The sequence below is a fragment of the Streptomyces sp. NPDC021225 genome (assembly GCF_044332865.1).
Taxonomy (GTDB): domain Bacteria; phylum Actinomycetota; class Actinomycetes; order Streptomycetales; family Streptomycetaceae; genus Streptomyces.
Map to the genome: position 1 here is coordinate 1 of NZ_JBIRPV010000015.1, position 230,686 is coordinate 230,686.

Here is a 230,686-nt window from a genome sequence, read left to right on the forward strand (position 1 = left end):
TTACATTCCGAACCCGGAAGCTAAGCCTTTCAGCGCCGATGGTACTGCAGGGGGGACCCTGTGGGAGAGTAGGACGCCGCCGAACAATCTTTGAAGGACCCTTGGTCCCAGCGTTCATGCTGGGACCAAGGGTCCTTTTGTTTTCCCTGAAACGCGTCGGCAAGTTCGATGCGCGAGAATGGCTGTAGTACCTCAAGACAGGAGTCACGTCGATGTCCACCAACTCCCCCGACGATCGGTCGGACCGCGAGCCGCGGCGCCGGGACGGCGGTGATCGGCGCGACTTCCGTGAGTCCGGACCGCGGCGTGACGGCGATCGTGGCGGGTTCCAGCGCGGGCGGGACGACCGTCCGTACCGTCCCCGGCGGGACGACGACCGTGGCGGTTTCCGTCGCGATGACAACCGCGGCGGGTTCCGCCGTGACGACCGGCGCGACGACCGGCGCGACGACCGGCGGGAGGCCTCGCGCGGCGATCGCCGTGATGACCGGCCGCGTGGGCCGCGCCGCGACGACGACCGCGGTGGACGGCCCGGGCCCGGAGGGTACGCGCGTCGTGACGACCGCGGCGGGCGGCCCGGCGGTGGGTATGACCGCCGGGATGAGCGCCGTGACGATCGCAGGGACGACCGTCCCCGCGGGCCGCGGCGTGACGACCGGGACAGCGGGTTCCGCCAGGGAGGCTTCCGGCGCGACGAGCGTCGTGACGACCGCCGCGATGAGCGGCCGGGCTTCCGGCGGGACGACGACCGTGGCGGTTTCCGCCGTGATGACAACCGCGGCGGCTTCCGGCGTGACGACCGGCCGGGCTTCCGGCGGGACGATGATCGCGGCGGCTTCCGCCGTGATGACAACCGCGGCGGCTTCCGGCGTGACGACGACCGTGGCGGCTTCCGCCGTGACGACCGGCGCGACGAGCGTCGTGACGACCGCCGCGATGACCGGCGGCGGGACGAACGGCGGGACGACCGGCCTTCGTACCGACGTGACGACGACCGCGGTGGCTTCCGTCGCGATGACCGCCGCGATGACCGCCGGGACGACCGGCCGCGTGGGCCCCGTCGTGACGACCGGGACCGTGGCGCCCGTACCGGCGGCTACGACCGGCGTGATGAGCGTCGTGACGACCGGCCCTCGTACCGTCGTGACGATCGTCGTGACGACCGCCGCGACGATCGCCCGCGCGCCCCGCGCAGGGACGATCGCGAGGGCGGTTTCCGCGGCCGCGACGGCCGTGACGACCGTGGGCCGCGCCGCTCGTACGCGGGGCAGGGCCGTGGGCGCGACGAGCGCCCCGGTGGCGGCTACGGGCGTCGGGACGACCGGTCCGGCGGCTACGGGCGCCGGGACGAGCGCGCCCGCGACCGTGACCGCGAGCCGGTCAAGCGGCTGCCGATCCCCGAGGACGTGACCGGGGACGAGATCGACAAGAGCGTGCGGCAGGAGCTCATGAGCCTGCCGAAGACCCTCGCCGACGACGTGGCGAAGAACCTCGTCATGGTCGCCAAGCTGCTGGACGACGAGCCCGAGCGGGCGTACGAGTACTCGCGCGTGGCGCTGCGGCTCGCCTCCCGTGTCGCGGCCGTGCGCGAGGCCGCGGGCTTCGCCTCGTACGCCGTCGCGAAGTACTCGGAGGCGCTGGCGGAGTTCCGCGCGGCCCGGCGGATGACCGGCACCGTCGATCTGTGGCCGGTGATGGCCGACTGCGAGCGCGGCATGGGCCGTCCGGAGCGGGCGCTGGCGATGGCCGGTGAGCCCGAGGTGCAGAAGCTGGACCGGGCTGGGCAGGTCGAGATGCGGCTGGTCGCGGCGGGCGCCCGGCGCGACATGGGGCAGGCCGACGCCGCCGTGGTGACGTTGCAGAGCCCCGAGCTGGCCTCGCAGTCCGTACAGCCGTGGACCGCGCGGCTGCGCTACGCGTACGCCGACGCGCTGCTGGCCGTCGGCCGTGAGAGCGAGGCGCGGGAGTGGTTCGCCAAGGCCCTGGAGGCGGACCAGGGCGGGACCACGGACGCCTCCGACCGGCTCGCGGAGCTGGACGGCGTGGAGTTCGTGGACGCGCTCGCCCCCGAGGAGTTTGAGGAGTCCGAGGAGTTCGAGGAGGCCGAGGAGGCAGAGGAGTCCGAGCAGGTCGGCGACGAGATCGACGACGAGTCCGCGGACGAGGACGAGCCGAAGGACGAGCCGAAGGACCAGCCGAAGGGCGAGGCGAACGGCAGCTGACGCGGCCGGACAGCGAGGGCGGAACCCCGGGCCCGGGGTTCCGCCCTCTGTCGTCTGTGTCAGCCCAGCGCGAGGCTGCGCAGGACCAGGCCCGACGCGGGCTTCGGCCCGAAGGAGGTCGACTTGTGCGGCATGGCGATCCCCTGACGGGCCAGGTCGTGGACGATCCCCTCCCGCACCGGGTGCATCAGCACCGCCGTACCGCCGTGCCGTTCCGCCTGCTCCACGGCCGCCGCCGCGTCGTGGATGTAGCCGATGTGGGCGGGGGTGTCCGGGACCTTCCAGAGGTGCTCGAGCAGCAGGGAGTGCAGGACCGTCGCGTCGAGGGTGCGCCATGCCTCGGGCCGGCCGGTGGGGACCGTACGGGCCAGGAGTGCCGGATCGGGGCGGTCCAGGAGGTGGAAGCCGCCGTGCCCGGCGAGCAGGAAGGCGTTTCCGGCCCTCGGCTCGTCGGCGGCCTTCGCGAGCGTGGCCAGCGCCTGCGGGAGCGGCCCGTCGACCGGCCGTACGCGGAAGGCGGCGCCTTCAGAGCCGGTCCCGCCGGCGCTCCCCGGGCCGGACAGGGCGGCCAGCGCCTCCCTCGGCGACAGCTGGTGCAGCAGCCGGTGGATGGCCCTGACGCGCAGCGGATAGCGGGCGGTGTCGACGAGCAGGACCAGGCCGAAGTCCCAGGGGCCGGGCTCCGCCCGCTCCTCGCGCAGCCGCAGATAGGTGGCCCAGCGGTGGTGCCCGTCGGCGATGAGGGCCTGCCGGTGGCGGAGGTCGGCGGCGATCTCCGTGAGGTCGGCGGGGTCGGTCACCCGCCACAGGTGGTGGCTGAAGCCGTCCTCGGTGGTCGTGGACAGCAATGGGCGGCCTCGGACGGTGCGTTCGACGACGCTGGCCGCGCCGGTGACCGAGCCGTCGCTGCGGTAGGCGAGGAGCAGCGGCTCCAGGTTGGCGGCGGTGGCGCGCATCAGGGCGGCGCGGTCCTCGACCACATGCGGCATGACCTCCTCGTGCGGGAGGACCACGCCCTCCTCGCGCGGGCTCAGCCGCAGGGCGCCGATGATGCCCCGCTGGAGCAGATGGCCGTCACGCTGCTCGTAGACGTAGAGCGCGGGCTCGGGGTCGGGGGCGAGTATGCCGTCGGCCTGCCAGCGGCGCAGCGTCTCGGCGGCCTGCCGGTGGCGGTCGGCGGGGGTGTCGGCCTGCGGGAGGATGAGGCGGACGATGTTGTACGGGTCCGCGGTCTCGAGCGCGCGCAGCCCGTCGGGGCGCACCACGACGTCGTACGGCGGGGAGGTCACGGCAGCCAGGCTGCCGACGCGCTCCGCGACGTAGCGCAATCCCCGGAACGGGGCGAGCTGAAGACCTTGCCCGACAGGCCCTGGAATGCTCATCAGTGAATGCTATGCCGTCCGGCGCGATCAGAGATGATCGATGGACAGACGCACATTTATGCGAGGAGCGTGTCCCTCTATGAATCCCCCCGTGACCCAGAACGTCCGCACCCGTCCGGCGGCCGGAGAGCGGCCGCTGAGCGAGGCGTACGACACCGCCCTGCTGGACCTCGACGGGGTGGTGTACGCGGGGGGCGAGGCCGTCGAGCACGCCGTGGAGTCGCTGGTCACCGCGCGGGACGGCGGGATGCGGCTGGCGTATGTGACGAACAACGCGCTGCGGACGCCCGAGGCGGTGGCGGAGCATCTGACGCGGCTCGGGGTGCCCGCGACGGCCGAGGATGTGATCACTTCGGCGCAGGCGGTGGCCCGGCTGATCGCCGAGCAGGTCCCGGCCGGGGCCCGGGTGCTGGTGATCGGCGGCGAGGGGCTGCGGGTGGCCCTGCGCGAGCGCGGCCTGGTGCCGGTGGAGTCGGTGGACGACGACCCGGCGGCGGTGGTTCAGGGGTACGGCGGGCCCGAGCTGCCCTGGGGGCGGCTGGCGGAGGCGGGGTACGCGGTGGCGCGGGGCGTGCCGTGGTTCGCCTCCAACACGGATCTGACGATTCCGAGCGGTCGGGGCATCGCGCCGGGCAACGGCGCGGCGGTGGAGGTCGTCCGCATCGCCACGGGCCAGTATCCGCAGGTCGCCGGGAAGCCGCTGCCGCCGATGCACCGGGAGACGATCCTGCGGACCGGCGCGCGGCGGCCGCTGGTGGTCGGGGACCGGCTGGACACCGACATCGAGGGCGCGTACGCGGGCGGCGTCGACTCGCTGCTGGTCCTGACCGGGGTGACCACCCCCGCGCAGCTGCTGGCCGCCGAGCCCAAGTACCGGCCGACGTATGTGGACCGCGACCTGAGGGGCCTGCTGGCGCCCCAGCCCGCGGTGGAGCCCGCGGGGCCGGGTGACGAGGACGGCTTCCGGTGCGGGGGCCGGCTGGCCCGGGTGCGGCAGGGCGCGCTGGTGTTGGAGGGGGACGGTGACGACCCGCTGGACGGGCTGCGGGCGCTGTGCGCGGCGGCGTGGACCGAGGCGGGGGACGGGGCGTGTGACGCGGACGCGGGGAAGGCGCTGGCGATGCTGGGGCTGTGACGGCCCCTCGTGCGGCCCCCGGGCGGACCCCCGGGCGGCCCCTCGGGCTGTCTCGGGCTGTGACGGCCCTGCCGGGCTGACGGCACCCTCCCGAGACGCGGCAAGGTAGGTTAGGTTAACCTAACCTCAGTTGTGATTGGCCTTGCTGCGAGGTGGAGTTCCGCGTGACCCTGCTCAGTCCGGCGAGAGCCGGGACCGAACCAGCGACCGCGCCACCCGGGCGGCGCTCCGCGCGCCGCGCCGCCGGGCTCGCCGCCTCCCTGGTGGTCCTGTTGGTGATCGTGGCGGCCAGCGTCGCGATCGGCGCCAAGCCGATCCCGCTGGGCGAGGTGTGGCACGGCCTGTTCCACTACAGCGGTACCGACACCGACGTGGTGGTCCGGGACGTGCGGGTGCCGCGCACCGTGCTCGGGCTGCTGGTGGGCGCGGCCCTCGGGCTCGCGGGCGCGGTGATCCAGGCGCTCACCCGCAATCCGCTCGCCGACCCGGGGCTGCTGGGGCTGAACGCGGGCGCGTCCGCCGCCGTCGTCTCGGCCATCAGCTTCTTCGGCGTCACCTCCCTGACCGGCTATGTGTGGTTCGCCTTCCTCGGCACCGCCGTCGCGTCCGTGCTCGTGTACGCGCTCGGCGGCAGCCGGGGCGCCACGCCGGTGCGGCTGGCGCTCGCCGGGACGGCGGTGTACGCGGCGCTCTACGGCTATGTCAACGCCGTTGAGCTGCTGGACACGGCGGCTCTGGACAAGATGCGTTTCTGGACGGTCGGTTCGCTCGCCTCCGCGAACATGACGGTCGTCAAGCAGGTCGCGCCGTTCCTCGTCGTCGGCGCGGTCCTCGCCCTGGCGCTCGGCCGGGCGCTGAACGCCGTGGCGCTCGGCGACGACACGGCGCGCGCCCTCGGCGCCAACCTCAACCGCACGCGCCTGCTCGCCATGGTCGCCGTCACCCTGCTGTGCGGGGCCGCGACCGCCGCCTGCGGGCCGATCGCCTTCGTCGGCCTGATGGTGCCGCATCTCGTACGCGCGCTCACCGGGCCCGATCTGCGCTGGATCCTGCCGTACGCCGCGGTGCTCTCGCCGGTCCTGCTGCTGGGCGCCGATGTGCTCGGCCGGGTGGTGACCCGGCCCTCGGAGCTTCAGGCCGGCGTCGTGACCACGCTCATCGGCGGGCCCGTCTTCATCTACCTCGTCCGGCGCCGAAGGATGGCCCAGCTGTGAACGCGAACGCGAGCGCGAGCAAGATCAGGAACGGCGGCGGCAACGCGCCCGGGGCGCGCGGAGCCGTGCTGCGGACCCGCGGCGGGCTCTCGCTCCGGCTGGATGTCCGCGCGGCGCTGGCGGGGCTGCTGCTGGCCGCCGTGGCGCTGGCCATGGGCGTGGTGCTGATCGGCACCGGCGACTTCTCGATCGCGCCCGGCGACGTCGTACGCACCCTGTTCGGCGGCGGCACCCCGGCCCAGGACTTCATCGTCAACGACCTGAGGCTGCCGCGTGTGCTGGTCGGGCTGCTCGTCGGCGCGGCCCTCGGCCTGGCCGGCGCGCTCTTCCAGAGTGTCTCCCGGAACCCGCTGGGCAGCCCGGACGTGGTCGGCTTCGGGCAGGGGGCGGCGGCCGGGGCGCTCACCGTCATCGTGCTGTTCCAGGGCGAGCCGTACCAGGTCGCGATCGGAGCCGTGGCCGGCGGCCTGGTGACGGGGCTCGGCGTCTACGCGCTGGCCTGGCGGCAGGGCGTACACGGCTACCGGCTGGTGCTGGTGGGCATCGGCGCGTCCGCCATGCTCAGCGCCGTCAACGGCTATCTGCTGACCAAGGCCGACCTGGTGGACGCGTCGCGCGCCACGGTGTGGCTGACCGGCTCGCTCAACGGCCGGGACTGGGAGCAGGTCTGGCCCCTGGCGTGTGCGTGCGCGGTGCTGCTGCCGGTGGTGCTCGGGAACGCCCGGGGCCTGCGGATGCTGGAGATGGGCGACGACAGCGCGTACGCCCTCGGGGTGCGGGTCGAGCGGACGCGGCTGGTGATGGTCCTCGCGGCCGTCATGCTGACCGCGGTCGCCACCTCCGCCGCCGGGCCCGTGGCCTTCGTCGCGCTGGTCGCGCCGCAGCTGGCCCGCAAGCTCACCCGCGCGGCCGGCCCCAACCTGTTGCCCGCCGCCCTGATGGGCGCGGCCCTGCTGGTCACCGCCGACTGGTCCGCGCAGCGGCTCTTCGGGGCCGACCAGCTGCCGGTGGGAGTGGTCACCGGGGTGCTGGGCGGCTGCTATCTGCTGGGGCTGCTGATCACCGAGCGCCGGGCGGGGCGGATATGACGGCGGGCGCGACGAGGGACGCGACGAGGGACGCGACGAGGGACGGCGGCGCGGGCCGGATGAGCACGGACGAGACGCGAGACACAGCGGGCGGCATGGACGGTATGGCGATCATGGGAGGTACGGGCGGGATGCGCGGTACGGACAAGGGGACTCGGACACAGCGGCTCACCGCCGAAGGGCTCACCCTCGCTTACGACCGGCGCACGGTCGCCGAGGGCCTGTCCGTGGCCATCCCCGACAACTCCTTCACCGTGATCGTCGGGCCCAACGCCTGCGGCAAGTCCACCCTGCTGCGCGCGCTGTCCCGGATGCTCAAGCCCACCGTCGGGTCCGTACTGCTCGACGGGCAGGCGATCGGCTCGCTGCCCGCCAAGAAGGTCGCCCGCACCCTCGGGCTGCTGCCGCAGTCCTCGATCGCGCCCGACGGGATCACCGTCGCCGACCTGGTCGCGCGCGGCCGCTATCCGCACCAGGGGCTGCTGCGGCAGTGGTCGGAGACGGACGAGCGGATCGTCGGCGAGTCGATGGCGGCGACCGGCGTGGCCGAGCTCGCGGATCGCTATGTCGACGAATTGTCCGGCGGCCAGCGGCAGCGGGTGTGGATCGCCATGGCCATCGCCCAGCAGACCCCGCTGCTGCTCCTCGACGAGCCGACGACCTACCTGGACATCCAGCACCAGATCGACGTGCTCGACCTGTGCGCCCAGCTCCACGAGGAGCAGGGCCGCACCCTCGTCGCCGTGCTCCACGACCTCAACCACGCCGCCCGCTACGCCACCCATCTGATCGCGATGCGCGGCGGGGAGGTCGTCGCCGAGGGCGCGCCCGGGGAGGTGGTGACGGCCGAGCTGGTGGAGCGGGTCTTCGGGCTGCGCTGCCAGGTGATCGACGACCCCGAGACCGGCACCCCGCTGGTGGTGCCCGCCGCGCGCCGGCCCCGTACGCCCGCGGCCGCGGCGTACGTGACAACGGAGGACGCGCCGGAGGAGGACGCGACGGTAGAGGACGCGCCGGAGGCGGGTACGGCGGAGATGGCGGCCGCGACGGCGGTGGGCTCGGCTACAGCAGCTTCCGCAGCCGCAGCAGATCGCGGAAGCCTGCCTCCAGCTTGACCCGGCCGCTGCCCCAGGCGCGCGCGAAGTGCAGCTCGCCGTCGACCAGGGCCACCAGGTCGTCGCCTGACATGGTCAGCCGGATCTCGGCGCGCTCGTCGGGCAGGCCAGGCACGACCGTCACGTCCTCTATGCGGCCATCGGTGAGACGTCCGAGGAAGGTGATGTCGAGGTCGGTGATCCGGCAGCTCACCGAGCGGTCGAGCGCGGCGGCGCTGCGGAGGTCCCCGTTCGCGCCCGCCAGGTTCTCCGCCAGTTTGTCGAGTGCGCTGCGGCACTCCTCCATGGTCGCCATCGCGACAGACGGTACCCCAGGTCCCGTACGTCGGAGAATGCGCGGTTCGCGGTAGCGTCGGGACCATGAGTGAGCCGATGGAGGGCGCGCGGCCCGAGCCTGAGCCGGGTCCTGGGGCGCCGGCCGCCGTGGCGGAGGCGCCGGGGACCGTGCCGGAGCCGCCGTCGGAACGGTCGTCGGAACCGGCGCGCCCGGCGGATCCGGTGCCGCTCGGCGTCACCCGGACGCCCACCGGCGTCGCCGAGGTCGACGCCCAGCTGGAGCGGCTGGCCGACGCCGACCACCTCGCCGCGAGCGGCCACCTGGAGGTGTACGAGGATGTGCACCGGGGCCTGCGCGACGCGCTGACCGCCCTGGACCGGCGGCCGGGCCCACCGGCCCCGCCGACCCCCGGCGCGTAGCCCCCGCCCGCCCACCCGGTAACCCGCACCTCGTAGGACGACAGGAGCTGAACCACCCGTGGCTGTGACCCGCCCACGACGCGTACGACTCGACGCCGAGCTGGTGCGCCGCAAGCTGGCCCGCTCGCGCGAGCACGCGAGCCAGCTGATCGCCGCGGGCCGGGTGACCGTCGGCGGACAGATCGCGACCAAGCCCGCCACCCAGGTGGAGACCAGCGCGGCGCTCGTGGTCGGCAAGGACGACAGCGACCCGGACTATGTCTCGCGCGGCGGGCACAAGCTCGCGGGCGCGCTGCTCGCCTTCAGCGAGGAGTACCGCGGGCGGACGGGCGGCGCGGACGCGCCCCCCGCCCCCGCCCCCGCCGGTGGCGGCGGTCTGCGGGTCGCAGGGCGGCGCGCCCTGGACGCGGGCGCCTCCACCGGGGGCTTCACCGACGTCCTGCTGCGCGCCGGGGCCGCCCATGTCGTCGCCGTGGACGTCGGATACGGACAACTCGCGTGGTCTTTGCAGAGCGATGAACGCGTCACCGTCATGGACCGTACGAACGTACGTGAATTGACGCTCGAGCAGATCGGCGGTGACCCCGTGGACCTGGTCGTCGGTGACCTGTCCTTCATCCCGCTGGGGCTGGTGCTGCCTGCCCTGGTGCGCTGCGCCGCGCCCGAAGCCGACCTGGTGCTGATGGTCAAGCCCCAGTTCGAGGTCGGCAAGGAGCGGCTGGGCAGCGGCGGGGTGGTCCGCAGCGCGCTGCTGCGCGCCGAGGCCGTCCGTACGGTCGCCGAGCGGGCGGCGGAGCTGGGACTGGGAGTCCTGGGGGTCACCGCGAGCCCGTTGCCCGGCCCGTCGGGCAACGTCGAGTACTTTCTGTGGATGCGCGCCGGGGCGCCGGCACTCGACCCGGCCGATGTCGACCGTGCAGTGGCGGAGGGGCCCAGTTGACCACTTCAGAAGCTTCAGCGGCAGCTACGGCAGCAGCTACGGCAGCGGCTTCGGCAGCGGCGGAGCGCACCGTATTCCTGCTGGCGCACACCGGCCGCCCCGCGGCCATCCGCAGCGCCGAGCTCGTCGTGCAAGGCCTGCTGCGCTGCGGCATCGGGGTGCGGGTGCTCGCCGCCGAAGCCGCGGACCTGCCGCTGCCTGCCGCGGTCGAGCTGGTCGACGCGGGCCCGGACGTCCTGGACGGCTGCGAGCTGCTGATCGTCCTCGGCGGTGACGGCACGCTCCTGCGCGGGGCCGAGTTCTCGCGCATCTCCGGGGTGCCGATGCTCGGCGTCAACCTGGGCCGGGTCGGCTTCCTCGCCGAGGCCGAGCGGGACGACCTGGACAAGGTCGTGGACCGGGTGGTGACCCGCAGCTACGAGGTCGAGGAGCGGATGACCATCGATGTGCTGGTCCGCACGGACGGGCAGATCGTGCACACCGACTGGGCGCTGAACGAGGCCTCGGTCGAGAAGGCCGCGCGGGAACGCCTCCTCGAGGTCGTCACCGAGGTCGACGGCCGCCCCGTCTCCCGCTTCGGCGGCGACGGCGTCGTCTGCGCGACCCCGACCGGCTCGACGGCCTACGCCTTCTCGGCCGGCGGGCCGGTGGTGTGGCCCGAGGTCGAGGCGCTGCTGATGGTCCCCATCAGCGCGCACGCCCTCTTCGCCAAGCCCCTGGTCACCTCGCCGCGCTCGGTGCTCGCCGTGGAGGTGCAGCCGCAGACCCCGCACGGGGTGCTGTGGTGCGACGGGCGGCGCACCGTCGAACTGCCCGCGGGTGCGCGGGTGGAGGTCCGGCGGGGCGCGGTCCCGGTCCGTCTGGCACGTCTGCACCACGCCTCGTTCACCGACCGGCTGGTGGCGAAGTTCGCCCTCCCGGTCGCGGGCTGGCGCGGCGCGCCGCACTAAGGGCTGTCCGGCGGGGGCTTTGCTCCTGGGCCCCCGAGGTCCGGGAGCAGAGCCTTTGCGGCCCCTGACCGGGGTGCGGGATGGCGCCCGGATATAGGGATGGGCGGGTGGGTGACGTACCCCAGAGGGGGAGCCCCATCGCATCTCGCCCGCGAAACCTCGTATGGTCGTGGTCGTGCTGGAGGAGATGCGGATACGTGCGCTGGGCGTCATCGACGACGCCGCCGTCGAACTGTCGCCGGGTTTCACCGCGGTGACCGGTGAGACCGGCGCGGGCAAGACCATGGTCGTCACCAGTCTCGGCCTGCTGCTGGGCGGGCGGGCTGATGCCGCGCTCGTGCGGATCGGTGCCAAGGCGGCGGTCGTCGAGGGCCGGATCACCGTCGACGCCCGGTCGGCGGTGGCCGTCCGGGCCGAGGAAGCGGGGGCCGAACTCGACGACGGAGCGCTGCTGATCAGCCGCACCGTCTCCGCCGAAGGCCGTTCGCGCGCCCATGTGGGCGGCCGCTCGGTGCCGGTGGGGCTGTTGGGCGAGCTGGCGGACGACCTGGTGGCCGTCCATGGCCAGACCGATCAGCAGGGGCTGCTGCGCCCGGCGCGGCAGCGCCAGGCCCTGGACAGATACGCGGGGGCCGCGGTCGCCGGGCCGCTGGAGAAGTACGCGGCGGCCTACCGGCGGCTGCGCGCGGTCGCGGCCGAGCTGGACGAGTTGACCACGCGCGCGCGGGAGCGGGCGCAGGAGGCCGACCTGCTGCGCTTCGGCCTCGAGGAGATCGCCGCGGCCGAGCCGCAGCCGGGGGAGGACGCCGAACTGGCCGCCGAGGCGGAGCGCCTCGGGCATGCCGAGGCCCTCGCCTCGGCCGCCACCGCCGCGCACACCGCCCTGGCCGGGCACCCGGAGGACCCCGAGGGCGTGGACGCGGCCACTCTGGTCGCGGGCGCGCACCGGGCCCTGGAGGGCGTCCGCTCCCATGACCCGGCGCTCGCCGCGCTGGCCGACCGGATCGCCGAGGTCGGCATCCTGCTGTCCGATGTGGCCGGGGAGCTCGCCGGTTACGCGGACGACCTGGACGCCGATCCGCGGCGGCTGGCGACCGTCGAGGAGCGCCGGGCCGCGCTGGCCCATCTGACCCGTAAGTACGGCCAGGACATCGCGGACGTGCTGGCCTGGGCGGAGCAGGGCGCGACCCGGCTGGCCGAACTGGACGGCGACGACGACCGCATCGGCGAGCTGACCGCCGAGCGCGACGCGCTCCGCGCCGAACTGGGCGAGCTCGCGCAGGCGCTCACCGACGCCCGTACGGAGGCGGCGGCGCGCTTCGCCGGCGCGGTCACCGCGGAGCTGGCCTCGCTCGCGATGCCGCACGCCCGGGTGACCTTCGCGATCGGCCAGACCGAGGCCGCGGAGGAGACGGCGGGCATCGAGGTGGGCGGCCGTGCGGTGCTGTTCGGGCCGCACGGGGCCGACGAGGTCGAGCTGTTGCTCGCCCCCCACCCGGGCGCCCCGCCCCGTCCGATCGCCAAGGGGGCGTCCGGCGGTGAGCTGTCCCGGGTGATGCTGGCGGTGGAGGTGGTCTTCGCGGGCTCCGACCCCGTGCCGACCTATCTCTTCGACGAGGTGGACCAGGGCGTCGGCGGCAAGGCGGCGGTCGAGGTCGGCCGGCGCCTGGCCAAGCTCGCCCGGACCGCGCAGGTCGTGGTCGTCACCCACCTGCCCCAGGTCGCGGCCTTCGCCGACCGGCACTTGGTGGTGGAGAAGACCAACGACGGGGCGGTCACGCGCAGCGGTGTGAAGGCGATGGAGGGCGAGGACCGGGTGCGGGAGCTGTCGCGCATGCTGGCGGGCCAGGAGGACTCGGAACTCGCCCGTGCCCACGCGGAGGAGCTCCTGGAGGCCGCCCGGGCCACCCGCTGACCGCCTCCGGCGCCACGCGGAGCCGCGTATCGGCAGAGCCCCCACCCCGCCCCTTCCCGAACCGGAGCCACGCCCCGGACCCCGACCTCGGCCCCCGGACCCCGTCCGGCGTGGCGGGGACCCGCCGGAGCGCTCCCGGCCCGGCTCCGCGACCGGGGTCGGTCGTGTCCCTGTCCCCGCGCCCGCTTGTGCAAGGCCCTTGGACGGGCTCGGCCTCCGGTCGCTGCCGCGCGGCCGCCTCGGCCGCCTCGGCCGGCAGGGTCTGCCGGGGCTCGGCCGGGCCGGGGCGCTCCCGGTCCGCCGGGCCCGTACCGGTCGCGCGGCGGGGCCGGGCGCGGGTCTGCACGCGCGGGCCCGTCCCCGAACCGGGGTCGGCCCACGCGCGGTTTGCACGGCACCCGACGTGTACTCCGTATGGGTGAACCCGCGGACGTACGGGCGAGTCGACGGCGGGCGCGGGGTGGGGGCATGGCGGCGGGGGTGGTCCGGGTGCTGGCATCCTGGGCGGAGCGCACCCGTACCGCCGCGCGCCCACTTCCCACGCCCGAACGCCGTCCCCTCAGGAGCCCCTCCCGCGTGAGCAGCACCGTGAGCAGCACCCCGGTCCCGCCGCAAGGGAACCCGCACGGGAGCCCGCAAGGGAACCCGCACGGGCAGCCGCCTCTGCACACCCTCCAAGTGCTCGGCGGCGGGAGCTCCGGCAGCGGGGTGCATGTGCGGTCGCTGACGGCCGGGTTGGTGGCGCGCGGGCTGCGGGTGACCGTGTGCGGGCCGTGGGGGGCGGAGCGGGGGTACGGGTTCACGGACGCGGGCGCGTGGTTCGTCGGGCTGGACGCCAGGACGGACGCGGGGACCGTGGCGGCGCTGCGCGCGGCCGGTGCGGGGGCGGGGCTGGTGCATGCGCACGGGCTGCGGTCCGGGCTGCTGGCCGTGCTGGCGCTGCGCGGCCGGGGCGTACCGCTGATCGTCACCTGGCACGGCAAGCCGCACGCCGAGGGCGCGCGGGCTCATGCCGTGCGCCTGTTGGAGCGCAGGGTGGCGCGCAACGCCACGGTCGTGCTGGGCGCGTCGTCGGACTTGGTGGATCGGGCTCGTGCACGGGGGGCTCGCGATGCGCGGCTCGCGCCGGTCGCGGTGCCCGCGCCGCGCGGCACACCCCCCAGGGAGGACGGCTGGCGGCAGAAGGCGCGGGCCGAACTCGGCGCCGTGGAGCGGCCGTTGCTGCTGGCGGTGGGCCGGCTGATGACGGACCGGGGCTTCGGGCCGCTGCTGGACGCGGCCCGGGTGTGGCGCGCGCTGGACCCCCAGCCGCTGCTGGCGGTCGCGGGGGAGGGGCCGGACCGGGCGGTGTTGCAGGGCAGGATCGACGCGGAGGGGCTGCCGGTGCGGCTGCTCGGCCGCCGGGACGATGTGCCCTCGCTGCTGGCGGCCGCCGATGTCGCGGTGCTGTCCAGCCGGTGGGAGGCGCGGTCGCTGCTGGCGCAGGAGGCGCTGCACGCGGGGGTGCCGCTGGTGGCCACGGCGGTCGGCGGGGTGCCGGAACTGGTGGGGGAGGCGGCCGAACTCGTGCCGTACGGGGCGCCGGAGGCCCTCGCGGGCGCGGTGATCCGGCTGCTCGGGGATCCGGTGCGCCGGGTGGAGCTGGCCGCGGCGGGGCGGGCGCGGACCGCGGGCTGGCCGACGGAGGACGACACGGTGGCCCATGTCCTCAGCGTCTACGACGAATTGGTTCAGACCTAATTCGGCTCCGGGGCGACGAAGTCCTTGACGCGTGGGGCGGCTGATGGGCAGTGTGCTGGGCGAAGGGCGGGAGAGAGCGCTCTCACCGCGATGGCTCCCGTTACCCCCCACCACCCCCCATATCCCGGCAAACCCCCCACTACGCCGAGGAGTACATGTCATGAGCAGGATAAAAAGCGGGACAAAGAGCGGAACGCTCAGCCGCAGGAGGCTGCTCGGCGGTTTCGCCGCCGCCGCTGCCGCCGGTTCGGGCCTCACCCTCGCCGGCGGCCGGGCCGACGGCGCGGAGCGCGCCGCCACGATGCCGCTCACGGTCGTCAACCACACGGGTCAGTTCGGCAACTCGTCGATATGGCTCTACATCGTCGGCAACGAGGGCGGCCGGCAGGTCCGGGTCACCCCGGACGGCGGGATCGCGCCCATCGCGCTCTCCGACAACGGCCCCGACGGCTGGACCGACTACGCCATCCCGCTCGCCGCGAGCGGCGACACCAGGCTGACCCTGCCCAATATGTCCGGCCGGATCTATGTCGCGCTCGGCTCCAAGCTCAGGTTCAAGGCGGTCACCGACGGCGCGGGCAACGCGGCCCTCCAGTACCCGGCGGGCTGGGTGTCCAGCGACCCCAACTACAACACCCTGCACGACTGCGCGGAGTTCACCTTCAACTCCGCCGGGATGTTCTGCAACACCACCATGGTCGACATGTTCAGCGTCCCGATGTCGATCCGCCTCACCGGGGCCAAGGACCAGACCACCGGCACGCTCAAGAGCGGCGCCCGCGCCAAGGTCTTCGCCGACCTCGCCGCGGTCGACGCCTTCGCGCCCCTCGTCCTCGGCGACCGCCTGCGGGTCATCGCCCCCGGACACGGCCTGGACGCGGGGCTGTTCGCCAAGGACTACCTCGCGGGCTACATCGACGAGGTCTGGTCCGCCTACGCCGCGAAGGACCTCAAAGTCACCACCAACGCGGGCACCTTCACCGGCCGGGTGAGCGGCGGCAGGCTGTCCTTCACCGGCCCCGGCTCCGTGTCCTTCGGCAAACCCTCCACCAGGGACGTGCTCTTCTGCGACGGCGCGCTCGCCGCGCCCAACGACGGCACGACGGGCCCGGTCGCGGCCGTCCTCGGCGCGGGCTTCAACCGCACCACCCTGCACAGCACCGCCGCCCAGCCGACCACCGACCCGGCCGCCTTCTACACCCCCCAGGTCACCAACCACTACGCCAAGGCCATGCACGCGGCGACCGCCGACGGCAAGGCGTACGGCTTCGCCTTCGACGACGTCGCCGACTTCGCGTCGTACATCCAGGACACCGCTCCGACGGGCGTCACGCTCACCCTCACGCCTTTCCAGTAGCTCGGTTCAGGACCTCAGATGTCCTGAGACCGCACATGGCGGCGGGCCTGGAGGGCCAGACTCAGCGCGAGCACCGTCCGAGGGTCCTCCAGGTCGCTGCCCAGCAGCCGGCCGATCCGCGCCAGCCGGTCGTACAGGGTCTGGCGGTTGAGGTGCAGCGCCCGCGCCGTCTCCGCCTTGCGGCCCGCGTGGCGCAGATACGCCTCCAGCGTCGGGACCAGCGGCGGCCGGGCCGTGCGGTCGTGGGCGAGCAGCGGGCCGATCACCCTGTCGACAAAAGCCGCCAGATCCCCGTGTTCCCGCAGTCGCCACAGCAACAGGTCGACATCCAGACTCCGTACGTCGTGCCATGCGCGCTCCGCCGGCCCCCGCGCCGCGCTCGCCGCCTGCGCGGCATGGCGCAGTTCGCCGCCGACCGCGTCCCAGCCGCCCGGCAGCCCCACGACCACCACGGGCGGGTGCGCCCCGGCCCGGTCCGGCCAGGCCCGTTCTACCCCGGCGCGCAGCGCCGCCGCGACGCGCTCGGCCACCGCGCCGCGCTCCGCCGCCTCCCGCAGCCCCACCAGCAGCGGAACCCGCCGCTCCGGGAGCCGTACGCCCAGCAGCACCGGCGCCCCCACCCCCGCCAGCTCCTCCTGGAGCGCATGGGCCAGCGCCGCCCAGCTCTCGGCGGGCCCCGTGCCCAGGCCCCGCCCCGGCTCCAGCGCGGCGAGGCCCGACGGGGCAGACAGTTCTGCCAGCCGCATCACCACCGGCAGCAGCGGACCCTCGCCCGGTCTGAAGCCCAGCACCCTGGCCTGGGCCGGGGCGTCCGCCGCCGCGATCCGGCCCTCGGCGAGTTCGGTGAGGAAGTCCCCGCGCCCGCGCGCGGTCAGCTCCTCCTCCTGGCGGGCCCTCAGCAACACGACCGCCAGCAGATCCGCGGTCCGCTCCGCGGCGAGCCGGTGTACGGGCGCGAGCAGCCCCGCCACCGGCAGTACGGTCAGCCGCGCCCGTACGGAGCCGGGGCCGGGCCCGCCGCCGGGGACGTCCGCCACCACGCTGCCCGCGGGCGGCTCGGGCCGCCGGGCAGCGCGCCGCGACCGCAGCCCCTCCCACACCTGAAGCGGTTCGGCGCCGGCCGGCTGCCCCGCCGCGCCCGGCCCCGCCGCGTACAGCAGCCGGCCGTCGGGGGACTCCAGAAACGCCGGATTGCCCGCGAACCGGGCCAGCAGCCGCAGGATCTCGGGCACCCCGCCGCCGCGCAGCAGCACCTCGGTGCACTCGCGGTGCACCACCTCCGCCCGGCGCAGCACCGCGTAGTGCTCATTGACGATCTCGGTGTGGATCTCCTCCGTGACCGCCACGAACGGCACCTCGCGGTGCAGCTGCACCAGCGGCAGCCCATGCGAGCGCGCCGAGTCGACCACCGCGGCCGGCAGCGCGGTGAACCGGGACCCCAGCTCCACCACCAGCGCCGCGACCCCGCGCTCGGCGAGGCGGCGGACGAAGGCGCGCTGCTCGGCCGGGCGCGGGCCCACGGCGAGGCCTTGGGTCAGCAGCAGCTCGCCGCCCTTGAGCAGCGAGGCGATATTGGGCGCCTCGCACGCGTGGACCCAGCGCACCGGCCGGTCGAGACCGTCCCCGGCGGCCACCACCTCGGGGAGCCCGCGGCGCAGGGCGGGGAGTTCCAGGGCCCGCGCCACGGTGATCGTCCCCTGAGGGTGAGGGGTGGGGGCCTGTGGGCCCTGAGGCCCGGGGTTCTGCGACCCGGGCCCGTCCGGGGGCATGCTCGGGGACGTGGCCGGGCCTACCCTCCGTACGCCCCGGACGCGGTCAGCCGCAGCGCCGTGTCGATCAGCGGCACATGGCTGAAGGCCTGCGGGAAGTTGCCCACCTGCCGCTGGAGCCGCGGGTCCCACTCCTCCGCCAGAAGCCCCAGGTCGTTGCGGAGCGCCAGCAGCTTCTCGAAGAGCTTGCGCGCCTCGTCGACCCGGCCGATCATCGCCAGGTCGTCGGCGAGCCAGAACGAGCAGGCCAGGAAGGCCCCTTCGTCGCCTTCGAGGCCGTCCACGCCCGCGTCCTCGCCCGCCGTCGGGTAGCGCAGCACAAAGCCGTCCGAGGTCGACAGCTCCCGCTGGATGGCCTCGATGGTCCCGATGACCCGCTTGTCGTCGGGCGGCAGAAAGCCCATCTGCGGGATCAGCAGCAGTGAGGCATCCAGCTCCCGGGAGCCGTAGGACTGGGTGAAGGTGTTGCGCTCGGGGTCGTAGCCCTTCTCGCACACATCCCGGTGGATCTCGTCGCGCAGCTCGCGCCAGCGCTCCAAGGGCCCGTCCACGTCGCCCGATTCGATGAGCTTGACGGTGCGGTCCACCGCGACCCAGGCCATCACCTTGGAGTGCACGAAGTGCCGGCGCGGCCCGCGCACCTCCCAGATGCCCTCGTCCGGCTCGTCCCAGTGCTCCTCGAGGTAGCGGATCAGCTTCAGCTGGAGCACGCTCGCGTAGTCGTTCCGGGCCAGACCGGTCATATGCCCCAGGTGCAGCGCCTCGGTGACCTCTCCGTACACATCCAGCTGGAGCTGGCCCGCCGCGCCGTTGCCGACCCGGACCGGCTGCGAGCCCTCGTAGCCGGGGAGCCAGGGCAGCTCGGCCTCGCCCAGCTCGCGCTCGCCCGCGATGCCGTACATGATCTGGAGGTTCTCCGGGTCGCCCGCGACCGCGCGCAGCAGCCACTCGCGCCAGGCGCGCGCCTCCTCGCGGTAGCCGGTGCGCAGCAGCGAGGACAGGGTGATCGCCGCGTCCCGCAGCCAGGTGTAGCGGTAGTCCCAGTTCCGGACGCCGCCGATCTCCTCGGGCAGCGAGGTGGTGGGCGCGGCGACGATGCCGCCGGTGGGGGCGTAGGTGAGCGCCTTCAGGGTGATCAGCGAGCGGACCACCGCGTCCCGGTAGGGGCCGTGGTACGTGCAGTGCTCGACCCACTCGCGCCAGAAGACCTCGGTCGCCTCCAGGGCGCCCTCCGGGTCCGGCAGCGCGGGCGGCTCCTTGTGGGAGGGCTGCCAGCTGATGGTGAAGGCGATCCGGTCGCCGGGGGCGACCGTGAAGTCCGAGTAGGTGGTCAGGTCCTTGCCGTACGTGTCGACCTCGGTGTCCAGCCACACCGAGTCGGGTCCGGCGACGGCGACCGTCCGCCCATCGATCTTGTGCACCCACGGCACGACCCAGCCGTAGGAGAACCGCATCCGCAGGGCCGAGCGCATCGGCACCCGGCCGCTGACGCCCTCGACGATCCGCACGAGCTGCGGGGCCCCGTCACGGGGCGGCATGAAGTCGATCACGCGGACCGTGCCGCGCGGGGTGTCCCACTCCGACTCCAGGACGAGCGAATCGCCCCGGTAGCGGCGGCGGTCGGCGGCCGGCGGAGTGCTGCCCGCGGTCTGCGCGGGGCCCAGGCGCCAGTAGCCATGCTCCTCTGTGCCCAGCAGCCCGGCGAAGACGGCATGCGAATCGAAGCGCGGCAGACAGAGCCAGTCGACCGTGCCGTCTCTGCAGACCAGGGCGGCGGTCTGCATATCACCAATCAGTGCGTAGTCCTCAATACGCCCGGCCACGTACTATCCCCATTCGAACGGCCGTGGTGCCCTCGAAAGGCATTTTTCCACGGTCTCTGAAGTTCTCGACGAGCGCTTGTTCCGGGGGCGTGCTGGTGGTCCCTTGCCGGCCGGCTCGCAGCATTGCGTCCGAGCAGGATACGACGGAGAACAGTGATCCGCTTGAGTCGTCCCACATCGTGGCTCGGATCCCAGCGGCCGATCGGGTGGCCAGGTCACGCATGGTATCCGGACGGCTGCGCAGATGTGACTGCGGCGGCCGCGGGGGCTTCCGGGGCCACGGTACGGAGCCGCCCCCTGCCCAACGGTAGTCGGGGCGGGGCACTGATACCCTGGTAGCCCGTGGACCGGTGGGCGCAAAACCCCCGAACCTCATCGACGGCGCCCCCGGAAAACCGGGGCAGCTGCCGGACCTCGCCCTTCACCTCGCGACCACGGGAGCCCCCTCTTGGCCATTGCCGCTAAGCCCACGACGACCAAGCACATCTTCGTCACCGGGGGTGTCGCTTCCTCACTCGGCAAGGGCCTGACCGCCTCCAGCCTCGGTGCCCTGCTCAAGGCGCGCGGCCTCCGCGTGACCATGCAGAAGCTGGACCCGTACCTCAACGTCGACCCCGGCACCATGAACCCGTTCCAGCACGGTGAGGTGTTCGTCACCAACGACGGCGCCGAGACCGACCTGGACATCGGCCACTACGAGCGGTTCCTCGACGTCGACCTCGACGGCTCGGCCAACGTCACCACCGGCCAGGTCTACTCCACCGTGATCGCCAAGGAGCGGCGCGGCGAGTACCTCGGCGACACCGTGCAGGTCATCCCGCACATCACCAACGAGATCAAGCACCGCATCCGGCGCATGGCGACCGACGACGTGGACGTCGTGATCACCGAGGTCGGCGGCACCGTCGGCGACATCGAGTCGCTGCCCTTCCTGGAGGCGGTCCGCCAGGTCCGCCACGAGGTCGGCCGGGACAACGTCTTCGTGGTGCACATCTCGCTGCTGCCGTACATCGGCCCCTCCGGCGAGCTCAAGACCAAGCCCACCCAGCACTCGGTCGCCGCGCTGCGCAACATCGGTATCCAGCCCGACGCGATCGTGCTGCGCGCCGACCGTGAGGTCCCGACCTCCATCAAGCGCAAGATCTCGCTGATGTGCGACGTCGACGAGGCGGCCGTGGTCGCCGCGATCGACGCCAAGTCGATCTACGACATCCCCAAGGTGCTCCACTCCGAGGGCCTGGACGCGTATGTCGTGCGCCGCCTCGACCTGCCCTTCCGCGACGTCGAGTGGACCCAGTGGGACGACCTGCTCAAGCGGGTCCACCAGCCCGACCACGAGGTCACCATCGCCCTGGTCGGCAAGTACATCGACCTGCCCGACGCCTATTTGTCGGTGACCGAGGCGCTGCGCGCGGGCGGCTTCGCCAACAAGGCCCGCGTCAAGATCAAGTGGGTGACCTCCGACGACTGCCGTACGGCCGCCGGTGCCCGGCAGCAGCTCGGCGACGTCGACGCGATCTGCGTCCCCGGCGGCTTCGGCGACCGCGGGGTGAACGGCAAGGTCGGCGCGATCACCTACGCCCGCGAGAACAAGATCCCGCTGCTGGGCCTGTGTCTCGGTCTCCAGTGCATCGTCATCGAGGCCGCGCGGAACCTGGCGGGCATCGAGGGCGCCAACTCCACCGAGTTCGAGCCCGCCACCAGCGACCCGGTGATCTCCACCATGGCCGAGCAGCTCGACATCGTCGCGGGCGAGGGCGACATGGGCGGCACCATGCGGCTGGGCATGTACCCGGCGAAGCTCGCCGAGGGCTCGATCGTCCGCGAGGTGTACGGCGACCAGCCGTACGTCGAGGAGCGCCACCGCCACCGGTACGAGGTGAACAACTCCTACCGCGGGGAGCTGGAGAAGAAGGCCGGGCTGGTCTTCTCCGGCACCTCGCCCGACAACAAGCTGGTCGAGTACGTCGAGTACGCGCGCGAGGTGCACCCGTACCTGGTCGGCACCCAGGCCCACCCGGAGCTGCGCTCCCGGCCCACCCGTCCGCACCCGCTCTTCGCGGGGCTGGTGAAGGCGGCTGTGGCGCGGCAGGCGGATGCGGCGGCCGCGGTGGCCGCGCGGGGCGCGGCGGCTGGGCGGCGCGCGGAGGGCTGAGGGATACCGAGGGATACGGTTGACCTGGGCGGGAGCGGCTCGTGCCGCCCCGCCCGGGCCCCTCGTTCCCGGGCCGTTCGTCGACGAGAGGACGCTGAGTCGAGCATGCGCATCCAGGACACCCCCGAGGAGTGGCGGGTCACCGCCACCGCGACGCCGTTCACGGGCAACAAGACCAGCGTGCGCACCGACGAGGTCGTCATGCCCGACGGCTCCAGGACGTCCCGCGACTACCAGGTCCACCCCGGTTCGGTGGCCATCGTCGCCCTCGACGAGGAGGGTCGCGTCATCGTGGTGCGGCAGTACCGCCATCCGGTGCGGCAGCGGCTGTGGGAGATCCCGGCCGGTCTCCTGGACATCCCCGGGGAGAACCCGCTGCACGCCGCGCAGCGTGAGCTGTATGAGGAGGCGCACGTCAAGGCCGAGGACTGGCGGGTGCTCACCGACGTCTACACGTCGCCGGGCGGCTCCGACGAGGCCGTGCGGATCTTTCTGGCCCGGGGGATCTCGGAGGCGGAGGGCGAGCGGTACGAGGGGGACCACGAGGAGGCCGACATGGAGCGCGCCCGGGTCCCTCTCGACGAGCTGATCGCGGGCATCCTGGCGGGGGAGCTGCACAACACGTGCCTGGCGGCCGGCGTTCTGGCGGCCCACGCCGCGCGGTCCGGCGCGGGCTTCGAGTCCCTGCGCCCGGCGGACGCCCCCTGGCCGGCGCGGCCTTTCGAGGCCTGACGGCCTGCTGCTGTTCGTGGGTGGTGCGCCTGGTGTGCGTGGTGGGTGCCGGGGGCGGGGCCTCCGGGGCTGTCACCCTGGACCGCATATTTACGGCGCCGGTGCCCGGAAGCGAGACCTTGCCCGGAACTTGGCGCCACACATATGCGTAAGCGTCCAGGGCACCACCCCTGCACCCCCACCCCCTCCCGTCTCGTCGGCGGCCCTCCGCCCGGTGCCCCGCCGCCGGAGTCGGCTCCGGTCCGCCCGGGGCCCTAACCACCAGCCCGTCAGCGGCGCCGCAGGCCGGGGGCCAGGCGGCGGAGCCCCATGGAATCGGGAAGGGGCGGGGTGGGGGAGAGCCCCCTTCGGCCGCGCGGGCGGTCTCCGCGGTGGTGCCGCAGGCCGGGCCCGCCCGCTGGGGCACCCGAGGGCGCCGGGGGTCAGGGGGCGGAGCCCCATGGAATCGGGAAGGGGCGGGGAGGGGAAGACCACCGCAATCCGAACATCCGCGCATCCGATCAGGTGATTTTCGACCCACCCCATCGGCCGGGAGTGCCGAAGCCATGACGCCGGGTCAACTACGCTCGGAGGGATCCCGACCGCACCCGCGGCGGGCTCGTACGCGCAGGTGGACGGGGATGGGGCCAAGTGGCGGAGCAGGTGGTCGACACCGATGGGGGGCCGGTCCCCGGGAAGCGGCTGCCGCCGCCTGTCGACGGCCGACCTGGTCCGCCGCCGCAGGCCGAGGCCGGGCCCGCGGCGCCTTCCGCCGGGCGGGGGGACGAGGCGGGCGGGTTGTGGAGCGGCGCGACGCGCGCGGTGCTGTTCGCGGCGGCGGCGTCCGTGGGGAGCGGCTTCGCGGGGCGGCGGCGCGAACTGCTGTCGCTGCGGGCCGACATCGACCGGGCCGGCCTGGACACCCTCGCCGGCCGCAAGCCTCCCCGCAGCCGGGTGCTGCTGATCGCGGGCCGCCCAGGTTCGGGCCGTACCGCGCTGGCCGAGGAGCTGGTGCGGCGGCTGGCCGACGACTATCCGGACGGGGTGCTGCGCGCGCGGCTGGCCATGTCCGGTGGCGATCCGGTGCCCGTCGAGCGGACCGCCCGCGATCTGCTGGCCGTGGTCGGGGTGTCCGTCCCGGCCGGGGCGGACGAGGACGAGCTCAGCGAGGCGCTGCGCGACGCGCTGGCGGGGAAGCGCGTGTTGCTGCTGCTGGATGACGCCGTGGGTGCCGAGCAGGTGGACGCGCTGTTGCCGGACGCGCCGGACGGCCTGGTCGTCGCCGTGTCGCGGGGCCCGCTGACGGGGGTGCCGGATGTGCGCCCGTGCACGCTCGGCGGGCTCGATGTGAGCGCGGCGATCGGGCTGCTCGCGCAGTACGCCGGGACCACCCGCATCACCTGCGACCCGACGGCCGCGCAGTCCCTGGTCGAGGAGTGCGGCGGCCAGCCCGCCGCACTGGTGCTGGCCGGGGGCTGGCTCGCGGCTCGTCCGCAGGCGTCCGTGGCCGACGTGGTGAACCGGCTGCGGGAGCTGCCGCCGGGCACCGGTGACCAGGACCGGGGCGCGCGCCCGCTGGCCCGTGCCTTCCGGCTGGCGTACGAGGCGCTGCCGCCGGCCGCCGCCCGGCTGCTGCGGCTGCTGGTGCTCGCGCCGGGCGGGTGGGCCGACGCGCAGACAGCGTCCGCGCTGGCCGGCTGCTCGGTGTCGGACGCCGAGGCCGCGCTGGAGGGCTTTGTCGCGCACGGGCTGCTGCGCCCGCTGCCGGACCGCCGGTATCTGGTGCCCGGCTGCCTGGACCCGATGCTGCGGGCGGCGCTGCGCGCCCAGGAGCGCCGGGCCGAGGTGGAGCTGGCCGGGGCCCGGATGCTGGAGCGGACCGTGCGGCAGCTGCACGCGTGCCGGCTGGCGGCCCAGCCGGCGGGTTCGCCTGCCCGGAAGAAGCTGGCGGGGATGCCGCGGTCGCTGCGGTTCACGTCGTCGGGGGCCGCGGCGAGCTGGCTGGAGTCGCGGCTGCCGGCGCTGCTCGAGGCCGCCCGGCTGGCCGTCGAGGACGGCGGGCTCGACACGCTGGCGCGCCGGCTGGTGGCCGGGCTGACGCTTGCGCTGGGTGCCCATCGGAGCGCCGAGAAGGCCGCCCCGGAGCTGTACGGGCTGCACCGGCTGTTGCTCGATGTGGCCCGCCGCCGCGATCTGCCGGCGGAGGAGGCCGCGGCGCTGCTGAACCTGGGCGACCTGGACGCGCGGGCGGGCCGGGTGGAGGAGTCGCTGGTGCGCTACAAGCACGCGCTGGACGCGGCCAGGGACGCGGGCGACCCGTACACCACCGGGCGCTCGCTGGAGTCCATCGGCGGCACCTACGAGGACCTGGGGGACTGGCACCGGGCGGCCGACTGGTACGGGCGGGCGCTCCAGCTGCGGCTGTCCCAGGGCGATCGCATCGGGGAGGCGCGGCTGTACGAGCGGCTGGGCACGGTCCACTCCCGCACCGGCCAGTGGGGCGAGGCGCTGCGCGCCTGGCGGGCGGCCGGGGCCGCCTTCCGGCGGGCGGGCAATCCGCAGGGCGCGCTGCGGGCGGCGGAGGCCCTGGACCGGCTGGGCGATCCGGGCGCGGCGGAGGCACATCGCCGCGCCGCGCGGCGGCTGGCGGCGCAACAACGGGGCGGCAGCGGGGCGGGGGAGAAGGGGCGCGGCAGCGGGGCGGGGGAGAAGGGGCGCGGCAGCGGGGCGGGGGAGAAGGGGCGCGGCAGCGGGGCGATGACGGAGACAGAAGAGGCATAGGGGCCTAAGAAACCGGCAGCGGATCGGCGAAAGGTTGATGCAATGCAAGGCTAGACAGCGCGGGATCCTTCATTAGACTGGGTGTACCGCGATTGGTGCGGTCGTCTCCGGCATGCGGACGCATTCCGGTTTGTCTGCTTAGAGCCCGGATATCCCCACGATTCAAGGACCGTGATCGACGTGAAGGTCGGTATTCCCCGCGAGGTCAAGAACAACGAGTTCCGTGTGGCCATCACGCCTGCCGGTGTGCATGAGCTGGTCCGCGGCGGCCATGAGGTCTTCGTGGAGCGGGGGGCCGGCCTCGGCTCCTCCATCGCGGACGAGGAGTACACGGCCGCCGGCGCCGGCATCCTCGGCTCGGCGGACGATGTGTGGGCCACCGCCGACCTGCTGCTCAAGGTCAAGGAGCCCGTCGCGGAGGAGTACCACCGGCTGCGCAAGGACCAGACCCTCTTCACCTACCTCCACCTGGCCGCCTCCAGGGAGTGCACGGACGCGCTGCTGGAGTCCGGCACCACCGCCATCGCCTACGAGACGGTCGAGACCGCGAGCCGCGCGCTGCCGCTGCTCGCGCCGATGTCCGAGGTGGCGGGCCGGATCGCGCCGCAGGTCGGCGCGTATCACCTGATGCGGTCGGCCGGCGGGCGCGGGGTGCTGCCCGGCGGGGTGCCGGGCGTGGCCGCGGCGCGCGCCGTGGTCATCGGCGGCGGGGTCTCCGGGTGGAACGCGGTGCAGATCGCCCTCGGCATGGGCTTCCACGTCACCCTGCTCGACAGGGACATCAACAAGCTGCGCGAGGCCGACAAGATCTTCGGCAACCGGGTGCAGACCATCTCCTCCAACGCCTACGAGCTGGAGAAGGCCGTGCTCGCCGCCGACCTGGTCGTCGGCGCGGTGCTCATCCCCGGCGCCAAGGCGCCCAAGCTGGTCACCAACGAGATGGTGTCCCGGATGAAGCCCGGAAGTGTACTTGTCGACATCGCGATCGATCAGGGCGGCTGCTTCGAGGACTCCCGGCCGACCACGCACGCGGAGCCGACCTTCACGGTGCACGACTCGGTCTTCTACTGCGTGGCCAACATGCCGGGCGCGGTGCCCAACACCTCCACCCACGCGCTCACCAACGCCACGCTCCCGTACATCGTGGAGCTGGCCAATCGGGGCTGGCGGGACGCGCTGCGCCGGGACGCGGCGCTGGCCAAGGGGCTCAATGTCCATGAGGGCGAGGTCGTTTACGGCCCGGTCGCCGAGGCGCACGGCCTGTCGGCCGTCGAACTGAGCTCGCTGATCGCCTGAAACCGGCCCGGCGGTCAACTCCGACCGTCAACAACAGGTCAATAACGGGCATCCGGCCGGGTCTTGCCGTAAGGCGGGGTCCGGCCGTTGATGTGTCCGATACGACCCGTAACGCGGATGACAGGCTGCTCGGTCAACTCGCCCTAAAAGTAACTATTAAGACGCTTTGCCCGTCGAGGAATCCTCGCTTCACACCCCATACGCCCTTGACAGCGGGGTGTTCGATTGCCGACACATCGTGCCGTGTCCGGTGGATTGTGTTGCTGCGAACCGCCGACACGCCATAGAGTCGCCAACCGTCGGCATGGTGTCACGCTGACCTATCTAGAAATTTCCTGGTCACCAAGGAGGTAGGACGACTTGTGAATGAGTCGACATTTTCTCCCGGGGGTGGTCTACCAGGATCGGCTGCGCGGGGCCAGGGTCCCTCGGGGCTCGAGGCTGTCGGCTCTGTCGCTGTCCGCACCTTCGCCACGCACCAGAACATGACGACAGCCCACCAGAGTCAGAGCATGGACGGCCATCACGTGAACGCCATGGCCGGCGACCAGGGGGGCATGGATCCCGCCCGCTTCGCCGACTACGACGACCTCCCCGACGGGCACTTCTACGACCCGGACGCCGAGTACGAGCCGGATCCCGAGTACGCGGCCACGCTCGCGCCCGACGCGGCCCGCCAGCGACGCGAGCGCATCGGCCCCACCGGGCGGCCGCTGCCGTACTTCCCGATCCCCGGACCGCTGACCGACCACGGCCCCGCGAAGATCATCGCGATGTGCAACCAAAAGGGCGGCGTCGGCAAGACCACCTCCACCATCAACCTCGGCGCGGCGCTCGCCGAATACGGCCGCCGGGTCCTGCTCGTCGACTTCGACCCGCAGGGCGCCCTGTCGGTCGGCCTCGGCGTCAACCCGATGGAGCTCGACCTCACGGTCTACAACCTGCTCATGGAGCGGGGCATGTCGGCCGACGAGGTGCTGCTCAAGACGGCCGTGCCCAACATGGACCTGCTGCCCAGCAATATCGACTTGTCGGCTGCCGAGGTGCAGCTGGTCAGCGAGGTTGCCCGGGAGTCCACCCTCCAGCGCGCCCTCAAGCCGCTGATGGCGGACTACGACTACATCGTCATCGACTGCCAGCCCTCGCTCGGCCTGCTCACCGTGAACGCGCTCACCGCGGCGCACAAGGTGATCGTGCCGCTCGAGTGCGAGTTCTTCGCGCTGCGCGGTGTGGCGTTGCTCACGGAGACGATCGAGAAGGTCCAGGAGCGGCTCAACCCCGAGCTCGAACTGGACGGCATCCTCGCCACGATGTACGACTCGCGCACCGTGCACAGCCGTGAGGTTCTGGCCCGCGTGGTCGAGGCGTTCGACGACCACGTCTACCACACGGTCATCGGCCGTACGGTCCGCTTCCCCGAGACCACGGTCGCGGGTGAGCCGATCACCACGTACGCGTCCAACTCCGTGGGTGCCGCCGCATACCGTCAGCTCGCCAGGGAGGTGCTCGCCCGGTGTCACGCCGAGTGAGTCTGCCGGGAGCCGACGAACTGTTCCGCACCACCGGAGGAACGGCGCTCCAGTCGTCCTCCCCCGCGTCCTCCCGCCGTCAGAACGGCGGCGAGGCGCGGGTGCCCGCCCCGGCCGGCGACCCCGACACGGCCGCTGACGGGGCCGAGGGCGGCCCGGGAGAGCGACGGGGGGCGGAGGACGCGGAGCAGTCCGGCGCGGCCGAGCACAGCGGCCGGGAGGCCGGTGCCCGTGCGGACGCCATCGCCGACCGCCGCCCGGCGGGCGGCGGTGAGCGGCCCAAGAGCCGTCAGCCGCAGGACGGACCGCCCGCGTCGGCCCAGGCGGGCCCCGCCCGCCGCCGCGGCCGCGCGGCCAACCGCCGCCCCAGCGGCCGCGAGCGCCACGACGAGAAGATCACGGTCTATGTCTCCGCCGAGGAGTTGATGGACCTCGAGCACGCCCGGCTGGTGCTGCGCGGCGAGCACGGCCTCGCCGTCGACCGCGGCCGGATCGTCCGCGAGGCGGTCGCGGTCGTCCTCGCCGACCTCGAGTCGCGGGGCGACGCGAGCATCCTGGTGCGCCGCCTGCGCGGTCGCTGACGGGGTCGGGCGATAGCCTGCCCGCTCGTAGGGCCGCGCCGCCCGACCCCCGCTCCCTGGACCGCGATGCCGAAGAACCCCGCCCCCGCCCCGCCCCCTCGCCCACCCCGCCGCACCCTCGGCCGGGGCCCCGGCACGGGCCCGCGCGCGGCAGGCACCGAGCCGGGGGAGCAGATCCCCGGCCCTGCGATCCCGCCCGACGAGGCGGTGGCCCCCGCCGAGCCAGAGCCAGAGCCCGAGCCAGAGCCCGAGCCCGAGCCCGAGGCCGGGTCCGTCCCGGGCCCTGAGCCTGAGGCCCCGGTCGACACGGCTGACACGGCTGACACAGTCGATGCGCGGCCGGCTGAGCCCTCTGAGCCCACTGAGCCCTCCGAAGTCGGGAGTGGCGCCGAGGCCCCCGCCGACGCGCAGGGCAAGTTCACCGTGCGGCTGGCCAACTTCGAGGGGCCCTTCGATCTGCTGCTCCAGCTGATCTCCAAGCACAAGCTCGATGTCACCGAGGTCGCCCTCTCCAAGGTCACCGACGAGTTCATGGCGCACATCCGGGCCATGGGACCGGACTGGGACCTCGACCAGACCACCGAGTTCCTGGTCGTCGCCGCGACCCTCCTCGATCTCAAGGCCGCCCGGCTGCTGCCCGCCGCCGAGGTCGAGGACGAGGCCGACCTGGCCCTGCTGGAGGCCCGCGATCTGCTTTTCGCGCGCCTTCTCCAGTACCGCGCGTTCAAACAGATCGCGGACATCCTGAACGACCGGCTGATCGCCGAGGCCCGCCGCTACCCGCGCACCGTCGGCCTGGAGCCGCACCACGCCGACCTCCTCCCCGAGGTCGTCATCAGCATCGGCGCGGAGGGGTTCGCGAAGCTGGCCGTGAAGGCGATGCAGCCCAAGCCCAAGCCGCAGGTGTACGTCGACCACATCCACGCCCCGCTGGTCAGCGTGCGGGAGCAGGCGGAGGTCGTGGTGGCGCGGCTGCGGGAGCTGGGGGAGGCGAGCTTCCGGACGCTGACCGAGGACGCGCCCGATGTGCTGACCGTCGTCGCGCGGTTCCTGGCGCTGCTGGAGCTTTACCGGGAGCGCGCGGTGCACCTGGACCAGGAGGAGGCGCTCGGCATGCTCATGGTGCGCTGGACGGGCGCGGAGGGGCGGGAGCCGCTGGTCACCGACGAGTTCGACCAGGAAGAGCAGCAGGGGGAGAAACAGCCCGAGAAGGAGGCGGAGACGTGAGCGAGCAGCAGCCATCCCGCACCGCCGAGGCCCCGTCCGGGTCCTCGGACCTCTCCGAGCTCGACCTCAAGCCGGCCCTGGAGGCCGTCCTCATGGTCGTCGACGAGCCCGCCACCGAGGAGCACCTGGCCAAGATCCTGGACCGGCCGCGCCGGGCGGTCCGGGGCGCGCTGCGCGAGCTGGCCGACGAGTACACGGGCCAGGGCCGCGGCTTCGAGCTGCGGCTGGTCGCGGGCGGCTGGCGCTTCTACACCAGCCCCGCCTACTCCGCGGCCGTCGAGCGCTTCGTCCTGGACGGCCAGCAGGCCCGGCTCACCCAGGCCGCTTTGGAAACCCTCGCCGTGGTCGCGTACCGTCAGCCGGTCAGCCGTTCCCGCGTCTCGGCCGTGCGCGGGGTGAACTGCGACGGCGTGATGCGGACCCTCCTTCAGCGCGGCCTCGTGGAGGAGACGGGAACGGAACCGGAAACAGGTGCGATCCTGTACAGGACGACGAACTACTTCCTGGAGCGGATGGGCCTGCGCGGCCTGGACGAGCTTCCCGAGCTCGCCCCGTTCCTCCCGGAGGCGGACGCGGTCGAGGGCGAGTCGCAGGAAGGGCTGCCATCCTTCGACCCGGACGCCCCGGACCCGGACGACGACCACGACAACGGCCGCGACAACGGCCACTCTCAGACGGAATCTTGATGCGAAGCAGCGGCAGGAACAGCAGGGGCACCGGCGGGCAGAACTACCGGGGCGCGGGCAACGGGCGCGACGACAAGCAGAAGCGCGCGGGCCGGCCCCGTCCCGAGGAGCGCCGCTACGACGTGGGCGGCGGCCAGCCCGGCGGCTCGAAGAGCGGTGGCCGGGGGAGCGGTGGCCCGTCCGGCGCCGGGGCCGGCGGCGCCAAGGCGGGCGGCCCGAAGAGCGGCGGCCGCGGCCGCAAGCCCGCGGCCCCGGCCCGGCCGCGCGAGTACGAGGCCCAGATCGAGGAGCGCAACCGCGCCCGGCACGACAAGCCGCGGGTCAATCTGCCCAAGACGTTCCCCGGAGCCGAGCAGGAGGGCGAGCGGCTCCAGAAGGTCCTCGCCCGCGCCGGCATGGGCTCGCGCCGCGCCTGCGAGGAGCTCATCGACCAGGCCAGGGTCGAGGTCAACGGCAAGATCGTCACGGAGCAGGGGCTCCGCGTCGACCCGGAGAAGGACGAGATCAAGGTCGACGGGCTGACCGTCGCCACCCAGTCGTATCTCTTCTTCGCGCTGAACAAGCCCGCGGGCGTGGTCTCCACCATGGAGGACCCGGACGGCCGCCAGTGCCTGGGCGACTACGTCACCAACCGCGAGACCCGGCTCTTCCACGTCGGCCGCCTCGACACCGAGACCGAGGGCATCATCCTGCTCACCAACCACGGCGAGCTGGCCCACCGCCTCACCCACCCCCGCTACGGCGTCACCAAGACCTATCTCGCCGCGATCCAGGGCCCCCTCCCGCGCGACCTCGGCAGGCGGCTCAAGGACGGCATCCAGCTGGAGGACGGCTACGCCCGCGCCGACCACTTCAAGGTCGTGCAGAACACCGGCAAGAACTACCTGGTCGAGGTGAGCCTGCACGAGGGCCGCAAGCACATCGTGCGGCGCATGCTCGCCGAGGCCGGCTTCCCGGTCGACAAGCTGGTGCGCACGGGCTTCGGCCCGATCGCGCTGGGCGACCAGAAGTCCGGCTGGCTGCGGCGGCTGACCAACACCGAGGTCGGCATGCTGATGCGCGAGGTCGAGCTCTAGCCGGCCCGGCTCCCCGGCCCCCGGCGACCGCGGATGTCCGCAAGGTGGTCGCGGCCGCGGCGCGCCCGGTCGGCCTCGCTAGGCTGACCGGGGGACGCCGGGGGCGGTACGGAAAGGGAGCACAGACGTGGCGGTACGAGCGGTCCGCGGGGCAGTCCAGCTGGAGCGGGATGAGCCACAGCACATGCACGAGCAGGTCTCCGCGCTGCTCACCGCCATCCTGGAACGCAACGCCCTGACGCCGGACGACCTGATCAGCGTGTGGTTCACGGCCACCCCCGATCTGCACAGCGAATTCCCCGCCGTCGCCGCCCGCAAGCTCGGGATCACCGACGTGCCGCTGATCTGCGCCCAGGAGCTGGACATCGCCGGGGCCATGCCGCGGGTGGTCCGCGTCCTCGCGCATGTCGAGTCCGGCCTGGCCAAGGCCGACATCGCCCATGTCTACCTCGGCGCAGCCGCCGCCCTCCGTAAGGACATCGCCCAGTGAGAACCGCGCTCGTCATCGGCACCGGCCTGATCGGCACCTCCGTGGCGCTCGCCCTGGCGGGCCGCGGCGTCCGGGTGCACCTCAGCGACCAGGATCCGGACCGGGCCCGTACCGCGGCGGCCCTGGGCGCCGGTACGGCGGAGGAGCCGGAGGGGCCCGTCGACCTGGCGGTCGTCGCCGTACCGCCCGCGCATGTGGCCCGGACCGTCGCCGAGGCGATGCGCCGGGGCGTCGCGCGCGGCTTCCTGGACGTCGCCAGCGTCAAGGGCGGCCCGCGCCGCGAGCTGGAGGCGCTCGGCTGCGATCTGACCCGGTACCTCGGCACGCACCCCATGGCGGGCGCCGAGCGGTCCGGGCCGCTGGCCGGGACGGCCGACCTCTTCGAGGGCCGCCCGTGGGTGCTCACCCCCACCAGCGCCACCGACACCGAGGTGCTCAACCTCGCGCTCGAGCTGGTCGCGCTGTGCCGGGCCGTGCCCGTGGTGATGGACGCGGACGCCCACGACCGGGCCGTGGCCCTGGTCTCGCACACCCCGCAGCTGCTCTCCAGCATGGTCGCGGCGCGGCTGGAGGACGCGGACGAGACGGCGGTGCGGCTGTGCGGGCAGGGCATCCGCGATGTGACCCGGATCGCCGCCTCCGACCCCGGGATGTGGATCGACATCCTCTCCGCCAACCCGGGCCCGGTGGCCGACATCCTCGCCGCGGTCGCCGCCGACCTCGACGAGACGGTACGGGCGCTGCGCGCGCTCCAGTCGGCCGACGAGGCCAAGCGGGGCGACGGCGCGGCGGGCATCGAGGACGTGCTGCGGCGCGGCAACGTGGGTCGCGAGCGGGTGCCGGGCAAGCACGGCGCGGCCCCCGCCGCGTATGAGACCGTCGCGGTGTTCATCGGCGACCAGCCCGGCGAGCTGGCCCGTATCTTCGCCGACGCGGGCCGTGCCGGGGTCAACATCGAAGACGTTCGCATCGAGCACGCGACCGGCCAGCAGTCCGGCCTGATCCAGCTCTTCGTCGAACCCCATGCCGCGCCCGGCCTCACGGCGGCCCTGAGGGAACGCGGCTGGTCCATCCGGCAGTGACCGACCAGTCGGCGGACGGATTCCGGCGCGGCCGTCCCGGAGCCTGGGAGGCGCTCTGGCGCCGAGCGGTGCGAGGGTGGCGGTGTGAGGGAGGTCCGGGGCTGGTCGATCCGGCAGTAACCTTGTGCGGGGCTCCATGGAGCGCCCGCGCAACCGCCCGTGCACGAGAAAGGTGTCTGCCACCGTGGAAACCGCCGACCGGACCGCCCCGGCAGCAGTGATTGTCGCGATCGACGGCCCAGCAGGCACGGGCAAGTCCAGCACCTCCAAGGCCGTCGCGGCCAAGCTCGGCCTCGGCTACCTCGACACCGGCGCCCAGTACCGGGCGATCACCTGGTGGATGGTGAACAACGGGATCGACGCCGACGACGCCACCGCCGTGGCCGACGCCAGCGCCAAGCCCGTCATCGTCTCCGGCACCGACCCGTCCGGCCCCACCATCACCGTGGACGGGGTGGATGTCTCCGGCCCGATCCGTACCCAGGAGGTCACCTCCAAGGTCAGCGCGGTCAGCGCGGTCCCCGAGGTGCGGGCGCGGATCACCGAGCTTCAGCGGAGCATCGCCGCCGAGGCGCCGCGCGGCATCGTGGTGGAGGGCCGGGACATCGGCACCACCGTGCTGCCCGACGCCGACGTCAAGGTCTTCCTGACCGCCTCCGCCGAGGCGCGGGCCGCCCGCCGCAGCGGGGAGCTGAAGGGCAAGGACGCCGCCGGCCTGGCCGCCACCCAGGCCGCGCTGGCCAAGCGGGACGCCGCCGACTCGGGCCGCAAGACCTCGCCGCTCGCCAAGGCGGACGACGCGATCGAGGTGGACACCACCGACCTCACCCTCGAGCAGGTCATCGAGTGCGTGGTCACCCTGGTCGAGGAGAAGCGGTCCGCGTGACCCAGAGCCCCGACAAGGCCGCCAAGGCTTCCGCCACGCTGCCCAGCGAGAGCGGCGCCGCGGTCGGCCGCCGGATCGGCATCGGTCTGATGTACGGGCTGTGGAAGCCGCGGGTGCTGGGTGCCTGGCGGATCCCGGCCAACGGGCCGGTGATCCTCGCGGGCAACCACTCCCACAACCTCGACGGCCCGATGCTGATCGGCACCTCGCCGAGGCCGGTGCACTTCCTGGTCAAGAAGGAGGCGTTCGTCGGTCCGCTGGACCCGTTCCTGCGCGGGATCGGGCAGCTGAAGGTGGACCGTGCGAGCGCCGACCGGGCAGCGATCACGGACGCGCTGGGCGTGCTGGAGCGCGGCGGAGTGCTGGGGATCTTCCCGGAGGGCACGCGAGGCGAGGGGGACTTCGCCTCGCTGCGCGCCGGGCTCGCCTACTTCGCCGTACGGTCGGGCGCCCCGATCGTCCCGGTGGCGGTGCTGGGCACCGCGCTGCGGCGCGGCCGGGTGGTGCCGGGGCTGCCGCCGCTGCGCAGCCGGATCGACGTGGTCTTCGGCGACCCCTTCGAGGCGGGCGACGGCAGCGGCCGGCGGACCCGCGCGGCCCTGGACGAGGCGACCGTGCGCATCCAGAAGCGGCTGGGGGAGCATCTGGCCGACGCCAGGCGGTTCACCGGCCGCGTCGGCCACCCATAACGACGTGACAGCCGCGGGCCGTACGGGCCCGCGGCAGCTGCGAGCAGCAGCGAAGGACGACGAGGAATGACTTCATGAACGACCAGATCCACACCGGCGGCGACGAGCACGGTGAGCTTGGCGACGCCGAGTACGCGGAGTTCATGGAGCTCGCCGCGCAAGAAGGGTTCGACCTGGAGCAGGTCGAGGGCGACCTGGCCGCGGCGGGGCATGGCCCGCTGCCGGTCCTCGCCGTCGTCGGCCGCCCGAATGTCGGCAAGTCGACTCTGGTGAACCGCGTCATCGGCCGCCGGGAGGCGGTCGTGGAGGACCGCCCGGGCGTCACCCGCGACCGGGTGACCTATGAGGCGGAGTGGTCCGGCCGCCGCTTCAAGGTGGTCGACACCGGCGGCTGGGAGCAGGACGTGCTCGGCATCGACGCGTCCGTGGCCGCGCAGGCCGAGTTCGCCATCGAGGCCGCCGACGCGGTGGTCTTCGTGGTGGACGCCACGGTCGGCGCCACCGACACCGACGAGGCCGTCGTCAAGCTGTTGCGCCGGGCCGGGAAGCCCGTGGTGCTGTGCGCCAACAAGGTCGACGGCCCCAGCGCAGAGGCGGACGCCGCGATGTTGTGGTCGCTGGGCCTCGGCGAGCCGTACCCGGTCTCCGCGCTGCACGGCCGCGGCACCGGCGACATGCTGGACGCCGTGCTGGAGGCGCTGCCCGAGGCCCCGGCCCAGACCTTCGGCGCCGCCGTCGGCGGTCCGCGCCGCATCGCCCTCATCGGCCGCCCGAATGTCGGCAAGTCGTCCCTGCTGAACAAGGTGGCGGGCGAGGAGCGCGTGGTCGTCAACGAGATGGCGGGCACCACCCGCGACCCGGTGGACGAGCTGATCGAACTTGGCGGGGTGACCTGGAAGTTCGTGGACACCGCCGGTATCCGCCGCCGGGTGCACCTCCAGGAGGGCGCGGACTACTACGCCTCGCTGCGCACCGCCGCCGCCGTGGAGAAGGCCGAGCTCGCGGTCGTGCTGATCGACGCGAGTGAATCCATCAGCGTCCAGGACCAGCGGATCGTCTCGATGGCGGTCGAGGCCGGGCGTGCGATCGTCGTCGCGTACAACAAGTGGGACACGCTCGACGAGGAGCGCCGCTACTACCTCGAGCGTGAGGTCGAGACCGAGCTGGGGCAGATCCAGTGGGCGCCGCGGGTCAATGTCTCGGCGCGCACCGGCCGCCACATGGAGAAGCTGGTCCCGGCGATCGAGGCCGCGCTGGCCGGGTGGGAGACCCGGGTGCCGACCGGGCGGCTCAACGCCTTCCTCGGTGAGATCGTCGCCTCCCACCCGCACCCGGTCCGCGGCGGCAAGCAGCCCCGCATCCTCTTCGGGACGCAGGCCGGGACCAAGCCGCCGCGCTTCGTGCTGTTCGCCTCGGGCTTCCTGGAGGCGGGCTACCGCCGGTTCATCGAGCGCCGGCTGCGCGAGGAGTTCGGCTTCGAGGGGACTCCGCTCCAGATCTCGGTGCGGGTGCGCGAGAAGCGCGGCCGCAAGAAGTAGCTTCCGTCCGCGGGCGGGGTCACGGGTTCAGTATCCGTGGCCCCGCCCGTCGCGCTGTCCGGGCGGCAGCGCGGGCAGATACGTGCGGTGGTGGCGCCCGATGGGCTCCCAGCCCCCGGTGTGGCCGCCCGGGTGGCCGTGGCCGCCGTGGCCCGAGTAGCCGCCCGTGTGGCCGGTGTGGCCCGCATGACCGTGGCCTCCGCTGGTCAGCCCGCGGGGCTGGGCGGGCTGACCGATGGCGCTGAACGCCGTGAACCCCAGATCCTCCTCGTCCGAGCGGTCGCCGGGCAGGGCCCGGAACATCATCCGGTACTCCGCGTACAGCGCGTCGTAGATCGGCGTGGCGGAGGGGCGCCGGTGGTCGCTCAGGGTGTCCTGCGCCGGGCGCATCGCCGGAATGTGGGCGTGCTGGACCGGATACGGGTAGCGGGAGGCCGGGGGAAGGGCTGACCGGGCGGGCGGGTCATACGGGGATCGGGAGGGTGGGGGAAGGGAGGATCGGGAGGGTGGGTCGTATGCGTGCACGTATGTGCCAACGACCCGGCCGCCCGTCGGATGCGGGATCGGCGGCGAATGGGCCGCGTGTACGAGGTCGGCACGGCGGGGTGCGGGCGCGGCCATGGGGATCAGGTGCCCGCGAGCGGCATGGCGGCGCCGACCAGGGCGCCGCGCGCGGCGGCCCGGTCCAGGGCGACGCGCAGCTGGTCCTCGCGCGGCTGGGTGCCGATGGTGCCGGCCGGCGCGGCGTACACCAGCACCTGCTGGGACCTGCCGAGGGCGGCCTGCCAGCCCTCGCTCACCGGCATCGGCTGGTGCGCCTGCCACCACGCCACGGGCGGGCCGCCCGCGGCCGGCATCAGCACGGCGTGCAGCTGCCCCGCGGCCAGCAGCACGGACCAGCCGGGGATCGGCGCCGGGGGCCGGCCGAGGTCGTACACCGGCAGAAAGCCCTGCTCGGTCAGGAGGGGGAGGAAGTCGTCGCCCGGGCCGCCGGTGCCGGGGCGGGCGATCGGCTCGGTCGGCTCGACGACGAGCGCGGGCCGGGCCTCGCCGCCCACCAGGACGACCCCGCTGGTGACGCCGAGCACCGCCTGGGTGTCGGCGACCGGCGGCTCGGGGGCGGGCGGCGCGGTGTCCTCGGCGGTGATGGACCGCACGGCGCCGCGCAGCTGCTCCTCGGAGACCGGCACGACCTGGGAGGGGACGCAGGTGGCGTGCGCGAACGCGAGCACCGCCGTCTCCTGGCCGACGAAGAGCACGGTGCTGGTGCGCTCCTGCTCGGTGTTCCCGGGCGTGCGGCAGGAGGTGCAGTCGTAGCTGCCCGGGGCGTTCTCGCCGGCCAGCAGCCGATCGGCTTCTTCGTCTCCGATCTCGGCGCGTACGTCATCGCTGACGTCGAGCATGCGCGGCACGGGTGGCTCCTCGTATCGGTCCGTGGGCCGGGCGGTTCCCGGCTCCATGTAGTCAACGGGCCATCCACGGCGTGGTCACTGCACTTGAGGCTCTGATGAGCTAAAGACGGTAAAAGTTCCGCACGTTCGCTACCGATTTGACATACGTTCAAGAACAAGACGGTGATGGAGCCCAACCCAGCAACCGTTTCGCCGGTCTGACCCAGTGATAGGCGGACGAGTGCGGTTGTCCGCGGGAAAACGGCGGGAAACGGTTGGATAGCGGGACGGATGCATATCTCATTCCTGATTCACAACGCTTACGGGATCGGCGGGACGATCCGCACCACGTACAACCTCGCCCGCACGCTGGGCGAACAGCACGACGTGGAGATCGTCTCGGTGTTCCGCCACCGTGACGCGCCGGTCTTCGACCCCGGCTCGAACGTGCGGATCAGCCATCTTGTGGACCTCCGCAAGAAGAGCCCGACCTACGAGGGGGCGGACCCTGACCACGCCCGCCCCGCTCAGGTCTTCCCGAAGAGCGAGGGCCGGTACAAGCAGTACAGCCGGCTCACGGACCGGCGGATAGCCGAGCACCTCAGGAACCTGGACGCGGATGTCGTGGTCGGCACCCGCCCCGGCCTGAATGTGCACATCGCCCGTGAGGCCCGCCGCGGCCCGGCGCGCGTCGGTCAGGAGCACCTGACCCTGAGCACCCACTCCAACGCGCTGAAGCGGGCGCTGCGCGGCGCCTACCCCCGGCTCGACGCGGTCACCACCGTCACCCGGGCCGACGCCGAGACCTACCGCGACCAGATGCGGCTGCCGGGCGTACGGCTCGAGGCGGTGCCCAACAGCGTGCCCGAGCCGGGCCTGAGGCCCGCCGACGGCAGCGGCAAGTGGGTCGTCGCGGCCGGCCGGCTCGCCCCGGTGAAACGGTACGACCTGCTGATACATGCGTTCGCCAAGGTCAGCGCGGAGCGTCCGGACTGGCGGCTGCGGATCTACGGCGGCGGCGCCCAGCACGCCAAGCTGCGCGCCCTGATAGACCGCCTGGGCCTCTACAACCACATCTATCTGATGGGCCCCGCCAACCCCCTGGACCCGGAGTGGGCCAAGGGCTCGATCGCGGCCGTGACCTCCAGCATGGAGTCGTTCGGGATGACCATCGTCGAGGCGATGCGCTGCGGTCTCCCCGTGGTCTCCACCGACTGCCCGCACGGGCCCGCCGAGATCATCGACAACGGCGTGGACGGCCGCCTGGTCCCCACCGGGGACGTCGACTCCATCGCCGCGGCCCTGCTGGACCTCATCAACGACGACGAACTGCGGCAGCGCATGGGCCGGGCCGCGCTGGAGGGCTCCGCCCGCTTCGACCCGTCCCGCGTGGCCGGGCGGTACGAGTCGCTCTTCACCGACCTCGTGGCGCGCGGCAGCCTGCGCGGCACCCTGCACCGCGCCCGCGGCGCCCTCCTCAGCGGGGTCTTCGCGACGAAGGACGCGGGCCGCTCGATGCTGGGAAAGGCGCGTACCGCATGAACGAGGATCTCGACACGGCCGACGAGTTCGCTCCGCCGCGCGCCGACTGCATGGCGGACTCCGCCGGCGGGCTCACCTTCCATGTCTCCGACTGGGTTCGTTCCGGGCCCGGGGGCGGCCCCGACGAGGCCGGGTCGGCCGATGCGCTGGTCCTGGTGCGCCGGGGCGCGGACCCCGGCTCCGGGAGCGAGGTGCGGCTGCCGCTCGCGCCCGCCGAGGACGGCAGGCTCCAGGCCGCGCTGCCGAGCACGGTGTCCTTGCCCGAGGGGCGCTGGGACGTCCATGTGGCCCACGGCGAGGTTGAGCCGCAGCGGCTCGCCCCGGGCCTGAACGACCTGCGCTCGCTGGTCGACCGCAGGCCCGGCCCCAGCACCTCGCCGCTGTCCGTCCGCATCCCGTACCCGACCAAGCACGGCAACCTCTCGCTGCGCAGCTGGCGCCGCGCCCCGCACGCCGAGGCGGGGGAGCTGCGGGTCGAGGGCGGCCGGCTGGCGGTGCGCGGCGTGCTGTACCGGGTGGAGCGGCCGTCCGAGTGGCTGGCCGGCGCGGTGGCGGAGGCCCGCTGCCGGCGCGAGCCGTCCCGGGTGTGGACCGGGCCGCTGACGGTGGGCGGCGCGGAGAGCGCGGAGTTCTCCTTCACGCTGCCGCTCGCGGAGTTGGCGGAGGGCTGGACGGGCAGTGAGGAGGCCTGGGACCTGTGGCTGCGCCCGGCGGACCCGGACGCGGCCCCGGTGCGGCTGGCGCGGATCCTGGACGACGTCCCGGACAAGAAGGACATCTTCACCTACCCGGCCCAGCCGGTCGCCGCCCCGCACGGCGCTGCGAAGGCCGGTCCGTACTACACCACCAACAACGATCTGGCGGTACGCGTCGACAGCGCCTGATCAGCGCCCAGCCGACGCCGAGTGGACCCGGGGATGGGGGGATCCCCGGGGGCGGAGCGGTACTAATCTGGACATAAGTGCAACTCGCACCTGTGGAGGTGTGAACGATGATGCCTGTCCTTCTGGTCCTGCTCCTCGCGGTGGTCCTGTTCGGAATCGGATTCGTCGTCAAGGCGCTGTGGTGGATCGCCCTCGCGGTTCTGGTGGTCTGGCTGCTCGGCTTCCTGTTCCACCGCACCGGGGCGACCGGGCGCCGGACGCACTGGTACCGCTGGTGAGAGACGGCATCAGCGGCTGACGCCGTCTTCCCGGCCGTTGAGGACAGCCTTCGTCCTCGACGGCTGGCACACTCGGCGCCATGTTGGAGACCTCAGCACGTCTGCTCCGTCTGCTCTCACTGCTCCAGGCGCACCGCGAATGGTCCGGCGCGGAGCTGGCCGACCGCCTCGGGGTGACCGCCCGCACCGTGCGCCGCGACATCGACCGGCTGCGCGAACTCGGCTACCCCGTGCACTCCAGCCCCGGGACGGCGGGCGGCTATCAGCTCGGGCCGGGCGCCCAGCTGCCGCCGCTGCTGCTCGACGACGAGGAGGCGGTGGCGGTCGCGGTGGGGCTGCGCCAGGCGGCGGGCGGCGGGGTGGAGGGCATCGAGGAGACCTCGGTGCGCGCGCTCGCCAAGCTGGAACAGGTGCTGCCGGACCGGCTGCGCCGCCGGGTGAGCGCGCTGAGCTCCTTCACCGTGCCGTTGATGGGGGGATTCCGCGGGCCCACGGTCGACCCCGCGGTGCTGACCGAGCTGGCGAACGCCTGCCGGGACTCCCGGCGGCTGCGCTTCGAGTACCGCGACCACAACGGCGCGGTCAGCCGCCGTACGGCCGAGCCGCACCGGCTGGTGGCCGCGCAGCGCCGCTGGTACCTGGTCGCCTGGGACGTGGACCGCGCCGACTGGCGTACGTACCGGGCCGACCGCATCACCCCGACGCCGCCGCACGGCCCGCGCTTCGACCCGCGCCGCCCGCCCGCCGAGGACCTGGCCGCGTATGTCCGCGAGGGCGTGTCCACCACCGCGTACGCGGCGCGGGCCACCGTGCTGCTGCGGGTGTCCGCCGAGCGGGCGGCCGAGCACGTCCCGCCGGCGGCCGGGGTGCTGGAGCCGGTCGACGAGCACAGCTGTCTGCTGCACTGCGGCGCCGGGAGCCTGGACGTCATGGTGATCCATATCGCCCTGATGGGCCTGGACTTCGAGGTGCGCGAGCCGGTCGAGCTGACCGACCACGTCCGGGAGCTCAGGGACCGGCTGACCCGGGCCCTGGACTGATCGGGCCCCGCGGGCCCGGTCCCCGCTCGGCCGCCGCGGCCGCGGCGAACCTCGGGTGGTGCAGATCGAAGGCGGGGGACTCGGAGCGGATGCGCGGCAGGGCGTGGAAGTTGTGCCGGGGCGGCGGGCAGGAGGTGGCCCACTCCAGGGAGCGGCCGAACCCCCAGGGGTCGTCCACGGTCACCACGGCGCCGTGTCTGGTGGTCTTCCAGACGTTGTAGAGGAACGGCAGGGTCGACATGCCCAGCAGGAAGGAGCCGATGGAGGAGACGGTGTTGAGGGCGGTGAAGCCGTCGGCCGCCAGATAGTCGGCGTAGCGGCGCGGCATGCCTTCGACGCCCAGCCAGTGCTGCACCAGGAAGGTGAGGTGGAAGCCGGCGAACAGGGTCCAGAAGTGGATCCGGGCGAGCCGTTCGTCCAGCAGCTTGCCGGTGAACTTCGGCCACCAGAAGTAGAACCCCGCGAACGTCGCGAAGACGACCGTCCCGAAGACCACGTAGTGGAAGTGGCCCACCACGAAGTAGGTGTCGGTGACGTGGAAGTCCATGGGCGGCGACGCCAGGATCACCCCGGTCAGGCCCCCGAAGAGAAAGCTGACCAGAAAGCCCACCGCCCACAGCATGGGCGACTCGAAGGACAGCGAGCCGCCGATCATGGTGCCGATCCAGTTGAAGAACTTCACCCCGGTCGGCACCGCGATCAGAAACGACAGCAGCGAGAAGAAGGGCAGCAGCACCGCGCCGGTCGCGAACATATGGTGGGCCCACACCATCATCGACAGCGCCATGATGGCGATCGTCGCGCCGATCAGGGTCACATAGCCGAAGACCGGCTTGCGGGAGAAGACCGGGATGATCTCGGTGATGATGCCGAAGAACGGCAGCGCGATGATGTACACCTCGGGGTGGCCGAAGAACCAGAAGAGATGCTGCCACAGCAGCGCGCCGCCGAACCGGGCGTCGAAGACCAGCGCCCCGAACCGCCGGTCCGCCTCCAGCACCAGCAGCGCCGCCGCCAGCACCGGGAAGGCCATCAGGATCATGACCGAGGTGAAGAGGGTGTTCCAGGTGAAGATCGGCATCCGGAACATCGTCATGCCCGGGGCGCGCATGGTGATGATGGTCGTCAGGAAGTTCACCGCGCCGAGGATCGTGCCGAACCCCGCCATCGCGAGCCCCATGATCCACATGTCGGCGCCCACGCCGGGGGAGCGGACCGCGCTGTTGAGCGGGGCGTACGCGGTCCAGCCGTAGTCCGGGCCGCCGCCGGGCACGGCCAGGCCGCAGATCACGATCACCCCGCCGAACAGAAAGAGCCAGTAGGAGAGCATGTTCAGGCGCGGAAAGGCCACGTCCGGCGCGCCGATCTGGAGCGGCATGATCTCGTTGGCGAAACCCGCGAAGGCCGGAGTCGCGAACAGCAACAGCATGATCGTGCCGTGCATGGTGAACGCCTGGTTGTACGCCTCGTTCGACATCAACTGCATTCCGGGCCTGGCCAGCTCGGCGCGCATCACCATCGCCAGCGCCCCCGCCACCAGGAAGAAGCCGAATGCGGTGATCAGATAGAGATGCCCGATCTTCTTGTGGTCGGTGGTGGTCAGCCAGTCCACCAGAACCCGGCCCACGCGCGGCTCTTGTGTCGGTCCGGCAGCCGCCTGCGCGGTCTCCGACCCCATCTGTGCTCCTTTTGCATGGCTTCGGCGGGCTTTGGGCTGTGGCCATGATGCGCACGGCGGGCGCACGGGCGCGGGCGGGCGCGGGGGTGCGCCCCGAGCGTCACCCTCTCGGCGGCAAGGCCGTCCCGAGTGGCTCAACGCGCGTCCAGCTGCGTCGGCTGCTGTTCCGGGTACCGCGTCGGCCGAAGGTAAACGCGAGGTTCGGAACCCGGTCGGTTTGTGGCGGAATTGTGTGCTCCGCGAGCGTGGGTGGCGGATTTCCGCCGGGGGTCGGGAATTCCCCGGGAGTTGCCGCGAGATGGTCTCCACCAATATTCGAGTGGCGGCAATACACGGGATAACAAAGAAAACTCGGCGTCACCTTCGCGCCGTCAACAGGGGCCACGTACGAGTGACAGAGAAGGAAGGAAACCCGGGCGTGTTTTCTGTGACACAAGTGTGACGAGTGAGGTACGCGATACGGGTGAGAGCGTGTCGGCGGGTCGTGGAGAGCCGGGTTCCACCGCCGTGTCCCGCCGCATACGGTGGCGTCATGGCACCTGTACCGACACCCTCTGCCGAACCCGACGACGACTTCGACAGCTATGTGGGCCTCGACGCCCGAGCCGCCCAGGAGCGGGCCCGTGAGCGGGGCTGGACCACCGTGCGCACACTCCCGACGGGCGCCATCATCACCATGGAGTACCTGCGGGGGCGGATCAACTTCGAAGTGGCCGACGACACCGTCAAGCGCTGCTGGAAGGGCTGACGGCCGGCACGCCCCACGCCCCACCGGGACGCCGGCCGAGGTGGCCGACACGGCGACGGCCCCGGACGCTCGGCGAGAGCGTCCGGGGCCGTCGGTGCGTGGCGGGGCCGGGGGGAGAGGTGTGCGTACCGCCCCCGCGGGCCTGCCGGCGGCTCAGCCGCCGGTGGCCGTGCGCCCGCGGCCCGCGGGCGGCCTCAGCCGGTCGGTGTGCGGCAGCAGCCGCTCGGTGTGCGGCAGCCGGTCCGCGTGCGGCGGGCGGCGGCTGCCGCCCGGGGTGACGACCCGCTCCGCGCGGAGCGGATGGGGCCGCAGCGGGTGGTGCGGCCGGGCCTCGGCCACATGCGCCGCGGCGACGCCCACCGTCTCGCGGGTCGGCAGATCGTCGTCGCGCGCCACGCGCGGCGCGGCCAGGGCCGAACCGGCCACCGGCAGGGAGACCGGCGGCAGCTTGGGCACCTGGCGCTCGCGCACCTTGCGGAGCAGGGCCCGGAGCAGCACCTCGGCGCGGGCCATCGAGGGCTCCAGCCACGGCAGGGCCAGCAGCACCAGCACCCCGGCCGCCCAGCCGAGCACCACATCGCTGACCCAGTGGGTGCCGAGGTAGACGGTGGTCATGCCGACGCCGAAGGCGAAGACCGCGGCGATGACCGAGGCGACCCTGCGGGCCCGGGGAGTGGTCGCCAGATAGGCCAGCACACCCCAGGTGACCACCGCGTTCGCGGTGTGACCCGAAGGAAATATATCGCCGTTGCCCCACATCTCACTGGAGCCGACGGTGGTCGCGTAGTGCGGACCGAGCCTGCCGAAGCCGAGCTTGACGGCGCCGACGGTGATGTTCAGCAGCAGCAGGGACGTCCCCAGCACCAGCAGCGGGCGCATGGTGCGCTGCTTGTGGCAGCACCAGCCCAGCCAGGCGGTCACCGCCACCGCGGTGGGGCCGCGCTGGCCCATGACCACGAAGTAGTCCAGGAACGTGTGGAACTGCGGCCACTGCTTGTACGGCCGGAACAGCATGACCTGCCAGTCGAACTGCACCAGCCACGAGGTGGTGAGCACCCCGATCACGGTCGCCGCGTATACCGCGAGGGTCGACCCGAGCAGCCAGCGGCGTGTCCGGGTCATGCGCGGTCGCACCAGATCGGTCGGGCGCCCCACCACCTGAGGGAGCTTGTCATCGGTACGCACTCAATCGACGTTACATTGCGTGACAGGCCACTTCGGTCGATCAGGTCGCTTTGTGATGACGATGTGATGTGGAGTCGGTCTCGTACCGGGTTTTAGGGCGCGCCATTCCGACGGAAATCCGCGGGTGGCCGCGGCTTTTCCGAGAGCCGCCTTCCCGAAGCGGCTCCCCGACTTCTTTATGGAATTCTTACAGCGTCGTTTATCGGCGATTAGCCGAGGCGTTCCGCGCAGTTTCCCCGCCCGTCGCCCAGTGGCTCCGACCGGTCGGGGCCGGCCCTCGGGGACTCCGGTTACGGCGGGCCCGTCCCGTTCAGCCAGAAGGCCCCGTACGCCGCCGAGGCCAGCCCCACCCACGCGAGGATCAGCGCGGCCCTGGACGTACGGAGGCGGGCCAGGGCGGCCGCGGCGGGCAGCAGGATCGGGAAGGCGGGGAGCAGCAGCCGCGGCTTGGAGCCGAAGTAGCCCTTCGCGGTCAGCGCGAGGGCCAGCACCACCCCGGCGTACACCAGCACCGGCAGCGGCTCGCCCCGCCGTACGCACCGCAGAAACAGCCAGATCAGCAGGGCCACGCCGACCAGCAGCCCCAGCCCGGCCGGGAAGGCCGGCCCGGCCAGCAGGCCCCACACGAAGCGCACGAAGGCCACGCCGCCGTCGAATCCGTTCCGCCAGCCGGCCTGGACGTCGAGATAGCCGGTGACGCTGCCGGTCCGCACCCCCACCCAGGCCACATAGCCCAGCCAGCCGAGCGGCGCGAGGGCCACGCCCAGCAGCATCCGCCGGTGCTCGGGGCGCCACGGGCGACGCCACCGCCCGTCGGGGGACAGGGCCACGGCCGCCGTGATCCACACCGCCGCGATCACCGCGGCCCCCACCGGCCGGGTCAGCCCGGCCAGCGCCGCGAGCGACCCGGCCCACACCCACCGCCCGGTCAGCAGCGCGTACACCCCCCAGGCGGCCAGCGCCGTGAAGAGCGACTCGGAGTACGCCATCGACTGCACGACGCCGACGGGCAGCACCGCCCACAGCACGACCAGCGCCGTGCCCGCGCGCCGCCCGTGCAGCCGGTCGCCGATCGCGAAGATCCCCCACGCGGCGAACAGCGACGCGACCCAGCTCACCGCCAGGCCCGCGTCCGGTGCGTCCAGCGGGGTCACGGCCGAGATCAGCCGCTCCAGCCAGGGCAGCAGCGGGAAGAAGGCCAGATCGGAGTGGACCGAACCGTCGGGCAGCCGGAGGGTGTAGCCGTAGCCCTCCTCGGCGATGCGCGAGTACCAGATGGAGTCCCAGCGCGCGGAGAGCAGCGTGTGCCAGCTCTTGCCCGCCACCGCGGCCCAGACCGAGAGAACCACGACACCCAGCAGCCGCGTCCCCACATACGCCAGGAGCGCCGGAGCGGCCCGGCGCAGGGCGGCGGGAACCGGGCGGCTTGCCCGTTCGTCGTGTTTTCCGGCCGGGGTGCCGGCTCGGAGCAGTTCGGTCACGGACCCGATTATCCAGGCGTGATCGGGGTGAACCGACCGGCTCCGGACGGGCGCCGGACCGGCTCCGGACGACGGGCGGACGGGCGCAGGGACGGCTTCAGAGACGGGTTCAGGACAGATGGCGCGGATGCGTCGGGGGCGGCGCGGGATGACGGGAGGGACAAATGGGGGACACCGGAACGTACGCCTGCGTTCACCCCTGCGACGTGGGTCTCAACATGGGATGGGCCACACGGCCCGCGTGACGACTCGCGTACGCTGACCATCCACTCGCCCTCGCCGCCGGGTCGCCGGACGTCCTCAGCATGCGACATCCCGCGCCCGAGGGGCCGCGAGCGCACGACAGGGAGGTGCGGTTTATGTCCGGGACGACCACTGCCGGCGATCGACGGACGGCGGGCGTTCCCCGGCAATGGCGCCGCACCGACGCGTCGGGCGGGTCCAACCGCTGGGTCGTGCTCCTCGTGCTCTGCGTCAGCCTGCTGCTCGTCGCGGTCGACGCGACCGTCCTGCACGTCGCGGTTCCCGCCGTCTCCGAGGACCTGCGGCCGGGCGCGATCGAGCTGCTGTGGATCGTCGACGCCTACCCGCTGGTCTGCGCCTCCCTGCTGATCCTCTTCGGGACGCTCGGCGACCGGGTCGGCCGCCGCCGGGTCCTGCTGCTCGGCTACGGCCTCTTCGGCGCGGCCTCGGCGCTCGCCGCCATGGCCGCCACCCCGCAGATCCTCATCGTGGCCCGCGCCCTGCTCGGCGTCGGCGGCGCGATGATCATGCCCGCGACGCTGTCGATCCTGCGCCAGGTCTTCCCGGACCGCCGCGAGCGGGCCCTGGCCATCGGCGTCTGGAGCGCGGTGGCCGCGGTGGGCGCGGCCGCGGGGCCGCTGCTCGGCGGCTTCCTGCTGGAGCACTTCTGGTGGGGCTCGGTCTTCTTCATCAACATCCCGCTGATGGTGGTCGCCCTGCCCGTTGGCCGCTGGCTGCTGCCGGAGTCCACCGGCGACCGCGACGGGCCCTGGGACGTGCTGGGTGCGGTCATGGCGGCCTGCGGGCTGTTCTGCGTGATCTTCGGCGTCAAGCGGGTGGGCAGCGGCGCGGCCCTGCTGGCGCCCCTCACCGCCGCCCCGGCCCTCTTCGGCGTGGTCCTGCTGGCGCTCTTCGTACGCCGCCAGCGCCGCCGCAAGCACCCGCTCGTCGACCTGCGGCTGTTCTCCAGGAGCGCCTTCAGCATCTCCGTCGGCTGCATCGTGCTCGCGCTGCTCGCGCTCGTCGGCCTGGAGCTCATAGCCGCCCAGTACCTTCAGCTCGTCCTCGGCCTCACCCCGCTCGAGACGGGCATGCGGCTGCTGCCGCTCACCCTCGCCGCGATGGCCGCCGGGCTCGCCGGGTCCCGGATGCTCCAGCGGCTCGGCCCCCGGATCATGGTGGCCTTCGGCTTCGCGCTCACCGCGGCCGCCGTGCTGTCGCTGGTGGTCATGGGCCAGTCCGACCGGCCCGGGGTCCTGGTCGGCGCCTTCCTCTTCCTCGGCTTCGGCCTGGAGACCACGCTCTTCGGCGCCTACGAATCGATGCTCAACGAGGCGTCGGTCAAGACCGCGGGCGGCGCGGCCGCGATCGGCGAGACCTCCTACCAGCTCGGCGCCGGTATCGGCATCGCCTTCCTCGGCAGTGTCATGAACGCCGCCTACGCGCCCGGGGTCACCTCCGCCAAGGGTGTCCCGGAGCACGCCAGGCAGGCCGCGAGCCAGTCGCTCGGCGCCGCCTACAAGGTTTCTGACCGGCTCGGCGGCTCGGAGGGCGGGGCGCTGCGCGCGGCGGCGCGGCAGTCCTTCGTCCACGGTCTGCATGTCACGCTGGTGGTCAGCGCGGGCCTGCTGCTGGTCGGGGCGCTGGCGGCGCTGCGGCTGCCCAAGTCGATGGAGTGCGCGCCCGACGAGAACGGCGACGGCACGGACGCCGGGCGCGGGTCGGACGCCGTGCGTGACGCGGACGCCGGGCATCAGGCGGACACCGCGCATGAGGCGGAGCCGGCCGCCGCCCCCGATACCGCCCCCGACGCGGCCCATGGCGCGGCGCCGAGCGTGGGCGCCCCGCGCGCGCCCCGCCCCGACCGCGCCGCGGTCGGCGCGGAGTCCTCCGGCTGACCCCGGTCCCCGGCCCGGCGGCGGGCGGACCCGCGCGGTCTGGACGGCGGGGATTACCCGGCCGTAGCGTCGGACCGGAACGATCACACCGGCCGCGAGCCGAACCGCATCGCACCCCGACGCAGCCGAACCGCACCGCACCGGAACCGGAGGCGAACCATGTCCGAGGGCCCCACCCGCAGCCTGCCGCCGTTCGACCCCGCCGACCCGCTCGGGATCGACGACCTGCTCGCCCCGGAGGACCTCGCCGTCCGCGCCACCGTGCGCCAATGGGCCGCCGACCGCGTCCTGCCGCACATCGCCGACTGGTACGAGCGTGGCGAGCTGCCCGGCATCCGGGAGCTGGCCCGCGAGCTCGGCTCCCTCGGGGCGCTCGGCATGTCGCTGACGGGATACGGCTGCGCGGGCGCGAGCGCCGTCCAGTACGGGCTGGCCTGCCTGGAGCTGGAGGCCGCCGACTCCGGGATCCGCTCCCTGGTGTCCGTGCAGGGCTCCCTGGCCATGTACGCCATCCACCGCTTCGGCTCCGACGAGCAGAAGGAGCGGTGGCTGCCCCGGATGGCCACGGGCGAGGTCATCGGCTGCTTCGGGCTGACCGAGCCCGACCACGGCTCGGACCCGGCCGCGATGCGCACCCATGCCAAGCGGGACGGCTCGGACTGGGTGCTCACCGGCCGCAAGATGTGGATCACCAACGGCTCGGTGGCCGGGGTCGCCGTGGTGTGGGCCAGGACGGACGAGGGCATCCGGGGATTCGCCGTACCGACGGACAGCCCCGGCTTCTCGGCCCCCGAGATCCGGCACAAGTGGTCGCTGCGCGCCTCGGTGACCAGCGAGCTGGTGATGGACGAGGTGCGGCTGCCCGCGGACGCCGTACTGCCGGAGGTCACCGGATTGCGCGGCCCGCTGAGCTGTCTGAGCCACGCCCGCTACGGCATTGTCTGGGGCGCGATGGGCGCGGCCCGGGCCTGTTTCGAGGCGGCGCTGGATTACTCCCGGTCCCGCGAGCAGTTCGGCCGGCCCATCGGGGGTTTCCAGCTCACCCAGGCCAAGCTCGCCGATATGGCGGTGGAACTGCACAAGGGCGTATTGCTCGCCCATCATCTGGGGCGGCGCATGGACTCCGGAACGCTCCGCCCCGAGCAGGTCAGCTTCGGCAAGCTCAACAATGTGCGCGAGGCGATCGAGATCTGCCGCACGGCCCGGACCATCCTGGGCGCCAACGGGATCTCCCTGGAGTACCCGGTGATGCGGCACGCGACCAATCTGGAATCGGTGCTCACCTACGAGGGCACCGTGGAAATGCACCAACTGGTGCTCGGCAAGGCGCTCACCGGACTCGACGCGTTCCGGTGAGCGGCCTGCCTAGCTCTGGTTGAAGAAGCCCGTGGCGTGGTTACGGTTGGCGCTGAGCACCTCGTAGTCGGGCGGCGTCAGGAGGAAGACACGATTGGCCACGCGATCGATCGAGCCGCGCAGCCCGAAGATCAGCCCGGCCGCGAAGTCGACCACGCGCTTGGCGTCGGCGGGCTCCATGGTGGTCAGATTGACGATGACCGGCACGCCCTCCCGGAACATCTCACCGATGCCGCGCGCGTCCCGGAAGCTCTCGGGGGTGACCGTGGCGATACGGGTGCCCTCGTCCCGCGCGGCCTGGTCGGCCACCCGCACCCGCGGGTCGGTCACCCAGGCGTCGCCGGGCTCGGGTCCCTCGGCGTAGTCATCGTCGTAGTAGCGCTCGTCATCGCTGTCGTCGACGAGGCCAAGCCAGGCACTCGCCTTGCGTACCGATCCCATGGACGCCTCCTTTCACTGCCGCTCTCTGTACTGCACCTGCCCCCTCTATCGTCCTCTATCGTCGTCCATGATGCGGAAGGTGTGCCACGTGGATTGCGGCCGCACAGGGGATTCGTGACGGTACTGGTGCACAACGCTTGGCGGCGAATCAGAGTTCCTCCTGCTGACAGGCCCTGACGAGGTGATGGGTAGACTCCGCCGGGCCGGACGGGTGACGCCGGGGACGTATGGGTGAACGGGGAGAAAGTTGTTTGGCATTATCCGCCCTTGCCGCCACCGGCTGTCGGAGAAACTGCGCTCCGAGTGGATGGCGCATCTGTGCGGGTTGTGCCTCGCGTTGCGGGGAGCCCGGGGTCAGTTCGCGAGGGTCGCCACCAACTACGACGGACTGGTCATCTCGGTGCTCGTGGAGGCCCAGTCGCGGGGTACGGAGGGTTGGCGGCGGACCGCCGGGCCCTGCCCGCTGCGCGGTATGCGGACCGCGTCGGTCGCCCAGGGCGAGGGCGCGCGGCTGGCGGCCACCGTCTCTCTGGTGCTGGCCTCGGCGAAGATACGCGACCATGTGGCCGACGGGGACGGGGCGTTGGCGCGCCGGCCGGTCGCCGCGGCCGCCCGCCGGGTCGCCGCCGGGTGGGACCGGGCGGGTGCGCTCAGCGGTGCGGAACTCGGCTTCGACACGGCCGTGCTGCTCGACGCGGTCGACCGGCAGGAGGGGATAGAGCGGGCCGCGGGCCCGGGCACCTCGCTGCCGGCCGTCACCGAGCCGACCGAGACCGCGACCGCCGCGGCCTTCGGACACACCGCCGTGCTGGCCGGACGCCCCGGCAATCGGGCGCCGCTGGAGGAGGCGGGGCGGCTCTTCGGGCGGCTCGCGCATCTGCTGGACGCGGTGGAGGACCTGGCCGAGGACGCCGAGTCCGGGGCCTGGAACCCGATCACGGCCACCGGGGCGGACCTGGCCGAGGTGCGCAGGCTGTGCGACGACGCGGTGCACGGGGTGCGGCTGGCGCTGCGCGACGTGGAGTTCGAGAACGGCAAGCTCGCGCACGTCCTGCTGGCGCATGAGCTGGGGCGCGCGGTGGACCGGGCGTTCGGCACGACCAGCTGCTCGCACGGGCCGTCCACCGCGCACGACTCGCACGCCCCGCACGCCGCGCAGGGCGCACCGCCGCCGCAGTCGCCGTGGATCAACAACCCTTACGGGCCGGGCCCGGGCGGCCCCGGCACCCCGCCCGAGCCGCCGAACCGCAGGCGGCGCGGGCTGATGGCCGGATGCGCGGTGTGGGCCGGGCTCTTCTGCACCTGCCAGGTGTGCTGCAAGGACCCGTACCACGACCCGTGGACCGGCGAGCCGCGCGAGGGCTGGTGCCACAAGTGCGATGACTGTAGCGACTGCTGTGACTGTTGCGATTGCTGTGGAAACTGCTGTAGCTGCGACTGCTGTGATGGCTGCGACTGCGGCTGCGATTGCTAGGTCGTGTCCGCAAAGTCGCGTCGGATCAGCCCGCGGCGTCTGGTGCGTGCGATCGCAAGGCGGAGGGTCGCCCTCGTACTGGGCGTACTTGGGCGAGCCCGACAACGCAGCGAGCGCGCGTGCCAGGCGTCGCGGGCCCGGCGGGACTTTGCGGACACGACCTGGGCGGGGACTGCTGGGCGGGGTTGCCGGACGGGAAGCTGGAAGCGCGAGGGGAGGGGGAGAGCGCTGAGGCGTGGGTGAAGGCGCGTACGGCGTGAACTCAAGGGTTTTCGGGGAGGCCGCGGCGGACCGGGACGGTCGGAAGGCGGCAGGTCAGGGCCTCGGAACGCCGGGAACGGCGGAGGCGGCGGTCAGCCCGTACAGGAACCCGAACAGGACGCGGACCACACCCGACCGAAGTCGATGTGTCCGCGCGTGATCAGTCGCTGACGTGGCTGCATGGCCCAAGTGGAACAGCCATCCGGTTCCGCGTCAACTGGCCGTGAGACGCGCCGTTCACAGTGCGGACAACCTTGACAACGGGTCGTGGGGACGGCTTAGCCTCGGCGACAGGCCGTGCTGAGGGGCGCGGCCGGGTGTGAAGGCCAGTGGCGTGTTCACTCACGAACCGACGGAGCCTTCCGCATGTCCGTGCGTCCGGACTCGCCTTCCTCCCGACCCCCCGCCCTAGTGATCGTCGGCATGGGCCCCCGCGGCACCGGCCTCGTGGAGCGCCTCGCCGCCAACGCCCCCGAGCTGTACGGCGCCACGGCCCCGCTCGATCTGCACCTGGTCGATCCGCACCCGCCCGGCGGCGGCCGGATCTGGCGCCCGGACCAGTCCCCGCTGCTCTGGATGAACTCCATCGCCGAGGACGTCACCCTGTTCACGGACGACACCGTCGAGTGCGAGGGGCCGCTCCGCCCCGGCCCCTCCCTCGCCGAGTGGGCGGAGCACGTCCGCTCCGGGGCGCTCCCCGACGGCCCCGCCCCCGAGCTGTCCTCCGAACTCGCCGCCGAGGCCGCCGCGCTGACCGGCGGCGGCTTCGCCAGCAGAAGGCTCCAGGGCGCCTATCTGGCCTGGGCATACGAGCGGTCGGTGGCCGCCCTGCCGCCCGCCGTCACGGTCCACCGGCACCAGTGCCGCGCCGTACGGATCACCGGACCGCGCGACGGTGTGCAGCAGGTGTGGCTGGAGGGGCGGGCCACCCCGCTCGCCGCCGACGCCGTGGTGCTCGCCCTCGGCCACCTCGACGCCGAACGCGAACCGGAACAGCGGGCGCTCACCGCCTTCGCCGCCGAACACGGACTCGTGCACCTGCCCCCGGAGTTCACCGCCGACAGCGATCTGAGCCGGCTGCGCCCCGGCGAGCCGGTCATCGTGCGCGGCTTCGGGCTCGCCTTCATCGACCTGATGGTGCTGCTCACCGAGGGGCGCGGCGGGCGCTACGACGAGCGGGGCGACGGTGCCGGGGAGCTGACGTACCGGCCCTCCGGCCGCGAGCCCGTGCTCCACGTCGGCTCGCGGCGCGGCGTCCCGTACCGCTCCAAGATCGGTTACCGGTGGTGGGGCGAACGCTCGCCGCTGCCCCGCTTCTTCGGGCCGGCCCAGGTCGAGGAGTTGCTGCGGCGCCCCGGCCGCCCCGACTACCGCCGCGACATCTTGCCGCTGATCGCCAAGGAGCTGGGCTTCGCCCACTACCACCGGCTGTTCACCGCCCATCCGGAGCGCACGGCCATGTCCTGGCCCGACTTCGAGGAGACATACGCCGCCTGCCCGCCCGGCGGCCCCGAACTGCTCGCCCTGGCCGCTGCCGCCGTCCCCGACCCGGCGGACCGGCTCGACCTCGACGCCCTCGACCGGCCCCTGGCCGGGCGGCGGTTCGACGGCCACGAGGCCCTCCAGCGGGATCTGCGCGCGCACATCGAGGCCGACCTCGCCCGCCGCCACGACCCCGCGCACAGCCCCGACCTCGCGGTGTTCCACGCCCTGCTGTCCGTATACGGCCAGCTGATCAGGCTCGGCGACATCGGCGGCCAGTGGCACGGCTTCTTCAGCTATCTCGCCTCCGGCCCGCCGGGCCCCCGGCTGCGCCAACTGCTCGCGCTCTCCCGCGCCGGCGTGGTGCGCTTCCTCGGCCCGGAGACGCGGGTCGCCCCCGACCCGCTGCGCAAGGTCTTCCGGGCGAGCGGCGCCGGGGTGCCGGGCCCTGGGGTGGAAGCCCGCGCGCTGGTCGAGGCCCGGCTGCCCGAGCCGACCGTGAACCGCAGCCGCGACCCGCTGCTGCGTTCGCTGCACCGGGACGGCGCGGCCGCAACCCCGGCCGGGCTGCTCGCCGTCAGCCCCGACGACGCCCGGATCCTGGACCGGGCCGGCCGCCCCCACCCGCGCCGCTTCGCGCTCGGCCCGCACACCGACGCCCGCGCCTCCGGGGGCTTCGCCCGGCCCCGTACGAACGCGCCCGCCTTCCGCCAGAACGACGCGACGGCGCGCGCCCTGCTGTCACTGCTCCGCCCCCTCTCGCCACACCACGCCGCCCAGCTCACCGCCTGAGCGCGCGCCCACCGCATCCTCGACGCCCCCCAGGAAGGCCCCTGACCATGGCCGCATCCCAGCCATCCCCCGAACCGCGCCCCGCGCCCCGGCCCCGGCTGCTCCACCTGGCCGCCGCCATCGACGGCACCGGGCAGTACCGGGCGCCGTACTTCGTCGAGCTCGCGCGCCTCGCCGAGCGCGGCAGGCTCGACTTCGTCACCCTGGACGACTCGCTGGGTCCGCCGGGGGAGGGGCGGGGCAGGCTCGACGCGCTCGCGGTGCTCTCCCGCGTGGCGCCCGACACCGGGCGGATCGGCCTGGTGCCGACCGTCACCACCACCCACACCGAGCCGTTCCACCTCTCCTGCGCCGTGGCCACCCTGGACTGGGTCAGCCGCGGCCGGGCGGGCTGGCGGGCCGAGGTGTCGACGACCGGGGCGGAGGCCCGGCTGATCGGCCGCCGGGCCGCGGCCCCCGCCGAGGAGCTGTGGGAGGAGGCCGGGGAGGTCGCGGACGTAGCCGCCCGGCTGTGGGACAGCTGGGAGGACGACGCCGAGATCCGCGACGTGGCCACGGGCCGCTTCATCGACCGCGACAAGCTGCACTACATCGACTTCGAGTCCGCCCGGTTCAGCGTGCGCGGCCCGTCCATCGTGCCCAGGCCGCCGCAGGGCCACCCGGTCGTCGCGGTCGACGCCACCGACCCCGTGGCCCGGCCGACCGCGGCCCGCCACGCCGATGTGGCGTATGTCAAGGCCACCGGCCCGGAGGCGGCCCGCGTGATCCGCGAGGAGCTGCGGCGGCGCGCCGCGGGGTACGGCCGCGACGAGGACGCGCTCACCGTGCTCGCCGCCGTCGCGGTCGACCTGTCCGACGGCGAGCCGGCCGCCGAACTGCCCCCGCCCAGCGGCCCGCTCGCGGCGCGGGCGGACGGGCTTCCGCTGTACCGCGGGGGCCCGGTCGACCTCGCGGAGCTGATCGCGCGCTGGCACGGCGCGGGGGCCGCGGACGGCTTCCACATCACCCCCGCCGTACCGCGCCGCGACCTGGAGCGGTTCGTCAACGGCACGGTGGCCCTGCTTCAGCACCGCGGACTCTTCCGCACCTTCTACCCGGGCACCACACTCCGCGACCACCTGGGCCTGACCCGCCCGGCCAACCGGTACGCACAGCCGAGGGAGGCAGCCCGATGACGCTGAGCGACGGGACGGCGCACACGATGCACCTGGCCGCGCACTTCCCCGGCGTCAACAACACCACCGTCTGGGCTGATCCTCGGTCCAGGAGCCAGATCGAGTTCTCCTCCTTCGAGCACCTGGCGCGCACCGCCGAGCGCGGTCTGTTCGACTTCTTCTTCCTCGCCGAGGGGCTGCGGCTGCGCGAGCACAACGGGCGCATCCACGACCTCGACGTGGTCGGCCGCCCGGAGTCGATCACGGTGCTGAACGCGCTGGCCGCCGTGACCGAGCGGCTGGGCCTGGCCGCCACCGTCAACGCGACCTTCAACGAGCCGTACGAACTCGCCCGCCGGCTGGCCTCGCTCGACCACCTCAGCGGCGGCCGCGCCGCCTGGAACGTGGTGACCTCATCCGACGCCTTCACCGGCGAGAACTTCCGGCGCGGCGGCTATCTGGACCGGGCCGACCGCTACACCCGGGCCGCCGAGTTCGTCGCCACGGCGCGCGAGCTGTGGGACTCCTGGCCGGACGGCGGCGCCCCCGGCACCGTCGTCCACACCGGGCCGCAGTTCCGGATCTCGGGCCGGTTCGCGGTGCCGCGCGGCCCCCAGGGCCACCCCGTGGTCATCCAGGCCGGGGACTCCGACGAGGGCCGCGAGTTCGCCGCGTCCGCCGCCGACATCATCTTCACCCGGCACGGCACGTCGGCGGCCGGCCGCGCCTTCTACGCCGACGTCAAGCGGCGGCTGGCCCGCTACGGCCGCGCTCACCAGGACCTGAAGATCATGCCCGGGGTGACCTTCGTGCTCGGCGACACCGCGGCCGAGGCCCGGGAGAAGGCCGCCGAGATCCGCCGGCAGCAGGTCTCCCCGCAGACCGCGATCCTCGCCCTGGAGCAGATCTGGGGCGTCGATCTGTCCGGATACGACCCGGACGGGCCGCTCCCGGACATCGACCCGGACCCCGACTCCGGGATCGTCCAGGGCCGGGTGCGCCACGGCGATCCGCTCGCCCTGGCCGCCAAGTGGCGGGCGCTCTCGGAGGAGAAGGGGCTGTCCATCCGGCAGACCGTCATCGAGGTCACCGGACGGCAGTCCTTCATCGGCACCCCGGAGGCGGTCGCCGAGGAGATGGCCGCTTTCGTACGGGCCGGGGCCGCCGACGGCTTCATCCTCGTGCCGCATCTGACCCCCGGCGGGCTCGACGAGTTCGTCGACCGCGTCGTCCCGCTGCTCCAGGAGCGCGGTGCGTTCCGGACCCGGTACGAGGGCACCACGCTGCGCGAACATCTGGGGCTCGCGCGTCCCGGGGCGAAGTCGTGGGCCCGGAGTGGAACCTGATCCCCCGATCACTCGTCGTACCAGGTACCCGAGGGGATGGGTGCACAGCCCCGGTGGCCGGAAGCCGCCGGGGCCATGCGACTTGTGCCGGTGACTTTTTCAATTGTCCTCTTGCGCGCTGCGGTTGACTCCACGAATACTTCCGGAAGCGCTTGTCAGGGGCACGTCGGAAACCCGGGTCGACGTGCTCGATGACTGCGCCTCACGGGCCTGCCCACCCAAGCGGACCCCCGATTCCTGCGGAGGAAGAGTTGAGGATCAAGCGCAACGCCCCCCACAACAAGCACGCGAGACGCCTCGGGCTGCTCGCCGCCACCTCGGCCCTGGTGGCCGGCACGGCGCTCGCCGCGCCCGCCGCCTATGCCGGTAACGACGCGACCCCCAAGTTCACCGCGGCCGAGGCGAAGGCGGCCGGCAGCGCCGTCCTCGAGGCCGATGTCGCGGGCACCGCCTGGTATGTCGACAAGGCGACCAACACTCTTGTCGTCACCGCCGACAGCACCGTCTCGCAGGCCGAGATATCCAAGATCAAGAGCACCGCCGGCGCGAACGCCGACGCCATCGAGGTCAAGCGCACCCCGGGCAAGATCAACAAGCTGATCTCCGGCGGAGACGCGATCTACGCGAGTAGCTGGCGCTGCTCCCTCGGCTTCAACGTGCGCAACAGCAGCGGAGCCAACTACTTCGTCACCGCCGGTCACTGCACCGACGGTGCGGGCACCTGGTGGTCGAACTCCGGTCACACCACGACCATCGGCCCGACGGCCGGCTCCAGCTTCCCGACCAACGACTACGGGCTGGTCCGGTACAGCGGCTCGGTGACCCCCGAGGGCACCGTCGGCGGCCAGGACATCACCAGCGCCGCCAACCCCACCGTGGGCCAGACGGTCACCCGGCGCGGCTCCACCACCGGCACCCACAGCGGGCGGGTCACCGCGCTGAACGCCACCGTGAACTACGGCAACGGTGACATCGTCTACGGCATGATCCAGACCACCGTGTGCGCCGAGCCCGGCGACAGCGGCGGCCCGCTGTACGCCGGCTCCACCGCCCTCGGCCTCACCTCCGGCGGCAGCGGCAACTGCACCTCCGGCGGCACGACCTTCTTCCAGCCGGTCGTCGAGGCGCTGAACGCCTACGGAGTGAGCGTCTACTGATCCACGGCCGGTACCGAACCCCACGCTCGGTACCGACCCGCGGCCGGTCCTCCGGCTGAGCCCCGTGACCCCCGCCCGGCCCGCCGGGCGGGGGTTCCTGCGTGCCCCCTCCCCGGTGCGTCGATATGGGGACTATCGTGGACAACAGCGCTCCGGACGGGGCATTGCTCGCGATACGGCAGGCAGGTGGCCGTGATGGTCGAGGAGCTTGTGGCAGCAGGCGCGGTCGTGGTCTCGTGTGGGGCCGTCTACGCGATGGCGGCGGCGCGCGTGGTCAAGCAGTACGAGCGGGGCGTGGTCTTCCGGCTCGGCCGGCTGCGGTCGGCGATCCGTCCCCCCGGGTTCACGATGATCGCTCCGGGCTTCGATCGGCTCCGCAAGGTGAACATGCAGATCGTGACCATGCCCGTGCCCGCCCAGGAGGGCATCACCCGGGACAATGTGACCGTGCGGGTCGACGCGGTTGTCTACTTCAAGGTCGTGGACCCGGCGGAGGCGATCATCCAGGTCGAGGACTACCGCTTCGCGGTCTCCCAGATGGCCCAGACCTCGCTGCGCTCGATCATCGGCAAGAGCGACCTGGACGATCTGCTGTCCAACCGCGAGAAGCTCAACCAGGGCCTGGAGCTCATGATCGACAGCCCGGCCGTGGGGTGGGGCGTGCATATCGACCGGGTGGAGATCAAGGACGTCTCGCTGCCGGAGACCATGAAGCGCTCGATGGCCCGCCAGGCCGAGGCCGACCGGGAGCGGCGGGCCCGCGTCATCAACGCGGACGCGGAGCTTCAGGCGTCGAAGAAGCTGGCGCAGGCGGCCGAGCAGATGTCCGCCACGCCGTCCGCGCTACAGCTTCGGCTGCTCCAGACCGTGATGGCGGTGGCCGCCGAGAAGAACTCCACGCTGGTGCTGCCCATCCCCGTGGAGCTGCTGCGGTTCCTCGAACGGCGCCCGGAGCCGCCCCACCCCGACGGCCCCCCGCCACCCCCGGAACACCAGGCCGCGAGCCTGCCCGCCGGCGAGGCGTCCACCGGTGCGCCGGCGTCCTCCACTGGCGCACCCGAGCCGGTCGAGGCGCCCGAGCCCCGTCTCCAGTGGCCGTCCGGTAGCTGACGCCCCGAGGCCGCGACCGGCCGAAGCCGGCCCCTGCGATGGCGCCGGGGGCGAAGCCCCTGGTCCGGTAAGGGGCGGGTGAGGGAGAGACCGCGGGCCGCGGAGAGACCGCGAACGGCTGTGCGCACGCACAGCCGTTCCCCGCGCCAGGGGCGCATTTCCATGATCTTCCGCGCGACGCGTACGCGACCTTGTACGCGCCCCGCGCACCCCGGAATACTCATCGGCGCGATTTGGCATGGACGCGCCCCCATGCGGGCAGGCGCGCCTGTGCCATGAGTCCTCCGGGCCCGTCGTACCTCACCGCCGGGCCCAACCCCCCACAGGAGGCCTGAGTTGAAGCACCGACGCATATCCCGGCGCCGCGTGGCCGTCACCGTCACCGCCGCCGTCGCCCTCACCACCGGGGCCCTCTCCCTACAGACCGCCAACGCCGCCCCCACCCCGCCGCCGCCCCCCTCCTCGCTCTCCGCCGCCGAGGCCGGGAAGACGGCGGCCGCCCTGACCTCCGCCCTCGAGGGCGGCGCGGCCGGGGCGTACTACGACGCCGAAGCGAAGAAGCTGGTGGTCAACGTCCTGGACCAGGCGGCCGCGGGCCGGGTCCGCGCGGCCGGGGCCGAGGCCAGAGTGGTCAAGTACTCGCTGGCGCAGCTCGGCGAGGCGCGCGCGGTACTGAAGAACAAGGCGGCCATCCCCGGCACCGCGTGGTCGGTCGACCCACGGACCGACAAGGTCGTCGTCACGGCGGACAGCACGGTCCGCGGAGCCCGTCTCGACCGGCTGAACGAGGTGGCCGACGGGCTCGGCGACAAGGTCGAGGTGAGGCGTTCGGCCGGGACGTACCGGACGTTCATCGCGGGCGGCGACGCCATCTGGGGCCAGGGCGGGCGCTGCTCGCTGGGCTTCAACGTCGTCAAGGACGGCGAGCCGTACTTCCTGACCGCCGGTCACTGCACCGAGGCGATCAGCAGCTGGTCGGAAACGCAGGGCGGCGCGGAGATCGGCGCCAACGCGGGCAGCAGCTTCCCCGGCAACGACTACGGCCTGGTCAAGTACACCGGTGAGACCGCGCACCCGAGCGAGGTGGACCTCTACGACGGCGGCACGCAGGCCATCACCAAGGCCGGCGAGGCGACGGTCGGCCAGCAGGTGCGGCGCAGCGGCAGCACGACCCAGGTGCACGACGGTGAGGTCACCGCCCTCGACGCGACGGTCAACTACCAGGAGGGCACGGTCGAGGGGCTGATCCAGACCACCGTGTGCGCGGAGCCCGGCGACAGCGGCGGCTCGCTGTTCGCGGACGACACCGCGCTGGGGCTGACCTCGGGCGGCAGCGGCGACTGCTCCTCGGGCGGCGAGACCTTCTTCCAGCCGGTTCCGGAGGCGCTCCAGACGTACGGAGCCGAGATCGGCTGACGGGCCGACGGGCTGACGGGGCGGGGCCCCGGACACCGCGATGGTGTCCGGGGCCCCGCCGGAGCACTGAACGCGCTCAGAACTCGAACACCTGGCTCCGGACGGCGTTCTTGAAGCAGGGGTTCGGGAAGGTGTGCTCGTACCAGACCCGGCTGCCCTCCCAGACCCCCTCCGCGGTGACGGTGACCGGGCGCCACTCCCGCGTGCAGATCCGGCCGGACTCTGTCCTGGCCGTCAGGGCCCGGAACGAACCCTCGACCGCGCGCAGTTCGGCGCAGGCCCGACGGGCCGTCGGATGGGTGCCGGTCGGGGCGGGGGCACAGCTCAGCGTCACCGCGCGGCGCACCGGGGCCGAGCCCGAGTCCTCCCCCTCCGCGTAGCTGAGCACCAGCGCCGAGGGCGGGTACTGACTCCTCGGCTGTGCGGGCGCGGCGCTCGCGACGCCGCCGGCTCCCGTTCCCACCACGCTGCTGAAGGTCAGGGCGGCGCCCAGAGCGATCGCCCCTGCGGTTTTCCGCATTTCGAACACTCCCTTGCTCGTGGTTGCGGATACCGGACGGAGTCTTGTGCGATGCATGTCAGGGACGCACGCCGATCGATCAGTTCCGGTCGCAACACGTAATCATTCGGTGGCTCATTGTTGCGCGGGGGAAGCGCGTTCCCCGGGAGCGCGCGAAGGTGGCCTGGCCGGGACCGCGTGGCGGGGGTCCGGCCCCGGCCGGATCGGCTCGACCGGAATCCACCGGGGCGGCGTCGGCCGGGTCGACCGCCCGGGCCCGGGCGGTGGGGTCGTCCGGCTCGCGCCTGCGCAACACGCCGAGCAGGGCACGGTCTGCGCCGGGGCCACCGCCCGCGACTGGACCAGCGGCCCCGGCACGGCCTCCGAGGCCGTCCACTCCCGGTGCGCGGCGGCCAGATCGCTGGACGGCTCGGCCACCGCGCGCGGTGCGGAATCGCCTCGGCGAGCGCGGCGGGCAGGCGCGGCGGAATCTGGTCGGGGGGCGCCTTGCGCACCTCCACTGCGGCGGTGAGGCCCATGGCCGCCGGCGTCATCAGCACGCTCCGTGTCCTGCCTGGTCTTTCGGCCAGGTCCGAGCATGGAGTTGTTGATCCGAATCCTGATCCGAATCCGCGAATTCCTGGAGTGAGAGATATGAAGGCGATCGTCTACGAGGAGTACGGCGGCCCCGAGGTGCTGCGGCTCAAGGAGATGGCGGAGCCGCACCCGGGCCCCGGGCAGGTCCGGCTGAAGGTCATGGCCGCGGCCGTGAACCCCCTCGACTACAAGATCCGCCGTGGCTGGATGCCCCAGATGGGCCCCGCCGAGTTCCCGGCGATCCCCGGCCAGGAGGCGTCCGGGGTCGTCGACGAGGTCGGTGCCGGGGTCACCGGACTGTCCGTGGGCGACGAGGTGCTGGGCTGGACCGACACCGGGTCCTACGCCACATACGCCCTGGCCACCGTCGTCGCCCCCAAACCGGCCGACCTCGACTGGGAGTCCGCCGCCGCGCTGCCCGTGGCCGCCGAGACCTCGGCGCGCGTCCTCGACCTCCTCCAGTTGACGGACGGCGAGACCCTGCTGCTGCACGGGGCCGCCGGCGTGGTCGGGGCAGTCGGCGTCCAGCTCGCCGTGGCCCGGGGCGCCACCGTCATCGGCACCGCCTCGCCCGCCAACCACGACTATCTGCGCTCGCTCGGCGCCATCCCCGTCGCCTACGGCGAGGGTCTCGCGGACCGGGTCCGCGCCGCCGCCCCGGGCGGCATCGACGCCGTCTACGACGCGGCGGGTCAAGGCGCCCTGCCCGTGTCGATCGAGCTGCGCGGCGGCACGACCGACCGCATCGTCACCATCGCCGACATCCAGGCCGCGGATCTCGGTGTCACCTTCTCCGGAGGCGGCGACCGCTCCGCCGAGGCCCTCGCCGACCACGCCCGACTCGCCGCCGCCGGCCGGTTGCGGTTGCTCATCGCCCAGAGCTTCCCGCTCGCCGACGCCGCGAAGGCCCACGAGCAGAGCGAGACCGGTCACACCCGGGGCAAGCTCATCCTGCGCCCGTAGGGCGGCGGATTTTTCCCTCCCCGCCCCTTCCCGGTTCCAGCCGATGCGCGGCTCCGCCGCGGGGCGGGGGCTTCCGGCCCCCGGACCCTGGGCCCTGGGGCAGAGCCCCGGTTGTGGGAAGGGGCGGGGAGGGGAGTCCGCCGCAGGCTCAAGCCCCCGGCCGTGGGCTAGCCGCCGACCGGGCCGCTCAGCGGGCCGCTCTCCCGGCCCCACCCGTACGCCCGCTGGGCCCGCAGCCGGACCACCAGCCGCCCCTCGGCGACCATCGCCGCGCGGAACTCCTCCCAGTCCGGGTGCTCGCCCGCGACGGCGCGGTAGACCTCGACCAGCTCGTCGGCGGTGGCGTCGTGGGGGTCGGCCGCGACCGGGGTCAGCTCGGCGTCTCCCTCGGCGACCAGGTAGGAGTAGCGGTCACCGCTGGTGACGTAGAAGCTCGCGCGCGGATCACGGCGCAGATTGCGGGTCTTGGCGCGGCCGTCGGTGACCGAGATGCGGATGAGGTGCGCCGCGGGGTCGTAGGCGAAGGCGACATTCGACAGCTGGGGGCGGCCGTCGCGCTTGAGGGTGACGAGCGCGCCGGTGCGCTGCTCCCGCAGCAGGCCGAGCAGGCTGCCGTCACCGGATTCCGTGGGGTTGCCGGGTCGGTCGGTCATGGCGGTGACCTTACGCGGTCGGCCACCGGGCCGGTATGGGCAAGCCATTGCGCGTTATGGGGTTATTGGGGTTTAAGTCCTTTATGGTGAAAGGGGAGAGGTGTCATTTCCGCAGGTCACGCGGGAGGCGCTCCATTTCGCACGAGTGTTCGAGAATTGGTTTAAGGTGGGGCCGGGGGCTGCACTCGTGCGGCTCCGCCGCGTGGTGAGCAGGGACGGCAGGGGGTGCGACACAGCAGTGGGAGGTGTGGATGCCAGGGTTCACGCATCTGCACACCGCCTCCGGGTTCTCCATGCGGTACGGGGCCGCCCACCCGGAGCGGCTGGCTCAGCGTGCCGCCGAGCGCGACATGGACGCGATCGCGCTGACCGACCGCGACGGCCTCGCCGGGGCGGTCCGGTTCGCCAAGGCGAGCGCGGCCGCAGGGGTGCGGCCGCTCTTCGGGGTGGACCTCGCCGTACTGGCGCGGTCCCCGGAGCCGGGGCGTACGGTCCGGCGGCGCACGCCGGTGCGCGGCGGGGCGTTCATCGACGAGTCCGCGCCCCGCGCGGTGTTCCTCGCGCGGGACGGCGCGGCAGGCTGGGCCGCGCTGTGCGGGCTGGTCTCCGCCGCGCACGCGGAAACCCGCGCGGGAATCCATACCGAAGCCCACGCGGGAGCCCGCCCGGGCGGCGCCGCGCACCCCCTGCTGCACTGGCCGGACCTCGAAAGCGGCGGCGGCGCCACCGCCCTCGCCCCGCTCACCGTGCTCCTCGGCCCGGACTCCGACGTCGGCCGGGCCCTGGCCGCCGGGCGCCCCGACCGGGCCGAGCAGCTGATCGCCCCCTGGCGCGAGCTGTTCGGCGACGCGCTGCGCCTGGAGGCCGTGTGGCACGGCCGTACCGGCACCGGCCCCGGCTCGCTGCGGCTCGCCGCCCGTACCGTCGGCTTCGCCGCCGACCAGGGCGTACGGGCCGTGCTGAGCAACGCCGTACGGTACGCCGACCCGGAGCAGGGCCCGGTCGCCGATGTGCTGGACGCCGCCCGCAGGCTGGTCCCGATCGACCCGCGCGACCCCGCGGCGCTCGACAGCGGCGAGCGCTGGCTCAAGGGCCCGCGGGACATGGCGCGGATCGCCGAGAAGATCGCGGAGGCCGCGGGAGGGCGGCGGGACGCCGCGTACCGGCTGCTGGAGGAGACCGAGCGCACCGCCGCCGAGTGCCGCGTCGACCCCGAGGACCACATCGGCCTCGGCAGCATCCACTTCCCCGAGCCGCATCTGGTCGGGGCCGGGCACCGGAGCGCCGAGCGGGTGCTGCGCTCGCGCTGCGACGCCGCCATGGTGCTGCGCGGCTACGACCGCGACCACGAGCGGTGGGGGCGGCTGGAGAACGAGCTGCGCACCATCGAGCGGCTCGGCTTCGCCTCGTACTTCCTCACCGTCGCCCAGGTCGTCGACGACACCCGCACGCTCGGCATCCGGGTGGCCGCCCGCGGCTCGGGCGCGGGCTCGTTCGTCAACCACCTGCTCGGCATCGCGCACGCCGACCCCGTCGCGAACGGCCTGCTGATGGAGCGCTTCCTGTCGGTGCGGCGGGCCGCGCTGCCCGACATCGACATCGACGTCGAGTCCGCGCGCCGCCTGGAGGTCTACCGCGCGATCTTCGACCGCTTCGGGGCGGAGCGGGTCGCGACCGTCTCGATGCCCGAGACCTACCGGGTGCGCCACGCCGTACGGGACGTGGGCGCGGCCCTCGGTATGGACCCGGCCGAGGTGGACCGGCTCGCCAAGTCCTTCCCGCACATTCGCGCCCGCGACGCGCGCGCGGCGCTCGCCGAACTGCCCGAGCTGCGCGCGGTGGCCGCCGAGCAGGAACGTTACGGCAGGCTCTGGGAGCTGGTCGAGGCGCTGGACGGGCTGCCCCGCGGCATCGCCATGCACCCCTGCGGGGTGCTGCTCTCCGACGCCGGGCTGCGGGCCCGTACGCCCGTCGTGCCCACCAGCGGCGAGGGCTTCCCCATGTCGCAGTTCGACAAGGACGACGTCGAGGATCTCGGGCTGCTCAAGCTCGATGTCCTCGGGGTGCGGATGCAGTCCTCGATGGCGCACGCGGCCGCGGAGGTGGCGCGGGCCACGGGCCGGCCGCTGGACCTGGACGACCCCGAGGTGGTGCGGCCGAACGACCCGGCGACCTACGACCTGATCCGCTCCACCGAGACGCTGGGCTGCTTCCAGATCGAGTCGCCCGGCCAGCGCGATCTCCTCGGCCGGCTTCAGCCCACCTCCTTCCACGACCTCGTGGTCGACATCTCGCTGTTCCGTCCCGGCCCGGTCGCGGCCGACATGGTGCGCCCCTTCATCGAGGCGCGGCACGGCCGCAAGCCGCCCCGCTATCCGCATCCGGACCTGGAGGACGCGCTGCGCGAGACCTATGGCGTGGTCGTCTTCCACGAGCAGATCATCAAGATCCTGTCGATCATGACCGGCTGCGAGCGGGACCTCGCCGACGAGGCGCGGCGCGCGCTGTCCAACCCCGAGCGGCAGGGGCGGGTGCGGGCCTGGTTCCACGCGGAGGCGGCGAACCGCGGCTACCGGCCGGAGGTGCTGGAGCGCACCTGGGAGATCGTGGAGGCGTTCGGGTCGTACGGCTTCTGCAAGGCGCACGCCGTGGCCTTCGCGGTGCCGACCTACCAGTCCGCCTGGCTCAAGGCGCACCACCCGGCGGCCTTCTACGCGGGGGTGCTCACCCACGACCCCGGGATGTACCCGAAGCGGCTGCTGCTGGCGGACGCGCGGCGGCGCGGGGTGCCGATTCTGCCGCTGGATGTGAACCGGTCGGGCGCGGATTATCGAATCGAACTGATGTCTGGTAATGGAGGGTCAGGCGGGGATCCGGCCGGGCGGTCGGCCCGGGCGACGGGCGCGGACTTCGGGATCCGGCTCGCGCTGAGCGACGTCCACGGCATCAGCGAGGCCGAAACCGCGCGGATCGCGGCCGGGCAGCCGTACTCCTCGCTCCAGGACCTGTGGCGGCGCGCCCACCCCGGGCGGCCGGTCGCCGAACGGCTCGCCCAGGTCGGCGCGTTGGACGCGTTCGGCACCGGCCGCCGCGACCTGCTGCTCCAGATCGCCGAACTGCACCGGCAGCAGCGGGGCGCCCGGCGCGACGGCACCGGTGAGGGCCAGCTCCCGCTGGCCGAGACCGCGCCGCCCGCCCCTGCCGGGCTGCCCGACCTCGACGCGGACGAACGCCTCGGCGCCGAGCTCGGCATCCTCGGCATGGACGTCTCGCGCCATCTGATGGGCGACCACGGGGCCTTCCTGGAGGAGCTGGGCGCGGTCCCGGCCAAGCGGCTCCGCGAGGCGCGGCACGGCGAGACCGTGCTGGTCGCCGGGGCCAAGGCCGCCACCCAGACCCCGCCGATCCGCTCGGGGCGGCGCGTCATCTTCACCACGCTCGACGACGGCACGGGGCTGGTCGACTGCGCCTTCTTCGACGACAGCCACGCCGCGTGCGCGCACACCGTCTTCCACTCCTGGCTGCTGCTGGTGCGCGGCGTGGTCCAGCGGCGCGGGCCGCGCAGCCTCAGCGTCGTGGGCTCGGCGGTCTGGAACCTCGCCGAGCTGGCCGAACTCCGGCGCGAGGGCGGCCTGGAGGCGGTCGCCGCCGAACTCGCGGGCGCGGGCCGGGCGGAGCCCGAGCCCGGTGCCCCCGCCGGGGCCCCGGCCGGCGCGGAGGCCGAAGCCGGGAGCGAGCCCGGCGGCGACTCCGGGCGCCGCATCCACCTGCCCACCGGCTACGCCATGCACCCGTGGGCCGACCTCCGGCCCGCGGGCGAACAGGCCGCCACCGGCCGCAAGCTGTGGCACTCCAGCCCAGGGAGCGCGGGATGACTCCCCGACCGAGCAATGAGCAACCGCATGTGCTGTATGTGTGTTTCCACCCCGCCGAGCGAGCGGCGGAGGCCATCGGCGCGGACACCTACGAGGGCCTGCTCGCCCTGCTCGCCGAGGTGACCCCCGTCGTCGAGGCGGTGCCGCCCGACGCGGCGCTCGCCGATGTCGCCGGCGCGCTGCGCTACTTCGACCGGGACGCGGCCGGGCTGGCGGAGATCGTACGGGTCCGGGCGCTGGCCCGGTACGGCGTCGACTGCACCGTCGGCGTCGCCGCCAACCCGCTGCTCGCCCGCATGGCCGCGCAGGACACCCGACCCGGCGGGCCCGCCGGGCCCGGCCGATCCGGCCGGTCGTCCGGCGGCGCGCCCGGCCCCTCCGGCGCGCCCGGCCCCTCCGGCGCGCCCGGCCCCTCCGGCGCGCACGGCGCCGGGTCCGGAAGCTCCTCGGGCGCGGTCCGTACCGTCCCCGACGACCCGGACGCGGTCGCCGCCTTCCTCGCCGACAAGCCCCCCACCGCCCTGCCCGGCGTCGGCCAGGCGACCGCCCGCACCCTGTGCTCGTACGGCCTCGACAGCGCCGCCCGGATCGCCGCTGTGCCGCTGCCCACCCTGCGCCGGATCCTCGGCGCGGCCACCGCGCGCCGGGTGCACGACTGGGCGCGCGGAATCGACCCCGTCCCCGTCACCCCGAACGCCCCGGCCCGCTCCATGGCCGCCGAACACCGCTTCGGCCACGACGAGCTGAACCCGGAGCGCAGACGCCGCGCGCTGCTCACCCTCGCGGACCGGCTCGGCACCCGGCTGCGCACCAGCGGGCAGGTCGCCCGCACCCTCACGCTCACCGTCCGATACGCCGACCGCTCCACGACCACCCGCAGCCGGACCCTGGCCGAGCCGACCGCCCACACCCCGGCGCTGACCGCCACCGCGTACGCCCTGCACGCCGCGCTCGGGCTACAGCGGGCCCGGGTGCGGTCCCTGGCGCTGCGCGCCGAGGGGCTGACCGCCGCCGAACTGGCCTCCCACCAGCTGACATTCGACCCCACGGACGACAAGGCCCGCCGTATCGAGGCCGCCGTCGACCGGGCGCGGGCCCGCTTCGGCGAGCGGGCGATACGGCCGGCCGGGGGATTCGACCCCTGGTGAGGAACGAGGGTCGCTGCTCCATCGGGGCGAAGGTCATCGACACGGAGATCGCGGCAGGAGCGCGCGACGACAAACGCACGGGGAAGTGGACCCTCGGCTAGGACTTGGCCCGTACGCACATACGGGATAAGTCTCAGCCGTAGAGCCGCTCCGCGTAGCGCGGGCCGTAGTACTCCTCCAGCGACTCCAGGGGGGCGTCCGGCCTTTCGAGCGCCTTGCAGATCTGGGGCCTCGACGGCATCTCGTCCGGGCGCCAGGTCTCCGGCTTCCAGAGCTCCGAGCGCAGAAACGCCTTGGTGCAGTGGTGGAAGACCTCCTCGATCTCGACGAGGAGGGCGAGCCGCGGGCGGTTGCCCTTGACCACCATGTCGTCGAAGAACGGGGCGTCACGGAGCAGCCGCGCCCGGCCGTTGATCCGGAGCGTGTCTCCGCGCCCGGGCAGCACATAGATCAGCCCGACATGCGGATTGGCGAGCACATTCCGAAAGCCGTCCATCCGCTTGTTGCCCGGGCGGTCCGGGATCGCGATGGTCGTGTCGTCGAGCACGAGCGTGAAGCCGGCGGGGTCGCCCTTGGGGGAGACGTCGCACCGCCCCTCGGCGTCCGAGGTGGCGATCAGACAGAACGGCGACCGGGCCAGCCACCGCCGGTCCAGCTCGTGCAGCGCGGGGCGGGACTTGTTGGCCGCCTGCTCGTTGGGCTCGCCGACCAGCTCCCGCAGCTCGGCCTCGGACGAGACCTCCACCAGGTCCTCCGGACTCATCAGTGTCCCCCAGTCGCGCCGCTTGATCACGTGCCTTCGACTGTACGCCAGCCCTCCGACACAGCCTCCGACACGGCCTCCGTCATCACCGCGTTCCTGGACGTTCCGTAGGGAATGGGTGAGGGTTTCTTCACCGGCGGACGGCTGGATGCGTTTGCTACTCGCGCGTAATTTAGGCGGACGCGACACCCCTGTGATCCGGATCGCAGAGCGCACAGTCAGCGCAACTCTCCCCCACCTGCGAGGAGTTCATGTGATGTTGCACTGGAGGCGTATCCGTTCGCTCCGTAGGTCACTGCCCGCCCTGGCCCTGGCGGTCGCGGCGGCGATGGCGCCCGCCGCCGCGACCGCCGCGCCCGGCGACACCGCCGCCGCGCAGAGCGCGACGAGCAGTGGCTGGAACGACTACTCGTGCAAGCCGTCCGCCCAGCACCCCCGCCCCGTCGTCCTCGTGCACGGCACCCTCGGCAACTCGGTCGACAACTGGCTCGGCTTCGCCCCGTACCTGGTCGACCGCGGCTACTGCGTCTTCTCCCTCGACTACGGCAAGCTGCCCGGCGTGCCCGTCTTCTACGGCCTCGGCCCGATCGACGAGTCGGCGCAGCAGCTGTCCGCCTACGTCGACCGGGTGCGCACCGCCACCGGCGCGGCCAAGGCCGATATCGTCGGCCACTCCCAGGGCGGGATGATGCCCCGCTACTACCTGAAGTTCCTCGGCGGCGCGGCCAAGGTGAACGCGCTGGTCGGGATCGCGCCCACCAACCACGGGACCACCCTGTCCGGGCTCACCAGGCTGCTCGACTACTTCCCGGGCGCGGCGGACGTCCTCGCCAGGCACACGCCCGGGCTGACGGACCAGGTGGTCGGGTCGGACTTCCTCACGCGTCTCAACGAGGGCGGCGACACCGTCCCCGGAGTGCGCTACATCGTCATCTCCACCAAGTACGACGAGGTGGCCACGCCCTACCGCGCCCAGTTCCTGACCGGGTCCGACGTCAAGAACGTCGTGGTCCAGGACCTGTGTCCGAGCGATCTGTCCGAGCACGTCACCATCGCCATGACCGACCGGGTCGCCTTCCATGAAGCGGCCAACGCCCTCGACCCGGAACACGCCACGCCCACGACCTGCTGACGCCCGGCTTTCCTCCGCTCTCCGCTCAGCGCCGCCTGCCGAGCGCGCCGACGAAGTCCGTGAGCAGCCGCGCGAACTCGGTCCGGTCCGCCTCCGGCCAGTCGGCCATCGCCTCCGCGAACACGGACCGCCGGAACCGCCGGACCTCGTCCGTCATGGCGCGCCCCGCCTCGGTCATGACCAGCAGGGCGCGCCGCCCGTCGGCCTGGTCGGCCTCCCGCCGCACCAGCCCGGCCCCGACCGCCCCCGCGACCAGCTTGCTGGCGCGGGGCTGGTCGACGGCCAGGGCGGCGGCGACATCGGAGACCGTGGCCGGCGCGCCGCTCTGCTCCGCCGCCTCGATCGCGTCCAGTACGTCGAAGGCGGCGCCCTTCGCCGCCGCGCCATCGGCGAGCCGCGCCAGCGAGCGCCTGCTCTGGCTGCGCCGGATGGCGACCATGGCCCGCTCGACGTCGTCCACGGGTTCTCGGTTGTCGGCCATCACACCCCCATGCATAATCAAGAACATCTAGTTGCAATTTTACATGCATCTGCGGAGGGGAAGGCCATGAAGCCGATCGGATACTGGCTCAAGCGCCTGGACGGCCTGATCGAGGCCGATTTCGAGCGCACCCTGAGCGACAGCGGCCTCGTCCGGCGCCACTGGCAGGTGCTGAACACGCTGGCGGAAGGTCCCAAGTCCAGGGTGGAACTCACCGCGGCGCTGCGCCCCTTCTGGGGCGAGGGTGCGGTCACGCTCGACGAGGTCCTGGGCGATCTCGAGCGCCGGGGCTGGGTCGCCCGGGAGGGCGCCGAGGGCCCGTACGCGCTCACCCCGCCCGGCGTCGAAGGCCATGCCGCGGTGGCGGAACGGATCGGAGCCGCCCGGCGGCGGATCACCGACGGGGTGACGGACGACGAGTACCTCGCCACCGTGGGCGTGCTCCGCCGCATGGCGGAGAACCTTGAGGGTGCCGAGGGCGTGGTGCCGGCCGCGTAGGCGCTATGGCCGTGGCCGCGGCCGGCCGCCGGGTGACTACTCGGCGATCAGCTCGACGGCGATGTTGCCCCGGGTCGCCTTCGAGTACGGGCACACCTGGTGCGCCTGCTCGACCAGGCCGCGGCCGGTCTCGCCCTCCAGCTCCTCGGGCAGCTCGACGCGGAGCGTGACCTTCAGTCCGAAGCCGCCGTCCGACTCGTCCTTGCCGATGCCGACCTCGGCGGTGACCGAGATGTCCTTGGTGTCGACCTTGGCCTGGCGCCCGACGAGCCCGAGCGCGCTGGCGAAGCAGGCCGCGTAGCCCGCGGCGAACAGCTGCTCGGGGTTGGTGCCCTTGCCGCTGCCGCCCAGCTCCGGCGGCATGGCCAGCGCCAGGTCCAGCTGCTTGTCGGAGCTCACCGCCCGGCCGTCGCGTCCGTTGGCGGTGGCCACGGCGGTGTAGAGCGCGTCCATGGAGACCATCCCTTTCGAGGTCCTGCGGTGCGCGGTCGTGCGCTCCGTCATGACAGAAGTAGAGCACACGATTAAGTTGTGCACAACTAAGAGGTACCCTAGATACATGTCACAACAGACCGGCCCGGCCCCAGCCCCGGCCCCCGAACCGGCCCCGAGTGAAGCCGCCGACGACCTGCTCCGCCTCGACCTCCAGCTCTGCTTCGCCCTGCACGCCGCCTCGCGCGCCTTCGGCACCGTCTACCGGCGCGTGCTGCGCGACACCGAGCTGACCTATCCGCAGTACCTGGTGATGCTGGTGCTGTGGGAGCACGGCGAGATGGCGGTCAAGAAGCTCGGGGAGTTTCTGCGCCTGGACTCGGGTACCCTCTCGCCGCTCCTCAAGCGGCTCCAGTCGGCCGGCCTCGTCCAGCGCGAGCGCAGCCTCCACGACGAGCGCTCGGTGACGGTCCGGCTGACGGCCGAGGGCGAGGCGCTGCGGGAGGCCGCCCGGACCGTGCCGCTTCAGATCATCCAGGCCAGCGGCCTGGACCCGAAGGAAGCGGTCGATCTGCGCGCCCGCCTGGAGCGGCTGACGGCGGCGCTCGACGCCGCGCAGGCGGACGCGGAGAACCGGATCAGCTGAGCTGTCGGGAGCGTGCCGCGGCGACGTCCGCAGCTTGATCGTCTACCGGCACGTCGCGCGCGGCGTGATCGGGCCCCTGGGGTGACCCCTGGAACGCCCGCCGCCCGAGCAGGGCGATCGCGGCGGGCAGCAGCACCCCGCGCACCAGCGTCGCGTCGATGAGGATGGCCACCGCCAGCCCGACGCCCATCATCTTGTACTCGATCGCGGACAGCACGACGAAGACGCTGAAGGCGGCGGTCATGATGACGGCCGCGCTGGTGACCACGCCCGCACCGGACGCGATGCCCCCCACCACCGCCTCCCGCGCGTCCGCCCCGGCCAGCCGGCGCTCGCGGATCCGGCTGAGGACGAAGATGTGGTAGTCCATGCTCAGCCCGAAGAGGATGACGAACATGAACAGCGGCAGCCAGCCGATCACTCCGCCGTACGGGGCGAAGTCGAGCGCCGAACTGAGGTGGCCGTCCTGGAACACCCAGGTCAGCGCCCCGTAAGCGGCCCCGATCGACAGCAGGTTCAGCACGATCGACACCAGCGCGACGGCCGGTGAGCGGAACGCGACGACCAGCAGGACAAAGGCCAGCAGAAGCACGAAGGCGAAGACGTACGGCGTGCGGTCGATGATGCGCTGGGTGAAGTCGTACGCGAAGGCCGTCTTGCCGGCGACCGCGTAGTCGATCCCGCCGATCCCGTCGATCCCCCCGGTCCTGCCGTCGGCCTTGGCCACCTCGCCCAGCGCGTCGGGCAGCGTCCGCTTCCGCAGCGTCTCCAGCGCCCGGTTCGCCGCATCGTCCGTGCCGAAGCTCGCCAGCGGCACCCGCACCACCAGCGCCCGGCCGACCTTGGTGGCCGAAATGGGCTCGTTCAGCGCCCCGTCGCTCGCCGCGGCCCGCTCGTGCAGGCTCTCCACCGCCCTCCGTACCGCCGGGTCGTCCACGGCGTCGGGGTTCTTCTTCCCCCAGATCACCACCTGCGCCGGGGCCGGGGCGCCCGGGAACGCCTCCTGCATACGGGCCGCCGCGTCCACCGTCGGCACCTTCCGCGACAGGCTGTCGGTCACCGCGGCGTCCTGGAGCCGCATCTCCAGCGCGGGCAGCGCGAGCACCAGCAGCGCCAGCGCCGCCGCGCCGCCCCACACCAGCGGGCGCCGCACCACCGCGCGGGCCACCGCCGCCCAGGCCCGGGACCGGTCCGCCGTGGTCCGGCGGTGGCCCACCCACGGGATGCGCGCCTTGTCCACCCGGTGTCCCAGCGTGGCCAGCAGGGCGGGCAGCACGGTCACCGAGCCGACCATCGCCACCCCGACCACCAGCACCGCGCCGGTCGTCAGCCCCTTGAAGTTGTCGAGACCCGTGAACAGCAGCCCGCCCAGACACAGCATCACCGTCAGGCCCGAGACCACCACCACCCGCCCCGAGGTGCGCGCCGTGATCCGCAGCGCGTCCTCGACGCCGTGCCCGGCCGCGCGCTCCTCGCGTGCCCGGCGCAGATAGAACAGCGAGTAGTCGACACCCACCGCCACGCCGATCAGCAGCACCATGGAGGACGTGGCGCTGTTCACCGGCACCCAGTGGGCGAGCACTTGGAGAAAGCCGAAGGTCGCGACGACGGTGGTGGCCGCCAGCAGCAGCGGGATCGCGGCGGCGACCAGCGAGCCGAACACCACCAGCAGGATCACCACGGTGAGCGGCAGCGAGAAGAACTCGGCCCGCTTGAAGTCGTCCTTGATGCCCTCGTCCACCACGCGCGACAGGCTCCGGTCGCCCGCCTGCGCCAGCCGCACCCGCGGATGGCGGGCCTGCACCGTCTTCACGGCCTCGGTCGCGGCGTCGTAGTGCTCGGCCGTCTGCTCGACGGGCCCCGCCACCTCGAAGGTGACCAGGCCGGAGCGGCCGTCCTTCGACACCAGCCGGCCGCCGTCCCGCTCCAGCGGGGAGCGCACCGCGGCCACCGCGCCCGGCGTGCGGCGCAGCGCCGCGACCAGGTCCTGGGTGGCCCGCCGCAGCTCCGGGTCCTCGGCGAAGGGCCGCGCCCCGTCCGGCGTACGGGCCTGGACGAGGACGTTCTCCTGGGGCCGCGGATACACCTGCTGGGCGTCCAGCACCCGGCCCGCGCGGCCCGTATCTCCGGGGTCGGTGCTGTCCGCCGTATCGCCCGGCATGACCGCGCTCGCCAGGAGCGCCACGATCACCAGCGCGAACCAGCCCGCGATCGCCAGGGCGCGATGGCGGACGGACCGGCCGGCGACGCGCTCCACCAGCGCGCCCCGGTCCGGTCCGGCCGCCCTCTGCCGCGACTTGCTTTTGCGCAGCATGAGCTGCTGTCCTTTCCACGAAGGGACGTATCCGTCAAGAACTCGCCCTCGGGCGAGGTGATGCTTCTTCCTTCACCTGGGCCGTCGAGTTGCCGCTCGACGGCCCAGGGCCTGTTGGTACCCGGCCGGCTATTCGACGGTCTGGAGGATCCGCTCCAGCGAATCCATCCGGACCTGCATCTCGGTCAGGCGCTCGCTGATCTCCTTCAGCCGCTCCTCCGTGCCCTGCTGCACGGCGGTCGCGCTCTCGGCGAGTTTGCGGTACTCCAGCTCCCGCACCACCTGGGCCTTCGCGCGCCGGGTCGCCGCGAACTGCCAGATGACCGTGGTGAGCACCGTGGTCACCAGGGCGAAGAGGCCGAAGGCCCCCACGACCTCGGTCCAGTCGTGTCCGTCCATCACTGCGATCCCTTCGTCTCCTCGCCCCGGCCGTCGCCCGGCGGGGTCAGCGTCCGCTCCGCGGCCTCGACGGTCTCCGGCGTCAGCTCGATCGCGAACGGGCTGACCTCGTAGAACTTCATGGCCTTGCCGTCCTCCGACACCTCGACCCGGGCCGTCACCAGCCCGGCCGCCTCCAGCTTGCGCAGATGGACCTGGAGCAGCGCCCGGCTGATGCCCAGCGCGCGGGCCAGCTCGCTCACATACCTGCGCTCCCGCGCGAGCGTGGCGACGACCCGCAGGCGGTGCGGGTTGGCCAGCGTGGCCAGCACGCGCACCAACTCGTCGCCGCTGAGGTCGCGGGGCTCGCCGCCGGGCGCCGGGGCGCTCATGGCGAACCCCCGCGGATGTTGCCGCACATGCTGCACATGCAAAAAAAAGTTAGCACATGCCGAGAATGATTGAGAGCGCTGCGGCCCGTGGCAGGGTGTGAACATGACCGGAACGAGCCCCCGCACGTCAGCCCTCCAGCTGATCGAGACCGTCGTCGACCCCGGCAGCTGGCACCGCTGGGACGAGCCGGTCGACATCACCACGGACGACCCCGCCTACCGGGCCGACCTGGAGCGGGCGCGCGAGCGCACCGGCCTCGACGAGTCCGTCATCACGGGCGAGGGCCGTATCGAGGGGCGGCGGGTGGCCGTCGTGGCCTGCGAGTTCCGCTTCCTCGCCGGGTCGATCGGCGTCGCGTCGGGGGAGCGGCTGGCGCGCGCCATCGAGCGGGCGACGGCGGAGCGCCTGCCGCTCCTCGCGGCGCCCGCGTCCGGCGGGACACGGATGCAGGAGGGCACGGTCGCGTTTCTCCAGATGGTGAAGGTGGCCGCGGCGATCACCGACCACAAGGCGGCCGGCCTGCCCTACCTCGTCCATCTGCGCCACCCGACGACGGGCGGAGTGCTCGCCTCCTGGGGCTCGCTGGGCCACGCCACCGCCGCCGAGCCCGGCGCGCTCATCGGCTTCATGGGCCCGCGGGTGCACGAGGCGCTGTACGGGGAGGAGTTCCCGGCGGGCGTGCAGGTCGCGGAGAACCTGATGGCCCACGGCCTGGTGGACGCGGTCCTGCCGCCCGAGCGGCTGTCGGAGGTGGCGGCGCGGGTGCTGAGGGTGCTGTGCGGGGACGCTGCCGCTGCCGCTGTGGCGAACGGGGACAGGGCTGTTCCGGTGGCGGAGGCGGTCCCGGGCGTGTCCCCGGCGGCTGCGTGCGCCGCCGAGGAGTCGCCCGCGGGGCCCGCCGTCGCGGGACCTGTCGTCGCGGGACCTGCCGTCGGCCGCGAGCAGGAGGCTGCCGCTGGTCGCCCCGCGGACGAGGGTGACGCCCCCGCGTCAACGGGACGCGGGGAGTCGCCGACGGGCCCCGGGCCTGGTGGGCCCAGCGCCGAGGAGTCGATCCGGCGGTCCCGGCGGCCCGAGCGGCCCGGCGTGCGCGACTTGCTGCGCGCCGCCGCCGAGGACGTGAGCCCCCTCAGCGGTACGGGCGCGGGGGAGCACGACCCCGGGCTGCTGCTCGCGCTCGCGCGCGTCGGCGGGACGCCATGCGTCGTCCTCGGGCACGACCGGGCCGCGCGCCACGGGGACGCCGCGGCCGACGGGCCCGGCGGCGGGCAGCCGCTCGGCCCCGCCGGGCTGCGCACCGCCCGGCGCGGCATGCGCATCGCCGCCGAGCTCGGGCTTCCGCTGCTCACGGTCGTCGACACCGCGGGCGCCGCGCTGAACCGGGAGGCCGAGGAGGGCGGGCTGGCCGGGGAGATCGCCCGCTGCCTGGCCGACATGGTGACCCTCCCCGCGCCCACCCTCTGTCTGCTGCTCGGCCAGGGCGCGGGCGGCGCCGCGCTCGCGCTGCTCCCCGCCGACCGGGTCCTCGCGGCGCGCCACGCCTGGCTGTCCCCGCTGCCGCCCGAGGGCGCCTCCGCGATCCTCTACCGGACCACCGAGCGGGCGTACGAGATAGCGGACCGGCAGGGCGTGCGCTCCGCCGACCTGCTCGCTCACGGCATCGTCGACCGAATCGTCGAAGAGGGGGCGGAAGGGGTGGAGGGGACGGAACCGTCCGGGTACGAGGGTTTCCTCGCCCGTCTCGGCGACACCCTCGGCGCCGAGCTCGCCGCGCTGCGCGCCCGGGACCAGGGCGAGCGGCTGGCCGCGCGCCGGGCCCGGCACCGGCGCATCGGGCTGCCGGGCTGACCCGGGCCGCCCGCCCCCGGCTGATCGCGGAGTTGGTGGCGCATCGGGCTCAAAACGGAGCAGACGGGTGAGACGAATTGGCGGTCTTAGGCATGCCTAACCTAATCTCGGGTCGTGAACGAGAATGATCTAGACGGGGCATTCGGCCTGCCCGCAGAGACCGCCACGCGCCTCCATCTCCTCGCCCTCAACCCCACCGACTCCGTCACCGAGGGCTTCCTCCCCGCCGCGGCCCGGCTCGGCCTCGCCGTCACCCTCCTCACCGACCAGCCGGACGCACACCGGAGCGCCTACGAGCGCCACGCCCCGGTCGGCGGCGCGCTGCCCGAACTCGACATCGCGTACTGCGACGTGCGGGACTTCCGCGAGGTCATCGGCCGTATCTCCGCCCAGGCCCCGGCGGGCCGCCCCGCCGCGATCTTCACCAACAGCGACCACCTCCAGGTCCAAGCGGCCCTCGCCGCCGACTACTTCGGCCTGCCCGGCAAGGACTGGCGCGCCGCGCTGCGCACCAAGAACAAGGCCGAGCTGCGCCGCAGCCTCGCCGCCGCGGGCGTCGACACTCTCTGGTGCGCCGAACTCGCCCCCGGCCAGGACCCCGCCGACCACCCCCGCCTCGCCGCGCCCGGCGTGCCCTACCCCTGCGTCCTCAAGCCGCGCGAGGGCGTGGCCAGCGAGGACGTCGTGCTCGTCGCCGATGCGGACGAACTGGCCGAGCGCTGCCGCGAGATACGGGCCCGGCGGCCCGAGGCGTATCTGGTGGTCGAGGAGTTCCTGGAGGGCACGCTCCAGACCCTGGAGACCATCGGGGACGGCCACACGCTGCACACCCTCGCCGCCTTGCGCACCGATATCTCCCCGCCCCCGTACTTCATCGAGGAGCGCCTCGAACTGCTCCCCGCCCCGCCCGAGCCGCACACCGGCCAGGTGCTGGCCCAACTGCGGGCGCTGGGCGTGGGCTTCGGCGCCTGCCACACCGAGTACGTGGTCCAGGGCGACCGGGCCCGCCTCATCGAGGTCAACTACCGCGCCATAGGCGACCAGTGCGACCTCGTACTCGCCGAACTCCTCGCCATCCCGCTCTTCGAGCACATCCTCCGCACCCACCTCGGCGAGCCCCTCCCCGCCGACCTCGGCGCCCGCACCGACGGCAGGGTGCGCATGGAGTACGTCATGGCGGACCGCGCCGGCCGCCTGACCGGCGCCCCCGCCGCGAGCGTCGGCGAGCGCGACGGCGTACGGCTGGACTACCGCCCGCTGCGCGCGATCGGCGAGGAACACCCGCTCTACGGCACCAACCGCGACTTCCTCGGCATCCTCCGCGCCACCGGGACCGACCAGCGGCGGATCGACCAGGCGGTGGCCGGGTTCCTGGCGGCCAACCAGTGGGTGATCGCGCCATGATCCGCGCCGATGAGGCAGCGGCGGACACCACGGACACCACGGATGCCTTCGAGGCGGAGCTGCTGGCGCGCGTGCTCGACACGTTGCTGAGGGAAGACGCGTACGGCCTGCGCAGCCGCGCCCAGGCCGTACGGCGCGCCGACGGCGACTGGCTGCGGGTCGTCCTCACGGACGGCGGGGGAGTGCTGCTGCCGGTCGAGCCGGACGGCTTCCAGTGCGAGATCCGGGCCCGGCGCCCCGCACACCTGTTGGTGGAGGGGGCGCTCGGCGGAGGGGCCGCGCCCGTCCCCCACGGCGGCGGGCCGTTGTCGACCGACGATGCGGGCGGCGCGGCGCCCCGCGCTGCCGCGGGGTCTGCCGCCGGGCCTGCCCCCCGGCCTGACGCTCCGTCTGCCGCCCGGCCCGGCGCCGGGAACGGCGCCTCGCCCGGCGCCCAACCCGCCGTCGCGCCGCCGCCGGCGGCCGAGGCCGCGTCAGACTCCCCGCCGGGCGGCGCCGCCCTCACCACCCTCGACGCGGTCCTCGACCGCCTCCGCCACGCAGCCGACCCCGACGACCGGGGCCGCTACGACGCCTTCGTCGTCGAGTGCCGCCGCACGCTGGACGCCATGCGGCTGCACGCCCGCGTCCGCCCCGGCGTCGTCGAGCGGCTCGCCGCCGCATACGGCGACAGGCCCGCCGAGCAGTGGGCGGGGGTGCGCGGCTCGCTCGCGTACGACACCCTGGCCGCCTTCCGCGACCACCCCGTCTATCCCACCGGCCGCACCCGCCTCGCCCTGAGCGACGCCGAACAGCGCGCCCACGCCCCCGAGTTCCACCCCTCCTTCCGGCTGCGCTGGGCCGCCCTCCCGCGCGAGGCCGTCACCGGGGACGCGGCCGGGCTGCCCGCGTGGTGGCCCAGGCCCGAGGCGCTGGGCCTGCCGGACGGCCTGGACGACAGCCACCTCGCCTTCCCTGTCCATCCGCTGAGCGCACCCCGCATGCTGGCCATCGCCCTGCGCACCACCGGCCTCACGGACCGCGCCCACCTCGCCGACGCCCCCTGGCTCGACGTGCGGCCCACGCTCTCCATGCGGACCGTCGCCGTCACCGACGACCCGCTCACCCACCTCAAACTGCCGCTCGCCACCGCCACCCTGGGCGCGCGCAACCGCCGCACCATCAAGCCCGGCACGCTCGCCGACGGCGCGGCGGGGCAGCGGCTCACGGAGGCGGTGCTCGCGCTCGAGCCGCGGGTGTCGGGGGGCGTGCTGCTGGCCGACGAGGGTACGTATCTGCACGCCGGACACGAGTTCCTGGCCACGCTCGTACGGCGCTACCCGCCCGGTCTCGACGGCTGCCAGGTCGTGCCGCTGGCGGCGCTGCTCGCCCCCGCCCCCGGGACCGGGACCGGGCTCGTCGTCGACGCCCTCGCGGCCCGCTACTACGGCGGTGACCTGCTCGCCCTCCTCGACGCCTACCTCACCCTGCTGTTCGACGTGCACACCACCCTCTTCGCGTACGGCCTCGCGCTGGAGTCACACCAGCAGAACACCTCCCTCGTCCTCGACGAGGCGCACGGCCGCCCACGGCTACGGCTGCTGCTCAAGGACCACGACGGACCGCGCGTCCACCCCGCCCGGCTGGCCGACGCCCTCGGCGACGGCGACGACGCCGCCCGCCTCCTGAGCGGGTTCGACGACGACCGGATCACGACCGACGGCGACGGCCCCGTCGCCGATGTCTTCGCCACCATCACCGTGCATCTGTGCGCGGGCGCCCTCGCCTTCGAGCTCGCCCGGCTCGGCCGGGCCCCGCTCGACGCGCTGCTGCGGCTGATCCGCGACCGGCTCGCCGAGGCCGTCGACCGGCTGGGGGAGCAGGGTCCCGGCGCGCCCGGCGCCGTGCTGCGCGCCCTCGTCCTGGACGCGGACCGGTTGCCGGTCAAGGCCATGGTGACCGCGGGCAGCCTGTTCACCAAGCAGCGCTCCGGGGCCGCCGACATCAACAAGCACTACGTCACCGGGCCCAACTACCTCCTCCCGGGCCTCCCAGGCATCCCTGCCCGCGGCCGATGAGCGCCGCGCCCTCCTCCACCCCCGCCGGAGTCGCCTCATGACCACATCCATCTCCCCATCCGACACACACACCGGTACAGGTGCCCGCGCCGACCACGTCGTCGCCCACACCCTCCTCAACTGCCTCCTCCGCGAGGTGTCAGGACCGGAACACCAGACCGTCGTGGCCGACGGCCACCTGCGGCTGCGGCTGCCCCGCTGCGGGGTGCTGCTGCGCGTCGCGCTGCGCCGCACCTCCCTCATCGGCGCACACCGGTTCACCGGCCCGGTCACCGAGGAGCGGGACGGCGCGTGGGCCGAGGTGCCCTGGCGCACCCTCGCCGAGTACATCCACCGGGAGCTGCGGCTGCGCACCGGTGTGCGCAACGACGAGTTCCTGGAGCAGGTGGCGTCCAGCCACGCGGGCGTCACGGCGGCCCTGGAGAGCCGCGCGCGCACGGGCCCGCCGAACACCGACGACGGCGACCCGCACCTGACGTACCTGGCCTCCGAACAGTCGCTGCTGTTCGGCCACCGCTTCCACCCCACCCCCAAGGCACGCTCCGGCAACGCAGACTCCTGGGCCCGCTTCGCGCCCGAGACCGGCGCCCGCTTCCCCCTGCACCACCTCGCCGTACGGCAGGCCCACGTACGCGAGGAGGCGGCGTCCGCCGGGGCCCTCGCGCCCCTCGACCGGCAGCGCCCCGTGCCCGACGGCTACCGCCTGCTGCCCGTGCACCCCTGGCAGTACGCCATGCTGCTCGACCACCCCGCGCTGCGGGCGGCGGTCGCCCGTGGCGACGTGCTGGACCTCGGCCCCGGAGGGCCGGACTTCGCGCCCACCGCGTCCGTCCGCACCCTCTACGACGGACGGGACTTCCTGAAGTTCAGCCTGAACGTCAGGATCACCAACTGCCTGCGCAAGAACGCCGAGTACGAGCTGTCCGGGGCGGTCGCCCTGACCCGGCTGCTGGAGCCGGTCGCCGCCGACCTGTCCGCCCGCTTCCCGGGCGCCGCGCTGCTGCGCGAGCCCGCGTACCGGACGCTGGACCTCGGCGGCGAGCGGGAGTTGATCGAGGGCTTCGGGGTGATCGTGCGCGAAGGGCTCGCCGCCCGGCTGCGCCCCGGGCTCACCGGGCTGCTCGCGGGGGCCGTCGCCGACGAGTACCCCGCCCCCGGCGGGGCGCGGGTCGCCCAGCTCCTCGGCGACACCGGGCCCGGACACGCGCTCGCCTGGTGGGAGGCGTATCTGGCGCTGCTCGTGCCGCCCGTCCTGGCCGCCTACTTCGACCACGGCGTCGTCCTCGAACCCCACCTCCAGAACGTCGTGGTCGGCGTCGACCCCTCCGGCCTGCCGCGTCAGGTCCTCTTCCGCGACCTCGAAGGCACCAAGCTGCTGCCGGAGCACCACGCGGCGGCCCTCGCGGCGCTGCCGCCCGCCCTGGCCGGCCCCATGACGTACGACCGCGAGCGCGGCTGGGACCGCGTCGTGTACTGCCTGCTGGTCAACCACCTCGCCGAGATGCTGGCCGCCCTCGCCGACCGCCATCCGCACCTGGAGCCCGAGCTGTGGTCGGCGGTCCGCCGGGTCCTGGAGGAGCGCGGCGCGGCACACGGCGGCCCGCCCGGCCTCCGCGCCCTGATCGCGGGCGTCCCGCTGCCCGCCAAGGCCAACCTCCTCACCCGCTGGGCCCGCAAGGCCGACCGCCACGCGGGCTATGTCCGCATCGCCAGCCCGCTCGCCTCGGACCTGCTGTCGGAGGCGGCCTGCGTCGTAGCTCCCGGGAGCCCCCGATGACCACCACGGCCCCGACCACACCCGTCGCCGCCCTCGCCGACACCCTGACCGGCGACGACCTCCCCGCGTACGTCTACGACCTCACCGCCCTCGCCGAACACGCCCAGGCCGTACGGGCCGCGCTGCCGCCCGCCGTCGAGCTGTACTACGCGGCGAAGGCCAACCCGGCCCCCGAGATCCTGCGCACCCTCGCCCCCCACGTCACCGGCTACGAGGTCTCCTCCGGCGGCGAGTCGACGCACGTACACGAGGCCGTCCCCGCCCACCCGCTGGCCTTCGGCGGGCCGGGCAAGACCGAGGCCGAGCTGCGCCGCGCGCTGAAGCTGGGCGTGGAGCGCTTCCATGTCGAGAGCGAGCACGAGATGCGCCAACTGGGCGCCCTCGCCCACGAGGAGGGCCGCACGGTCGACATCCTGCTGCGCGCCAACCTCCCCGTCGCCGACGACGCCCTGGGCGCCGCCGCCCTCGCCATGGGCGGCCGCCCCAGCCCCTTCGGCCTCGACCCCGACCACATCGTCGAACGCTGCCTTCCCCTGCTGACGCCGGGCGGCCCCCTCCGCCTGCGCGGCATCCACGCCCACCTCGCCAGCGGCCTCGACGCCCCCGCCCTCCTCGCGGTCGCCACCCGCGTCACCGACTGGACGCGCGACCTCTCCGCCCGCCACGGCCTGCGGCTCACCGAGGTGAACGTGGGCGGTGGCATGAACGTCGACTACGCCCGCCCCGACAGCCGCTTCGACTGGGCCGCGTACGGCAGCGGACTGGCCGAAATCGCCGAGCGGAACCCGGAACTCACCCTGCGGATCGAGCCGGGCCGGGCGCTGACCGTCTACTGCGGCTGGTATGTCACCGAGGTTCTCGACCTCAAGCACAGCGGCGGCGAACCCTTCGCCGTCCTGCGCGGCGGCACCCACCACATGCGCACCCCCGCCGCGAAGGGCCACGACCACCCCTTCGCCGTACTGCCCGCCGACACCTGGACCCACCCCTGGCCACGCCCCGGAGTACGGGACGAGCCGGTGACCCTGGTCGGGCAACTGTGCACACCGAAGGACGTCCTGGCGCGGCGGGCGCCGGCCGGGGAGCTACGGGTCGGCGACCGGGTGGCGTTCGCGCTGGCGGGCGCGTACGCGTGGAACATCTCGCACCACGACTTCCTGATGCACCCGCGACCCGGCTTTCATTACGTGGGCGGAGACTCCACCGCGTTGTAGAACCACAAGGGAGACACACGGCTGATGCGCGGCATCTACGTCATCGCACATCCGGAGGCGACACATCATGCCGAGGGGGTGGTCGGCGGGTGGCACGACTCGCACCTCACGCCCGCCGGCAGGCGCGCGGCGGCCTCCATCGCCCGGGCGCTCCAGGCGATGATCCCCGACGGCGCGGAGGTGGAGCTGGTCTCCTCGGATCTCCAGCGTGCTCGGCAGACGGCCGAGGAAGTGGCCGATCTGTTCGGTGTGACACCGGTCCTGGACCGCAGACTGCGGGAGAAGTCCTACGGGGAGGCGGAGGGCAGACCGCAGGAGTGGCTGGACAGGCGGTTCGTCCCCCCGCCGGCTGCCGGGGATCGGATGGGACACCACGAGGGCGTGCGGGGTGCCGAGACCAGGGCGGACTGCGCGCGGCGCGTGTACGCGGCCATGGACGAGGCCCTGCGGCGGCCATGCGAGCACCAGATCATCGTGACGCATGGTTTCGCGCTGACGTTTGTCGTGGCCGCCTGGATCAAGATGCCGTTCGAGTCGCTGGGCTCGGTCAGCTTCCGGGCGCCCTCCGGCAGTATCACCGTGCTGCGCGAGGACGACTTCTTTCACAACCGCCAGGTCGTCAGCCTCGGAGACACGCGCCACCTTCGGGAATGACGGTACGGAGTGCGCGGATGTGCTGTTCGATGATGCGCATGCGCGCCTCCCACTCCGATCCCATGGCGTGGAACGGATGTTGCGTGATCTGGTCGGGGTGCTTGCGGTAGAGAAGGCCGACCTCGTCGTGGAACCATCCGTCGGCCAAGGTGTCGAGCCCGAGCAGCAGGCCCGTGTCGCCGGACGCGGGCAACGCCATCCATCCGCCGAGGGCCAGGATGAGATCGCGGCGTGCGCAGAGTGTCGCGGGGTGGACCTGCGCCCGCTGGTTGGCCTGCCAGTACTGCCAGACACTTCCCGCCGGCAGCACGCCGTTTTCGGGGTCTCCCTCGAAACCCACGGTCGATCCGTCCGGGAGGAGGTCCAGCGCGCGCGACGTGGTCCAGCCCACCTTCGGATTGCTGGTCAGGACGTCAATGTCGCGAGCGAGCGCGCCCGGTGCGAGGCGGTCATCCGCGTCCAGAACCTTGATGAACTCGCTTTCCCCGGTCACGCAGCTACGGGCGAGCGCCATGGTGCGTGCGACCTGTGGGCCGCCGCGACGCGAAAAGTCGATGGATATTCGGGGGTCGTCGCCAGGAAGGTGTGCGGCGGCGCCGACACCTTCGCCGTCTTCCTGTATCAACCACTCCCAGTCCCAGCCTTCGGGAAGCTTCTGCTGAACGAGCGATGCGTAGGCTTCCGGCAAAAGGGACACGGCGGGTCCGTGTACCGGAGTGACGAGGGAAACGAGGCGGCGGCTCACTGCAACTCCTCAAGGCTGGCCACGTGAAACGCCAAGGTTAGGCGCGGCCGATTCGCGGAGCGAGCCAGGCCCCGAACCGTTCCCCCAGCTCCGCCCGGGCCGCTTCGACGATGGCGCCGGGGTCGTTCGCCGGGGCCGGTCCGAAGTGACGCTCCAGCCAGGCGTCGCCGAGTATGGCGACGGGGAGGGTGGCCAGGTCGGTCCGGTCGTCGACGCGCCACAGCGCGTACAGCGAGCCGCTGGCGTTGGCCTCGGCGAAGAGGATCAGGCGGGCTTCGAGCTCCGGGTTCTTCAGGAAGCCGTTGTCGCGTCCGAACTCGCCCAGCGAGAACCCGGCGGCGTACAGGTCGTCGGCGCCGGCTTCGAACTCCGCGAGCAGGTTCAACTCGGGGACGGGCGAGTACCTGTTCGTCATGGGCGCTCACAGTGGCAGATCCGGCGCGGTGTTCGCCACGGAGCCTCGATCAACAGAGGGGTTCCGGTGCCGGTTTGACGCCCGTTTGGCTAACCGCTATCTATTGAGGCGTCGCAGAGGAGAGGGTGGTCCGTGCAGGACGTGGTGCTGGCGCTGCTGGCCAAGGAGCCATCGCATGGGTACGACCTGCGCAGGCGGCTGGCGGCGGCGCTCGGCCCGTTGGGCGAGACGCTGAACGCGGGGCAGATCTATGTGACGCTCACCCGGCTCGAAAAGGCGGGGCTGGCCGTCCAGGAGCGTGAGGACGAGTCGCAGCGCGGCCCGCGGCGCAAGGTGTACGCGCTGACCGCGGCCGGGCAGGAGCGGGTGGCCGCGTGGATGGCCGAGGACCCCGGTCCCAGAGCCGACGTGGCGGAGTTCCACCTGAAGCTGGTGGCCGCCGCCGAGTCGGGCCTGGCTGATCCGCTCGCGCTCGTGGGCGCGCGGCGGCGGGAGCTGATGCGCAGCCTCGCCGAAGCCCAGCACGCCGCTCTCGCTCACGACACGGGCTCGGAGGCCGGGCTGCTTCTGGAGGGCATCGCGCTCCGATTGCAGGCCGATCTGCGCTGGTTGGAGGCGTGCGAGCGGACCTGGTCCGCCCGCACACCGCGTGGGAAAGGCAGAGGAAACGGATGACGAGAAACCGTCAGCGGGCCAGGGGCCGATCGCAGCGGAGGGGCGCGGACGACAGCCCGGGAGCGGGATGGGCCGGCGGCCCACCCGGTGCGCCGGCCGGGCCGGTGCTGCGCGCGGTCGGCCTGGCGCGGGTGTACGGGGAGGACGAGAGCGCGGTGTGGGCCGTCGACGGGGTCGACCTCGATGTTCCCGCCGGGCAGACGCTCGCCGTGACCGGACCCAGCGGCTGTGGCAAGTCCACGCTGCTCCAGCTCCTCGGCGGTCTTGACCTGCCCACCGAGGGCGAGGTGTGGCTCGGTGGGCGGCGCGTCGACGACCTCGGCGAGCGGGCGCTGGCCCGGCTGCGGCGCCGCGCCGTCGGGTTCGTCTTCCAGGCCTACCACCTGATGGACGAGCTGACCGCGGCGGAGAACGTCGAGCTGCCCGCGCTGCTCGCGGGCGCCTCACCGCGCACCGCCCGCCGCCGTGCCGCCGAACTCCTCGATCAGGTCGGGCTCGCCGACCGGGCCCGGCATCTGCCCTCGGAGCTGTCCGGCGGGCAGCGGCAGCGGGTCGCCATCGCCCGCGCCCTGGTCAACAAGCCGCTGGTGGTCCTCGCCGACGAGCCCACCGGAAACCTCGACAGCGCCGCGACCCAGGACATCCTCCGGCTCTTCGACGAGTTGCGCGCCGCCGGCCAGACCCTGGTCATGGTCACCCACGACGAACGCGTCGCCGCCACCGCCGACCGCATCGTCTCCCTGCGCGACGGCACGCCGGCCGACGACACCCTCCTGAACACCGACAGCGGCAGCGACAGCGGCACCACACGGCTCGGCACGCTCTTGAGCTGGGAGGACTGACCGTGGGACATCTGCTGCTGATATGGCGCCTGGTCCTGCGCGACATGCGCCGCCGACCCGGCGAGGCCGTCATGTTCCTGCTCGCCGTCACCGTCGCCGGCGCCAGCCTGACCCTCGGCCTTGCGACCAACGACGCCGTGGTCAGCGGATACGCGAAGACCCGCGCGGCCACCGCGGGACCCGACATCATCGCCACCACGACGGCCACGGACCCGTCCGGCGTGGCCGAACGCCTGGCGGACGCGCCCGGTGTGGCCGCGCACGCCGACCCGGTCTTCGCGTTCGACACCTACATCAAGGCACACGGCAAGACCGCGCACTCCTCGGTCGAGGGGCGCGAGACCTCACCATCCGCCGTGGACCGGCCGCTGGTGACCTCCGGCACCTGGGTGCGTCCCGGCGGCGCGGTGCTCGAACGCGGCTTCGCGCAAGCACTCGGCGTGCGCGTCGGCGACCGCGTCACCATCAGCAAACGCGACTATCCGGTCGTCGGGACCGCGATCAGCGCGGCCACCGCGGTGTATCCGTGGAGCGACACCGCGCAGGGGGGCGGGCCGTCCGACTTCGGCGGCAGGATCTGGCTCACCTCAGCCGACACCCGCGCGGCAGCGGGCGACGAGCTCAGCGTCCACCTGATCCACCTGAAGCTGACCGATCCCACCGCGACGAAACGATGGCAGGACACCGTGTTCGGCCGCGACCGCGAAGTCGACTCCACGGTCAGCGTCCACTACTGGCAGAACGTCCTCCAGACGGACCTGGCCATGATCAAGGACACCCAGCCCGCCCTGGTCGTCGGCGGCTGGCTGCTCGCCATCGCCGCGATCGTCACCCTCGCCGCGCTCGCCACCACACGCGCCGCCCGCGACAACCGGCGTGCCGCACTGCTCAAGGCCGTCGGCGCCGGGCCCGCCACCGTCACCGCCGTCCTGCTGGCGCAGTACCTGCTGCTGACCCTCCTGGCCTCCGCGCTCGGACTGACCGCCGGGACGCTGGCCGCGCCCCGCCTGGTCGATCCCAGCGCCGGGCTGCTCAACAGCGTCAGCCCTCCGGACTCCGACACCGTCACCGCCGCGATCTTCCTCGCCGTCGTGGTCGCTCTGACCGGTGCGCTCGGCCCCGCCCTGCGCGCCGCCCGCACCAGCACCGTCCACGCCCTGGCCGACCCGGCTCACCTGCTCACGCGCCACCCGCGCCTGAACGCCATGACGGCGCATCTGCCCACCTCGCTCCTGCTCGGCATCCGGCTGCTCGCCCGCCGGCCCGGCCGCGCCGTCCTGGCCTCCGCCGGCACGGCCGCCACCACCCTCATGGTCACCGCCCTGCTCACCTGGCACACCGAACTCGGTGCGAGGCCCGACGTCAAGCGGTTCGGCCCCATCGAAGTGCGGGCCGATCAGACCGGCCAGGTGCTGCTCGCCATCACGCTCGCGCTGGTGGCGCTGTCCACGCTCAACACCGTGCTCCTCGGCTGGAGCACCGCCGTGCAGGCCCGGCGCGCCCTGTCCATCGCCCGTACCCTCGGCGCCACACCCGGCCAGGTCGTCACGGCGCTCTGCGTCGCGCAACTCCTGCCCGCCGTGCCCGGAGTGGCGGTGGGTGTTCCGACCGGGCTCGGCCTGTACTGGCTCTTCGGCACACAGGTCACACCCCCGGGATCGTGGCTGCTCACCGCCGCGCTCGCCGTACTGCTGGCCATCGCGGCGTTGACCGCGCTGCCCGCGTGGGTGCACACCCGCAGCCCCGCCGGGCGCGTCCTCAACACCGAACCCGCCTGACGGCTCTCCACGGGTGCCGTATTCCGCCGCAAGCGGCCGGCCGCCACCGGGCGTCGGCTGGTGCCGCTGGTGCCCGCGCTGATGTTCATCGCGCTCGTCGTCGCCGTCGTCGGCAGCCTCGGCGCGCCGCTGATCACCTCGGTGGCGGGGGAGTTCGAGGTCTCGCCGGCCGCCGCGCAGTGGACGCTCACCGCCCCGCTGCTGGTCGGCGCGGTCGCCACCCCCGTGCTCGGCCGGCTGGGCACCGGCCCGCGCCGCCGCCAGGTCATCCTCGCCACCCTGGCCATCGTCGTGGCGGGCAGTCTGGCGCGTTCAAGTCTTTTGGGGTGATCCTCGGGGGAAACCCTTTGCTTGCTTCACCTCTTGACGTCTTTGGTGCAGACCTTTAGGTTCACCCATCGCCGCCGGCCATCCGCCGACTGCCCCCACGGCGACAGGAGGACCTGTGCTCCGAATCTTGCGTCAGGTCAGAGAGGGCAGCGGCAGTCGCAGCCGCCGCCTCAGATATGTCCGCGCCACACGCGTCTCGATGGCGGCCACCCTGGTCGCGTTCTCGGCCGCGTCGCTGCTGACCGCCACCCCTTCCCAGGCAGCCGCAACCGCGGCCGCGGCCCTGCCCACCGAGTGGGCCACCGTCGTGAACAGCGGCAGTGGCAAGTGCCTGGACGCCCGGTCCGCCGCGACCGCGAACGGCACCGCCGTGCAGCAGTACGGCTGCAACACCTCCACCGCCCAGCAGTGGGGTTTCACCGCCACGAGCGACGGCTACGTCCGGATCAACAACCGCAACGACGCCAACCAGGTCGTCGACGTGACCGACGTGTCCACCGCCGACAACGCCCCCCTCCAGCTGTGGGCGTACGGAGGCGGCGACAACCAGCAGTGGCAGGCCGTGGACGAGGGCGGCGGCGCCTACCACTTCGTCAACCGGCACAGCGGCAAGTGCCTGGACGTCCCCTCCGCGTCGAGCGCCGACAGCGTGCAACTGGTGCAGTACACCTGCAACGGCACCGCGGCCCAGCGCTTCCAGGTGGCGCCTGTGTCCACCCCGCCCGGCGGCGATGTGGACCTCGGCCCGAACGTGGTCGTCTTCGATCCGTCCATGCCGTCGGCCACCATCCAGAGCCGGCTGAACTCCATCTTCCAGCAGCAGGAGACCAACCAGTTCGGTTCCCAGCGCTACGCGGTGATGTTCAAGCCGGGCACCTACAGCAACGACGTCAACGTCGGCTTCTACACCCAGGTCCTGGGGCTCGGCCAGTCACCCGACGCCGTGACGATCAACGGCGCGGTCCACGCCGAGGCCGACTGGTTCCAGGGCAACGCCACCCAGAACTTCTGGCGCGGCGCCGAGAACCTGTCGGTCACCCCCAACGGCGGCACGGACCGGTGGGCCGTCTCCCAGGCCGCCCCGTACCGGCGGATGCATCTGCGCGGCAACCTCGCCCTGGACGACGGCGGCTGGTCCAGCGGCGGCTACCTGGCCGACAGCAAGATCGACGGGCAGGTGCGGTCCGGCAGCCAGCAGCAGTGGCTGACCCGCAACGCCCAGCTCGGCAGCTGGACCGGGTCCAACTGGAACATGGTCTTCGTCGGCAGCCAGGGCGTACCGGGCAACAGCTTCCCCAACCCCCCGTACACCACGGTGGACCGGACCCCGGTGTCCCGCGAGAAGCCGTTCCTGTACGTGGACGGCTCCGGCGCCTACAAGGTGTTCGTGCCCTCCACGCGCACCGACTCCACGGCCACCAGCTGGGCCGCGGGCAACGCCCCCGGCACCTCCCTCCCGCTGGACGACTTCTACGTCGTGAAGCCCGGGGCGACCGCGGCACAGATCAACACGGCCCTGGCCGCGGGGAAGAACCTCCTGGTCACCCCCGGCGTCTACCACCTCAACGAGACGCTGAAGGTGACCCGCGCGGACACCGTGGTGCTGGGTCTCGGCCTCGCCACCTTCATCCCGGACAACGGCATCACCGCCATGACCGTCGCCGACGTCGACGGGGTCAAGGTCGCGGGCGTTCTCTTCGACGCGGGAACGACCAACTCGCGCACCCTGATGGAAGTCGGGCCCACCGGAGCCTCCGCCTCCCACGCGGCCAACCCGACCTCCCTGCACGACGTGTACTTCCGCGTCGGCGGCAGCGGCGTCGGCAAGGCCACCACCAGCCTCGTGGTCAACAGCGACAACGTCATCGGCGACCACATGTGGATCTGGCGCGCCGACCACGGCAGCGGCGTCGGCTGGACCAGCAACACCGCGGACACCGGGCTCGTCGTGAACGGCGACGACGTCACCATGTACGGCCTGTTCGTCGAGCACTACCAGAAACACCAGACGATCTGGAACGGCAACGGCGGCCGCACGTACTTCTACCAGAACGAGATGCCCTACGACCCGCCCAACCAGGCGGCCTGGATGAACGGCTCCACCCAGGGCTACGCCGCCTACAAGGTCGCCGACTCCGTCACCAGCCACCAGGGCTACGGCTTCGGCAGCTACTGCTACTTCAACGTCAACCCGGGCGTCACCGCCGAGCACGCCATCGAAGCGCCGAACAACCCCAACGTCCGCTTCAAGGACATGGTCACCGTCTCGCTGGGCGGCACCGGCACCATCCGCCACGTCGTCAACGACCGCGGCGGCCCGTCCAACTCAGCCACGAACGTGGCCAACCTCGTCAGCTATCCGTAACGGCAACGGGAAGGAGCCCCCATGCCCAACATGCGACGCACCACACCGTCCCGGACGGTGTCCGCGGCCCTGCGGCTGCTGGCCCTGCTGGCCGTACTTCTCGGCCTGACGGCAGCCCCCGCCGCCCACGCGACGACGCACACCCCGAAGACCCCGAGGGCGCCGTTCAAGGTGCTGGCCCTCTACAGCGGCACCTGGGACGCCGCGCACATCAACTTCGTCCACGAGGCGAACGACTGGTTCCCCAAGCAGGCGGCCCAGAACGGCTTCACCTACACCGCCAGCAACAACTGGAACCTGCTCGCGGACGGCGGCGTCAACGGCTACCAGGTCGTCCTCTTCCTCGACGATCTGCCGCAGACCGCGGCCCAGCGCACCGGCTTCGAGCGGTACATGCGGGCCGGCGGCGGCTGGATGGGGTTCCATGTGTCGGCCTTCACCACGGAGGCCCAGAACTGGTCCTGGTACCACAACCAGTTCCTCGGCAGCGGCAACTTCAAGTCCAACACCTGGGGCCCGACCACGGCCAAACTGAAGGTCGAGGACCGCACCCACCCCGCCACCAAGAACCTGCCCGCCCTGTTCACCTCGTCGGTGAGTGAGTGGTACAGCTGGTCGAAGGACCTCCGGCAGAGCCCCAACATCAAGATCCTGGCCTCGGTCGACCCGAGCAGCTTCCCGCTCGGCACCGACCCCGACCAGAGCTGGTACAGCGGCTACTACCCGATCCTGTGGACGAACACCACGTACAAGATGCTGTACGCGAACTTCGGCCACAACGCGATGGACTACGCGAACAACACGCCCCTGTCGTCCACCTTCGCGAGCGAGACCCAGAACCGGTTCCTGCTCGACGGCCTGAAGTGGCTGGGCGGCGCGGCCACCACCGCTCGGCCGTCGGCCGCGTGATCCTGACACCGCCGTGCCCGGGCACCGAGCTGACCACCGAAGCGTGCTTCAGCTTCCGTACTGCTTGGTGTCCGGGTGCTCGATGAGCAGGATGTGGGCGGTCTCCTCGGCAACGGGGCGGTGCCGCACCCCCCTGGGCACCACGAACAACTCGCCGGCCTGCAACACCACCGGCTCCCGCCCCTCCAGCTGAATCTGAACGCTGCCGTCCCAGCACAGGAACAGCTCGTCCTCATCGTGGTGGTGCCAGGGAAACTCGCCCTCCAGCCGGGCCACGCGCACGACGGTGGTGTCGTTCACCATGGCCAGACTGCGCTGCTGGAAGGGCCCGGGGAGCGTGGTGATGGCCTCGGCCACCGATACCGCGGCAAGGTCACGCAGGTTCTCACGTCGTGTGGTCATGCCATGATCCTCGCCGTCGCCATGCCCGGCTCACAGAGCCAATGCGCCACAATTGGTCCGCTCAGCGAACCAATAATGAAAGCTCTGGATCATGCCCATGGACCCGGCCGACCTGGCCGACCGCCTGGGCCGGTGGTCGGCCGGCCGCGGTCCGCTGTACCTCCTGCTCGCCGCGCGGCTGCGGCGCCTTGTCGACGAGGGCGAGCTGCGCCCCGGCACCGGGCTGCCACCCGACCGGGCCCTCGCCTCCGCGCTCGCGGTAGGTCGCGGGACCGTGGTCGCCGCGTACGAGCAGCTGCGTACGGAGGGCCGGATCGTCCGGCGCCAGGGAAGCGGCACCCGCGTGGCCGGACCCTCCCGCCCCGGACCTCAGGAGACCACCGGGGCGCCGGTCTTCCTCCACCTGCTGGAACCCCAGGCCGACGACGTGATCCTGCTGGCGTGCGCCGCCCCCGACGCGCCTCCGCCGATCCTGCTGACGGCCTACGAGCGGGCCCTGTCCCAGCTGGCCACGGTCACGGGCGACATCGGGTACCACCCGTCGGGCCACCCGCACCTGCGCCGCGCCGTCGCCGACCACTACACCCGCCGTGGCGTACCGACCGATCCCGAACAGGTCCTGATCACCAACGGGGGCCAGCAGGCCCTCTCCCTCCTCGCCCGCGCGTTCGTCGAGCCCGGCGGTACGGTGCTGGTCGAGGCACCCACCTACCCCGGCGCGCTGGAGGCGTTCCACGAACGGGCCGCGGCACTGCGGACGCTCCCCACCGGCCTCGACGGCTTCGAAGCGGCGGTCCGTACCCCTTCCCGCCGCCCGGAGCTCGCCTACCTCGTGGCCACCCACCACAACCCCACCGGATCCGTACTGCCACCGCTGGCGCGCCGGAGACTCGCGGTGGCGGCGGCCACCGCCGACGTACCGCTCATCGACGACGAAGTCCTCGCGCACCTCGCCTTCCCCGGGCAGCGGACACCCCCTCCGCTCGCCGCGTACAGCGACACGGTCATCACGGTGGGCTCCCTCGGCAAAAGCGTCTGGGGCGGGCTGCGCATCGGCTGGATACGAGCCACCAGGCCCGTCATCGACCGCCTCGCCCGTCTCAGGGCGGTCCATGACCTCGGCGGAAACCTCCCCGCGCAGCTCGCCGCGGCCGAACTGCTGCCCCGCCTGGAAACCCTGTGCCAGGACATGGCGGCGGCCCGCCAGGCCCGCCATGACCACCTGCGCGCGGAACTGGCGCAACAACTGCCGCAGTGGCAGGCCCTACCGGTCACCGGCGGCCAGACCCTGTGGGTGCGCCTCCCCCACGGCGACGGCGACTCCTTCGCCCAGACGGCCCTCCGCCACGGTGTGGCCGTCATTCCCGGCAGCGGACTGGACGCCTCCGGGGGCAGCAAGGAGTTCATCCGCATCCACTGCTTCGCCACCGTCGACACCCTGACCGAGGCGGTGCGGCGCCTGGCGACGGCCTGGCACGCGTACGGCGGCGGCCACGGCCGAGGCGACCCGGCACCGGCGCCGCGGTCGATGGCTGTATGACGTCGGCCCACCGTGTCAGGAGGACCGGAGGGCGGCGCGCCGGCGGTAGCGAAATGGAGCGTGTCTCAGTTGACGGAGCGAGCGTCATGCCCGTGCCTCCGTGCCTCCGTGGGTTCCCGGGCTTCTGCTGCGACCAGGCCGGAGATGCCCAGGCCCGGCGCGTCGGGCAGCACGACCGCAGCGCCTTGGTACCGCATGCCGCCGACGACGGCGGGGCGCTGGAGCCACCACACCGCGTCGAGGTCGCTCACCATCGTGGTCCCGTAGGCGGCTACCAGGCTGGCCGCGGCGCCGGTGCCGATCTCGCTCTCCAGCATGCAGCCGAGGATGGTGCCCATGCCCTGGGCTCGCGCCAGTTCGAGGAGGGTACGGGCGGCGCTGAGTCCGCCGCTCTTCGCCAGCTTGACGTTGACCAGGTCCGCCGCGCGCCGGTGGATCACCTCCACCAGGTCGCGCACGTCGAAGACGGACTCGTCCGCCATGATCGGGGTCTCGACGCGGTCGCTCACCCAGGCCAGGCCCGCCACATCCCGGTAGGCCACCGGCTGTTCGACGAACTCCACCCCCATGCCGGCGTCCTCCAGCGAGCGGATGACCCGTACCGCCTCGCGGGGCGTCCACCCCTGGTTGGCGTCGAGACGGATCCTCACCTCGGGGCCGACCGCCTGGCGGACCGCCGTCACGCGGTTGATGTCCGTGGCCGCGTCCGTGCCGACCTTGACTTTCAGCGCGTCGAATCCCTCCGCGACCCGGCTCTTCGCCGCCGTGGCCATGCTGTCCACCGTGCCGACCGCAAGGCTCACGTCGGTGGGCACCACCAGCCGGGAGCCGCCGAGCAGTCGGACCAGCGGGATCCCGAGGCGGACCGCGGCGAGATCGTGGAGCGCGATGTCCACCGCGGCCTTGGCCGGCTCGTTGCCGACCACGGCGCGGCTGACCCTGCGACAGTTCTCCACCAGGTCATCGGCGTCGCGACCGATGAGAAGCGGGGTGAAGACCTCGGTGACGCAGGCCTCGCTGGAGGCGAGTGAGGATCCGGTGACAGTCCACACCTCCGGCGCCTCGCCGAAGCCGGAGCGCCCGTCGCGGTCCACGATCTCGACGACGACGGTCGAGACGTGGGTCAGGTGTGCCAGGGCGGTGACGAACGGCGTGTGGAGGGGAGCCACCAGACGGTGGACATGGACAGCGGCGATGGTCATCGATCAGGCCTCGTCAAACTCAGGGTCGAGGGGGCCGTCACGTGGCAGCCCGCCGCCGGGCGTACGCCTCGATCTCGATCTTCATACGGGGGTCGGAGAGGCCGCACACAAGCATGGTCGCGGCCGGGCGGATCCCGCCGAAGGCGCGGCGCAGGGTCGGCCAGCACGGCTCGAAATCCTCGCGGTCGGGAAGCATGTACCGCACCCTGACCACGTCGGCGAGGGTGCAGCCCGCCTCGGCCAGCGCCGCCTCGATGTTGCGCAGGCACTGCTCGGCCTGCTCCACCACGTCGTCGGAGATCGTCATGGCGGCGTAGTCGAAACCGGTCGTCCCGGAGACGTGCACCCAGTCGCCGTCCACCACGGCCCGGGCGTAGCCGATCCGCTCCTCGAACGTCGAACCGCTGAGGATCGCGCGCCGCTCCGCCGGTCGCTCCGGCAGTCGCTCTGTCATGCGCCGAACGCTAGGTGACCTGCACCGATACGTCCAATACTCGCCCAGGACCGGTCTGATATGCATCGGCGTATGGAACGTCCCGAACTTCCCCTCCAGCAACTGCACGCCTTCGTCGTCCTCGCCGAGGAACTCCACTTCGGCCACGCGGCCGCCCGCCTGGGCATCACGCAGCCCCCGCTGAGCCAGCAGATCCGCCGCCTGGAGGACACGGTGGGCCACGCGCTGTTCACCCGCGCCCCCAGGGGCGTCGGGCTCACCCCGGCGGGCCGGGAGCTGCTGCCCGCCGCCCGGCAGGCCCTCACCGGCCTCGCGGACGGCCTGGCCGCGGCCCGGGCGGTCGGCGGCGGGCTCGCCGGGCGGCTGCGGATCGGCTTCGCCGCCTCCCTCGCCCTCACCGTCCTGCCCGGTCTGCTGCGCACCTTCCGGGAGCGGTTCCCCGACGTGCGCCTGGACATCCACGAGATGACCACCGCGCCGCAGCTCGCCGCCCTGCACGACCGGGCCATCGACGTCGGCCTGCTGCGCGAGCCGCCCGCCGACGAGCCTGGGCTGGCCTTCAGGACCGTCCTGACCGAGCCCTTCGTGGCCGTCCTGCCGTCCGGGCACCCGCTCGCGGCGCAGCGGGTTGTCCGCGTCGGGCAGTTGGCGGACTCGCACTTCGTCCTCCTGCCCCGCGCGGCCGGACCGGGGCTGTACGACCGGATCACCGGCCTGTGCGCCGAGGCGGGCTTCACGCCCCGGCTCGCCCAGCACGCGGTGGAGTGGCAGACCGTCTGTGCCCTGGTGGAGACCGGTCTCGGCGTCTCCCTGGCCCCGGCCGGAATCCGCCGGCTGCGCCTCAAGGGGGTCGCCTTCCGCGGGATCGGACCCGGCGCCGCCCGCACCCGGGTCGCCGTCGCCTGGCGTCAGGACGACCCGAACCCCCTGGTCGCCCGCCTCCTGGCGGCCGTCGGCCAGGACCCGCCGACGGCCGCTCCCGGGGCCGCCCTACCCGTCCGTAGCGCTTCCGCCCCGGCCGGCGCGAGTGGGCCGCCGCGAGTTCGGCGAGCATAGGTGGCAGGCCGGCGAGTCCGACGTGGAGGTGGCGATGAGAGTCGTGTTTGTGCACGGGGCCTGCGTGCGGGACGGATCGTGGTGGTGGCACCGCACCGCCGAGCTGCTTCAGGAACGGGGGGTGCCGAGCGTGGCCCCGGCACTGCCGAGCTGCGGCGAGGCGGGCCTGCCCGGCGGCGTCGGCGGTCCGGGGCTGCCCGAGGATGTTGCCGTCGTGCGGCAGGTGCTACAGACCGGCGACGAGCCGACCGTCGTGGTCGCCCACAGCTACGGCGGTATCGTCACCGCGGAAGCCGCGGCGGGAATCGGGTCGGTGCGCCACCTGCTGCTGATCTCCAGCTACCTGCCCGAGGTCGGGCAGAGCCTGTCGGAGTTCGGGGACGGCAGCCCCGCCCCGTTCCTCGACGTCGACCCCGACGCCGGCACGTTCGGGGTCCGCCCCGAGCTGGTCGCGGACACGTTCTTGCAGGACTGCGACCCCGAGGTTCAGGCGGAGGCGGCGGACCACCTTGCCCGGCAGAGCGTGCGGGTAACCGGGCAGCCGGTCGGGGCGGCCGCATGGCAGCAGTTGCCCTCGACGTACCTCGTCTGCGCTCAGGACCGGGGCACCCCGCCGCGGCTCCAGCGCGAGTTCGCCCGCCGGGCCGGCAGCGTCGTCGAGTTCGACGCCGGCCACCACCCGTTCCTGTCCCAGCCCGCAGCGGTCCGGGACCTGCTGCTCAGCCTGTGACGGCAGCCGCGGACGAGCCGGGCGGGCCGCGCTGGAGGCGGACGGCCCGGTGCCTCCGCGCGAAATCGCCACCCGCTCGGCGGACCTCGCAGGGGCGGGGGTTACGGGCGGTTGTCGTACCCCCGTGCTGTGCTTGTCCTGTCGCAGTGGCCTCGGGATGAGGGAGCACATCGGTGAACCGTGAGCAGTGGCGTCCGTTCCTCCAGCAGTGGAGCGAGGAGTGGGTCGACAGCCATGACCCCGAGAAGGACGCCGAGCTGGACGAGGCCGTGGTCCGTGACCGCTGGCTCGGCTTCGCCCCGGCGAGCGAGGAGGAGATCGCGGCGGCCGAGGCCCGCTTGGGCTGCACTCTGCCGGTGTCACTGCGCGAATTCCTGGCGGTTACCAACGGCTGGCGGGACGCGGGCTGCTTCATCTACCGGCTGGCCGGAACGGCTGAGTTGCAGTGGCTGGCCGACTCCGACCGGGACTACCTGATCGAGATCTACGACGAACTCACGGAGGGCGAGGATGAAGAAGAGGAGGAAGAAGACGCTGACGTGATCAACGAGGGAGCGGTGCTGAGGCGCTCTCTGCTCGTATCGCTCGATGGTGACGCGGCGGACATCTTCCTTGACCCCGGGGACGTGAACGAGCGCGGGGAGTGGACCGCTTACTGGCTCGCTTCGTGGTCGGGGGCCGGGCTGGAGCCTTTCGACTCCTTCCACGAGTTGATGTATGACCAGTACAAGTCGTTCCATGCTTTGCGGAAACCGGAGGGGGAGACCAAGGACCGCTGGGACGAGAAGGTGGAAGAGGCCCGGCTCGCTGCTCTCGAAGGTGAAATAGACAACCCGTTGAAGGTGCTGACCGAGGCCGAAGCATTCGGCAACGAGCGGGCTCTGCTTCTGCGGTTCCAGATGCTGACCATGCTCGGCGGCGGTGAGCAGAGGGGCGGGATCAGTCATGTCGTGAACTACGCACACCATCCCGACATCCTGCAACACCCCATATTTGCAACTGAGTTGCTGCCTCTTGCCTTCGAGGAGGACCGCACTCGCGATCTGCCGTACGGATGGTCGACGCTGCGATTCTCCAAGGAGAACGGCCCGGAATGGCTGCGGTCGCTCATCTCCGACCACGAGGCCCGCCGCGCTGCCCCTGGCTGGCAGCTCTCCTTCGGCAACCCGGAATTCGACGCCGCTGTCCACCACATCACGGACCGACTGGCCGCCGACCCCGCGTTCCAGGTTCCGGACCCGTATGAGGGGCAGCGACGGTACGCGGCCGACGAAGAGACGTTGGTGGGCGACCAGTGCGTCATGCGAGTGGAAATGCGGACCCTTTCCGTCTCCACGGTCCTCGTCAGCGAGGAATCGGAGGACGGCGTGCCGGTCGACTTCGAAGTGCACGACCCCTTCGGCGCATATGACCGGGCACGGGAGCGTCAGCGACAGCTCATTGACGCGGCCTGGCCCGAACTGAAGGAGGCGATGCGGCTATGGCGCCCGCTGCATGAGGACCACATTGCCCCCGTGGTGCTGTTCGCCGACCCCATGCTCGCCGAGATGATCAGCGGCGAGCGGGGGCGGGAAATCCTTTCGATGTGTCGGGAAGACCGGCTGGAACACTAGGCGGTGGGTGCCTTGAGGGTGGTTATGAACGCGGCCCAGGAGCGGGAGGGGAATATGAGGGCGGGGCTGTCGGGGTTCTTGGAGTCGCGGACGGGGATGAGGCCGGGGAGGTTGTCGGCGACCTCGACGCATATGCCGCCGTCGTTGTTGCTGTAGCTGCTCTTACGCCAGGCGGCGGTGCTCAGGTCCGGTGTCGTCGCCATGAGTCCAGTCCTTCATTACGGCTTGGATCATCGCCTCGGAGTCCCGGGGCGAGAGGGCCATGGCCCGTAGCAGATCGTAGTTCTTCCGGAGCTTCGCAACGTCGTCCTTGTCTTCGATGACTGTCCCGAAGCGACTGCCTTCCCTGTAAGCCAGCATCGGCTCGTCCGGCACTGAGTAGAGCACGAGGGAGTTGCCCGCTTCCGCATGGTGGCCCGCGCTGAACGGCAGCACCTGGAGGGTCACGTATGGATGTGTCCCGTGCTCAAGCAGGGACTCCATCTGCCGCTGCATCACCTCCGGCCCTCCCGCCGGGCGGCGTAACGCCGCTTCATCCACGATGAACCAGCACTCCGGCGGAAGAGGCTGGTTCAGCCGTGCCTGCCGGTCGAGGCGAGCCTTGAGCAGCGCCTCGATTTCCGCGTCCGGAGCATGGCGGTGTCCGATGCGCAGCGACGCCCTCGCGAGTTCGGCGGTCTGGAGCAGCCCGGGGATGGTGGCGCACGAGTACTCCTCGATCACCATCGCCCGGCTCTCGACCTCAGTGGCCCGCCGGTATTTACCCGGAAAGGGCTCGTTCTTCGCGAGCGCGTACAGCCGCGCGAACAACCCGTCCGTCCCGAAACACGCGTCCAGCTTGGCCGGAAGGTCGTCGTACGGAAGGCACTCCGCCGCCTCGATCCTCGCAAGGTGCGACTTGCTGTAGTTCAGCACCTCCGACAGCCGCCGCAGCGACATATCCGCCTTCTCGCGGTGGCGGCGGATCTCCGCGCCGAAGAGGTCGCGTGCGGAGCGGTCGGGGAAGAGTTCGCGTGGCTGAAAAGGCATGGCGTATCCCTCCGTGTCCCGTTGATCTCGCGGGGACGACTGGCCTCTTCTGAGCATACGCATCGGAGCGCAACGATGTGCACACTCACCGTAATTGGCCGTGGAAGGAAAGGACCCCGGCGGCCGTGTGCGCGGCCCCGGGGCGCGGTCAACCCGAAGTAGGAGCAGGTCGACATAGATGAAGCTACCGAGCGCGTCACCCCCCGCCGCAAGGGGATTTCCCGCCGTACGAAGGCCGAGCCGGACGTCCCCCGGATGACCATGCGCGTGTACCGCGTGTCCCCGGAGACCGGCGCGGTCACGGAGGAGCTGGGCAAGGTGATCGTCATGATCAAGGACAAGCTCGCGCCCTTGCAGTCCAGCCAGTTCCCGCCCTGCGAGTGCCCGCTGCACCGCGACCGTAACGCCCCCTGGTACCGCTGAGCCGCGACCGGCTGCCCACGGAGCCTCCTCTGTGGGCAGCCGCGCGACGCTGGCTAATCAGCGAGGGTCGGAGTCGTCCAAGTCCGCCATTCGGAGAGGTTGCCCGGCTTCTTGCCCGAGATCCTTATCGAGCCCGCTGCGCTGCCCGTCTTCAGCAGGTACTTCTGGATGTTCTGCTGTAGAGGGGTCTTCCACTCGGACCTGACGGCGCAGTGGTTGCCGTCCTGGATGTCCGACCAGTAGGTGATGTTGTCCCCCGCGCCGAGCGCCTTGTAGACCTCCGCTCCGCCCAGGGCCGCCACGCTCCCGGATTTGGCGCCGAGCCAGTCGATGTGGGGGTTCTCCATGATGAAGAGCCCTCGCGGCGCCACCATGGCCACGATCTCGTGCGTGTCCAGCGGCAGGGTGGCCGGGTTGCCCGTGAAGGAGCCGAACGCGTCGCCCAGCCACGGCTGCTCGGAGTAGGCGCTGCTCAGGGGCTGCGAGCCGCTCTCTCCGGGAATGCCGCGGAAGATCGGAGCGCCCGCCGTGCCCGACTCGATCGGCATGGTCAGGGCGATCCGCTGGTCGAAGGCGCCGATGGCGAAGGCACCCTTGCCGTAGCGCGAGCAACCCGTGACGCCCATCGCGTCCGCCTTGAGGATGTTGCCGCCGGACTGCTCGATGACGTCGATGATCCGGCTCACGCCCCAGGCCCAGGCCATGAGCACTCCGGTGCTGCTCTGCGCGCCGTAGATGCTGTAGTACGCGCCCTGCTTGTTGTTCCGTGGCGTGCCCTCCCGGCCGACCGCGAGGGGGTCGTAGCTGATGACGGCGGCGCCGGAGGCCTTGATGGTGGCGGTGTCCGCGCCGAATCCGCCCACGACCACGACGGCCGGGAAGGGGCCGGAGCCACTGGGCAGTTCGACCTTCGCGGAGAAACTGGAGCTCTTGCCCTGGTCCGACACGTTCACCGTGATGTTGGTGTTCGAGACGGTCCCGGTGACACTGGCGGGCTTCGCGCGTTTCTCGCCGTAGACGTACTTCTCCGCGAGCTTCTTGATCTCCGCTCGCCGGCACCGCCAGTCGGACTTGGTGGAGATGCGCGTCCCGTTGAGCCGTGTGAAGGGGTCGGGGAGCTTGGAGTTGGCGGTCAAGGAGCCCGGGTCCTGTACGGCGCAGTCGGCGCCGTCGTCCTCGACGCCGGGGGCGATGCGCGCGGCGGCGCCTGCTGCCTGTGTGTTGAGGGTGGTGGCCGTCAGGCTCACGGCGGCCACGAGGACCGCGGGTACCCACGCCCGGGGGCGATATCGATGAAAGCGCATGAGGGGACCTCCATAGGAAGGCGCGTGGCGACGGCAACGGGCCCCGTTGGACTGGCATGGAGTCAGGCGCCTGCCGGGCACGCCAGTTGATGGGAAGTGCACCCATGGGAGCGCTCCCACTGTAGGAGTGGGCCGAGTGGGCGGCAACACCCGCAACACCCGCAACCCGAGCGGATTTCGATTTCCGCTGCAACGGGCTGTGCGGTGCCCCAGGGCCGGGTACGCTGCCGGTCCTCATGGGGCGACCGGGGGGTGTCCCGAGACAAGGGGGGACTTGTCTTGAGCGGTGGAGTGAACAAGGGGAGAGATACAGGCAGGACGAGAGCCAAGTACCGGACCGGGGAGCGGTCGCGTCGGCGCGGCAGCCTGATGCGGATGTTCCTCGCGGTGCTGCTGCTCGACCTGATCGTCATGTCAGTCGGCGGGCTGGGCCCGAGCACCGAGCGCGTGACGAGGATGTGGATCAGCGCCGAGATCGCCGAGGACGGCAGCGCCCGGATCACCGAGGTGATCGACTACGACTTCGGATACCGCGACTCCACCCTGAACGGTATCCACCTCGACATCCCGGGCCGGTCCTTCGGCAGAGTGGGCGGGGTCAGCGCCACCGAGGACGGCGTCCCGGTCCCGCACGAGCTGAGGACCGACGGGTTGCGGACCCGCATCGCCGTGGGCGACCCGGACCGCACGGTCGTGAGCCTCCATCGCTACCGGGTCCAGTACACGCTCAAGGGCTTCGTGCAGGACGGCAGACTCGTCTGGCCCGCGATCGGCACCGGGTGGGAGGTCGACCGCGACAACATTGAGATCCATGTCGTGGCCCCGCACGACCTCACCGACGCGCGCTGTGCGCAGGACACCACGGATTCCCGGGGGAGCTGTACGGCCGAGAAGCCGGAGCCGGGCCACCTCGTCGTCACCGTCGACAAGCTCGGGGCGGGAAGCGGCATCACGCTGTACGCCTCCGGTGCGCGGAGCGGACCCGCCAGTGGGGCGTCCGCTCCCCGGCCGCCGTCCGGAGCGGCCGACGGTGACGCGCGCGTCGACCCGGCGTCGACGGCCGTGGTGGCGGCGGGCGTCGCCCTGTGCAGCGCCCTGCTGGTGGCGCGGGTGCTGCGCCTCGTCGGCCGCGACCGGCTCCCGGGCCCGCTCACCCCGGCCTCCGCCCCGCCGGGGGACTTGAACCCCATCCAGGCCGGCATCCTGCTCGCCGGGCGGGCCGGGCCCTGGCAACGGGTGGCGTGGCTGCTCAACGCGGCCATCGCCGGTCACGTCGCCATCAACGGTGGCCGGCGGTTCACGTTTGTGTGGCGCCGGGGCCCTGGTGACGCACCGGTGGATCCGGCCACCGAGGCCATGCTCGACAACATCTTCCTGGGCCGAGAGGAGTTCGTCCTGAGCGTGCACGGCCAGCGCTTCCAGAGCGCCTGGCGCATCCTCGGCGATCAACTGGAGGACTGGCGCCGTACCAGCGGGCACTGGGATCCGGAGGGCGAGCGCCGATCCCGGACGGCGCGGCGGATCGGTATCCCCGCCGCGCTGCTGGGTCTGGCCGTCGCGACCTTCGGCAGCGTGCTCAACACCTGGATGAACGGGGCGGGGTGGCCGACCGTCGTCGCGGGCGCGGTGGTCGCGGGCACCGGCATCGCCCTGTGGCTCCGCGGCTGGGAACTCCAGACCCGCACTGCCCACGGCACGGCGATGTTGCTCCAAGTGGATTCGTACCGGCGCTTTGTGGCCGAACGGAAAGCGGACGGCAGCCGATCGCGGCTGGATGCCGTGTGGGGGGTGGCGCTGGGGGAGTCCGCCGGTGCGCGGCGGGTGGTTGCCGCGTCAAGGGCGGCGTCCGGCGCCGGTGCCGTCGGCCGTCTGACCACGCGGGCCTGGTACCCGGTGACGGCGCTGGGCCTGATCGCCGCCCTGGTGGTCGCCGAAACCGAGCAGTGACGCCCGCGCGTTCTGGTTCCGCCGCGCCGAGGGTCAGTCCTGCGCCTCAAGGGCCTCGCGTACGAAATCGGCCGCCCAAGGGGCTCCCTCGGCGGGCCACTGTGCGACGAGCCGCGAGATCAGGGCCCGGTGGTCCGCCAGCCGGGGCTCGTCGGTGAGGCCCAGGGCGGCCGTGGCCTGCACCTCCAGTTCCTCGCACCCGGTGGCGCGCACCAACTCCTCGGTCGCCGCGTTGCCCGGGGCATCCCGCAGTGATCCCAGCGCGCTGGTGCGCTGCGATACGGGAAGGCTCTCGTCGCGGGCGAGGGCTCCGAGGGTGCTGATCAACTCGGTGTCCGCCGCGTTCGTCTCGTAGAGGAACCCGCTGACCGTGTACAGGGCGCAGCTGCGCACCTCGGGGTCGGTGGCCTGCCGCAGCACCCCGGCGAGCAGTGCCGCGTCGCCCGGTTCCCATGAGCGCGCCACGCGCAGCGCGTTCAACGCGCTCAGGTGGTTGGCACCGGCCGGTGACGGGGGCCGGCGCAGCGCCTCGCGGGCGCGGGCGAGCACCTGCGGGGTGTCGACGGCGCGTGCCTGCTCGCCGAAGTGACGCTCAAGGCCCTTGTCGTGGTACCAGTGGTCCAGCGCGATGCCCACGGCCACCTCCTGGCCGCTGTCGAGCAGTGTGCGGAGCGCGCGGTGGTACGTGTCCTCGTCGCCGGGGGTGCGCAGTTCGCGGTGCGCGCGGTAGAGGCCGGGGTCGGCGAGCCGATGGCCTTCCCAGTGGACGCTGTGCATGCCCCCGAACACCGCCCTGCGGACCAGGTCGGCGTCGTGCGCCGAGGACATGACCTCAACCGGCCAGCCCTCCACCGTCTCTTCGAGCAGTTCGCGATGCTCGTCGATGCGCTCCGGGCGGGACAGCCGCCAGGCCGCCTGGACGTGGATGTCCCAGTCGTCGCCGGCCAGGGCCCGCAGCAGCAGCGGGTTGGCCTCGGGGCCCAGAGCCTCGCCCAGCACGCGAAGTGCGGTCTCGTGGTGGCCGGACCGGGACGGGTCGAACACGAAGCGGCTGACGATGTCGACAAGTCGTTCACGATCGGGTCCGGGGTCGGCTGCTTCGTCCGCGTCATCCGTGTCCAGCACTCCGTACGCGACCCAGAGAGCCTTTTCGCGCACCCCGTCGCTCGTGGCCCGCTCCAGCACCTCGGCGATCAGCCTCGCGTCCGATGGTTGCGGCCAGCGGGCGCCGATCGCGTTCAACGCGCTGATGTGGTTGGCGGCCTCGCCGGTATCCGGACTCAGCTCGGGTGGCGACGGCGGATCGCCCAACACCTCCCAGGCCCGGGCGACCACCTCGGGCGCGTACGCCTCGATCTCGTCCTCGTGGAGGAGGTTGCCCAGCCCCTGCCAGCTCTGGAAGTAGTCGAGCGCGATGCCCGCGGCCGCCGGGTTTCCGCTGTGGAGCAGGGTGCGGAATGCGCGGTGGTAGGCGTCCTCGCTGCCGGTGGGAAACATCAGCTCCGCGTGGGCGCGTTCCAGCTCCGGATCGCTGTCCAGCCGGGTCCCGAGCCAGTAGATGCTGTGGAACCCGGTCAGCGCCTCCCGCACCAGGCTCGCCGGGTATTGCGCGTCCTGTGGCCACGTGGCCGCCAGCCGCTCGACATGCTCCCGGTGGTCATGGAACCGGCCGTTTGTGGTGAGCCCGAGGGCACCGTAGACCTGCATCCGGTGCTCGCCCGACTCGGTGGCGCGGACCAGGAGGGCCGTCGCCTCGGGGTCGTCCGCCTCGAACACCGCGTGCAGGGCCTCCGTGCGTTCCCCCATGTCCTCAAGGCTTTCGTCAAAGGCCACGGCGCCGAGCGCGGCGACCAGCCGCGGGCTCGGCGTCTCGGCCGCGTCCAGCGCGGTGGCGGCGGCCGAACAGGCGGCGGAGCGCACATTCGCGTTGGTGGCGAGGGCCAGTGCGTCGGCGATGAGGTCCGCGTCGGCGGGTTCGGCGATGTTCATCATCGCGTTCAGCGCGCTCGCGTGGTTGGCGCCCGTGAAGGTGTTCTCGTCCTCGGGGGTCGGCGGCCGGCGGAGCAATTCGCGGGCCACGGCGAGTGCCTCTGCCCCGTACCGCTCGACCGCGCTCTCGGCACCGAACCGGGTCAGCGCCCCGGAGTACTGGAAGTGGTCGAGCGCGATGCCCGCGGCGATGGTGTTTCCGCTGTGGAGCAGGGTGCGGAAGGCGCGGAGGTACGCCTGCTCCTCGGTCGGAGCCATCAGCTCGTGATGCGCCTGCTTCAGTTCCGCGTCGGGCAGTTCGCAGCCTTCCCAATGGAAGCTGTGGAAGCCGGCCACCATCAGGACCTAGCCAGGGGACGCCCCGCTTTAGCGGGGTGGGGAATGGCTTCTTTGGCCTGCTCTGACCTCAGTGGGGCCCATGGATCTGCACTGTTCACCTGTACTGCCCTCTCTGCCGCATTAGACCTGCGGCGTGTGTATAATTATCGCGTGACTGTGACCAGGAAGGTTCGCCGGTTCTCCGGTGGCGTGTACGACCTCGGGCTCCACGTGGTGTGGTGCCCGAAGTACCGCCGTCCGGTCCTCGGCGGACGGGTCGCGGAACGCCTGGACGAGCTGATCCGGCAGAAGGCCGAAGAGAAGGGCTGGGAGATCGTGGCCCTTGAGGTCATGCCCGACCACGTGGACCTCTTCGTCAAGCACGACCCGAAGTCGTCCGCCTCGTACGTGGCGAACCAGTTCAAGAGCTTCACCTCCCACGTCCTGCGGGCGGAGTTCCCGCACCTGAAGTCGCGGATGCCCACCCTGTGGTCGTCGTCGTACTTCGCCGCCTCGGTCGGTGCCGTATCGGCAGCCACGGTGGAGAGGTACATCAACACCCAGTGGGAACGCCCCCGGAAGAAGGAAAAGGGGGACGCCTCGTGATACGGGCGTACAAGTTCCTCCTTCGACCCACGGTGCGCCAGCAGCAGGCTCTTGCCGAGATGCTCCGGGATCACTGCTCGCTCTACAACGGTGCGTTGCAGGAGCGCCGGGATGCCTACCGGCACAACTCCAAGATCTCGATCAAGTATGGGGGCCAGTCCGCCCAGCTCAAGGAGATCCGGGCGTTCGATCCGGAGCGTCAGGGGCGCTGGTCGTTCTCTTCGCAGCAGGCGACCTTGCGCCGCCTGGACAAGGCGTTCCAAGCGTTCTTCAAGCGGGTGAAGGCCGGTCTCACACCGGGGTACCCGCGCTTCAAGGGCGTGGGGCACTTCGACACGGTGGCCTTTCCCAAGGACGGCGACGGCTGCCGCTGGGACTCCACGCCGAACGACCGGCAGACCCACGTGCGTCTGCAAGGTGTCGGGCATGTACGAGTGCACCAGCACCGGTCTGTTCGCGGCCGGGTCAAGACGATCAGCATCAAACGGGAAGGCCGCCGCTGGTACGTCGTCCTCGCCTGCGACGAGGTTCCTGCCGAACCGCTCCCCGCTACCGGCAGCATCGTCGGCATCGACATGGGCACGGTGCACTTCTTCACCGACTCGGGCGGCGCGCACAAGCCGAACCCGCGCTTCCTGGAAGCGATGGCCGACGAGCTGACTGCCGCCCAGCAGCACCTTTCGATGTTCCACAAGCGCACCCGACGTCGGACGAAGAAGCACCGCGCCGCAGCCCGGAAAGTCGCCAAGCTGCACGCCAAGATCCGGCGTCAGCGTCTGGACCACCACCATAAGACGGCCCTGTCGCTCGTCCGTGAGAACGACGTGATCGGTCACGAGAAGCTGAACATGGCGGGCATGACCAAGAGCCCGCAGCCCAAGCCCGACCCCGACAACGACAGCGCGTTCCTGTCGAACGGCGCCGCCGCCAAGGCCGGGCTGAACAAGAGCATCCTGGATGCGGGTTGGGGACAGTTCCTCGCGATCCTGGCGAACAAGGCTGAGAGCGCCGGTCGCCGAGTGATCGCAGTGGACGCCCGCAACACCTCCCGCACGTGCCCGCTCGCCGCCGGAGGCTGCGGACACGTTGCCAAGGAGAACCGCGCCACCCAATCGAAGTTCGAGTGCGTCAAGTGCGGGTTCGTTGAGAACGCCGACACGGTGGGCGCGCTGAACGTTCTGCACAGGGCCGGGCTGGTCCTCTGCGACGGTGCGTAGCCACCGATCCAGGAAGCCCGCGACTTTAGTCGTGGGTGGAGTCACGTATCCGCGTCTCCTTTCCGGGGGCCACCGAGCCTATCCCGTTGCACCGGGGCTCAGTTGTCGGTCACTGCTGCTGGAATGGGGCCGAGACCGAGCAGCCGCGGGGGAGCCGCATGACCAGCCCGCAGAGCCCGCAGAACCGCAGATCACCGAGCTGCTCCAGCGGGTGGCACACAGCATGGCCAAGGGGGCGCCCCCCGGGTGGCAGCGGGCGTCGATCAGCGCTCGTGCCGACCGGCACGGCATCGGCGGCCACGGCGTGGTCAATGTTCTCGGGAACGGCAGGACACGCCCCGGGGCCATGCGGACACCCAAGCAGCTACAGCGGGTTTTCGAGCTGGACGACACCGGGGCCGACGAACCTATGCGGTCAGAGCACCTAGAGTTGCGAAGCCCCTCCGTCGACAGGGAACTCCGTTCCCGTCGAGAAGGTCGCATCGAACGCCAAGTACGCCACCGCGGCGGCCACTTCCTCGGGCGTCCCCAGCCGCTGCATCGGGATGGTGCTCCGGTAGGTGTCCTTCGTCGCCTCGACGACGTCGGCGGGCAGCGAGGAACGGTCCAGGATGCCCGAGTCGATCGGGCCGGGGCTCACGGCATTGACGCGCACCTTGCGCGGAAGCAGTTCGCGGGCCAGGGTGCGCGTCATCGACCGCAGGGCTGCTTTGCTCGCCGAGTAGACACTGAGCGCGTCGAGGCCCAGGACGTTCACCACCGACGTGGTGAGGACCACGCCGCTTCCCTCGCGCAACAGCGGCGCCAACGCCTGCACTGTGAAGTACGGGCCCTTGGCGTTGATGCCGAACAGCTCGTCGTACATCTCCTCCGTCGTCGAGTCGAACGGCGCGGACGCAGTGACGCCGGCGTTGACGAACAGCGCGTCCACCGCGCCGAACCGCTCCTGGACCGTGCCGGCCAGCGCCTTGATGTCCTTCAGGGACGCGGCGTCGCTACGGACGGCGATCGCCTTGTTCCCCAACTGCTCCAACGCGGCGTCCAGGGTGGATCTGGTGCGGCCGGTGATCAGTACGTGCGCCCCACCGTCCGCGAACAACCGGGCCGTAGTCAGGCCGATACCGCTGCTTCCGCCCGTGATCACGATCTTCTTGCCGTCATAAGTGGTCATGCCCTCCAGCCAAATATCCACCCGCACACCATGTCCAAGACCTGTTCCGTATGTCGTCATGTCCCAGGCGTATGGCGGCGCGCGACGTACCCTGGGCGAATGGACGTTGATCTGCGGCTCGTGCGCTATTTCACGGTCGTGGCGGAGTACGGCAACTTCGGCCGGGCCGCCGCCAGGCTGCACCTGGCACAGCCGTCGCTGAGCCGCCAGATCCAGCGACTGGAAGCTCAGCTCGGTGTCCGGCTCTTCGACCGCTCGCCGCAGGGCAGCAGCCTCACCGACGCCGGTCAGGCCTTCCTTCCCAGGGCCCGGATGCTGCTCCAAGAGGCCGAGCAAGCCGCTCACACGGCCAGAGCCGCCGTCCAGCCCCGTACCATCACCGTCGGCTACGCCGAAGGACTGGTCATCACCGCCTGTGTGCAGGAACTGCGCCGTCGGCACCCCGACGGCCAGGTCCGCACCCGGCACCTCGACTGGCGGGACACGCACGCCCTCGCCGAGGGGCGGGTCGACGCCCTCGTCGCATACAGACCCCTGCCCTTGCCCACGGACGGCTTCCGGGTGACCAAGCTCCACGAGGAGTCGCGGGTACTCGTCACGTCGGCGAGTCATCATCTGGCGAACGAGAAACCCGTCAGCCTGCGGGCTCTGTCGGACGAGGAACTGGTGGCCTGCGTCAGCACTCCGGTTGTCTGGAGCACGCCCAAGCCGGTCGGCGACCGTCCGGCACCACCCCCGCCCGCAATCGACGACAGCTACGAGGACAAGCTGGAACTCATCGCCACCGGCCACTGTGTCGCGATCTTCCCTGCCGGCGATCGACGCGCTGCTGTGCGCGAGGACATCGCGCTGGTGCCCGTCATCGACATCGATCCCTGCGAGGTCGTGCTCGTCACGCGCGCTGACGACCCCAACCCGCTGCTCGGATCACTGGAAGACGTCGCACGTACATTGCTCGGCACAGCCTCCCGACGGGAGAACAACGAACTGCCGGTCAACTGACCTCCTTGCCTCTGCGCGGTGTTCCACAGGGCTGTCGCCGCGCTGTACGGTCAGCGGGGCCGTCGACCGCTCCAGTGTGGGCCGACTCCATCCCACCCCAGACGGCGCCGCCGCGACCCCGGAAGACGCTCTGGCCGGCGCCCCGTCGGGTGCGGGCCAAAACCGTGCGACGCGGAGCTGTCGCCGCTGGCGGGACATCCCACGCCGGCAGCCGTGACGGTGCGCTCGGACGAGCCCGTTTCACTGGACCCGCTGAGGGACTGCCCCCGGCTGTACGGGTTGGATCTGTCCCGGGCCGCGGTTGTGCGGGATCTCGAGGTGGTCGCCCGGATACCGGGCCTGCGTTATCCGGCGATGCGGCCGGACCAGTGGCGGCAACTCGTCGAGAGCGCCGGCCCGCCGCCCGCCCTGGCCGCCGCCGTGCCGGCCGACGCCTCCTTGCCCGAGACGCCGGCCGAGTGGGCGGCTCGCCTCGGCGGCGATCCGGACGACATACGCACTACACCGGCCGGCTGCCGGACCGCGCATAGGACCGGAGCAGGGGCTCAGGGGACCGCGAAGAGGCGGACGGTGTCCTTCGTGCCGGGGCTGCTGCCGCTGCCGAGGCCCGCCGCCAGGGTCTTGCCGTCCGGGCTGAACGCCACCGCCTCAAGGGAGTTGGGGCAGGTGAAGGTGGCCGTCGACTTCCCCGTGGCCGTGTCCCACAGCCGGGCGGTCTCGTCCCGGCCGGCGCTGGCCAGGGTGCGGCCGCTCGGGTGGAACGCGAGTGCGTTGACCCAGTCCTTGTGGCCCTTGAGGGTGACGACGTCCTGACGGGTGGCGGCGTTCCACAGCCGTATGGTCCCGTCCAGCTGCGCGATGGCCAGGAGCTGGTTGTCCGGGCTGAACACCGCGATCCGGTGGGACGTGTGCTCGTCGATGGTCACCAGGGCCCGGCGGGACGGCATCTCCCACAGCTTCAAGGGGAACGCGCTGACCAGGAGCTTGCCGTCCGGGCTGAAGGCCAGCGGCCCGCTGTACTGGCCCTCGATGATGTCGAGTTGCCGGCCGGAGGCCAGGTCCCACACATACAGGCCCTCGGAGAGGCCCGCGACCAGGGTCTCGCCGTCCGGGCTGAGGGCCAGGGAGTGGACGAAGCCCTCCTGGGCCTTGCCGGTCGGGGGGCCGTCGAAGGTCTTCACCATGCGGCCGGAGGCCACATCCCACGAGATGACCTTGTTCTTCTCCGCCCGCACCAGGAGCTTGAAGTCCGGGGTGAACAGGGCGGGCTGGAGGTACGGGGGGATGCCGACGCGGGTGCTGGTACCGCGCTTGGCGGGTACGTCCCAGCGCCAGATGCCGCCGTCGTCACCGGAGGCGAGCAGGGTCCTGGCGTCCGCGCCGAAGGTGAGGGCCTGGACGCCCGACGGGCCCTCGAGGACCACGCCGTCCGCGCCGGAACCCGACGAGGATCCGGAGCCGGACGTGGAGTTGCCGGAGTTGCCTGAGTCGCCGGAGGTGCCGGAGTCGCCCCCCTCCCGCAGGTAGAGCGGGACCCCGATGGCTGCGGCCACGGCCGCGCCCGCCAGTCCGGCGATGAGGAGCCCGCGTCGGGTCACCCCGTCCGTGCCCGCGCCGGGCGCGGGCGGGGCCGGCCAGTCGGGTGCGTGCGCGGGCGGCTGCGGGATGGCCGGCGGCGCCGGTCGTGACTGCCCCGGGCAGGCCATGAGCAGCGTCTGCTCCGGGGGAGTGCCGGTCCGTGTTCCCTCCGGGGCGGCGCCCACGCGCAGCGTCTGCTCCTCGGTGGCCGGGAGCGGCGGCCGCTCCGGTACGGCGGGCGGCCGGACCGCCGTACCGGAACGGCCGCCGGACGTGGGCCGGCCCGCGAACCGGGCCGGGAGGTCGGCGACGGACGGGCGCTCGGCGGGGTCCTTGGCCAGGCACGCGGTCAGCAGGGCATGGAGCTCGCCGTCGAGGCCGTCGAGCACGGGCGGCTGGTCCAGGATCCGCTGGACGACCTCCACCAGGTCCGGCGCGTCGAACGGGCTGTGGCCGGTGGCGGCGAAGGCCAGGACCGAGCCCAGGGCGAAGACGTCGCTGGCCGGCCCGGCCCGGTCGGCGCGGATCTGTTCCGGCGACATGTAGGCGTAGGTACCGATGACCGTGCCGGTCTCCGTGAGCGAGCTGGCGTCCACGGCGCGGGCGATGCCGAAGTCGATGATGCGCGGGCCGTCGTCGGCGAGGATGACGTTGCCGGGCTTCATGTCCCGGTGGACCAGGTCGCATGTGTGGATGGCGGCCAGCCCCTCGGCCAGCCCCGCGCCCAGGCGCAGCACGGCGTCGGCTTCGAGCGGGCCCCGCCCGGTGACCACCTGGTGCAGCGTGGGGCCCGGGACGAACGCCGTGACCAGCCAGGGGGATGCGGCCTGGGGGTCGGCGTCGACGACCTGCGGCGTGTGAAAGCCGCCGACCCGCCGGGCCGCCTCCACCTCGCGGGCGAAGCGTGCCCGGAACTGCGGGGTGGCCGCCAGCTCCGGCCGGATGACCTTCACCGCGACCTTCCGGCCGCCCGGCGACGTACCGAGGAAGACCTGCCCCATGCCGCCCGCGCCCAGCCGGCCGTCCAGCCGATAGGGACCGACCCACTGCGGGTCGTCGGGCTTCAACGCATCCATGGATACCGTCCGTTGAGGAGTGAAGAGGGCGAAGGGGGCAGGCGGAGGTCCGTGGGAGACACCGTCTACGGGAGCTTCCACAGCTGGATCGAGGTGTCGGACTCCTCCGACACGGCGCTCAGGTTGAGCCCGGCCGCCAGCGTCGTGCCGTCCGGGCTGAACGCCAGCGCCGAGACCGAGGTGGTGTAGTCGGACTTCGGCATGACGCCGGTCAGGGTGGTGGCGACACGCTCCGTGGACACGTCCCAGAGGCTGATGGTCTTGCCGATGGTGTCGCTCGCCTTGGGCTCGATGTTGCCGCCTGCGCCCGCGACCACCGCTTTCCCTGCCGGACGGTACGCCGCCGCGACGATGTACGGGTGACGGTCGGTGAGCGTCGTGGTGAGGCGTCCGGTGTCCACGTCCCACAGCCGGATGCCGGGACCGGCGGCGACGAGGGTCTTCCCGTCCGGGCTGAACGTCACCCAGGAGTAGTTCTTCTTCCGGTCGGCGGCGAAGGTCCTGACGAGACGGCCGGTGTCGGCGGACCAGAGCCGTACGGGGCCTTTGCCGGTGTCGGCGGCCACGCTGGCCACGGTCTTGCCGTCCGGGCTGAACGCGAGCCCCTGAACGCTGCCGGTGTGCCCGTCGAGGGTGGCGGTGGGGCGGCCGGTGGATGTCTTCACGAGTTGCAGCCGGTGGTTGTCGCGGCCGACGGCGAGGGTCGTGCCGTCCGGGCTGATCGCCAGGCTGGTGACACCGTCGAACTGGCCGGTGTACGAGGCGAGGACACCCATCGGCGCGCCGGTGCGCACGTCCCAGCGGCGCAGGGTCTGGTCGAGGCCGCCGGTGAACAGCGTCTGGCCGTCCGGGCTGTAGACCAGGGTCAGGACGGTCGAGGTGTGGCCCTGGTACGTGGTGATGGTGCGGCCGGAGGTGATGTCCCACAGCCGCACCGTGTTGTCCATGCCGCCGCTGGCCAGGGTCCGGCCGTCCGGGCTGAAGGCGAGGCATTCGACCTGGCCGGTGTGGCCGGCCAGCCGCGCCACCGGCTTGGTGGGGTCCTTGGCGGTGTCCTTGGTGGTGCCCTTGGCGGAGGCGGGGGTCGCGCCGCGGCCGCCCTTCGGCTCGGTCTTCGCCCCGGAGTCAGGCCAGAGCAGGAACGCGGGGACGGCGACCGCGGCCGTGGCGGCGGCCGCGACCCCGCCGAACAACAGGGTGCGCCGCGTACGTGGCGCGGTGGCGGCAGTGGCGGCGGCGGGAGGCGCGGCCGGTCCGGTGACCGAGAGCCGGTGCAGGATGTCGGCGGCGGACGGGCGCCCGGCGGGGTCCTTGGCCAGACAGACGCTGACCAGGGAATGCAGGCTGCCGCCCGCGACGAGACCGTCCAGCCGGGGCGGTTCGCTGGTGACGCGGTGGATGATCCCCGGGACGGTCGACGCGTCGAACGGGCTGCGGCCGGTGGCCGCGAAGACCAGGACGGAGCCGAGGGAGAACACATCGCTGGCGGGCGAGACCGGGGTGGAACGCACCTGCTCGGGCGACATATAGGCGTAGGTCCCGATGATGGCGCCCTTGCGGGTCAGCGGTCCGGCCTCGGAGGTGTGGGCGATGCCGAAGTCGATGATGCGCGGGCCGTCGTCGGCGAGGATGACGTTGCCGGGCTTCAAGTCCCGGTGGATCAGGCCGCAGTTGTGGATGGCGGCCAGGCCCTCGGCGAGTCCCGCGCCGAGGCGCAGCACGGCGTCGGGGGCGAGCGGGCCGTTCTCGGTGACGACCTGCTGAAGCGTGGGGCCCGGAATGAACTCGGTGACCAGCCAGGGGGATTCGGCCCCGGGGTCGGCGTCGACGACCTGTGCGGTGTGAAAGCCGCCCACGAGCCGCGCGGCCTCCACCTCGCGGGCGAACCGTTCCCGGAACCGCGGGGTGGCCGCCAGCTCCGGCCGGATCAGCTTCACCGCGACGTTCCGGCCGGCCGGCGACGTACCGAGGAAGACCTGCCCCATGCCGCCCGCGCCCAGCCGGCCGTCCAGCCGATAGGAGCCGACGCGCTGGGGGTCCGAGGGGCCTAGTGGCTCCGCCATGCGCTACTCGAATCTGCCAGGACGGATGGGGCGTTCACGCCCGGTATTGAACCATGCCGCCGAGTGCGCGGGTCCGCTGTGCGCCTGTCCTGCGGCCGGGCGGTGGCGGCGCGGAGTGGCTGTCGGGCCCCTGCTCTGGCATCATGAGCAAACGGAACTATGTTCCGGTAAGGAAGGGTATAGGAGGGAGCGGCCCGATGGGCTACAGCGGCGATAGCGCGGGGCGCGCGGCCCGGTCCAAGCGGGCGGACGCCCGGCGCAACGAGGAGACGCTGCTCGACGCGGCCGCCGCGGTCTTTGTCGCGTCAGGCGTGGAAGCGCCGGTGCGCGACATCGCGGCCAAGGCCGGAGTCGGGATGGGCACCATCTACCGCCACTTCCCGACCCGGGCGGATCTCATCGTCGCCGTCTACCGGCACCAGGTCGAGGCCTGCGCCGAGGCCGGTCCGGCCCTGCTGGCCACCAGCGAGACGCCGCACGCCGCGCTGGCGCGCTGGATCGACCTCTTCGTCGATTTCCTGGTCACCAAGCACGGGCTCGCGGCCGTGCTCCAGTCCGACAACACCGGCTTCGAGACACTGCACTCCTACTTCCTCGACCGCCTCCTGCCCGTGTGCGCCGAGTTGCTCGACGCCGCGGCCGCCGCCGGTGAGATCGGCTCGGACGTGGAGGCCTACCAGCTCATGCGCGGCGTCGGAAACCTCTGCATCGGCGCCGAACACGATCCCCGCTACGACGCACGTCGACTCGTCGGGCTGCTCATCGCGGGACTGCACCGACGGACCGGACCGCGAGGATGTGACGGGTGAGCGAGAAGGAACTTCTGGCCCAGCGATTCGAGGAGCACCGCTCCCATCTGCGCGCGGTCGCTTACCGCATGCTGGGCTCGCTCAACGAGGCGGACGACGCCGTCCAGGAGACCTGGCTGAAGCTGAGCCGCTCCGATGTGTCCGAGGTGCGGAACCTGGGCGGCTGGCTGACCACCGTGGCGGGCCGGGTGTGCCTGGACATGCTGCGCTCCCGCGGTTCGCGCCGTGAGGAGCCGCTGGAGGACCAGGACGGGGTGATCCGGCTGCCCGACCCGGTCGTCAGCGGCCCGGGCGGCGTGGACCCCGAGCAGGAGATGCTGGTCGCCGACTCGGTGGGCATCGCCCTCATGATCGTTCTACAGACCCTCGCGCCCGCCGAGCGGCTCGCGTTCGTCCTGCACGATCTGTTCTCCGTGCCCTTCGACGAGATCGCCCCCATCCTGGGCCGCACCCCGGCCTCCACCCGGCAGCTCGCCAGCCGCGCCCGCCGCCGGGTGGAGGGGGCCGCGCCCGCGGCCGACACCGATCTCGCCCGCAGGCGCGAGGTCGTGGACGCCTTTCTCACCGCCTCGCGCGGCGGTGACTTCGACGCGCTCCTCGCCGTCCTCGACCCCGACGTCGTGGCGCGCTCCGACGGCGGCACGCTGCGGCCCAGCCTGCTGCGGCGCGGCGCGGCGGATGTGGCCTCGCAGGCGATCACCTTCGCGCGGTTCGCGGAGGCCGGGCACGCGGTGCTGGTCAACGGCTCGCCCGGGGTGGTCGCGATCGCGGAGGGCCGCGTGGTGTCGGTCATGGCGTTCACGATCCGGGGCGGCAGGATCACGGCCCTCGACATCCTCACCGACCCCGAGCGCCTCGCGCGCATCGACGTCGGCGCGCTGGGCGCCTGACCCGCCTCGGGGTGCGTCCGGCGGTGGCGCGGGTCAGCCGAGCCGGAGCAGCAGTTCGGCGAGGTCGGCCGGCGTGGTGATCATGCAGTCGTGGCCGGTCGCCAGCTCCCACACCCGCGCCGGGGTGCCGTTGGGCTGTATCGCGGGGACGGGCCGCCGGGTGAAGCCTTCCGGCTCGCCGACAACGCAGTGGATGTGCGTGCGAGGGATCGTGTTCGCGGCCGGGTTGTCCAGCCGGACCGGCTGCTGGAGGCAGCGCACCGGCTGATCCGACAGCATGGTGCGCAGCCATGCGACGTCCGCCGGGTCGGTGACCCCGAACAGTCCCATGGGCGGCGGCAGCTCGGGGAGCGGCGGGATTCGCCAGCCGCTGTCGGACTTCAGGGCGCGGTCGATCTGGGCCTGGGCGACGGGGAGGACATCGACCGCGGTCTCGCCGTCCTCCGGGACCATCGCGTCGAGGTAGACCAGATGCGCGATGCGGTCCGGGATCCGGTTGGCCGCGGACGAGATGACCAGCCCGGCGTAGCTGTGGCCCACGAGTATCACCTCGGTGAGGTCTTCCTCGGTGATCAGGGTGACGACGTCCTCGACGTGCGTGTCGAGCCCTACCTCGGGGCTCAGCAGATGCGCTTTGTCGCCGTAGCCGGTCAGCGTCGGCGCGGCCACCCGGTGTCCGGCCGACGCCAGCAGCGGGACCACCCGCTCCCAGCACTGTCCGCTGTGCCAGGCGCCGTGCACCAGCAGATACGTGGACATGGTTTCGCTCCTCGCTGTCGCTTGTGGGGCTTGTCGCCCGACCACGCTGCCGCCCGGGCTCCGGCCGAGCCAGGACCCCCGCGATCCTGGGGGTGACGGGACCAGGCACAGGCGCACTGTTGCGCATTACGGTGGCGAGATGACCGACGAACCGAACCTGTTGGGCGATTACGTACGCGCCCGCCGTGAGCTCGTCACTCCTGAACAGGTCGGTATCCAGGTGGTGGGGGTACGGCGCGTGCCGGGCCTGCGCCGGGAGGAGGTCGCGATGCTCGCCGGCATCAGCGCCGACTACTACCTGCGCCTGGAACAGGGCCGCGACCGCAACCCGTCCGCGCAGGTCCTGGAGTCCCTCGCGAGCGCACTTCAGCTCGACGACGACGGGACGGCGTACCTGCTGCGCCTTGGCGCCGACAAACCCCGGCGGCACCGGCGCCCGCGCCGGAAGGAGACCGTCCCTCCGGGCGTCGCCAAGCTCGTGGCCACGCTCCCGCTGCCCGCGTTCGTCGAGGGCCGCTACTTCGACGTGCTCGCCGCCAACGCCCTGGCGGCCGCCGTGTCACCGCGCCTCACGGTGGGAGGCAACCGCCTGCGGGACGCGTTTCTCGACCCGGCCGAGCGGGCCCTCTACCCGGACTGGGAGAACGCCGTCGTGGGCATGGTCGCCGGGCTCCGCGAGTCCGTCGGGACCGACACGGACGACCCCCGCTTCATCGAGCTCGTCGGTGAGCTCTCCCTCGCCAGCCCCCGCTTCAGCCGGCTGTGGGCCCGCCACGACGTGGTGGTGTGCGAAGGCGAGACCAAGCGCATCGACCACCCCCAGGTCGGTCTCCTGCGGCTGAACCGGGAGCGGCTGGGCATCGGCGGTACGGCGGGCCAGAGCCTCATCGTCTTCCACCCGGACCCCGGCACCGACAGCGCCGACAAGCTGGCGCTCCTCGCCTCCGCCGTACGGACGCCCTCCGGCGGCCGCGTCGGGACGGGTGCCTGAAGGCGCTGAACAGCGGGGGCTTAGCATAAGCCCCTGGCATGGACACCATTACTCTCTGGGAATTCGTCGCGCTCGCCGGGGCGGCGACGCTGGTCGGCCTCTCGAAAACCTCCGTCAGCGGCGCCAACACCGTCAGTCTCGCGATCTTCGCGGCCGTACTGCCGGCGCGTGAGTCGACCGGGATTCTGCTTCCCCTGCTCATCATCGGCGACCTGTTCGCCGTGTACACGTATCGGCGCCACGCCGACTGGGCCACGCTGGTGCGGCTGTTTCCCGCGGTGGCCGTCGGGGTGGTGGCGGGCACGGTGTTCATGCTGTGGGCCGACGACGCCGCGGTGCGCGTCTCGATCGGGGTGATTCTGCTCGTCATGGCCACGGTCACGCTCTGGCGCCGGCGTGCGGCGAGCCGGGCGGCGGGGGAGAAGGCGGCCGGGGAGAAGAAAGAGGCGACAGAAGAAGGTCAGGCCCAGGGGCGGAGCGGCGCGCGGCTCAAGGCCGGGTCGTACGGGGTGCTCGGCGGCTTCACCACGATGGTGGCCAACGCGGGCGGCCCCGTCATGTCGATGTATCTGCTCTCGGCGGGCTTCCGGAAGCTCGGTTTCCTGGGGACCTCGGCGTGGTTCTTCCTGATCGTCAACGTCGCCAAGGTGCCCTTCAGCGTCGGCCTCGGCCTGATCGACGGACGCTCGCTGCTGCTGGACGCGGGCCTGGCCCTGTGCGTCATACCCGGGGCGTTCCTCGGAAAGGCGATCGCGGACCGGATCAACCAGCTGCTCTTCGAGCGGCTGGTGATCGCGGCCACCGTGGTGGGCGGCGCCCAGCTGCTGCTGCGCTGAGACGGCGCGCCGTCCGCTCCGCCCGCGCCGCCCGCGCGGTGGCGCGCAGGGACGCCTCGTACTGCCGCCGGGCGAAGACGAACGGGCCGAGGCCCGTGAGGTCCCAGTCGTCGCGGCGGACATTGCGGAAGTCCGACCACCGCACGACCGCGTCGTCCACCTCGACCCGGGCCACCAGCGCCCAGCACTCGTCCACGCCGCACGGGCAGGTCAGCAGCAGCGTCTCGTCGTCCCGCCACACGTCGGTGGCCCCGTCGACGGGCTCGCCCAGCAGATGGCGGCTGGGCCAGGCGCGGCCGTCGGCCCGGGGCAGCGCATAGGCGCCGGCCAGCAGCGGGACGGGGTCGGGGGCGAAGTCCGCCGCGCTTTCGCGCTGCTCCTCGACCGCGTACGGAAGCTCCGCCTCGCGTACGAGGTCGAGCAGGCCGGTGCCGTCCACGACGATGTCGATGACATGGAAGCGGTGGGGTCGCGGCAGACGGAACTCGATGGTGTGCATCGCGGCCATGCTACGTCCGGCGGATCCGCCTCAAGCGCCGCCGCCGCGTGACTCGATGAGTGTGGCGAGGCCGTCCAGAGTCCGCTCCAAGCCGAAGCGGAAGCTGTGTTCGGGGCTGTACGCGGCCTCGTGGGCCTCGCCCGCGGCGTTGCCGACCCGGGCCGCGAGGGGATAGCGCTCGGCGTTGAAGACCCTGGCCAGGAGGGGTGCGTTGGCCTCCCACCACTGTGCGTCGGACATCGCGCTGTCCCGGTGGGCCGCCTGGGCGTCCAACTCGGCGCGGACCGCGGAGTGGACGAACTGGAGCAGAAAGGTCAGCGCCGCGTCCATCTCGATGTCGGTCAGGCCCAGGCCCTCGAACGCGGCCAGCTCGTGCTCGTACTTGGCCATCACCCCGGGGCCGAGCGGCGGGCGGACGGTGGGCAGGGACGCCACCCAGGGATGGCGGCGGCACAGCCCCAGGTTCTCCCGTGCGACGGCCCCGACCCTGGCGCGCCAGGGGTCGGCCGGGCGCTCGGCGCGCTCCATCTCCAGGTAGGCGGAGTCCAGCATGAGGTCCAGCAGCTCGGCCTTGCCCGGGACATACGTATAGAGGGTCATCGGTGTGACGCCGAGGCGCTGGGCCACAGCGCGCATGGTCAGGGCCTCCAGGCCGCCGGAGTCGGCGAGCTCGATGGCGGCCCGGACGACCGCGTCGACGCTGAGCACCTGCTTGGGGCCGCGGCGGGGTGGCGCGTCCGCGGTCGCGGGCTCGCGCCACAGCAGTGCCAGGGTGCGGGCCGGGTCGCCCGCGCCGCTGCGTTCCTTGGCCATGTTTACCGTTCCTCTCCCGGCCATGCTCCCCCGCTGTACTCTGTACGCCGTACAGAGTACAGCGTACGAAGATCCTGTTCCAGGAGGAGAAGCCGTGAACACCACGTCCGGACCCCGCCCGGCCGACAGCCACCATATGATCCAGGTCCGCGGAGCCCGAGCGAACAACCTCAAGGATGTCTCCCTGGACATCCCCAAGCGCAGGCTCACGGTCTTCACCGGAGTGTCGGGGTCCGGGAAGTCCTCGCTGGTCTTCGGCACCATCGCCGCCGAGTCACAGCGCCTCATCAACGAGACGTACGCGGCCTTCATCCAGTCGTTCATGCCGAACCTGAACCGCCCCGACGTGGACGGGCTGCACAATCTGAGCGCCGCCATCGTCGTCGACCAGGAGCGGATCGGGGCCAACTCGCGCTCCACCGTGGGCACCGCCACCGACGCGTACACCATGCTGCGGATCGTCTTCAGCAGGCTCGGCGCCCCGCACATCGGAACGTCCTCCGCCTTCAGCTTCAACACCCCCGACGGCATGTGCCCCACCTGCGAGGGGCTCGGCCAGGCGTCGAAGATCGACATCGACCAGCTGGTGGACCGCGAACTCTCGCTGAACGAAGGGGCCATCACCGTCCCGAGCTTCGGCGTGAACTCCTGGTACTGGCAGGTCATGGCCCAGTCCGGCTTCCACGACCCGGACAAGAAGCTCAAGGACTTCACCGAGGAGGAGTGGGCGGACTTCCTCCACAAGGAGTCCACCAAGATCAAAGTCGGCTCCATCAACGTCACCTACGAGGGCCTCGTCCCCAAGATCCAGCGGCTCTATCTCTCCAAGGACCGCGAGTCGATGCAGGCCCACATCCGCGCCTTCGTGGACCGGGCCGTCGTCTTCGCCGACTGCTCGGACTGCGGCGGCACCAGGCTGAGCGCCGCCGCGCTGTCCTCGACCATCGACGGGGTCAACATCGCCCAGTGCTCGGCCATGCAGATCAGCGACCTCGCCGAGTTCATACGGTCCATCGAAGACGCCTCGGTGGCCCCGCTGCTGGGCAATCTGCGGAATCTGCTGGAGTCGCTGGTCGAGATCGGGCTCGGCTATCTGAGCCTCGACCGCTCCTCCGCCACCCTCTCCGGCGGCGAGGCGCAGCGGGTCAAGATGGTGCGCCACCTCGGCTCCAGCCTGACCGATGTGACCTATGTCTTCGACGAGCCGACCATCGGCCTGCACCCCCACGACATCCAGCGGATGAACGACCTGCTGCTGCGGCTGCGCGACAAGGGCAACACGGTGCTGGTCGTCGAGCACAAGCCCGAGGTGATCGCGATCGCCGACCATGTCGTGGACCTCGGCCCCGGGGCGGGCGCGGGCGGCGGCGAGATCTGCTTCAGCGGGGACCTGGCCGGGCTGCGCGCCTCCGACACCCTCACCGGACGCCACCTGGAACACCGGGCGCGGCTGCGCGAGACGGTGCGCACACCGCGCGGGCGGCTGTCCATCGAGGGCGCGGACCGGCACAACCTGAAGAGCGTCGACGTGGACATCCCGACCGGCGTGCTGACCGTGGTCACCGGCGTGGCCGGCTCGGGCAAGAGCTCACTGATCCACGGCTATCTGGCCGGGCGGGACGGGGTGGTGGTGGCCGACCAGTCGCCCATCCGCGGATCGCGCCGCTCCAACCCGGCCACGTACACCGGGCTGCTGGGCCCGATCCGCACCGCCTTCGCCAAGGCCAACGGCGTCAAGGCCGCGCTGTTCAGCGCCAACTCGGAGGGCGCCTGCCCCAACTGCAACGGCATCGGGCTGATCTACACCGACCTGGCGATGATGGCCGGGGTGGCCTCGGTGTGCGAGGAGTGCGAGGGCAAGCGGTTCACGCCCGAGGTGCTCACCTACACGCTGCGCGGCAGGAACATCAGCGAGGTGCTGGCCATGTCGGTGGCGGAGGCACACGAGTTCTTCCCCTCGGGGCAGGCACACGCCGTCCTCGGGCGGCTGGTGGACGTCGGGCTGAGCTATCTGCGGCTCGGCCAGCCCCTGAACACCCTCTCCGGCGGCGAGCGCCAGCGGATCAAGCTGGCCATCCACATGGCCGAGAAGTCCTCGACGTACATCCTCGACGAGCCGACCACCGGGCTGCACCTGGCGGACGTCGACAAGCTGCTGGCCCTGCTGGACCGCCTCGTCGACGACGGCAACACGGTCGTGGTCATCGAACACCACCAGGCCGTGATGGCCCACGCCGACTGGCTCGTCGACCTCGGCCCGGGCGGCGGCCACGACGGTGGGCAGGTGGTGTTCACCGGCACCCCCGCCGACCTGGTGGCCGGCGCGGACACGCTGACCGCCCGCCATCTGCGGGAGTACGTGGGAGCCTGATGTTCCGACGTGGTCAGCGCGGGGCGGTGAGCCGGAGCCGATAGCCGACCCCAGGGCGCCCGTTGATCTCGATGTCCTCCACGCCCGTGAACCCGCTGCGGCGGAGCACGGCCGTGGAGGCGAGGTTGTCGCGGGTGGTGATCGCCCTGAGGGCCGTGAGCCCGTACGACTCGACGGCCAGTCGGCAGACCTCCGCCACCGCGGCCGTCGCGACCCCGCGTCCCGCGGCCCGCTCGGCCACGCGATAGCCGAGCTCGGCGACGCCCTCCTCGACGTCCACCAGATTCACCCGGCCGACCAGCTCTCCCGCCTCGTCCAGGACCACATGGAAGTGGCACACACCGGCGTCCTGCTCGGCGAGCCGAAGACGGTGGTAGGAGGCGAACTCCGCGAAATACGCGTCGCCACGGTCCGAGATGGACCGCGTGAAGTACTCCCTGTTCTCCCGCTCGAAAGCGAGCAGGGCGGGGGCGTGATCCGCCCGGAGCCGTTCCAACCTCACCATGTTCCGGAGCATACGGGGCCCGGGGCCGACGGTCAGGTCACTTTCTCGGCGGCGGCGGGGGCGGGGGCCGGCGCGGGGCCGGTGCTGTGGCGGACGACCAACTCGGTGGGGATGTCCACCCGGACCCCGGGCTCGGGCGCGTGATGGAGCTGGTCCAGCATCAGGGCCAGGCAGCGGCGGCCGACCTCGGCGAAGTCCGTACGGACGGTGGTCAGCGGCGGCAGCAGATGCGCGGCCTCGGGGATGTCGTCGTAGCCGACCACGCTGACGTCCTCCGGCACCCGGCGCCCGGCCTCGTGCAGGGCGCGCAGCACGCCCACCGCCATCTGGTCGTTGGACACGAACACGGCGGTGACCTCCGGGCGCCCGGCCACCCGGCGGCCCAGCTCATAGCCGGAGTCCGCGCTCCAGTCGCCGAACAGCGGCTCGGGCGCGACGGCCCCCGCGTCCTTCAGGGCCGCCCGCCATCCGTCGAGGCGGGCCTCCGCCGCGATCCAGCCGACCGGGCCCGCGATATGCCAGACGGTGCGGTGGCCGAGGCGCAGCAGGTGTTCGGTGGCCTGACGGGCCCCGGACGCCGAGTCCCCGGCGACCACCGGGACCCGCTCCCCGAAGCTCTTGTCCAGAGTGACCAGCGGAATGTCATGGCCCGACTCGACCAGGGCCTGGCTCACCGAGCGCTGCGGCGCGATGGCGATCACGCCGTCGGCGCCCTCGCCGAGCAGCCGGTCCAGCGCGCCCGCCACGGACGTCCGGTCGGCGGCGGTCAGCGCGATCGTGCTGACCAGGTAGCCGGCCGACTGGGCCGCCTCGTTGATGCCCGCCAGGATGGCGGCCGGGCCGAAGCGGGTCGCGTCGAAGGAGATCACGCCGAGCATCCGGCTGCGCCCGCTGGCCAGCGTGCGGGCGCTGGCGGTCGGGCGGTAGTCCAGCTCCGCCATCGCGGCCCGCACCCGCTCGCGGGTCTCCTGCCGCACGCTGGGGTGGTCGTTGAGCACCCGCGAGACGGTCTGGCCGGAGACGCCGGCGAGCCGGGCGACGTCCGCCATCACGACCCGCGAGCCGGCCGTGGCCCGGCGTCGCCGTGTCCGGGCGGGCTCCGCCATACCGGGCCTTCCTTCCTGTCCGCTGTGTCTGCCCTACACCCTAGGGGGTGGCCGATGGATCATTCCCCTCCCCGCCCCTTCCCTCAACTGGGGCTCCGCCCCAGACCCCGGGGTCTGGGGCGGAGCCCCTGCCACGCGGCGGAGCCGCAGTGCGAAACGGCTCCTCCCACCCTGCCGATCTGCGGCTCCGCCGTGTCTGGTGCGCCGCCCCAGGCCCCCGGAGTCCAGGGGCGAAGCCCCCCCACGCGGCGGAGCCGCACATCGACACGGTTTCCCGGCCAATGGCCATCTGCGGCTTCGCCGCGTGGGGGCGCCGCCCCAGACACCCGGGGTCCAGGGGCGAAGCCCCCCACGCGGCGGAGCCGCAGATCGACACTGCGGGAAGGGGCGGGGAGGGGAACAGATCCGCCGGACACCCCTGGGCCCTGCGGTCCGGGGCCCCGCAGGGTGTGTCGGCGGCCGCCGAGCGGCCTCGCGCAGGGGCGCGGTGAGCCACGCGGGCCGGGCGGCGCCGGGGAGCCGACGTCCGGGTGCCCCCGGCCGCGCATAGCGCGTCCGCGCCGCGCTACGACGTCTCGCCCACCCGGTCGCCGGCCCCCGGGCGGGCGGGTTCGGGGGATGGCCTGGCGGTGTCCGTCGGGCGGCGCGTCGCGGTGGCGCGGATCAGCCATACCGTCGTGGCCAGGCAGATCGCCGACACCGCGGCCAGGATGAGCGGCACCGACCGGATGCCGGACAGCTCGATGGCCTTGCCCAGCGCCGGGCCCGCGGCCACGCCGCCGACCATGGAGGCCGCGATGACCAGCGCCCCGGCCCGGCGGGCGCGCGGGGCCGCGTCGTTCAGCCAGGGCAGGCCGGTCGGGAAGATCGGCGCGATGAACAGGCCGACGCCCGCGTACGCGTACGGGGCCAGCGCGGGCACCGCGGCGAGCAGCAGGCACGCGGTCATGCCCGCGCAGCTGACCGCGATGATGGACCGGGCGGGCCAGCGCAGCGCGAGCGGCGCGACCAGGAAGCGCCCGACCGTCATCATCAGCCAGTAGACGGAGGTGGCGGAGGCGGCCGCGGTGGCGCCGTAGCCGACGGTCTCCAGGTGGGTGGGCTCCCAGCCGCCGACGCCCGCCTCGATGCCCACGTGCAGGACGTACAGCAGGACGAAGGCGCCCAGCACGGTGGCCAGGCTGCGGGACCGGACATCGGCGGCGCGGCTCGCGCCGTCCGCCCCCGTGGCCTCGTCCGTGCGCGGGGGAGCCCCGTCCCGCACCCCGGCCAGGCACAGCAGCAGCGGCAGGGTCAGCGCGGCGAAGCCGAGGAAGATCGCGGTGTAGCGCTCCGCCCCGACCAGGCCGATCAGCGCCGGGCCGAGGATCGCGCCGATGCCGAAGTGGGCGTTGAGGATATTGAGCATGGCGGTGCTGCGGCGCCCGAAGCCCACGGCGAAGAGCTGGTTCAGGCCGTAGTCGATGCCGCCGAAGCCGAGCCCGGCAACCAGCGCCATGGCGAGGGCGGCGGGCCATGTGGGGGCGAGGGCGAAGCCGGCCGCGCCGAGGGCCATCAGCAGATACGAGCCGCCCAGGAGCTTGCGGTTGCCGATCCGGGCGGCGGGGGCGGCGGGGTCGGCGCGGCCGAAGAGCCGGTCGAAGACGAGGACGCCCGCGACCCCGCCCACGAAGTGCGCGCTCAGGCCGAGACCGGCGGTGGAGGGCGAGAGGCCGAACTCGTCGCGGAAGGCGGGGATCGACGGGCCGTAGAGCGCCTGGAGCGCGCCGATCAGGATGAAGCCCACACAGGACGCGACCACGGCGGCGCGGCTGAACAGCGGGGTCTCGTCGTCGGGTCGGGGGAGCGGAGGCGTGCTCGGAGGCTTGTCCACGACGGGAGTGTTACCGCTAACATTCCGCCCGTCAAGGCATCCGCCGCAGCCCGGGGCACACCGCCGCGGCTCCCCTCGGGGCGGGGGCCCGCACACGGTTGCGCCACCGAACGCCTCGGGTAAAGTGTTCGCGGCTTCAGTAGCGAACGACCGAGGAGGTGAGACCCATTACCGCTGTGTCAGGTCGGGTGCTCTCATCTCACGGCCGTGCGGTCCCTCAGGGATAGGTGACCGCGGGAGCGCCCACAGGCGTTCCGAAAGGCTCCCATGTCGGTTTCACCGTCACTTCTCCCCCTCTCCACCATCGTCACCAGGCTCCGGGCCGTCGGCTGTGTCTTCGCCGAGGACGAGGCGCGGCTGTTGGTCACCACGGCGCGCACCCCCGACGAACTCGCCGCCATGGTCGACCGCCGGGTGGCAGGTCTCCCCTTGGAGCACGTCATCGGCTGGGCGGAGTTCCACGGTCTGCGGATAGCCGTGGACCGCGGCGTCTTCGTGCCCCGCCGGCGCACCGAGTTCCTCGTCGACCAGGCCGTCGGCCTCGCCCGGAACGGGTCCGTCGTCGTCGACCTGTGCTGCGGCTCGGGCGCGGTGGGCGCCGCGCTGCTCGCGGCGCTGGGCCCCGCCTCGCCGATCGAGCTGTACGCCGTCGACATCGAGCCCGCCGCGGTGCGGTGCGCGCGGCGCAACATCCCCGCCGGGGACGGCCGGGTGTACGAGGGCGACCTCTACGAGCCGCTGCCCGCCGCGCTGCGCGGCCGCGTCGACGTCCTGGTGGCCAACGCCCCCTACGTGCCCACCGACGACATCCGGCTGCTGCCCCCTGAGGCCCGCGACCACGAGCCGCGCGTCGCGCTCGACGGGGGCGCGGACGGGCTGGACGTCCAGCGGCGGGTGCTCGCCGAGGCCACGCGGTGGCTGGCGCCGGGCGGTCAACTGCTGATCGAGACCAGCGAGCGCCAGGCGCTGCAAACCGCCGAGACCTTCGCGCGGTACGGGCTGGTGCCGCGGGTCGCCGGGTGCGAGGAGCTGAGCGCGACCGTGGTCATCGGCACCAGGCCCGCCACGGTCTGATCCGCGTCCGCAGGGCCCCTTGGGAGGAGGCGCACGTCGGCGCGTCCCCCAACGCGCCGACGTGCAGAGGCCGCCGACCTGCCATCCCCCGTCAAGCAGGTCGGCGGCTCCCGAGGCGCCGCTCCGTTCCCAACCGGAGCCGCTGAGAACACTCTGCCGTACCGGACTTGGACGAAATCTTGAGGAAACCTTGGACGGCACGGCACGCGGCGTCCCGGATTCGCGAGAAGATCAGGGGGCGGGGGGAGAGACCAAGGGTGGGGAGAGGCTCATATGGAGTTCCGGGTCCTCGGCCCGGTTGAGGCGTGGACCGGAAACCGGCACGTCGACCTGGGGCACGCCAAGCAGCGCAGTGTGATCGCGGTCCTGTTGGTGGAGGCCAACCGCGTCGTACCCGCAGGGCAGTTGATCGACCGGGTGTGGGGCGAGGAGCCCCCGGCGTCCGTGCGCAGCGTGCTGTACGGCTACGTGGCGCGGCTGCGGGCGGCGCTGCGCGCTCTGGAAGAGGGCGCGGCGGGGGCGGTGGAGCCGGACGGGGCCCGGCTGGCGCGGCGCTCCGGCGGCTATGTGCTGGAGGTGGCGCCCGAGTTGGTGGACCTCCACCGGTTCCGCGGCCTGGGCGCCGAGGCCGCGGCCATGGAGGAGGACCCCACGCGCGCCGCCCGGCTGCTGCGCGGGGCTCTTGGGCTGTGGCGCGGGGAGGCCCTCTCCGGGCTGTCCGGCGACTGGGCCTGGAACATGCGGGAGCGGCTGGGCAGCGAGCACATCGCGGCCCGGCTGGCGCTGGGCGACGCGGAGCTGCGGCTGGGCCGGCACGGCGAACTGCTGCCCGAGCTGCGCGACCTGGCCGCCGCCCACCCGCTGGACGAGCGGGTCGTACGGCAGCTGATCGTGACGCTGTACCGGTGCGGGCGGCAGGCCGAGGCGCTGGAGGTGTACACGCGTACGCGCGAGCGGCTGGCCGATGAGCTGGGGGTCGACCCCGGGCCCGAGCTCCAGGCGCTGTACCAGCGGATCCTGGTGGGCGACCTCGATGTGCGCGCGCCCGCGCAACCGTCCGCGCCCGCGCAGCCCTCGTCCCAGGCCACCTCGGCCGACCCCGTGCCGCCCGGCCCGCAGGACCACAGCGGGCCGCGGCTGATCCCCGCCGAACTGCCGCGCGCCGTGCCCGGCTTCACCGGCCGCGCCGAGGCCGTCGCCCGGCTGCACGCCCTCGTCCCGCCCGACGGCCCGGCGCCCGACACCGGCACGGTGGTGATCTCCGCGATCGGCGGCACCGCGGGCGTGGGCAAGACCGCCCTCGCCGTGCACTGGGGCCACCAGGTGCGGGAGCGGTTCCCGCACGGCCAGCTGTACGTGGACCTGCGGGGCTTCGACGGCAGCCGCGAGCCGCTGCGCCCGCGCGACGCCCTCGGGCAGCTGCTGCGCGGGCTGGGCCTCACGCCGCAGGAGATCCCGGCCGACGAGGACGAGATGATCCTCCGTTACCGGTCGCTGCTGGTGGACCGGCGGATGCTGATCCTGCTGGACGACGCGGTCTCCGCCGAGCAGGTGCGCCCGCTGCTGCCCGGCGGGCCTTCCTGTCTGGTCGTGGTGACCAGCCGCAACCGGCTGAGCGGCCTGGTCGCGCGGGAGGGCGCGCGCCCCCTCATGCTCGACGTACTGTCCCCCGAGGAGGCGCACGCCCTGCTGGTTGCCGTCCTCGGGGAGCCCCGTGTGGCGGCCGAGCCGGAGGCCGTGGCCGAACTCGCCCGGCTGTGCGGCTGCCTCCCGCTCGCGCTGCGCGTGGCCGCCGCGCAGCTCGCCTGCGAGCCCGGCCGGCGCGTCGCCGACCTGGCGGCCGAGCTGGCGGAAGGCAGCAGGCTGGCGGTGCTGGAGCTGGAGGACGACGAACGGTCCGCGGTCCGTGCCGCCCTCGACCTGTCGTACCGGGCCATCGCCCCCCGGGCCCGGCTGCTGTTCCGGCGGCTGGGCCTGGTCCCGGGCCTGGAGTTCGACGCCGGGGCCGCGGCGGCGCTGCTGGACGACGCCGAGGCGCGGGCTGCGGAGGTGCTGGCCACCCTCGCGGGCGCGCATCTGATCGAGTCGCGCGGGGAGGGCCGTTACGGCTTCCACGACCTGCTCCGCGAGTACGCCTGGGAGCGGCTGGAGTCCGACGGCCCGGCGGGGGAGTCGGCGGCCGCGCGGGACCGGCTGTACGCGTGGTATCTGCTCGCCGCGGACGCCGCGGGGCGCATCCTGTATCCGCAGATCCCCAGGCTGCCGCGCGAGATGGGCGAAGCGGCCTTGGGGGACCCCGAGGATGGGCCGTACGCCCCGTTCGCCGCGGGCTCGGAGACGTTACGCATTCCCAGGGTGCACGCACCGATGCGGCTCGCCGACGAGATCGAGGCCATCGTGTGGCTGGAGGCCGAGCGGGCCAATCTCCTGGCCGTGATCGAGCGGACCGCACGCCAGGGGCCGCGCGCGGTGTCATGGCATCTGACGGACGCGCTGCTCGGCTACTTCTGGCTCTGCCTGCCCCGAGGCACCTGGCAGGTCACCGCGCAGAGCGCGCTGGACGCCGCCGTCGCCGAGGGCGACCGGCGCGGTGAGGCCGCCATCTACTACAACATCGGCTTCGCCCTGTGGGACCTCGGCGTCCTCGGCCAGTCCGCCCTCCACCACAACCGCGCCATCGAGCTGCACCGCGTCATCGGCTGGTCTCCCGGCGAGGCGGCGGCCCTCGGCGGACTGGCGTACGTGGAGTGGGAACAGGCCCGGCTGGACGACGCGCTCCGGCACTTCGACGCCGCGCTGGCGATCCTGCGCGAGCTCGGGCAGACCGACGCGGAGGCGCTGGCGCTCATCGGCGTCGGCCTCGTCCACCGGGACATGGGCCGGCTGCCGGAGGCCGTGAGCGACCTGGAGACGGCGCTGCACATCCGGCGCAAGGCCGGAGTCCGCTACGAGGCCAATCACCTGGACAACCTCGGCATCGCGTACTGGGAGGCCGGGCGGCTGCGCGAGGGCCTGGAGGTCCTCGCCGAGGCCGTGGCCATCAACGAGGCCGTCGGCTACCGCAACGGCCACGCGGTGGCGCTCCTGGTCACCGGCCGCATCCATCTGGAGGGCGGGCGCCACGAGGAGGGGCTGGAACACGGCGAGCGCGCGCTGCGGCTCGTCATGGACACCGGGAACCGCCGCATCCAGTCCGACGCCCTCAACACCATCGGTGAGGCGCACCGGCGCGCCGGGCGCGGCGACCGGGCGGCCGAGAGCCATGAACGCGCGCTGCTCGCGGCGCGCGCCGCGCAGAACCGGCGCGCGGAGGCGGACAGCCTGCTGGGCCTGGCCGCCGCCCACCGCGCCCTCGGCCACGCCGAGGCCGCGCTCGCCCGGGCGGACGAGGCCCGGCAACTGGCGCGGCGCAGCGGCTTCCGGCTGGTCGAGGGGCAGGCCCTGACCGAACTCGGCGAGATCCACGCCGCCGCAGGGCAGTACGCGGAGGCGCTCGCCTGCGCGGCCGAGGCGGTGGCCGTGCAGCGGGAGTCGGGCCACCGGCTGGGCGAGGCCCGGGCCCTCGAGGTCATCGGCCGGGTGCCGGACGCCGTGCCGGACCTGGCCGCAGGCGAGGAGGGGATGGCGGCCGGGGACGGCGGCCGGGCCCGGGCGGCCCGGCGCCGCGCGGAGCGGATCTACGCGGCCACGGGCGCGCGGCCCGCGGGCTGACCCGGCCGTCCGGCTCCAGGTCCGGCCCCAGACGGCGTGGTCAGTCGAGGTCGTCGCAGATCTGGCGGGCCTTGTCGAGGTTCTTCTTCACCCGGCTGTCGTTGAAGTCGTAGGTCACGGCATGCGCGTTACGAGCGAGGAGCACGGCCTCCGAGAGCGGCTTGTACTGGGCGTCGCCCGCGGCCGCCGAAGCGGAGAGCACGACGGCGGCGCCGAAGCGGTTCAACGCGATCTCGCCCTTCGCGCCCTTCGCGGTGTAGTCCGACGGCTCGAATCCGCTCAGCGCACGGCACGCGTCCCGCGCGTCACCCGCCGCGTCGTTGGCGGACGAGCCGTCGCCGCTGACCGCCCAGGCCACACCGACGCCCGCGCCGCCGATCAGGATGCCCCCGATCAGCGCCGCGGCCAGAGTCCGGGAGGCCTTGCGCGGCGCCGGGGTGGCCGGGGAGTCCGGGGCGTCGGTCGGCGGTATGTGCGCGGGAGAAGGCTGCTGTGACGACATGCGCATCAAGATAGCTGCTCAGCGGCACATTGCCGGGGCGGGATGCCCCCAGGCCTCCCGCCCGCCGTCAGTCGATCCAGCGGTAGCGGCGCTCCGGGCGGCCCGTCCCGCCGTAGCGCAGGGTGACCTCCACGCGCCCCGTCTCGGCGAAGTACTCGAGGTAACGGCGGGCGCTCACCCGGGAGAAGGCGCCCGCCTCCGCGCACTCCGCCGCCGAAAGCCCCTCGGCGTGCCCGCGCAGCGTGCGCTCGACGAGGCTCGCGGTGTGGGCGGCCAGGCCCTTCGGGAGCTGCTCGCGGGAGCGGGCGCCGCGCGGGCGGGTGCCGAAGATCTGGTCCACGTCCTCCTGGCTGGCCTCGCCGAGCGTGTCGAGGCGGGCCCGCAGCGCGGCGGCGTGTCTCAGCTGCTCCTGGAGCGCGGCGCGGTCGAACGGCTTGATGAGGTAGTGCAGCGCGCCCGCGCGCAGCGCCTCGCGCACGGCGTGCGGATCCTTGGCCGCGGTGATGAACAGCGCGTCCACCTGCCGGTGTTCCTCCCGCTCCCGCATCCGGCGCAGCACACTGATGCCGTCCATATCCGGCAGATAGACGTCCAGCAGGACCAGGTCGGGGCGGAGCGCGTCGGCGGCGCGCAGCGCCTCGGCGCCCGTGTGGGCCACCCCGGCGACCGTGAAGCCGTCCAGGGACGCGACATAGCGGCTGTGCAGCTTGGCCACCATGAAGTCGTCGTCGACCACCAGCACTCTCGTCATCGGACGTGCCTTCCCCGTTGCCTTCCCCGTGTACGCAACGACCACAAGGTCTCTTAATACCGAAAGAGAGACAGCGCGTTAACCCACAGGCAACATGTGGCGCGCCTCACACAGACACCCACGAAGAAAGAAAGGCGGTGTCACCGTGCTCTCAAGTCCGCGTCTGCGTACCCCGCTCGCCCTGCTCTCTGCGGCTCTGATCGTGCTCCTCGGGCCCCCGTTGCTCAGTACCGGCAGCGGCTCCGCCACCGGCACCCACATCCCCGGCCTGCGCCTGATGGTGCCCAACACCCCCGGCGGCGGCTATGACATCACGGCCCGTACGGCGGCCAAGAGCGCCGAGGACGCCGATCTGAGCCGCAACATCGAAGTGTTCAACCTGCCCGGCGCGGGCGGCACCGTCGGGCTGAGCCGCCTGGTGTCCGAGCGCGGCAACGGCAAGCTCGCGATGTCCATGGGCCTGGGGGTGGTGGGCGCGGTGCACACCAACCACGCGCCGTCCACCCTCGCCGATACGACGCCCATCGCGCGGCTCACCGAGGAGCCGGACATCGTGGTCGTGGCCAAGGGGTCCAAGTACCGCGACTTCGGCCAGCTGGTGGCGGACTGGCGCGAGAAGCCCGGCTCACTCCCGGTCGGCGGCGGCTCCTCGCCCGGCGGGCCGGACCACCTGGCCCCCATGCTGATGGCCAAGGCCGCCGGGATCGCCCCGAAGAAGGTCAACTACATCCCGTACGACGGCGGTGGCGAGCTGCTGGCCTCCGTGCTCGGCGGCAAGGTCGCCTTCGGCGTCTCCGGCGTCGGCGAGTACCTCGACCAGATCGAGGCGGGCGAGCTGCGGGTGCTGGCGGTGACCAGCGACAAGCGCCTGCCGGGCCTGGACGCGCCGACGCTCAAGGAGGCCGGCCTGGACGTCACGTTCACCAACTGGCGCGGCATCGTCGCCCCGCCCGACCTGACCGACGCCGAGCGCGACAAGCTGATCGAACTGATCACGAAGATGCACGCCTCGAAGGAGTGGAAGGAGGCGGTGCGGCGCAACCGCTGGACCGACGCCTTCATGCCGGGCGACGAGTTCGGGCGCTTCCTGACCGCCCAGGACAAGCGCGTGGACACGGTGCTGAAGGAGCTGGGACTGTGACCGACAGCCACGCCGACACCAACACCAACACTGACACTGACAGCAACACAGCCACCAACACAGCTACCAACACAGACCCCGGCACCGGGCTCAGAGCCTTCCTGCGCGGCCGCTCCGAACTCGGCGTCTGCGCCCTGCTGCTGGCCATCGGCGTCCTCGTGCTCACCGACGCGCTCACCATGGACACCGACTTCGCCCAGCGCGGCCCCGTCGGCCCCAAGACCGTACCGATCGTCGTCGGCGTCGCCCTGCTGGTCGTCGCCGTCCTGCTGGCCGTCGACGTGCTGCGCGGCGGCAAGGGCGAGTCCGAGGGCGGCGAGGACATCGACCTGAGCGCGCCCGGCGACTGGCGCACCGTGCTCCTGCTGGCCGGGGTCTTCCTCGCCAACGCCTTCCTCATAGAGCCGCTCGGCTTCCCCATCTCCGGCGCCCTGCTCTTCTGGGGCTCGGCCTACGCCCTCGGCAGCCGCGCCTTCCACCGCGATCCGCTGATCGCGGCCGTGCTCTCCACCGCCACCTTCTTCGTCTTCGACCGGCTGCTCGCGGTCCCGCTGCCCGGCGGCCCGCTGATGGAGGTGCTGTAACGCGATGGACTCCCTGTCCTCCCTCATCGACGGCTTCGGCACCGCCCTGAGCCCGGTCAACCTGCTGTGGGCGGCGATCGGCGTGCTGCTCGGCACCGCCATCGGAGTGCTCCCCGGCATCGGCCCGGCCATGGCGGTCGCGCTGCTGCTCCCCGTCACCTACGGCCTGGACCCCACCGCCGCGTTCATCATGTTCGCGGGCATCTACTACGGCGGCATGTTCGGCGGTTCCACCACCTCCATCCTGCTCAACACCCCCGGTGAGACCGCCGCCGTCGTCGCCGCCATGGAAGGCCATCCCATGGCCCGCTCCGGGCGCGGCGCCCAGGCCCTGGCGGCGGCCGCGATCGGACACTTCGCGGGCGGCATGATCGGCACCTGTCTGCTGGTCTTCCTCGCCCCGACCGTCGCCGAACTCGCCGTCGACATCGGCGCCCCCGACTACTTCGCCATCATGGTGCTGGCCTTCATCGCCGTGACCTCCGTGCTCGGCAGCTCCCGCATCCGCGGTTTCGCGTCCCTCCTCATCGGGCTCACCATCGGCCTGGTGGGTCTGGACCAGATGACCGGCCAGCAGCGGCTCACCTTCGGCTCGCTCGACCTCGCCGACGGCATCGACGTCGTCATCGTCGCGGTCGGCCTCTTCGCCATCGGTGAGGCGCTGTGGGTGGCCATGCATCTGCGCCGCCGCCCCGACGAGCCCATCCCGGTCGGCCGCCCCTGGCTCGGCAAGGCCGAGCTGCGCCGCACCTGGAAGCCCTGGCTGCGCGGCCCGGCGATCGGCTTCCCGTTCGGCGCGATCCCGGCGGGCGGCGCGGAGATCCCCACCTTCCTGTCGTACGTGACCGAGAAGCGGCTCTCCAAGCACCGCGACGAGTTCGGCAAGGGCGCGATCGAGGGCGTCGCCGGGCCCGAGTCGGCCGCCTCCGCGTCCGCCGCGGGCACGCTCGTCTCGATGCTCACCCTCGGCCTGCCCACCACCGCGGTCGCCGCGGTGATGCTGGCCGCCTTCCAGCAGTACGGCATCCAGCCCGGCCCGCTGCTCTTCGAGCGCGAACCCGACCTGGTGTGGGGCCTGATCGCCTCGCTGTTCATCGCCATGGTGATGCTGCTGGTGCTCAACCTCCCGCTGGCGCCCGTATGGGCCAAGCTGCTGCGCGTCCCGAGGCCGTATCTGTACGCGGGCATCCTCTTCTTCGCGGCGGTCGGCGCGTACGCGGTGGGCGGCGAGCCGCTGGACCTGGTGATCCTGTTGATCATCGGTCTGCTGGGGCTGCTGATGCGGCGCTACGGCCTGCCGGTGCTGCCCGCGGTGATCGGCGTCATCCTCGGGCCCGCGGCCGAGCAGCAGCTTCGGCGAGCCCTCCAGATCAGCGACGGGAGCATGTCGGGGCTGGTCAACACGCCCTTCTCGGTGACCGTGTACGTGGTCATCGCGCTGATCCTGTGCTGGCCGTTGGCGAAGGGGCTGGTGCTGCGCGGGCGCGCGAAGACGAAGGCGTCCTGACGCTCTGACGTCCTGAGGCCGGGGCGTTGTCAGTGGTCGATGGCACGCTCGGGGTATGAGCTCTGAAAGCCGGATTCCCGAGCAGCCGACCGTCGCCTACTGGGACGCCCTCGCGGCCGACTTCGACGACGAGCCGGACCACGGCCTGCGCGACCCGGTCACCCGGGCCGCGTGGGCCGCCCGGCTGCGCGCCTGGCTGCCCGGCCGCCCCTGCGAGGTGCTCGACCTCGGGTGCGGCACGGGCAGCCTCGCTTTGCTCGCGGCCGAGCAGGGCCACCAGGTCACCGGCGTCGACATGGCCCCGCGCATGGCGGAGCTCGCGCGGGCCAAGCTCGCGGGCACGGGCGCCACGGTCCTCGTCGGGGACGCGGCCGAGCCGCCGGTGGGGGAGCGGAGGTTCGACGTCGTCCTGGCGCGCCATCTGCTGTGGGCGCTGCCCGGCCCGGAGCGGGTGCTGCGCCGCTGGACCGGGCTGCTGCGCCCGGGCGGGCGGCTGGTGCTGATCGAGGGGCGCTGGGGCGAGTCGGACCCGGTGGGCCTGCCCGCCGCGGAACTCGCGCGGCTGGCCGAGCCGCTGACGACCCGTACGCGCGTCGAGCAGCTTGCCGCCGACAGCTCCCTATGGGGCCGCCCGGTGTCCGACGAGCGCTATGTCCTCATCGCGGAATGACCCGGAGCGGCCGGCGGACGGTGACGCCCGCGGCGGCCATACTAGGGGCTCCGCCACAGCCCCCAGGGGTTCCAGGGGCGGAGCCCCTGCCACGCGGCGGAGCCGCATATCGACAGGGGCCGGGAAGGGGCGGGGTGGGGCAAACAACCCCTACGCGGCGAGCTCCCGCACGTACCGCCACTCCGTCTGCGCCGGCTCGTACCCGAACCACTTGTTGATCGCGAGCATCGGCTGGTTCTCTCCGTCGTTGCCGGTGAACGCCACCGCGCAGCCCGCCGCGCGGGCGCGGTGCAGCGAGTCGTTCTTGGCGAGCTTGGCCAGGCCCCGGCCGCGGAAGGCGCGCAGCGTGCCCGTCATACCCGACCAGTAGCGGCCGCGCCGGTCGGTGTGGGCCACGCTGTACGCGGCGACGGCGCCGTCGACGACGGCCACCGAGGTCAGCTCGCGGTCCAGGGCCGGGTGTTCCCAGGCGAGGGCCAGCCACTCGGCGTACGGCGGGCGGGCGAACGCGACGTCATCCGGCTCGTCCTCGGAGCACTCCGCGTCCGCCTCGTACAGCGGCAGGGGGCCGTCCGCGAAGTCGGCCGCGGTGCGCAGCTCGACGCCGCCCGGGAGGTCCAGCGGGGGCAGCGGGGCCGTGGCCAGGTCCAGCCGCTGGACGCGGGAGCTGCGGCCGCGCCGGTAGCCGCGCCGCTCGGCGAAGGCCACGGAGTGCGGCTCGTCCAGCGTCCAGGAGAGCACCTGGGCGACCCCCAGCCCCGCCAGGTGCTCCTCGGCGGCCGACACCAGCGCGGACCCGGCCCCCGCGCCCTGCGCGTCGGGGCGCACCATGGTGTTGGCGAACGCCTGCCCCGGCTGATCGCTGTCGCGGAACACACCGGTCTCACAGGCGCCGACGACCTGCCCGTCGGCCTCCGCGACCAGCAGCCGGTAATGCCGCCCGGGCGGCGCGCTCGCGGCCTCCCAGGCCACCGTCTCCGGCGTCGTCACGAGATACGGGAAGGCGGAGCGCCGCGCCTCGGCGACGGCCTCGGCGTCCGCGGCACGGAAATCGCGCACGATCAGCGTCATGGTGCCGCAGAGTACGGCCCCGCCGCCCCGCGCCGCCTCCCCATTTCCGGGCGTCCGGAAAGAGGATTCGCGTCGGGCTGCGCCCGGCCCGGCCGACCGTGGCACACAATAGGTGCGACAAACCCGCCCGCACGCCCTGGAGCCCAGCCCGTGGCCTTGAAGATCACCGTCGACCCGGATTCGGCGACGGCCCCGTTCGAACAGATCCGCGCCCAGATCGCCGACCAAGTCCGCTCGGGGGCCCTCCCGGTCGGCTACAAGCTGCCCACCGTACGCGGCTTCGCCGAGGAGCTGGGGCTCGCGGCGAACACCGTCGCCAAGGCCTACCGGGCGCTGGAGTCCGACGGGGTGATCGAGACCCGCGGCCGCCACGGCAGCTTCGTCGCCGCCGCGGGCGACGCGGCCGCACGGGAAGCGGCGAGCGCGGCGGCGGCCTACGCCCAGCGGGTGCGGCGGCTCGGCCTGGACCGGGCGGCCGCGGAGACCGCCGTGGACGAGGCGCTGCGGGCGGTGTACGCCGCGGACGCGTGACGGCGTGCGCCTGGCGGACAGCCAAAGCCTCGAACCGCCGGGCGTGTGCCGCACCATGGAGGCCGGAGGCCCGCAGCCGACCAGGACCAGGACCAGGATGGAGTCCCCATGCCCAGCGCCAAAGCCATCGTCCGGCGGCCCAGCCCCCGCCTCGCCGAAGGGCTCGTCACCCACATCGACCGCACGCCGGTCGACGCCGCGCTGGCGCTGCGGCAGTGGGAGGTCTACGTCGTCGCGCTGCGCGCGCACGGCTGGGAGCCGGTGGAGGTGCCGCCGGCGGACGACTGCCCGGACGGCGTCTTCGTCGAGGACACCGTGGTCGTCCACAAGAACGTCGCGTTGATCGCCCGCCCCGGAGCCGCCTCCCGCCGCGCCGAGACCGCCACCGTGGAGGAGGCGGTGACCGCGCTCGGGTGTTCGGTGAACCGGATCCGGGAGCCGGGCACCCTGGACGGCGGGGACGTCCTCAAGATCGGCGACACCCTGTACGTGGGCCGCGGCGGCCGCACCGACGCCGGCGGCGTACGGCAGCTGCGCGCCGTCTTCGAGCCGCTGGGCGCCCGGGTGGTGGCCGTCCCGGTGAGCAAGGTGCTCCATCTCAAGTCTGCGGTCACCGCTCTCCCCGACGGCACGGTCATCGGCTATCCGCCGCTGGTCGACGACCTACGGGCGTTCCCGCGCTTTCTCTCCGTCCCCGAGGAGTCCGGCGCGCATGTCGTGCTGCTCGGCGGCGGCAAGCTGCTGATGGCGGCCAGCGCGCCGAAGAGCGCCGAGCTGTTCGCGGACCTCGGGTACGAGCCGGTGCCCGTGGACATCAGCGAGTTCGAGAAGATGGAGGGCTGTGTGACCTGTCTGTCGGTGCGCCTGCGGGACCTGTACACCTGAGACCTCGAGCCGACCCCGCCCTACAGATACAGCCCCGCGTCCGTGTCCGCCGGCTGCGCGGGCACCGACGTCGGCCGGGTGCCCCGGCGCAGCGCGAACAGCTCGGCCAGCGTCGCCCCGTCCCGCGCGACCGCGTCCTCCCGGCCGCAGGACTCCCTGCCCAGCCAGTCGACGGCCTCCCTGCGGGTGAGCCGCCCCACCTCGATCCTGGCCAGACAGCGGCCGGGGCGGACCACCGCGGGGTGCAGCCGCTCCAGGTCCTCGTTGGTGGTGACCCCGACCAGTACGTTCCGCCCCTGGCCGAGCAGCCCGTCCGTCAGGTTCAGCAGCCGGGACAGGGCCTGACCGGCCGTGTGCTTGGCCTCGCCGCGGATCAGTTCGTCGCAGTCCTCCAGCAGCAGAAGCCGCCATCGGCCCTTGGCCGAGCCGTCGTCCTCGCCGATCGCGATGTCCATCAGATAGCCGACGTCCGAGAACAGCCGCTCCGGGTCGAGCACGCAGTCCACCTGGCACCAGTCCCGCCACGAGCGGGCCAGCGTGCGCAGCGCGGAGGTCTTGCCGGTGCCGGGCGGGCCGTGCAGCAGCAGGAGCCGGCCCGCGATGTCGTCCGGGGTGATCTTCATCAGCCCGTCCATGGCCTCGGCGACCGGGGCGGTGTAGTTGCCCCGGATCTCCTCCCATGTCCCGGCGGAGATCTGCCGCGTGGTGCGGTGCGGGCCGCGCCGCGGGGAGACGTACCAGAAGCCCATCGTCACGTTCTCCGGCTGGGGCTCCGGCTCGTCCTCCGCGCCGTCGACCGACTGCCGCAGCACCTTCTCCGCGAGGTCGTCGGAGACGGCCGTCACGGTCACGTCCGCGCCCCGGCTCCACCGGGACACCAGCAGTGTCCAGCCGTCGCCCTCGGCGAGGGTCGCGCTGCGGTCGTCGTCCCGGGCGGCGCGCAGCACCTTCGCGGCGGGCGGCAGCAGCGTCAGGCCGGACTTGACCCGGTCGACGGAGTGGCTGCGGGCGTACGGCTGCTCGCCGGTGGCGAACCGCCCGAGGAAGAGCGCGTCCACGATGTCGGACGGGGAGTCGTTGTCGTCGACGGTCAGCCGGACCGGGAGCGACTGCTCCGGGGGTGTGGTGGGCAGGGCCTGCCTCCTGGAAGAGCGGGACGGTGCGTCGGTCCGCGCACACCCGAGCCATGATTCAGCACCGGCGGCCGTCGCGCACCCGGGTTTACGGTCGTTTACCGAGCTGTTCTCGAAGAAGCCCGCCGAATGGGGGCGTTCGTGGATACTCTTACCCGATATGGGGCGTCGTATTGCGGGACGTCATACAGGGGGACGGATGGTGTTATCGCGCGGCGGGCGGTGGCGGCTCACCGCACTGCTCGGCATCGGCGTGGCGGCCCTGGCCCTGCTGCTGACCACCTGCGCGGGCCTGCCCGGCGAGGGCTCCGGGCGGCGGGGCGCGGCCGAGACGCGCGAGCGGGCGGCCACGGCGGCGCCCGGCTGGGGCTTCACCCACACCCAGTACAGCGCCGACCACGGCACCGAGCAGGGCAGACGGGCCGCGGAGGAGACGCTCTCGGCGCGTCCGCTGACGCAGAACCAGCACATCATGGGCTGGGGCGCGAGCAACCCCGAGCCCTCGCCCGGCCGTTACGACTTCGCCGACCTCGACCGCCGCGTCGCCCTCATGCGCAGGACCGGCGCCACGCCCGTGCTCACCCTGTGCTGCGCCCCCGACTGGATGAAGGGCGGCCGACCGGGGGACACCGACTGGTCGCAGCAGGCCCTGGAGACCGCGCCCACCCCCGAGCACTACGCGGACTTCGCGAAGCTCGCGGGCAAGGTCGCCCAGCGCTATCCGGACGTGCGCCGCTTCATCGTCTGGAACGAGCTCAAGGGCTTCTACGACGAGGACAAGAAGCGCTGGAACTACGAGGGCTACACCAAGCTCTACAACCTGGTCTTCGCGGAGCTGAAGAGGCAGAACGAGCACAATCTGGTCGGCGGGCCGTACGTGGTCGCGGACAGCGACCCGCCGGGCGGAGCGGGTGGCACCGCGGAGGTCGGCGGGGACTGGGGCTCGCTCGACCAGCGGTCCGCGGATGTGATCACGTACTGGAACGAGCACAAGGCGGGCGCGGACTTCGTCGTGGTCGACGGCTCCAGCTACACCCGCGAGGGCGACCAACTGCTGCCGGACGAGTTCGGCGCCACCGCCAAGTTCACGGACGTGACGCGCTGGGTGCGCGAGACGACGCGGCTGCCGGTGTGGTGGGCCGAGTGGTACGTCGAGCCGCCCGACGCGAACGACGACCGCGACGGCTGGAGCGAGCCGCACCGCCTCGCCGTACAGGCCACGGCCATGACCCGGCTGGCCCAGGGCGGTGCGGCCGCGGCGCTCTACTGGAACCCGCAGGAGACCGGCGCCACCTGCCCCGGCTGCCTGTGGCGCAGCACCGAGCTGGCGGACGGCGGCGGCGCGCTGCCGATGATGAAACTGCTCGGGCGCTTCGCCCGCGAGTTCCCGCCCGGCACCCGCTTCCGGTCCGTGGACATCGCCGCCGACGACCGGCCGAATGTGGTCGTCCTCGCCGACGACGACGCGCTGCTGGTCGTGAACACCCTGAAGCGGCCGATCCGGGCGAGGATCGACGGGCGGTCGTTCGACATGGACGGGTACGACGTGCGCTGGTTCAAGCGCTGAGACCAGCGCGGCTGTGGTTACGGAGCACTTCCCGGGCCATTCACCGCAGGGCCATGCCGCCCGCCCATGCTGAGGCCGTTCGACGCGGGCGACCACGTGACCGCACATCCGTGCCTGCCTCGCGATGACACGAGCGAGAGAGATCAACGCAATGCAGCGACGTTCCTTTGCCTCCGCTGTCTCCGCGGCCGCGGCCGCGCCGTTCCTGATGGGGGCGGCGCCGAGCGGCGGCGACACCCCGGCGAGCGCGGCGGCCGACAAGCGCCTCAAGCGGGACATGGTGGCCTCCCTGGAAGCAGAGCTCCAGGACCGGGACACGGCGCGGGCCGTGGCCGCCTGGATCTACGACATCGGCTTCGACTGGACCCCCGCCACCGCGCCGATCGGCGCGTTCGACTTCCTCATCGCCTACGCCTTCGGCAACCGGCCGCCCGCGAACGGCGGGGACCCGACGAAGGTGCTCGCCGAGCCCGGCCCGATGAACGAACTGCTCGCCGACACGGTGGCCCAGGTCAGGGCCAAGCGCACGCTGCCGGTGTACGCGCAGTGGGAGATCGCGCACTTCCTGACGGAGAAGTACAACATGTCGCAGGTCATCGCCATCAACCCGGTGATCGCCGCCGATGGCACGATCACCTATCTGAGCACGGACGGCGTCGCGGCGCAGATCGCGGAGAAGCGGAAGTCCACCCCGGGCGGCGTGGGGACGGCGGGCGTCGTCGGATGGCGCGACCACATCAAGCGCTGTGTGCTGACGACCGAAGGCCGCGGCATGAAGGCGTTCGCGCCGGAGGGCTTCACCATGCCGGACACCTACGACCCCGAGTCGGGGCAGCCGTGGACCCGGCGCCGCGATCTGTACCTGGTGCACGACATGAACGCGCAGTGGCAGATGAAGCGGACGGAGCTGGTCGCCCGGATGTATCCGAACGGCTGACTCGGCAGCCGCGGCGCCGGCCGGGGCGGCCAAGACGGCTAGGACATCGTCCAGAAGCGCTGCCCGAGCGACGCCAGCAGCACGGCGAGCAGCGGCAGCGAGAACCAGAACGAGCCCTGGAGCCACCGCAGCCGCCGCACACTCGGCCGGACCGCGACCCGCACCACCTCGCGCGCCGTCAGCAGGGCGATCAGCGCGGCGGCCGAGAGCGCGCCGAGCACGGACCACGGGGTCCAGGTGATGAGCGGTCCGGCTGGGCCCGGTGCGGGGCGCGGGACCGGGCCCGGCGGCCGGCGCTTCAGCTCGTACAGCACCGCGTCGTCGTTCGACACCACCCGGCGCAGTTCGGGCCGCAGGTTCAGGGAGCGCAGCAGGCGCCGCTCCCAGGTGGCCGAGTAGCCCGAGTCCAGCCGCAGATAGACGGACTGGCCCCGGCCCACCATGAGGTACGAGTTCGGCCCCGCCTCGCGCAACCCCTCGACCAGGCCGTCGACGAGGACGGGGTCGCGCGGCGCGAGCGTCGGCTGGTAGCCGACCCGCTCCATGTCGCGGTACCCCCACGGCATGGCCGGGGTGACGTTGTTGACGGTGTCGTCGCTCAGCCACAGCACCCGCGCGGTCGGCCGGTCGTGGCCGTAGACGTACTCCATCGCCGCGACCTCGCCCGGCCGCACCCGCTCGAAGGGCTCATTGCCCCAGCGGGCCACCAGGAAGCCGAACATCAGCACGAGCCCCGCCATCAGGGCGGCGACCGGGCCCAGGCCCCGGCGGGCCGACACGACGCGCGGGAACAGCGACAGCGCCCCGAGCGCGCACGCGCCCGGCAGCGCGAACATGAACACGCGCAGCGCCATCTCGCCGCCGTACGACTGCATGCCAAAGCCGAGGAACGGCACGAAGGTCAGCACCGGCAGCGACCGCTCCGCGAACCCGGCCGAGCGCCGCCGCAGCACCCCCCAGCAGGCGAAGGCCAGCACCCCGCCGGCCAGCGCCACCCGGGTGTAGAGCACCAGCTTGTGCACGCTGCTGCCGCCCTCGATACGGCCCGAGACGGACGAGGACACATTGCCGCCCACCCCGCCGACCCCGCCGAACAGCTCGTCGAAGTGGCCCGACCAGTACGGCTCGGCCAGGAACCCGACCCACACCGCGACCATCACCCCGCCCAGCAGCGGCAGCCCGTAGAGATCGGAGCGCCGCACCAGCACCAGCGCCGTCACCACGCCCAGCATCATGAACGGCGTCAGCTGATGGGCCGCCACGGACGCCGTGAACAGCGCGAGCAGCAGGCCGAGCAGCGCCGTGCGCTGTCCGCGCGAGGCGTCGGCCACCTCGGCCTCGCCCGGCCACCGTCTGCCGCGCAGCACGCGCGGCTCCCGGAACCACACCAGCAGGACGGCGACGAAGACCAGGTAGAAGAGGTAGGTGAAGCCCTGTGGCGAGAAGTAGTCCTGGCCCACCCACCCGCACAGCGCGAACAGCCAGGCCGCCGTCCACTTGGCGCGCCAGGTCGCGCGCAGGGACCGCACCAGCAGCATCATCGGCGCGAGGTAGAGGAGCTGAACGGCCGTCGGCCACCAGCGCAGCACCTCCATGAAGTCCTCGACGCCACCGGCCCGCGCGAGGAACTCCACCCCCGCGAAGAACCCGGGCCAGCTCCACCGCGCGTCCAGGTCGGGTACCGCCTCGCCGGTCCGGCCGATGTAGTCCAGGAACCCGAGGTGCTGCCACGCGGTCGCGAACCGCGGCTCGCCCTCGACCACGGCGGGCACGGCGTGCAGCGACACCACCGTGGCCACCAGCGCCACCGCCAGCACCGCGCGCCGCGGCCGCGCCGGGCACAGCGCGGCGACGAACGCGACCACCAGCAGCGCCGCCCCGAGCAGCGTGGCGGGCGGCAGCACGGAGATGAGCCCGAGGCCGCCCATGCCGTCCAGATCGGCCTCGCTCATTCGGCTCACCGGCAGCCAGTACAGCGCGAGCGCCACGGCCAGCGTCAGCCACAGCGCCAGGGTCACCCCGCGCCCGCGTCCGCGCCCGCGTCCCGCCCCGTCTGGTCGTTCCGGGGCGGAAGCGGTGTGGCCCGCCGCGGGCCGCGCCCTGAGCACCCCGCGCAGCTTGACCGCGGCGATGGCCGCGATCACCGACAGGCTGGAGATCTCGGCGACCCCCGCCCCCGTCAGCCCCATGCGCGGCAGCAGCACCAGGGTCAGTCCCAGCACCAGCACACACAGCAGGCCCTGGAGATAGGCGAGCCCCGCGGTGCGGCTCTGCGCGCGCAGCACCGCGAAGTACACCTCGATGACGACCCGCAGCGCCGCCCCCACCGCGAACCACCGCAGCAGCGGCGCCGCCTCCTGCGCGTATCCGTCCCCGAACACTCCGAGGATCCGCGGGGCGAAGACGAAGAGGACGAGACAGACCGGGATCATGATGCGCGCCATCCGGCGCAGCGCCGCGCGGCAGTTCTCCGCCAGCCTGGCCGGGTCGTGCGAGCCCTCGACGGTCAGTGACGCGCCCATGTTGACGGCGAGCAGGTTCGTGGTGCCGCCGATGGTGGTGGCGACGTAGAAGTACGCGTTGTCGGCCGCGCTCACCTGCGAGGCGACGATCACCGGCACCGCGTAGACCACGGCCAGCGAGAACAGCGACCCCGTGCAGTCCCCGGCGAGGAAGCGCCCCATCTCCCGGTAGGCCGCGGGCCGTGCCGTCCCCCGCGTCGCCTCGACGTGGCGCGGTACGAGCCGCCGGAACACCAGCCAGCCCAGCGGCACCACGGACACCGCGATCGAGGCGACCCAGGACACGAACACCCCGGTGGTCGGGATCGCCGCGGCCAGAGCGACGAGCAGCAGCAGCTTCGCCGCCGAGAACACCGTGTTGCCCACCGGCACCCAGAGCGCGCTGCGCAGCCCGGTCAGCACCCCGTCCTGCAAGGTCAGCAGCGACCAGGCGACCACCGCCGCGATGAAGCCGAGGCCGTGGAGGGGCCCGTGCAGAAAGCGGTACGAGGGACCCCACGTATCGAGGGTGAGCAGGAAGACCCCCGCGGCTATTGCTACGACCACCGAGCTGCCCGCGTACGTACGGAACACCAGCCGCCCGGTCGTCCGCCCGGCGACCGGGACGAAGCGGGCCAGCGCCCCGGTGAGGGTCACCGCCGCGAGCCCCGCGAGGAGCTTCATCGCGGCGATGGCCGCCGAGCCCTGGCCGACCGCGTCCCCCGAGTAGTAGCGGGCCGCGGCCAGCCAGAAGCCGAGGCCGAGGACCGCCGAGATGCCGGTGTTCAGCATCAGCGCGTAGGCGTTGCGGAACAGCCGGCCGCGGTCGTCGCTGTGGCGATCGGTGGACATCTCGGCCCGGGTGGTCGTGTCGGACACGGGCTCAGCGCACCTTCCCCCATGCCTGTCGTGACAGCTGTCGTGACAGCCGGCGTGATCTGCGGATCAGGGCGTACCCCTTGGTGAGCGCCCGGTCCCGGGCGAAGTGCCGGCCGACCGCCTGCCCGGTGACCAGCCGCTCGAATTCCGCGATGCGCGTGGCGCGGCCGATCGTCACCCGCCGCAGGGCGTACGGGCCCTGACCGCGCGCGGCGAGATCGTTCCCCACCGCGAGCCCCACGCCGAACCCGGCCGCGCGCACCGTGCGGCGCACCCGGCGGCTGGAATAGCCGTACGGATAGGCGAAGGACACCGGCGGGCGGCCGAGCTCGTCGGTGAGGATCTCCCGGCAGCGCAGCACCTCGAACCACAGCCGCTCGTCGTCCAGCTGGTCGAGCTGGGGGTGGGTGTGGCTGTGCCCGCCGATCTCGAGACCGGCGGCCGCGAGGGCGTGCAGCTGGTCCCAGTCGAGCATCAGGTCGAGCGCGCGGCCCGTGTCGTACGGGCCGCGCAGCCAGCCGGTCGTGGCGAACAGCGTGGCCGGGAAGCCGTGCGAGGCCAGCGAGGGGAGGGCGTACCGGTGCACGCCCTCATAGCCGTCGTCGAACGTGATCAGCACGGGCCGCTCCGGCAGCGCCGCCCCGCCCCGCCAGGCTGCGGCCAGCCGCTCACAGGTGACCGGCGTGAACCCGCGCGCGCCGAGCAGATCCATCTGCGCGGCGAACGCGGGCGGCGAGACGGACAGCGCGCGTGTCGCGCGCGCGGGTGCGTATGCCACGGCGTGGTACATCAGTATCGGCACCCGCCCACTCATGCCCGGCCTCCCGCGCGGGCGCGGGTCGCGCGCGGGTGTGCCGGTGCGGTCACGTGGACCGTGCGGCGCTGCGCGAGGGCGTCGGATCTGCCGGTCATGCCGCCCCCTCGGGTGTCCGGGTGGGCGGCCCTCCGGCCGTCTTCTCCCGCGGCGGCTCCGGCGGCCGCGCCGCCTCGGGGAGCGCCGCCACCGCACACCGCGCGCCGCCGGTTCCGCGGGCGCGGGAGGTACCCACGGCGTAGCCGCTCGCCGCGGCCGCGACGCCGGCCACGATCGCGCCGGCCCGGCCCGCGCCGCCCGGCCGGCCGAGGAGGGCGTCGCGCAGGCCGCGCGCGATGCCGGCCGGCAGCACGCGGGCGGCGTAGCGGCGCTCGGCGGACAGGCCCGCCTGGGCGCCCACGCTGCGGGCGACGAGGGCCTTGGAGAGGCCCTCGGCGTAGGCGCGGGCGCGGAAGTAGGCGAACCGCTCGCGGGCGGGCGGCACCTTGTGGTGGATGACGGCCCGGTCGTCGATGAGCAGCACCGCGTCGGGCCGGGCGCGGCTCAGCCGGATGCACAGCTCGGTCTCCTCGCAGCCCAGCGGCCGCCTGTCGCCGTCCCGCCCGATGCCGGTCGCGAAGCCGCCGGTCACCTCGAAGGCCTCGCGGCGGAAGGACGCGTTGCCGCCGAGGACATTGCGCACCCGGACCCGGCCGGGCGGGAGCCCCCGGTACGTACAGCCGACGACCCAGTCGAACTCCTCGGGGAACCAGGGCGGGCGGCGGCGGGAGGCCCACACCGGGACGGTCCGCCCGCCGACCGCGAGCACCCGTGGGTCGGCGTACGCGGCGGCGAAGTGGTGCAGCCAGTCGCGCTCGGCGACCGCGTCGTCGTCGAGAAACGCGATGACCTCGCCGGTGGAGGCCGCGACGCCGGTGTTGCGGCCCGCGGACAGGCCACGGGGGCCCGCGTTGGCGAGCACCCGCACGTCCTCCCGGCCCGCCGCACCCGGGCCGTCGCCGTAATGGGCGGTCAGGCGGCGCAGCAGGGCCGGGTTGTGGTCGACCACGAGAAGCGTCTCGTGGGCGGGCAGCGACTGGCCGCGCACCGAGTCCACCGCCGCGAGGATGTCGTCCCAGCGGTCCTCGGTGTATGCGCAGATCACCACGGACATCCGGGGCCGCGGCAGCGGCGAGGGGCGAGCGGGGAGATCCGTCACGACAGCTCTCCCCTGACCGCCGCGGGCGCCAGCGCGGGGTGGCGGCGGTGCCGCTTGGCGCCCCGCTCGCGCAGGATCACCCGCAGCACGCGCAGCCCGTCGCGGACGGCCCGCAGATTGCTGACGCCGTGGATGCGCCGGTACTCGTGGCTGGGGATCTCCTGGACCCGCAGGCCGGCCTTGACCACCCGGATGTTCATCAGCGTCTCGACCTCGAACCCGGCGCAGTCGAGCGCGATCTCGTCCAGGCAGCGGCGCCAGAAGGCGTTGTAGCCGTAGCACAGATCGGTGTAGCGGGCGCCGAACTTGCGGTTGACCAGCGAGGTCAGCGCGCGGTTGCCGAGCTTGCGGATGGGCGTCATGTCGTCCGTGCCGCCGCCGTTGGCGAATCGCGACCCCTTCGCGAAGTCGGCTCCGGAGACCAGTGCGGACACATAGCTGACGATCTCGCCGCCGTCGGCCGAGCCGTCCGCGTCGACCATCACCACGATGTCGCCGGTGCAGGCGGCGAATCCGGTGATGAGCGCGTCGCCCTTGCCCTTGCCGCGCTGCGGTACGACCTTCACCCCCGGCCACAGCTCGTGCGCCACCCGGACCGTGTCGTCCGTGGAATTCCCGTCCACAAGCACGACTTCATGGATCCAGGAGGGCATTGTCCTGAAAACGTACGGGAGATTCTCGGCCTCGTTCATGGCCGGGATCACGACGCTCACGGGCGGCGCGATCGCGAGATGAGAGGACACCGGGCGATACCGGTGCGGCCCGGAGGTCGTCGATCCCGCTGAAATGGATTCGCTTTCCGGCGCGTCCGGGCGCACAGAGGAGCTCATGGAATTGTTTCCCTCTCGTCCGGTGGACCGTCCGCCCCCGGGCGGTCCGTAGGGTTATCCGGTTCGAAAGGGGGGTTCTCACCCGCCCATGACGGTATTGACCACCGAACAAGGCCGAGCGAGCTGGCTGGCGTTACTTGCCTCGCGGCCCGCGTCGCGGCATGTCTGAGCAGCGCAAGAGCGCAATTGCACAGGACGGCCGGGCGCGGCACCCCCCTACCGCGATCCCGCTCCGGAATCCATCGCGACGTTCGAGCCCTCCCCTGGAGCCGCCATGGTGATGGATCCGATGCGGGTGTTATGACGACGGTGACGACGGTATTGACACCGATTACTCTATGGCAAGGGAAATCACCCGACACCCCCTCTTGGAAGTCTGTTCGTCAATTCTTTGCCCGTATACTGCCCAAACGCCTGAGCAGTCGGTCGGCCGGCCCGTAGAGCTCCGGCCTCGAAAGCACCTTATTGCGCAGCGCCCGAATCGGAGCACGCCGCACGCGATGCCCGAGCGCCACCGGGTGGCGGCGCGTCACCCACCCCTCGGACACACTGAGATCGCGTGTTTTGAGGGAGTCCTTGTATTCCTTCTCGCCGCGCCCGAGATCCAGATAGGCCAGCCCCTGCGCGGCCGCCCCCTCGGCCATCCGCAGATGCAGCACCAGACCGGGCGAGAATTTCGCGAACGCCGTGTCGTACGCCGGGAACCAGCAGGCCAGCACCCGCTCCGAGCGGAGCCCGAAGTGCCCGGCCACCGGCCGCCCGCCGCAGTAGAGCACCGAGAGCAGCCCGGCGCACGAGGAGCCGCGGGTATGGAACAGCTGCTCCACCAGGCGGGTGATCCGGGCGTGGGCGAAGCGGTCGCTGCGCCCCGTCCGGCGGTACTGCGCCGACTTCCAGCCGATCAGCGTGCGGAGCACCGCCGGGTCGCGCTCGTCGTGGACGTACCGCACGTCGCCGACGTCCCGGCCCAGCTTGCGCTCCTTGGCGAGCGTGGTGCGGGTGAACTTCGGCGAGCGCGCGCGGAGCTGGGCCAGATACGCCTCGAAGCCCTGCTCCACGTCGATCACCGGGGAGGGGAAGGAGCCCCGGGCCCCCACCTCGAAGGGCTTCTGCCCCTCCACCAGGTGATCGAACTCCCAGACCGCGAGCCCGCAGGCCTGGAGCAGCTCGCGCGCGTCCCACTGGAACCCGGGCCGGTGCATCAGGCCCTGTGAGTCGGACAGGCCCAGGCCGATCGCCCGCCCCACGCCGAGCCGGGTCCGCTGGAAGGGGAAGAAGGCCACGGGCTCGCCTTCTTCGCGCACCACCGCGATCCGTACCCCGCGTCTACAGCGGCCGACGGCCAGCGTGAACTCCGCAGAGAGAAAGGGGTTCGCCAGTTCGGGCGCGCCCAGGAGATGCGCCTGCGCCTGCATGGCCGTCCAGGCCGCCCGGTCGGCGGCCGTCAGCTCGCCGGGGCGGTACACGCCGATGTCACCTATGTCCACGTGTCATCCCTGACTACTCGTCGTGCGCAGGCGACGGCGGCGGCGCCGCGCGTGAGCCAGTCGCGCCGACAGGAAGAGCAGAAGGCTTGTCGCGCCGACCGCCGACACGCCCACGCGTACCGACCACAGGTGCAGGGCGAGCATCGTCTGCGCGACCAACAGGTCGAGCGCGAGCGCGCCCGCGCCCGCCAGCACCGCCCGGGCCGCCCCGTCCAGGCCGCGCAGCGCGTGGGCCAGGGCCGATGCGGGCGCCATGACCAGGAAGAAGAGTGTGAGCGGTGCGCGCGGCGGCGCGTCGACACCCGCGAGCGTGAGCGCGGCACCGACTCCGCCGGCGCCGACTGCGACCCCCATGAGCACGAGTGGGAACCGGGCGCCCGCCGGGCTCTTGTCACTGATGGTCTGCATTGGCGACTTTGCCCCCTGATGCGCCGGATGCCGGGCCTCAATCTGGCGCAGGCGGAGGAGGCCCGTCAAGATGCGGCAGTTGTGCGAACGGGGCGTTTATGGGCGTGGGTTGACACTTCGGGTTGGTTTGTTCAACGGCGTGCGCGGTGGTGTGCGACCGGCGTGCGGCGCCGCTGTGCGCGAAGTTCATCGCCTCGACCGGAATATTTTCCTAACTACACGCATAGACCCCGTGTTTCGGCGGGATGACATAGCCATGTCACGCCGAGGGCAGTGAACGGAGCGGCGTGACAGACGGTTTCGAACATGATTGCCCCTTTCGGGGCCGTCGTGCCGCACCAGCATCGGCAGCAATCCTGCTAAGGGAGACTGAATGAAACTGTCCAGACTCACGGCCACCGCCTGTGCCTTCGCCGTCGGTGTCGTGCTCGCCTTCACCGGCGCGGGCGCGGCCCAGGCCGCGGAGAGCGCCGCAGGGCCCGCCTACGTGGCGCTCGGTGACTCCTACTCATCCGGCGTCGGCTCCGGCAGCTACGACTCCGCCAGCGGCAGCTGCAAGCGCAGCACCAAGGCCTACCCCGCGCTCTGGGCCGCCGCGCACGCCCCCTCAAGCTTCAACTTCACGGCCTGCTCCGGCGCCAAGACCGGCGACGTTCTCAACAACCAGCTCGGCCCGCTGAGCTCCAGCACCGGCCTGGTGAGCATCAGCATCGGCGGCAACGACGCCGGCTTCGCCGACGTCATGACCACCTGTGTGCTGCCCGGCGAGAGTAACTGCCTCACCGCGGTCGCCAACGCCCGCACCTACGTGCAGAACACCCTGCCCGGCAAGCTGGACCAGGTTTACAGCTCCATCCGCTCCAAGGCGCCGTCCGCCAAGGTCGTCGTCCTCGGCTACCCGCGCTTCTACAAGCTCAACGGTGACTGCATCGCGGGGCTCACCGAGGCCGAGCGCACCGCGATCAACAACGCCTCCGACTACCTGAACTCCGTCACCAAGGGACGCGCCTCCGCCTACGGCTTCGCCTTCGGCGATGTGGCCACCCCGTTCTCCGGGCACGAGATCTGCTCCGGGAGCGAGTGGCTGCACAGCGTCACCTGGCCCATCGACGAGTCGTACCACCCGACCGCCGCGGGGCAGTCCGGCGGCTACCTGCCCGTCCTGAACACGGCTGACGGAATCTGATCGGCCGTTCGACCATACTTCGCGCCACCACGCGACAGCGGGAGGCCCCGGACGGTTGTCGTCCGTGGCCTCCCGCGGCGTCAGCCCAGGTGCGTCAGCCGAGGGTGGACGCCGCCCCTCTGAGCACCAGCCCGCAGCCGAGTGCCAGCACCACGGCCGCGGTGCCGACCGGCGAGGCGCGGTGCACCAGCCGCAGCACGCGCCGGCCGCGGCCCCCGGCGCCGGTCCGGGCCGCAAGCCGCGCCGTGGCCCGCTGCCCCAGGCGCACCACCGCGATCCCGGCCAGCGTGAGCGTGAGCGCCAGCCCGGCCCCATACGCCAGCACCAGCAGAAACCCGAACCACGCCTGCCCCAGCGCGGCCGCGCCCACGAGCACGACCACGGCGGACGGGCTCGGCACGAGCCCGCCCGCGAAGCCGAGGAGGATGGTGCCGCGCAGGGTGGGGCGGCCCGAGGGCAGGGGGTGGGAGTGGGTGAAGCCGCCGTGCGAGTGGACGTGCTCGTGCTCGTGCTTGTGGTCGTGATCGTGCTCATGGCCGTGGTCATGCCCGTGCTCGTGCCCGTGGCCGTGAGGGTGGTGATGGTGTGCGGCGCCGCGCTGTCGCAGCGCCTTGCGCAGCAGCCCCGCCCCCGCCAGCGTCACGAGCACCCCGCTCGCGACGCCCAGCCACGCGATCACCGACGGGGCGGCCGCCGAGCCCGCCGTGACCAACAGCCCCAGGGCGAAGACCCCGAGCGTGTGGGTGATCGTCACCGACGCGCCCAGGGCCAGCACATCGCGCATCGCGCTGCGCCCGCCCGCCGCCGCGGCCGCCGCCATCAGCGTCTTGCCGTGGCCCGGGGCCAGCGCGTGCATCGCGCCGAGCAGCATGGCGATGCCGAAGGCGGACACGGCGAAGAAGGGCGTGATGTCGTGCCGCGCCACCAGCCCGGTCAGCGCCTGCGTCCAGCGGTCCACGCCGCGCGGCAGTATGGAGCCTCCGGGCGCCTCGGACTGCTCGTCCCGGTCGGATCGCGCGTCGGCGAGCGCGGGCCCGCCCGGCGTGGTGCGCAGCGCGGCGGTCCGCTCGTCGGGCGGCGAGGAGAGCTGGTCCTGCGGGTAGCTGGTCAGCCGCCGGGAGGCGGAGGACGTGGGGACGTCGGACGCCGCCAGCGTCATCCGGTCGCCCTGAGCGGTGATCTCCCGCCAGCCGGGCCCCGTGCCGATGTCCGCCGGGCGGTACGAGAGCGAGGCGCGCCCGTCGTGCGGCAGCGCGGCGGTCAGCCGGCACTCCACGCGCAGCGTCGGCAGACCGGCCTGCCCCGCCCGCGAGCGCGCCTTCGCGCCCTCGCTCCGTACGGACACCGCCTCCCCGCGCACCGTCAGCCGCGCGTCCCGCGCCGCGCCGGCGCAGCGGCGGTCGGCCCAGGCGTCCAGTTCGGGGCGCGAGAGCTCGTCGTCGCCGTCCTGGTCGATCCGCGGCTTCGCCTGCGCGGCCGGGATCTCGGCGAGGTCCTCCACATGGTCGACCCGCAGCTCGTCCGGCGTGACGACCAGCCCGTCGTAGCGGTTGACGGTGAAGTTCCCCAGCGGATGCGCGGCGGCGGCCCCGGCGGGCAGCACCACGATGGCGGCCGCCCCGAAGAGCACGGACGCGGCGGCGCCGATGCGGCGGACACGCCGGATCAGCCGGTTCATGGACGGATACCTCCTGCGGTACGAACGGTGCGGTACGGGAGCGGGGGCTGCCGGCCGGTCATCGCGCCTCGCCCAGCCCCTTCAGCGCCGCCTTCGCGGCGCGGGCGCCCGTGGGGGAGAAGGCCGGGTTGAGGTCGAGGGCCGCGGAGAGATGGCGGCGGGCGGACGCGGTGTCGCCGAGGGACTTCTCGATCACCCCCCGGTGGTAGAGGAACGAGGCGTTGCGATACCCGGGCGCGGCGGCGGACTTGGCATAGCGGAGCGCCTCGCGGTCACGGCCGGCCCGGTGCAGCGCCCAGGCCAGCGCGTCGGCGCTGTGCACGCTGTGGCGGCGGCCCCACTCCGCGCGGGCCGCCCGCAGCGCCTCGGCGCGGTCGCCGTGGTCCGCGGCGATCAGCGCGCTGTCGAGGTCCGTCGCCACACCGTTGGCCCGCGCCAGGTCGATCCAGGTGGCGGCCACGGCGTACTGCTCCCGGGCCCGCTCGCGGTCGCCGCGCGCCTCGTACACCTCGCCGAGGGCGGCCAGCTCGGCGGGCAGCGGGTAGCGCCGTACGACCTCTTCCAGGTCGCGGACGGCCGCGTCGAGGTCGCCGACCGCGGCGAAGGTGCGGCCGCGGCCCTCCAGGGCGGGGAGATGGCCGGGCTCGGCGCGCAGCGCGTCGGCGAAGTGGCCGCGCGCCCGGGGGTACTGGCCCTGGCTCCAGGCCAGCTGCCCCAGCGCCGTGGCCACATACGCCACGTCCCCGGGCGCGGTCGCCGACTTGCGGGCGCGCAGCAGCACGCTGCGGGCGCCGGCCGGATCGCCGCGCAGCTCAAGGACATAGGCGAGGCGGGTGAAGGCGGGGATGCCGGGGCGCAGCGAGTCGGCGCGCCTGGCGGCGGCGTACGCGTCGTCGTACCGGCCGAGTTCGACGAGCGCGTCCACCCGGACGGCCAGTGCCCGCTCGCTGTAGGCGTTGACCTTCAGCGCCCGGTCGGCGTCGCGCAGCGCGTCCGGGAAGTCGTGGCGCGCGGCGGCGAGCGCGGCGCGCCCGGCGAGGGCCAGGTCGTTGTCGCGCGGCTGGGCCGTCAGGGAGCGCGCGAGGGCCTTCTGCGCCTGGGGGTAGCGGGTGGGGTCCCCGGTGGTGCGGGCCTGCTCGACGTAGGCCGCGCCGAGCGTGGCCCAGCCGGCCGCGTCCTTGGGCCGGGCCCGCAGCTGGGCCTGGAGCGCGCTGATGCTCTTGCCCAGGTCCTTGGAGCCGACCCGGTCGAGCGCCGCCCGGCCGGCGGGCTGCACGGCGTCGGTCCGTACGCCGGAGGGGCGTTCGTCGGACCCGCCGACGGCGAACGCGGCGGCCGTGATCCCCGTCGCGAGGGCGACGACGACGGCGGCGGTGCGGACTAAGCGGCCCCGGGGAAGTAGGGGTGGGTTCCCACGTCGTCTGGTGCGGTGCATCGCAAGGCGGAGGATCGCCCTCGTACTGGGCGTACTCGGGCGACTCCGACAACGCGGCGAGGTGCCGTGCCAGGCGGCGCGGGGGCCCGCCTCTGCTTCCTCGGGGTCGCTTAGGTGCCGGACAGGCATTGCGGGCTGCCTTTCGGGTGCACGAGGGACGCGGCTTCAGGGGCTTGCGAGGGGCTTGCAGGGGCTTGCGGGAGTGATTCAGGGGCTTTCGGGGGTGTTCGGGGGTTCGGGCTCTGGTGTCACAGAGGTGTACGTACGGAAGCGGCCTGGTGCTCGGCCTTCCGGGCCCCGGCCGGGGCGCGTTCCACGAGGGAAGCGCGCCCCGGCCGGTGCGCACGCCGGATCAGTGCCTGCGGGTGTGCACCCGCACCAGCCGCCGGCGGCGCCGGCGCCAGGTCAGGCCGACGGCCAGCAGCAGCACCGCCGCGCCGCCCGCGGCGGCGGAGGTGGCCAGCAGCGTGTTGTTGTCCTCGGTGGTGGTGGTGACGATGCCGGAGCCGCCGTTCAGCAGGGTCCGGCCGTCCGTCGCGGCCGCCGCGCTCTTGGTGGCGGTCTTGACGTCCGAGCCGGAGTTGGGCAGCGCGACGTAGGGGAAGTAGCTCTCGAACTTCTGGTCGTTCGCGTCGACCGCGTCGCCCAGGTCGTTCTTCTGGTCGAGCAGCTCGCCCTCCACGACCTGGAGCGCGATGTCCAACACGTCGTCGGTGAGCCGGCGGCCGTTGGGGAACCCGGCCTGGTCGCCGTCCAGGACGCCGAGGCGCTTGGGCTCGTGGGTCGGCTTGATGGAGGTGTTGAGCCGCAGCATCTCGGAGGCCTTGCCCCCGTCGACCTGGTTGAGCTCGGGCACGCCGGTGAGGAAGACCTGCTCGAGGTCCTTGCGCGGGGTGTCAGGCGCCTTGATCTTGAAGATCCCCTCGATCAGCTTGGGCAGCTCCGGGTCGTCCACGTTGTCCAGGAACTGCGCGTCGTCCTTGGGATTCGACGCGTTGAACTTGTCCTTGTCCTTACGGGGGTTGACAACCTCGTTGACCAACGGCATGCCGAGCCGCGAGACCTGGGCGTAGTCGCCGTAGGCGTCCGCGCGCTGGGTGGTGGACCAGATCCCGATCACCGGCTGCTCATGGGACTCGCGCAGCTGGTCGGTGGGCACCTGGAGGGCCAGGGACTGGACGTTGTAGCCCTTGAGGGTGTCGTTGCCGACCTCCGACAGGTCGCCGCCGTAGAGCAGGTCGAACACCCGCAGATCGGCGAAGAACGGGTCGTCGGCCTGGCCGGCGAAGGCCGTGACGCCGCCGTACACCTTGCGTATCGCCTCGTCGCGCAGGGTCTTGTAGTCCGGCATGGACGCCTTGCCCACGTTCGAGGGGGCCACGACCAGATCGTCCGCCACCTTGGTGCGCTCGACGGCCTTGCCGTGCCGCAGCTTGATGAGCTCGATGTCGTACGTCTGGAAGAAGTTCAGGTCCTTGTCGTCGAGGGACGTCACCGGACCGGTGTTGTAGAGGAACGTGTCCTCGTTGCGGACGTGGTCCTTGAAGGTCCAGCGGTAGATCAGGTCTTCCCGGGCGTCGCCGTCGCTGTCGATGCGCACGTCGTACTGGGCGTCCTCGGCGAACTTGTAGAAGTTCGGGCCGCCCGCCGGGTCCTGGAACGGGAGGAAGTTCGCGATCAGCGTCGTCGTGTCCGCCTTGTCGGGGCTCACGAACGCGTAGACGTCGGTGGTGTCGTACTCCGGCTGGCCCGAGATCAGCGGCGCCTCCCGGTGGCTGGAGGCCTCCGCGGCCTCGGGCCCGAGCGCGGCCACACCGGCCACCGCGAGCCCTCCCGCGGCCAGCGCTCCGCCCACGAGCGCGGCCACACTCCTCTTGGTGATTGAGGTCATCTGGGTCGGTCCTTCGTACGTGTGGTGGACAGGCTGATGTCGGCTATTCGGAGCGGTCGGCCGACCGGATTGGTGGGTCGGTGGATTTTTTTCGGCGGACGTCGCGAAGCAACCGAAGCAACCGAAGACGGGGCAGCGAGACCGATGGCAGGAAGCGGGGTTTGCCGCGTGAGTGTGGAGCAGACGGGAGAACGAGGGCCGATACGCGGGTGGGTGGGTGGACAGGAGCGCGCGGGGGAGCGCGGGCGCGGCCCGGACGACCTGCTGCCGCTGGTCGCCGGCGGCGACCACCGTGCGTTCGAGGATCTGTACGGCATGGTGTCGGGGCCCGTGTACGGGCTGGTGCGGCGCGTGCTGCGGGACCCGGCCCAGTCCGAGGAGGTCACGCAGGAGGCGCTGCTTGAGGTCTGGCGCACCGCCGCGCGCTTCGACCCGCGCCGCGGCTCGGCGCTCGCCTGGATCCTCACCCTCGCCCACCGCCGCGCCGTGGACCGCGTGCGCTCGGCCCGCTCGGCGGCCGACCGCGAGGCGCGCGTCGGCGGGCAGTCGGAGGGCCCGGCCTTCGACCAGGTGGCGGAGGCGGTCGAGGGGCGTCTTGAGCGGGAGTGGGTGCGCGGCTGTCTGGCCCGGCTCACCGAGCTTCAGCGGCAGTCGGTCACCCTCGCGTACTACGAGGGGTACTCCTATCGGGAGGTGGCGCATCGGCTGGCCGTACCGTTGGGAACGGTCAAGACGCGGATGCGGGACGGGCTGACGCGGCTGCGCGAGTGCTTGGGAGCGGCGGTATGACCAACAATCGGCCGACCAGCCGGCCGACCGACCGGACCCCGGCGTACCGGGGCGGCAGGGGGCGCAAGGCGCATGCGCCGGCGGGCGCGTACGCCCTCGACGCCCTGGACCCGAAGGAGCGCCTGCGGTACGAGCGGCATCTGGCCCGCTGCCCGGGGTGCGCCCAGGAAGTGCGCGACCTGGCGCAGGGCGCGGTGCGGCTGGCGCGGGCGGTGGCCGCCCCGGCGCCGCCCGAGATGCGGCAGCGGGTGCTGGCGGCCGCCTACGCCACCCCCCAGGAGGCGCCCTCCGCGGCGGACGGCGGATACGGATACGCGGGCCAGCAGGCCCGCGCCGCCCACGCGGGCCGCTCCGGGCCCGGCGGGCGGCGGGCGCGCGGCAGGGGCCTGTCCCCCTCCTTCCGGCGCCCCGTGCTCGGTCTGCGGATCGCCGCGGCCGCCGGCGCGCTGTCCCTGGCCGCGGCGGTCGTGCTCGGGGTCGAACTGGTGCGCACCCGCGACGCGCTCGACCGGGAGCGGGGCGCGACGCGCGCCGTCGAGCAGGTGCTGTCGGCGCCGGACGCCAGGGGCGTCAGCGCGCGCGACGCCCAGGGCCGCGGCATCAACGCCGTAACCTCGCGCCGCCTCGGCGCGGCTGTGGTCACCGTCTCCGGGTTGGCGGCGCCGCCCGACGGGCGGGCGTACCAGCTGTGGATGATCGACGCCGGCCCCTCGGGCGCCTCGGGCACGCCCCGCTCGGCCGGGCTCCTGGACGGCAATGGGGAAGGGACATCGCTGGTCACGGGCGGCTTCGGGGCGCACACCGAGCGTCTCGCGGTCACCTTGGAACCGGACGGGGGGTCAACCCGGCCCAGCACGAATCCGGTCGTGCAACTCGCCCTGCGTGATCCATGATTCGCGATGGACGCGTCAACACCCTTGACGCGGAGGTAAATCAGCGACCGGGGGTGCGTGGGTGACGGCTCGCCAAGGTAGGGTTACTCTGCCCGGGGCGGGTGCCCTCGTACGGGTGGGGAGTGACATGGAGCAGATAACAGTACGCAGCAGGCCGCGAGTGCCTGCCATCAACTGCGGGAGCGGGTCGACCAGCGCCCGCCTCGACCGACATCTCGCGGTGCTGGGCGGCCCTGCCGTGCCGCAGCGAGAGGCCGAGGGCGCCACGGTGCTGATGCAGGAGCTGACCGCGCGGGACCACGCGCGCACCGAGCGGAACAGGGGCGCCAGGGTGTCGCTGTTCGCGCCGCTGCGCCGACTGCGCCGTTCGCTGTTCGGCAGCCGCCACTGAGGCGTCCGGCGCACCCGGCCCGCCCGGCCCGTTCCGGCGGGCCAGGTCGCCCCGGGCAGCCCGGCAGGCATGGCAGATCCGGTGGGCCCGCCCCCAGGGCCCGCCGCCCGTGACGCCCGCATCGCCGTCCGCGTTCCGGGCACGGCGGAACCGGCCCCGCTCCAGCCGGTGACCCCGTGCCCGCGCGCGGCATGGCCGCTGCCTCCGGGCGCGCGTACGCACTCGTCCTCGCCCCGGAGGCACGTGCGCGTAGCGCCGGAGCAGCCGGGCACCGTCCGGCTCACATCAGGGCGAACTGCCCGCCCGGGCCCTCCTCGTGATGGTCCAGCACGGACGCCGGGCGCCGGGCCGCGCCCGGCACCGGCAGCACGCCCGCCTCGCCCAGCTCCGCCGGGCCGAGGCGCGGCCCGGCGGCCAGCCGGTCGGCCAGCGCCCGCCGCGCCGGGCGATCCTCGGCGAGCAGCGCCAGCACGGTGATCAGCTCCAGCAGCTCCGATGTCCACTCGCGCGGCCAGGCCGCCGGAACGACGGCCTCCAGCGTGCCGGGCTCGCCCCGGGCCGTACGGCGCTCGAACCAGGTCTCCAGTACCCGCGCCCCGCCCGCGTGGAACTCCCACGCGCTGCGCGGCACCGGTGAGATCCGCCCCGCGCCGAGGTGCAGGGTCGCGTCCTCCGGGTCGTACGCGAGGGTCTCGGGCAGCCCGCGCTCGGGGAGCGCGGCGCGTACGTAGGGGCGCTGGCCGCCCGGCATGCGCGGGCGTTCGCCGCTGTGCGCCCCGCGGGTATGCAGCCACAGCGCCCGGCGGCCCAGCTCCACCCCCGCCTCCCAGATCCCGGGGTCGGCGGTCAGCGGCACCGCGCAGCCCTCCGGGCGATGGCCGGCCACCGCGGCGACCCAGGCCAGGAAGTCCTCGGCCGTGACGGGACGCGCCAGCTCGGCCGCGAGCCGGTCGAGCAGCCCCGGCGCGAGATTGGGCTCCTGGCCGCCGGGGCGGCGGTAGAGCGGCCGGATCCGCCCGGGGCGGCCCGCGGGGGAGTAGCCGTCCGGCAGCAGCGCGGAGAACGTCAGCGTCGGCCCCGGGTCAGGACCGGCCCCCTCGACGGCGTGGATCTGCCGGTCGTCGGTCACCCGCCACAGCTCCGGCCGGGCGGCGTCGATCAGCCGGTGGTCGGGGATCAGCCACTGCTGGTCGTACGGCCCGTGAGCGACCCGTACGGGCTCGGGGCACGGCCCGCTCTCGCCCGCCAGCGGGACGGTGGAGGTCCGCTGACCGGGCAGCTGGGGCATGGCGACGTGCAGCGTACGGGCACGGCTCGGCCGGAACAGCGCCGCCCGACCGGCCGCGTCACCGGCGGCGACCAGCCGCTCCCAGCGCGCCTTGAGCGTCTTGGGGTCCGGCCCCATCACCCACGCCCGGCCCAGCCGCAGCGGCGCCACGGACCAGGGCATGAGGTCCGCCAGCAGCGGTGCGTCGGCCCATACGGCCCGGTCGGCCCCTGTGGCCCGTGTCGCCGTCACGCCGCAGCCCTTCCCCCGGCACGTTCTCCCACTCCCACCCCGCATCGTATCCACGGGCCGCCCGGCGCGCGGCGCGCGGGAACCGCTCAGCCGACGGCGGTCACCGCGCCTCGACCGTGACCGTGAACGAGAAGCGGTCCCCCCGGTAGTGGATGCGGGCCACGTCCACCGCCCGCCCCGCGTCGTCGTAGGTCACCCCCGTGTAGTGCAGGATCGGGCTGAGCAGCGGCACCCGGAGCAGCCGGGACGTCTCCGGGTCGGCCAGGCGGGCCTCGACCGTGTCCGTGATGCGGCTGATCCGGACCCCTACCGCGTCCCGCAGCACCTTCGTCATCGGCCAGCGCGCGAGGTCGGCCACGTCGATGCGCTCGGCGATGTCGGGGCGGACGAAATTCTCGGCCCAGTTGGTCGGCTCGCCGCCCGCCGCGTCGCTCCGCAGCCGCCGGTAGGCCGTGGTCTCGCGCAGGCCCGGGAAGTGCTCGGCCAGCTCCGCCGGTACGGGGGCGGGCCCGTGGCCGAGTACGGTCGTCCGCTCGCCGGACTGCTGGGCCACGATCGCGTCCACCGAGCCCAGCAGCCGCACCGGCGCGCCGCGCCGGGCGCTCGGCTCGATGAAGGTGCCGCGCCGCCGGTGGCGGCTGATGAGCCCCTCCGACTCCAGCTCCTTGAGCGCCTGCCGCATCGTCAGGACGCTGACGCCGTAGTGCTCGGCCAGACGGTCCTCGGTGGGCAGCCGCAGCGGCTCGTGGGGGCCGCGGCCGAGTATCGAGGCCCGCAGCGACTGCGAGACCTGGTACCACAGCGGCAGCTTGCGGTTCAGGGTGAGGGAGTCGGGGGCGAAGGTGGTCACTGGAAGTGCCGCTCCAGGCCCCGCCAGACGTCGTCGTACCCCTGCTGGAGGTGGTCCGCCTCGCGCGCCTGCCGGGTGGCCGTCACGGGCCAGCGGGTCTCGAACATGAAGGCCAGCCCGTCGTCGACCTTGCGGGGCGTCAGCTCGGCGGTGCTCGCCCGCTCGAAGGTCTCCCGGTCGGGGCCGTGCGCGGACATCATGTTGTGCAGCGAGCCGCCCCCGGGCACGAAGCCGCCCTTCCCGGCGGTCTTGGCGTCGTACGCGCCCTCGATCAGGCCCATGTACTCGCTCATCACATTGCGGTGGAAGTACGGCGGCCGGAAGGTGTCCTCGCCGACCAGCCAGCGCGGCGCGAAGACGACGAAGTCGACGTTCGCCAGGCCGGGGGTGTCGGAGGGCGAGGTGAGGACCGTGAAGATCGACGGGTCCGGGTGGTCGTAGCTGATGCTGCCGAGCACATTGAAGCGGCGCAGGTCGTACACGTACGGGACGTGGTTGCCGTGCCAGGCGACGACGTCCAGCGGGGAGTGGTCGTAGGTCGCGGACCAGAGGTTGCCGCAGAACTTGTTGACCACCTCCACCGGGCCCTCGACATCGTCGTACGCGGCCACCGGGGCCAGGAAGTCCCGCGCGCCCGCCAGCCCGTTGGCGCCGATCGGGCCGAGGTCGGGAAGGGTGAAGGGGCGGCCGTGGTTCTCGCAGACGTAGCCGCGCACTTCGGGGTCGAGCGGCTCGACGCGGAAGCGCACGCCGCGCGGCACCAGCGCCATCTGCCCCGGCTCGGCGCGCAGCCGCCCGAACTCGGTGCACAGCAGCAGCCCGCCCCGCTCGGGCACGATCAGCAGTTCGCCGTCGGCGTCGCTGAACACCCGGTCGGTCATGGGCGCGTTCGCGGCGTAGAGGTGGATGGCCATGCCGGAGCGGCGCGAGGCGTCGCCGTTGCCGCCGAGGGTCCACAGGCCGGCGAGGAAGTCGGTGCCGGGAGCGGGGGCGGGCAGCGGTTCCCAGCGCAGCCGGTTGGGGTCGGGGGCGCACTCCGTGAACGGCGCGCCGCGCAGCCCGCCGTTGTCGGCGCGGACGAAGGGCGGGTGCGCGGCGGAGGGCCGGATGCGGTACAGCCAGGAGCGCCGGTTGTGGGCGCGCGGTTCGGTGAAGGCGGTGCCGCTCAGCTGCTCCGCGTACAGCCCCAGCGGAGCGCGCTGGGGGGAGTTGCGGCCGACGGGCAGCGCGCCCGCGACGGCCTCGCTGCTGTGTTCATTGCCGAACCCGGGGGAGTACACCAGCCCCGCGGCCGTCTTGCGCGCTCGCTCGATGTCCGTTCCGCCGCTCATCGTCCGGCTCCCGCCACTTGGTCACTGGGCGTGCGATTCCTATGGAGGACCATAGGAATCGAAAGCGGGGCGCGTCAATGATCGGGCAGGATGGTGGCGTGCCCATACCGCCACCGCCCCTCCGCCGCGCCCCCGTCCAGCGCCGCAGCGCCGAGCGCCTCGGCCGGATCCTCGACGCCTGCGCCGAACTCCTCGACGAGACCGGCTACGACGACCTCAGTACCCGTGCGGTCGCCGAGCGCGCCGGCGTCCCCATCGGCTCGGTGTACCGCTTCTTCTCCAACAAGCGCGCGATGGCCGAGGCCCTGGCCCACCGCAATCTCGACGAGTACGCCGCGCGGGTGACCGAGCGGCTGGCGGAGTCCGGGACGGGCGGCGGCTGGCGGGAGGCCATGGACGTGGTGGTCGACGAGTATCTGGCGATGAAGCGCGGGGCGCCGGGCTTCGCGCTGGTCGAGTTCGGCATGCCGGTGCCCGTGACCGCTCGGCCCGACCAGCCCAACCACCTGGTCGCGGACCGGCTGCGCGAGCTGCTCGGCGAGCGGCTGGGCCTGGAGGAGTCCGGCGAGGCGGGGGAGCGGGTGCGGGTGGCCTTTCTGCTCGCCGTCGAGACCGCGGACGCGCTGCTGCGGCTCGCCTTCCGCGTCCACCCGGACGGCGACCCGGTGGTCGTGGCCGAGACGAAGGAGCTGCTGCGCGCGTATCTGGCGGGCGTGCTGGACTGACCGCCCGCGGCGGGCCTGTCCATGCGGTTCCGCTCCGCCGCGTGGCCCGACCCTCCCTCACCTGCGTACCAATCGGTAGGGTGAGAAGTCGTCGCGTCACCGTTGCCGCCGCCGTCCCCAGGAGGGACCGATGAGCCGTACCGCTCTGCGCATCTGCCCGCTGTGCGAGGCCACCTGCGGGCTGACCCTGACCATCGACGAGGGGCGGGTCACCGGGGCGCGCGGGGACCGCGACGACGTCTTCAGCCGGGGCTTCATCTGCCCCAAGGGCGCGTCGTTCGGCCAGCTGGACGCGGACCCCGACCGGCTGCGGCGGCCCCTGGTGCGGCGCGGCGGGCGGCTGGAGCCGGCGAGCTGGGACGAGGCGTTCGCCGCCGTGGACGCCGGGCTGCGGCCGCTGCTGGAGCGGTACGGGCCGCAGGCGGCGGCCGTGTTCCTCGGCAACCCGAACGTGCACACCATGGCGGGCGGGCTGTATCCGCCGCTGCTGCTCGGCGCGCTCGGCACCCGGAACATCTTCACCGCCAGCACCCTCGACCAGATGCCCAAGCATGTCTCCAGCGGCCTGCTCTACGGCGACGCGCACGCGATCCCGGTGCCCGACCTGGACCGCACCGACCATCTGCTGATGATCGGCGCCAACCCGCTGGACTCCGGCGGCAGCCTGTGCACCGCCCCCGACTTCCCCGGGCGGCTCAAGGCCCTGCGGCGGCGCGGCGGCCGGCTCACGGTGGTCGACCCGCGCCGCACCCGCACGGCCGAGGCCGCCGACCGGCATCTGGCCATCCGGCCCGGCACGGACGCGCTGCTGCTGTTCGCCGTGGTCGGGGTGCTGTTCGAGGAGGGCCTGGTGGCCCCGGAGCCGGCCGGCGGGCATCTGACGGGCGTGGACGAGGTGCGGCGGCTGGCGGCGGACTTCACGCCCGAGGCGGTGGCCGCGGTCTGCGAGGTGCCCGCCGAGGAGATCCGTACGCTCGCCCGCGAGCTCGCCGCCGCGCCACGGGCCGCCGTCTACGGGCGGATCGGCTCCACCACCGTCGAGTTCGGCACGCTCACCAGCTGGCTGGTCGATGTGGTGAACGCCCTCACCGGCAACCTCGACCGGCCCGGCGGGGTCATGTTCCCGCTCTCCGCCACCGCCGGGGCGCCGCGCCCGCCGCGCCCCGGCAAGGGGTTCGCGCTCGGCCGCTGGCGCAGCAGGGTCGGCGGACACCCCGAGGCGAAGGGCGAACTGCCCGCGGCGGCGCTGGCCGAGGAGATCGAGACCCCGGGCGAGGGGCAGGTCAGGGCGCTGATCGTGATCGCGGGCAACCCTGTGCTGTCCGCGCCGGACGGCGACCGGCTGGACCGGGCGCTGGCCGGGCTCGACTTCATGGTGAGCGTGGACCCGTATCTGAACGAGACCTCGCGCCACGCGCATGTGGTCCTGCCGCCGCCCCCGCCCAGCCAGAGCCCCCACTTCGACTTCGCCTTCAACACCCTCGCGGTGCGCAACCAGGTCCGCTACACCCGCCCCGCGCTCCCGCTGGACGCGGACCGGATGAGCGAGGCCGAGATCCTGGCGCGGCTGACGCTGTGCGCGGGCGGGCACGCGGGCGCCGACCCGGCGGCCGTGGACGCCATGGCGATCGACGCGGCCCTCGGCAAGGCCGTGGCCGACCCCGCCTCGCCGGTGCACGGCCGTGATCGGGGAGAGCTCGCCGCCCATCTCACCGGCGTCAGCGGCGCCGAGCGGCGGCTGGACATGATGCTGCGCCTCGGCCCGTACGGGGACGGCTTCGGCGCCGACCCCGAGGGGCTGACCCTGGCCAGGGTCCTGGCCCACCCGCACGGCATCGACCTGGGGCCGCTGCGGCCGCGCCTGCCCGGCCTGCTCAAGACCCGCAGCGGCACCGTCGAGCTGTGCCCGGAGCCGATGGCCGCCGAAGTGGCGCGGCTGCGGCGGGCGCTGGGCGGGCGCGCGGACGGGCTGCTGCTGGTCGGCCGCCGCCATCTGCGCTCCAACAACAGCTGGATGCACAACATCCCGGCGCTGGTCGGCGGCAGCAACCGCTGCACCCTCCACCTCCACCCCGAGGACGCGGCCCGGCTGGGCGTGGCCGACGGCGGCCTGGTGCGGGTCAAGGGCGACGGCGGGGAGCTGGAGGTGCCGGTGGAGGTGACGGACGCGGTACGGACCGGGGTGGTCAGCCTGCCGCACGGCTGGGGGCACGACCGGCCCGGCACCCGGATGTCGGTCGCGGCGGCGCACCCGGGGGTCAACGTCAACCGGCTCATCGACGGATCCCGGCTCGATCCGCTCTCCGGCACCGCGGTGCTCAACGGCTGCCCGGTGCAGCTCACGGTGGTCACCCCCGCGGGCTGAAACCGCGCTCATACGGCTGACCTGGGGTTTTGCGCTTATTGCTCGCACGTCAAGACCTTGTTAACAGAAAGTTGCGCCACCTAACGTCACCTCGACCCGCCAGTTCTGGGGGAGTTCAAGGGCGAACGTGAGGTAGCCAAATATGCTGACAATCCTCGGATTCGTCATGATTGCCACCTTCTTGGTGTTGATCATGATGAAGAAGATGACTCCGATGGGTGCGCTGGTGCTCATCCCGGCGCTCTTCTGCGTCATCGTGGGGAAGGGGGCGCACCTGGGGGACTACGTCCTCAAGGGCGTCGGTGACCTCGCGCCCACCGCGGCGATGCTGATGTTCGCCATCATCTACTTCGGGGTGATGATCGACGTCGGCCTCTTCGACCCGATCGTCCGGGTCATCCTGCGGTTCTGCAAAGCGGACCCGATGCGGGTGGTCGTCGGCACCGCGGTGCTCGCCGCGATCGTCTCCCTCGACGGCGACGGCTCCACCACCTTCATGATCACCGTGTCGGCCATGGTGCCGCTGTACCGGCGGCTGAAGATGAGCCTGGTCGTCATGACCGGTGTCGCGGCCATGGCCAACGGCGTGATGAACACGCTCCCCTGGGGCGGCCCCACCGCCCGCGCCGCCGCCGCGCTCAAGCTCGACGCCAGCGACATCTTCGTCCCGATGATCCCGGCCCTCGCGGCCGGCCTGGTCTTCGTCTTCGCCCTCGCCTACGGCCTCGGTCTGCGCGAGCGCAAGCGCCTGGGCACGCTGACCCTCGAGGACGTCACCGCCGACCCCGAGACGGTGCTGGTCGGCGCGGGCGGCTCCACCGGCTCCGGCACGGGCGCCAAGGGCCGTAAGGGCAAGCAGGCCATCGGCGGCGCGGGCGGCGGCACCGACGCCGAGGCGCCCGAGGACGACTCCGACGAGCACCAGGGGCTCGACCCCAACCGGCCCACCCTGCGCCCCAAGCTGTACTGGTTCAACGCGGCCCTCACCATCGGGCTGCTCACCATGATGATCCGCGAGGACCTGCCGATCCCGGTCCTCTTCCTGCTCGGCGCCGCCATCGCGCTCACCGTCAACTTCCCGCGCGTCGCGGACCAGAAGGCCCGTATCGCCGCCCACTCCGAGAACGTCGTCAACGTCTCCGGCATGGTCTTCGCCGCCGCCGTCTTCACCGGCGTGCTCACCGGCACCGGCATGGTCGAGCACATGGCGCGCTGGCTGGTCGACGGGATCCCGAACGGAATGGGCCCGCACATGGGCCTGGTCACCGGCATCCTGTCCATCCCGCTCACCTACTTCATGTCCAACGACGGCTTCTACTTCGGCATCGTGCCGATCCTCGCCGAGGCCGGCGCCGCACACGGGGTCGACCCGGTCGAGATCGCCCGCGCCTCCCTGGTCGGGCAGGCCCTGCACATGTCCAGCCCGCTGGTCCCGGCCGTCTACGTCCTGGTCGGCATGGCGAAGGTCGAGTTCGGCGACCACACCCGCTTCGTGGTGAAGTGGGCGGCGCTCACCTCGCTGGTGGTGCTCGGGGCGGGCCTGCTCTTCGGCATCATCTGACCCGTGGATTCTCCGAAGCCCGGTAGGGGCTGGCTGCTGCGCCTGGTCATCGCCTTCTCGTTCGCGCAGGGGGCGGTGAGCATGGCGCGGCCCGCCGTCTCCTACCGGGCTCTCGCGCTGGGCGCCGACGCCCGGGCGGTCGGCGTGATCGCGGGCGTCTACGCCCTGCTGCCGCTGTTCGCCGCCGTACCACTGGGGCGGCGCACCGACCACGGGCGCTGCGCCCCGCTGCTGCCGATCGGCGTGGTGCTGATCGTGACCGGCTGCGCGCTCAGCGGCCGGGCCGGTTCGCTGCTGGAGATGGCCGTGTGGAGCGGGGTGATGGGCCTGGGCCATCTGTCCTTCGTGATCGGCGCCCAGTCCCTGGTGGCCCGCCAGAGCGCCCCGGAGGATCAGGACCGCAACTTCGGCCACTTCACCATCGGCGCCTCCCTCGGCCAGCTCATCGGCCCCATCGCCGCCGGTCAGGTGGTCTCCGAGCACGGCGACGCCCTGGCCCGGACCAGCGCGGCCGCGCTCTTCGTATCCGCCGTCGTCGCGGCCTTCGCGGTCACCTCCCTGTGGCGCATCGAGCACCGCACACCGGCGGCGGACCGTACGCGGGCCGGGGCATCGGACCGGTCCGAGGGCGGCGGGGCGCGCTCCGGCCGGGTCCCCGTGGTCGGCATCCTGCGCACCCGGGGCGTGGCCTCCGGCATCTTCATCAGCCTCGCCGTGCTCTCCGCCACCGACATCCTCACCGCCTACCTCCCCGTCGTCGGCGAACAGCGGTCCATCGCGCCCGCGGTCATCGGCCTGCTGCTGAGCGTGCGCGCCGCGGCCACCATCGCCTGCCGGCTCGTCATGACCCCGATGATCCGGCTGATGGGCCGCACCGTCCTGATGGCCGTCAGCTGCCTGGGGGCCGGGCTGCTGTGCGCGGCGCTCGCCCTGCCGGTGCCCGCCTGGGGGCTGGGGATTCTGCTGGCCGCGCTCGGCTTCTGCCTCGGGGTGGGCCAGCCGCTGTCCATGACCACCGTCGTCCAGGCGGCCCCGGACGGCGCCCGCTCCACCGCTCTGGCGCTGCGGCTGACCGGCAACCGCCTCGGCCAGGTCGCCGCGCCCGCCTCCGCGGGCGTGCTGGCCGGGATCGCGGGGACGGCCGCGCCGTTCGTGATGCTCGGAGTGCTGCTGCTCGCCTCCGCGGGCGTAGCGATACGGCCCGCCCGGCGCGGCGCCCCGCCCGCGCCGCCGGCCCGGCCCGAGGCGCCCGGGCGCCGTACGGAGCCCTCGGCCGAGCGAAAGGCCTGAGGAAGACAGGGCCTAAGCGCTTGCTCACCGGCATGTAGGGTGTCCGCCATGGACGCGGAGGCGAAAAACACCGAGGGCGCCCCCGAGGCGTGGCGCGACATCACTCCGGACGCGGCCCGGCGGCTGATGACCGCCGCGGTGCACGCCTTCGCCGAGCGCGGCTACCACGCCACCACCACCCGCGACATCGCGGGCCGCGCCGGCATGAGCCCCGCCGCGCTCTACATCCACTACAAGACCAAGGAAGAGCTGCTCTACCAGATCAGCAAGGTCGGCCACCGGCTCGCGCTCGACATCCTCGAAGCGGCCAGGGACGGCGCCGGCACCCCCGCCGAGCGGCTCGCCGAGGCCGTGCGCGCCTTCGTCCGCTGGCACGCCGAGCACCACACCACCGCCCGCGTGGTCCAGTACGAGCTCGACGCGCTCGCCGAGGACCACTATGCCGAGATCACCGCGCTGCGGCGGGCCTCGGACGGCGCGGTGCGGGCGATCGTCGAGGACGGGGTGAAGGCGGGCGACTTCGACGTCGCCGACGTCCGCGGCACCACGGTCGCCGTCCTGTCGCTGTGCATCGACGTCGCGCGCTGGTTCAACGCCCGCGGCCGCAGCACCCCCGACGAGGTCGGCGAGCTCTACGCCGGGCTGGCGCTGCGCATGGTGGGCGCGGCGGGTTAGTTGGTCAAGGCACCTGCCCCGACGGCTCGGGCCTGTCGGCAGGCTGCGTCGTGGATCTTCGCGGGACGGACTGTGCCCCCTGCCGGGGCGGGGGCACGTCGGGCGGCGCCTGAGCGGTGCCGGGTGGTGGGGTTGAGCTCAGGCGCTCACAGGTTCTTGCTGAAGAAGTCGGTGAGCTTGGCGACTGCGGGGGTGACCGCCTCGTCCTTGTCATAGAGGTCCACATGGGTCGCGCCCTCGATCAGGAAGAGCTCGGCGGTCTCGCCGGCCTTGGCAACGGCACCCTGGCTGAAGGGAAGCGTCGCGGCCTCGGTACCGGCGATCATCAGCAGTGGACGCGGGGCGATCTTGTCGACATCGGCGTAGGCGTCGAACTGGTCGAGCTGGTCGACACTGCGCAGCACGTACTTGTTGGTCGCGCGCGGGTGGTGGGCCCGCGGCGTTTTGTAGTAGTCGTAGAACTCCCGAACAAGCGCCGGAGTCGAGTCGTCGACCGACTCGGGCACCACGTCGACCAGGGCGGCCGGCTTGCCCTCCGCCTCCTCGGCGCGCAGCTTCCCGGACTGCTCAACCATCTTCTGGAAGCCTTCCGGGTCGCCGCTGCGCAGGAAGGCAGCCACGTCCGCGGCGCTGACGGTGGCCACGGCCTTCATCCGGTGGTCGGTCTGCGCAGCGTAGGGGACATAGCCGCCCGAGCCACAGATGCCGACCACGCCGATCCGCTCGGGGTCGACAGCGTCGCGGGTCGCCAGGTACGACACAGCGGCCCGGAAGTCGTCGGCGCGCTGGAAGGGGTCCTCCAGGCCGTGCGGGGTGCCTTCGCTCTCGCCCTGGTAGGCGGCGTCGAAGGCCAGCGTGACGAAGCCCTCGTCGGCCAGCTTCTGGGCGTACAGGGCGGAGGTCTGCTCCTTCACGCCCGTGGTCGGGTGCCCGACCACGACGGCGGGGCGGCGCTCGCCTTCGGCGGTGCCATCCGGCGTGTAGAGGTGTCCGGCGAGCTTCAGACTGTTGGCGAGGAAGGCGACGTCCGTCTTCATTTCCTTTTGCTCTTCTTTCATGAGGGAGGCCTGAATCGTGGGGGTAATGTCACATGCCTGCCGCAGGAAGAGAATCCTGAATTCCAGGACGCCGAATCACGGGCTCTCCTGCGGTCACGTCATCCAGGTTCATACGCGTCACGCATCCGCACAATGGGATACTTCTGTCCCCGGACAGGGCTGTCCAGGGACAAAACTGGCCCACCCTCTCGGTTGCGGTCTCTGAGAGACTCGTGTCATGAACGCTGATGCGCACCCCAATGAGCTGGGAGAATTCCTCAAGGCCCGCCGGGCCGAGCTCAGCCCCCGCGCAGTCGGGCTGCCCGACGCCGGCGTCAAGCGGCGGGTCAAGGGCCTGCGCCGCGAGGAGGTGGCGCTACTCGCTTCCATCAGCACGGACTATTACATCCGTCTGGAGCAGGGGCGCAGGCAGGCGTCTGCCCCGGTGCTGGACGCCCTCGCCCGGGTCTTGCACCTTGACGACGAGGAGCGGGCGTACATGCTGGAGCTGGCCGGCAAGGCCGCCGCGCAGCCCCGCCGCCAGGCAGCACAGACAGTGCAGCCACAACTGCGGCGCCTGCTCGACGAACTCACCACCAGCCCCGCCCTCATTCTGGGCCGCCGCATGGATATTCTCGCCTGGAATCCGATGGCCGCCGCACTGCTCACCGACTTTTCCAAAATTCCGGAGAAGCACCGAAATTACGCATGGCTGCTCTTTTCCGATCCGGCAATGAAAAACCTCCACGCGCACTGGGAAGACATCGCGCGCGCCTGCGTGGCCATGCTCCGCAGGGAAGCCGGACGCAATCCGCAGGACCAGCGCATGGCACGTCTCGTGGGTGAGCTCTCCATGGCGGACGACGACTTCCGCCGCTGGTGGGGCGACCACCACGTCGCCAGCCGCACCAGGGGAAACAAGGTGCTGCGCCACCCGGTCGCAGGCGACCTCACCCTCGACTGGGATGCCCTGTCCTGCGCCGGCGACCCCGAGCAGCAGCTCGTCGTCTGGACCGCCGAACCCGGCACTCCATCCCACGACGCCCTGCGCCTCCTCGCCTCCTGGACCGCCACCACCGACCGCTCCGCGGCCGATCGGTAGGACTTGACCGGCCCCTCCGTGTGACTGATTCATGCCGAGATCGTTGGCGGAGGCACGAGGCGGGGCTGTCGCACGGCGGCCCTCGCACGGGGTGGGCCGGCAGGCACCTCAAGGCCCATGCCCTTACCCCGCGCGGCGCGCGGTGGTGAGCCAGAGCGCGGCCCCCAGCCGGACGCCGTCCGGGGACGCGTACGGCCCCAGCGCCTCGGTGAGTACCTGCCGGGCGCGCTCGCGGGCCGGGCGGTCGGCCGAGGCCAGCGCGGTGCGCAGGGCGCCCGTGCCGGTCATGAACTCCACCGCGTCCAGGGGCGTGTTTCCGACCCGCAGCGACACCTCCACCGCCTCCACCATGACCCCCGTGAAGCCCGCCCCGGCCAGCAGCGCACGCACGCGGCGGGGGTCGCTCAGCGAGAACGCCTGCCCCTCGCCCGAGGGCTCCGTGCCGCGCAGCGCCCGGGCCGGGACCCGCGCGAACTCGCTGTGCCGGGGGTGCTGCCAGCTCAGAAAGGCCAGCCGCGCGCCGGGGCGCAGGGCGGCGGCCAGATTGCCGAATGCCGCGGGCGGGTCGGCGAAGACATGCATCCCGAGCCGGCTGACCAGGGCGTCGTGGGAGGCGGGCGGGAAGGCGTACGTCTGTGCGTCGGCTCGCAGGAACCTCGCGTTCCGTACACCCTCCTCGGCGGCGAGGAGCGCGGCGCGCTCCAGCATTGGAGCGGACAGATCCACCCCCAGCGCCTCACCCCCGGCGGCCCGCGCCGCCGCCGCCCGCGTGGTGGCCCCGCAGCCGCAGCCGATGTCGAGCACCCGGTCCCCGGGCGCAAGCGAGGCGGCGTCGAGCAGCGGGGCCGTCAGAGGCTCCAGCATCGCGTCGTACCGGGGCTGCCACCGCGCCCAGTGGCGCCCCTCGTCACCGTTCCAGGTCTCGAACTGCTCATGATTGGCGATGTCCGTCGTCATACGATCACCGTGGGACTTGAACCCGGGATCAAGTCAACCGGAAGGGGCGGGCGATGGGGGAGTGGACGATCGGCGAGTTGGCGGCGGCGACCGGGGTGGCCGCCTCGAAGATCCGTTACTGGGAGCGCAAGGGCCTGCTGCCCGCGCCGGAACGCAGCGGCGGACAGCGGCGCTACGCCCCGCAGGACGCCGCGCGGATCGCCCGGCTGCGGCTGTGCCAGGAGGTGGGTTTCACGCTCGAGGAGATCGCGAGCATGGAGGAGCACCGCTCGTCCGGCCCCGATCTGTGGCGGGACCTGGTGCGGTCCAAGCTGGCCGACATTGACCGGCAGCGCGCCGAACTCGACCGCAGGAGTGCCCGGCTGAACGGCGCGCTGGACTGCCCGCACACCTTTCTGTCCGACTGCCCGCACTTCCGGGCGCACGTACAGGACTATCTGGCCGGGCAGGGCCCCACGGCTCAGACGTAGTAGCGGGCCACCGACTCCGCCACGCACACCGGCTTCTGCCCGCCCTCGCGCTCCACGGTCACCACCAGCGTCACCTGGAAGCCGCCGTCGGCCACCTCGGCCACCTCCGCCACCCGCCCGGTGGCGCGCAGCCGTGAGCCGACCGGGACGGGGGCGGGGAAGCGCACCTTGTTCACGCCGTAGTTGATGCCCATGCGCACGCCCTCGACCCCCAGCAGCCGCGGGGTGAACGCGGGCAGCAGGGACAGCGTCAGATAGCCGTGGGCGATCGTGGTGCCGAAGGGGCCCGTGGCCGCCTTCTCCGGGTCCACATGGATCCACTGGTGGTCGCCGGTCGCCTCGGCGAACAGGTCGATCCGCTTCTGGTCGATCTCCAGCCAGTCGCTGGGGCCGAGGTCTTCCCCGACCGCCGACCGCAGCTCTTCGGGCGAGGTGAAGATCCTTGGCTCTGCCATCTCACGGCCTCCTGGCGTCCGATCACTAAGCGACTGCTCAGCATGGACGGGCGGGCGCTGCCTGTCAACGAGCCACGGCCCTGGCGCCCGACGCGGCGGCGCGCCCGCCGATTCCCGGCGGGCGCGCCCCGATTCTCGGTCATGGCTCCCTCACACGGTCGCGTACCGCCTCCGCGGCCGCGCGGACGGGGTGGCGTGGGAGGCGGGACGGGCGGGGTGGCCGGGCCTGGTGTGGCGGGCGGCGGCGAGTGCCTCGGTCGTGAGCACCGGCACCGGTACGACGATGCCGCAGTTTCCGCACACCGGTCCCTCCCACGGGTGGCGGTCCAGGTCGTCGTGCCAGGCCAGCCGGTTCTGTGCGCAGACCGGGCAGGCCGAGGCGGGCCCCGACTCCATCGCGAGGATCAAGCGGGCGAGCACCTCCGCCAGCCGGTCCTCGGGGTGGGCCGACGGGCTCTCACAGGGCATGATGTCGCACCCGCGCCGGGTGCGCAGATGCCAGTCGTCCAGGGCGTTCGGCTGGCGGATCCCATGGAGCTTCTCCTGCCGGCGCCGGGCCGCGAACTGCGCCTCGTACCCGAGCCACAGGGTGCGCGCCTCCTCCAGCTCCTCCAGCGCCGTGATCAGCCGTGCCGGTTCGGGGTGACGGTCCTCCAGGGCGATCCCCGCCCGGGAGCACAGATGGTGCCATGTCGCCCGGTGCCCGTACGGTGCGAACCGTTCGAGGCATTTGCGCAGCGAGGTGCGGCGCGCGGTGATGTGCCTGCGTGGGTTGCGAACGTCTCGTGCGAGTGCTCTGAAACCGGCCATCTCTTTCCACCTCCGCGGGTGCGGACCCGACTCGTTGTCGAATGGACGTAACAGAGCGCGAACCGGATCCCTTCGATTCCGAGGAAACGGAAGGAAGTTGAAAAAAGGCGAAGGACCTCGGGCCGAAAGGAGAAGGTGACGGTTGCTCATCTTCCGAACAGGTCATACCGCCGGTAACCTCCCGTCCCAACGGCACCCGGGAGGAGCGTATATGCGACGACGAACCGGCAAGCTCACCTGTACCGCGATAGCCACGACGGCCGTGCTGGCACTGGGCGCCGCGCTCGCGGGGCCACTCCCGCAGCGCGCGCAGGCGGCGCCGGCCGCAGCGGCCGTCACCGACTACTGCCAGGGCCAGTGCTCGGACATCCTGCCGCCCGGCCAGAACGGCAACGCCACGCTCGCCGACATCCTCGCCAACCGCGCGTTCGGCACCCACCCCGAGCACAGCACCGACCAGCTCGGCCCCTACAACAAGCTGGTCGCCGGGTATCCGACGCTCACCGACGACAAGCTGACCGACTTCTTCAACGACTCGTCCTTCGGGGTCCCCGCCGACCAGGTGGCCAAGGTGGACAAGCCCCGCGACGACGTGACGATCACCCGCGACAAGAAGACCGGAGTGCCCCATATCCAGGGCACCACCCGCGAGGGCACCGAGTTCGGCGCCGGATACGCCGCCGCCCAGGACCGGCTCTGGCTGATGGACCTCTTCCGGCACGTCGGCCGCGGCGAGCTCACCTCCTTCGCCGGCGGCGCCGAGTCCAACCAGGGCCTGGAGCAGAGCTTCTTCGGCCAGGCCCCGTACAAGGAGGAGGACTACCAGGCCCAGATCGACTACATCCTCGCCAGCCAGGGCGAGCGCGGCAGACAGGCCCTGGCCGACGCCCAGGCGTATGTCGACGGCATCAACGCCTACCGCAAGCAGGCCAAGGACGGCCGCTACTTCCCGGGCGAGTACGTCCTCACCGGACACATCGACGCGATCACCAACGCGGGCGAGATCGAGCCCTTCAAGCTCACCGACCTGATCGCTCTCGCCTCCGTCGTCGGCGCGCTGTTCGGCAACGGCGGCGGAGGCGAGGTGGAGTCCGCGCTGTCGCTGCTCGCCGCCCAGCAGAAGTACGGCCTGGCCGAGGGCACCCAGGTGTGGGAGTCCTTCCGCGAGCGCGACGACCCCGAGGCCGCGCTGACCGTGCACGACGGCACCAGCTTCCCGTACGCGGGCAAGCCGGCGAACGCCAAGGGCACCGCCCTGCTCGACCCCGGGTCCGTCACCCCGGAACAGCTGGTCTACGACAAGACCGGCAGCGCCAGGACCGGCGCCACGGAGCGGGTGAAGGCCCCGAAGAAGCTGGAGGCGCTGCGCGGCATCTACGACGACGGCGTGCTGCCCCGCGATCTGTTCAGCCGCAAGCACGGCATGTCCAACGCGCTCCTGGTCTCCGGCAAGTACACCGCCAGTGGCAACCCGGTCGCCGTCTTCGGCCCGCAGACCGGCTACTTCGCGCCACAGCTGCTGATGCTCCAGGAGATCCAGGGCCCGGGCATCAGCGCCCGCGGCGCCTCCTTCGCGGGCGTGGGGATGTACGTCCAGCTGGGCCGCGGCCAGGACTACGCCTGGAGCGCGACCACCTCCGCCCAGGACGTCACCGACACCTTCGCCGTCGAGCTGTGCTCCCCCGACGGCTCCGCCCCGGCCAAGGACTCCACGTACTACCGCTACCGCGGCTCCTGCCTGCCGATGGAGAAGATCGAGCGCCGCAACGCCTGGAAGCCGACGGTCGCCGACTCCACCGCCGAGGGCTCGTACCGCATGCAGGTCTACCGCACCAAGTACGGCCTGGTCACCCATCGCGCCACGGTGGACGGCAAGCCCGTCGCCTACACCCTGCTGCGCGCCACCTACCGCCACGAGGCCGACTCGATCGTCGGCTTCCAGATGCTCAACGACCCCGGCTATGTGAAAGACGCCACGTCCTTCCAGAGCGCGGCGCAGCACATCAACTACACCTTCAACTGGTTCTACGCCGACTCCCGGCAGACCGCCTACTACAACAGCGGGCTCAACATGGTCCGGGCGGCGGACGTGGACCCCTCGCTTCCGGTCAAGGCCGAGGCGGCTTACGAGTGGCGGGACTTCGACCCGGCGGTCAACACCGCCGCGTACACTCCGCCCGCCCAGCACCCCCAGTCCATCGACCAGGACTACTACATCAGCTGGAACAACCGGCAGGCCAAGGGATACACGGCGGCCGGCTTCGGCAACGGCTCCGTGCACCGCGGAAACCTTCTCGACGACCGGGTGCGGGCGTTGGTGAAGAAGGGCGGGGTGACCCGTGCCGCGCTCACCCGCGCCATGGCCGAGGCGGCCGTCGCCGATCTGCGCGGTGAGGACGTGCTTCCCGAGTTGCTCAAGGTCCTGCGCAGCGCGCCCATCACCGACGCGCAGGCGGCCAAGGCCGTGCAGCAGCTGGAGTCCTGGCAGGCGGCGGGCGCCCAGCGCCGCGAGACATCCGCCGGCTCGCACACCTATGGGCACCCCGACGCCGTACGGATCATGGACGCGTGGTGGCCGCTTCTGGTGGAGGCCGAGTTCAAACCTCAGCTGGGCGGCGAACTCTACGATGCGCTGCGCGCCAATCTGACCGTCGACGAGGCGCCCTCGGCCGGTCACGGGCCCACCGGCTCGCACGCCGGATCCTCCTTCCAGTACGGCTGGTGGTCCTACGTCGACAAGGATCTGCGCGCCGTCCTCGGCGAGGACGTCAAGGGGCCGCTCGCCAAGAAGTACTGCGGCGCCGGTGACCTGTCCGCCTGCCGCGACGCCCTCCTGACCAGCCTGAAGCAGGCCGCGGCCAAGCCCGCCACGGAGGTCTACCCGGGTGACGCGAACTGCTCGGCGGGCGAGCAGTGGTGCGCCGACTCCATCATCCAGCGCCCGCTGGGCGGCGTCACCCACGACAAGGTGCACTGGCAGAACCGGCCGACCTACCAGCAGGTCGTGGAATTCCCGAATCACCGCTGACGGCAACGCGGCGCGGCGGCGCCCGCGGCGGATTTCTCCCCTACCCGCCCCTTCCCGAACGATGGGGGCTCCGCCCCCCTGGCCCCCCGAACGCCCTCCGGGCGCATGCGGGCACCTCCCAGCGGTAGCTGGAGAGGAGCTCGAGGACCGGGGTCTGGGGCGGAGTCCCAGTTGCGGGAAGGGGCGGGTAGGGGACGGCCCGCCGCAGGCGCCGCGGCCCCGCGCCCGGGCCGCGCGTCGCCGCCGAGGCGGGAAATCCGGGGCCGGGAATGCGGTCCGCCGAATTCCCGAATACAAATCCCGAGAAAATTGCCGCTGTTCTCCGGATCAGCTTGCCGGAGCCCGCTGGACTATGCTGCCAAGCCGGAATTCGTACGTAATCTCGAAACGGAAGGCCGGCATGCCCTTAAACCCCCGGTGGCAGTACCCCACGGCGCTGCTGGACACCACGATGGACCAGCTCCGCACGCTGCTCGCGGTCCACGAGGCGGGTACCGCGCTGGGCGCCGCCCGGCTGCTGGGGCGGGAGCAGTCCAGTGTCCAGAAACAACTCGACACCATGAATCGGAACTTCGGCGCGCTGTGCGGCGAGCCGCTTGTGCTCAAGCGCGGCCGGAGCCAGAACGTGCTTTTCACCGCCACGGGAGAGGCCCTGGCCGAACTCGCGCGCGGCACCCTGAAGGACTGGCTGGAGTCCGTGCACGGCTGCCGCCGCCGTCTGGGCAGCCGGCTGAACGTGGGCTCCACCCGCTACACCCTCGGCTTCCTCCTCAACGCCGTGGAACTGGTCACCGAGGACTTCGAGCGCCGCGGGGTCGAGCTCAAGGTCGAGCATGTGCGCACCCGCGACCTGCTGGACCGGCTCGCCTCCAAGGAGCTCGACCTGGTCTGCGGCTCCGTGCTGACCACCGGGGACGGGGACAGCCGGCTGGACGGCTTCGAGGTGATGGAGTGGCGGCGCAGCGGTCTGTCCCTGGTGACCAATCTCGCCGAGGACGAGCTGCCCGGCCCCGGGCTCTCGGTCCGCGACCTCCCCGGGCTGCCGCTCGCGGTCTCCGCCGACGGCCTGATCCCCGGCTTTCTGCGCGGCTGGTTCGGCGCCCGCTACCGCCAGGAGCTGAACATCGCGGCCGAGATCGACACCGTGCAGTACGGCCTGGAACTGCTCTCCTCGGGCGTGCTGCGCGGCTGTGTGCTGGTGACCCAGGGGATCGGCGAGGCGGTCGCCGACGGGCGGCTTCAGCGCGGCGCGGGGCTGCGGACGCTCCAGCTGGCCGACGACCTCGGGCCGGACCTGGCGGTGCTGGTCGGGGTGTTCGTACGCGGCGGGGAGCGCGCCGCGTGGGACGCGGCCCACCCGCTGAACGTCCTGTGGGACGCGCTGGCGGGCGAGAACGCCCACTGGCGGAGCGTCATGAGAAAGCCGCACGCCGAAGGCGCGGGCCCGGCCGGCGCTTAGGGGTGCCCGGCGGCTCCGCCGCGTGACAGGGGCTCCGCCCCTGGACCCCCGGGGTCTGGGCCCTGTTCCCGCACCAGGCCGTGGGCGGACAGGTGGTCCGCGAGCGCGGTGAACTCGGCGGCGTCGCGGCCCAGCCGCTTCATCTCGTACACCGTGAGGATCACCCGGCAGTGCGGCGCGTGGGTCCTGATCCCACGGGCGGCGGCCGGCGCGGCCTCGAACTGCGGACGGACACGCACCCGGGTGCGGTTTGAGGGTCCGTCATGAGCCCGGATTTTCGCCCAATGCAACCCCCGGAATGGGGTGCCCCCCGCCTTTGAGCGAGAACGAGTTGTGCGAGCCGACCCGGGGCCCGGAGGGTCTTCCCCGGCCGACGAGTGATCTTGCTCCAGTAAAGGATCCGCTTGTGGGAGGCGTATCCGTGCGGGGGCTTGCCGCTGCCGTCTCCAGGTCGCTCGCGCCGGCCCGTCCACCTCCGGCCAGCGGGGACGTCCCGGCGGGAGGCACACACCGGCATGTGTGTCGACCCCCCGCAGGTGGGACAGCACTTCCAGCCGAAATGCTCCCGGCCGAGCGTCCCCCGCCCCCAGCCTACAAGGCGATGGTCGTTAAAACATTGATTCACTGGCGTATTTGGTATTAAGACAAGCATTCACCATCTTTGTCAGCTCACTTTTTCGCCGAGCATGACTGGGTCAGCGACAGCTCGGGGAAGGGTGTTTTGGCATGGCGGATTGGGTGAAGGTCGCGGGCAGTCTCACTGCCATCTCGGCGGGGTCCAGGACGACGGTGTGGGGTGTGAACGCGGCGAGCAGCATCTTCCGGTACACCAACTACGACGCCAACCCGTGGATCAACATCCCGGGGGCGCTGAGCGACATCGGGGCGGGCGCCGACGGCACTGTATGGGGCGTCAACGGCGGCAACCAGATCTTCCGGTACACCGGGGACCAGGACAGCTCGAACCCGTGGAAGAACATCTCTGGCAGCCTGGTCCGCATCGACGCGGGTTCCAGGACGAACGTGTGGGGGGTGGACTCCGCCAACGCCATCTACCGGTACACGAACCACGACGCCAACCCGTGGATCAAGATCCCCGGGGCGCTGAGCGACATCGGCGCGGGCGCCGACGGCACTGTATGGGGCGTCAACGGCGGCAACCAGATCTTCCGGTACACCGGGGACCAGGACAGCTCGAACCCGTGGAAGAACGTCTCCGGCAGCCTGAAGCGCATCGCGGTGGGCTCCCGGACGAACGTGTGGGGCGTCGATCCCGCCGGCAGCATCTACCGGTACACCAACAACGACGCCAGCGGCGTCAACCCGTGGATCAAGATCCCCGGCACTGCCACCGACATCGCCGCCGGCGCCGACGGCACCGTGTGGCACATCAACAGCGGCAACGAGATCTACCGGTACACCGGCGACCAGCCGAGCTGATCCCTGCCCCACCACCCGTGCGGGCCCCCGGCCAGGACAGGTCGGGGGCCCGCATCGGCATCCTGGCCAGTCCTCCGCGTCGTCGTCCGGCTCGGACGCGTCCGGATCGCGCAGGGTCCGCAGTCCCTCGCCCGGCCCTCTGGCCGCGACATCGAACTGGTAGCGGCCCATGAAGTTGATGTGCCGGTCCCAACTCGTCGGGGTGCCAGAGCTTGCGTTGCCCGCTGACGCGATTCAGCTGATGTGGAAATTGTTCCCCTGCGCGGTCGCCACCGTCAGGGGCTGTACCAGGGCGTCCCTCTTTTATCGGATGATGTCAGGTAATTATCCGGTCAGCGGGGCGTACGTTCCTTGACACGGCTGTCGAGTACGGCTGCGGCCGGGCCCGATGCGGGTGTCCGGCAAGGCCAGTCCCCGGCAGGTCGGTGCCTTTCCGAACCGACCAGCCGCGTGTGGCGCCTGCACGATGGGGCGACAGCGTTCACCCAGCCGTCTGAAGGGGGATGTCGAAGCCTTCGCGGCTGGGCCATCTGCCACGAACGGGCCGCACCAGGCGGCCCATCCTCGCGTTTCCGGGAGATCCCGTGCGCATCCGCACCATGCTGACCGCTCTTGCCCTGACTGCCGCCGGCTTCATCGCCGCTGCCGGCCCCGCCACCGCCGACGATTTCGACCTCGGCTACGGCAGCCTCAACATCCAGCTGTGCACCGGCGACAACTGCGGCAACGCCCCAATCCCGGACTGATCCCTGCCCGGGACACCCGTGGTCAGCAACCCGCAGCAGGCCCCGCGCGACGCGATTGCGGAGAGCGCCGTCGCTGGCGAGGAGGATGGCGCGCTGCCTCCCAACCCGTCCGCACCAGGTCCGTCAAGCACAGGTGACGGCTGGTGTGCGTGGAGAACCGCTCCGTCTGGGGCAGAGCCCCAGTTGAGGGAAGGGGCGGGTAGGGGCGGTGTCCGATATGCGGGCTCCGCCGCGTGGCCCCGCCGCAGGCGTCAAGATCCCCGGAAACCCCCAGGTCCTTTCGCGCGCCGCCCTACCGCCGTCGTGCCCCTTCCGTTGACACATACCGACTGGTTAGTCTGCCGGGCAGGCTGAGCGATGCCGTCCGCCCCGCCCCCGGCCGAAGGAGCATGCGTGGGTACCGTGCGTGGAGCGCGAACCGTGGTCACCGGGGCAGGGGGCGGCATCGGCGCCGCCCTGGCCCGCCGCTTCGCCGCCGAAGGGGCCCGCGTCGTGGTCAACGACCTCGACGCCGACAAGGCCAGGGCCGTCGCCGAGGAGATCGGCGCCGTGGCCGTGCCGGGCGATGCCTCCCATGTGGTCCCCGCGGCGCGGGCGGCGCTCGGCGGCGCCGTCGACATCTACTGCGCCAACGCCGGCGTCGCCCCCGTCGGCGGCCCCGAGGCCGCCGAGGAGCTGTGGGAGGCGGCCTGGGACGTCAACGTCATGGCGCATGTCCGGGCGGCCCGCGAGCTGCTGCCCGACTGGCTGGAGCGCGGCAGCGGCCGCTTCGTCTCCACCGTCTCCGCCGCCGGCCTGCTGACCATGGTCGGCTCGGCCCCGTACAGCGTGTCCAAGCACGCCGCGCTCGCCTTCGCCGAGTGGCTGTCCGCGACCTACCGCCACCGCGGCGTCAGCGTCCACGCGATCTGCCCGCAGGGCGTCCGCACCGATATGCTGCACGCCACCGGGGCCACCGGCGACCTCGTCCTCGTGCCGACCGCGATCGAGCCCGAGCAGGTCGCCGACGCCCTCTTCGACGGGATCGCGCAGGAGCGCTTCCTGATCCTTCCGCACCCAGAGGTCGCCGAGTACTACGCGGCCCGCGCCGGTGACACCGACCGCTGGCTGGCGGGCATGAACCACCTCCAGCGCAAGCTCGAAGAGGCCACACCCACACCCCCGAGCAGACAGGGCCGCACCCCATGACCTCGTATCAGGACCAGCCATGGCTCGCTCAGCTCACCGAGGTGCAGCGCCGGTCGATCCGGCCGCGGCCGAGCGTGCTGCACGCCTTCCGGGACGCCGTGCGGGAGCGGCCTCACCGCGCGGCGCTCGCCTATTTCGACGGGCGGCTGACGTACCGGGAGGTCGACGCGCTCTCCGACGGCATCGCCGGCCATCTCGCCGCGCGGGGCTTCCGGCCCGGCGACCGGCTCGCGGTCATGCTCCAGAACACCCCGCACTTCGTGCTCGCCCTGCTCGGCGCGTGGAAGGCGGGCGGCACGGTGGTGCCGGTCAACCCCATGTACAAGGCGGGCGAGCTGGGGCACATCCTGGCCGACGCCGAGGCGACCGCCCTGGTGTGCGCCGACCACGCCTGGGAGGGGTGGGTGCGGGAGGCGGCCGCCGCCTCCCCCGTACGCATCGCGCTCACCGCCGACGCGTACGACTTCCAGACCCGCGACGACCCCCGGGTGCTGAACCACGGGCGCATCCCCGTCCCCGAGGACACCGAGGACCTGCTCGCGGTGGCCCGCGGCGGTGCGCTGCCGCCCGCCGTGCCGGAGCCGGGCCTCGACGACATCGCGCTGATCAGCTACACCTCGGGGACCAGCGGCACCCCCAAGGGCGCCATGAACACCCATGGCAACGTCTCCTACAACGCCGAGCGGCAGCATGTCGCCCACGAGATGCCCGACGGCTCCACCATCTTCGTGCTCGCGCCCCTGTTCCACATCACCGGCATGGTCTGCGAGCTGTCCGCCTCCATCGCGGACGGCGGGACCCTCGCCATGGCCTACCGCTTCGAGCCGGGCGTCGTCCTCGACGCCTTCGTCGAGCACCGCCCCGCCTACACCGTCGGCCCCTCCACCGCCTTCATGGCGCTGATGGCCCACCCGAAGGTGACCCGCGACCACTTCACGTCCTTCCTGCTCGCCTCCTCGGGCGGGGCCCCGGTGCCGCCCGCGCTGGTCGAGCGGTTCGAGGCCGCCTTCGGCCTCTACCTCAAGAACGGCTACGGCCTGACCGAGTGCACCGCCCCCTGCGCCAGCGTCCCGCCCGGCAAGCGGGCCCCCGTCGACCCGGTCTCGGGCACCCTGGCGGTCGGCCTGCCCGGCCCGGACAGCGTGGTGCGCATCATCGACGACGAGGGCAGGGACGTGCCGTTCGGTGAACCGGGCGAGATCGCGGTGCGCGGCCCCATGGTGGTGCCCGGCTACTGGCGGGCACCGGAGGCCGGCGCGGCCGCCCTGCCCGACGGGGAGCTGCGCACCGGGGACATCGGCTTCATGGACCCGGACGGCTGGCTGTATGTCGTGGACCGCAAGAAGGACATGATCAACGCCTCCGGCTTCAAGGTGTGGCCGCGCGAGGTCGAGGACGTCCTGTACACCCACCCCGCGGTGCGCGAGGCGGCCGTCGTCGGCGTCCCCGACCCGTACCGCGGGGAGACCGTCAAGGCGTACATCAGCCTGCGGCCGGGCACCGAGGCGGCGCCGGAGGAGCTGACCGCGTACTGCGCGGAGCGGCTCGCGGCGTACAAGTATCCGCGCAGGATAGAGATCCTGCCCGAGCTGCCGAAGACGGCCAGTGGCAAGATCCTCCGACGGGAACTGCGGGACGCGCGGCGCCCCCCGGAGTAGCACCCGGCACGAACGAGAGGCAGGTGGCGACGAGATGGCCAGGACGAGGGAAGGTGACGGGAAACCCGTGCCGCAGCGCTTGCTGGCCGCGGCCACCCGCCTCTTCGCCGAGCGCGGCTACGACCGGACCTCCGTCCAGGAGATCGTCGAGGCGGCGGGCGTCACCAAGGGCGCCCTCTACCACTACTTCGGCTCCAAGGACGACCTGCTGCACGAGATCTACGGGCGGGTGCTGCGGCTCCAGCAGGAGCGCCTGGACGCCTTCGCGGACGCGGACGCGCCGGTCGAGCAGCGGTTGCGCGACGCGGCCGCCGACGTGGTCGTCACCACCATCGAGAACCTCGACGACGCGACGATCTTCTTCCGCTCCATGCACCATCTGAGCCCGGAGAAGCACAAGCAGGTACGGGCGGAGCGGCGCCGCTACCACGAGCGGTTCCGCGCCCTGGTGGAGGAGGGCCAGCGGGCCGGGGTGTTCAGCTCGCACACCCCAGCCGACCTGGTGGTGGACTACCACTTCGGCTCGGTCCACCACCTGGGCACCTGGTACCGCCCGGACGGACCGCTCAACCCCCAGCAGGTCGCCGACCACCTCGCCGACCTGCTGCTGCGCGCCCTGCGGCCCTGACACAGGGGCTTCAGCCTGATCTTGCAAGGAACCCCGGGTCTTCAGACCTGGGAGGAATTGCATTCTGAGCCGGCGGCGCGAAGCGCCGCCGCATCGCTTCGTAAAGCTCTCACGATGATGCCGCGCTCAGTGTGGGCGCTTCTGGTTCTCGATGTACTTCTTGACCACGGCCAGCGGTGCGCCACCGTAGGGACCTGCGAAGTAGGACGGGGACTAGAAGTGCTCCCCACAGGTACTTGCGGACGTGCGTGGGGAACTCCCGACAGAGGCGGCGTGCGGAGACGCCTTTGAGGCTGCCGACGAGCCGGGAGAAGGCAGCGGACGGCGGGTAGCGCACGAGCAGGAGGACGTGATCTGCATGGAGGGTGTTGACGAGGCTTCTTCCCCTGCGGACATCGGGGTCTGGCCATCATGGTGACATACGGTAATGTTACGCTCACACTGTGAAGATCGTCGTGCAGGTCAAACTCATCCCGGACGCCGCGCAGGCACCGGCGCTTGAGCGCACCCTGCCTGCGATCAACGAGGCCGCGAACTGGGTCTCTGCCGTGGCCTTCGAGCACTTCAAGCTCAAGGGAAGTGTGCGTGAGTTGCGGAAGCGGTGTTACGGCGAGCTGAAGGCCCGTGGGTTCGGGGCACAGGCCGCGCAGCACATCATCAAGCGAGTGGCCGACGCCTACACCACACTGCGGGCCAACATCAGGGCCGGGAACCTCGGCCCCGAGCACTCCAAGCGGCGGCAAAAGGCGGAGTCCAAGCCGATCGTCTTCCGCCCGCACGCCGCGCACACTTTTGACGACCGGTGTCTGAGCTGGAACTACGGCACCCGGACCGTGAGCATCTGGACCCTGGACGGCCGGATCAGACATGTGCGGTTCGCCTGCTCGCCCGGCGCGCTCAAGCAACTCACCGAGCACCGTCAGGGCGAATCGGACCTGGTGTTCCGCGACGGGAAGTGGTTCCTGGTCGCCACCTGTGAGATCCCCGAAGCGCCGCGGTTCGAGCCGAAGGGCTTCATCGGCGTGGACCGGGGCATCAGCAACCTCGCCACCACCTCCGACGGCGACAACCACTCCGGCCGCCGTCTGGGACGGTACCGGCGCTGGCAGGCCCGCAAGAAGGCCGAACTCCAGGCCAGGCAGACCCGCAGCGCGAAGCAGCTCCTCAAGAAGCGTGCCCGTCGTGAGGCGCGGCACGCGACCCACATCAATCACAAGATCGCCAAGACTGTCGTTGCTGTCGCCCAATGCACCGGACGCGGCCTTGCCCTGGAACAGCTCCAGGGCATCCGCGATCGGGTCACGGTTCCCCGCGACCAGCGAGCACGCCTGTCCTCCTGGCCGTTCCACCAGCTCGGCTCGTTCATCGCCTACAAGGCCCGCCGTGCCGGCGTGCCGTTCATCGAGGTGGACCCGGCCTACACCTCGCAGCGCTGCCCGCGCTGCGGCCACACCGAGAAAGCCAACCGGCCCACTCGGGACCACTTCTCCTGTCGTCGGTGTGGCCTCGCTGGGCCGGCCGACCACGTCGCCGGGGCCAACATCGCACAGCGAGGGGCCACGGCGTGGGTATTCGTCAACATGCCCGATCCAGTCCCCGCATCGACAGGGACCGGTAAATGTGACCCGTGACCGCCCTGCCGTAGGGGGCAGTCGGGAGCAAAAACAGAGCCGCATCGAACCGAGTCAACAAACTCGGTCGTTCACGGCCGAGTAGTTGACAGGTACTTCTTCAGCTCCCGCCGCGCCAGCGACCGCTGGTGCACCTCGTCAGGCCCGTCCGCGAGCCGCAGCGTCCGCGCCGCGGCCCACAGCTCGGCCAGCGGGAAGTCCTGGCTGACCCCGCCCGCCCCGTGCAGCTGCACCGCCCGGTCCAGGATGTCGACCACCGTGCGCGGGGTGGCGATCTTGATGGCCTGGATCTCGGTGTGCGCCTCGCGGTTGCCGACCGTGTCCATCAGCCAGGCCGTCTTGAGGACCAGCAGCCGTAGCTGCTCGACGGCCACCCGGGCGTCCGCGATCCACTCATGGACCTGGCCCTGCCGGGCGAGCGGCTTGCCGAAGGCCGTACGGGACACCGCGCGGCGGCACATCAGCTCGATCGCGCGCTCGGCCATGCCGATCAGCCGCATGCAGTGGTGGATACGGCCGGGGCCGAGACGGGCCTGGGCGATGGCGAAGCCGCCGCCCTCCTCCCCGATCAGATTCGCCGCCGGGACGCGCACCCCGTGGAAGACCACCTCGGCATGGCCGCCGTGGTAGTGGTCCTCATAGCCGTAGACCCGCATGGCCCGGCGCACCTCGACGCCCTCGGCCTCGCGCTCCACCAGCACCATCGACTGCTGACGGCGGATGTCGGGGCCATCAGGGGCAGTCTTGCCCATCACGATGAAGACCTTGCAGTCCGGGTTCATCGCCCCGGAGATGTACCACTTGCGGCCGGTGATGACGTAGTCGTCGCCGTCGCGCTCGATCCGGGTCTCGATGTTGGTCGCGTCGGACGAGGCGACCTCGGGCTCGGTCATCGCGAAGGCGGACCGGATCTCGCCCGCGAGCAGCGGCTCCAGCCACTGCTTGCGCTGCCGCTCGCTGCCGAACTGGGCGAGCACCTCCATGTTCCCGGTGTCCGGGGCGGCGCAGTTCAGCGCCGTGGGGGCCAGTTGGGGGCTGTGGCCGGTGATCTCGGCGAGCGGGGCGTACTGGAGATTGGTCAGCCCCGCGCCCAGCCCGGGATCGGGCAGGAAGAGATTCCACAGGCCCCGCTCGCGGGCCTTCGCCTTGAGCTCCTCGACGACGGGCGGGGTGCGCCAGGGGGAGTCCTGCCGCGCGCGCTGCTCCTCGGCCACCGCCTCCGCCGGGTGGACATGGTCCGCCATGAAGGCGAGCAGCTCGGCCCGCAGCTCCTCGGTGCGGGCGTCGAATGCGAAGTCCATGGCTGTCTCAGCCCTTCCGTAGCGTGGTGAGGCCGTTCTCGACGAACACCGGGACGACCTCGCCGATGCGGTCGAAGCCGGCGCCGACGGTCTGGCCGAGGGTGAACCGGTAGTGGATGCCTTCGAGGATCACGGCGAGCTTGAAGTAGGCGAAGGCCGTGTACCAGGCGACGCCGCCCACATCGCGGCCCGAGCCGGCCGCGTACCGCTCGATCAGCTCGCGCGGCGCGGGGTGGCCGGGGGCGCCGCTGGTCGTGGTGATCGGCGAGTCCGCCGTCTCCTGCTGCTCGCTGTACATCACCAGCAGGCCCAGGTCGGTCAGCGGATCGCCGAGGGTGGACATCTCCCAGTCGAGAATCGCCTTGATCCGGTCATCGGTGCCCACGAGCACGTTGTCCAGCCGGTAGTCGCCGTGCACGACGGCGGGGGCGGGAGAGGCCGGCAGGGCCTTGCCGAGCGCCTCGTGCAGCTCGTCGATCCCGGGCAGCTCACGGCTGCGCGACGCGGCCAGCTGCTTGCCCCAGCGGCGCAGCTGCCGCTCCAGGAACCCGTCCGGCCGCCCGAAGTCGGCGAGACCGACGGCGGCCGGATCGACGGCGTGCAGCCCGACCAGGGTGTCCACCAGGCCGAGGACGACACGGCGGGTGCGCTCCGGGCCGAGTGGGGCGAGCTGTTCGGCCGTGCGGTACGGCGTGCCCTCGACGAACTCCATGACGTAGAAGGGCGCTCCCAGGACCGACTCGTCCTCGCACAGCAGCACCGGCCCCGGAACCGGCACGCTGGTCGGGTGCAGCGCGCCGATCACCCGGTGCTCGCGCCGCATGTCGTGGGCGGTGGCGAGCACATGGCCCAGCGGCGGACGGCGTACGACCCAGCGGGCGGCGCCGTCGGTGACCGCGTAGGTGAGGTTCGACCGGCCGCCGGGGATCAGCTCGGCGCGCAGCGGCCCGCCGCGCACCAGCCCCGGCCGCTCGCGGTCCAGATGGGCGCGGAGCCGCTCGAGGTCGAGTCCTGGCGGATTGCCTGAGGTCATCGGGTCTCTTCCTCCGTCAAGGTTCAAGGGGGCTACGGGCGGACGCGGGGCGTCGGCGGACGGTCCCGCATCATGATGCCGACCAGTCGGTATGGCGTCCAGTGCTGAGCCCACCGGGGCATGCCGCCGGTTTGCGCCGGGTGCGCGGGAGCAGGAGCGTCGAAGAGGGGAGCTCGGCGGCCCCGGGGGCCGCACCACGCGCAGCGCAGGAACGCGAGGAGCCCGTCATGAAGGCCATCACCTACCACCGCTACGGCGGCCCCGAGGTCCTGGAGTACGGAGAGGTGCGCGAGCCCAAGGTCGGCCCCGACTCGGTGCTGGTCAAGGTCATGGCCGCCGGCGTCAACCCGGTCGACTGGAAGGCGCGGGCGGGCTATCTGGCTCCCGTCCTGGAGGCCATCTTCCCGGTCATTCCGGGCTGGGACGTCGCGGGTGTCGTCGAGCGGCCCGGCCTCGCGGTGACCGAGTTCGCGGCGGGCGACGAGGTGATCGGCTACGTCCGCGAGGACTTTCTGTCCCGGGGCACCTTCGCCGAGTATGTCGCCGCGCCGGTGCGCACGCTGGCCCGCAAGCCGCGGAACCTGACCTTCACGCAGGCCGCGGGCATTCCACTGGCGGGCCTCACCGCGTACCAGACGCTGGTCAAGGCGCTGAAGGTCACCGAGGGCGACACCGTTCTGGTGCACGCGGCCGCGGGCGGCGTCGGTTCCATGGCCGTCCAGCTGGCCAAGCACCTCGGCGCCCGCGTGCTCGGCACCGCCAGTGAACGCAACCACGAATATCTGCGCGCCCTGGGCGCCGAGCCGGTCACCTACGGCGAGGGGCTCGCCGACCGCGTACGGGCGCTGGCCCCCGGCGGGGTGGACGCCGTCTTCGACACGGTCGGCGGCGACGCACTCACCGACTCGGTGCCGCTGCTGTCCGGTGGCGGGCGGCTGGCTTCCATCACCGACCAGGCGGTCCTCGCCCTCGGCGGCCGCTATGTCTTCGTCCGCCCCGACGCGAACGACCTCCAGGACCTCACGGACATCGCCGAGCGCGGCGCCCTCGGCGTCGAGGTCTCGGCCGTCTTCCCCCTGAAGAACACGGCCGACGCCCACCGCCTCAACGAGGAGGGCCACACCCGCGGCAAGATCGTCGTCACGGTCGGCTAGCGCCTGCGGCCCCCTGGACCTCCGGGCCGGACACCCCTGCGCCCCGGCCGGGGGCGCTACGGGGGGCCCTCCCTGAGGGCCGCCCTCGCGCGGGCGGTCCGCACCGCCGCGGACAGGGTGGCGATGTCATAGGCGCCGTGGTGGCGACGGCCGTTGACGAAGAACGTCGGCGTTCCCGAGACACCGCTCAGATCGGCGGATTCGACGTCCTCGGCGATCCGCTCGGCACCCGCCCGGCCGCGCACATCCGCGCGGAACCGCTCGCCGTCGAGCCCCAGCTGCTCCGCGTAGCCCAACAGATGTCTGACCTGAAGGTCGCCCTGATGGCTCAGCAGCATGTCGTGCATGTCCCAGTACCGGCCCTGGTGGGCCGCGGCCTCGGCGGCCTCGGCGGCGAGCTGGGCGTTGGGGTGGACATCCCGCAGCGGCAGATGGCGCCAGACGTAGCGCACGTCGTCGCCGAAGTCGGCGAGCAGCTCGCGGACCACGGGCTCCGCCAGGCCGCAGTACGGGCACTCGAAGTCCCCGTACTCGAGGAGCGTGACCGGTGCGGTCCGGGGGCCGCGGATGTGGTCGCGCTCCACGTCGACGGGGTCGCTGAGGTCGATGAGCGTCTGTGCCTCGCCCAGCAGCGCCCGCGCGCGGCGGCGCGGGGGCAGGAGGGCGATGGCCCGGGTCACCAGCCCGGTGGTGAGCAGCGAACCGATGATGGCGGCGAGGATGCCGATCTTCGCCTGTTCCAGCTGCTGCCCGCTGAAGGCGAGGGTGGCGATCAGCAGGGACACGGTGAAACCCACCCCGGCCAGACTCCCGCCCGCGGCGACGCCGCCCCAGCCGACCGGGGGGAGCAGCCGCTTGCGGCTCAGCCGTACGGCGACCCAGGTGGCGCCGAGGATGCCGACCGGCTTGCCCAGCACATAGCCCAGCAGGATGCCCAGGGTGGGGCGCGAGCCGAAGGCGTGGGCGAGGTCCCCGGGGGTGACGGTGATGCCCGCGTTGGCCAGCGCGAACAGCGGCACGATCACATAGCTGGTCCAGGGGTGGAACATCCGCTGGAGCCGCTCGTTCGGCGAGATCGCCGAGACCAGACCGCGGCGGAGCACCTGCTCCGACTCGGGGCTCGGCTGTTCGCGGAAGCGCCGGAACAGCCTGCTGGCCCGTTCCAGGGCGTGCCGCTCGGCCGGATGGGCGGGTACCAGCAGTCCGATGGCCAGGCCGCTCACCACCGGATCCACACCGGACTGGAGCATCGCCGCCCACAGGGCCACGGCCGGCACCGCGTACGCGGCCGAGCGCCGCACCCCGGCCACGCGCAGCCCCAGGAGCACGGCGAAGACGCCGACCGCCGTCAGCAGCGCGGGCACATGGACGACCTCGGTGTAGGCGAAGGCGATCACGACCAGGGCCAGCAGATCGTCGGCGACCGCGACGGTCAGGACGAAGACCCGCAGGCCGCGCGGGAGGCGCCGGCCGAAGAGGGCGAGCCCGCCGAGCGCGAAGGCCGTATCGGTGGACATGGCGGTTCCCCAGCCCCGCGCCGAGGGGTGACCGGCGTTGAGGGCGAGGAAGACGGCGACGGGGACGATCATGCCGAAGACCCCGGCCAACACCGGGAGGGTCACCCGACTGCGTTCGCGCAGCTCGCCCATGTCGAATTCGCGGCGGGCCTCCAAGCCGAGCACGAAGAAGAACAACGTGATCAGCCCGCTGTTCACCCACTCGCGCAGCTCCAGCGACACCCCGGCCGATGTGCCGAACCGCAGCGACAGCGGTGTGCTCCACCACGACTCGTAGCTGCCCGGCGCGGCATTGGCCCAGATCAGCGCCGCGACGGCGGCGACCAGAAGGACCGCGGCGCTGCCGGTCTCGGTCCGCAGAAACGCGCGCAGCGGGCCGCGCTCGTCCATCCCGGACGCGGTCTGGAGGGTCATCGTCGGATCCGAGGCCGCCACGGTCGCTCCTCTCCTGCCTCCTGCCAGCGTGCCCCCAGGAGGGCACCGGCCGCGCCGCGGCGGGCGCGGGTGGGTGGCGGGAGAAGGCGGGTGTACCGCGAGCGTGCCGACACGGCGGTACGGCGGCGCGCGCGTCAGCGTGCCAGCGCGGCGCCGAAGGCGACCAGCGCCAGCGTGCAGCCCGCCGCCGCCGCGGCCGCCCGCGGGGACAGTGCGGGCGGTCGCGGCGCGGTCATCGCCCGGATGCGGCGGGCCGCCACACCCAGGAACCCCAGCCAGGCCAGCACGGCGAACACCGCGCAGAGCACGGAGACCGGCCCGGTCCCGTTGTGCAGGGCCTGCCGGGCGGCCAGCGACGCCGCGACGGCGCAGGCCAGCGTCGTACGCCGCCAGGCCAGCCGGGTCCGCTCCGGCTGGAGCCCGGGGTCGCGGGACACGGGCTCGTGCGCTACGGGTTCGCGCCCGTCGGGATCGTCCGGCCCGGGGCCGTGCGGGCCGGGGCCGTGCGGGCCGGTAGGCGGCTGCGGCCCGGCCATCGGCTCAGCCGACCCAGCGGACCGCGACGAGGCCCACCATCACCAGGGCGAGCACCCCGACGGCCAGCCCCAGCACGACCGGGAAGCGGGAGACCGGCAGATCCTCGCCGCGCCGCATCGCCCGCTCACAGCGGATCCAGTGGTTGAGCGCCCGCACCGCGCACACCGCGCCCCCCGCCAGCAGCGTGAGCGCCGCCGCCAGCCGCAGCGTCCCGTCCGTGTCCGGCAGGAACTGGTCGACCGCGAAGCCCCCGCCGACCAGCGCCATCGCGGTGCGCAGCCAGGCCAGGAAGGTGCGTTCGTTGGCGAGGGAGAAGCGGTAGTCGGGGGTCTCCCCCTCGGCGCGCAGCCGCTCGGGCGCGAACCACAGCCGCACATCCGCGACGGCGGAGGCGAGTCTGCCCCGGGTCGGCGTGCGGTTGGCGTCGATCATGGGACAAGCCTACTAGGGCACGTATCGGCCCATTGGGTACGGGCGGGGGTGTCCGGCGGAGCTTCCCCCACCCCGCCCTTCCCGAAACCGGGGCTGCGCCCCAGACCCCGCCGGGGTTGCGCCCCCGATCCCTGCCGGGGCTGCGCCCCAGACCCGCCCCGGGCTGCGCCCCAGACCCCCGGGGCTGTGCCCCAGACCCCCGAGGCTGTGCCCCGAACCCCGCCGTGGCTCCGCCCCAGATCCCAGGGTCCAGGGGCAAAGCCCGCCACGCGGCGGAGCCGCACATCGGACACTGCGGGAAGGGGCGGGGTGGGGGAAAGCGCCTAGCCGCGCCACTCCCGTAGTCGCCGATAGGCCTCCACGCCGTCCGGCACCCACTCCCACTCGTCCAGCCGCCGCGCCAGCTCCTCCTCGCTCAGGAAGGCGTGCCAGGCGACCTCCTCGGCCTGCGGCGCGACCGGCAGCTCGCAGCGGACCTCGTAGATCCGCGACCACCAGGTGTGCTCCGGCGTGTCGTAGAGGAAGGAGAACAGCGGCGTCGGGGCGGGCAGCCCGGACACCCCCAGCTCCTCCTCGGCCTCGCGCAGCGCCGCCGTGTCGTACGACTCGCCCGCGCCGACGACACCGCCGACGAACATGTCGTACAGGGAAGGGAAGACGAGTTTCTCCGCGGTACGGCGGTGTACGAAGATCCGGCCCGCGCCGTCCCGGGCCAGTACGAAGACGGTCCGGTGGCGCAGCCTGCGGGCCATGGCGTCGGCGCGCCGGGCCTGCCCCACCACCTGGTCCCGCTCGTCCACGATGTCCAGCAGTTCGTCGGCCGAGAGCGGCTGGCGGGGCGGCTCCTGCCGCGACTGTTGATCGGGCATGCCGTCATCCAAGCAGGGGCGGCGCGGTCAGCGCCACCCTCCGCCCGGGTAGCCCGACCCGCCGTGGTGGCGCCCTCCGCGTCCGCGGCCCGATCCGTCGTAGCCCGACCCGTCGGACCCGGAGCCGTAGCGGTCCGCCCACTCCTCCGCCCAGCGGGCCGCCTGCTCCGAGTCCCGCCGCCAGTCCTCGGCGGACCGCCCCTGCCGCCCCCAGCCGGACGGCCAGGAGGGGCGCGTGGGCTCGGTGCGGGCCGGGGGCTTGGTCGGGGCCGTGGAGGGGGCCTGGGTCTCCGGCTGTGCGGCCGGGGCGCCGGTGGGCGGCGCGGGCTCGGGGGTGTGCGAGGCGCCCGGCAGCGGCTTGGCGCCGGCCGCCGCGTCGGCCACCGGGACGAAGTCGTCGCCGCCCGCGTCCGGCGCCGACGACGGCGCGTCGTGCGCGGGCGCGGCGGCGGCCTCCCGGCCGTCCTTGCCGAGCATCAGGAAGAGCGCGGTGGCGGCGCCGGTGGCGGAGAGCAGAATCGCCCCGGCCGCCGCCTTGCGCCGGTCGCTGACCGGGCGGCGGCGGGCGTGCCGGGGGCCGATCACCTCGCCCCGCAGCACCTGCGGGCCCTCCTCGGCCCCGGACCCGGCGAGTTCGACGGGTTGGGGGCCGGGAGTGACCAGCGTAGGACTCACCACGCGCCGGTCCGTGCTGGGCGGCCGCGAGGGAGAAGGATGGTGGTCAGCCATGGCGCCTGATGATGCCCGGCCGTCGAACCCCCTGTCCATCTTCGCGATCGATTGCGACCGTTATGTCGTACAAGGTGGTGCGGAGCAGGAGCTGGGGACCTGCGGACGGGTGCCCGGGAGGGCCGCCGCTTCCCGGGTTGACGCCATACTGACCGGTAGGCAGGATCACCGACACGACCGGTTCCCGGGCGCCGCCCGGCCGCCGGTTCCCTGCGCGCTCCTGACGAGACGGGACACCGGAAACCATGGCGTACGACGCGGATGTGATCGTGGTCGGGGCAGGGCTCGCGGGGCTGGCGGCCACCGCCGAGCTGGCCGACGCGGGCCGCAAGGTGATCCTGCTGGACCAGGAGCCCGAGCAGTCGCTCGGCGGCCAGGCCCACTGGTCCTTCGGCGGCCTCTTCCTCGTCGACTCGCCCGAGCAGCGCCGGCTGCGCATCCGCGACAGCCGCGAACTGGCCTGGCAGGACTGGCTGGGCACGGCCGGGTTCGACCGCGAGGAGGACTACTGGCCGCGCCGCTGGGCGGAGGCCTATGTGGACTTCGCGGCCGGTGAGAAGCGGGCCTGGCTGCACGCCCAGGGGCTGCGGCTGTTCCCGCTCGTCGGCTGGGCCGAGCGCGGCGGCTACGACGCGACCGGACACGGCAACTCCGTCCCCCGCTTCCACATCACCTGGGGCACCGGCCCGGGCGTCGTCGCGCCCTTCGAGCGGCGGGTGCGCGCCGCGGCCGCGCGCGGCCTGGTCCAACTGCGGTTCCGGCACCGGGTCACCGGGCTGTCCCGCAGCGCGGGCGCCGTCGACACCGTGACCGGCGAGATCCTGGAGCCGAGCGACGCCGAGCGCGGCACCCCCAGCGGCCGCGAGGTCGCCGGCGCCTTCGAGCTGCGCGCCCAAGCCGTGATCATCACCTCCGGCGGGATCGGCGGCAACCACGACCTGGTCCGCCGGAACTGGCCCGCCCGGCTGGGCACTCCGCCCGAGCGGATGCTCTCCGGCGTCCCCGCGCATGTGGACGGCAAGCTGCTGGGGGTCGCGGAGGCGGCGGGCGCGCGGTTGATCAACCGCGACCGGATGTGGCACTACACCGAGGGCATCGAGAACTGGAACCCCATCTGGCCCCGGCACGCCATCCGCATCCTGCCCGGCCCCTCCTCGCTGTGGTTCGACGCCCGCGGCAAGCGGCTCCCGGTGCCGCTCTTCCCCGGCTTCGACACCCTCGGCACGCTCGAACACATCATGCGGACCGGCTACGACTACACCTGGTTCGTGCTCACCCAGAAGATCATCGAGAAGGAGTTCGCGCTCTCCGGCTCCGAACAGAACCCGGACCTCACCGGCAAGAGGGTCCGCGATGTGCTGGGCCGCGGCCGGGGCGGGGTGCCCGGCCCGGTCCAGGCGTTCATGGACCATGGCGCGGACTTCATCGTCGAGCGGTCGCTCACGGGTCTCGTACGGCGGATGAACGAGCTCACCAAGGAGCCGCTGATCGACGAGGCGGAGCTGCGCCGCGACATCGTCGCCCGCGACCGGGAGATCACCAACCCCTACACCAAGGACCTCCAGATCACGGCCCTGCGCGGCACCCGTAAATACCTCGGCGACCGCCTCATCCGCACCGCCGCCCCGCACCGGATCCTCGACCCCAAGGCGGGCCCGCTGATCGCCGTGCGCCTCAACATCCTGACCCGCAAGACGCTGGGCGGTCTGGAGACCGACCTGTCCGCGCGGGTGCTGACCGAGGGCGGGGAGCCGCTGCCCGGCGTGTACGCGGCGGGCGAGGCGGCCGGGTTCGGCGGCGGCGGCGTCCACGGCTACCGCTCCCTGGAGGGCACGTTCCTCGGCGGCTGTCTCTTCTCCGGCCGTACGGCGGGCCGCGCAGCCGCGAAGGCGGTGGGGTAGGGGCGGGGGAGCCGCGTAGGGCTTCTTCGACGGAAGCTGGCGCCGGTCGCCCCCGGGGTGCTCTCATCAATGGCATGGACCGCAACCCCGGCGCCGCGGAGCCCCCCGCCGCCGATCCGGACACCACCGACCCGGACACCATCGGTCGCGGCGCCCCCGTCGGCCGCCGCGTCATCCTCGGCATGCTCGCCCTGGGCGCGGGCGGCATGGCCGCCGCCCCCTGGCTCCAGGCCCGCCTGGAGACCTTCCTGGCCGCGGCGGCCGACAACGACCCCACCGGGGTGACCGGGCTGCTGCCCAACGGCGGCGGGTTCCGGTACTACTCGGTGACCTCCTCCGTCCCCCACAAGGACGCCGACAGCTACCGGCTGACCGTCGGCGGGCTCGTGGACAAGCCCGCCGGCTACCGGCTCGCCGACCTCCGCGCGCTGCCCCAGCACCGCATCGTCCACGACGTCCAGTGCGTCACCGGCTGGCGCGTGCCGCACACCTCCTTCGAGGGCGTGCGCCTGGCCACGCTGCTCGACGCCGCCGGGGTCCGCCCGGGCGCCGGGGCCGTCCGGTTCACCTGCTTCGACGGGGCGTACAGCGAGAGCCTCACCCTCGAACAGGCCCGCCGGGACGACGTCCTGGTCGCGCTGCGGATGCGGGACGAGCCGCTGGGCCACTCCCACGGCGGCCCGGTGCGGCTGTACGTCGCCCCCATGTACTTCTACAAGTCGGCGAAATGGCTCTCCGGCATCGAGGTCACCCGCGACGTACAGCCGGGCTACTGGGAGCACCGCGGCTACGACGTGGACGCGTGGGTCGGCAAGTCGAACGGACGCGACGATGCCCCCACCACCTGACGCCCGCCCCGGCGGCGCCGCCCCCGCCCCCCGCGCCGCACGCTCCCGGCCCCGCACCCGCGTGGCCCGCTTCACCCCGGCCGAGCGCTGGATCCACCGCACCACCGCCGCCCTCCTGGGCGCCTGCGTGGTGAGCGCGGCCTGCCTGTATCTGCCCCAGCTCGCCGAACTCGTCGGCCGCCGGGTCCTGGTGGTCACGGTGCACGAGTGGACCGGCATCCTGACCCCGGTCCCCACCCTGCTGGGCCTGGCCTCCCGCGCCTTCCGCGCCGACCTCTCCCGCCTCAACCGCTTCGGCCCGCACGACCGCCGCTGGCTGCGCTCGGTGCTGCGGCGCGACTGGAGCGACGGGGCGCGCCCGGCGGGGAAGTTCAACGCCGGGCAGAAGCTGTACGCCGCCTATCTCAGCGGCGCCGTGCTGGTGATGGCGGGCACGGGGCTGCTGATGTGGTTCACCGGTCTGGCCCCGCTGGTGTGGCGCATCAGCGCCACCTTCGTCCACGACTGGCTGGCGCTGGCCGTCGGCGTCGTGCTGCTCGGGCACATCGCCATGGCGCTCGCCGACCCGGAGGCCCGGCGCGGGATGCGCACCGGCACGGTCGACCGGGCCTGGGCGGCCCGCGAGCACCCGCTGTGGCGCACCGGCGAGGACCGGGAGGACCGCCGGGACCGCGAGGGCCGCGAGGACACAAGCGTGAATTGAAAGCCGTCGCCCCGCCCCGATGCCATGATGCGACACACACCGTCAATTCCGAGGCCGGGAAAAGCCGGGGAACAGGAATGCCCGCATGGCCGTGAAAGGTCTCAGAAAAGCCATCGCACGATACGGGGCACCGACCGCGGGATGCGTCGTCGCGCTGCTCGCGCTGACCGGATGTCTCGGCTCGCCCGGCGCGCCGGAACGGCGGGGCGGGCTGTGGGTGAACCCGGACAACCCGGCGGCCCGGCACGCCCGTGACCAGCGGCGCGCCGGCCGGTACGCGGACGCGCGGCTCATGCGGCGGATCGCCGACGAGCCGCTGGCCGAATGGCTCGGCCCGAATCCGCGCGACCGGGTCAGGCTCGTCACCGAATCCGCCGCGCGGGAACACCGTACGCCGGTGCTGGTCGCTTATCACATTCCGTACCGGGACTGCGGGCATTACTCCGCGGGAGGGGCGAGGAACGACAGGGAATACCTTGACTGGATCCGGGAAATCGTCTCCGGAATCGGCGATCGAAAGGCGATTGTCGTATTGGAGCCCGACGCGGTGGCCCAGGTGGTCGACGGCTGTGTCCCCGAGCGGCTGCGGGGCCCGCGGCTGGCCCTGCTGCGCGACGCCGTCGCCATGCTCTCCGCGCCGCCCGGCACCCAGGTCTATCTCGACGCGGGGAACCCGGGGTGGATCCGGAACACCCAGCGGCTGGTGGAGCCGCTCTGGGAGAGCGGCATCGAGCAGGCGGACGGCTTCTCGCTGAACGTCTCCAACTTCCAGCCGACGCGGGTGACCCGCGCCTACGGCCACCGGCTGTCGACCCAGCTCGGCGGCGCCCACTTCATCATCGACACCAGCCGCAACGGCAACGGCCCGCTCACCCGCGGCGGGGAGGGCGGGGCCGACGACGCCAAGGGCGGCGCGCGGGACGACGCCAAGGGCGGCGGCGGAAGCGCGGGACATCCCGGCACCGGCGCGGGCACCCGCCATCGCGTCGTCGGCGGCGAGGAGAACTGGTGCAACCCCCCGGGCCGGGCGCTGGGCGAGCCCCCGAGCACCCGCACCGGCGACCCCTCCATCGACGCCTATCTGTGGATCAAGCGTCCCGGCGAGTCCGACGGGACCTGCAACGGCGGCCCCCCGGCCGGCCGTTGGTGGACGGAGTACGCCCTCGACCTGGCCCGCAACGCCAAGGCGCGCCACAGGTGACGGCGGGCGGGAGCGGGTGACGGCAGACGGGCGCGGATGAGGGCACGGGCCGTCAGCCCGCCCCGGCGTGGGCCTCGGCGCGCGCCTCCGCGGGCGCCTCGGCGCGGGCCGTCGGCACCGCCGCGGCGGTGCGCCGGGTGCGCCGCGCCAGCAACAGCCCGCCCACCCAGATGGCCATCGGCGCCAGGCACAGCCCCACCGCCAGCAGCGCCCAGGTGCGCATCGCCGCGTGGGTGTGCCCCAGGAACAGCGAGGCGACCAGCGAGCCGCCGAACACCGCGGCCCACACCAGATGGATACGGAAGGTGGACAGCTGGTCGGCGCTGGAGGAGTCGCCCTTCGGCGTGACCACGAACCGGCTTCTGCGCCGCAGCAGCGCGTCGCACAGCGACTTGGCGTAGATCGGGGCGGACAGCGCGGACAGCAGCATCCCCGCCACCCCGCCGGAGCCCTCCGGCTCGTGAGGGGAGACGTTGTGCCGCCGGTTCCACACGTACAGCCCGATCTGGAGCGCCGCGGCGTCGCTGTAGAGCATCATCCACATCTCCGCCGGGATGTGGATCCCGGAGGCGCCCAGCACCAGGAACAGCGCGCAGGACAGCGCCGACAGCATCCAGTTGAGCGCGGTCATCGGGTAGTACGCGATCATCAGCGAGTAGTTGAGCAGCTTCCCCGGCGACAGTGTGAACGGCGCCTTCCAGAACTGCTTGAGCACCGTCTCGTAGGTGCCCCGGCTCCAGCGCAGCTGCTGGGTGAAGAAGTCCGTCCAGGTGCTCGGGCCCTCCCCGACGGCCAGCACGTCCGGGGTGTAGACCGAGCGCCACTTCTTCCTGGTGACCGGGTTGCGGCGGCGGTGCAGCTCGAAGCCGGTGGCCATGTCCTCGGTGATCGAGTCGTACAGCCCGCCGATGCTCCGCAGCGCGGCGATGCGCACCGCGTTGTTGGTCCCGACGAACATGGGGCCGCCATACGCGTTTCCCGCCCGCTGGATCAGCGCGTGGAACAGGAACTGCTGGCTCTCGGCCGCTTTGGTGACCGCCGTGTCGTAATTGCCGTACACCTGCGGGCCGACCACAAAGGCGATATCCGGGTCGCGGAAGTAACCCATCATCCGCTCGAGGAAGTTGGGCAGCGGAACGTGATCGGTGTCCACGCAGGCCATGAATTCATAGTCGTCGCCATGGGCGTCCAGCCAGGCGTTGTAATTCCCGTGCTTGGTCTTCGCACGAAAGGGCCCCTTCGGCTGATTCCACTTCTCGACACCCTTGCGGGAGAAATGCCGGACGCCGAGCCGCGCGCACAGCTCCTTGACCTCGTCGTCGTTCCCCTCGTCCAGCAGCCATACGTCGAGCCACCCGGCGTGCCTGACCCGCATCGCCCCCTCCAGCGTCGCCCGGACCATCTCGATCGGCTCCTTGCCGGGCACGAAGCTGGTCAGAAACGCCACCCGGGTCCCCGGCTCGGCGGTCACCGGCACCGGGTCCCGGGCCACCAGCGTGGCGTGCGCGTTGGAGACCACGGTGAACAGGCGGAACGCCTCGATCAGCGCGATCGAGAGCAGCATCGTGGTGTCCGCCGCCGTCTCCCAGGCCGCCACATAGTCGCGGTGCACCCAGTGCTGCGGCTGGAGCAGCCACAGCAGCAGCAGCCCCGAACACACCGGCGCCGCGCACAGCAGCAGCGCCGCGCGGACGCGGTGCGGCTCCTGCGCCAGCAGGCTGCGGCAGCGCACCCGGTACGGGCGGCCGGGCGGCGGCTGGGTCAGCGGGCCCGCCAGTTGGCTGTACCGCTTGTACTCGTACGCCGCCGCGGGGCCCCGGCGGCGGGAGGTCGTCCCATGGTGCGCGGGCCGTGCGGGGCGCGGCGCGGCGCGGGGCGTGGCACCCGGCTCGGAAGCGTCTCTGACGGGCGTTGGTGCAGACATCTGGGCACTCCCGCGGGTCGCCTGGGACAAAATATCGCGCGGCGATGACCCGGACGGCTTACATTCGTCAGGTCATCGCGCGAGATGAGAAGGTAACAATCCCATGGGGAATGACTGTGCAAATCGGATTTTCGGCGCGCCTTGGCGCGCCCCGGTGCTCCCCGTCGCTTCCCGGCGCTGCCCGTCGTATTGGGCGGACCGCCACTCCGACGGCCTATAGCCGCGCGTCTTACGTGATTTACATCCCGACGTCTGTCATGGTCGGATGCGATTCGGCGTGCATGTTTCGACCGCGCGATCCGGGCTGCGTTTCGGCCGCGCGTTTCGGCTGCCGGGTTCGGCATGTGTGAGGAAGCCCGCGCCATGGGGCGGGCGCGATAGGAAAGATGGGGCCCGGTCGCCCGATGAGAGTGCTGCACATCATCTCGCGCCTCGGCGCTGGTGGCGCCGAGCAGCAACTGCGGCTGCTGCTGCGCCACCTGCCCGCCCGCTGTGACGTCCTCACCCTGTCCGCCCCCGGGGCCGCCGGCCACGGCATCCGGGCGGACGGGGTGCCCGTCACCCACCTGCCCCTGCGCGGCCGCGACCCGATGGCCCCGGCCCGGCTGGCGCGGTTCATCCGCGGCGGCGGCTACGACCTGGTCCACACCCATCTCCACCGGGCCTGCGTATACGGCCGGATCGCCGCCCGGCTGGCGGGCGTCGGCGCCGTGATCGCCACCGAACACAGCCTGGGCGACCGCCACATCGACGGCCGCCCGCACACCGTCGGCACCCGCGCCCGCTACCTCGCCGCCGAGCGCCTGGGCTCGGCGACCGTCGCCGTCTCGGCCGCCGTCGCCGACCGGCTCCGCGCCTGGGGCGTCGCCAACCACCGCATCCACCTGGTGCCCAACGGCCTGGACGCCCGCCACTTCCACTACACCCCGGCCGCCCGCGCCGCCGCCCGCGCCCGCCTCGGCATCCCCGCACATGCCTTCGTCGTCGGCGGGGTGGGCCGGCTGGTGGCGGCCAAGCGCTTCGACGTGGCGCTGCGGGCCGTCGCCGAGGTGCCCGAGGCCCGGCTGCTGCTGGTCGGCGACGGTCCCGAGCGCACCGCGCTGCACGACCTGGCCGCCTGGCTCGGGGTGGCCGACCGGGTCCGGCTGCTCGGCGAGCGCGACGGGGCGGTGGCCGGGACGGGGGACCGGCCCGCCGACATCCCCGGGCTGCTGGCCGCCATGGACGTCTTCGTCGCGCCGTCCGCGGAGGAGGCGTTCGGCATCGCCGCCGTGGAGGCCCTCGCGGCCGGGCTGCCGGTGCTCTACACCGTCTGCCCCGCCCTCGACGAACTGCCGCCCGGCGCCGCCCCCGGCGCCCACCGCATCGGCCCCGGCGCCGCCGCCCTGGCCGGCGCCCTGCGCGAATCCGCCGCCGCCGGCCCCGTACGGTTCCCGGTGCCCGCCGCCGTCGAGCGCTATGACATCGTCCGCACCGCCCGCCGGCTGGCGCTGCTGTACGAACGCTCCGTCAGCTGCGGGCCCGACGGCTGCGCCCGCGGCCCCGCCGTCACCCTGCGCTGGCCGCGGAGCGGTGCTCCTGCGGGCTGACCCCGCGCACCCGCTTGAAGGCCGAGCTGAGCGCGTACGGGCTGCCGTAGCCGACCCGCCGGGCCACCGCCCCGAGGGTCGCGTCCGGCTCCCGCAGCAGGTCGGCGGCCAGCGCCAGCCGCCAGCCGGTCAGATACGCCATGGGCGGCTCGCCGACCAGCTCGGTGAAGCGCCGGGCCAGCGCCGCCCGGGAGACCCCGGTCCGCTCGGCCAGCAGGGCCACCGTCCACGGATGGGCCGGATGGTTCTGGAGCAGCCGCAGGGCGCGGCCCACCACCGGGTCGCCCAGCGCCCGATACCAGGCCGGGGCCCGCGCCTCCGGCCGGGCGAACCACGCCCGCAGCACGGAGATCAGCACCAGGTCGAGCAGCCGGTCCAGCACGGCCGTCTGGCCCGCCTCGTCCTTGACGATCTCCTCGCCCAGCCACGACAGCAACGGTGAGCCGCACTCCTCGCCCGGCAGCACCAGCAGCGGCGGCAGCGCGTCCAGCAGCCGCCGGCTGATCTCCCCGTCCATCCGGTACGTACCGACCAGCATCGTCGCCGAGCCGTGCTCGCTGTTGCCCCAGGTGCGCACCCCCAGCGCCATCCGCTCGGCCAGATCCTCGCCCTCGGCGGTGCGGCACACCTCGCCGGGCAGGATCCAGGCCTGCGGCCTGGTGGCCGGATCATCGGCCACCGTGTACGGGTCGGGGCCGCGCACGATCGCGACGTCCCCCGGAACCAGCCGCACCCCTTTTTCCGGGTCGCCACCCTCCGGGACCACCCATGCCTCGCCGCGCGCCACGGTCATCACACACAGCGGGGCCCGGTCCTCGATCCGCACGGACCAGGGCGGTTCCATGACCATACGGAGCAGAAACGCCCCCCGGGCTCTCGGCCCGTCCAGCAGGCCGGCCAGTGGATCCATGGCGCCCGCTACCGCCGTTCGAGGGCGGCCGTGGAGCCCCGTACCACCAGATGCGTCGGCAACACCCGCTGCGGGGGCTGCTCGCCCTCGGCGGCGGGGGTGGCCAGCATGCGGAACAGCAGATCGACGGCGGCCCGCGCGCCGTGCGCCTTGGGCACCGAGACCGTGGTCAGCGGCGGCGCCGCCATCCCGGCCAGGGCGATGTCGTCGCAGCCCACCACGCTCATCTCGTCCGGCACCCGCACCCCCCGCACCGCGAACCTGCTCATCAGACCGAACGCGACGATGTCGTCGAACGCCAGCACCGCGCTCGCCCCGCTGGCCAGCACCACATCGGCGGCCCCGGTGACCCCGCCGTCGAAGTGCGGCGCCACACTCCCCACCTGCACGATCTCCACCAACCCTGACGCGGCCACCGCCGCCACCCCGGCCGCCCGCTCCCGCGCGGCCCACGAGCTGCGCGGCCCTCCGACATAGGCGATCCTGCGGTGGCCCAGCGCGTGCAGATGGGTCAGCGCGTCGGTGATCCCCTCCACCAGGTCGGCCGTGACGCATCCGAACCCCGGCTCCTTTCGGTGCAGCAGCACGATCGGCTTGTCGGTGAGCTCGCCCAGCGACCCCAACTCCTCGCCGCTCAGATGCGGGGAACACAGCACGATCCCGTCCACCTGCGGGGCCAGGGTGCGGATCGCGTCCAGCTCCAGGCCCTCGTCCCGCTCGGCGTCGCTCAAGAACACCGTGTGGCCGAGCCCCCGGGCCCGCGCCTGCACCCCCTTGCAGATGTCCGCGAAGAAGGGGTTCAGCAGATCCGGGACGATCACGCCCAGGTGGCCCGTGCGCCCGGTGATCAGCCCGCGCGCGGCCTGGTTGGGCTGATAGCCGAGCCGGTCGGCGGCGGCCCGGACCCGCTCGCGCGTCACGGGGCTCACCGTCCCGCCGGGCGTCAGGGCCCGCGACACGGTGGACGGGGACACCCCCGACGCCTTCGCGACGTCCCGAATCGTCACCTGCACGCCCCGAGGTTGACACCCCGTTCCACCCGCGTCAAACATCGTCCCCCCAGGCCACCACCGGCTTCACGGTGTTAGGAACTCTTAAGACGCCCTTGTGAGACTTGCGCGGACCGGTTTTCGTACCTGTCCACGCTTGAATCGAGGCACCGTGTCTCCTTCGGAAGCCACGTCCACTTCATCCACCGCAGCCGCGTCTCCCGACTTCCTCGATCCGTCCTTCTGGGCCCGGCCGCTCGATGAGCGTGCGGCGGTGTTCGAGAGGCTGCGTGGGCTGCCGCACCCCGAATTGGTGTCGCCGCGGCTGCCCTGGGGGCCGATGGCATCCGGCTATTACGCGCTGGCGAAACACGCGGACATCGCCGAGGTGAGCCGGCGCCCTCAGGACTTTTCGTCCGAGGGCGCCACCACGATGCTGACGCCGGAGATGGAAGAGTTCTACGGCTCCATGATCACCATGGACAATCCGGAGCACGCCAGGTTACGGCGCATCGTGGCGCGGTCGTTCGGCCGCAACATGGCGCCCAGGTTCGATGCCATTGCCCGTCAGGTGGCCCGGCGGATCGTGGACGAGCTCATCGAGCGCGGGCCCGGCGACTTCGTCCGCCCGGCGGCGGAGATGCCCATCGCCGTGCTCAGCACCATGATGGGCATTCCCAGTGAGGACTACGAATTCCTCTTCGAGCGGACGAACATCATCATGGGCGGGCTCGACCCCGAGGTCGCGGCCAGCCCCGAGGACGCGGCGGCCGCCGTGCTGGGCGCCCTGCGGGACCTCGGGGACTACATCGGACGGCTCCGCGAGGACCGGCTCGCCCGCCCCAGCAACGATGTCATCACCAAGCTGGTCCAGGTACAGGACGACGGAGAACAACTCACCCGCCAGGAACTGGTCTCCTTCTTCATCCTCCTCGTCAACGCCGGCATGGAGACCACCCGCAACTCCATCGCCCAGGCCCTGGTGCTGCTCACCGCCCACCCGGACCAGCGGCAACTTCTGCTGTCGGACTTCGAACGCCATGCGAAGGGCGCCGTCGAGGAGATCCTCCGGGTGGGTACCCCCATCAACTGGATGCGCCGGACCGCCACCGGCGACATCGAGATGAACGGCCATCGGTTCCGCAAGGGCGACCAGGTTTTCCTCCTCTACTGGTCCGCGAACCACGACGGACACGTCTTCGAGGATCCGTACCGCTTCGACATCACCCGGGACCCCAATCCGCATCTGTCATTCGGCGCGGTGGGGCCGCACTTCTGTCTCGGCGCCCATCTCGCCCGGATCGAGATCATCGCCATGTACCGAGAACTCCTGGCCTCACTCCCGGACATCCGCTCGGAGGGCGAGCCCATCCGCCTGGATTCCAGCTTCGTCGAGGGCTTCAAAGGTCTGAACTGCACGTTCTGACGCTAAAAGAGAGGAGGCGCCAGCGATGGCGAAGGACGAGGCGAAGCTTCTCGACCACCTCAAGTGGGTGACGGCAGAACTGCGTGACACTCGGCAGCGTCTGCGCGAAGCGGAGTCCGCCGAACCCGAGCCGATCGCGATCGTCGGAATGGCCTGCCGGTTTCCCGGCGGGGTTGAGAACCCGGACGACTTGTGGAATCTGGTGGCGGCCGGAGGCGAAGGGCTGGTCGATTTCCCGGAGGACCGCGGCTGGGATCTGGAGAACCTGTTCGATCCCGACCCGGACCGGCCGGGGACGAGTTATGCGCGCCAGGGCACCTTTCTGCGCGGCGCCGGAGGCTTTGACGCCGAATTCTTCGGGATATCGCCGCGTGAAGCGGTGGTGATGGACCCCCAGCAGCGCGTGTTGCTGGAGGTCGCCTGGGAGACCTTCGAACACGCCGGCATCGACCCGCACGGCCTCGCGGGCAGCAGCACGGGCGTCTACGCCGGGGTGACCTCACAGGACTACATGGTGCTCACCGCCATGGCCGCCAATGACGTGGAGGGATACGCCGCCACCGGAAACCTCGCCTGTGTCCTGTCCGGGCGGGTGTCCTATGAGTTGGGGCTCGAGGGGCCGGCGGTGACGGTGGACACGGGGTGTTCGTCGTCATTGGTGGCGCTGCATTCCGCCGTGCAGGCGCTGCGCGGTGGCGAGTGCTCGCTGGCGCTGGCGGGTGGCGTGACGGTGATGGCGACGCCGGGTGCGTTTGTGGAGTTTTCGCGGCAGCGGGGGTTGGCGGCGGACGGGCGGTGCAAGTCGTTCGCGGCGGCGGCGGATGGTACGGGGTGGGGCGAGGGTGTCGGGCTGTTGCTGCTGGAGCGGCTGTCGGACGCGCGGCGCAACGGCCACAAGGTGTGGGGGGTGGTGCGGGGCTCGGCGATCAACCAGGACGGTGCCAGCAATGGGCTGACGGCGCCGAACGGTCCGTCGCAGCAGCGGGTGATCCGGCAGGCGCTCGCGAACGCGCGGCTGTCGCCCGCCGATGTGGACGCGGTCGAGGCGCATGGGACGGGCACCACGCTTGGCGATCCGATCGAGGCGCAGGCGTTGCTGGCCACCTACGGTCAGGGGCGGGCGGCCGAGCGGCCGTTGCTGCTGGGGTCGGTCAAGTCCAACATCGGTCACACCCAGGCGGCCGCCGGAGTGGCGGGCATCATCAAGATGGTCATGGCGATGCGGCACGGGCTGTTGCCCAAGACCCTGCACGTGGACGAGCCGACGCCGCATGTGGACTGGAGCGGCGGAGCGGTCGAACTGCTCAGGGAGGCGACGGCCTGGCCGGACGCGGAGCGCCCCCGGCGGGCGGCTGTCTCGTCGTTCGGCATCTCCGGCACCAACGCCCATGTGATTCTGGAAGAGGCCACAGCACCGGCGGCGGACGTGGCGACCACCGAGCCGACGGTCCCCGGTGGCGTGGTGCCGTGGGTGGTCTCGGGGCGGTCGGCGGCGGCGCTGCGGGCCCAGGCGGAGCGGTTGGCGGAGTTCGCCGAGCAGACCTTCGCCGACCCGCCCGAGGTGGGCTGGTCGCTGGCGGCGGGCCGGGCGATGCTCGACCACCGGGCGGTGGTCGTCAGCGACGACCGGGAGGAGTTGCTGGCCGGTCTGAGGGCGCTGGCCGTGGGGGCGCCGTTCGGTGGTGTGGTGACCGCGGAGCCGGTGGCCGGGGGTGCCGGGCCGGTGCTGGTGTTCCCGGGCCAGGGCGGTCAGTGGCGGGGGATGGGGGTGGAGTTGCTGGACTTCTCCCCGGTGTTCGCGGCGCGGATCGCGGAGTGCGAGGCGGCGCTGTCGCCGTTTGTGGACTGGTCGCTGACGGCGGTGCTGCGGGGCGAGGGCGGGGTGGACGCGTCGCGGGTGGATGTGGTGCAGCCGGCGTTGTGGGCGGTGATGGTCTCGTTGGCTGAGGTGTGGCGCTCCCATGGTGTGGTGCCTGCGGCGGTGGTGGGGCATTCGCAGGGCGAGATCGCGGCGGCCGTGGTGGCCGGGGCGCTGTCGCTGGAGGCCGGGGCGCGTGTCGTGGCGGTGCGTTCGCAGGCGTTGCGGGTGTTGTCGGGGCGGGGCGCGATGGCTTCGCTCGCGGTGGGTGCGGGGGAGGCCGAGGAGGCGATCGGCGGGCGTGAGGGTGTGGTCGTGGCGGCGGTGAACGGGCCGGGGTCGACCGTGATCTCGGGTCCGCCCCAGCCGGTGGCCGAGGTGGTGGCGGCGGTGGAGTCGGCCGGTGGGCGGGCGCGGCTCATCGATGTCGATTACGCCTCGCACGGCCCGCAGGTCGACGAGATCGCCGAGGATCTCGTGGCGCTGCTGGGGGAGATTACTCCGGTGGAAACGGCCACGGCGTTCTACTCGACGGTGACCGGTGGCCGGGTGGAGACCACGGCGCTGGACGCGGCGTACTGGGTGGAGAACCTGCGCCGTCAGGTCCGGTTCGGCACCGCGGTGGAGGCGGTCCTGGGCGAGGGGTACCGGGTGCTGGTGGAGGCCGGCCCGCATCCGGTACTGAGCGTGGGCATCCAGGAGACCGCCCAGGCATGCGATATCGCGGTGGCCACGGTGCCCACCCTCCAGCGTGACCAGGGCGGCCCGGCGCAGCTGGCCCGGGCCCTGGCCCAGGCCTTCGCAGCCGGGCTGCCCGTGGACTGGAAGACCTGGTACGGCGTGACCGCAGCCGCGCCACCCGTCCTCGACCTGCCCACCTACCGCTTCCAACACCAGCACTACTGGCTGAAGCCGGGTACCTGGGCGGGGGCCGAGGGAAAGGGCTCCGCAGAGGACGAGCGCTTCTGGAGCGCCGTTGAGAGCGGCGATCTCGCCGGGCTCGAGGCATCGCTGCGCGTGGGGGAGGACGCCGCGCGACACGTGCTGGCTCCCGCGCTGCCGGTGCTGGCGGAGTGGCGTCGGCGTACCCGGGATCAGGCCCGGATCGACGCATGGCACTACCGGACCGCCTGGTCCGCCGTCACCGGCCTGGACGCGGCTCCCCGGCTGAGCGGCACATGGTTGCTGGTCGTCCCCGAGAAGTGGGCCGGGGACGCCGCGGTCGAGACGGTCACCCAGGCGCTCGAAGGCCATGGGGCGGAGTGCGTGCTCCTCCCGCTGGCCCCGGGGGACCAGGCGCGCGGCCCCCTCGCCGAGCGGCTGCGGCAACTGGAGGGCCGGCCCGAGATCGCCGGTGTGATCAGCGCCTTGAGCCTCGACGAGGCCGTACACCCGGAGCACCCGCATCTGCCGATGGGACTGGCCGGGACGCTCGCCCTGGTGCAGGCGCTGGACGAGGTGGACTTCGGCGGGCGCCTGTGGTGTGTGACGCGCGGCGGTGTGTCCGCCGCCGGGGACGGCGCCGTAAGCCCGGTGCAGGCCCAGGTGTGGGGTCTGGGCCGCGTGGTGGCGCTGGAGTATCCGAAGCGGTGGGGCGGCCTGATCGATCTTCCGGCGGTGGCGGAGGAGGGCACGGCGGGCCGGCTGGCCGCGGTGGTGGCCGAGGGCGCGGAGGACCAGGTCGCGCTGCGTGCGGAGGGCGTGCTGGGGCGTCGCCTGCGTGCGGCGTCGGCGGGTGCGCCGGGTGCGGAGTGGCGCATCGACGGCTCCGTTGTGGTGACCGGCGGGACGGGCGGGGTGGGCGGCCGGGTCGCCCGGTGGGTCGTGGAGCGGGGCGCGCGCCATGTGATCCTGGCAGGCCGCCGGGGCTCCGCCGCGCCGGGGACCGAGGCGCTGACGGCGGAGCTGGAGGCGCTGGGCGCCTCGGTGGACGTGGTGGCCTGCGATGTCGCGGACCGCGACGAGGTGGCCGCGCTGCTGGCGCGGGCGCCGGAAGAGCATCCGCTCCGTGGGGTCTTCCACGCCGCGGGGGTCGGCGACTACACCCCGGTCAGCGACCTGGACCCGGACCGGGTGGCGCAGGTGGCGGCGGCGAAGGCGGGGGGTGCGCGATGGCTCGATGAGCTGACGCGCGACATGGACGTGTCGGCCTTTGTGCTGTTCTCCTCCGGCGCGGCCAGTTGGGGCAGCGGGCAGCAGGGTGCGTACGCGGCGGCCAACGCGTACCTGGACGCGCTGGCCGAACGCCGCCGCGCCGAGGGCCTGCCGGGTCTGTCGGTGGCATGGGGCCCGTGGGGCGAGGTCGGCATGACCGCCGGCGACGCGGTGGCGGCCTTCTTCCGCGAGCGGGGGCTGACCGCCATGGCTCCCGAGTTGGCGCTGCGGGTACTGGGCGATGCCCTGGGCCGCGGCGAGACGGCGTTGACGGTGGCCGACTTCGACTGGCGGCGCTTCGCCGCGGCGTTCGCCGGGCAGCGCGTCAGCAGGCTGCTCGCCGAGATTCCCCAGGCCGTCGAACTGCTGGAGAAGGAGACGCCGTCCGAGGACAGCCCGCTGCGCAAGCAACTGGCCGCGGCCGTCGCGGAGCAGCGGCACCAGATGCTCACGCAGCACATCCGCGCCCTGGCGGCCGGGGTGCTGGGCCACTCGGGCCCGGACGCGATCTCCGCGACCAAGCCGTTCTTCGAGATGGGCTTTGACTCGCTGACCGCTGTCGAGCTGCGCAACCGGCTCAGCGCCAGCGCCGGGATGCCGCTGCCCACCACACTGATCTTCGACTACCCCACCGCGGACGACCTGGCCCGTTACGTCCTCGCGGAAATCTCCGGCCTCCAGACGGCCGTGACCGGCACGGTCACGCCGGTCGGGGAATCGGACGAGCCGATCGCGATCGTCGGTATGGCCTGCCGGTTCCCGGGCGGGGTGAGCAGCCCCGAACAGCTCTGGGACCTCGTGGCCACGGGCCGGGACGCGATGTCGCCCTTCCCGGCCGACCGAGGCTGGCGTCTCGACACGCTGTACGACCTGGACCCGGACCGCCCCGGCACCAGCTATGTGCGCGAGGGGGGATTCCTCCACGACGCGGGGGGTTTCGACGCGGAGTTCTTCGGGATCTCGCCGCGTGAGGCGGTGGGGATGGACCCTCAGCAGCGGCTGTTGCTGGAGACCGCCTGGGAGACGTTCGAGCGCGCCGGGATCGACCACGGCTCGCTGCGCGGCAGCGACACTGGTGTCTATGTCGGCGCGACCCTCTTCGACTATCTGTCGATCATCGGGATCTCCAGCATGGACATGGAGGGCTACACCGGCACGGGCAACCTCGGCTGTGTGCTGTCGGGGCGGGTGTCCTATGTGCTGGGGCTCGAGGGGCCGGCGGTGACGGTGGACACGGGGTGTTCGTCGTCGTTGGTGGCGCTGCACTCGGCGGTGCAGGGGTTGCGCGGCGGTGAGTGTTCGCTGGCGTTGGCGGGCGGTGTGACGGTGATGGCGACGCCGGGTGCGTTTGTGGAGTTTTCGCGGCAGCGGGGGTTGGCGGCGGACGGGCGGTGCAAGTCGTTCGCGGCGGCGGCGGATGGTACGGGGTGGGGCGAGGGTGTCGGGCTGTTGCTGCTGGAGCGGCTGTCGGACGCGCGGCGGAACGGCCACAAGGTGTGGGGGGTGGTGCGGGGTTCGGCGATCAACCAGGACGGTGCGAGTAACGGCCTGACGGCGCCGAACGGCCCGTCGCAGCAGCGGGTGATCCGGCAGGCGCTCGCGAACGCGGGGTTGTCGACGGCGGACGTGGATGTCGTCGAGGCGCATGGGACGGGCACCACGCTTGGCGATCCGATCGAGGCGCAGGCGTTGCTGGCCACCTACGGTCAGGGGCGGGCGGCCGAGCGGCCGTTGCTGCTGGGGTCGGTCAAGTCCAACATCGGTCACACCCAGGCGGCTGCCGGAGTGGCGGGCATCATCAAGATGGTCATGGCGATGCGGCACGGGGTGGTGCCCAAGACGCTGCACGTGGACGAGGCGACACCGCATGTGGACTGGGGCGGCGGGGCGGTCGAACTGCTCAGGGAGGCGACGGCCTGGCCGGAGGTGGAGCGCCCCCGGCAGGCGGGCGTGTCGGCGTTCGGTATCTCCGGGACGAACGCGCACGTGATCGTGGAAGAGGCTCCCAAGGAGCCGGAGGTTCCGACCGAGTCCGGCGCGGTGCCGGTCGGTGGTGTGGTGCCGTGGGTGGTCTCGGGACGGTCGGCGGCGGGGCTGCGGGCCCAGGCCGCGCGGCTGGCGGAGTTCGCCGAGCGGACCGCCGCCGATGAGGCGGAGGTCGGCTGGTCGCTGGTGGCCGGCCGAGCCACGCTGGAACACCGCGCGGTGGTCGTCGGCCAGGACCGGAAGGAGCTGCTGGCCGGGTTGACGGCGCTGGCCGAGGGCGAGCCGTCCGGCGGTGTGGTGACCGCCGAGCCGGTGGCCGGGGGCGCCGGTCCGGTGCTGGTGTTCCCGGGCCAGGGCGGTCAGTGGCGGGGGATGGGCGTGCAACTGCTCGACGCCTCGCCGGTGTTCGCGGCGCGGATCGCCGAGTGCGAGGCCGCGCTGTCGCCCTTCGTGGACTGGTCGCTCACGGCGGTGCTGCGGGGCGTCGACGAGACGGCGGACATCGACCGGGTGGACGTGGTGCAGCCCGCGTTGTGGGCGGTGATGGTCTCGCTGGCGGAGGTGTGGCGCTCCCATGGCGTGGCGCCCGCGGCGGTGGTGGGGCATTCGCAGGGCGAGATCGCGGCGGCCGTGGTGGCCGGGGCGCTGTCGCTGGAGGACGGGGCGCGGGTTGTCGCTGTGCGCTCGCAGGCGTTGCGGGTGTTGTCGGGCCGGGGTGCGATGGCCTCGCTCGCGGTGGGCGCGGAGGAGGCCGAGGAGGCGATCGGCGGGCGTGAGGGTGTGGTCGTGGCGGCGGTGAACGGGCCCGGGTCCACGGTGATCTCGGGTCCGCCCGGGGCGGTGGCCGAGGTGGTGGCGGCGGTGGAGTCGGCCGGTGGGCGGGCGCGGCTGGTCGATGTGGACTACGCCTCGCACGGCCCGCAGGTCGACGAGATCGCCGAGGAGCTGGTGGCGTCGCTGGGAGACGTCAAGCCCGCCGGCACCGGGGTGGCGTTCTATTCGACGGTGACCGGTGGCCGGGTGGAGAGCACGGTGCTGGACGCGGCGTACTGGGTGGAGAACCTGCGCCGTCAGGTCCGGTTCGGCACCGCGGTGGAGGCGGTGCTGGCCGACGGATACCGGGTGCTGGTGGAGGCCGGTCCGCATCCGGTGCTGAGCGTGGGCATCCAGGAGACCGCCCAGACGCTGGACCTTCCCGTGGCCACGGTGCCCACTCTCCAGCGTGACCAGGGTGGCCCGGCGCAGCTGGCCCGGGCCCTGGCCCAGGCCTTCGCCGCCGGGCTGCCCGTGGACTGGAAGACCTGGTACGGCGTGACCGCAGCCGCGCCACCCGTCCTCGACCTGCCCACCTACCCCTTCCGACACCAGCACTACTGGATCGACCCCGCCACCATCGGCGGCCAGGGCGATCCCCACAGCCTCGGCCTGACCTCCGCCGACCACCCGCTGCTCGGCGCCGCCGTGCGGGTCGCCGAGAGCGAGGAGATCGTGCTGACGGGCCGGATCTCCACCGCCGGACACCCCTGGGTGGCCGACCACGCCGTGGCCGGTTCGGTGTTCCTGCCCGGCACGGCGTTCGTCGACCTCGCCGTGCGCGCGGGGGACGAGGCAGGCTGCGACCGCGTCGAGGAACTGGTCCTGGAAACCCCCCTGATCCTCCCCGAAGAGGGGGCGCTCCAGCTCCAGCTCGTCGTCTCCGCGCCAGGCCAGGACGGCGGTCGAGCCTTCACCGTCCACGCGCGCGCCGAGGGCGACGACGCCGCCGACCGGCCCTGGACCCGGCACGCGAGCGGCACCCTCACCACAGGCGCCCGGCCGGACGACTTCGACTTCGCCCAGTGGCCGCCGACCGGTGCCGAGCCGGTGCCGCTGGACGGTCTCTACGCGGGCCTGGCCGAGGCGGGCTACGGCTACGGCCCGGCGTTCCGCGGCCTGAAGGCGGCCTGGCGCCGCGGTGACGAGGTGTTCGCCGAGGCCGCGCTCGCCGAGGAACTGCGCGGCGACGCGGGGCGGTTCGGTCTGCACCCCGCCCTGCTGGACGCAGCGCTCCAGGCCGGCGGCATCGGGAAGGGCGGTGCGCTCGACGGGCAGCTGCTGCTGCCGTTCACCTGGACCGGAGTGTCGCTGTACGCCACCGGCGCCGCCGCGCTGCGGGTCCGGATGGTTCCAGGCGGCGACGGGGTGGCCCTGAGCGTTGCGGACCCCTCGGGCCGCCCGGTCGCGTCCGCCGAGGCGGTGGTCTCCCGCCCGGTCTCCATCCGGCAGTTGCGCCGCGGCGGTGCCGAGCTCGACTCGCTGTACCGCGTCGAGTGGGTCTCCACCGAGTACGAGCCCGAGCCCGGGGTGTTCGCCGGCCGTACGTGGGACGTGGTGGGTGCCGGCGGCCTCGGCATCGAGGACGCACTGGAACGCGCAGGACACACCGTCCGCACCACCCGGGACCTCGCGGAGCTGGCGCGGTCCGTCGACGACGGGACACCCCTGGCCGACCTGGTGGTACTGGACTGCGCCCCGCTCGCCGGTGGCGGAACCGAAGCCGACCCCGGACTCGCCGACGCGGTCCACGACGAGACCGAACGGCTGCTCGGCGTCGTCCAACGCTGGCTCGGGGACGAGCGGTTCGGCGACTCCCGGCTGGCGCTGGTGACCCACGGCGCCCAGTCGACCAGCGGCGACGAGCGCGTCGCCGACCTGGTGCACGCACCGCTGTGGGGCCTGGTGCGCTCGGCGCAGATCGAGAGCTACGACCGGCTCGTGCTGGTGGACCTGGAGGACGGCGACCAGGACGCGGCCGGCCTGCTGCCCCGCGCCCTCGCCGTGGCGCTCGGGGCGGGCGAGCCCCAGGTGGCGGTGCGCCGCGGCCGTCTGGTCGTCCCGCGCCTGGCCCGTATCGGCAAGGACACCGCCCTCACCCCGCCGGACGTGCCCGGCTGGCGCCTCGACACAGCCTGTCCCGGCACTCCCGGCACTCCCGTCGCTCCGGACCAGTTGGCCCTGGTGCCGCACCCCGAGGCGGCCGGGCCGCTGGGGGAGGGCCAGGTCCGCATCGCTGTGCGGGCCGCGGGCCTCAACCCCCACGACGTCGTCGCGGGCCCGGACCCGCTTCCCGACCAGCAGCCCATGGGCGGTGAGGGGGCCGGGGTCGTCGTCGAGACGGGGCCCGGTGTCATCGGACTCGCCCCCGGCGACCGTGTGATGGGCGTCTTCCCTCGTGCGTTCGGCCCGCTGGCCGTCGCCGACCAGGGGAGCCTCGTACCCGTCCCCGCCGGCTGGTCCTACGCCCGGGCCGCCGCCGTGCCCCTGGCGTTCCTCACCGCCTACTGCTGCCTCGCCGAGCCCGCCGAGGTCCGTGAGGGCGACGTGGTGCTCGTCCACGGGGCCGCCGGTGGCGTCGGCATGGCCGCCGTGCAACTGGCCCGGCATCTCGGCGCCGAGGTCTATGCCACCGCCGATGAGAGCGAGTGGGACGCCCTGCGCGCCCTCGGCCTGGACGACGACCACCTGGCCTCCTCCCGGACCCTCGACTTCGAGGACCGGGTGCGCGCCGCCACCGGCGGCCGGGGCGTGGACGTGGTGCTGAACTCCCTCGCCCAGGAGTTCAGGGACGCCTCGCTGCGCCTGCTGCGCGACGGCGGCCGGTTCGTGGAGCCGGGCCGGACCGAGGTCCGCGATGCCGCACAGCTCCACGAACCAGGCGCCGCCCACCCGGGCATCGGCTACCGGGTGTTCACGGGGGCCGATCCGCGACGGGTCCGCGCGCTCCTCACCGAGGTCGTGGGCCTCATGGAGCGGGGCGTGCTGCGTCATCTGCCCCTACGGACCTGGGATCTGCGCCTCGCCCCCGACGCGTTCCGGTATCTGAGCCGGGCCCGGCACACCGGCAAGGCCGTGCTCACACTCCCGGCGCCCCTCGACCCCGAGGGCACCGTGCTGATCGTCGGCGGCACCGGCACGATCGGCGGCATGCTCGCCCGCCACCTGGTCACCACCCACGGCGTTCGCCACCTCCTGGTGACCGGCCGGCGGGGTGCCGAGGCGCCCGGCGCGGACGCGCTGCGCGAGGAACTGTCCGCTCTGGGGGCGGAGGTGACCATCGCCGCCTGCGATGCCGCCGACCGCGACGCGCTGGCGGCGCTGCTCGCGGACATCCCCGCCGAGCACCCGCTGACCGGCGTGATCCACGCCGCCGGTGTGGTGGACGACGGCACCGTCCCCTCCCTCACGCCCGAGCAACTGCACACCGTGCTGCGGCCCAAGGTGGACGCGGCGGTCAACCTGCACCAGCTGATCCGTGAAGACGATCTCGCGGCGTTCGTGATGTTCTCCTCGACGGGCGGCCCGGGGGGCGCCGCGGGCCAGGGCAACTACGCGGCGTCGAACGCCTTCCTCGACGCCCTCGCCCAGGACCGCCGGGCCGCCGGGCTGCCCGGTCAGTCGCTGGCCTGGGGCCACTGGGAGCAGAGCAGCGGCATCACCGGCACCCTGGGCGAGCGCGACATCGCCCGCATGGAGCGCTCCGGTGTGCGCGCGCTCTCCTCCGACCAGGGTCTCGCCCTGTTCGACGCGGCCGGGCGCCGGCCCGAGAGCCTGCTGATGCCCGCCCGCCTCGACCCGGAGGTACTGCGGGACCTCGCCGGCGCCCAGGTCCTGCCCCGCGTCCTCAGCGGCCTGGTGCGGGCGGCACCCGTCCGGCGCGCCACCGCGGCGGCGCAGTACGCGGCCGGGGACGCCCAGCCGATGGCGGAGCGCCTGGCGGGCATGTCCGCCGCCGAGCAGGGCCGCACCCTGCTGGAACTGGTGCGCCGCAACGTGGCGGCGGTGCTCGGGCTCGGCGACGTCCTCGCCGTCGACCCGGCGCGGCCCTTCAAGGAGATCGGCTTCGATTCGCTGACCGCCGTCGAGCTGCGCAACCGGCTCAGCCAGGCCACCGACACCAAGCTGCCCTCCACTCTCGTCTTCGACATCCCCACCCCGGCGCTGCTCGCCGAGCACCTGCGCGAACAGCTCGTCTCCGAGGGGCTGAGCGGGGCGGAGGCCCTTGTTCAGGAACTGGACCGGCTGGAGGAACACGTCGACCTGCTCGCGGACGACACGGAACGGGACACCGTGACAGCCCGGCTCGAGGCGCTGCTGACACGGTGCCGCCAGAAACCCGCGGCGGAGAGCAACGGCGTCGCGGAGCGGCTCCAGGACGCCTCGGCCGACGAAGTCCTGCAATTCATCGACTCCCACCTGGGAAGGGCCTGAAAGAGGACCGCCATGGCGAACCAGGAACAGCTCGTCGACTACCTCAAACGAGTGGCGACCGATCTGCATGACACTCAGCAGCGCCTCCGCGAGGTGGAGGCCCGGGACCGCCAGCCGATCGCGATCGTCGGCATGGCCTGCCGGTTCCCTGGTGGAGCGGACACTCCGGAGGCCCTGTGGGAGCTGGTGTCCGCGGGCCGTGACGCGGTCTCCGCCATGCCGGACGACCGGGGCTGGGACCCTGGCATGTTCAACGACTCGGGCGAGACGGGCACCAGCTATGTGCGCGAGGGCGGATTCGTCCGCGGCATGGCAGACTTCGACGCCGACTTCTTCGACATCTCGCCGCGCGAGGCGCTCGCGATGGACCCGCAGCAGCGCCTGCTGCTGGAGACCGCCTGGGAAGCCATCGAGCGCGCCCGTATCGACGTGACCTCCCTGCGCGCCACAAAGACCGGCGTCTTCATCGGCGGATCCACCATCTACTACGCCGGCACCGGCGCCGGCGCGCCGCAGGACGTCGCCGGGTACATGGCCACCGGGCTGGCCGCGAGCTCGATGTCGGGCCGCATCTCCTACACCTTCGGCTTCGAGGGCCCCTCCTTCACGGTGGACACCGCCTGCTCGTCGTCCGGGGTGGCCCTGCATCTGGCGGTGCAGTCGCTGCGCAAGGGCGAGAGCTCGCTGGCGCTGGCCGGCGGGGTGTGTGTGATGGCAACACCCGGCACCTTCCTGGAGTTCAGCAAGTTGAACGGGCTGGCCGCCGACGGCCGGTGCAAGGCGTTCGCGGCGGCGGCCGACGGCTTCGGGCCCGGCGAGGGCGTGGGCGTCCTGCTGGTGGAGCGGCTGGCGGACGCCCAGCGCCTCGGACACCCGGTGCTCGCCGTGATCCGCGGCTCCGCGATCAACCAGGACGGCGCATCCAACGGCCTGACCGCGCCCCACGGCCCCGCCCAGGAACGCGTCATCCGCGCCGCGCTGGCCGACGCCCAGCTGTCCGCCCGGGACATCGACGTGGTGGAGGCGCACGGCACCGGCACCTCGCTGGGCGACCCCATCGAGGCACAGGCGCTGATCGCCGCGTACGGCAGAAGGCGCGGCGAAGGCGTCCCGCTGTGGCTCGGCTCGGTCAAGTCCAACATCGGGCACACCCAGGCCGCCGCCGGCATGGCCGGGGTGATCAAGATGGTGCAGGCGCTGCGGCACGGCGTCCTGCCGAGCACCCTGCACGTGGACGAACCCACCCATCAGGTGGACTGGTCCGAGGGCACCGTGAAGGTGCTGACCGAGGCGCGGCCGTGGCCCGGGACCGGCGGCCCGCGCCGGGCCGGGGTCTCCTCCTTCGGCATGAGCGGCACCAACGCGCATGTCATCCTCGAAGAAGCCCCCGAGGCCTCCAACGCGGCGGAGCCCGCCCCCGCCACCGAGCTGCCGGTGGTCCCGTGGCTGGTGTCCGGGCGCGGCGAGGCGGCGCTGCGCGCCCAGGCCGCCCGGCTGCGCGACTTCCTCACCGAGCGGCCGGAAGCCGGCCCGACCCGTGTCGGGCTCGCCCTGGCCGGTTCGCGCGCCGCCCAGTCGCACCGGGCCGCCGTGGTCGCCGCCGACCGCGACGCCCTGCTGGCCGGGCTGGCCTCCCTGGCCGACGGGGTCCCCGCCGGCCATGTGGTCACGGGTGCGCCCAGCCCCGGCGAGACGGTGTTCGTCTTCCCCGGCCAGGGTTCACAGTGGGCCGGCATGGCCCTCGACCTGACCGACGCCTCCCCGGTGTTCGCCGAACACTTCCGTCGCTGCGCGCAGGCCGTGGAGCGGCACACCGAGTACACCGTGGAGTCGGTGCTCAGAGGCGAGCCGGGAGCCCCCTCCCTGGAGCGGGTGGACGTGGTCCAGCCCGTGCTGTGGGTGGTGATGGTGGCGCTGGCCGAGCTGTGGCGGTCCTACGGCGTGGAGCCCGCGGCCGTGGTGGGCCACTCCCAGGGCGAGATCGCGGCGGCCTGCGTCGCCGGCGTGCTGTCCGTCGAGGACGCGGCCCGCGTCGTGGCGCTGCGCTCCCAGGCGCTGCCCGAGCTGTCCGGCCGCGGCGGCATGGCCTCGGTGGCGCTCCCCGTCCAGCAGGTCGGGAAACACCTGGAGCGCTGGGACGGTCGGCTGAGCGTGGCCGCCGTCAACGGCCCCTCCTCGACCGTGGTCTCGGGAGACGCCGACGCCCTGGAGGAGCTGCTGGAGACCTGTGAAGCCGACGGGGTGCGCGCCCGGCGCGTCCCCGTGGACTACGCGTCGCACTGCGCCCACGTCGACGCGCTGCGCGACCGGCTGGCCGAGGACCTCGCGGGCATCGCGCCCAAGCCGGGCTCCGTCCCGCTGTACTCGACCGTCACCGGGCAGCGCATCGACGGCACCGCCATGGACGCCGCGTACTGGTTCACCAACCTCCGTCAGCAGGTGAGGTTCGAAGAGGCCACCCGGGCGCTCCTCGACGACGGACACAGCGTGTTCATCGAGTGCAGCCCGCACCCGGTCCTCGTCATGGGCGCGCAGGAGACCGTGGACGAGGCGGGCGTCAACGCCACGGCCCTCGGCACCCTGCGCCGGGACGAGGGCGGCTGGGACCGCTTCCTCCTCGCGCTGGCCCAGGCCCATGTCCATGGCGTCGAGGCGGACTGGGGCCGGGTGTTCCCGGCCGGCACCGGCCCCGCCGACCTGCCCACCTACGCCTTCCAGCGGCGGCGCTACTGGCTGGACGCCACCGACGGCGGAGCCGGTGACCCCGACCGGCTCGGCCTCGCCGCGGCCGGCCATCCGCTGCTGGGGGCCGTCACCGTCCTCGCCGAAGGCGACGAGGTGGTGCTGACCGGCCGGCTCGGCCTGGACACCCATCCGTGGCTGGCCGACCACGCGGTGGCCGGCGCGGTGCTCGTGCCCGGCGCCCTGTTCGTGGAGCTGGCCGTCAGGGCCGGTGACGAGGTGGGCTGCGACTGGCTCGAGGAGCTGGTGCTGGCGAGCCCGCTGGTCCTGCCCGACCAGGGCGGCACCCACCTTCAGCTCGTGGTGGGCCGCCCCGACGGTGAAGGCCGCCGCACCCTGAACGTGTACGCACGCCCGGCCGACGAGTCCGGCTCGCCATGGCTGCGCCACGCCACCGGCACCCTGGCGCCCGGCCCGGACGCCGAGCCGTACGACCTCGCCCAGTGGCCGCCGGAAGGCACCGAGCCCGTGCCCGTGGACGGGTGTTACGACCAGCTGGCCGTGGCCGGCTACCGCTACGGCCCCGCCTTCCGCTGCCTGCGCGCCGTGTACCGCCGCGGGACGGAGGTCTTCGCCGAGGTCGTCCTCCCGGAGGAGCAGCGCGGGCAGGCCGCCGCGTTCGGTGTCCACCCCGCGCTGCTTGACGGCGCGCTCCAGGCCAGTGGGTTGCCCGAAGTACGCGGTGGCCAGGGCCGGATGGCGCTGCCGTTCGCCTGGAACGGAGTGTCCCTGGCCGCCACCGGCGCCGAGCTGCTGCGCGTCAGGCTCGCGCCCGTCGGCGACGACGGCATGTCCGTCCACGCCACCGACGCCTCGGGCCGCCCGGTGATCTCGATCGACGCCCTGGTGACCCGGCCGTTCACCCCCGAGCAACTCCAGGGCCGCGGCGAGGACATCGGCGACGCGCTCTTCCGCGTGACGTACACCCCCCTGACCGGTGCCCCGGCGGGCGGCGCCATCGACGGCTGGGCCGCCGTCGCCACCGGCACCACACCCACCTGCTACGGAGCGCCCCGCTACGACGACCTGGACGCGCTCGCCGCCGCGGTGGACGGCGGCCTGCGCGTCCCACCGGTGACACTGCTGCCCTGCGAGCCGCGGCCGGACGACACCGACCTCCCCGGCGCGGTGCGCCACCGGCTGGGCGAGGTGCTGCACTCCGTGCAGCGGTGGCTGGCCGACGAGCGGTTCGCCGACTCCCGGCTGGTGGTGGTCACCCGGGGCGCGGTCGCCGCCTCCGACGGCGAGGACGTGACCGACCTCGCGCACGCCCCGGTGTGGGGGCTGATCCGGTCCGCGCAGTCCGAACACCCGGACCGGCTGGTCCTGGTGGACCTGGACGGACCCACGCTGCCCGGGGCCCTCGCCCCGGCGGTCGCCGCGGGCGAGCAGCGGATCGTCGTCCGGAACGGGACGGTACGGGTCTCCGCCCTGGTCCCCGCGGCGTCCGGCGCCGCCCTGCCCCTGCCGGAGGACCCCCACTGGCGGCTGGACATCACCGGCCCCGCCACCCTGGACAACCTGGCCCTGGTGGCGGCGGAGGAGCCCCCGCCGCTCGCCCCGGGCCGGATCCGGGTCCGGGTCCGCGCCGCGGGCGTCAACTTCCGGGACGTGCTGATCGCGCTCGGGATGTACCCGGGCGACGCGGTGATCCGGGGCAGCGAGGGCGCGGGCGTGGTGGTCGAGGTGGCCCCGGACGTGACGTCGGTGGCCGTCGGCGATCGCGTGATGGGCATGTTCCAGGGGGCGTTCGGCTCGACCGCCCTGGCGGACGCCCGCTCCGCCGTGCCCGTCCCGCCCGGCTGGACCGACGAGCAGGCGGCGGCCGTGCCCATCGCGTTCCTGACCGCCTGGCACGGGCTGGTGGACCTGGCCGGTCTGAAGGCGGGCGAGTCGGTCCTCGTCCACGCGGCGGCGGGCGGCGTGGGCATGGCCGCCGTGCAGATCGCCCGCCACCTGGGCGCCGAGGTGTACGCCACGGCCAGCCCCGCCAAGCACCACGTCCTGGAGGCCATGGGCATCGACGCCGCCCACCGCGCCTCCTCCCGCGACCTGGACTTCGAGAACGCCTTCCCGAAGGTCGACGTGGTCCTCAACAGCCTGGCCGGCGAGTTCACCGACGCCTCGCTGCGCCTGCTGGCCGACGGCGGCCGGTTCGTGGAGCTGGGCCTGACCGACGTCCGCGACCCCGAGCAGCTTGCCGAAACGCACCGCGGCGCCCGCTACCGCGTCCTCGACCTCGGGGCGCCGGGAGAGGAAGGACTCGGCCGGATCCTGACCGAGGTCCTCGCCCGGTTCGCACGCGACGAGCTGACCCACCCGCCGGTGCGCGTCTTCGACATCCGCCGGGCGCGCGACGCGTTCCGCCTGATGAGCCGGGCCGCACACATCGGGAAGATCGTGCTGACCCTGCCACGGCCCCTCTCACCGGACGGCACGGTCCTGGTCACCGGTGGCACCGGCACCCTGGGCGGCCTGATCGCCCGCCATCTGGTCACCCGACACGGGGTACGCCACCTGCTGCTGACCGGCCGCCAGGGGCCGCAGGCGCCCGGCGCCGCCGAACTGCGCGAGGAGCTCACCGCGCTGGGCGCCACCGTGACCATCGAGGTCTGCGACATCGGCGACCGCGACGCCGTCGCCGGGCTGCTGGCCGGCGTGCCCGACGCACACCCGCTGACCGGTGTGGTGCACTGCGCCGGAGTCCTCGACGACGGCATGGTCGACTCGCTGACCCCCGAGCGGCTGGCCCGGGTCCTGCGGCCGAAGGCCGACGGAGCGGCGCACCTGCACGAGCTCACCAAGGACGCCGATCTGGCGATGTTCGTCATGTTCTCCTCCATCGTCGGGGTGAACGGCAACCCCTCGCAGGCCAACTACGCCGCCGCGAGCGCCTTCCTGGACGCCCTGGCCCACCACCGCCGGGCCCACGGCCTGCCCGGTCAGTCCCTGGCCTGGGGCATGTGGGAGGAGACCAGCCGGCTCACCGGCCGGCTGGACGACGGGGACCTGGAACGCATCCGCCAGGCCGGCATGGACCCGCTGCCCACCGAGCAGGCCCTGGCGCTGTTCGACCGGTCGTACGCCGCGGGTGACGCGCTGCTGGTTCCGATCCGGCAGGCCACGGCGGCCTCCGGGAGCCGCCCGGCCGCCGGCCGCACCAGGGCGCGGCGCGTGGCCGACAGCGGGGCGGCGGGCACCGGCGGCCCGTCGCTGGCGGAGCGCGTCGCCGCACTGCCGGAGGCGGAACGCGAGGACTGCGTCCTGGAGGCGGTGTGCGCGCACATGGCGGCCGTCCTCGGCCACGGCTCGGCCGACGAGATCGCCCACGACCGCACGTTCAAGGAGCTGGGCTTCGACTCGCTGACCGCGGTCGAACTGCGCAACCGGCTCTCGGCCGCGACCGGCCTGCGCCTGCCCGCCACGCTCATCTTCGACTTCGCCCACCCACTGGCCCTCGCCCAGCACCTGCGCGAGCGGATCGCCGCGCCCGCCGACCCGGCCGGGAGCGCACCCACCGACCCGGCCGGGAGCCCGCCTCCGGACCCGCGTGAGAGCCGGGTGCGCGAGGTGCTGGCCGCCGTCCCGCTGCGGCGGCTGGAGGAGTCCGGCCTGCTCGACGCGCTGCTGCGACTGGGCGAGGAAGCCGACACCACCGACAGCGCGGACACCACCGAAAGCGCAGACAGTGCGGACAGCGCCGATTTCGCCTCGATGGAGCTGGAAGAACTGGTGGACATGGCCCTGCGCAACGGCGATTCCTGACGTGTGCCGTCCCCTCGGAGGAATGTCATGACGGTGGCCAACGACAAGATCGTCGAGGCCCTGCGCGCCTCGCTGCGGGAGGCCGAGCGGCTGCGCAAGGAGAACGACCGACTGCGCGCGGCAGCCCGGGAACCCGTCGCGATCATCGGGATGGCCTGCCGCTATCCCGGTGGCGTCGAGTCCCCGGACGACCTGTGGACCCTGCTGACGGAGGAGCGGGACGCGATCAGCGCCTTCCCGCGCGACCGGGGCTGGGACCTGGACGGCCTGTGCGGTCCCGACGCCCACCCGGCGGTGCGCAGCGCGGTCGCGGAGGGGGGATTCCTCGGCGGCGCCGCCGAGTTCGACCCCGGGCCCTTCGGGATCTCGCCGGACGAGGCGTCGGTGATGGACCCCCAGCAGCGGCTGCTGCTGGAGCTCGCGTGGGAGGTGTTCGAACGGGCCGGGATCGACCCGCGGTCGGCCGGCGGCCGGCGCTACGGCGTCTTCGTGGGCACCACCGGACAGGACTACACCCCCCACCTGAAGGACGTCCCCGACGAGCTGCTCGGCCACCTCGCCTCCGGCGGTTCGAGCGCCGTGCTCTCCGGCCGTATCGCCTCCGTCTTCGGCCTCGAAGGGCCCACGGCCACCCTCGACACCGCCTGCTCCGGTTCCCTGGTGGCGCTGCACCTGGCCTGCCGGGCGCTGCGCGGCGGCGAGTGTTCCATGGCCCTGGCCGGCGGTGTCACCGTGATGTCCAGCCCCGATGCGTTCATCGGCAGCGGCCGGGGGATAGGGCTGCCCGTCGCGGCCCGCTGCCGCTCGTTCGCCGACGGGGCCGACGGGATCGCGTTCGCCGAGGGGGCGGGCGTGGTGCTCCTGGAGCGGCTCTCCGCCGCCCGCGCGCACGGCCACCCGGTGCTCGCCGTCGTCCGTGGCAGCGCGATCGGCCAGGAGGGCGCCACCAACGGCGCGAGCGCCTCCAACGGCCCCGCCCAGCGAAGGCTGATCAGGCAGGCGCTGGCCGACTCGGAGCTCGAGCCGCACGAGGTCGACGCGGTCGAGGGCCAGGGCACCGGCGGCCTGCTCAGCGACGCGGTCGAGGCGCGGGCGCTGGCGTCCGTCTACGGCGAGGGCCGCCCCGCCGACCGGCCGTTGCCGCTGGGGTCGGTGAAGTCCAACCTCGGGCACACGCAGGGGGCCAGCGGTGTGGCCGGGGTGATCAAAATGGTCCAGGCCATGCGCCATGGCGTGCTGCCGCGCACCCTGCACACCGAGGTGCCGTCACCGCACATCTCCTGGGAAGAGGGCCGGATCCGGCTGCTCACCGAGGCCACCCCCTGGCCCGCGACGGACCGGCCGCGGCGGGCCGGGGTGTCCGCGTTCGGATTCGGCGGCACGGGCGCACACGTGATCCTGGAACAGGCACCACCTCCGGACGATCCCCCGCCCCCGCTGCCGGAGGCGGGACGCGGGACGGCGGCCGCCGGTGTGGTGCTCTGGCCGGTCTCCGGCTGCGACCCCGACGCGCTGCGCGGGCAGGCGACCCGGCTGCTGGCCCACCTCGACCGGCGGCCCGAACTCCGGCCGGCCGACGTCGGCCTGTCGCTCGCGACGTCCCGGGCCGCGCTGACACACCGCGGTGTGGTCGTCGGCGAGAGCCGCCAGGAGCTGCTGGACGGCCTGCGGGCGCTGGCCGGGGGAAGGGGCTCGCCCCGCGTCGTCCAGGGCTCGGCCGGACGCCGCCACCGGCTCGTCGTCCTGCTCACCGGCCACGCCCTCGCGCCCGGCACCGGCAAGCAGCTGTACGACGCCTTCCCGGCGTTCGCCGACGCGTTCGACGCGGTGTGTGCGGAGCTGGACGCCCCGGTGGGAGCCGAGGCCCGTGACGCGATGCTCACCGGCCCGGCCAGGGACTTCGCGATCCAGGTGGCGCTGTTCCGGCTGGTCGAGTCGTGGGGGGTACGGCCCGGCGTCGTACGAGGCCACGGCGTCGGCGGGCCGGCCGCCGACCACCTCGGCGGGCGGCTGACACTGCCCGAGGCGTGCGCGGCGCTGACCGGCTCGCCTCACCCGGCGGACACCCCGCGGGACTTCGCCGCCGCGGCCCGCACCCTGGCCCGGGAGGGCACGGCCTATCTCGAACTGGGCGGCCATGAGGTGGCCGAACTCCTCGACGGCGAGGGGCTGCCCGCGGTGGCCGCGCTGCGGCCCGGAGCGTGGGAGGTGGCCGCCGCGGCCGCCGCCCTCGCCCATGTGCACGCCCACGGCACCGCCGTGGACTGGCAGGCGGTGTTCGCGGGCGCCGACGCCCGCCGGGTCGACCTGCCCACGTACGCCTTCCGGCGCGCACGCTACTGGCGCGCGGCGTTCGACCTGAGCCGGGTCAACGGGGCGCGGTGAGACCGCCCGGAGCGGGGTGAGCGGCCGCACCGACCGGTACGGCCCCTCACCCCGCTCCGGGCGGCTCTCAGGCTTCGGCGCCCAGCTTCACCGGCAGCCGGCCGAGCTGGCGAGTGCCCGGAACGGGGCGCCACGTCAGCTCCTTCTCCGGCACGGCCAGGGTCAGCTCCGGGAAGCGGCCGAAGAGCGTCTCCAGCGCCAGCTCCGCCTCCTGGTTGGCCAGCATGGCTCCCAGGCAGTAGTGCGGTCCGCGTGAATAGGCGACGTGCTGCGCGCCCCCACCGCCGGAGCAGCGGGTGATGTCCAGCCGCTCGGGGTCGGGGAAGCGCCGCGGATCGTGGTTGGCGGCGCCCTGCACGGGCAGGACGACCTCGCCCTTGCCGATCGGCGCGCCCGCGACCACGACGTCCTCCGTGGCGTACCGCGGCTTGCCGAAGACGATCGGACTGCACCGGCGCAGCAGTTCCTGCACGGCTCCGGGCAGCAGCTCCGGCCGGCTCCGCAGCAGCGCCCGCTGGTCGGGGTGGGTCAGCAGCGCGAGGACGCCGTTGCCGATGAGACCGGCGGTCGTCTCGTGCCCGGCGACCACCAGGTGGAACAGCATGGTGACCAGTTCCGTGTCCGACAGCCGCCCGCTGTCCTCGCTCCGCGCCTGAATGAGCGCGGTGATCAGGTCGTCGGCCGGCTCGGCGCCGCGCCGCTCGACCAGCGAGCGGAGGTAGGCGGTCGACTCCGAGAGCACGCGGCTCAGCGAGAGGGCGTCGGTGTAACCGTGGCTCCACTCGCGCCACATCGCCCTGTCCTCGGCCGGCACGCCGATCAGCTCGCAGATGACCGCGATGGGCAGACGGTGGGCGAAGTGCTCCATCAGGTCGACCGTGCCGTCCACGGCGCGGCCCGGCAGCCCGTCGACCAGCTCGTCCGTCAACGCCCGTATCCGCGGCTTCAAGTCGGCTACCCGCCGCGCCGAGAACGCCCGCGCGACGAGCGTGCGCAGCCGCGTGTGATGCGGCGGATCGAGCTGTGTGATGGCCTCGGCGAGATGGGGAACCAGGTCCTTGGACAACCCCAGCCAGCGCAGCGACTCGGCGTGGTGATCCGTCGTACATCCCGGAATCGACCGCGAGTTGCTGACGAAGCGCTCGTCGGTGAGCACGGAGACCACGTCCTCGTAGCGGGTGATCACCCACGCGTTCCGGCCGTCCGCCACGCGCGCCAGGGCGACCGGCGTCTCCTCCCTGATCCGCCCGAAGCCGCCGTATGGATCGGCGGTCAGCTCGGCCGCGTTGATGGCGAACGGGCAGCGGTCCGGCTCACCGGGCGTCTCGGCGTCACCTGCTGGTGTCATCTTCGGGCCTTCCGTCGTCGGCCATCCCTGCGGGTGATGATCGCCCATCCCGCTTAAGCAGTCCTGTCACCGGGGCGGGACCCGGGGCGGGACCCGAGGCGGGGCGCGGGCCGGTTCGGTAGGTCCGCTTAAGAGCGCTCGGCGAGCATGAGCCCTTGCCATTCCCGTTCCGAAATCACCGCTCCGTTGGTCTCAGCGATGCGGGGAAGCAGGGAGAACACGGTGATCAACGAGCGCAACCGCAAGTCGATCGCACGCGAACACAGCCGGCGCCTGAGTGCGGGCGATGTCGACGCGCTCCTGGAGCTGTACGCGAAGGACGCCACGTTCGAGGACCCCGTGGGGGCCGGCGGCCGGGCCGGACACGAGGCGCTGCGCGCGCACTTCGAGAGCGCGGTGGCCGGGAACGTCGCCGAGACCGTCGAGGATACGGTGGTCGGGCAGGACGGCGCGCATGTGCTGTCCCGGATCACCGCGGTCATGGACTACCGGCCGCGCGGCCCGGTGTACGCCGACCGCGGCTGGCTGCCCGCGCCGCAGGCCGCGGAGCCGACCGGACTGCGCTGCCACTACGCGCTGCTGCTCCGCGTCGGCGAGTCCGGCCTGATCGAGGACATGCGGGCGTTCTGGGGCCGGCCCGACATCGAGACATCGGCCGACGGCGCGGCGGAGTCCTTCCGCGGTCCCGAGTCCATCACCCCCGACGAGGCGGCTCTGCGGCAGCTGCCGTACACCTACGCCCGGCGGCTGGAGTCGGGTGATGTGTCCGGGACCGTCGCCCTGTTCTCGGACGATGTCGTCTTCGAGGACCCGGTGGGGCGCATGAAGCTGTGCGGCAAGGAAGCCCTGGCCAAGCACGTGGCCCACGGCTCGGCGGGCAAGGTGAACGAGATCCTGGGACGGCCCGTGTCCTCGATGGACGGACGGTTCGTGGTGATCCGGGGGGACGCCCGGATCTTTGTGCCGGAGAAGATGCGCATGCGCATGATCACCGTCTGTGAACTGAACAAGGACGGCCTGGGCGTGCACATCCAGGGCTTCTGGGGGATCACGGACACCACCTTCGGGGACATGGGGCCGGACACGGACACGGACACCGACCGCTGACCGGCGCCCGATGCCCGGCGCCGAGGAGCGGCCGGAAACGGCAAGACGCACTTAAGCCGCTTGGGACACCCTCGTGACGGTGTCCGAGGCGAAAGACGAATGCCACATCAGGCGAGCCCGTTTCGGAGGGACTTCCGCGCCATGACCACACCGACACGTGCCGTCGTCCTGGGCGGCGGATGGGCCGGCATGCTGACCGCCCATGTGCTGGCCCGCCATCTGGAATCCGTGACCGTGGTGGAGCGTGACCTCCTCCCCGACGGACCCCTCCACCGCAAGGGTCAACCACAGGCCCGCCACGTCCACATACTCTGGTCCAGCGGCGCGGGCATCGTCGAGAACCTGCTGCCGGGCACCATCGAACGGCTGCTGGCGGCCGGCGCCCGCCAGATCGGCTGGAACCGCGACCTGGTGACCCTGACCGCCTCGGGCTGGCAGTACCGCTTCCCGGCCACCACCTACGCCATGATGTGCACGCGTCCCCTGCTCGACTGGGTGGTGCGTGACGCGATCCTCTCAAGTGGCCGCATCGAGGTGAAGCAGGGCACCGAGGTCGTCGGCCTGGTCGGAGACCGCTCCAAGGTCTCCGGAGTGCTGGTGCGTGACGTGGCCGGCGGCGAGCCCCGGCCGCTGGAGGCGGACCTGGTGGTGGACGCCACCGGGCGGGCCTCGCGCCTGGGCCGCTGGCTGGCGGGGCTCGGCCTGTCGGCCGTCGAGCAGGACGTGGTCGACGCCGGCGTCGGCTACGCGACCCGCATGTTCAAGGCACCCGAAGGCGTGAGCGGCACCTTCCCCGCGGTCATGGTCGCCGCCGACCACCGCACCCGCAGCCCCGGCCGCTTCGGCGTGGTCTACCCCCAGGAGGGCGGCCGCTGGCTGGTCACCCTCACCAGCACGCGTGGCGCCCCGCTGCCCACCCACGAGGACGAGTTCACGGGCTTCGCCAAGATGCTGCGGCACCCGATCGTCAGCGACCTCATCGGCGTGGCCGAGCCCATCAGCCCGATCTTCCCCTCGCACTCGGGAGCCAACCAGCGCCTCTACCCCGAGCGCATGGCGCAGTGGCCGCAGGGCCTGCTGGTCATCGGCGACTCGCTGGCGGCGTTCAACCCCGTCTACGGCCACGGCATGAGCACGGCCGCGCGCGCCGCCGAGGCCCTGGACACGCAGCTGGCGGGCGACGCCTTCGGCGAGGGCGGCACCCAGCGGGTCCAACGGGCGCTGAGCGAGGTGGTCGACGACCCGTGGATCATGGCCGGGCTCAAGGACATCCAGTACGTCAACTGCCGCATCCGCACCGACGACCCGCGCCTGACCGACCCGGACACCCCCGAGCGGCTGAGGTTCTCCGACTACGTCGCCGACCGGTCGATCCGCTCGCCGAAGGTCAGCGAGGTCGCCACCAGCGTGCTCAGCCTGAACACGCCGCAGAAGGCCCTGGGGGACTCCCACTTCCTGTCGCTGCTGCGGACCGACACCAAGTACCCGGAGCTCGTCGAACCGCCGTTCCACCCGGACGAGCTGGAGATGGTGGGGCTCAAGCCGCCCGGCAACGCCGCGAACGGCGTGCTCGGATAACCCACCCCGCAGGCCCCACATCGAGAGAGGTACAGCCATGGAACCCATCGAAGAGCCGACCGGCGACAGCCGACTGGCCGAGCGGCTCGCGACCGCGACGCCGGAGGAGCGCGAGCAGCTCCTGCGCGGGCTGGTGCTCCGCCACGCCGCCGAGATCCTCGAAGCTCCGGAACTTGACGAGGAGAGCAACTTCGTGGAGAACGGCCTGACCTCGCTGCGGGCCCTCCAGCTGTCCAAGGCCCTGATGAACGACACCGGGCTCGAAGCCCCCCTCGTCGCGATCGTCGAGCACCCCACGCCCACCCTGCTCGGCAAGTTCCTGTCGGAGACCTACGAAGCGGACGCGACCTAGGGGCGTCCGGCGGCCACGCGGCGGAGCGGCGTATCGGTGCTGTTCCCCTCCCCGCCCCTTCCCGGCCCCGTCGATGTGCGACTCCGTCGCGTGGGGGGCTCCGCCCCAGACCTCGGGGTCCAGGGGCAAAGCCCCTGCCACGCGGCGGAGCCGCACATCGACACTGCGGGAAGGGGCGGGGAGGGGGAGGGCCCGCCGCAGGCGTCAAGATCCGCCGGACACCCCTAGATCTGGCGCTCGTCAGGGCACCCGTCTTGTCCTTTCTCCAGGAGGCATGGGATTTCCGCCATGAAGCTGTCCGTTGCCGTGGACCACGGAGTGACGTTGCGGGTGCGGCACCGGCCGGGCGGCGACGGCCGGCCGTTTCTGCTGCTCCACGGGCTGAGGTCCAACGCCCGGATGTGGGACGACGTAGCCGACCGGCTGGTGGCCGCCGGCCATCCCGTCTACGCGCTCGACATGCGCGGGCATGGTGACTCCGACCTGCCGGAACACGGATACGACAACGCGACCGCCACGGCGGATCTGGTCGCCGTCTGCCGCGAGCTGCGGCTGACCGGGGCGCTGCTCGCCGGTCACTCCTGGGGCGGGAACCTCGCGGTGCGGCTTGTGGCCGAACACCCCGAGGTGGCCGCCGGTCTCGCGCTGGTGGACGGCGGCTGGATCAGCATGGTGGACACCTTTCAGGGCGGCCCCGCCCGGGAGAAGGTCGTGGAGATGGTCGGGCGGGCACACTCCCAGGTTTCCGGGATGACCGCCCAGACCCTGCGGGAAGCCCTGCGCGGCCTCCACCCGACCTGGTCAGCTGCCGCCGTCGAGGCGACCCTCGCCGACCTGGCCGAAGGGCCGGACGGGCTGCTCGTCCCGCGGCTGCCGCTGGAGAAGCTGCTGTCGATCCTGGAGAGCATGT

At 72.8% G+C, this 230,686-nt stretch carries 182 protein-coding genes, 1 rRNA gene and 1 pseudogene (1 of these 184 cut by a window edge); 115 read left to right on the plus strand and 69 right to left on the minus strand.

The annotated features are described in order from the left end of the window. A 5S ribosomal RNA gene (gene rrf / locus ACH4S9_RS40285) occupies window positions 1–85 on the plus strand; the annotation flags it as partial. A 1,303-nt stretch (window positions 86–1,388) separates the two neighbouring features. Then, on the plus strand, window positions 1,389–2,222 hold the full coding sequence (locus ACH4S9_RS40290) for a hypothetical protein (protein WP_398376823.1): 834 nt from the start codon (window positions 1,389–1,391) through the stop codon (window positions 2,220–2,222). Window positions 2,223–2,281: 59 nt separating this feature from the next. Here ACH4S9_RS40290 and ACH4S9_RS40295 read toward each other — a convergent pair whose 3' ends face one another. After that, window positions 2,282–3,604, minus strand: a complete 1,323-nt coding sequence (locus tag ACH4S9_RS40295; RefSeq protein ID WP_361184871.1) for a DUF1015 domain-containing protein — start codon at window positions 3,602–3,604, stop codon at window positions 2,282–2,284. Between the two features lie 79 nt (window positions 3,605–3,683). Between ACH4S9_RS40295 and ACH4S9_RS40300 the strand changes: the two genes are divergently transcribed. The 4 genes from ACH4S9_RS40300 to ACH4S9_RS40315 all read left to right on the plus strand — a co-directional run bounded on the left by ACH4S9_RS40300 (window position 3,684) and on the right by ACH4S9_RS40315 (window position 8,156). Further along, window positions 3,684–4,739, plus strand: coding sequence for an HAD-IIA family hydrolase (locus ACH4S9_RS40300; protein ID WP_311730803.1), 1,056 nt, complete (start codon window positions 3,684–3,686; stop codon window positions 4,737–4,739). Window positions 4,740–4,903: 164 nt separating this feature from the next. Beyond that, complete coding sequence (locus ACH4S9_RS40305; protein ID WP_311730802.1) at window positions 4,904–5,953, plus strand: iron chelate uptake ABC transporter family permease subunit; 1,050 nt, start codon at window positions 4,904–4,906, stop codon at window positions 5,951–5,953. 23 nt (window positions 5,954–5,976) lie between these two features. Then, on the plus strand, window positions 5,977–7,041 hold the full coding sequence (locus ACH4S9_RS40310) for an iron chelate uptake ABC transporter family permease subunit (protein ID WP_311730809.1): 1,065 nt from the start codon (window positions 5,977–5,979) through the stop codon (window positions 7,039–7,041). 104 nt (window positions 7,042–7,145) lie between these two features. Continuing rightward, window positions 7,146–8,156 (plus strand): ABC transporter ATP-binding protein, encoded by a 1,011-nt coding sequence (locus ACH4S9_RS40315; protein WP_311730808.1) that lies wholly within the window; start codon window positions 7,146–7,148, stop codon window positions 8,154–8,156. Here the strand turns inward: ACH4S9_RS40315 and ACH4S9_RS40320 are convergent. Further along, on the minus strand, window positions 8,104–8,451 hold the full coding sequence (locus tag ACH4S9_RS40320; RefSeq protein ID WP_311730801.1) for a sterol-binding protein: 348 nt from the start codon (window positions 8,449–8,451) through the stop codon (window positions 8,104–8,106). The genes ACH4S9_RS40315 and ACH4S9_RS40320 overlap by 53 nt on opposite strands. 77 nt (window positions 8,452–8,528) lie before the next feature. On the opposite strand from ACH4S9_RS40320, the gene ACH4S9_RS40325 reads away from it, so the two are divergent. The 6 genes from ACH4S9_RS40325 (at window position 8,529) to ACH4S9_RS40350 (ending at window position 15,754) form a co-directional block, all read left to right on the plus strand. Beyond that, the gene (locus ACH4S9_RS40325; RefSeq protein WP_385345261.1) at window positions 8,529–8,852 is read left to right on the plus strand and encodes a hypothetical protein; all 324 of its coding nucleotides are present in this window, start codon (window positions 8,529–8,531) and stop codon (window positions 8,850–8,852) included. Window positions 8,853–8,916: 64 nt separating this feature from the next. Further along, the gene (locus ACH4S9_RS40330) at window positions 8,917–9,792 is read left to right on the plus strand and encodes a TlyA family RNA methyltransferase (RefSeq protein WP_385345258.1); all 876 of its coding nucleotides are present in this window, start codon (window positions 8,917–8,919) and stop codon (window positions 9,790–9,792) included. Continuing rightward, window positions 9,789–10,742 (plus strand): NAD kinase, encoded by a 954-nt coding sequence (locus ACH4S9_RS40335; protein ID WP_385345240.1) that lies wholly within the window; start codon window positions 9,789–9,791, stop codon window positions 10,740–10,742. The genes ACH4S9_RS40330 and ACH4S9_RS40335 overlap by 4 nt, the downstream gene beginning before the upstream one ends. A 163-nt stretch (window positions 10,743–10,905) precedes the next feature. Next, window positions 10,906–12,657, plus strand: coding sequence for a DNA repair protein RecN (gene recN, locus ACH4S9_RS40340; protein WP_398376680.1), 1,752 nt, complete (start codon window positions 10,906–10,908; stop codon window positions 12,655–12,657). A gap of 588 nt (window positions 12,658–13,245) precedes the next feature. Next, window positions 13,246–14,397: a glycosyltransferase family 4 protein gene (locus ACH4S9_RS40345; RefSeq protein WP_398376824.1), complete on the plus strand. Its 1,152-nt coding sequence runs from the start codon at window positions 13,246–13,248 to the stop codon at window positions 14,395–14,397. 160 nt (window positions 14,398–14,557) lie between these two features. Then, a complete protein-coding gene (locus tag ACH4S9_RS40350; RefSeq protein ID WP_311730797.1) occupies window positions 14,558–15,754 on the plus strand; it encodes a glycoside hydrolase family 64 protein in 1,197 nt (398 codons plus the stop codon). A gap of 14 nt (window positions 15,755–15,768) precedes the next feature. Here the strand turns inward: ACH4S9_RS40350 and ACH4S9_RS40355 are convergent, their stop codons facing one another. Further along, on the minus strand, window positions 15,769–17,523 hold the full coding sequence (locus tag ACH4S9_RS40355) for a PucR family transcriptional regulator (protein WP_398376681.1): 1,755 nt from the start codon (window positions 17,521–17,523) through the stop codon (window positions 15,769–15,771). Between the two features lie 20 nt (window positions 17,524–17,543). Beyond that, window positions 17,544–19,346: a glycoside hydrolase family 15 protein gene (locus tag ACH4S9_RS40360; RefSeq protein WP_311730795.1), complete on the minus strand. Its 1,803-nt coding sequence runs from the start codon at window positions 19,344–19,346 to the stop codon at window positions 17,544–17,546. A gap of 448 nt (window positions 19,347–19,794) precedes the next feature. On the opposite strand from ACH4S9_RS40360, the gene ACH4S9_RS40365 reads away from it, so the two are divergent. The 14 genes from ACH4S9_RS40365 to der all read left to right on the plus strand — a co-directional run bounded on the left by ACH4S9_RS40365 (window position 19,795) and on the right by der (window position 36,073). Continuing rightward, on the plus strand, window positions 19,795–21,501 hold the full coding sequence (locus ACH4S9_RS40365; protein ID WP_398376684.1) for a CTP synthase: 1,707 nt from the start codon (window positions 19,795–19,797) through the stop codon (window positions 21,499–21,501). A 105-nt stretch (window positions 21,502–21,606) separates the two neighbouring features. After that, complete coding sequence (locus ACH4S9_RS40370; RefSeq protein WP_311730791.1) at window positions 21,607–22,233, plus strand: NUDIX hydrolase; 627 nt, start codon at window positions 21,607–21,609, stop codon at window positions 22,231–22,233. A gap of 630 nt (window positions 22,234–22,863) precedes the next feature. Then, entirely contained in the window at window positions 22,864–24,993 is a 2,130-nt protein-coding gene (locus tag ACH4S9_RS40375) for a tetratricopeptide repeat protein (protein WP_398376685.1), read from the plus strand. 180 nt (window positions 24,994–25,173) lie between these two features. After that, the gene (gene ald, locus ACH4S9_RS40380) at window positions 25,174–26,289 is read left to right on the plus strand and encodes an alanine dehydrogenase (protein ID WP_398376826.1); all 1,116 of its coding nucleotides are present in this window, start codon (window positions 25,174–25,176) and stop codon (window positions 26,287–26,289) included. A gap of 512 nt (window positions 26,290–26,801) precedes the next feature. Beyond that, window positions 26,802–27,818, plus strand: coding sequence for a ParA family protein (locus ACH4S9_RS40385; protein ID WP_385345225.1), 1,017 nt, complete (start codon window positions 26,802–26,804; stop codon window positions 27,816–27,818). Beyond that, window positions 27,803–28,399: a hypothetical protein gene (locus tag ACH4S9_RS40390; protein WP_385345222.1), complete on the plus strand. Its 597-nt coding sequence runs from the start codon at window positions 27,803–27,805 to the stop codon at window positions 28,397–28,399. Before ACH4S9_RS40385 ends, ACH4S9_RS40390 begins: the two co-directional genes overlap by 16 nt. A 66-nt stretch (window positions 28,400–28,465) precedes the next feature. Continuing rightward, a complete protein-coding gene (locus ACH4S9_RS40395) occupies window positions 28,466–29,626 on the plus strand; it encodes a segregation and condensation protein A (protein ID WP_398376686.1) in 1,161 nt (386 codons plus the stop codon). Further along, window positions 29,623–30,312, plus strand: a complete 690-nt coding sequence (gene scpB / locus ACH4S9_RS40400) for an SMC-Scp complex subunit ScpB (protein WP_311725066.1) — start codon at window positions 29,623–29,625, stop codon at window positions 30,310–30,312. The genes ACH4S9_RS40395 and scpB overlap by 4 nt, the downstream gene beginning before the upstream one ends. Beyond that, entirely contained in the window at window positions 30,312–31,388 is a 1,077-nt protein-coding gene (locus tag ACH4S9_RS40405) for a pseudouridine synthase (RefSeq protein WP_311725067.1), read from the plus strand. Before scpB ends, ACH4S9_RS40405 begins: the two co-directional genes overlap by 1 nt. 127 nt (window positions 31,389–31,515) lie before the next feature. Next, complete coding sequence (aroH, locus tag ACH4S9_RS40410) at window positions 31,516–31,878, plus strand: chorismate mutase (RefSeq protein ID WP_311725068.1); 363 nt, start codon at window positions 31,516–31,518, stop codon at window positions 31,876–31,878. Continuing rightward, the gene (locus ACH4S9_RS40415; RefSeq protein WP_385345214.1) at window positions 31,875–32,960 is read left to right on the plus strand and encodes a prephenate dehydrogenase; all 1,086 of its coding nucleotides are present in this window, start codon (window positions 31,875–31,877) and stop codon (window positions 32,958–32,960) included. Before aroH ends, ACH4S9_RS40415 begins: the two co-directional genes overlap by 4 nt. A 172-nt stretch (window positions 32,961–33,132) precedes the next feature. Further along, a complete protein-coding gene (gene cmk, locus ACH4S9_RS40420) occupies window positions 33,133–33,846 on the plus strand; it encodes a (d)CMP kinase (RefSeq protein WP_311725070.1) in 714 nt (237 codons plus the stop codon). Window positions 33,847–33,935: 89 nt separating this feature from the next. Then, window positions 33,936–34,535, plus strand: coding sequence for a lysophospholipid acyltransferase family protein (locus tag ACH4S9_RS40425; protein WP_311725323.1), 600 nt, complete (start codon window positions 33,936–33,938; stop codon window positions 34,533–34,535). Window positions 34,536–34,609: 74 nt separating this feature from the next. Beyond that, the gene (gene der / locus ACH4S9_RS40430; RefSeq protein ID WP_311725071.1) at window positions 34,610–36,073 is read left to right on the plus strand and encodes a ribosome biogenesis GTPase Der; all 1,464 of its coding nucleotides are present in this window, start codon (window positions 34,610–34,612) and stop codon (window positions 36,071–36,073) included. Window positions 36,074–36,100: 27 nt separating this feature from the next. On the opposite strand, the gene ACH4S9_RS40435 is transcribed toward der, so the two are convergent. Beyond that, a complete protein-coding gene (locus ACH4S9_RS40435) occupies window positions 36,101–36,463 on the minus strand; it encodes a hypothetical protein (protein WP_398376690.1) in 363 nt (120 codons plus the stop codon). A gap of 236 nt (window positions 36,464–36,699) precedes the next feature. After that, the gene (locus ACH4S9_RS40440) at window positions 36,700–37,485 is read right to left on the minus strand and encodes a hypothetical protein (protein ID WP_311725073.1); all 786 of its coding nucleotides are present in this window, start codon (window positions 37,483–37,485) and stop codon (window positions 36,700–36,702) included. A gap of 270 nt (window positions 37,486–37,755) precedes the next feature. Between ACH4S9_RS40440 and ACH4S9_RS40445 the strand changes: the two genes are divergently transcribed. The 4 genes from ACH4S9_RS40445 (at window position 37,756) to ACH4S9_RS40460 (ending at window position 41,208) form a co-directional block, all read left to right on the plus strand. Further along, the gene (locus ACH4S9_RS40445; protein ID WP_398376691.1) at window positions 37,756–39,006 is read left to right on the plus strand and encodes a glycosyltransferase family 4 protein; all 1,251 of its coding nucleotides are present in this window, start codon (window positions 37,756–37,758) and stop codon (window positions 39,004–39,006) included. Continuing rightward, window positions 39,003–39,890, plus strand: a complete 888-nt coding sequence (locus ACH4S9_RS40450) for a hypothetical protein (RefSeq protein WP_398376692.1) — start codon at window positions 39,003–39,005, stop codon at window positions 39,888–39,890. Before ACH4S9_RS40445 ends, ACH4S9_RS40450 begins: the two co-directional genes overlap by 4 nt. Window positions 39,891–39,997: 107 nt before the next feature. After that, window positions 39,998–40,168, plus strand: coding sequence for a hydrophobic protein (locus ACH4S9_RS40455; RefSeq protein ID WP_311725076.1), 171 nt, complete (start codon window positions 39,998–40,000; stop codon window positions 40,166–40,168). 80 nt (window positions 40,169–40,248) lie between these two features. Further along, window positions 40,249–41,208 (plus strand): YafY family protein, encoded by a 960-nt coding sequence (locus ACH4S9_RS40460; RefSeq protein ID WP_311725077.1) that lies wholly within the window; start codon window positions 40,249–40,251, stop codon window positions 41,206–41,208. Here ACH4S9_RS40460 and ctaD read toward each other — a convergent pair. Next, window positions 41,177–42,886 (minus strand): cytochrome c oxidase subunit I, encoded by a 1,710-nt coding sequence (gene ctaD / locus ACH4S9_RS40465; RefSeq protein ID WP_385345201.1) that lies wholly within the window; start codon window positions 42,884–42,886, stop codon window positions 41,177–41,179. The two genes, ACH4S9_RS40460 and ctaD, sit on opposite strands and share 32 nt — an antisense overlap. A gap of 532 nt (window positions 42,887–43,418) precedes the next feature. Here ctaD and ACH4S9_RS40470 point away from each other — a divergent pair. Next, the gene (locus ACH4S9_RS40470; protein ID WP_358845402.1) at window positions 43,419–43,634 is read left to right on the plus strand and encodes a proteinase inhibitor I78; all 216 of its coding nucleotides are present in this window, start codon (window positions 43,419–43,421) and stop codon (window positions 43,632–43,634) included. 153 nt (window positions 43,635–43,787) lie between these two features. On the opposite strand, the gene ACH4S9_RS40475 is transcribed toward ACH4S9_RS40470, so the two are convergent. Beyond that, a complete protein-coding gene (locus ACH4S9_RS40475) occupies window positions 43,788–44,819 on the minus strand; it encodes a phosphatase PAP2 family protein (protein WP_311725081.1) in 1,032 nt (343 codons plus the stop codon). A 290-nt stretch (window positions 44,820–45,109) separates the two neighbouring features. Further along, complete coding sequence (locus tag ACH4S9_RS40480; RefSeq protein ID WP_398376693.1) at window positions 45,110–46,300, minus strand: mannosyltransferase family protein; 1,191 nt, start codon at window positions 46,298–46,300, stop codon at window positions 45,110–45,112. A gap of 359 nt (window positions 46,301–46,659) precedes the next feature. Between ACH4S9_RS40480 and ACH4S9_RS40485 the strand changes: the two genes are divergently transcribed. Further along, the gene (locus ACH4S9_RS40485) at window positions 46,660–48,441 is read left to right on the plus strand and encodes an MFS transporter (protein WP_398376695.1); all 1,782 of its coding nucleotides are present in this window, start codon (window positions 46,660–46,662) and stop codon (window positions 48,439–48,441) included. Window positions 48,442–48,600: 159 nt separating this feature from the next. Beyond that, window positions 48,601–49,797 carry an acyl-CoA dehydrogenase family protein gene (locus ACH4S9_RS40490; protein ID WP_398376696.1) on the plus strand — a complete coding sequence of 399 codons (1,197 nt, stop codon included), beginning with the start codon at window positions 48,601–48,603 and terminating at the stop codon, window positions 49,795–49,797. Window positions 49,798–49,806: 9 nt separating this feature from the next. On the opposite strand, the gene ACH4S9_RS40495 is transcribed toward ACH4S9_RS40490, so the two are convergent. After that, a complete protein-coding gene (locus ACH4S9_RS40495; protein ID WP_311725086.1) occupies window positions 49,807–50,238 on the minus strand; it encodes a cell division protein SepF in 432 nt (143 codons plus the stop codon). Window positions 50,239–50,545: 307 nt separating this feature from the next. Between ACH4S9_RS40495 and ACH4S9_RS40500 the strand changes: the two genes are divergently transcribed. From ACH4S9_RS40500 to ACH4S9_RS40530, 7 genes are all read left to right on the plus strand, one after another. Next, window positions 50,546–51,712 carry a DUF5685 family protein gene (locus ACH4S9_RS40500; protein WP_394816768.1) on the plus strand — a complete coding sequence of 389 codons (1,167 nt, stop codon included), beginning with the start codon at window positions 50,546–50,548 and terminating at the stop codon, window positions 51,710–51,712. A gap of 627 nt (window positions 51,713–52,339) precedes the next feature. Continuing rightward, window positions 52,340–54,247, plus strand: a complete 1,908-nt coding sequence (locus ACH4S9_RS40505) for an FAD/NAD(P)-binding protein (protein WP_398376697.1) — start codon at window positions 52,340–52,342, stop codon at window positions 54,245–54,247. A 47-nt stretch (window positions 54,248–54,294) separates the two neighbouring features. After that, window positions 54,295–55,422, plus strand: a complete 1,128-nt coding sequence (locus tag ACH4S9_RS40510) for an LLM class flavin-dependent oxidoreductase (RefSeq protein ID WP_398376698.1) — start codon at window positions 54,295–54,297, stop codon at window positions 55,420–55,422. After that, complete coding sequence (locus ACH4S9_RS40515; RefSeq protein ID WP_398376699.1) at window positions 55,419–56,747, plus strand: NtaA/DmoA family FMN-dependent monooxygenase; 1,329 nt, start codon at window positions 55,419–55,421, stop codon at window positions 56,745–56,747. Before ACH4S9_RS40510 ends, ACH4S9_RS40515 begins: the two co-directional genes overlap by 4 nt. A 251-nt stretch (window positions 56,748–56,998) precedes the next feature. After that, window positions 56,999–57,904 carry a S1 family peptidase gene (locus ACH4S9_RS40520; protein ID WP_311725091.1) on the plus strand — a complete coding sequence of 302 codons (906 nt, stop codon included), beginning with the start codon at window positions 56,999–57,001 and terminating at the stop codon, window positions 57,902–57,904. Window positions 57,905–58,099: 195 nt separating this feature from the next. Next, a complete protein-coding gene (locus ACH4S9_RS40525) occupies window positions 58,100–59,014 on the plus strand; it encodes a slipin family protein (RefSeq protein WP_311725092.1) in 915 nt (304 codons plus the stop codon). A gap of 336 nt (window positions 59,015–59,350) precedes the next feature. Then, window positions 59,351–60,430, plus strand: coding sequence for a S1 family peptidase (locus tag ACH4S9_RS40530; RefSeq protein WP_398376701.1), 1,080 nt, complete (start codon window positions 59,351–59,353; stop codon window positions 60,428–60,430). A 76-nt stretch (window positions 60,431–60,506) separates the two neighbouring features. Here the strand turns inward: ACH4S9_RS40530 and ACH4S9_RS40535 are convergent, their stop codons facing one another. Further along, window positions 60,507–60,950 carry a subtilase-type protease inhibitor gene (locus tag ACH4S9_RS40535; RefSeq protein ID WP_398376703.1) on the minus strand — a complete coding sequence of 148 codons (444 nt, stop codon included), beginning with the start codon at window positions 60,948–60,950 and terminating at the stop codon, window positions 60,507–60,509. 633 nt (window positions 60,951–61,583) lie between these two features. Between ACH4S9_RS40535 and ACH4S9_RS40540 the strand changes: the two genes are divergently transcribed. Further along, window positions 61,584–62,489, plus strand: a complete 906-nt coding sequence (locus tag ACH4S9_RS40540) for an NADP-dependent oxidoreductase (RefSeq protein WP_311725095.1) — start codon at window positions 61,584–61,586, stop codon at window positions 62,487–62,489. A 167-nt stretch (window positions 62,490–62,656) separates the two neighbouring features. Here ACH4S9_RS40540 and ACH4S9_RS40545 read toward each other — a convergent pair whose 3' ends face one another. Next, on the minus strand, window positions 62,657–63,142 hold the full coding sequence (locus ACH4S9_RS40545; protein ID WP_311725096.1) for a PPOX class F420-dependent oxidoreductase: 486 nt from the start codon (window positions 63,140–63,142) through the stop codon (window positions 62,657–62,659). 251 nt (window positions 63,143–63,393) lie between these two features. On the opposite strand from ACH4S9_RS40545, the gene ACH4S9_RS40550 reads away from it, so the two are divergent. Continuing rightward, on the plus strand, window positions 63,394–67,017 hold the full coding sequence (locus ACH4S9_RS40550) for a DNA polymerase III subunit alpha (RefSeq protein WP_398376704.1): 3,624 nt from the start codon (window positions 63,394–63,396) through the stop codon (window positions 67,015–67,017). After that, entirely contained in the window at window positions 67,014–68,165 is a 1,152-nt protein-coding gene (locus tag ACH4S9_RS40555) for a DNA polymerase thumb domain-containing protein (RefSeq protein ID WP_398376706.1), read from the plus strand. The genes ACH4S9_RS40550 and ACH4S9_RS40555 overlap by 4 nt, the downstream gene beginning before the upstream one ends. Window positions 68,166–68,298: 133 nt before the next feature. Here the strand turns inward: ACH4S9_RS40555 and ACH4S9_RS40560 are convergent, their stop codons facing one another. Further along, entirely contained in the window at window positions 68,299–68,928 is a 630-nt protein-coding gene (locus ACH4S9_RS40560; RefSeq protein ID WP_398376828.1) for a pyridoxamine 5'-phosphate oxidase family protein, read from the minus strand. Window positions 68,929–69,184: 256 nt separating this feature from the next. Here ACH4S9_RS40560 and ACH4S9_RS40565 point away from each other — a divergent pair, with 256 nt between their 5' ends. Next, window positions 69,185–70,060, plus strand: coding sequence for an esterase/lipase family protein (locus tag ACH4S9_RS40565; RefSeq protein ID WP_398376707.1), 876 nt, complete (start codon window positions 69,185–69,187; stop codon window positions 70,058–70,060). Window positions 70,061–70,085: 25 nt separating this feature from the next. On the opposite strand, the gene ACH4S9_RS40570 is transcribed toward ACH4S9_RS40565, so the two are convergent. Further along, a complete protein-coding gene (locus tag ACH4S9_RS40570) occupies window positions 70,086–70,541 on the minus strand; it encodes a MarR family winged helix-turn-helix transcriptional regulator (protein ID WP_398376708.1) in 456 nt (151 codons plus the stop codon). Between the two features lie 66 nt (window positions 70,542–70,607). Between ACH4S9_RS40570 and ACH4S9_RS40575 the strand changes: the two genes are divergently transcribed. Beyond that, a complete protein-coding gene (locus ACH4S9_RS40575; RefSeq protein WP_361184920.1) occupies window positions 70,608–71,039 on the plus strand; it encodes a MarR family winged helix-turn-helix transcriptional regulator in 432 nt (143 codons plus the stop codon). Window positions 71,040–71,075: 36 nt separating this feature from the next. Here the strand turns inward: ACH4S9_RS40575 and ACH4S9_RS40580 are convergent, their stop codons facing one another. Then, window positions 71,076–71,492, minus strand: coding sequence for an organic hydroperoxide resistance protein (locus ACH4S9_RS40580; RefSeq protein WP_311725326.1), 417 nt, complete (start codon window positions 71,490–71,492; stop codon window positions 71,076–71,078). Between the two features lie 106 nt (window positions 71,493–71,598). Between ACH4S9_RS40580 and ACH4S9_RS40585 the strand changes: the two genes are divergently transcribed. After that, complete coding sequence (locus tag ACH4S9_RS40585; protein ID WP_311725103.1) at window positions 71,599–72,117, plus strand: MarR family transcriptional regulator; 519 nt, start codon at window positions 71,599–71,601, stop codon at window positions 72,115–72,117. Here the strand turns inward: ACH4S9_RS40585 and ACH4S9_RS40590 are convergent. The 3 genes from ACH4S9_RS40590 to ACH4S9_RS40600 all read right to left on the minus strand — a co-directional run bounded on the left by ACH4S9_RS40590 (window position 72,110) and on the right by ACH4S9_RS40600 (window position 75,201). Then, window positions 72,110–74,431, minus strand: a complete 2,322-nt coding sequence (locus ACH4S9_RS40590; RefSeq protein ID WP_398376709.1) for an MMPL family transporter — start codon at window positions 74,429–74,431, stop codon at window positions 72,110–72,112. The genes ACH4S9_RS40585 and ACH4S9_RS40590 overlap by 8 nt on opposite strands. 129 nt (window positions 74,432–74,560) lie before the next feature. Next, window positions 74,561–74,830, minus strand: a complete 270-nt coding sequence (locus ACH4S9_RS40595) for a hypothetical protein (protein WP_361184926.1) — start codon at window positions 74,828–74,830, stop codon at window positions 74,561–74,563. Beyond that, window positions 74,830–75,201, minus strand: a complete 372-nt coding sequence (locus ACH4S9_RS40600; protein WP_311725106.1) for a metalloregulator ArsR/SmtB family transcription factor — start codon at window positions 75,199–75,201, stop codon at window positions 74,830–74,832. Before ACH4S9_RS40600 ends, ACH4S9_RS40595 begins: the two co-directional genes overlap by 1 nt. 103 nt (window positions 75,202–75,304) lie before the next feature. On the opposite strand from ACH4S9_RS40600, the gene ACH4S9_RS40605 reads away from it, so the two are divergent. The 6 genes from ACH4S9_RS40605 (at window position 75,305) to ACH4S9_RS40630 (ending at window position 84,156) form a co-directional block, all read left to right on the plus strand. After that, complete coding sequence (locus tag ACH4S9_RS40605; RefSeq protein WP_398376712.1) at window positions 75,305–77,050, plus strand: carboxyl transferase domain-containing protein; 1,746 nt, start codon at window positions 75,305–75,307, stop codon at window positions 77,048–77,050. A 114-nt stretch (window positions 77,051–77,164) separates the two neighbouring features. Then, window positions 77,165–78,454 (plus strand): acetyl-CoA carboxylase biotin carboxylase subunit family protein, encoded by a 1,290-nt coding sequence (locus ACH4S9_RS40610; protein WP_398376713.1) that lies wholly within the window; start codon window positions 77,165–77,167, stop codon window positions 78,452–78,454. Beyond that, the gene (locus tag ACH4S9_RS40615; protein ID WP_398376714.1) at window positions 78,451–80,511 is read left to right on the plus strand and encodes an IucA/IucC family protein; all 2,061 of its coding nucleotides are present in this window, start codon (window positions 78,451–78,453) and stop codon (window positions 80,509–80,511) included. The genes ACH4S9_RS40610 and ACH4S9_RS40615 overlap by 4 nt, the downstream gene beginning before the upstream one ends. Before the next feature lie 37 nt (window positions 80,512–80,548). Further along, entirely contained in the window at window positions 80,549–82,288 is a 1,740-nt protein-coding gene (locus ACH4S9_RS40620) for an IucA/IucC family protein (RefSeq protein ID WP_398376715.1), read from the plus strand. After that, the gene (locus ACH4S9_RS40625) at window positions 82,285–83,502 is read left to right on the plus strand and encodes a type III PLP-dependent enzyme (protein ID WP_358845381.1); all 1,218 of its coding nucleotides are present in this window, start codon (window positions 82,285–82,287) and stop codon (window positions 83,500–83,502) included. The genes ACH4S9_RS40620 and ACH4S9_RS40625 overlap by 4 nt, the downstream gene beginning before the upstream one ends. A gap of 24 nt (window positions 83,503–83,526) precedes the next feature. After that, window positions 83,527–84,156 (plus strand): histidine phosphatase family protein, encoded by a 630-nt coding sequence (locus tag ACH4S9_RS40630; RefSeq protein ID WP_311725112.1) that lies wholly within the window; start codon window positions 83,527–83,529, stop codon window positions 84,154–84,156. Here the strand turns inward: ACH4S9_RS40630 and ACH4S9_RS40635 are convergent. Continuing rightward, window positions 84,122–84,901 (minus strand): glycosyltransferase family 2 protein, encoded by a 780-nt coding sequence (locus tag ACH4S9_RS40635; RefSeq protein WP_398376716.1) that lies wholly within the window; start codon window positions 84,899–84,901, stop codon window positions 84,122–84,124. The genes ACH4S9_RS40630 and ACH4S9_RS40635 overlap by 35 nt on opposite strands. A gap of 37 nt (window positions 84,902–84,938) precedes the next feature. Beyond that, entirely contained in the window at window positions 84,939–85,316 is a 378-nt protein-coding gene (locus ACH4S9_RS40640; RefSeq protein WP_398376717.1) for a hypothetical protein, read from the minus strand. A 132-nt stretch (window positions 85,317–85,448) separates the two neighbouring features. Between ACH4S9_RS40640 and ACH4S9_RS40645 the strand changes: the two genes are divergently transcribed. From ACH4S9_RS40645 to ACH4S9_RS40670, 6 genes and pseudogenes are all read left to right on the plus strand, one after another. Next, window positions 85,449–85,991, plus strand: coding sequence for a PadR family transcriptional regulator (locus ACH4S9_RS40645; protein WP_311725114.1), 543 nt, complete (start codon window positions 85,449–85,451; stop codon window positions 85,989–85,991). Next, entirely contained in the window at window positions 85,988–86,833 is an 846-nt protein-coding gene (locus ACH4S9_RS40650) for an ABC transporter ATP-binding protein (protein WP_398376718.1), read from the plus strand. The genes ACH4S9_RS40645 and ACH4S9_RS40650 overlap by 4 nt, the downstream gene beginning before the upstream one ends. 2 nt (window positions 86,834–86,835) lie before the next feature. Further along, the gene (locus ACH4S9_RS40655; RefSeq protein ID WP_385345146.1) at window positions 86,836–88,611 is read left to right on the plus strand and encodes an FtsX-like permease family protein; all 1,776 of its coding nucleotides are present in this window, start codon (window positions 86,836–86,838) and stop codon (window positions 88,609–88,611) included. Between the two features lie 60 nt (window positions 88,612–88,671). After that, window positions 88,672–88,941 carry a hypothetical protein gene (locus ACH4S9_RS40660; protein ID WP_361184946.1) on the plus strand — a complete coding sequence of 90 codons (270 nt, stop codon included), beginning with the start codon at window positions 88,672–88,674 and terminating at the stop codon, window positions 88,939–88,941. Between the two features lie 199 nt (window positions 88,942–89,140). Continuing rightward, window positions 89,141–91,306, plus strand: coding sequence for an RICIN domain-containing protein (locus tag ACH4S9_RS40665; protein ID WP_398376720.1), 2,166 nt, complete (start codon window positions 89,141–89,143; stop codon window positions 91,304–91,306). A 30-nt stretch (window positions 91,307–91,336) separates the two neighbouring features. Then, a pseudogene (locus tag ACH4S9_RS40670) lies at window positions 91,337–92,206 on the plus strand (ThuA domain-containing protein); the annotation flags it as partial. A 57-nt stretch (window positions 92,207–92,263) separates the two neighbouring features. On the opposite strand, the gene ACH4S9_RS40675 reads toward ACH4S9_RS40670, so the two are convergent. Further along, window positions 92,264–92,617: a cupin domain-containing protein gene (locus ACH4S9_RS40675; RefSeq protein ID WP_385345140.1), complete on the minus strand. Its 354-nt coding sequence runs from the start codon at window positions 92,615–92,617 to the stop codon at window positions 92,264–92,266. Between the two features lie 91 nt (window positions 92,618–92,708). On the opposite strand from ACH4S9_RS40675, the gene ACH4S9_RS40680 reads away from it, so the two are divergent. Then, a complete protein-coding gene (locus ACH4S9_RS40680) occupies window positions 92,709–94,157 on the plus strand; it encodes a PLP-dependent aminotransferase family protein (protein WP_398376721.1) in 1,449 nt (482 codons plus the stop codon). Between the two features lie 65 nt (window positions 94,158–94,222). On the opposite strand, the gene ACH4S9_RS40685 is transcribed toward ACH4S9_RS40680, so the two are convergent. Then, on the minus strand, window positions 94,223–95,359 hold the full coding sequence (locus ACH4S9_RS40685; RefSeq protein WP_398376723.1) for a mandelate racemase/muconate lactonizing enzyme family protein: 1,137 nt from the start codon (window positions 95,357–95,359) through the stop codon (window positions 94,223–94,225). 37 nt (window positions 95,360–95,396) lie between these two features. After that, complete coding sequence (locus ACH4S9_RS40690) at window positions 95,397–95,813, minus strand: RidA family protein (protein ID WP_358845373.1); 417 nt, start codon at window positions 95,811–95,813, stop codon at window positions 95,397–95,399. A gap of 72 nt (window positions 95,814–95,885) precedes the next feature. Here ACH4S9_RS40690 and ACH4S9_RS40695 point away from each other — a divergent pair, with 72 nt between their 5' ends. From ACH4S9_RS40695 to ACH4S9_RS40705, 3 genes are all read left to right on the plus strand, one after another. Continuing rightward, window positions 95,886–96,869 (plus strand): LysR family transcriptional regulator, encoded by a 984-nt coding sequence (locus ACH4S9_RS40695; protein WP_358845372.1) that lies wholly within the window; start codon window positions 95,886–95,888, stop codon window positions 96,867–96,869. A 34-nt stretch (window positions 96,870–96,903) separates the two neighbouring features. Further along, entirely contained in the window at window positions 96,904–97,599 is a 696-nt protein-coding gene (locus ACH4S9_RS40700) for an alpha/beta hydrolase (protein WP_398376724.1), read from the plus strand. Between the two features lie 173 nt (window positions 97,600–97,772). Beyond that, window positions 97,773–99,212 (plus strand): SMI1/KNR4 family protein, encoded by a 1,440-nt coding sequence (locus ACH4S9_RS40705; protein WP_398376725.1) that lies wholly within the window; start codon window positions 97,773–97,775, stop codon window positions 99,210–99,212. Here the strand turns inward: ACH4S9_RS40705 and ACH4S9_RS40710 are convergent. Both ACH4S9_RS40710 and ACH4S9_RS40715 read right to left on the minus strand, forming a co-directional pair. After that, complete coding sequence (locus ACH4S9_RS40710; protein ID WP_398376726.1) at window positions 99,209–99,415, minus strand: DUF397 domain-containing protein; 207 nt, start codon at window positions 99,413–99,415, stop codon at window positions 99,209–99,211. The two genes, ACH4S9_RS40705 and ACH4S9_RS40710, sit on opposite strands and share 4 nt — an antisense overlap. Beyond that, window positions 99,375–100,241 carry a Scr1 family TA system antitoxin-like transcriptional regulator gene (locus tag ACH4S9_RS40715; protein WP_385345120.1) on the minus strand — a complete coding sequence of 289 codons (867 nt, stop codon included), beginning with the start codon at window positions 100,239–100,241 and terminating at the stop codon, window positions 99,375–99,377. The genes ACH4S9_RS40710 and ACH4S9_RS40715 overlap by 41 nt, the downstream gene beginning before the upstream one ends. A gap of 255 nt (window positions 100,242–100,496) precedes the next feature. Between ACH4S9_RS40715 and ACH4S9_RS40720 the strand changes: the two genes are divergently transcribed. Next, a complete protein-coding gene (locus ACH4S9_RS40720; protein WP_398376727.1) occupies window positions 100,497–100,664 on the plus strand; it encodes a hypothetical protein in 168 nt (55 codons plus the stop codon). A 53-nt stretch (window positions 100,665–100,717) separates the two neighbouring features. Here ACH4S9_RS40720 and ACH4S9_RS40725 read toward each other — a convergent pair whose 3' ends face one another. After that, window positions 100,718–101,968 carry a cellulose-binding protein gene (locus ACH4S9_RS40725; RefSeq protein ID WP_385345114.1) on the minus strand — a complete coding sequence of 417 codons (1,251 nt, stop codon included), beginning with the start codon at window positions 101,966–101,968 and terminating at the stop codon, window positions 100,718–100,720. 375 nt (window positions 101,969–102,343) lie between these two features. Here ACH4S9_RS40725 and ACH4S9_RS40730 point away from each other — a divergent pair, with 375 nt between their 5' ends. Continuing rightward, a complete protein-coding gene (locus ACH4S9_RS40730) occupies window positions 102,344–103,915 on the plus strand; it encodes a DUF2207 domain-containing protein (protein WP_398376729.1) in 1,572 nt (523 codons plus the stop codon). A 33-nt stretch (window positions 103,916–103,948) separates the two neighbouring features. Here the strand turns inward: ACH4S9_RS40730 and ACH4S9_RS40735 are convergent, their stop codons facing one another. Continuing rightward, on the minus strand, window positions 103,949–106,162 hold the full coding sequence (locus tag ACH4S9_RS40735; protein ID WP_398376730.1) for a hypothetical protein: 2,214 nt from the start codon (window positions 106,160–106,162) through the stop codon (window positions 103,949–103,951). A gap of 237 nt (window positions 106,163–106,399) precedes the next feature. On the opposite strand from ACH4S9_RS40735, the gene tnpA reads away from it, so the two are divergent. Continuing rightward, window positions 106,400–106,828 (plus strand): IS200/IS605 family transposase, encoded by a 429-nt coding sequence (gene tnpA / locus ACH4S9_RS40740; RefSeq protein WP_385345248.1) that lies wholly within the window; start codon window positions 106,400–106,402, stop codon window positions 106,826–106,828. Then, window positions 106,825–108,045: an RNA-guided endonuclease InsQ/TnpB family protein gene (locus ACH4S9_RS40745; RefSeq protein WP_398376731.1), complete on the plus strand. Its 1,221-nt coding sequence runs from the start codon at window positions 106,825–106,827 to the stop codon at window positions 108,043–108,045. Before tnpA ends, ACH4S9_RS40745 begins: the two co-directional genes overlap by 4 nt. Before the next feature lie 424 nt (window positions 108,046–108,469). On the opposite strand, the gene ACH4S9_RS40750 is transcribed toward ACH4S9_RS40745, so the two are convergent. Continuing rightward, a complete protein-coding gene (locus ACH4S9_RS40750; protein WP_385345102.1) occupies window positions 108,470–109,216 on the minus strand; it encodes an SDR family oxidoreductase in 747 nt (248 codons plus the stop codon). Between the two features lie 99 nt (window positions 109,217–109,315). Here ACH4S9_RS40750 and ACH4S9_RS40755 point away from each other — a divergent pair, with 99 nt between their 5' ends. Further along, a complete protein-coding gene (locus ACH4S9_RS40755; protein ID WP_398376733.1) occupies window positions 109,316–110,218 on the plus strand; it encodes a LysR family transcriptional regulator in 903 nt (300 codons plus the stop codon). Window positions 110,219–110,763: 545 nt separating this feature from the next. Here the strand turns inward: ACH4S9_RS40755 and ACH4S9_RS40760 are convergent. Both ACH4S9_RS40760 and ACH4S9_RS40765 read right to left on the minus strand, forming a co-directional pair. Then, window positions 110,764–112,872 carry a WD40 repeat domain-containing serine/threonine protein kinase gene (locus tag ACH4S9_RS40760; protein ID WP_398376735.1) on the minus strand — a complete coding sequence of 703 codons (2,109 nt, stop codon included), beginning with the start codon at window positions 112,870–112,872 and terminating at the stop codon, window positions 110,764–110,766. Between the two features lie 65 nt (window positions 112,873–112,937). Then, on the minus strand, window positions 112,938–114,935 hold the full coding sequence (locus tag ACH4S9_RS40765; RefSeq protein ID WP_398376737.1) for a WD40 repeat domain-containing serine/threonine protein kinase: 1,998 nt from the start codon (window positions 114,933–114,935) through the stop codon (window positions 112,938–112,940). Window positions 114,936–115,132: 197 nt separating this feature from the next. Between ACH4S9_RS40765 and ACH4S9_RS40770 the strand changes: the two genes are divergently transcribed. Continuing rightward, window positions 115,133–115,744 (plus strand): TetR/AcrR family transcriptional regulator, encoded by a 612-nt coding sequence (locus ACH4S9_RS40770; RefSeq protein ID WP_311725143.1) that lies wholly within the window; start codon window positions 115,133–115,135, stop codon window positions 115,742–115,744. Then, a complete protein-coding gene (locus tag ACH4S9_RS40775; RefSeq protein WP_311725144.1) occupies window positions 115,741–116,634 on the plus strand; it encodes a sigma-70 family RNA polymerase sigma factor in 894 nt (297 codons plus the stop codon). Before ACH4S9_RS40770 ends, ACH4S9_RS40775 begins: the two co-directional genes overlap by 4 nt. Window positions 116,635–116,667: 33 nt before the next feature. Here ACH4S9_RS40775 and ACH4S9_RS40780 read toward each other — a convergent pair whose 3' ends face one another. Beyond that, entirely contained in the window at window positions 116,668–117,393 is a 726-nt protein-coding gene (locus ACH4S9_RS40780) for an alpha/beta hydrolase family protein (protein ID WP_358849316.1), read from the minus strand. Between the two features lie 139 nt (window positions 117,394–117,532). On the opposite strand from ACH4S9_RS40780, the gene ACH4S9_RS40785 reads away from it, so the two are divergent. Beyond that, window positions 117,533–118,384, plus strand: a complete 852-nt coding sequence (locus ACH4S9_RS40785; RefSeq protein ID WP_398376741.1) for a helix-turn-helix domain-containing protein — start codon at window positions 117,533–117,535, stop codon at window positions 118,382–118,384. A gap of 38 nt (window positions 118,385–118,422) precedes the next feature. Further along, window positions 118,423–119,220 (plus strand): sulfite exporter TauE/SafE family protein, encoded by a 798-nt coding sequence (locus tag ACH4S9_RS40790; RefSeq protein WP_398376743.1) that lies wholly within the window; start codon window positions 118,423–118,425, stop codon window positions 119,218–119,220. Here the strand turns inward: ACH4S9_RS40790 and ACH4S9_RS40795 are convergent. Together ACH4S9_RS40795 and ACH4S9_RS40800 are read right to left on the minus strand one after the other, a co-directional pair. After that, a complete protein-coding gene (locus tag ACH4S9_RS40795) occupies window positions 119,147–119,719 on the minus strand; it encodes a hypothetical protein (RefSeq protein ID WP_358849319.1) in 573 nt (190 codons plus the stop codon). The genes ACH4S9_RS40790 and ACH4S9_RS40795 overlap by 74 nt on opposite strands. Before the next feature lie 30 nt (window positions 119,720–119,749). Beyond that, window positions 119,750–120,532, minus strand: a complete 783-nt coding sequence (locus tag ACH4S9_RS40800; protein ID WP_358849320.1) for a TetR/AcrR family transcriptional regulator — start codon at window positions 120,530–120,532, stop codon at window positions 119,750–119,752. 136 nt (window positions 120,533–120,668) lie between these two features. Between ACH4S9_RS40800 and ACH4S9_RS40805 the strand changes: the two genes are divergently transcribed. Further along, window positions 120,669–122,903, plus strand: coding sequence for an ATP-binding cassette domain-containing protein (locus ACH4S9_RS40805; RefSeq protein ID WP_385351684.1), 2,235 nt, complete (start codon window positions 120,669–120,671; stop codon window positions 122,901–122,903). Window positions 122,904–122,916: 13 nt separating this feature from the next. Here the strand turns inward: ACH4S9_RS40805 and ACH4S9_RS40810 are convergent, their stop codons facing one another. The 3 genes from ACH4S9_RS40810 to ACH4S9_RS40820 all read right to left on the minus strand — a co-directional run bounded on the left by ACH4S9_RS40810 (window position 122,917) and on the right by ACH4S9_RS40820 (window position 126,387). Beyond that, window positions 122,917–123,408: a GNAT family N-acetyltransferase gene (locus ACH4S9_RS40810; RefSeq protein ID WP_385351675.1), complete on the minus strand. Its 492-nt coding sequence runs from the start codon at window positions 123,406–123,408 to the stop codon at window positions 122,917–122,919. Window positions 123,409–123,440: 32 nt separating this feature from the next. Further along, the gene (locus ACH4S9_RS40815; protein ID WP_311725155.1) at window positions 123,441–124,514 is read right to left on the minus strand and encodes a LacI family DNA-binding transcriptional regulator; all 1,074 of its coding nucleotides are present in this window, start codon (window positions 124,512–124,514) and stop codon (window positions 123,441–123,443) included. 565 nt (window positions 124,515–125,079) lie between these two features. Further along, on the minus strand, window positions 125,080–126,387 hold the full coding sequence (locus tag ACH4S9_RS40820; RefSeq protein WP_398376748.1) for an MFS transporter: 1,308 nt from the start codon (window positions 126,385–126,387) through the stop codon (window positions 125,080–125,082). Between the two features lie 267 nt (window positions 126,388–126,654). Here ACH4S9_RS40820 and ACH4S9_RS40825 point away from each other — a divergent pair, with 267 nt between their 5' ends. Next, the gene (locus ACH4S9_RS40825) at window positions 126,655–127,461 is read left to right on the plus strand and encodes a putative protein N(5)-glutamine methyltransferase (RefSeq protein WP_398376750.1); all 807 of its coding nucleotides are present in this window, start codon (window positions 126,655–126,657) and stop codon (window positions 127,459–127,461) included. Window positions 127,462–127,734: 273 nt separating this feature from the next. After that, complete coding sequence (locus ACH4S9_RS40830; protein WP_398376752.1) at window positions 127,735–131,172, plus strand: AfsR/SARP family transcriptional regulator; 3,438 nt, start codon at window positions 127,735–127,737, stop codon at window positions 131,170–131,172. Between the two features lie 40 nt (window positions 131,173–131,212). Here ACH4S9_RS40830 and ACH4S9_RS40835 read toward each other — a convergent pair whose 3' ends face one another. Then, window positions 131,213–131,674: a hypothetical protein gene (locus ACH4S9_RS40835; protein ID WP_398376753.1), complete on the minus strand. Its 462-nt coding sequence runs from the start codon at window positions 131,672–131,674 to the stop codon at window positions 131,213–131,215. A gap of 67 nt (window positions 131,675–131,741) precedes the next feature. After that, window positions 131,742–132,425, minus strand: coding sequence for a response regulator (locus ACH4S9_RS40840; RefSeq protein ID WP_352134030.1), 684 nt, complete (start codon window positions 132,423–132,425; stop codon window positions 131,742–131,744). 145 nt (window positions 132,426–132,570) lie between these two features. Here ACH4S9_RS40840 and ACH4S9_RS40845 point away from each other — a divergent pair, with 145 nt between their 5' ends. From ACH4S9_RS40845 to ACH4S9_RS40860, 4 genes are all read left to right on the plus strand, one after another. Then, window positions 132,571–133,566, plus strand: a complete 996-nt coding sequence (locus ACH4S9_RS40845; RefSeq protein ID WP_311725162.1) for a tripartite tricarboxylate transporter substrate-binding protein — start codon at window positions 132,571–132,573, stop codon at window positions 133,564–133,566. Between the two features lie 101 nt (window positions 133,567–133,667). Further along, window positions 133,668–134,150, plus strand: a complete 483-nt coding sequence (locus ACH4S9_RS40850; protein WP_358846393.1) for a tripartite tricarboxylate transporter TctB family protein — start codon at window positions 133,668–133,670, stop codon at window positions 134,148–134,150. Between the two features lie 4 nt (window positions 134,151–134,154). Then, complete coding sequence (locus ACH4S9_RS40855; protein WP_398376754.1) at window positions 134,155–135,657, plus strand: tripartite tricarboxylate transporter permease; 1,503 nt, start codon at window positions 134,155–134,157, stop codon at window positions 135,655–135,657. A 55-nt stretch (window positions 135,658–135,712) separates the two neighbouring features. Further along, entirely contained in the window at window positions 135,713–136,327 is a 615-nt protein-coding gene (locus ACH4S9_RS40860; protein ID WP_311725164.1) for a class I SAM-dependent methyltransferase, read from the plus strand. A 150-nt stretch (window positions 136,328–136,477) separates the two neighbouring features. Here ACH4S9_RS40860 and ACH4S9_RS40865 read toward each other — a convergent pair whose 3' ends face one another. Beyond that, window positions 136,478–137,398 carry a GNAT family N-acetyltransferase gene (locus tag ACH4S9_RS40865; RefSeq protein ID WP_398376756.1) on the minus strand — a complete coding sequence of 307 codons (921 nt, stop codon included), beginning with the start codon at window positions 137,396–137,398 and terminating at the stop codon, window positions 136,478–136,480. Window positions 137,399–137,548: 150 nt separating this feature from the next. On the opposite strand from ACH4S9_RS40865, the gene ACH4S9_RS40870 reads away from it, so the two are divergent. Both ACH4S9_RS40870 and ddaH read left to right on the plus strand, forming a co-directional pair. After that, on the plus strand, window positions 137,549–137,929 hold the full coding sequence (locus ACH4S9_RS40870) for a GntR family transcriptional regulator (protein WP_311725167.1): 381 nt from the start codon (window positions 137,549–137,551) through the stop codon (window positions 137,927–137,929). Window positions 137,930–138,037: 108 nt separating this feature from the next. After that, window positions 138,038–138,814 (plus strand): dimethylargininase, encoded by a 777-nt coding sequence (gene ddaH / locus ACH4S9_RS40875; RefSeq protein WP_311725168.1) that lies wholly within the window; start codon window positions 138,038–138,040, stop codon window positions 138,812–138,814. Window positions 138,815–138,834: 20 nt separating this feature from the next. On the opposite strand, the gene ACH4S9_RS40880 is transcribed toward ddaH, so the two are convergent. Further along, the gene (locus ACH4S9_RS40880; protein WP_352134096.1) at window positions 138,835–139,947 is read right to left on the minus strand and encodes a DUF5925 domain-containing protein; all 1,113 of its coding nucleotides are present in this window, start codon (window positions 139,945–139,947) and stop codon (window positions 138,835–138,837) included. A 199-nt stretch (window positions 139,948–140,146) separates the two neighbouring features. On the opposite strand from ACH4S9_RS40880, the gene ACH4S9_RS40885 reads away from it, so the two are divergent. Next, complete coding sequence (locus ACH4S9_RS40885; RefSeq protein ID WP_398376758.1) at window positions 140,147–141,514, plus strand: xylan 1,4-beta-xylosidase; 1,368 nt, start codon at window positions 140,147–140,149, stop codon at window positions 141,512–141,514. 151 nt (window positions 141,515–141,665) lie between these two features. After that, window positions 141,666–142,451: a hypothetical protein gene (locus ACH4S9_RS40890; RefSeq protein ID WP_311725170.1), complete on the plus strand. Its 786-nt coding sequence runs from the start codon at window positions 141,666–141,668 to the stop codon at window positions 142,449–142,451. 38 nt (window positions 142,452–142,489) lie between these two features. On the opposite strand, the gene ACH4S9_RS40895 is transcribed toward ACH4S9_RS40890, so the two are convergent. The 6 genes from ACH4S9_RS40895 to ACH4S9_RS40920 form a co-directional block, all read right to left on the minus strand. Then, window positions 142,490–145,804: a lipopolysaccharide biosynthesis protein gene (locus tag ACH4S9_RS40895; RefSeq protein WP_398376831.1), complete on the minus strand. Its 3,315-nt coding sequence runs from the start codon at window positions 145,802–145,804 to the stop codon at window positions 142,490–142,492. A gap of 31 nt (window positions 145,805–145,835) precedes the next feature. After that, complete coding sequence (locus ACH4S9_RS40900) at window positions 145,836–146,633, minus strand: polysaccharide deacetylase family protein (RefSeq protein WP_398376760.1); 798 nt, start codon at window positions 146,631–146,633, stop codon at window positions 145,836–145,838. Between the two features lie 106 nt (window positions 146,634–146,739). Next, window positions 146,740–147,798, minus strand: a complete 1,059-nt coding sequence (locus ACH4S9_RS40905; RefSeq protein ID WP_398376832.1) for a glycosyltransferase family 2 protein — start codon at window positions 147,796–147,798, stop codon at window positions 146,740–146,742. Window positions 147,799–147,839: 41 nt separating this feature from the next. Next, window positions 147,840–148,673, minus strand: a complete 834-nt coding sequence (locus tag ACH4S9_RS40910; RefSeq protein WP_385349251.1) for a glycosyltransferase family 2 protein — start codon at window positions 148,671–148,673, stop codon at window positions 147,840–147,842. A 383-nt stretch (window positions 148,674–149,056) separates the two neighbouring features. Further along, window positions 149,057–150,088 carry a GNAT family N-acetyltransferase gene (locus tag ACH4S9_RS40915; protein ID WP_398376833.1) on the minus strand — a complete coding sequence of 344 codons (1,032 nt, stop codon included), beginning with the start codon at window positions 150,086–150,088 and terminating at the stop codon, window positions 149,057–149,059. 75 nt (window positions 150,089–150,163) lie between these two features. Further along, window positions 150,164–150,514 carry a hypothetical protein gene (locus ACH4S9_RS40920; RefSeq protein WP_398376761.1) on the minus strand — a complete coding sequence of 117 codons (351 nt, stop codon included), beginning with the start codon at window positions 150,512–150,514 and terminating at the stop codon, window positions 150,164–150,166. 427 nt (window positions 150,515–150,941) lie between these two features. Between ACH4S9_RS40920 and ACH4S9_RS40925 the strand changes: the two genes are divergently transcribed. After that, window positions 150,942–151,754, plus strand: a complete 813-nt coding sequence (locus ACH4S9_RS40925; protein ID WP_311725174.1) for an SGNH/GDSL hydrolase family protein — start codon at window positions 150,942–150,944, stop codon at window positions 151,752–151,754. Between the two features lie 94 nt (window positions 151,755–151,848). On the opposite strand, the gene ACH4S9_RS40930 is transcribed toward ACH4S9_RS40925, so the two are convergent. The 3 genes from ACH4S9_RS40930 to ACH4S9_RS40940 all read right to left on the minus strand — a co-directional run bounded on the left by ACH4S9_RS40930 (window position 151,849) and on the right by ACH4S9_RS40940 (window position 156,758). Next, complete coding sequence (locus ACH4S9_RS40930) at window positions 151,849–153,432, minus strand: sulfite exporter TauE/SafE family protein (RefSeq protein WP_398376763.1); 1,584 nt, start codon at window positions 153,430–153,432, stop codon at window positions 151,849–151,851. 58 nt (window positions 153,433–153,490) lie between these two features. Next, window positions 153,491–154,867 (minus strand): tetratricopeptide repeat protein, encoded by a 1,377-nt coding sequence (locus tag ACH4S9_RS40935; protein WP_311725176.1) that lies wholly within the window; start codon window positions 154,865–154,867, stop codon window positions 153,491–153,493. Between the two features lie 352 nt (window positions 154,868–155,219). Beyond that, window positions 155,220–156,758: a DUF4331 domain-containing protein gene (locus ACH4S9_RS40940; RefSeq protein ID WP_398376765.1), complete on the minus strand. Its 1,539-nt coding sequence runs from the start codon at window positions 156,756–156,758 to the stop codon at window positions 155,220–155,222. 174 nt (window positions 156,759–156,932) lie between these two features. Here ACH4S9_RS40940 and ACH4S9_RS40945 point away from each other — a divergent pair, with 174 nt between their 5' ends. The 3 genes from ACH4S9_RS40945 to ACH4S9_RS40955 all read left to right on the plus strand — a co-directional run bounded on the left by ACH4S9_RS40945 (window position 156,933) and on the right by ACH4S9_RS40955 (window position 158,831). Continuing rightward, window positions 156,933–157,547, plus strand: a complete 615-nt coding sequence (locus ACH4S9_RS40945) for a sigma-70 family RNA polymerase sigma factor (protein ID WP_311725335.1) — start codon at window positions 156,933–156,935, stop codon at window positions 157,545–157,547. Continuing rightward, window positions 157,544–158,440, plus strand: a complete 897-nt coding sequence (locus tag ACH4S9_RS40950) for an anti-sigma factor domain-containing protein (protein WP_398376768.1) — start codon at window positions 157,544–157,546, stop codon at window positions 158,438–158,440. The genes ACH4S9_RS40945 and ACH4S9_RS40950 overlap by 4 nt, the downstream gene beginning before the upstream one ends. Before the next feature lie 127 nt (window positions 158,441–158,567). After that, the gene (locus tag ACH4S9_RS40955; RefSeq protein ID WP_043487934.1) at window positions 158,568–158,831 is read left to right on the plus strand and encodes a hypothetical protein; all 264 of its coding nucleotides are present in this window, start codon (window positions 158,568–158,570) and stop codon (window positions 158,829–158,831) included. A gap of 280 nt (window positions 158,832–159,111) precedes the next feature. Here ACH4S9_RS40955 and ACH4S9_RS40960 read toward each other — a convergent pair whose 3' ends face one another. Genes ACH4S9_RS40960 through hmgA form a run of 3 tightly spaced genes read right to left on the minus strand, consistent with a single transcriptional unit; the run spans window position 159,112 to window position 162,531 of the window. Further along, complete coding sequence (locus ACH4S9_RS40960) at window positions 159,112–160,395, minus strand: type ISP restriction/modification enzyme (protein ID WP_398376770.1); 1,284 nt, start codon at window positions 160,393–160,395, stop codon at window positions 159,112–159,114. A gap of 55 nt (window positions 160,396–160,450) precedes the next feature. Beyond that, window positions 160,451–161,200 (minus strand): GntR family transcriptional regulator, encoded by a 750-nt coding sequence (locus ACH4S9_RS40965; protein ID WP_358846367.1) that lies wholly within the window; start codon window positions 161,198–161,200, stop codon window positions 160,451–160,453. Continuing rightward, window positions 161,197–162,531 (minus strand): homogentisate 1,2-dioxygenase, encoded by a 1,335-nt coding sequence (hmgA, locus tag ACH4S9_RS40970; protein WP_385349231.1) that lies wholly within the window; start codon window positions 162,529–162,531, stop codon window positions 161,197–161,199. The genes ACH4S9_RS40965 and hmgA overlap by 4 nt, the downstream gene beginning before the upstream one ends. Window positions 162,532–162,608: 77 nt before the next feature. Here hmgA and ACH4S9_RS40975 point away from each other — a divergent pair, with 77 nt between their 5' ends. The 5 genes from ACH4S9_RS40975 to ACH4S9_RS40995 all read left to right on the plus strand — a co-directional run bounded on the left by ACH4S9_RS40975 (window position 162,609) and on the right by ACH4S9_RS40995 (window position 169,147). After that, entirely contained in the window at window positions 162,609–163,256 is a 648-nt protein-coding gene (locus tag ACH4S9_RS40975; RefSeq protein WP_311725181.1) for a TetR/AcrR family transcriptional regulator, read from the plus strand. 130 nt (window positions 163,257–163,386) lie between these two features. Beyond that, a complete protein-coding gene (locus ACH4S9_RS40980; protein WP_398376772.1) occupies window positions 163,387–165,621 on the plus strand; it encodes a molybdopterin oxidoreductase family protein in 2,235 nt (744 codons plus the stop codon). Between the two features lie 142 nt (window positions 165,622–165,763). Next, window positions 165,764–167,182 carry a CitMHS family transporter gene (locus ACH4S9_RS40985; protein WP_398376773.1) on the plus strand — a complete coding sequence of 473 codons (1,419 nt, stop codon included), beginning with the start codon at window positions 165,764–165,766 and terminating at the stop codon, window positions 167,180–167,182. A 3-nt stretch (window positions 167,183–167,185) separates the two neighbouring features. Beyond that, window positions 167,186–168,472, plus strand: a complete 1,287-nt coding sequence (locus tag ACH4S9_RS40990; RefSeq protein WP_398376775.1) for an MFS transporter — start codon at window positions 167,186–167,188, stop codon at window positions 168,470–168,472. 48 nt (window positions 168,473–168,520) lie between these two features. After that, entirely contained in the window at window positions 168,521–169,147 is a 627-nt protein-coding gene (locus ACH4S9_RS40995; protein WP_311725185.1) for a TetR/AcrR family transcriptional regulator, read from the plus strand. 146 nt (window positions 169,148–169,293) lie between these two features. Here ACH4S9_RS40995 and ACH4S9_RS41000 read toward each other — a convergent pair whose 3' ends face one another. Beyond that, a complete protein-coding gene (locus ACH4S9_RS41000; protein WP_398376777.1) occupies window positions 169,294–170,184 on the minus strand; it encodes an alpha/beta hydrolase in 891 nt (296 codons plus the stop codon). 238 nt (window positions 170,185–170,422) lie between these two features. On the opposite strand from ACH4S9_RS41000, the gene ACH4S9_RS41005 reads away from it, so the two are divergent. Further along, window positions 170,423–171,286 carry a helix-turn-helix domain-containing protein gene (locus ACH4S9_RS41005; protein ID WP_361185033.1) on the plus strand — a complete coding sequence of 288 codons (864 nt, stop codon included), beginning with the start codon at window positions 170,423–170,425 and terminating at the stop codon, window positions 171,284–171,286. 123 nt (window positions 171,287–171,409) lie between these two features. On the opposite strand, the gene ACH4S9_RS41010 is transcribed toward ACH4S9_RS41005, so the two are convergent. Next, window positions 171,410–172,243: a class I SAM-dependent methyltransferase gene (locus ACH4S9_RS41010; RefSeq protein ID WP_398376778.1), complete on the minus strand. Its 834-nt coding sequence runs from the start codon at window positions 172,241–172,243 to the stop codon at window positions 171,410–171,412. A gap of 53 nt (window positions 172,244–172,296) precedes the next feature. Here ACH4S9_RS41010 and ACH4S9_RS41015 point away from each other — a divergent pair, with 53 nt between their 5' ends. Continuing rightward, window positions 172,297–172,713: a MerR family transcriptional regulator gene (locus tag ACH4S9_RS41015; protein ID WP_398376779.1), complete on the plus strand. Its 417-nt coding sequence runs from the start codon at window positions 172,297–172,299 to the stop codon at window positions 172,711–172,713. Here ACH4S9_RS41015 and ACH4S9_RS41020 read toward each other — a convergent pair. Further along, the gene (locus ACH4S9_RS41020) at window positions 172,704–173,168 is read right to left on the minus strand and encodes a MaoC family dehydratase (protein WP_385349208.1); all 465 of its coding nucleotides are present in this window, start codon (window positions 173,166–173,168) and stop codon (window positions 172,704–172,706) included. The two genes, ACH4S9_RS41015 and ACH4S9_RS41020, sit on opposite strands and share 10 nt — an antisense overlap. 150 nt (window positions 173,169–173,318) lie before the next feature. Then, window positions 173,319–173,978 (minus strand): hypothetical protein, encoded by a 660-nt coding sequence (locus tag ACH4S9_RS41025; RefSeq protein WP_311725193.1) that lies wholly within the window; start codon window positions 173,976–173,978, stop codon window positions 173,319–173,321. Between the two features lie 211 nt (window positions 173,979–174,189). Between ACH4S9_RS41025 and ACH4S9_RS41030 the strand changes: the two genes are divergently transcribed. Together ACH4S9_RS41030 and ACH4S9_RS41035 are read left to right on the plus strand one after the other, a co-directional pair. Next, window positions 174,190–177,006, plus strand: a complete 2,817-nt coding sequence (locus ACH4S9_RS41030; RefSeq protein WP_398376781.1) for a penicillin acylase family protein — start codon at window positions 174,190–174,192, stop codon at window positions 177,004–177,006. A gap of 400 nt (window positions 177,007–177,406) precedes the next feature. After that, complete coding sequence (locus tag ACH4S9_RS41035; RefSeq protein ID WP_398376782.1) at window positions 177,407–178,465, plus strand: LysR family transcriptional regulator; 1,059 nt, start codon at window positions 177,407–177,409, stop codon at window positions 178,463–178,465. On the opposite strand, the gene ACH4S9_RS41040 is transcribed toward ACH4S9_RS41035, so the two are convergent. Then, on the minus strand, window positions 178,462–178,704 hold the full coding sequence (locus ACH4S9_RS41040; RefSeq protein ID WP_398376784.1) for a hypothetical protein: 243 nt from the start codon (window positions 178,702–178,704) through the stop codon (window positions 178,462–178,464). The two genes, ACH4S9_RS41035 and ACH4S9_RS41040, sit on opposite strands and share 4 nt — an antisense overlap. Window positions 178,705–179,191: 487 nt before the next feature. Between ACH4S9_RS41040 and ACH4S9_RS41045 the strand changes: the two genes are divergently transcribed. The 5 genes from ACH4S9_RS41045 to ACH4S9_RS41065 all read left to right on the plus strand — a co-directional run bounded on the left by ACH4S9_RS41045 (window position 179,192) and on the right by ACH4S9_RS41065 (window position 184,125). Further along, window positions 179,192–179,905, plus strand: a complete 714-nt coding sequence (locus ACH4S9_RS41045) for a tectonin domain-containing protein (protein ID WP_398376786.1) — start codon at window positions 179,192–179,194, stop codon at window positions 179,903–179,905. Window positions 179,906–180,489: 584 nt separating this feature from the next. Then, window positions 180,490–180,651 carry a hypothetical protein gene (locus ACH4S9_RS41050; RefSeq protein ID WP_385350517.1) on the plus strand — a complete coding sequence of 54 codons (162 nt, stop codon included), beginning with the start codon at window positions 180,490–180,492 and terminating at the stop codon, window positions 180,649–180,651. Between the two features lie 393 nt (window positions 180,652–181,044). Continuing rightward, the gene (locus tag ACH4S9_RS41055; protein ID WP_398376787.1) at window positions 181,045–181,839 is read left to right on the plus strand and encodes an SDR family oxidoreductase; all 795 of its coding nucleotides are present in this window, start codon (window positions 181,045–181,047) and stop codon (window positions 181,837–181,839) included. Next, window positions 181,836–183,497, plus strand: a complete 1,662-nt coding sequence (locus ACH4S9_RS41060; protein ID WP_398376788.1) for an AMP-binding protein — start codon at window positions 181,836–181,838, stop codon at window positions 183,495–183,497. Before ACH4S9_RS41055 ends, ACH4S9_RS41060 begins: the two co-directional genes overlap by 4 nt. Before the next feature lie 34 nt (window positions 183,498–183,531). Beyond that, the gene (locus ACH4S9_RS41065) at window positions 183,532–184,125 is read left to right on the plus strand and encodes a TetR/AcrR family transcriptional regulator (protein WP_311725198.1); all 594 of its coding nucleotides are present in this window, start codon (window positions 183,532–183,534) and stop codon (window positions 184,123–184,125) included. A 109-nt stretch (window positions 184,126–184,234) separates the two neighbouring features. Here the strand turns inward: ACH4S9_RS41065 and ACH4S9_RS41070 are convergent, their stop codons facing one another. After that, window positions 184,235–184,462 carry a transposase gene (locus ACH4S9_RS41070; protein WP_385350526.1) on the minus strand — a complete coding sequence of 76 codons (228 nt, stop codon included), beginning with the start codon at window positions 184,460–184,462 and terminating at the stop codon, window positions 184,235–184,237. A 106-nt stretch (window positions 184,463–184,568) separates the two neighbouring features. Between ACH4S9_RS41070 and ACH4S9_RS41075 the strand changes: the two genes are divergently transcribed. After that, the gene (locus tag ACH4S9_RS41075) at window positions 184,569–185,756 is read left to right on the plus strand and encodes an RNA-guided endonuclease InsQ/TnpB family protein (protein WP_398376790.1); all 1,188 of its coding nucleotides are present in this window, start codon (window positions 184,569–184,571) and stop codon (window positions 185,754–185,756) included. Window positions 185,757–185,827: 71 nt separating this feature from the next. On the opposite strand, the gene ACH4S9_RS41080 is transcribed toward ACH4S9_RS41075, so the two are convergent. After that, on the minus strand, window positions 185,828–187,057 hold the full coding sequence (locus ACH4S9_RS41080) for an acyl-CoA dehydrogenase family protein (protein ID WP_398376791.1): 1,230 nt from the start codon (window positions 187,055–187,057) through the stop codon (window positions 185,828–185,830). Between the two features lie 7 nt (window positions 187,058–187,064). Continuing rightward, entirely contained in the window at window positions 187,065–188,090 is a 1,026-nt protein-coding gene (locus ACH4S9_RS41085) for a phosphotransferase family protein (protein WP_398376792.1), read from the minus strand. A 227-nt stretch (window positions 188,091–188,317) separates the two neighbouring features. Between ACH4S9_RS41085 and ACH4S9_RS41090 the strand changes: the two genes are divergently transcribed. Then, window positions 188,318–189,244, plus strand: coding sequence for an NADP-dependent oxidoreductase (locus ACH4S9_RS41090; protein ID WP_398376793.1), 927 nt, complete (start codon window positions 188,318–188,320; stop codon window positions 189,242–189,244). A 56-nt stretch (window positions 189,245–189,300) separates the two neighbouring features. Here ACH4S9_RS41090 and nhaA read toward each other — a convergent pair whose 3' ends face one another. From nhaA to ACH4S9_RS41115, 5 genes are all read right to left on the minus strand, one after another. Continuing rightward, complete coding sequence (nhaA, locus tag ACH4S9_RS41095; protein WP_361185122.1) at window positions 189,301–191,175, minus strand: Na+/H+ antiporter NhaA; 1,875 nt, start codon at window positions 191,173–191,175, stop codon at window positions 189,301–189,303. A 155-nt stretch (window positions 191,176–191,330) separates the two neighbouring features. Further along, window positions 191,331–191,732, minus strand: coding sequence for a DUF202 domain-containing protein (locus tag ACH4S9_RS41100; RefSeq protein WP_398376794.1), 402 nt, complete (start codon window positions 191,730–191,732; stop codon window positions 191,331–191,333). Window positions 191,733–191,736: 4 nt separating this feature from the next. Then, window positions 191,737–192,165, minus strand: a complete 429-nt coding sequence (locus ACH4S9_RS41105; RefSeq protein WP_358846350.1) for a DUF202 domain-containing protein — start codon at window positions 192,163–192,165, stop codon at window positions 191,737–191,739. A 323-nt stretch (window positions 192,166–192,488) separates the two neighbouring features. Beyond that, complete coding sequence (locus tag ACH4S9_RS41110; RefSeq protein WP_311725205.1) at window positions 192,489–193,034, minus strand: NUDIX domain-containing protein; 546 nt, start codon at window positions 193,032–193,034, stop codon at window positions 192,489–192,491. 27 nt (window positions 193,035–193,061) lie between these two features. Next, window positions 193,062–193,763: a hypothetical protein gene (locus tag ACH4S9_RS41115; RefSeq protein ID WP_398376795.1), complete on the minus strand. Its 702-nt coding sequence runs from the start codon at window positions 193,761–193,763 to the stop codon at window positions 193,062–193,064. A 245-nt stretch (window positions 193,764–194,008) separates the two neighbouring features. Here ACH4S9_RS41115 and ACH4S9_RS41120 point away from each other — a divergent pair, with 245 nt between their 5' ends. The 4 genes from ACH4S9_RS41120 to ACH4S9_RS41135 all read left to right on the plus strand — a co-directional run bounded on the left by ACH4S9_RS41120 (window position 194,009) and on the right by ACH4S9_RS41135 (window position 198,416). After that, on the plus strand, window positions 194,009–195,664 hold the full coding sequence (locus ACH4S9_RS41120; protein ID WP_398376796.1) for an FAD-binding dehydrogenase: 1,656 nt from the start codon (window positions 194,009–194,011) through the stop codon (window positions 195,662–195,664). A 74-nt stretch (window positions 195,665–195,738) separates the two neighbouring features. Continuing rightward, window positions 195,739–196,512 carry a molybdopterin-dependent oxidoreductase gene (locus ACH4S9_RS41125; protein WP_398376797.1) on the plus strand — a complete coding sequence of 258 codons (774 nt, stop codon included), beginning with the start codon at window positions 195,739–195,741 and terminating at the stop codon, window positions 196,510–196,512. Further along, a complete protein-coding gene (locus ACH4S9_RS41130) occupies window positions 196,496–197,215 on the plus strand; it encodes a cytochrome b/b6 domain-containing protein (protein WP_311725209.1) in 720 nt (239 codons plus the stop codon). Before ACH4S9_RS41125 ends, ACH4S9_RS41130 begins: the two co-directional genes overlap by 17 nt. Before the next feature lie 85 nt (window positions 197,216–197,300). Continuing rightward, the gene (locus ACH4S9_RS41135) at window positions 197,301–198,416 is read left to right on the plus strand and encodes a glycoside hydrolase family 6 protein (RefSeq protein ID WP_398376799.1); all 1,116 of its coding nucleotides are present in this window, start codon (window positions 197,301–197,303) and stop codon (window positions 198,414–198,416) included. 52 nt (window positions 198,417–198,468) lie between these two features. Here the strand turns inward: ACH4S9_RS41135 and ACH4S9_RS41140 are convergent, their stop codons facing one another. Further along, window positions 198,469–200,340, minus strand: a complete 1,872-nt coding sequence (locus tag ACH4S9_RS41140) for a cellulose synthase catalytic subunit (RefSeq protein ID WP_361185061.1) — start codon at window positions 200,338–200,340, stop codon at window positions 198,469–198,471. Between the two features lie 404 nt (window positions 200,341–200,744). Between ACH4S9_RS41140 and ACH4S9_RS41145 the strand changes: the two genes are divergently transcribed. Continuing rightward, window positions 200,745–201,929, plus strand: a complete 1,185-nt coding sequence (locus ACH4S9_RS41145) for a glycosyltransferase (protein ID WP_398376801.1) — start codon at window positions 200,745–200,747, stop codon at window positions 201,927–201,929. Here the strand turns inward: ACH4S9_RS41145 and ACH4S9_RS41150 are convergent. Together ACH4S9_RS41150 and ACH4S9_RS41155 are read right to left on the minus strand one after the other, a co-directional pair. After that, the gene (locus ACH4S9_RS41150; protein WP_398376802.1) at window positions 201,889–202,839 is read right to left on the minus strand and encodes an AraC family transcriptional regulator; all 951 of its coding nucleotides are present in this window, start codon (window positions 202,837–202,839) and stop codon (window positions 201,889–201,891) included. The genes ACH4S9_RS41145 and ACH4S9_RS41150 overlap by 41 nt on opposite strands. Window positions 202,840–202,847: 8 nt before the next feature. Continuing rightward, window positions 202,848–203,852 carry a LacI family DNA-binding transcriptional regulator gene (locus ACH4S9_RS41155; protein WP_398376804.1) on the minus strand — a complete coding sequence of 335 codons (1,005 nt, stop codon included), beginning with the start codon at window positions 203,850–203,852 and terminating at the stop codon, window positions 202,848–202,850. A 250-nt stretch (window positions 203,853–204,102) separates the two neighbouring features. Here ACH4S9_RS41155 and ACH4S9_RS41160 point away from each other — a divergent pair, with 250 nt between their 5' ends. From ACH4S9_RS41160 to ACH4S9_RS41175, 4 genes are read left to right on the plus strand one after another with little or no spacing between them, the layout of a single operon-like run. Beyond that, window positions 204,103–205,254 (plus strand): cytochrome P450, encoded by a 1,152-nt coding sequence (locus ACH4S9_RS41160; protein ID WP_398376805.1) that lies wholly within the window; start codon window positions 204,103–204,105, stop codon window positions 205,252–205,254. A gap of 25 nt (window positions 205,255–205,279) precedes the next feature. After that, window positions 205,280–216,499 (plus strand): type I polyketide synthase, encoded by an 11,220-nt coding sequence (locus ACH4S9_RS41165; RefSeq protein ID WP_398376806.1) that lies wholly within the window; start codon window positions 205,280–205,282, stop codon window positions 216,497–216,499. 12 nt (window positions 216,500–216,511) lie between these two features. Further along, a complete protein-coding gene (locus ACH4S9_RS41170; protein ID WP_398376808.1) occupies window positions 216,512–223,006 on the plus strand; it encodes an SDR family NAD(P)-dependent oxidoreductase in 6,495 nt (2,164 codons plus the stop codon). Window positions 223,007–223,033: 27 nt separating this feature from the next. Continuing rightward, window positions 223,034–225,391, plus strand: coding sequence for a type I polyketide synthase (locus tag ACH4S9_RS41175; RefSeq protein WP_398376810.1), 2,358 nt, complete (start codon window positions 223,034–223,036; stop codon window positions 225,389–225,391). Window positions 225,392–225,458: 67 nt separating this feature from the next. Here ACH4S9_RS41175 and ACH4S9_RS41180 read toward each other — a convergent pair whose 3' ends face one another. Beyond that, a complete protein-coding gene (locus ACH4S9_RS41180) occupies window positions 225,459–226,739 on the minus strand; it encodes a cytochrome P450 (RefSeq protein WP_385350203.1) in 1,281 nt (426 codons plus the stop codon). A 222-nt stretch (window positions 226,740–226,961) separates the two neighbouring features. Between ACH4S9_RS41180 and ACH4S9_RS41185 the strand changes: the two genes are divergently transcribed. The 4 genes from ACH4S9_RS41185 to ACH4S9_RS41200 form a co-directional block, all read left to right on the plus strand. Next, window positions 226,962–227,846 (plus strand): nuclear transport factor 2 family protein, encoded by an 885-nt coding sequence (locus ACH4S9_RS41185; RefSeq protein ID WP_311725220.1) that lies wholly within the window; start codon window positions 226,962–226,964, stop codon window positions 227,844–227,846. Between the two features lie 141 nt (window positions 227,847–227,987). Beyond that, window positions 227,988–229,424, plus strand: coding sequence for an NAD(P)/FAD-dependent oxidoreductase (locus tag ACH4S9_RS41190; protein WP_398376811.1), 1,437 nt, complete (start codon window positions 227,988–227,990; stop codon window positions 229,422–229,424). Window positions 229,425–229,461: 37 nt separating this feature from the next. Then, window positions 229,462–229,776: an acyl carrier protein gene (locus tag ACH4S9_RS41195; protein ID WP_398376812.1), complete on the plus strand. Its 315-nt coding sequence runs from the start codon at window positions 229,462–229,464 to the stop codon at window positions 229,774–229,776. 288 nt (window positions 229,777–230,064) lie between these two features. Beyond that, on the plus strand, window positions 230,065–230,686 hold the 5' portion of the coding sequence (locus ACH4S9_RS41200; RefSeq protein ID WP_398376813.1) for an alpha/beta fold hydrolase. The gene runs 260 nt beyond the window's last position; the window shows 622 of its 882 coding nt (coding positions 1–622); the start codon lies at window positions 230,065–230,067; its stop codon lies beyond the right edge, outside the window.

What these genes read in the sequence shown, in the direction of transcription:
- ACH4S9_RS40370 (WP_311730791.1), top strand. Translation starts at nt 21,607, where the DNA reads ATGCGCATCCAGGACACCCCCGAGGAGTGGCGGGTCACCGCCACCGCG.
- ACH4S9_RS40500 (WP_394816768.1), top strand. Translation starts at nt 50,546, where the DNA reads ATGGCGCATCTGTGCGGGTTGTGCCTCGCGTTGCGGGGAGCCCGGGGT.
- ACH4S9_RS40550 (WP_398376704.1), top strand. Translation starts at nt 63,394, where the DNA reads ATGCCAGGGTTCACGCATCTGCACACCGCCTCCGGGTTCTCCATGCGG.
- ACH4S9_RS41090 (WP_398376793.1), top strand. Translation starts at nt 188,318, where the DNA reads ATGAAGGCCATCACCTACCACCGCTACGGCGGCCCCGAGGTCCTGGAG.
- ACH4S9_RS40675 (WP_385345140.1), bottom strand. Translation starts at nt 92,617, where the DNA reads ATGACCACACGACGTGAGAACCTGCGTGACCTTGCCGCGGTATCGGTG.
- ACH4S9_RS40470 (WP_358845402.1), top strand. Translation starts at nt 43,419, where the DNA reads ATGGCACCTGTACCGACACCCTCTGCCGAACCCGACGACGACTTCGAC.
- ACH4S9_RS40680 (WP_398376721.1), top strand. Translation starts at nt 92,709, where the DNA reads ATGCCCATGGACCCGGCCGACCTGGCCGACCGCCTGGGCCGGTGGTCG.
- ACH4S9_RS41150 (WP_398376802.1), bottom strand. Translation starts at nt 202,839, where the DNA reads ATGGATCCACTGGCCGGCCTGCTGGACGGGCCGAGAGCCCGGGGGGCG.
- ACH4S9_RS41170 (WP_398376808.1), top strand. Translation starts at nt 216,512, where the DNA reads ATGGCGAACCAGGAACAGCTCGTCGACTACCTCAAACGAGTGGCGACC.
- ACH4S9_RS41115 (WP_398376795.1), bottom strand. Translation starts at nt 193,763, where the DNA reads ATGGCTGACCACCATCCTTCTCCCTCGCGGCCGCCCAGCACGGACCGG.
- ACH4S9_RS41045 (WP_398376786.1), top strand. Translation starts at nt 179,192, where the DNA reads ATGGCGGATTGGGTGAAGGTCGCGGGCAGTCTCACTGCCATCTCGGCG.
- ACH4S9_RS41080 (WP_398376791.1), bottom strand. Translation starts at nt 187,057, where the DNA reads ATGGACTTCGCATTCGACGCCCGCACCGAGGAGCTGCGGGCCGAGCTG.
- ACH4S9_RS40315 (WP_311730808.1), top strand. Translation starts at nt 7,146, where the DNA reads ATGGCGATCATGGGAGGTACGGGCGGGATGCGCGGTACGGACAAGGGG.
- ACH4S9_RS40625 (WP_358845381.1), top strand. Translation starts at nt 82,285, where the DNA reads ATGACCACCACGGCCCCGACCACACCCGTCGCCGCCCTCGCCGACACC.
- ACH4S9_RS40725 (WP_385345114.1), bottom strand. Translation starts at nt 101,968, where the DNA reads ATGCGCTTTCATCGATATCGCCCCCGGGCGTGGGTACCCGCGGTCCTC.
- ACH4S9_RS40885 (WP_398376758.1), top strand. Translation starts at nt 140,147, where the DNA reads ATGGTGTTATCGCGCGGCGGGCGGTGGCGGCTCACCGCACTGCTCGGC.
- ACH4S9_RS40710 (WP_398376726.1), bottom strand. Translation starts at nt 99,415, where the DNA reads ATGGCGACGACACCGGACCTGAGCACCGCCGCCTGGCGTAAGAGCAGC.
- ACH4S9_RS40815 (WP_311725155.1), bottom strand. Translation starts at nt 124,514, where the DNA reads ATGGCGGAGCCCGCCCGGACACGGCGACGCCGGGCCACGGCCGGCTCG.
- ACH4S9_RS40640 (WP_398376717.1), bottom strand. Translation starts at nt 85,316, where the DNA reads ATGACGAACAGGTACTCGCCCGTCCCCGAGTTGAACCTGCTCGCGGAG.
- ACH4S9_RS40835 (WP_398376753.1), bottom strand. Translation starts at nt 131,674, where the DNA reads ATGTCGTCACAGCAGCCTTCTCCCGCGCACATACCGCCGACCGACGCC.
- ACH4S9_RS40930 (WP_398376763.1), bottom strand. Translation starts at nt 153,432, where the DNA reads ATGAACCGGCTGATCCGGCGTGTCCGCCGCATCGGCGCCGCCGCGTCC.
- ACH4S9_RS40840 (WP_352134030.1), bottom strand. Translation starts at nt 132,425, where the DNA reads ATGACGAGAGTGCTGGTGGTCGACGACGACTTCATGGTGGCCAAGCTG.
- ACH4S9_RS40890 (WP_311725170.1), top strand. Translation starts at nt 141,666, where the DNA reads ATGCAGCGACGTTCCTTTGCCTCCGCTGTCTCCGCGGCCGCGGCCGCG.
- ACH4S9_RS40595 (WP_361184926.1), bottom strand. Translation starts at nt 74,830, where the DNA reads ATGGACGGACACGACTGGACCGAGGTCGTGGGGGCCTTCGGCCTCTTC.
- ACH4S9_RS40350 (WP_311730797.1), top strand. Translation starts at nt 14,558, where the DNA reads ATGAGCAGGATAAAAAGCGGGACAAAGAGCGGAACGCTCAGCCGCAGG.
- ACH4S9_RS41190 (WP_398376811.1), top strand. Translation starts at nt 227,988, where the DNA reads ATGACCACACCGACACGTGCCGTCGTCCTGGGCGGCGGATGGGCCGGC.
- ACH4S9_RS40910 (WP_385349251.1), bottom strand. Translation starts at nt 148,673, where the DNA reads ATGAGCTCCTCTGTGCGCCCGGACGCGCCGGAAAGCGAATCCATTTCA.
- ACH4S9_RS40300 (WP_311730803.1), top strand. Translation starts at nt 3,684, where the DNA reads ATGAATCCCCCCGTGACCCAGAACGTCCGCACCCGTCCGGCGGCCGGA.
- ACH4S9_RS40785 (WP_398376741.1), top strand. Translation starts at nt 117,533, where the DNA reads ATGACCGACGAACCGAACCTGTTGGGCGATTACGTACGCGCCCGCCGT.
- ACH4S9_RS40585 (WP_311725103.1), top strand. Translation starts at nt 71,599, where the DNA reads ATGTCACAACAGACCGGCCCGGCCCCAGCCCCGGCCCCCGAACCGGCC.
- ACH4S9_RS40355 (WP_398376681.1), bottom strand. Translation starts at nt 17,523, where the DNA reads ATGCCCCCGGACGGGCCCGGGTCGCAGAACCCCGGGCCTCAGGGCCCA.
- ACH4S9_RS40525 (WP_311725092.1), top strand. Translation starts at nt 58,100, where the DNA reads ATGGTCGAGGAGCTTGTGGCAGCAGGCGCGGTCGTGGTCTCGTGTGGG.
- ACH4S9_RS40770 (WP_311725143.1), top strand. Translation starts at nt 115,133, where the DNA reads ATGGGCTACAGCGGCGATAGCGCGGGGCGCGCGGCCCGGTCCAAGCGG.
- ACH4S9_RS41120 (WP_398376796.1), top strand. Translation starts at nt 194,009, where the DNA reads ATGGCGTACGACGCGGATGTGATCGTGGTCGGGGCAGGGCTCGCGGGG.
- ACH4S9_RS40460 (WP_311725077.1), top strand. Translation starts at nt 40,249, where the DNA reads ATGTTGGAGACCTCAGCACGTCTGCTCCGTCTGCTCTCACTGCTCCAG.
- ACH4S9_RS40630 (WP_311725112.1), top strand. Translation starts at nt 83,527, where the DNA reads ATGCGCGGCATCTACGTCATCGCACATCCGGAGGCGACACATCATGCC.
- ACH4S9_RS41000 (WP_398376777.1), bottom strand. Translation starts at nt 170,184, where the DNA reads ATGAAGACGGACGTCGCCTTCCTCGCCAACAGTCTGAAGCTCGCCGGA.
- ACH4S9_RS40925 (WP_311725174.1), top strand. Translation starts at nt 150,942, where the DNA reads ATGAAACTGTCCAGACTCACGGCCACCGCCTGTGCCTTCGCCGTCGGT.
- ACH4S9_RS40980 (WP_398376772.1), top strand. Translation starts at nt 163,387, where the DNA reads ATGAGCCGTACCGCTCTGCGCATCTGCCCGCTGTGCGAGGCCACCTGC.
- ACH4S9_RS40600 (WP_311725106.1), bottom strand. Translation starts at nt 75,201, where the DNA reads ATGAGCGCCCCGGCGCCCGGCGGCGAGCCCCGCGACCTCAGCGGCGAC.
- ACH4S9_RS40795 (WP_358849319.1), bottom strand. Translation starts at nt 119,719, where the DNA reads ATGCACACCATCGAGTTCCGTCTGCCGCGACCCCACCGCTTCCATGTC.
- ACH4S9_RS40435 (WP_398376690.1), bottom strand. Translation starts at nt 36,463, where the DNA reads ATGCGCCCGGCGCAGGACACCCTGAGCGACCACCGGCGCCCCTCCGCC.
- ctaD (WP_385345201.1), bottom strand. Translation starts at nt 42,886, where the DNA reads ATGGGGTCGGAGACCGCGCAGGCGGCTGCCGGACCGACACAAGAGCCG.
- ACH4S9_RS40730 (WP_398376729.1), top strand. Translation starts at nt 102,344, where the DNA reads ATGTTCCTCGCGGTGCTGCTGCTCGACCTGATCGTCATGTCAGTCGGC.
- ACH4S9_RS40780 (WP_358849316.1), bottom strand. Translation starts at nt 117,393, where the DNA reads ATGTCCACGTATCTGCTGGTGCACGGCGCCTGGCACAGCGGACAGTGC.
- ACH4S9_RS40445 (WP_398376691.1), top strand. Translation starts at nt 37,756, where the DNA reads ATGCATATCTCATTCCTGATTCACAACGCTTACGGGATCGGCGGGACG.
- ACH4S9_RS41140 (WP_361185061.1), bottom strand. Translation starts at nt 200,340, where the DNA reads ATGTCTGCACCAACGCCCGTCAGAGACGCTTCCGAGCCGGGTGCCACG.
- ACH4S9_RS41035 (WP_398376782.1), top strand. Translation starts at nt 177,407, where the DNA reads ATGCCCTTAAACCCCCGGTGGCAGTACCCCACGGCGCTGCTGGACACC.
- ACH4S9_RS41025 (WP_311725193.1), bottom strand. Translation starts at nt 173,978, where the DNA reads ATGGCCGGTTTCAGAGCACTCGCACGAGACGTTCGCAACCCACGCAGG.
- ACH4S9_RS40665 (WP_398376720.1), top strand. Translation starts at nt 89,141, where the DNA reads ATGGCGGCCACCCTGGTCGCGTTCTCGGCCGCGTCGCTGCTGACCGCC.
- ACH4S9_RS40975 (WP_311725181.1), top strand. Translation starts at nt 162,609, where the DNA reads ATGATCGGGCAGGATGGTGGCGTGCCCATACCGCCACCGCCCCTCCGC.
- ACH4S9_RS40690 (WP_358845373.1), bottom strand. Translation starts at nt 95,813, where the DNA reads ATGACAGAGCGACTGCCGGAGCGACCGGCGGAGCGGCGCGCGATCCTC.
- ACH4S9_RS40515 (WP_398376699.1), top strand. Translation starts at nt 55,419, where the DNA reads ATGACGCTGAGCGACGGGACGGCGCACACGATGCACCTGGCCGCGCAC.
- ACH4S9_RS40995 (WP_311725185.1), top strand. Translation starts at nt 168,521, where the DNA reads ATGGACGCGGAGGCGAAAAACACCGAGGGCGCCCCCGAGGCGTGGCGC.
- ACH4S9_RS40650 (WP_398376718.1), top strand. Translation starts at nt 85,988, where the DNA reads ATGACGAGAAACCGTCAGCGGGCCAGGGGCCGATCGCAGCGGAGGGGC.
- ACH4S9_RS40720 (WP_398376727.1), top strand. Translation starts at nt 100,497, where the DNA reads ATGACCATGCGCGTGTACCGCGTGTCCCCGGAGACCGGCGCGGTCACG.
- ACH4S9_RS40490 (WP_398376696.1), top strand. Translation starts at nt 48,601, where the DNA reads ATGTCCGAGGGCCCCACCCGCAGCCTGCCGCCGTTCGACCCCGCCGAC.
- ACH4S9_RS40545 (WP_311725096.1), bottom strand. Translation starts at nt 63,142, where the DNA reads ATGACCGACCGACCCGGCAACCCCACGGAATCCGGTGACGGCAGCCTG.
- ACH4S9_RS41135 (WP_398376799.1), top strand. Translation starts at nt 197,301, where the DNA reads ATGGCCGTGAAAGGTCTCAGAAAAGCCATCGCACGATACGGGGCACCG.
- ACH4S9_RS40985 (WP_398376773.1), top strand. Translation starts at nt 165,764, where the DNA reads ATGCTGACAATCCTCGGATTCGTCATGATTGCCACCTTCTTGGTGTTG.
- ACH4S9_RS41130 (WP_311725209.1), top strand. Translation starts at nt 196,496, where the DNA reads ATGCCCCCACCACCTGACGCCCGCCCCGGCGGCGCCGCCCCCGCCCCC.
- ACH4S9_RS40805 (WP_385351684.1), top strand. Translation starts at nt 120,669, where the DNA reads ATGATCCAGGTCCGCGGAGCCCGAGCGAACAACCTCAAGGATGTCTCC.
- ACH4S9_RS40695 (WP_358845372.1), top strand. Translation starts at nt 95,886, where the DNA reads ATGGAACGTCCCGAACTTCCCCTCCAGCAACTGCACGCCTTCGTCGTC.
- ACH4S9_RS40505 (WP_398376697.1), top strand. Translation starts at nt 52,340, where the DNA reads ATGTCCGTGCGTCCGGACTCGCCTTCCTCCCGACCCCCCGCCCTAGTG.
- ACH4S9_RS41020 (WP_385349208.1), bottom strand. Translation starts at nt 173,168, where the DNA reads ATGGCAGAGCCAAGGATCTTCACCTCGCCCGAAGAGCTGCGGTCGGCG.
- ACH4S9_RS41085 (WP_398376792.1), bottom strand. Translation starts at nt 188,090, where the DNA reads ATGACCTCAGGCAATCCGCCAGGACTCGACCTCGAGCGGCTCCGCGCC.
- ACH4S9_RS40555 (WP_398376706.1), top strand. Translation starts at nt 67,014, where the DNA reads ATGACTCCCCGACCGAGCAATGAGCAACCGCATGTGCTGTATGTGTGT.
- ACH4S9_RS40425 (WP_311725323.1), top strand. Translation starts at nt 33,936, where the DNA reads ATGTACGGGCTGTGGAAGCCGCGGGTGCTGGGTGCCTGGCGGATCCCG.
- ACH4S9_RS41005 (WP_361185033.1), top strand. Translation starts at nt 170,423, where the DNA reads ATGAACGCTGATGCGCACCCCAATGAGCTGGGAGAATTCCTCAAGGCC.
- ACH4S9_RS40405 (WP_311725067.1), top strand. Translation starts at nt 30,312, where the DNA reads ATGCGAAGCAGCGGCAGGAACAGCAGGGGCACCGGCGGGCAGAACTAC.
- ACH4S9_RS40495 (WP_311725086.1), bottom strand. Translation starts at nt 50,238, where the DNA reads ATGGGATCGGTACGCAAGGCGAGTGCCTGGCTTGGCCTCGTCGACGAC.
- ACH4S9_RS40485 (WP_398376695.1), top strand. Translation starts at nt 46,660, where the DNA reads ATGTCCGGGACGACCACTGCCGGCGATCGACGGACGGCGGGCGTTCCC.
- ACH4S9_RS40865 (WP_398376756.1), bottom strand. Translation starts at nt 137,398, where the DNA reads ATGACGCTGATCGTGCGCGATTTCCGTGCCGCGGACGCCGAGGCCGTC.
- ACH4S9_RS40760 (WP_398376735.1), bottom strand. Translation starts at nt 112,872, where the DNA reads ATGGATGCGTTGAAGCCCGACGACCCGCAGTGGGTCGGTCCCTATCGG.
- ACH4S9_RS41145 (WP_398376801.1), top strand. Translation starts at nt 200,745, where the DNA reads ATGAGAGTGCTGCACATCATCTCGCGCCTCGGCGCTGGTGGCGCCGAG.
- ACH4S9_RS40535 (WP_398376703.1), bottom strand. Translation starts at nt 60,950, where the DNA reads ATGCGGAAAACCGCAGGGGCGATCGCTCTGGGCGCCGCCCTGACCTTC.
- ACH4S9_RS40915 (WP_398376833.1), bottom strand. Translation starts at nt 150,088, where the DNA reads ATGCAGGCGCAGGCGCATCTCCTGGGCGCGCCCGAACTGGCGAACCCC.
- ACH4S9_RS41125 (WP_398376797.1), top strand. Translation starts at nt 195,739, where the DNA reads ATGGACCGCAACCCCGGCGCCGCGGAGCCCCCCGCCGCCGATCCGGAC.
- ACH4S9_RS41015 (WP_398376779.1), top strand. Translation starts at nt 172,297, where the DNA reads ATGGGGGAGTGGACGATCGGCGAGTTGGCGGCGGCGACCGGGGTGGCC.
- ACH4S9_RS40615 (WP_398376714.1), top strand. Translation starts at nt 78,451, where the DNA reads ATGATCCGCGCCGATGAGGCAGCGGCGGACACCACGGACACCACGGAT.
- ACH4S9_RS40810 (WP_385351675.1), bottom strand. Translation starts at nt 123,408, where the DNA reads ATGGTGAGGTTGGAACGGCTCCGGGCGGATCACGCCCCCGCCCTGCTC.
- recN (WP_398376680.1), top strand. Translation starts at nt 10,906, where the DNA reads ATGGTCGTGGTCGTGCTGGAGGAGATGCGGATACGTGCGCTGGGCGTC.
- ACH4S9_RS40715 (WP_385345120.1), bottom strand. Translation starts at nt 100,241, where the DNA reads ATGCCTTTTCAGCCACGCGAACTCTTCCCCGACCGCTCCGCACGCGAC.
- ACH4S9_RS40455 (WP_311725076.1), top strand. Translation starts at nt 39,998, where the DNA reads ATGATGCCTGTCCTTCTGGTCCTGCTCCTCGCGGTGGTCCTGTTCGGA.
- ACH4S9_RS40790 (WP_398376743.1), top strand. Translation starts at nt 118,423, where the DNA reads ATGGACACCATTACTCTCTGGGAATTCGTCGCGCTCGCCGGGGCGGCG.
- ACH4S9_RS40735 (WP_398376730.1), bottom strand. Translation starts at nt 106,162, where the DNA reads ATGGCTCCGACCGAGGAGCAGGCGTACCTCCGCGCCTTCCGCACCCTG.
- ACH4S9_RS40605 (WP_398376712.1), top strand. Translation starts at nt 75,305, where the DNA reads ATGACCGGAACGAGCCCCCGCACGTCAGCCCTCCAGCTGATCGAGACC.
- ACH4S9_RS40560 (WP_398376828.1), bottom strand. Translation starts at nt 68,928, where the DNA reads ATGAGTCCGGAGGACCTGGTGGAGGTCTCGTCCGAGGCCGAGCTGCGG.
- ACH4S9_RS40935 (WP_311725176.1), bottom strand. Translation starts at nt 154,867, where the DNA reads ATGCACCGCACCAGACGACGTGGGAACCCACCCCTACTTCCCCGGGGC.
- ACH4S9_RS40685 (WP_398376723.1), bottom strand. Translation starts at nt 95,359, where the DNA reads ATGACCATCGCCGCTGTCCATGTCCACCGTCTGGTGGCTCCCCTCCAC.
- ACH4S9_RS41100 (WP_398376794.1), bottom strand. Translation starts at nt 191,732, where the DNA reads ATGGCCGGGCCGCAGCCGCCTACCGGCCCGCACGGCCCCGGCCCGCAC.
- ACH4S9_RS40950 (WP_398376768.1), top strand. Translation starts at nt 157,544, where the DNA reads ATGACCAACAATCGGCCGACCAGCCGGCCGACCGACCGGACCCCGGCG.
- ACH4S9_RS41065 (WP_311725198.1), top strand. Translation starts at nt 183,532, where the DNA reads ATGGCCAGGACGAGGGAAGGTGACGGGAAACCCGTGCCGCAGCGCTTG.
- ACH4S9_RS40580 (WP_311725326.1), bottom strand. Translation starts at nt 71,492, where the DNA reads ATGGACGCGCTCTACACCGCCGTGGCCACCGCCAACGGACGCGACGGC.
- ACH4S9_RS40800 (WP_358849320.1), bottom strand. Translation starts at nt 120,532, where the DNA reads ATGGCCAAGGAACGCAGCGGCGCGGGCGACCCGGCCCGCACCCTGGCA.
- ACH4S9_RS41105 (WP_358846350.1), bottom strand. Translation starts at nt 192,165, where the DNA reads ATGATCGACGCCAACCGCACGCCGACCCGGGGCAGACTCGCCTCCGCC.
- ACH4S9_RS40755 (WP_398376733.1), top strand. Translation starts at nt 109,316, where the DNA reads ATGGACGTTGATCTGCGGCTCGTGCGCTATTTCACGGTCGTGGCGGAG.
- ACH4S9_RS40905 (WP_398376832.1), bottom strand. Translation starts at nt 147,798, where the DNA reads ATGTCCGTGGTGATCTGCGCATACACCGAGGACCGCTGGGACGACATC.
- ACH4S9_RS40825 (WP_398376750.1), top strand. Translation starts at nt 126,655, where the DNA reads ATGTCGGTTTCACCGTCACTTCTCCCCCTCTCCACCATCGTCACCAGG.
- nhaA (WP_361185122.1), bottom strand. Translation starts at nt 191,175, where the DNA reads ATGACCCTCCAGACCGCGTCCGGGATGGACGAGCGCGGCCCGCTGCGC.
- ACH4S9_RS40955 (WP_043487934.1), top strand. Translation starts at nt 158,568, where the DNA reads ATGGAGCAGATAACAGTACGCAGCAGGCCGCGAGTGCCTGCCATCAAC.
- ACH4S9_RS40450 (WP_398376692.1), top strand. Translation starts at nt 39,003, where the DNA reads ATGAACGAGGATCTCGACACGGCCGACGAGTTCGCTCCGCCGCGCGCC.
- ACH4S9_RS40575 (WP_361184920.1), top strand. Translation starts at nt 70,608, where the DNA reads ATGAAGCCGATCGGATACTGGCTCAAGCGCCTGGACGGCCTGATCGAG.
- ACH4S9_RS40855 (WP_398376754.1), top strand. Translation starts at nt 134,155, where the DNA reads ATGGACTCCCTGTCCTCCCTCATCGACGGCTTCGGCACCGCCCTGAGC.
- ACH4S9_RS40860 (WP_311725164.1), top strand. Translation starts at nt 135,713, where the DNA reads ATGAGCTCTGAAAGCCGGATTCCCGAGCAGCCGACCGTCGCCTACTGG.
- ACH4S9_RS41010 (WP_398376778.1), bottom strand. Translation starts at nt 172,243, where the DNA reads ATGACGACGGACATCGCCAATCATGAGCAGTTCGAGACCTGGAACGGT.
- ACH4S9_RS40590 (WP_398376709.1), bottom strand. Translation starts at nt 74,431, where the DNA reads ATGCTGCGCAAAAGCAAGTCGCGGCAGAGGGCGGCCGGACCGGACCGG.
- ACH4S9_RS40895 (WP_398376831.1), bottom strand. Translation starts at nt 145,804, where the DNA reads ATGTCCACCGATCGCCACAGCGACGACCGCGGCCGGCTGTTCCGCAAC.
- ACH4S9_RS40395 (WP_398376686.1), top strand. Translation starts at nt 28,466, where the DNA reads ATGCCGAAGAACCCCGCCCCCGCCCCGCCCCCTCGCCCACCCCGCCGC.
- ACH4S9_RS41060 (WP_398376788.1), top strand. Translation starts at nt 181,836, where the DNA reads ATGACCTCGTATCAGGACCAGCCATGGCTCGCTCAGCTCACCGAGGTG.
- ACH4S9_RS40700 (WP_398376724.1), top strand. Translation starts at nt 96,904, where the DNA reads ATGAGAGTCGTGTTTGTGCACGGGGCCTGCGTGCGGGACGGATCGTGG.
- ACH4S9_RS40540 (WP_311725095.1), top strand. Translation starts at nt 61,584, where the DNA reads ATGAAGGCGATCGTCTACGAGGAGTACGGCGGCCCCGAGGTGCTGCGG.
- ACH4S9_RS40295 (WP_361184871.1), bottom strand. Translation starts at nt 3,604, where the DNA reads ATGAGCATTCCAGGGCCTGTCGGGCAAGGTCTTCAGCTCGCCCCGTTC.
- ACH4S9_RS40920 (WP_398376761.1), bottom strand. Translation starts at nt 150,514, where the DNA reads ATGGGGGTCGCAGTCGGCGCCGGCGGAGTCGGTGCCGCGCTCACGCTC.
- ACH4S9_RS41175 (WP_398376810.1), top strand. Translation starts at nt 223,034, where the DNA reads ATGACGGTGGCCAACGACAAGATCGTCGAGGCCCTGCGCGCCTCGCTG.
- ACH4S9_RS40750 (WP_385345102.1), bottom strand. Translation starts at nt 109,216, where the DNA reads ATGACCACTTATGACGGCAAGAAGATCGTGATCACGGGCGGAAGCAGC.
- ACH4S9_RS40940 (WP_398376765.1), bottom strand. Translation starts at nt 156,758, where the DNA reads ATGACCTCAATCACCAAGAGGAGTGTGGCCGCGCTCGTGGGCGGAGCG.
- ACH4S9_RS41110 (WP_311725205.1), bottom strand. Translation starts at nt 193,034, where the DNA reads ATGCCCGATCAACAGTCGCGGCAGGAGCCGCCCCGCCAGCCGCTCTCG.
- ACH4S9_RS41180 (WP_385350203.1), bottom strand. Translation starts at nt 226,739, where the DNA reads ATGACACCAGCAGGTGACGCCGAGACGCCCGGTGAGCCGGACCGCTGC.
- ACH4S9_RS40960 (WP_398376770.1), bottom strand. Translation starts at nt 160,395, where the DNA reads ATGCGGGGTGGGAGTGGGAGAACGTGCCGGGGGAAGGGCTGCGGCGTG.
- ACH4S9_RS40830 (WP_398376752.1), top strand. Translation starts at nt 127,735, where the DNA reads ATGGAGTTCCGGGTCCTCGGCCCGGTTGAGGCGTGGACCGGAAACCGG.
- ACH4S9_RS41030 (WP_398376781.1), top strand. Translation starts at nt 174,190, where the DNA reads ATGCGACGACGAACCGGCAAGCTCACCTGTACCGCGATAGCCACGACG.
- ddaH (WP_311725168.1), top strand. Translation starts at nt 138,038, where the DNA reads ATGCCCAGCGCCAAAGCCATCGTCCGGCGGCCCAGCCCCCGCCTCGCC.
- ACH4S9_RS41195 (WP_398376812.1), top strand. Translation starts at nt 229,462, where the DNA reads ATGGAACCCATCGAAGAGCCGACCGGCGACAGCCGACTGGCCGAGCGG.
- ACH4S9_RS40765 (WP_398376737.1), bottom strand. Translation starts at nt 114,935, where the DNA reads ATGGCGGAGCCACTAGGCCCCTCGGACCCCCAGCGCGTCGGCTCCTAT.
- ACH4S9_RS40620 (WP_398376715.1), top strand. Translation starts at nt 80,549, where the DNA reads ATGACCACATCCATCTCCCCATCCGACACACACACCGGTACAGGTGCC.
- ACH4S9_RS40570 (WP_398376708.1), bottom strand. Translation starts at nt 70,541, where the DNA reads ATGGCCGACAACCGAGAACCCGTGGACGACGTCGAGCGGGCCATGGTC.
- ACH4S9_RS40510 (WP_398376698.1), top strand. Translation starts at nt 54,295, where the DNA reads ATGGCCGCATCCCAGCCATCCCCCGAACCGCGCCCCGCGCCCCGGCCC.
- der (WP_311725071.1), top strand. Translation starts at nt 34,610, where the DNA reads ATGAACGACCAGATCCACACCGGCGGCGACGAGCACGGTGAGCTTGGC.
- ACH4S9_RS40320 (WP_311730801.1), bottom strand. Translation starts at nt 8,451, where the DNA reads ATGGCGACCATGGAGGAGTGCCGCAGCGCACTCGACAAACTGGCGGAG.
- hmgA (WP_385349231.1), bottom strand. Translation starts at nt 162,531, where the DNA reads ATGAGCGGCGGAACGGACATCGAGCGAGCGCGCAAGACGGCCGCGGGG.
- ACH4S9_RS41165 (WP_398376806.1), top strand. Translation starts at nt 205,280, where the DNA reads ATGGCGAAGGACGAGGCGAAGCTTCTCGACCACCTCAAGTGGGTGACG.
- ACH4S9_RS40565 (WP_398376707.1), top strand. Translation starts at nt 69,185, where the DNA reads ATGTTGCACTGGAGGCGTATCCGTTCGCTCCGTAGGTCACTGCCCGCC.
- ACH4S9_RS40325 (WP_385345261.1), top strand. Translation starts at nt 8,529, where the DNA reads ATGGAGGGCGCGCGGCCCGAGCCTGAGCCGGGTCCTGGGGCGCCGGCC.
- ACH4S9_RS40385 (WP_385345225.1), top strand. Translation starts at nt 26,802, where the DNA reads ATGGACGGCCATCACGTGAACGCCATGGCCGGCGACCAGGGGGGCATG.